Annotated in this window: 227 protein-coding genes, 3 tRNA genes, 1 other RNA gene and 3 pseudogenes (1 of these 234 only partly in view); 145 read left to right on the forward strand and 89 right to left on the reverse strand. The window is 36.5% G+C overall.

The window, feature by feature from the left end; translation table 11 throughout:
- Window positions 1–106 precede the first annotated feature (106 nt).
- A complete protein-coding gene (locus tag ETP70_RS04555; protein ID WP_151900069.1) occupies window positions 107–2,185 on the forward strand; it encodes an ATP-dependent helicase in 2,079 nt (692 codons plus the stop codon).
- Between the two features lie 251 nt (window positions 2,186–2,436).
- Here ETP70_RS04555 and ETP70_RS04560 read toward each other — a convergent pair whose 3' ends face one another.
- From ETP70_RS04560 to ETP70_RS04605, 11 genes are read right to left on the reverse strand one after another with little or no spacing between them, the layout of a single operon-like run.
- Window positions 2,437–3,222, reverse strand: a complete 786-nt coding sequence (locus tag ETP70_RS04560) for an EI24 domain-containing protein (RefSeq protein WP_151900070.1) — start codon at window positions 3,220–3,222, stop codon at window positions 2,437–2,439.
- Entirely contained in the window at window positions 3,223–3,741 is a 519-nt protein-coding gene (locus ETP70_RS04565; RefSeq protein WP_151900071.1) for a YtfJ family protein, read from the reverse strand.
- Complete coding sequence (locus ETP70_RS12505; RefSeq protein ID WP_230973329.1) at window positions 3,738–4,184, reverse strand: DUF3137 domain-containing protein; 447 nt, start codon at window positions 4,182–4,184, stop codon at window positions 3,738–3,740. The genes ETP70_RS04565 and ETP70_RS12505 overlap by 4 nt, the downstream gene beginning before the upstream one ends.
- Entirely contained in the window at window positions 4,073–4,699 is a 627-nt protein-coding gene (locus ETP70_RS04570) for a hypothetical protein (RefSeq protein ID WP_230973311.1), read from the reverse strand. Before ETP70_RS04570 ends, ETP70_RS12505 begins: the two co-directional genes overlap by 112 nt.
- Window positions 4,700–4,702: 3 nt before the next feature.
- The gene (locus ETP70_RS04575) at window positions 4,703–5,257 is read right to left on the reverse strand and encodes a LemA family protein (RefSeq protein WP_151900072.1); all 555 of its coding nucleotides are present in this window, start codon (window positions 5,255–5,257) and stop codon (window positions 4,703–4,705) included.
- 45 nt (window positions 5,258–5,302) lie between these two features.
- Complete coding sequence (locus ETP70_RS04580) at window positions 5,303–6,490, reverse strand: BaiN/RdsA family NAD(P)/FAD-dependent oxidoreductase (RefSeq protein ID WP_151900073.1); 1,188 nt, start codon at window positions 6,488–6,490, stop codon at window positions 5,303–5,305.
- Window positions 6,490–8,712, reverse strand: a complete 2,223-nt coding sequence (locus ETP70_RS04585) for an endonuclease MutS2 (protein WP_151901499.1) — start codon at window positions 8,710–8,712, stop codon at window positions 6,490–6,492. The genes ETP70_RS04580 and ETP70_RS04585 overlap by 1 nt, the downstream gene beginning before the upstream one ends.
- Window positions 8,705–9,034: a hypothetical protein gene (locus tag ETP70_RS04590; protein WP_151900074.1), complete on the reverse strand. Its 330-nt coding sequence runs from the start codon at window positions 9,032–9,034 to the stop codon at window positions 8,705–8,707. Before ETP70_RS04590 ends, ETP70_RS04585 begins: the two co-directional genes overlap by 8 nt.
- Window positions 9,034–10,347 (reverse strand): UDP-N-acetylmuramate--L-alanine ligase, encoded by a 1,314-nt coding sequence (gene murC, locus ETP70_RS04595; RefSeq protein ID WP_151900075.1) that lies wholly within the window; start codon window positions 10,345–10,347, stop codon window positions 9,034–9,036. Before murC ends, ETP70_RS04590 begins: the two co-directional genes overlap by 1 nt.
- Window positions 10,344–10,853, reverse strand: coding sequence for a hypothetical protein (locus ETP70_RS04600; RefSeq protein ID WP_151900076.1), 510 nt, complete (start codon window positions 10,851–10,853; stop codon window positions 10,344–10,346). The genes murC and ETP70_RS04600 overlap by 4 nt, the downstream gene beginning before the upstream one ends.
- Complete coding sequence (locus ETP70_RS04605) at window positions 10,840–11,985, reverse strand: succinyldiaminopimelate transaminase (RefSeq protein WP_151901500.1); 1,146 nt, start codon at window positions 11,983–11,985, stop codon at window positions 10,840–10,842. Before ETP70_RS04605 ends, ETP70_RS04600 begins: the two co-directional genes overlap by 14 nt.
- 72 nt (window positions 11,986–12,057) lie before the next feature.
- On the opposite strand from ETP70_RS04605, the gene ETP70_RS12805 reads away from it, so the two are divergent.
- Both ETP70_RS12805 and thiS read left to right on the forward strand, forming a co-directional pair.
- A complete protein-coding gene (locus ETP70_RS12805; protein WP_430739212.1) occupies window positions 12,058–12,540 on the forward strand; it encodes a c-type cytochrome in 483 nt (160 codons plus the stop codon).
- 82 nt (window positions 12,541–12,622) lie between these two features.
- Window positions 12,623–12,823, forward strand: coding sequence for a sulfur carrier protein ThiS (gene thiS, locus ETP70_RS04615; RefSeq protein WP_151900078.1), 201 nt, complete (start codon window positions 12,623–12,625; stop codon window positions 12,821–12,823).
- Here the strand turns inward: thiS and acpS are convergent.
- The 8 genes from acpS to ETP70_RS04655 form a co-directional block, all read right to left on the reverse strand.
- Entirely contained in the window at window positions 12,791–13,174 is a 384-nt protein-coding gene (gene acpS / locus ETP70_RS04620; protein WP_151900079.1) for a holo-ACP synthase, read from the reverse strand. The two genes, thiS and acpS, sit on opposite strands and share 33 nt — an antisense overlap.
- A 6-nt stretch (window positions 13,175–13,180) precedes the next feature.
- The gene (gene fliL / locus ETP70_RS04625) at window positions 13,181–13,738 is read right to left on the reverse strand and encodes a flagellar basal body-associated protein FliL (protein ID WP_151900080.1); all 558 of its coding nucleotides are present in this window, start codon (window positions 13,736–13,738) and stop codon (window positions 13,181–13,183) included.
- 64 nt (window positions 13,739–13,802) lie between these two features.
- Window positions 13,803–14,063, reverse strand: coding sequence for a hypothetical protein (locus ETP70_RS04630; RefSeq protein WP_151900081.1), 261 nt, complete (start codon window positions 14,061–14,063; stop codon window positions 13,803–13,805).
- Between the two features lie 70 nt (window positions 14,064–14,133).
- Entirely contained in the window at window positions 14,134–15,480 is a 1,347-nt protein-coding gene (gene radA / locus ETP70_RS04635) for a DNA repair protein RadA (RefSeq protein ID WP_151900082.1), read from the reverse strand.
- A 390-nt stretch (window positions 15,481–15,870) separates the two neighbouring features.
- Window positions 15,871–16,110, reverse strand: a complete 240-nt coding sequence (locus tag ETP70_RS04640; RefSeq protein ID WP_151900083.1) for a site-specific integrase — start codon at window positions 16,108–16,110, stop codon at window positions 15,871–15,873.
- 54 nt (window positions 16,111–16,164) lie between these two features.
- On the reverse strand, window positions 16,165–17,349 hold the full coding sequence (locus ETP70_RS04645; RefSeq protein ID WP_151900084.1) for an AAA family ATPase: 1,185 nt from the start codon (window positions 17,347–17,349) through the stop codon (window positions 16,165–16,167).
- A gap of 105 nt (window positions 17,350–17,454) precedes the next feature.
- On the reverse strand, window positions 17,455–18,333 hold the full coding sequence (gene ftsY, locus ETP70_RS04650) for a signal recognition particle-docking protein FtsY (RefSeq protein ID WP_151900085.1): 879 nt from the start codon (window positions 18,331–18,333) through the stop codon (window positions 17,455–17,457).
- Between the two features lie 2 nt (window positions 18,334–18,335).
- Window positions 18,336–18,899: a TlpA family protein disulfide reductase gene (locus ETP70_RS04655; RefSeq protein WP_151900086.1), complete on the reverse strand. Its 564-nt coding sequence runs from the start codon at window positions 18,897–18,899 to the stop codon at window positions 18,336–18,338.
- Window positions 18,900–18,965: 66 nt separating this feature from the next.
- On the opposite strand from ETP70_RS04655, the gene ETP70_RS04660 reads away from it, so the two are divergent.
- The gene (locus tag ETP70_RS04660) at window positions 18,966–19,532 is read left to right on the forward strand and encodes a 5-formyltetrahydrofolate cyclo-ligase (RefSeq protein WP_151900087.1); all 567 of its coding nucleotides are present in this window, start codon (window positions 18,966–18,968) and stop codon (window positions 19,530–19,532) included.
- Window positions 19,533–19,556: 24 nt separating this feature from the next.
- Window positions 19,557–21,125: a ribonuclease Y gene (gene rny / locus ETP70_RS04665; protein ID WP_151900088.1), complete on the forward strand. Its 1,569-nt coding sequence runs from the start codon at window positions 19,557–19,559 to the stop codon at window positions 21,123–21,125.
- Between the two features lie 20 nt (window positions 21,126–21,145).
- Here rny and ETP70_RS04670 read toward each other — a convergent pair whose 3' ends face one another.
- Window positions 21,146–21,721: a Tll0287-like domain-containing protein gene (locus ETP70_RS04670; RefSeq protein ID WP_151900089.1), complete on the reverse strand. Its 576-nt coding sequence runs from the start codon at window positions 21,719–21,721 to the stop codon at window positions 21,146–21,148.
- A gap of 111 nt (window positions 21,722–21,832) precedes the next feature.
- Here ETP70_RS04670 and ETP70_RS04675 point away from each other — a divergent pair, with 111 nt between their 5' ends.
- The 7 genes from ETP70_RS04675 (at window position 21,833) to ETP70_RS04705 (ending at window position 28,761) form a co-directional block, all read left to right on the forward strand.
- Window positions 21,833–22,510, forward strand: coding sequence for a F0F1 ATP synthase subunit A (locus tag ETP70_RS04675; RefSeq protein ID WP_151900090.1), 678 nt, complete (start codon window positions 21,833–21,835; stop codon window positions 22,508–22,510).
- 9 nt (window positions 22,511–22,519) lie between these two features.
- Complete coding sequence (locus tag ETP70_RS04680; RefSeq protein ID WP_151900091.1) at window positions 22,520–22,783, forward strand: hypothetical protein; 264 nt, start codon at window positions 22,520–22,522, stop codon at window positions 22,781–22,783.
- 62 nt (window positions 22,784–22,845) lie between these two features.
- Window positions 22,846–24,276, forward strand: a complete 1,431-nt coding sequence (gene gatB, locus ETP70_RS04685) for an Asp-tRNA(Asn)/Glu-tRNA(Gln) amidotransferase subunit GatB (RefSeq protein ID WP_151900092.1) — start codon at window positions 22,846–22,848, stop codon at window positions 24,274–24,276.
- A 5-nt stretch (window positions 24,277–24,281) separates the two neighbouring features.
- Window positions 24,282–25,844: an ion transporter gene (locus tag ETP70_RS04690; protein WP_188110050.1), complete on the forward strand. Its 1,563-nt coding sequence runs from the start codon at window positions 24,282–24,284 to the stop codon at window positions 25,842–25,844.
- Window positions 25,837–26,556 carry an NAD-binding protein gene (locus tag ETP70_RS04695; protein ID WP_151900093.1) on the forward strand — a complete coding sequence of 240 codons (720 nt, stop codon included), beginning with the start codon at window positions 25,837–25,839 and terminating at the stop codon, window positions 26,554–26,556. Before ETP70_RS04690 ends, ETP70_RS04695 begins: the two co-directional genes overlap by 8 nt.
- Window positions 26,528–27,415 (forward strand): NAD(P)H-dependent glycerol-3-phosphate dehydrogenase, encoded by an 888-nt coding sequence (locus ETP70_RS04700; protein WP_151900094.1) that lies wholly within the window; start codon window positions 26,528–26,530, stop codon window positions 27,413–27,415. The genes ETP70_RS04695 and ETP70_RS04700 overlap by 29 nt, the downstream gene beginning before the upstream one ends.
- 14 nt (window positions 27,416–27,429) lie before the next feature.
- Window positions 27,430–28,761 carry an SLC13 family permease gene (locus tag ETP70_RS04705; RefSeq protein WP_151900095.1) on the forward strand — a complete coding sequence of 444 codons (1,332 nt, stop codon included), beginning with the start codon at window positions 27,430–27,432 and terminating at the stop codon, window positions 28,759–28,761.
- On the opposite strand, the gene ETP70_RS04710 is transcribed toward ETP70_RS04705, so the two are convergent.
- Window positions 28,756–28,947 carry a hypothetical protein gene (locus ETP70_RS04710; protein ID WP_151900096.1) on the reverse strand — a complete coding sequence of 64 codons (192 nt, stop codon included), beginning with the start codon at window positions 28,945–28,947 and terminating at the stop codon, window positions 28,756–28,758. The two genes, ETP70_RS04705 and ETP70_RS04710, sit on opposite strands and share 6 nt — an antisense overlap.
- Before the next feature lie 67 nt (window positions 28,948–29,014).
- Here ETP70_RS04710 and ETP70_RS04715 point away from each other — a divergent pair, with 67 nt between their 5' ends.
- The 10 genes from ETP70_RS04715 to ETP70_RS04760 all read left to right on the forward strand — a co-directional run bounded on the left by ETP70_RS04715 (window position 29,015) and on the right by ETP70_RS04760 (window position 35,968).
- Entirely contained in the window at window positions 29,015–29,308 is a 294-nt protein-coding gene (locus tag ETP70_RS04715) for a Dabb family protein (RefSeq protein ID WP_151900097.1), read from the forward strand.
- A 131-nt stretch (window positions 29,309–29,439) separates the two neighbouring features.
- A complete protein-coding gene (locus ETP70_RS04720; RefSeq protein ID WP_230973313.1) occupies window positions 29,440–29,652 on the forward strand; it encodes a hypothetical protein in 213 nt (70 codons plus the stop codon).
- 42 nt (window positions 29,653–29,694) lie between these two features.
- Window positions 29,695–30,954, forward strand: a complete 1,260-nt coding sequence (locus ETP70_RS04725) for a M48 family metallopeptidase (RefSeq protein WP_151900098.1) — start codon at window positions 29,695–29,697, stop codon at window positions 30,952–30,954.
- Window positions 30,936–31,766, forward strand: a complete 831-nt coding sequence (prmC, locus tag ETP70_RS04730) for a peptide chain release factor N(5)-glutamine methyltransferase (protein ID WP_151900099.1) — start codon at window positions 30,936–30,938, stop codon at window positions 31,764–31,766. The genes ETP70_RS04725 and prmC overlap by 19 nt, the downstream gene beginning before the upstream one ends.
- A 14-nt stretch (window positions 31,767–31,780) precedes the next feature.
- Window positions 31,781–32,272 carry a DUF4149 domain-containing protein gene (locus ETP70_RS04735; RefSeq protein ID WP_151900100.1) on the forward strand — a complete coding sequence of 164 codons (492 nt, stop codon included), beginning with the start codon at window positions 31,781–31,783 and terminating at the stop codon, window positions 32,270–32,272.
- Between the two features lie 62 nt (window positions 32,273–32,334).
- Window positions 32,335–33,003: a nitrous oxide reductase accessory protein NosL gene (locus tag ETP70_RS04740; protein ID WP_151900101.1), complete on the forward strand. Its 669-nt coding sequence runs from the start codon at window positions 32,335–32,337 to the stop codon at window positions 33,001–33,003.
- The gene (locus ETP70_RS04745; protein ID WP_151900102.1) at window positions 32,996–33,193 is read left to right on the forward strand and encodes a hypothetical protein; all 198 of its coding nucleotides are present in this window, start codon (window positions 32,996–32,998) and stop codon (window positions 33,191–33,193) included. The genes ETP70_RS04740 and ETP70_RS04745 overlap by 8 nt, the downstream gene beginning before the upstream one ends.
- Window positions 33,190–34,362, forward strand: a complete 1,173-nt coding sequence (locus ETP70_RS04750; RefSeq protein ID WP_151900103.1) for an ABC transporter permease — start codon at window positions 33,190–33,192, stop codon at window positions 34,360–34,362. The genes ETP70_RS04745 and ETP70_RS04750 overlap by 4 nt, the downstream gene beginning before the upstream one ends.
- A complete protein-coding gene (locus tag ETP70_RS04755) occupies window positions 34,359–35,018 on the forward strand; it encodes an ABC transporter ATP-binding protein (protein WP_151900104.1) in 660 nt (219 codons plus the stop codon). The genes ETP70_RS04750 and ETP70_RS04755 overlap by 4 nt, the downstream gene beginning before the upstream one ends.
- Entirely contained in the window at window positions 35,009–35,968 is a 960-nt protein-coding gene (locus ETP70_RS04760) for a hypothetical protein (RefSeq protein ID WP_151900105.1), read from the forward strand. Before ETP70_RS04755 ends, ETP70_RS04760 begins: the two co-directional genes overlap by 10 nt.
- Here ETP70_RS04760 and ETP70_RS04765 read toward each other — a convergent pair.
- From ETP70_RS04765 to ETP70_RS04780, 4 genes are read right to left on the reverse strand one after another with little or no spacing between them, the layout of a single operon-like run.
- Complete coding sequence (locus ETP70_RS04765) at window positions 35,965–36,267, reverse strand: J domain-containing protein (RefSeq protein WP_151900106.1); 303 nt, start codon at window positions 36,265–36,267, stop codon at window positions 35,965–35,967. The genes ETP70_RS04760 and ETP70_RS04765 overlap by 4 nt on opposite strands.
- A 5-nt stretch (window positions 36,268–36,272) precedes the next feature.
- Complete coding sequence (gene ftsZ, locus ETP70_RS04770) at window positions 36,273–37,385, reverse strand: cell division protein FtsZ (RefSeq protein WP_151900107.1); 1,113 nt, start codon at window positions 37,383–37,385, stop codon at window positions 36,273–36,275.
- A 12-nt stretch (window positions 37,386–37,397) separates the two neighbouring features.
- Entirely contained in the window at window positions 37,398–38,762 is a 1,365-nt protein-coding gene (ftsA, locus tag ETP70_RS04775) for a cell division protein FtsA (protein WP_151900108.1), read from the reverse strand.
- A 1-nt stretch (window position 38,763) separates the two neighbouring features.
- Window positions 38,764–40,230, reverse strand: coding sequence for a peptidylprolyl isomerase (locus ETP70_RS04780; protein ID WP_151900109.1), 1,467 nt, complete (start codon window positions 40,228–40,230; stop codon window positions 38,764–38,766).
- A gap of 94 nt (window positions 40,231–40,324) precedes the next feature.
- Here ETP70_RS04780 and ETP70_RS04785 point away from each other — a divergent pair, with 94 nt between their 5' ends.
- Window positions 40,325–41,620 carry an adenosylmethionine--8-amino-7-oxononanoate transaminase gene (locus ETP70_RS04785; RefSeq protein ID WP_151900110.1) on the forward strand — a complete coding sequence of 432 codons (1,296 nt, stop codon included), beginning with the start codon at window positions 40,325–40,327 and terminating at the stop codon, window positions 41,618–41,620.
- On the opposite strand, the gene ETP70_RS04790 is transcribed toward ETP70_RS04785, so the two are convergent.
- Complete coding sequence (locus tag ETP70_RS04790; protein ID WP_151900111.1) at window positions 41,617–42,210, reverse strand: class II aldolase and adducin N-terminal domain-containing protein; 594 nt, start codon at window positions 42,208–42,210, stop codon at window positions 41,617–41,619. The genes ETP70_RS04785 and ETP70_RS04790 overlap by 4 nt on opposite strands.
- A gap of 5 nt (window positions 42,211–42,215) precedes the next feature.
- Complete coding sequence (dnaJ, locus tag ETP70_RS04795; protein ID WP_151900112.1) at window positions 42,216–43,337, reverse strand: molecular chaperone DnaJ; 1,122 nt, start codon at window positions 43,335–43,337, stop codon at window positions 42,216–42,218.
- A gap of 87 nt (window positions 43,338–43,424) precedes the next feature.
- On the opposite strand from dnaJ, the gene mltA reads away from it, so the two are divergent.
- From mltA to ETP70_RS04810, 3 genes are read left to right on the forward strand one after another with little or no spacing between them, the layout of a single operon-like run.
- Window positions 43,425–44,528, forward strand: coding sequence for a murein transglycosylase A (mltA, locus tag ETP70_RS04800; protein ID WP_230973314.1), 1,104 nt, complete (start codon window positions 43,425–43,427; stop codon window positions 44,526–44,528).
- Window positions 44,525–45,094 carry a recombination mediator RecR gene (gene recR, locus ETP70_RS04805; RefSeq protein ID WP_151900113.1) on the forward strand — a complete coding sequence of 190 codons (570 nt, stop codon included), beginning with the start codon at window positions 44,525–44,527 and terminating at the stop codon, window positions 45,092–45,094. The genes mltA and recR overlap by 4 nt, the downstream gene beginning before the upstream one ends.
- Complete coding sequence (locus ETP70_RS04810; RefSeq protein ID WP_151900114.1) at window positions 45,095–45,985, forward strand: phospholipase A; 891 nt, start codon at window positions 45,095–45,097, stop codon at window positions 45,983–45,985.
- Here ETP70_RS04810 and ETP70_RS04815 read toward each other — a convergent pair.
- The 5 genes from ETP70_RS04815 to ETP70_RS04835 form a co-directional block, all read right to left on the reverse strand.
- Window positions 45,982–46,776: a shikimate dehydrogenase gene (locus tag ETP70_RS04815; RefSeq protein ID WP_151900115.1), complete on the reverse strand. Its 795-nt coding sequence runs from the start codon at window positions 46,774–46,776 to the stop codon at window positions 45,982–45,984. The two genes, ETP70_RS04810 and ETP70_RS04815, sit on opposite strands and share 4 nt — an antisense overlap.
- Before the next feature lie 10 nt (window positions 46,777–46,786).
- A complete protein-coding gene (locus ETP70_RS04820) occupies window positions 46,787–48,199 on the reverse strand; it encodes an anthranilate synthase component I family protein (RefSeq protein ID WP_151900116.1) in 1,413 nt (470 codons plus the stop codon).
- Between the two features lie 16 nt (window positions 48,200–48,215).
- Window positions 48,216–48,866, reverse strand: coding sequence for an SPOR domain-containing protein (locus tag ETP70_RS04825; protein ID WP_151900117.1), 651 nt, complete (start codon window positions 48,864–48,866; stop codon window positions 48,216–48,218).
- Between the two features lie 61 nt (window positions 48,867–48,927).
- Complete coding sequence (locus ETP70_RS04830) at window positions 48,928–49,470, reverse strand: DUF1882 domain-containing protein (RefSeq protein ID WP_151900118.1); 543 nt, start codon at window positions 49,468–49,470, stop codon at window positions 48,928–48,930.
- 9 nt (window positions 49,471–49,479) lie between these two features.
- Window positions 49,480–50,727, reverse strand: a complete 1,248-nt coding sequence (locus ETP70_RS04835; RefSeq protein WP_151900119.1) for a serine hydroxymethyltransferase — start codon at window positions 50,725–50,727, stop codon at window positions 49,480–49,482.
- A 165-nt stretch (window positions 50,728–50,892) separates the two neighbouring features.
- On the opposite strand from ETP70_RS04835, the gene rbr reads away from it, so the two are divergent.
- Complete coding sequence (rbr, locus tag ETP70_RS04840; protein ID WP_151900120.1) at window positions 50,893–51,549, forward strand: rubrerythrin; 657 nt, start codon at window positions 50,893–50,895, stop codon at window positions 51,547–51,549.
- Window positions 51,550–51,573: 24 nt separating this feature from the next.
- Here the strand turns inward: rbr and amrA are convergent, their stop codons facing one another.
- On the reverse strand, window positions 51,574–52,128 hold the full coding sequence (gene amrA / locus ETP70_RS04845) for an AmmeMemoRadiSam system protein A (RefSeq protein ID WP_151900121.1): 555 nt from the start codon (window positions 52,126–52,128) through the stop codon (window positions 51,574–51,576).
- A 62-nt stretch (window positions 52,129–52,190) separates the two neighbouring features.
- Here amrA and ETP70_RS04850 point away from each other — a divergent pair, with 62 nt between their 5' ends.
- From ETP70_RS04850 to ETP70_RS04875, 6 genes are all read left to right on the forward strand, one after another.
- Window positions 52,191–53,138 (forward strand): AAA family ATPase, encoded by a 948-nt coding sequence (locus tag ETP70_RS04850; RefSeq protein WP_151900122.1) that lies wholly within the window; start codon window positions 52,191–52,193, stop codon window positions 53,136–53,138.
- Between the two features lie 4 nt (window positions 53,139–53,142).
- Window positions 53,143–54,003, forward strand: a complete 861-nt coding sequence (locus ETP70_RS04855) for a DUF58 domain-containing protein (protein ID WP_151900123.1) — start codon at window positions 53,143–53,145, stop codon at window positions 54,001–54,003.
- A complete protein-coding gene (locus tag ETP70_RS04860; RefSeq protein WP_151900124.1) occupies window positions 54,000–54,386 on the forward strand; it encodes a hypothetical protein in 387 nt (128 codons plus the stop codon). The genes ETP70_RS04855 and ETP70_RS04860 overlap by 4 nt, the downstream gene beginning before the upstream one ends.
- 94 nt (window positions 54,387–54,480) lie before the next feature.
- Entirely contained in the window at window positions 54,481–55,293 is an 813-nt protein-coding gene (locus ETP70_RS04865) for a vWA domain-containing protein (protein WP_188110051.1), read from the forward strand.
- A complete protein-coding gene (locus tag ETP70_RS04870) occupies window positions 55,294–56,841 on the forward strand; it encodes a vWA domain-containing protein (protein WP_151900126.1) in 1,548 nt (515 codons plus the stop codon).
- Entirely contained in the window at window positions 56,819–58,198 is a 1,380-nt protein-coding gene (locus tag ETP70_RS04875; RefSeq protein ID WP_188110052.1) for a BatD family protein, read from the forward strand. Before ETP70_RS04870 ends, ETP70_RS04875 begins: the two co-directional genes overlap by 23 nt.
- 21 nt (window positions 58,199–58,219) lie before the next feature.
- Here the strand turns inward: ETP70_RS04875 and ETP70_RS04880 are convergent, their stop codons facing one another.
- The 7 genes from ETP70_RS04880 to ppk2 all read right to left on the reverse strand — a co-directional run bounded on the left by ETP70_RS04880 (window position 58,220) and on the right by ppk2 (window position 66,002).
- Window positions 58,220–59,233 carry a cytochrome-c peroxidase gene (locus tag ETP70_RS04880; protein WP_151900128.1) on the reverse strand — a complete coding sequence of 338 codons (1,014 nt, stop codon included), beginning with the start codon at window positions 59,231–59,233 and terminating at the stop codon, window positions 58,220–58,222.
- Between the two features lie 102 nt (window positions 59,234–59,335).
- On the reverse strand, window positions 59,336–60,421 hold the full coding sequence (locus ETP70_RS04885) for a methyl-accepting chemotaxis protein (protein WP_151900129.1): 1,086 nt from the start codon (window positions 60,419–60,421) through the stop codon (window positions 59,336–59,338).
- Between the two features lie 12 nt (window positions 60,422–60,433).
- Window positions 60,434–62,428 carry an EAL domain-containing protein gene (locus ETP70_RS04890; RefSeq protein WP_188110053.1) on the reverse strand — a complete coding sequence of 665 codons (1,995 nt, stop codon included), beginning with the start codon at window positions 62,426–62,428 and terminating at the stop codon, window positions 60,434–60,436.
- Between the two features lie 150 nt (window positions 62,429–62,578).
- Window positions 62,579–63,505: a 4-hydroxythreonine-4-phosphate dehydrogenase gene (gene pdxA, locus ETP70_RS04895; protein ID WP_151900131.1), complete on the reverse strand. Its 927-nt coding sequence runs from the start codon at window positions 63,503–63,505 to the stop codon at window positions 62,579–62,581.
- On the reverse strand, window positions 63,502–64,284 hold the full coding sequence (locus ETP70_RS04900) for a pyridoxine 5'-phosphate synthase (protein WP_151900132.1): 783 nt from the start codon (window positions 64,282–64,284) through the stop codon (window positions 63,502–63,504). The genes pdxA and ETP70_RS04900 overlap by 4 nt, the downstream gene beginning before the upstream one ends.
- Window positions 64,281–64,997: a lysophospholipid acyltransferase family protein gene (locus ETP70_RS04905; protein WP_151900133.1), complete on the reverse strand. Its 717-nt coding sequence runs from the start codon at window positions 64,995–64,997 to the stop codon at window positions 64,281–64,283. Before ETP70_RS04905 ends, ETP70_RS04900 begins: the two co-directional genes overlap by 4 nt.
- A gap of 63 nt (window positions 64,998–65,060) precedes the next feature.
- Window positions 65,061–66,002, reverse strand: a complete 942-nt coding sequence (gene ppk2 / locus ETP70_RS04910; RefSeq protein WP_188110054.1) for a polyphosphate kinase 2 — start codon at window positions 66,000–66,002, stop codon at window positions 65,061–65,063.
- A gap of 86 nt (window positions 66,003–66,088) precedes the next feature.
- Between ppk2 and ETP70_RS04915 the strand changes: the two genes are divergently transcribed.
- Window positions 66,089–66,958: a CHAD domain-containing protein gene (locus ETP70_RS04915; RefSeq protein ID WP_151900134.1), complete on the forward strand. Its 870-nt coding sequence runs from the start codon at window positions 66,089–66,091 to the stop codon at window positions 66,956–66,958.
- Here ETP70_RS04915 and ETP70_RS04920 read toward each other — a convergent pair.
- A complete protein-coding gene (locus ETP70_RS04920; RefSeq protein WP_151900135.1) occupies window positions 66,930–68,861 on the reverse strand; it encodes a thioredoxin domain-containing protein in 1,932 nt (643 codons plus the stop codon). The two genes, ETP70_RS04915 and ETP70_RS04920, sit on opposite strands and share 29 nt — an antisense overlap.
- Before the next feature lie 277 nt (window positions 68,862–69,138).
- On the opposite strand from ETP70_RS04920, the gene ETP70_RS04925 reads away from it, so the two are divergent.
- Both ETP70_RS04925 and ETP70_RS04930 read left to right on the forward strand, forming a co-directional pair.
- Entirely contained in the window at window positions 69,139–69,639 is a 501-nt protein-coding gene (locus ETP70_RS04925) for a nucleoside 2-deoxyribosyltransferase (RefSeq protein ID WP_151900136.1), read from the forward strand.
- Window positions 69,636–72,227 carry an ABC transporter substrate-binding protein gene (locus ETP70_RS04930; protein ID WP_151900137.1) on the forward strand — a complete coding sequence of 864 codons (2,592 nt, stop codon included), beginning with the start codon at window positions 69,636–69,638 and terminating at the stop codon, window positions 72,225–72,227. Before ETP70_RS04925 ends, ETP70_RS04930 begins: the two co-directional genes overlap by 4 nt.
- 3 nt (window positions 72,228–72,230) lie before the next feature.
- Here the strand turns inward: ETP70_RS04930 and ETP70_RS04935 are convergent, their stop codons facing one another.
- A complete protein-coding gene (locus ETP70_RS04935; RefSeq protein ID WP_151900138.1) occupies window positions 72,231–72,452 on the reverse strand; it encodes a (2Fe-2S)-binding protein in 222 nt (73 codons plus the stop codon).
- A gap of 130 nt (window positions 72,453–72,582) precedes the next feature.
- Here ETP70_RS04935 and dsbD point away from each other — a divergent pair, with 130 nt between their 5' ends.
- The 14 genes from dsbD (at window position 72,583) to ETP70_RS05005 (ending at window position 85,518) form a co-directional block, all read left to right on the forward strand.
- Window positions 72,583–74,319: a protein-disulfide reductase DsbD gene (dsbD, locus tag ETP70_RS04940; protein ID WP_188110055.1), complete on the forward strand. Its 1,737-nt coding sequence runs from the start codon at window positions 72,583–72,585 to the stop codon at window positions 74,317–74,319.
- Between the two features lie 30 nt (window positions 74,320–74,349).
- Window positions 74,350–75,444 carry a cache domain-containing protein gene (locus ETP70_RS04945; RefSeq protein WP_151900139.1) on the forward strand — a complete coding sequence of 365 codons (1,095 nt, stop codon included), beginning with the start codon at window positions 74,350–74,352 and terminating at the stop codon, window positions 75,442–75,444.
- Window positions 75,441–76,094: a response regulator transcription factor gene (locus ETP70_RS04950; RefSeq protein ID WP_151900140.1), complete on the forward strand. Its 654-nt coding sequence runs from the start codon at window positions 75,441–75,443 to the stop codon at window positions 76,092–76,094. The genes ETP70_RS04945 and ETP70_RS04950 overlap by 4 nt, the downstream gene beginning before the upstream one ends.
- Window positions 76,084–77,241, forward strand: coding sequence for a sensor histidine kinase (locus tag ETP70_RS04955; protein WP_151900141.1), 1,158 nt, complete (start codon window positions 76,084–76,086; stop codon window positions 77,239–77,241). Before ETP70_RS04950 ends, ETP70_RS04955 begins: the two co-directional genes overlap by 11 nt.
- A gap of 79 nt (window positions 77,242–77,320) precedes the next feature.
- The gene (gene soxX / locus ETP70_RS04960) at window positions 77,321–77,845 is read left to right on the forward strand and encodes a sulfur oxidation c-type cytochrome SoxX (RefSeq protein WP_151900142.1); all 525 of its coding nucleotides are present in this window, start codon (window positions 77,321–77,323) and stop codon (window positions 77,843–77,845) included.
- An 18-nt stretch (window positions 77,846–77,863) separates the two neighbouring features.
- Complete coding sequence (gene soxY / locus ETP70_RS04965; RefSeq protein WP_151900143.1) at window positions 77,864–78,331, forward strand: thiosulfate oxidation carrier protein SoxY; 468 nt, start codon at window positions 77,864–77,866, stop codon at window positions 78,329–78,331.
- A 51-nt stretch (window positions 78,332–78,382) separates the two neighbouring features.
- Entirely contained in the window at window positions 78,383–78,718 is a 336-nt protein-coding gene (gene soxZ / locus ETP70_RS04970; RefSeq protein WP_151900144.1) for a thiosulfate oxidation carrier complex protein SoxZ, read from the forward strand.
- Between the two features lie 4 nt (window positions 78,719–78,722).
- Window positions 78,723–79,493 carry a sulfur oxidation c-type cytochrome SoxA gene (soxA, locus tag ETP70_RS04975; protein ID WP_151900145.1) on the forward strand — a complete coding sequence of 257 codons (771 nt, stop codon included), beginning with the start codon at window positions 78,723–78,725 and terminating at the stop codon, window positions 79,491–79,493.
- Window positions 79,494–79,504: 11 nt separating this feature from the next.
- The gene (gene soxB / locus ETP70_RS04980; RefSeq protein ID WP_151900146.1) at window positions 79,505–81,265 is read left to right on the forward strand and encodes a thiosulfohydrolase SoxB; all 1,761 of its coding nucleotides are present in this window, start codon (window positions 79,505–79,507) and stop codon (window positions 81,263–81,265) included.
- A 106-nt stretch (window positions 81,266–81,371) separates the two neighbouring features.
- The gene (locus tag ETP70_RS04985) at window positions 81,372–82,823 is read left to right on the forward strand and encodes an OprD family outer membrane porin (protein WP_151900147.1); all 1,452 of its coding nucleotides are present in this window, start codon (window positions 81,372–81,374) and stop codon (window positions 82,821–82,823) included.
- Between the two features lie 37 nt (window positions 82,824–82,860).
- Complete coding sequence (locus ETP70_RS04990; protein ID WP_151900148.1) at window positions 82,861–83,769, forward strand: MBL fold metallo-hydrolase; 909 nt, start codon at window positions 82,861–82,863, stop codon at window positions 83,767–83,769.
- On the forward strand, window positions 83,762–84,136 hold the full coding sequence (locus tag ETP70_RS04995; protein WP_151900149.1) for a thioredoxin family protein: 375 nt from the start codon (window positions 83,762–83,764) through the stop codon (window positions 84,134–84,136). The genes ETP70_RS04990 and ETP70_RS04995 overlap by 8 nt, the downstream gene beginning before the upstream one ends.
- Before the next feature lie 10 nt (window positions 84,137–84,146).
- Window positions 84,147–84,581 (forward strand): DsrE family protein, encoded by a 435-nt coding sequence (locus ETP70_RS05000; protein WP_151900150.1) that lies wholly within the window; start codon window positions 84,147–84,149, stop codon window positions 84,579–84,581.
- A gap of 10 nt (window positions 84,582–84,591) precedes the next feature.
- A complete protein-coding gene (locus ETP70_RS05005) occupies window positions 84,592–85,518 on the forward strand; it encodes a DUF302 domain-containing protein (protein WP_151900151.1) in 927 nt (308 codons plus the stop codon).
- A gap of 5 nt (window positions 85,519–85,523) precedes the next feature.
- Here ETP70_RS05005 and ETP70_RS05010 read toward each other — a convergent pair whose 3' ends face one another.
- A complete protein-coding gene (locus ETP70_RS05010) occupies window positions 85,524–86,768 on the reverse strand; it encodes a DEAD/DEAH box helicase (RefSeq protein ID WP_151900152.1) in 1,245 nt (414 codons plus the stop codon).
- A 121-nt stretch (window positions 86,769–86,889) separates the two neighbouring features.
- Between ETP70_RS05010 and ETP70_RS05015 the strand changes: the two genes are divergently transcribed.
- On the forward strand, window positions 86,890–87,627 hold the full coding sequence (locus ETP70_RS05015) for a DEAD/DEAH box helicase domain-containing protein (protein WP_151900153.1): 738 nt from the start codon (window positions 86,890–86,892) through the stop codon (window positions 87,625–87,627).
- 16 nt (window positions 87,628–87,643) lie between these two features.
- Here the strand turns inward: ETP70_RS05015 and lpxB are convergent, their stop codons facing one another.
- On the reverse strand, window positions 87,644–88,687 hold the full coding sequence (lpxB, locus tag ETP70_RS05020) for a lipid-A-disaccharide synthase (protein WP_151900154.1): 1,044 nt from the start codon (window positions 88,685–88,687) through the stop codon (window positions 87,644–87,646).
- A gap of 55 nt (window positions 88,688–88,742) precedes the next feature.
- On the opposite strand from lpxB, the gene ETP70_RS05025 reads away from it, so the two are divergent.
- Window positions 88,743–89,957, forward strand: a complete 1,215-nt coding sequence (locus tag ETP70_RS05025) for an amidohydrolase family protein (RefSeq protein ID WP_151900155.1) — start codon at window positions 88,743–88,745, stop codon at window positions 89,955–89,957.
- Between the two features lie 94 nt (window positions 89,958–90,051).
- Here ETP70_RS05025 and tgt read toward each other — a convergent pair whose 3' ends face one another.
- From tgt to ETP70_RS05040, 3 genes are read right to left on the reverse strand one after another with little or no spacing between them, the layout of a single operon-like run.
- On the reverse strand, window positions 90,052–91,170 hold the full coding sequence (tgt, locus tag ETP70_RS05030) for a tRNA guanosine(34) transglycosylase Tgt (protein ID WP_151900156.1): 1,119 nt from the start codon (window positions 91,168–91,170) through the stop codon (window positions 90,052–90,054).
- A 42-nt stretch (window positions 91,171–91,212) separates the two neighbouring features.
- Complete coding sequence (locus ETP70_RS05035) at window positions 91,213–92,361, reverse strand: response regulator (RefSeq protein ID WP_151900157.1); 1,149 nt, start codon at window positions 92,359–92,361, stop codon at window positions 91,213–91,215.
- On the reverse strand, window positions 92,361–92,663 hold the full coding sequence (locus ETP70_RS05040; RefSeq protein ID WP_151900158.1) for a hypothetical protein: 303 nt from the start codon (window positions 92,661–92,663) through the stop codon (window positions 92,361–92,363). Before ETP70_RS05040 ends, ETP70_RS05035 begins: the two co-directional genes overlap by 1 nt.
- A gap of 179 nt (window positions 92,664–92,842) precedes the next feature.
- Between ETP70_RS05040 and efp the strand changes: the two genes are divergently transcribed.
- From efp to ETP70_RS05110, 14 genes are all read left to right on the forward strand, one after another.
- Complete coding sequence (efp, locus tag ETP70_RS05045) at window positions 92,843–93,409, forward strand: elongation factor P (protein WP_151900159.1); 567 nt, start codon at window positions 92,843–92,845, stop codon at window positions 93,407–93,409.
- Between the two features lie 30 nt (window positions 93,410–93,439).
- Window positions 93,440–94,858 (forward strand): ATP-grasp domain-containing protein, encoded by a 1,419-nt coding sequence (locus tag ETP70_RS05050; protein ID WP_151900160.1) that lies wholly within the window; start codon window positions 93,440–93,442, stop codon window positions 94,856–94,858.
- 87 nt (window positions 94,859–94,945) lie between these two features.
- On the forward strand, window positions 94,946–98,563 hold the full coding sequence (gene dnaE, locus ETP70_RS05055) for a DNA polymerase III subunit alpha (RefSeq protein WP_151900161.1): 3,618 nt from the start codon (window positions 94,946–94,948) through the stop codon (window positions 98,561–98,563).
- Between the two features lie 4 nt (window positions 98,564–98,567).
- Window positions 98,568–99,830 carry a M18 family aminopeptidase gene (locus ETP70_RS05060; protein ID WP_151900162.1) on the forward strand — a complete coding sequence of 421 codons (1,263 nt, stop codon included), beginning with the start codon at window positions 98,568–98,570 and terminating at the stop codon, window positions 99,828–99,830.
- Entirely contained in the window at window positions 99,830–100,813 is a 984-nt protein-coding gene (locus tag ETP70_RS05065; RefSeq protein ID WP_151900163.1) for a sensor histidine kinase, read from the forward strand. Before ETP70_RS05060 ends, ETP70_RS05065 begins: the two co-directional genes overlap by 1 nt.
- 81 nt (window positions 100,814–100,894) lie before the next feature.
- Entirely contained in the window at window positions 100,895–104,017 is a 3,123-nt protein-coding gene (locus tag ETP70_RS05070; protein WP_151900164.1) for a cytochrome c biogenesis protein, read from the forward strand.
- Between the two features lie 160 nt (window positions 104,018–104,177).
- Window positions 104,178–104,882: a DUF2461 domain-containing protein gene (locus ETP70_RS05075; protein ID WP_151900165.1), complete on the forward strand. Its 705-nt coding sequence runs from the start codon at window positions 104,178–104,180 to the stop codon at window positions 104,880–104,882.
- Complete coding sequence (locus ETP70_RS05080; RefSeq protein ID WP_151900166.1) at window positions 104,875–105,174, forward strand: cupin domain-containing protein; 300 nt, start codon at window positions 104,875–104,877, stop codon at window positions 105,172–105,174. Before ETP70_RS05075 ends, ETP70_RS05080 begins: the two co-directional genes overlap by 8 nt.
- 8 nt (window positions 105,175–105,182) lie before the next feature.
- Complete coding sequence (gene hemH, locus ETP70_RS05085) at window positions 105,183–106,136, forward strand: ferrochelatase (protein ID WP_151900167.1); 954 nt, start codon at window positions 105,183–105,185, stop codon at window positions 106,134–106,136.
- Complete coding sequence (locus ETP70_RS05090) at window positions 106,133–106,768, forward strand: HAD family hydrolase (protein ID WP_151900168.1); 636 nt, start codon at window positions 106,133–106,135, stop codon at window positions 106,766–106,768. Before hemH ends, ETP70_RS05090 begins: the two co-directional genes overlap by 4 nt.
- 45 nt (window positions 106,769–106,813) lie before the next feature.
- Entirely contained in the window at window positions 106,814–107,131 is a 318-nt protein-coding gene (locus ETP70_RS05095; RefSeq protein WP_151900169.1) for a hypothetical protein, read from the forward strand.
- A 58-nt stretch (window positions 107,132–107,189) separates the two neighbouring features.
- Window positions 107,190–108,389, forward strand: coding sequence for a molybdopterin-dependent oxidoreductase (locus tag ETP70_RS05100; RefSeq protein ID WP_151900170.1), 1,200 nt, complete (start codon window positions 107,190–107,192; stop codon window positions 108,387–108,389).
- Between the two features lie 9 nt (window positions 108,390–108,398).
- Entirely contained in the window at window positions 108,399–108,707 is a 309-nt protein-coding gene (locus tag ETP70_RS05105; protein ID WP_151900171.1) for a sulfite:cytochrome C oxidoreductase subunit B, read from the forward strand.
- 39 nt (window positions 108,708–108,746) lie between these two features.
- Window positions 108,747–110,858, forward strand: coding sequence for a methyl-accepting chemotaxis protein (locus tag ETP70_RS05110; protein ID WP_188110056.1), 2,112 nt, complete (start codon window positions 108,747–108,749; stop codon window positions 110,856–110,858).
- Between the two features lie 291 nt (window positions 110,859–111,149).
- On the opposite strand, the gene ETP70_RS05115 is transcribed toward ETP70_RS05110, so the two are convergent.
- The 7 genes from ETP70_RS05115 to ETP70_RS05140 form a co-directional block, all read right to left on the reverse strand.
- The gene (locus ETP70_RS05115; RefSeq protein WP_151900173.1) at window positions 111,150–111,347 is read right to left on the reverse strand and encodes a hypothetical protein; all 198 of its coding nucleotides are present in this window, start codon (window positions 111,345–111,347) and stop codon (window positions 111,150–111,152) included.
- Between the two features lie 255 nt (window positions 111,348–111,602).
- Complete coding sequence (locus ETP70_RS05120; RefSeq protein WP_151900174.1) at window positions 111,603–111,872, reverse strand: type II toxin-antitoxin system RelE/ParE family toxin; 270 nt, start codon at window positions 111,870–111,872, stop codon at window positions 111,603–111,605.
- A 2-nt stretch (window positions 111,873–111,874) separates the two neighbouring features.
- Window positions 111,875–112,126 carry a hypothetical protein gene (locus ETP70_RS05125; RefSeq protein WP_151900175.1) on the reverse strand — a complete coding sequence of 84 codons (252 nt, stop codon included), beginning with the start codon at window positions 112,124–112,126 and terminating at the stop codon, window positions 111,875–111,877.
- Between the two features lie 318 nt (window positions 112,127–112,444).
- Entirely contained in the window at window positions 112,445–113,056 is a 612-nt protein-coding gene (locus tag ETP70_RS05130) for a Fic/DOC family protein (protein ID WP_151900176.1), read from the reverse strand.
- The gene (locus tag ETP70_RS12380; protein WP_188110057.1) at window positions 113,028–113,180 is read right to left on the reverse strand and encodes a hypothetical protein; all 153 of its coding nucleotides are present in this window, start codon (window positions 113,178–113,180) and stop codon (window positions 113,028–113,030) included. Before ETP70_RS12380 ends, ETP70_RS05130 begins: the two co-directional genes overlap by 29 nt.
- 194 nt (window positions 113,181–113,374) lie before the next feature.
- Window positions 113,375–113,449: transfer RNA gene (locus ETP70_RS05135), tRNA-Gln, on the reverse strand.
- 20 nt (window positions 113,450–113,469) lie between these two features.
- Window positions 113,470–113,546, reverse strand: a tRNA-Met gene (locus tag ETP70_RS05140).
- A 166-nt stretch (window positions 113,547–113,712) separates the two neighbouring features.
- Here ETP70_RS05140 and ETP70_RS05145 point away from each other — a divergent pair.
- Both ETP70_RS05145 and ETP70_RS05150 read left to right on the forward strand, forming a co-directional pair.
- Window positions 113,713–114,740: pseudogene (locus ETP70_RS05145) on the forward strand (bifunctional 3,4-dihydroxy-2-butanone 4-phosphate synthase/GTP cyclohydrolase II).
- Between the two features lie 3 nt (window positions 114,741–114,743).
- Window positions 114,744–115,676, forward strand: a complete 933-nt coding sequence (locus ETP70_RS05150; RefSeq protein WP_188110058.1) for an FAD:protein FMN transferase — start codon at window positions 114,744–114,746, stop codon at window positions 115,674–115,676.
- On the opposite strand, the gene ETP70_RS05155 is transcribed toward ETP70_RS05150, so the two are convergent.
- The 5 genes from ETP70_RS05155 to ETP70_RS05175 form a co-directional block, all read right to left on the reverse strand.
- The gene (locus tag ETP70_RS05155; protein WP_151900177.1) at window positions 115,666–116,769 is read right to left on the reverse strand and encodes a multiheme c-type cytochrome; all 1,104 of its coding nucleotides are present in this window, start codon (window positions 116,767–116,769) and stop codon (window positions 115,666–115,668) included. The two genes, ETP70_RS05150 and ETP70_RS05155, sit on opposite strands and share 11 nt — an antisense overlap.
- A gap of 18 nt (window positions 116,770–116,787) precedes the next feature.
- Window positions 116,788–117,234, reverse strand: coding sequence for a hypothetical protein (locus tag ETP70_RS05160; RefSeq protein ID WP_230973315.1), 447 nt, complete (start codon window positions 117,232–117,234; stop codon window positions 116,788–116,790).
- Between the two features lie 63 nt (window positions 117,235–117,297).
- Window positions 117,298–117,699: a hypothetical protein gene (locus ETP70_RS05165; protein WP_230973316.1), complete on the reverse strand. Its 402-nt coding sequence runs from the start codon at window positions 117,697–117,699 to the stop codon at window positions 117,298–117,300.
- Complete coding sequence (locus tag ETP70_RS05170) at window positions 117,700–118,221, reverse strand: FMN-binding protein (RefSeq protein WP_151900178.1); 522 nt, start codon at window positions 118,219–118,221, stop codon at window positions 117,700–117,702.
- Window positions 118,222–118,329: 108 nt separating this feature from the next.
- Window positions 118,330–119,535 carry a porin gene (locus tag ETP70_RS05175; RefSeq protein ID WP_151900179.1) on the reverse strand — a complete coding sequence of 402 codons (1,206 nt, stop codon included), beginning with the start codon at window positions 119,533–119,535 and terminating at the stop codon, window positions 118,330–118,332.
- A gap of 158 nt (window positions 119,536–119,693) precedes the next feature.
- On the opposite strand from ETP70_RS05175, the gene ETP70_RS05180 reads away from it, so the two are divergent.
- Genes ETP70_RS05180 through ETP70_RS05205 form a run of 6 tightly spaced genes read left to right on the forward strand, consistent with a single transcriptional unit; the run spans window position 119,694 to window position 127,215 of the window.
- Complete coding sequence (locus ETP70_RS05180; protein WP_151900180.1) at window positions 119,694–120,416, forward strand: DUF695 domain-containing protein; 723 nt, start codon at window positions 119,694–119,696, stop codon at window positions 120,414–120,416.
- On the forward strand, window positions 120,409–122,238 hold the full coding sequence (locus ETP70_RS05185) for an MFS transporter (protein WP_151900181.1): 1,830 nt from the start codon (window positions 120,409–120,411) through the stop codon (window positions 122,236–122,238). The genes ETP70_RS05180 and ETP70_RS05185 overlap by 8 nt, the downstream gene beginning before the upstream one ends.
- On the forward strand, window positions 122,225–122,590 hold the full coding sequence (locus ETP70_RS05190) for a diacylglycerol kinase (protein ID WP_151900182.1): 366 nt from the start codon (window positions 122,225–122,227) through the stop codon (window positions 122,588–122,590). Before ETP70_RS05185 ends, ETP70_RS05190 begins: the two co-directional genes overlap by 14 nt.
- Window positions 122,591–122,601: 11 nt before the next feature.
- Entirely contained in the window at window positions 122,602–123,783 is a 1,182-nt protein-coding gene (locus tag ETP70_RS05195) for a saccharopine dehydrogenase family protein (RefSeq protein ID WP_151900183.1), read from the forward strand.
- A 4-nt stretch (window positions 123,784–123,787) separates the two neighbouring features.
- Entirely contained in the window at window positions 123,788–124,927 is a 1,140-nt protein-coding gene (nspC, locus tag ETP70_RS05200; RefSeq protein ID WP_151900184.1) for a carboxynorspermidine decarboxylase, read from the forward strand.
- Window positions 124,928–124,950: 23 nt separating this feature from the next.
- Window positions 124,951–127,215: a bifunctional diguanylate cyclase/phosphodiesterase gene (locus tag ETP70_RS05205; RefSeq protein WP_151900185.1), complete on the forward strand. Its 2,265-nt coding sequence runs from the start codon at window positions 124,951–124,953 to the stop codon at window positions 127,213–127,215.
- A 126-nt stretch (window positions 127,216–127,341) separates the two neighbouring features.
- Here the strand turns inward: ETP70_RS05205 and ETP70_RS05210 are convergent, their stop codons facing one another.
- Window positions 127,342–127,761 carry a hypothetical protein gene (locus ETP70_RS05210; protein ID WP_151900186.1) on the reverse strand — a complete coding sequence of 140 codons (420 nt, stop codon included), beginning with the start codon at window positions 127,759–127,761 and terminating at the stop codon, window positions 127,342–127,344.
- 290 nt (window positions 127,762–128,051) lie between these two features.
- Window positions 128,052–128,297 carry a hypothetical protein gene (locus ETP70_RS05215; RefSeq protein WP_151900187.1) on the reverse strand — a complete coding sequence of 82 codons (246 nt, stop codon included), beginning with the start codon at window positions 128,295–128,297 and terminating at the stop codon, window positions 128,052–128,054.
- Between the two features lie 130 nt (window positions 128,298–128,427).
- On the opposite strand from ETP70_RS05215, the gene ETP70_RS05220 reads away from it, so the two are divergent.
- A complete protein-coding gene (locus ETP70_RS05220) occupies window positions 128,428–128,982 on the forward strand; it encodes a class I SAM-dependent methyltransferase (protein ID WP_151900188.1) in 555 nt (184 codons plus the stop codon).
- Between the two features lie 34 nt (window positions 128,983–129,016).
- Window positions 129,017–129,619 (forward strand): 3-methyladenine DNA glycosylase, encoded by a 603-nt coding sequence (locus ETP70_RS05225; RefSeq protein WP_151900189.1) that lies wholly within the window; start codon window positions 129,017–129,019, stop codon window positions 129,617–129,619.
- On the opposite strand, the gene recO is transcribed toward ETP70_RS05225, so the two are convergent.
- Window positions 129,614–130,231: a recombination protein RecO gene (recO, locus tag ETP70_RS05230; RefSeq protein ID WP_151900190.1), complete on the reverse strand. Its 618-nt coding sequence runs from the start codon at window positions 130,229–130,231 to the stop codon at window positions 129,614–129,616. The genes ETP70_RS05225 and recO overlap by 6 nt on opposite strands.
- Window positions 130,232–130,409: 178 nt before the next feature.
- On the opposite strand from recO, the gene gltB reads away from it, so the two are divergent.
- The 9 genes from gltB (at window position 130,410) to ETP70_RS05275 (ending at window position 141,740) form a co-directional block, all read left to right on the forward strand.
- Window positions 130,410–134,849, forward strand: coding sequence for a glutamate synthase large subunit (gene gltB / locus ETP70_RS05235; protein WP_151901508.1), 4,440 nt, complete (start codon window positions 130,410–130,412; stop codon window positions 134,847–134,849).
- Window position 134,850: 1 nt separating this feature from the next.
- A complete protein-coding gene (locus ETP70_RS05240; protein WP_151900191.1) occupies window positions 134,851–136,236 on the forward strand; it encodes a glutamate synthase subunit beta in 1,386 nt (461 codons plus the stop codon).
- A gap of 130 nt (window positions 136,237–136,366) precedes the next feature.
- Window positions 136,367–137,212 (forward strand): acetyl-CoA carboxylase, carboxyltransferase subunit beta, encoded by an 846-nt coding sequence (accD, locus tag ETP70_RS05245; RefSeq protein WP_151900192.1) that lies wholly within the window; start codon window positions 136,367–136,369, stop codon window positions 137,210–137,212.
- A gap of 1 nt (window position 137,213) precedes the next feature.
- Complete coding sequence (locus ETP70_RS05250; RefSeq protein WP_151900193.1) at window positions 137,214–137,777, forward strand: thiamine phosphate synthase; 564 nt, start codon at window positions 137,214–137,216, stop codon at window positions 137,775–137,777.
- Window positions 137,774–138,232, forward strand: coding sequence for a 23S rRNA (pseudouridine(1915)-N(3))-methyltransferase RlmH (locus ETP70_RS05255; protein ID WP_151900194.1), 459 nt, complete (start codon window positions 137,774–137,776; stop codon window positions 138,230–138,232). Before ETP70_RS05250 ends, ETP70_RS05255 begins: the two co-directional genes overlap by 4 nt.
- A gap of 13 nt (window positions 138,233–138,245) precedes the next feature.
- Complete coding sequence (gene dksA / locus ETP70_RS05260; protein WP_151900195.1) at window positions 138,246–138,596, forward strand: RNA polymerase-binding protein DksA; 351 nt, start codon at window positions 138,246–138,248, stop codon at window positions 138,594–138,596.
- An 11-nt stretch (window positions 138,597–138,607) separates the two neighbouring features.
- A complete protein-coding gene (locus ETP70_RS05265; protein ID WP_151900196.1) occupies window positions 138,608–139,627 on the forward strand; it encodes a hypothetical protein in 1,020 nt (339 codons plus the stop codon).
- 2 nt (window positions 139,628–139,629) lie between these two features.
- A complete protein-coding gene (gene dusB / locus ETP70_RS05270) occupies window positions 139,630–140,586 on the forward strand; it encodes a tRNA dihydrouridine synthase DusB (protein ID WP_151900197.1) in 957 nt (318 codons plus the stop codon).
- A complete protein-coding gene (locus ETP70_RS05275) occupies window positions 140,586–141,740 on the forward strand; it encodes a hypothetical protein (protein WP_151900198.1) in 1,155 nt (384 codons plus the stop codon). Before dusB ends, ETP70_RS05275 begins: the two co-directional genes overlap by 1 nt.
- Window positions 141,741–141,744: 4 nt before the next feature.
- Here ETP70_RS05275 and ETP70_RS05280 read toward each other — a convergent pair whose 3' ends face one another.
- From ETP70_RS05280 to ETP70_RS05290, 3 genes are read right to left on the reverse strand one after another with little or no spacing between them, the layout of a single operon-like run.
- Window positions 141,745–142,647: a hypothetical protein gene (locus ETP70_RS05280; RefSeq protein WP_151900199.1), complete on the reverse strand. Its 903-nt coding sequence runs from the start codon at window positions 142,645–142,647 to the stop codon at window positions 141,745–141,747.
- Complete coding sequence (gene fliN, locus ETP70_RS05285; protein WP_151900200.1) at window positions 142,644–142,958, reverse strand: flagellar motor switch protein FliN; 315 nt, start codon at window positions 142,956–142,958, stop codon at window positions 142,644–142,646. Before fliN ends, ETP70_RS05280 begins: the two co-directional genes overlap by 4 nt.
- Window positions 142,951–143,376, reverse strand: a complete 426-nt coding sequence (locus ETP70_RS05290) for a chemotaxis protein CheX (RefSeq protein ID WP_151900201.1) — start codon at window positions 143,374–143,376, stop codon at window positions 142,951–142,953. Before ETP70_RS05290 ends, fliN begins: the two co-directional genes overlap by 8 nt.
- Before the next feature lie 105 nt (window positions 143,377–143,481).
- Between ETP70_RS05290 and ETP70_RS05295 the strand changes: the two genes are divergently transcribed.
- From ETP70_RS05295 to ETP70_RS05325, 7 genes are all read left to right on the forward strand, one after another.
- Window positions 143,482–144,213: a sulfite exporter TauE/SafE family protein gene (locus tag ETP70_RS05295; RefSeq protein WP_151900202.1), complete on the forward strand. Its 732-nt coding sequence runs from the start codon at window positions 143,482–143,484 to the stop codon at window positions 144,211–144,213.
- Between the two features lie 7 nt (window positions 144,214–144,220).
- Window positions 144,221–147,043 (forward strand): excinuclease ABC subunit UvrA, encoded by a 2,823-nt coding sequence (uvrA, locus tag ETP70_RS05300; protein ID WP_151900203.1) that lies wholly within the window; start codon window positions 144,221–144,223, stop codon window positions 147,041–147,043.
- Window positions 147,044–147,115: 72 nt separating this feature from the next.
- Window positions 147,116–149,185, forward strand: coding sequence for an EAL domain-containing protein (locus ETP70_RS05305; protein ID WP_151900204.1), 2,070 nt, complete (start codon window positions 147,116–147,118; stop codon window positions 149,183–149,185).
- Between the two features lie 83 nt (window positions 149,186–149,268).
- A complete protein-coding gene (locus ETP70_RS05310) occupies window positions 149,269–151,218 on the forward strand; it encodes a methyl-accepting chemotaxis protein (RefSeq protein ID WP_151900205.1) in 1,950 nt (649 codons plus the stop codon).
- Between the two features lie 101 nt (window positions 151,219–151,319).
- Window positions 151,320–151,775, forward strand: coding sequence for a chemotaxis protein CheB (locus tag ETP70_RS05315; RefSeq protein ID WP_230973331.1), 456 nt, complete (start codon window positions 151,320–151,322; stop codon window positions 151,773–151,775).
- Entirely contained in the window at window positions 151,768–152,574 is an 807-nt protein-coding gene (locus ETP70_RS05320; protein WP_151900207.1) for a CheR family methyltransferase, read from the forward strand. The genes ETP70_RS05315 and ETP70_RS05320 overlap by 8 nt, the downstream gene beginning before the upstream one ends.
- Window positions 152,575–152,577: 3 nt before the next feature.
- A complete protein-coding gene (locus ETP70_RS05325; protein WP_151900208.1) occupies window positions 152,578–153,318 on the forward strand; it encodes a transporter in 741 nt (246 codons plus the stop codon).
- Here the strand turns inward: ETP70_RS05325 and ETP70_RS05330 are convergent.
- Window positions 153,315–154,298, reverse strand: coding sequence for a sensor histidine kinase (locus ETP70_RS05330; RefSeq protein WP_151900209.1), 984 nt, complete (start codon window positions 154,296–154,298; stop codon window positions 153,315–153,317). The two genes, ETP70_RS05325 and ETP70_RS05330, sit on opposite strands and share 4 nt — an antisense overlap.
- A 4-nt stretch (window positions 154,299–154,302) precedes the next feature.
- Window positions 154,303–154,971: a response regulator transcription factor gene (locus ETP70_RS05335; RefSeq protein ID WP_151900210.1), complete on the reverse strand. Its 669-nt coding sequence runs from the start codon at window positions 154,969–154,971 to the stop codon at window positions 154,303–154,305.
- Window positions 154,972–155,123: 152 nt separating this feature from the next.
- On the opposite strand from ETP70_RS05335, the gene ETP70_RS05340 reads away from it, so the two are divergent.
- Window positions 155,124–156,044, forward strand: a complete 921-nt coding sequence (locus ETP70_RS05340; RefSeq protein WP_151900211.1) for a manganese-dependent inorganic pyrophosphatase — start codon at window positions 155,124–155,126, stop codon at window positions 156,042–156,044.
- Here ETP70_RS05340 and ETP70_RS05345 read toward each other — a convergent pair.
- Both ETP70_RS05345 and ETP70_RS05350 read right to left on the reverse strand, forming a co-directional pair.
- On the reverse strand, window positions 156,041–156,451 hold the full coding sequence (locus ETP70_RS05345) for a hypothetical protein (RefSeq protein ID WP_230973317.1): 411 nt from the start codon (window positions 156,449–156,451) through the stop codon (window positions 156,041–156,043). The genes ETP70_RS05340 and ETP70_RS05345 overlap by 4 nt on opposite strands.
- Window positions 156,452–156,556: 105 nt before the next feature.
- On the reverse strand, window positions 156,557–158,230 hold the full coding sequence (locus ETP70_RS05350; RefSeq protein WP_230973318.1) for an AMP-binding protein: 1,674 nt from the start codon (window positions 158,228–158,230) through the stop codon (window positions 156,557–156,559).
- Window positions 158,231–158,379: 149 nt separating this feature from the next.
- Here ETP70_RS05350 and ETP70_RS05355 point away from each other — a divergent pair, with 149 nt between their 5' ends.
- Both ETP70_RS05355 and ETP70_RS05360 read left to right on the forward strand, forming a co-directional pair.
- The gene (locus ETP70_RS05355; RefSeq protein ID WP_151900213.1) at window positions 158,380–158,760 is read left to right on the forward strand and encodes a DUF6394 family protein; all 381 of its coding nucleotides are present in this window, start codon (window positions 158,380–158,382) and stop codon (window positions 158,758–158,760) included.
- Window positions 158,761–158,766: 6 nt separating this feature from the next.
- Window positions 158,767–160,419: an NAD-binding protein gene (locus ETP70_RS05360; RefSeq protein ID WP_151900214.1), complete on the forward strand. Its 1,653-nt coding sequence runs from the start codon at window positions 158,767–158,769 to the stop codon at window positions 160,417–160,419.
- On the opposite strand, the gene ETP70_RS05365 is transcribed toward ETP70_RS05360, so the two are convergent.
- Both ETP70_RS05365 and ETP70_RS05370 read right to left on the reverse strand, forming a co-directional pair.
- Window positions 160,416–161,477 carry a sensor histidine kinase gene (locus ETP70_RS05365; protein ID WP_151900215.1) on the reverse strand — a complete coding sequence of 354 codons (1,062 nt, stop codon included), beginning with the start codon at window positions 161,475–161,477 and terminating at the stop codon, window positions 160,416–160,418. The genes ETP70_RS05360 and ETP70_RS05365 overlap by 4 nt on opposite strands.
- Complete coding sequence (locus ETP70_RS05370; RefSeq protein WP_151900216.1) at window positions 161,464–162,117, reverse strand: response regulator transcription factor; 654 nt, start codon at window positions 162,115–162,117, stop codon at window positions 161,464–161,466. Before ETP70_RS05370 ends, ETP70_RS05365 begins: the two co-directional genes overlap by 14 nt.
- 207 nt (window positions 162,118–162,324) lie before the next feature.
- On the opposite strand from ETP70_RS05370, the gene ETP70_RS05375 reads away from it, so the two are divergent.
- Window positions 162,325–164,013 carry a YgiQ family radical SAM protein gene (locus tag ETP70_RS05375; protein ID WP_151901510.1) on the forward strand — a complete coding sequence of 563 codons (1,689 nt, stop codon included), beginning with the start codon at window positions 162,325–162,327 and terminating at the stop codon, window positions 164,011–164,013.
- On the opposite strand, the gene ETP70_RS05380 is transcribed toward ETP70_RS05375, so the two are convergent.
- Window positions 164,010–164,951 (reverse strand): class I SAM-dependent methyltransferase, encoded by a 942-nt coding sequence (locus ETP70_RS05380; protein WP_151900217.1) that lies wholly within the window; start codon window positions 164,949–164,951, stop codon window positions 164,010–164,012. The two genes, ETP70_RS05375 and ETP70_RS05380, sit on opposite strands and share 4 nt — an antisense overlap.
- 60 nt (window positions 164,952–165,011) lie before the next feature.
- Here ETP70_RS05380 and ETP70_RS05385 point away from each other — a divergent pair, with 60 nt between their 5' ends.
- The 6 genes from ETP70_RS05385 to ETP70_RS05410 all read left to right on the forward strand — a co-directional run bounded on the left by ETP70_RS05385 (window position 165,012) and on the right by ETP70_RS05410 (window position 170,609).
- On the forward strand, window positions 165,012–166,862 hold the full coding sequence (locus ETP70_RS05385) for a GGDEF domain-containing phosphodiesterase (RefSeq protein WP_230973319.1): 1,851 nt from the start codon (window positions 165,012–165,014) through the stop codon (window positions 166,860–166,862).
- Between the two features lie 106 nt (window positions 166,863–166,968).
- Window positions 166,969–167,217 carry an RNA-binding S4 domain-containing protein gene (locus tag ETP70_RS05390; RefSeq protein WP_151900218.1) on the forward strand — a complete coding sequence of 83 codons (249 nt, stop codon included), beginning with the start codon at window positions 166,969–166,971 and terminating at the stop codon, window positions 167,215–167,217.
- Window positions 167,214–168,200, forward strand: a complete 987-nt coding sequence (trpD, locus tag ETP70_RS05395) for an anthranilate phosphoribosyltransferase (RefSeq protein ID WP_151900219.1) — start codon at window positions 167,214–167,216, stop codon at window positions 168,198–168,200. Before ETP70_RS05390 ends, trpD begins: the two co-directional genes overlap by 4 nt.
- Entirely contained in the window at window positions 168,197–168,613 is a 417-nt protein-coding gene (gene tsaE, locus ETP70_RS05400) for a tRNA (adenosine(37)-N6)-threonylcarbamoyltransferase complex ATPase subunit type 1 TsaE (protein ID WP_151900220.1), read from the forward strand. Before trpD ends, tsaE begins: the two co-directional genes overlap by 4 nt.
- Window positions 168,601–169,323 carry an LPS export ABC transporter ATP-binding protein gene (gene lptB / locus ETP70_RS05405; protein WP_151900221.1) on the forward strand — a complete coding sequence of 241 codons (723 nt, stop codon included), beginning with the start codon at window positions 168,601–168,603 and terminating at the stop codon, window positions 169,321–169,323. The genes tsaE and lptB overlap by 13 nt, the downstream gene beginning before the upstream one ends.
- A 14-nt stretch (window positions 169,324–169,337) precedes the next feature.
- Window positions 169,338–170,609 carry an RNA polymerase factor sigma-54 gene (locus ETP70_RS05410; protein ID WP_151900222.1) on the forward strand — a complete coding sequence of 424 codons (1,272 nt, stop codon included), beginning with the start codon at window positions 169,338–169,340 and terminating at the stop codon, window positions 170,607–170,609.
- A 24-nt stretch (window positions 170,610–170,633) separates the two neighbouring features.
- Here the strand turns inward: ETP70_RS05410 and ETP70_RS05415 are convergent, their stop codons facing one another.
- On the reverse strand, window positions 170,634–170,867 hold the full coding sequence (locus tag ETP70_RS05415) for a hypothetical protein (RefSeq protein WP_151900223.1): 234 nt from the start codon (window positions 170,865–170,867) through the stop codon (window positions 170,634–170,636).
- A 158-nt stretch (window positions 170,868–171,025) separates the two neighbouring features.
- Here ETP70_RS05415 and ETP70_RS12510 point away from each other — a divergent pair.
- The 19 genes and pseudogenes from ETP70_RS12510 to ETP70_RS05515 all read left to right on the forward strand — a co-directional run bounded on the left by ETP70_RS12510 (window position 171,026) and on the right by ETP70_RS05515 (window position 185,330).
- Window positions 171,026–172,131, forward strand: a pseudogene (locus ETP70_RS12510) (ISAs1 family transposase).
- A 102-nt stretch (window positions 172,132–172,233) separates the two neighbouring features.
- Window positions 172,234–172,521, forward strand: a complete 288-nt coding sequence (locus ETP70_RS05430) for a hypothetical protein (protein ID WP_347400468.1) — start codon at window positions 172,234–172,236, stop codon at window positions 172,519–172,521.
- Complete coding sequence (locus tag ETP70_RS05435) at window positions 172,491–173,264, forward strand: patatin-like phospholipase family protein (protein ID WP_151900224.1); 774 nt, start codon at window positions 172,491–172,493, stop codon at window positions 173,262–173,264. Before ETP70_RS05430 ends, ETP70_RS05435 begins: the two co-directional genes overlap by 31 nt.
- Window positions 173,261–173,812, forward strand: a complete 552-nt coding sequence (locus ETP70_RS05440) for a YqiA/YcfP family alpha/beta fold hydrolase (protein ID WP_151900225.1) — start codon at window positions 173,261–173,263, stop codon at window positions 173,810–173,812. The genes ETP70_RS05435 and ETP70_RS05440 overlap by 4 nt, the downstream gene beginning before the upstream one ends.
- Window positions 173,813–173,895: 83 nt before the next feature.
- Complete coding sequence (gspG, locus tag ETP70_RS05445) at window positions 173,896–174,327, forward strand: type II secretion system major pseudopilin GspG (RefSeq protein WP_151900226.1); 432 nt, start codon at window positions 173,896–173,898, stop codon at window positions 174,325–174,327.
- A 12-nt stretch (window positions 174,328–174,339) separates the two neighbouring features.
- Entirely contained in the window at window positions 174,340–174,858 is a 519-nt protein-coding gene (locus ETP70_RS05450) for a type II secretion system protein (RefSeq protein WP_188110059.1), read from the forward strand.
- Entirely contained in the window at window positions 174,855–176,069 is a 1,215-nt protein-coding gene (locus tag ETP70_RS05455) for a type II secretion system F family protein (protein ID WP_151900228.1), read from the forward strand. The genes ETP70_RS05450 and ETP70_RS05455 overlap by 4 nt, the downstream gene beginning before the upstream one ends.
- Window positions 176,070–176,981: a hypothetical protein gene (locus tag ETP70_RS05460; RefSeq protein ID WP_151900229.1), complete on the forward strand. Its 912-nt coding sequence runs from the start codon at window positions 176,070–176,072 to the stop codon at window positions 176,979–176,981.
- 115 nt (window positions 176,982–177,096) lie between these two features.
- Complete coding sequence (locus ETP70_RS05465; RefSeq protein WP_151900230.1) at window positions 177,097–177,888, forward strand: hypothetical protein; 792 nt, start codon at window positions 177,097–177,099, stop codon at window positions 177,886–177,888.
- Entirely contained in the window at window positions 177,885–178,292 is a 408-nt protein-coding gene (locus tag ETP70_RS05470; protein WP_151900231.1) for a hypothetical protein, read from the forward strand. The genes ETP70_RS05465 and ETP70_RS05470 overlap by 4 nt, the downstream gene beginning before the upstream one ends.
- Window positions 178,286–178,819, forward strand: a complete 534-nt coding sequence (locus ETP70_RS05475) for a hypothetical protein (RefSeq protein WP_151900232.1) — start codon at window positions 178,286–178,288, stop codon at window positions 178,817–178,819. Before ETP70_RS05470 ends, ETP70_RS05475 begins: the two co-directional genes overlap by 7 nt.
- On the forward strand, window positions 178,803–179,627 hold the full coding sequence (locus ETP70_RS05480) for a site-2 protease family protein (protein WP_151900233.1): 825 nt from the start codon (window positions 178,803–178,805) through the stop codon (window positions 179,625–179,627). Before ETP70_RS05475 ends, ETP70_RS05480 begins: the two co-directional genes overlap by 17 nt.
- Window positions 179,614–181,470, forward strand: a complete 1,857-nt coding sequence (locus tag ETP70_RS05485; RefSeq protein WP_151900234.1) for a secretin N-terminal domain-containing protein — start codon at window positions 179,614–179,616, stop codon at window positions 181,468–181,470. Before ETP70_RS05480 ends, ETP70_RS05485 begins: the two co-directional genes overlap by 14 nt.
- Window positions 181,470–182,978, forward strand: a complete 1,509-nt coding sequence (locus ETP70_RS05490; protein WP_151900235.1) for a GspE/PulE family protein — start codon at window positions 181,470–181,472, stop codon at window positions 182,976–182,978. The genes ETP70_RS05485 and ETP70_RS05490 overlap by 1 nt, the downstream gene beginning before the upstream one ends.
- Window positions 182,935–183,447, forward strand: coding sequence for a type IV pilus modification PilV family protein (locus ETP70_RS05495; protein WP_151900236.1), 513 nt, complete (start codon window positions 182,935–182,937; stop codon window positions 183,445–183,447). Before ETP70_RS05490 ends, ETP70_RS05495 begins: the two co-directional genes overlap by 44 nt.
- The gene (locus ETP70_RS05500; protein ID WP_151900237.1) at window positions 183,444–183,947 is read left to right on the forward strand and encodes a PulJ/GspJ family protein; all 504 of its coding nucleotides are present in this window, start codon (window positions 183,444–183,446) and stop codon (window positions 183,945–183,947) included. The genes ETP70_RS05495 and ETP70_RS05500 overlap by 4 nt, the downstream gene beginning before the upstream one ends.
- A gap of 370 nt (window positions 183,948–184,317) precedes the next feature.
- Entirely contained in the window at window positions 184,318–184,620 is a 303-nt protein-coding gene (locus ETP70_RS05505; RefSeq protein ID WP_151900238.1) for a nucleotidyltransferase family protein, read from the forward strand.
- Window positions 184,592–185,050, forward strand: a complete 459-nt coding sequence (locus ETP70_RS05510) for a HepT-like ribonuclease domain-containing protein (protein WP_151900239.1) — start codon at window positions 184,592–184,594, stop codon at window positions 185,048–185,050. Before ETP70_RS05505 ends, ETP70_RS05510 begins: the two co-directional genes overlap by 29 nt.
- Before the next feature lie 85 nt (window positions 185,051–185,135).
- Complete coding sequence (locus tag ETP70_RS05515) at window positions 185,136–185,330, forward strand: hypothetical protein (RefSeq protein ID WP_151900240.1); 195 nt, start codon at window positions 185,136–185,138, stop codon at window positions 185,328–185,330.
- Between the two features lie 346 nt (window positions 185,331–185,676).
- Here ETP70_RS05515 and ETP70_RS05520 read toward each other — a convergent pair.
- The 3 genes and pseudogenes from ETP70_RS05520 to ETP70_RS05525 form a co-directional block, all read right to left on the reverse strand.
- Window positions 185,677–185,913 (reverse strand): annotated as a pseudogene (locus ETP70_RS05520) (IS3 family transposase); the annotation flags it as partial.
- Window positions 185,882–186,163 carry a phage integrase central domain-containing protein gene (locus tag ETP70_RS12810; RefSeq protein WP_430739213.1) on the reverse strand — a complete coding sequence of 94 codons (282 nt, stop codon included), beginning with the start codon at window positions 186,161–186,163 and terminating at the stop codon, window positions 185,882–185,884. The gene ETP70_RS12810 and the pseudogene ETP70_RS05520, both read right to left, overlap by 32 nt.
- A 13-nt stretch (window positions 186,164–186,176) precedes the next feature.
- Window positions 186,177–186,389, reverse strand: coding sequence for a hypothetical protein (locus ETP70_RS05525; RefSeq protein ID WP_151900242.1), 213 nt, complete (start codon window positions 186,387–186,389; stop codon window positions 186,177–186,179).
- Window positions 186,390–186,553: 164 nt separating this feature from the next.
- Between ETP70_RS05525 and ETP70_RS05530 the strand changes: the two genes are divergently transcribed.
- The 7 genes from ETP70_RS05530 (at window position 186,554) to ETP70_RS05560 (ending at window position 193,752) form a co-directional block, all read left to right on the forward strand.
- A complete protein-coding gene (locus ETP70_RS05530) occupies window positions 186,554–186,985 on the forward strand; it encodes a CoA-binding protein (protein ID WP_151901512.1) in 432 nt (143 codons plus the stop codon).
- 2 nt (window positions 186,986–186,987) lie between these two features.
- Complete coding sequence (gene ilvA / locus ETP70_RS05535; RefSeq protein ID WP_151900243.1) at window positions 186,988–188,190, forward strand: threonine ammonia-lyase; 1,203 nt, start codon at window positions 186,988–186,990, stop codon at window positions 188,188–188,190.
- 2 nt (window positions 188,191–188,192) lie between these two features.
- Entirely contained in the window at window positions 188,193–190,319 is a 2,127-nt protein-coding gene (locus ETP70_RS05540; protein ID WP_151900244.1) for a WD40 repeat domain-containing protein, read from the forward strand.
- Window positions 190,320–190,399: 80 nt separating this feature from the next.
- Window positions 190,400–192,097 carry an acetolactate synthase large subunit gene (locus tag ETP70_RS05545; RefSeq protein ID WP_151900245.1) on the forward strand — a complete coding sequence of 566 codons (1,698 nt, stop codon included), beginning with the start codon at window positions 190,400–190,402 and terminating at the stop codon, window positions 192,095–192,097.
- On the forward strand, window positions 192,097–192,573 hold the full coding sequence (ilvN, locus tag ETP70_RS05550; protein ID WP_151900246.1) for an acetolactate synthase small subunit: 477 nt from the start codon (window positions 192,097–192,099) through the stop codon (window positions 192,571–192,573). Before ETP70_RS05545 ends, ilvN begins: the two co-directional genes overlap by 1 nt.
- Window positions 192,574–192,577: 4 nt before the next feature.
- Entirely contained in the window at window positions 192,578–193,528 is a 951-nt protein-coding gene (gene lpxD, locus ETP70_RS05555; RefSeq protein ID WP_151900247.1) for a UDP-3-O-(3-hydroxymyristoyl)glucosamine N-acyltransferase, read from the forward strand.
- Between the two features lie 20 nt (window positions 193,529–193,548).
- Window positions 193,549–193,752 (forward strand): hypothetical protein, encoded by a 204-nt coding sequence (locus ETP70_RS05560; protein ID WP_151900248.1) that lies wholly within the window; start codon window positions 193,549–193,551, stop codon window positions 193,750–193,752.
- A gap of 8 nt (window positions 193,753–193,760) precedes the next feature.
- Here ETP70_RS05560 and ETP70_RS05565 read toward each other — a convergent pair whose 3' ends face one another.
- From ETP70_RS05565 to ETP70_RS05610, 10 genes are all read right to left on the reverse strand, one after another.
- On the reverse strand, window positions 193,761–194,933 hold the full coding sequence (locus ETP70_RS05565) for a pyridoxal phosphate-dependent aminotransferase (protein ID WP_151900249.1): 1,173 nt from the start codon (window positions 194,931–194,933) through the stop codon (window positions 193,761–193,763).
- 77 nt (window positions 194,934–195,010) lie between these two features.
- Window positions 195,011–195,712: a serine O-acetyltransferase gene (gene cysE / locus ETP70_RS05570; RefSeq protein ID WP_151900250.1), complete on the reverse strand. Its 702-nt coding sequence runs from the start codon at window positions 195,710–195,712 to the stop codon at window positions 195,011–195,013.
- A gap of 8 nt (window positions 195,713–195,720) precedes the next feature.
- The gene (gene speA, locus ETP70_RS05575; RefSeq protein ID WP_151900251.1) at window positions 195,721–197,550 is read right to left on the reverse strand and encodes a biosynthetic arginine decarboxylase; all 1,830 of its coding nucleotides are present in this window, start codon (window positions 197,548–197,550) and stop codon (window positions 195,721–195,723) included.
- 8 nt (window positions 197,551–197,558) lie between these two features.
- Window positions 197,559–199,286, reverse strand: coding sequence for an FMN-binding glutamate synthase family protein (locus ETP70_RS05580; protein WP_151900252.1), 1,728 nt, complete (start codon window positions 199,284–199,286; stop codon window positions 197,559–197,561).
- Window positions 199,287–200,501 (reverse strand): histidine--tRNA ligase, encoded by a 1,215-nt coding sequence (gene hisS, locus ETP70_RS05585; protein WP_151900253.1) that lies wholly within the window; start codon window positions 200,499–200,501, stop codon window positions 199,287–199,289.
- Between the two features lie 6 nt (window positions 200,502–200,507).
- Window positions 200,508–201,101, reverse strand: a complete 594-nt coding sequence (tmk, locus tag ETP70_RS05590; protein ID WP_151900254.1) for a dTMP kinase — start codon at window positions 201,099–201,101, stop codon at window positions 200,508–200,510.
- Window positions 201,101–201,583: a pantetheine-phosphate adenylyltransferase gene (gene coaD, locus ETP70_RS05595; RefSeq protein WP_230973320.1), complete on the reverse strand. Its 483-nt coding sequence runs from the start codon at window positions 201,581–201,583 to the stop codon at window positions 201,101–201,103. Before coaD ends, tmk begins: the two co-directional genes overlap by 1 nt.
- On the reverse strand, window positions 201,570–202,112 hold the full coding sequence (locus ETP70_RS05600) for a UbiX family flavin prenyltransferase (protein WP_151900256.1): 543 nt from the start codon (window positions 202,110–202,112) through the stop codon (window positions 201,570–201,572). The genes coaD and ETP70_RS05600 overlap by 14 nt, the downstream gene beginning before the upstream one ends.
- Complete coding sequence (flgA, locus tag ETP70_RS05605; protein ID WP_151900257.1) at window positions 202,109–202,984, reverse strand: flagellar basal body P-ring formation chaperone FlgA; 876 nt, start codon at window positions 202,982–202,984, stop codon at window positions 202,109–202,111. The genes ETP70_RS05600 and flgA overlap by 4 nt, the downstream gene beginning before the upstream one ends.
- A 38-nt stretch (window positions 202,985–203,022) precedes the next feature.
- Window positions 203,023–203,106, reverse strand: a tRNA-Leu gene (locus ETP70_RS05610).
- 149 nt (window positions 203,107–203,255) lie between these two features.
- Here ETP70_RS05610 and ETP70_RS05615 point away from each other — a divergent pair.
- The 4 genes from ETP70_RS05615 (at window position 203,256) to acnB (ending at window position 210,609) form a co-directional block, all read left to right on the forward strand.
- Complete coding sequence (locus ETP70_RS05615; RefSeq protein WP_151900258.1) at window positions 203,256–205,316, forward strand: flagellin N-terminal helical domain-containing protein; 2,061 nt, start codon at window positions 203,256–203,258, stop codon at window positions 205,314–205,316.
- 51 nt (window positions 205,317–205,367) lie between these two features.
- Window positions 205,368–207,542: an FtsK/SpoIIIE family DNA translocase gene (locus ETP70_RS05620; protein ID WP_151900259.1), complete on the forward strand. Its 2,175-nt coding sequence runs from the start codon at window positions 205,368–205,370 to the stop codon at window positions 207,540–207,542.
- Window positions 207,542–207,934, forward strand: coding sequence for a putative quorum-sensing-regulated virulence factor (locus tag ETP70_RS05625; protein ID WP_151900260.1), 393 nt, complete (start codon window positions 207,542–207,544; stop codon window positions 207,932–207,934). Before ETP70_RS05620 ends, ETP70_RS05625 begins: the two co-directional genes overlap by 1 nt.
- 125 nt (window positions 207,935–208,059) lie before the next feature.
- Window positions 208,060–210,609, forward strand: a complete 2,550-nt coding sequence (acnB, locus tag ETP70_RS05630) for a bifunctional aconitate hydratase 2/2-methylisocitrate dehydratase (protein WP_151900261.1) — start codon at window positions 208,060–208,062, stop codon at window positions 210,607–210,609.
- Between the two features lie 89 nt (window positions 210,610–210,698).
- Here acnB and lolA read toward each other — a convergent pair whose 3' ends face one another.
- On the reverse strand, window positions 210,699–211,214 hold the full coding sequence (lolA, locus tag ETP70_RS05635) for a LolA-like outer membrane lipoprotein chaperone (protein ID WP_151900262.1): 516 nt from the start codon (window positions 211,212–211,214) through the stop codon (window positions 210,699–210,701).
- A 131-nt stretch (window positions 211,215–211,345) separates the two neighbouring features.
- On the opposite strand from lolA, the gene secA reads away from it, so the two are divergent.
- On the forward strand, window positions 211,346–213,937 hold the full coding sequence (gene secA / locus ETP70_RS05640; protein WP_151900263.1) for a preprotein translocase subunit SecA: 2,592 nt from the start codon (window positions 211,346–211,348) through the stop codon (window positions 213,935–213,937).
- Window positions 213,934–215,136, forward strand: coding sequence for an ABC transporter permease (locus ETP70_RS05645; protein ID WP_151900264.1), 1,203 nt, complete (start codon window positions 213,934–213,936; stop codon window positions 215,134–215,136). Before secA ends, ETP70_RS05645 begins: the two co-directional genes overlap by 4 nt.
- Window positions 215,137–215,144: 8 nt before the next feature.
- Here ETP70_RS05645 and ETP70_RS05650 read toward each other — a convergent pair whose 3' ends face one another.
- Entirely contained in the window at window positions 215,145–218,288 is a 3,144-nt protein-coding gene (locus ETP70_RS05650; protein WP_151900265.1) for a YhdP family protein, read from the reverse strand.
- On the opposite strand from ETP70_RS05650, the gene mltG reads away from it, so the two are divergent.
- From mltG to ETP70_RS05700, 10 genes are all read left to right on the forward strand, one after another.
- On the forward strand, window positions 218,218–219,162 hold the full coding sequence (gene mltG, locus ETP70_RS05655; RefSeq protein ID WP_151900266.1) for an endolytic transglycosylase MltG: 945 nt from the start codon (window positions 218,218–218,220) through the stop codon (window positions 219,160–219,162). The genes ETP70_RS05650 and mltG overlap by 71 nt on opposite strands.
- Window positions 219,163–219,293: 131 nt before the next feature.
- Window positions 219,294–221,471: an NADP-dependent isocitrate dehydrogenase gene (locus tag ETP70_RS05660; RefSeq protein WP_151900267.1), complete on the forward strand. Its 2,178-nt coding sequence runs from the start codon at window positions 219,294–219,296 to the stop codon at window positions 221,469–221,471.
- A gap of 207 nt (window positions 221,472–221,678) precedes the next feature.
- Window positions 221,679–222,635: a malate dehydrogenase gene (mdh, locus tag ETP70_RS05665; protein ID WP_151900268.1), complete on the forward strand. Its 957-nt coding sequence runs from the start codon at window positions 221,679–221,681 to the stop codon at window positions 222,633–222,635.
- A 3-nt stretch (window positions 222,636–222,638) separates the two neighbouring features.
- A complete protein-coding gene (fumC, locus tag ETP70_RS05670; RefSeq protein ID WP_151900269.1) occupies window positions 222,639–224,030 on the forward strand; it encodes a class II fumarate hydratase in 1,392 nt (463 codons plus the stop codon).
- 130 nt (window positions 224,031–224,160) lie between these two features.
- Complete coding sequence (gene sucC, locus ETP70_RS05675) at window positions 224,161–225,336, forward strand: ADP-forming succinate--CoA ligase subunit beta (protein ID WP_151900270.1); 1,176 nt, start codon at window positions 224,161–224,163, stop codon at window positions 225,334–225,336.
- Window positions 225,337–225,339: 3 nt separating this feature from the next.
- Entirely contained in the window at window positions 225,340–226,215 is an 876-nt protein-coding gene (gene sucD / locus ETP70_RS05680) for a succinate--CoA ligase subunit alpha (protein ID WP_151900271.1), read from the forward strand.
- A gap of 340 nt (window positions 226,216–226,555) precedes the next feature.
- A complete protein-coding gene (locus ETP70_RS05685) occupies window positions 226,556–226,906 on the forward strand; it encodes a 4Fe-4S binding protein (protein ID WP_151900272.1) in 351 nt (116 codons plus the stop codon).
- On the forward strand, window positions 226,903–228,057 hold the full coding sequence (locus tag ETP70_RS05690) for a 2-oxoglutarate synthase subunit alpha (RefSeq protein WP_151900273.1): 1,155 nt from the start codon (window positions 226,903–226,905) through the stop codon (window positions 228,055–228,057). The genes ETP70_RS05685 and ETP70_RS05690 overlap by 4 nt, the downstream gene beginning before the upstream one ends.
- Window positions 228,057–228,911, forward strand: coding sequence for a 2-oxoglutarate ferredoxin oxidoreductase subunit beta (locus tag ETP70_RS05695; protein WP_151900274.1), 855 nt, complete (start codon window positions 228,057–228,059; stop codon window positions 228,909–228,911). Before ETP70_RS05690 ends, ETP70_RS05695 begins: the two co-directional genes overlap by 1 nt.
- A 10-nt stretch (window positions 228,912–228,921) precedes the next feature.
- Entirely contained in the window at window positions 228,922–229,479 is a 558-nt protein-coding gene (locus tag ETP70_RS05700) for a 2-oxoacid:acceptor oxidoreductase family protein (protein WP_151900275.1), read from the forward strand.
- Window positions 229,480–229,575: 96 nt separating this feature from the next.
- On the opposite strand, the gene ETP70_RS05705 is transcribed toward ETP70_RS05700, so the two are convergent.
- A complete protein-coding gene (locus ETP70_RS05705) occupies window positions 229,576–230,193 on the reverse strand; it encodes a TetR/AcrR family transcriptional regulator (protein WP_151900276.1) in 618 nt (205 codons plus the stop codon).
- 174 nt (window positions 230,194–230,367) lie between these two features.
- Here ETP70_RS05705 and rnpB point away from each other — a divergent pair.
- Window positions 230,368–230,686: RNase P RNA component class A (gene rnpB, locus ETP70_RS05710), an RNA gene on the forward strand; it runs 8 nt beyond the window's last position.

Consider the following 230,686-nt stretch of genomic DNA (forward strand, 5'->3'; position numbering starts at 1 on the left):
CTTGCCTTAAAACATTTAATTTAAATGATTTTAGCATATCCCAAATAAATTTAACAATAAATAAGTATAATCACACTCTTAAAATTTTTGCCCAAGGAGTTTGTTTATGCCGTTGTCCCGATTAAATGAAGAACAGTATGCCGCTGCAACATCTCCTTACAGTAAAAATCTCATCATTGCCTCTGCCGGAACAGGAAAAACCTCGACTATTGTCGGCAGAATCGGACATCTTTTAAACAATGGCATTGCACCAAATGAAATTCTTCTGCTGACTTTTACAAACAAGGCGGCAGCAGAGATGGTGGCACGTGTTGCAGAGTATTTCGGCGGGGGTGTTGCCAAAAAAATTGATGCGGGAACGTTTCATGCGGTCAGTTACAGATGGCTGAAAAAAAGAGACAAACGAGTGGTGCTCAAACAGCAGAGAGAACTCAAAACACTCTTTCGCTCTGTCTTTGAAAAGCGCTCTTTTATGCATATAGAGGCTGAAGTACAGCCCTACGGCGGGAATTATCTGTACGATTTGTACTCTTTTTACCAAAATACGGAACTGCAAAATAATTTTGAAGATTGGCTTATAGAAAAATATCCCGAACATGAACTCTTTGCTCTGATATATGCCGATATAGTCGATGAATTTGAAGCACTGAAAAAAGAGTACGGTTTTTTAAATTTTAACGATTTGCTGTTGAACTTCAGAGAGATGTGCAAAAATGACGAACTGGGATATAAAGAGGTTTTGGTGGATGAGTATCAAGACACCAATGCCCTGCAGGGAACGCTTATAGATGCGATGAACCCGCCTTCGCTCTTTTGTGTGGGGGATTATGATCAGAGTATTTATGCTTTTAACGGTGCTGATATCGGTATTATTGGTTCCTTTACGACAAAATATCCTGATGCGGTTGTGCATACTCTGACAAAAAACTACCGCTCTTCTGTGCCTATTCTCTCTCTTGCAAACAAGGTGATTGAGCATAATGAGAGAATTTATCCGAAAAAACTGGAAGTGACACGTATATATGATGCGCAGGCGCCAAAACTTTTGGCATTTGATGAGCTGTTTGACCAGTATCATGCTATGGCTGCCATGATTCGCGATACGCAGACACCAAAAGAAGAGATAGCCGTTATTTTCCGCAACAACTCCTCGGCTGATGGTATAGAAGTTGGACTTCGTGAGCTTGATATTCCCTGCAAACGTAAAGGAGGCACAAGTTTTTTTGATTCGCGCGAAATAAAAGCGATACTTGATTTATACACACTGCTTGTGAACGAGTCGGATATGATGGCTTTTATACATCTCTTTGAATTTGCACGGGGCATTGGCTCTGCTATGGCAAAAGAGCTCTATATTGCACTCAAAGCTTTAGGGCAGGGGAGTATTTTTTACGGACTCTATGCGCCTGATGAGGGGATGAAAAATCCTTTTGAAAAGCGCAAACTCAACCATCAGCTCGGTCTTTTTGATGATTTTTTGGAACTCGGTGCTGTCGGAAAATATGCAAAACTCGGATTTGAAGCAAAATTTATGAAAAATCCGGTACTCAAACATCCAAAACTGACGAAAGAGAGCGCGACTTTTTTGCATAATTTTTATCTGTTGTTTCGCGATTTAAAAGGTATTAAACAGCCAAAAACAGTCGTGAAAAAAATTGCAAATTCATCGCTTTACATGTATATATCCGATGTACTTGCAACTAAAAGAGCGACACTCAAAGACGGTTCTGTTGATGAGAAACAAAAAACGGAAGCACTGAGCAGAATACAGAGAAAAACTCTGCTCTTAGAAGAGCTCTCAAAACCTTACTCTGAGCATGAACGTTTTTTAAATGCGATGATTTTGGGTTCATCCGACTTGACGCAGGGAGAGGGGGTTAATCTCTTGAGTGTGCATGCAAGCAAAGGGCTTGAATACAAAGAAGTGTATGTGATAGATTTGATGGACGGGCGTTTTCCAAACAGAAAACTGATGCAGAGGGGCGGGAGTCTTGATGAAGAGCGACGGCTTTTTTATGTGGCGGTCACACGGGCAAAAGACATACTCTATTTGAGTTATGCCAAATACGACAAGATTAAAAAACAGAACTTTGTGCCAAGCCAGTTTTTGTATGAAGCCGGAATGGTTGTTAAAGATGAAACTTACAGGAAAATGGTAATGCAGGAAGAAAAAGAGGAAGAGTAGTTTTTCGAATATGTACTTTTAATTCTAAACAGTCGGCACTAAAGTACCGATTCCATGCAATATGCAGTTTGTTAGGAACCCATCCTTTAGGGTGGGCTGAGAGTGGCTGGAAAGCAACAACAGTCGGTGCTACAGTACCGATTCCATGGAATATGCAGTTTGTTCGGAACCCATCCTTTAGGGTGGGCTGAGAGTGGCTGGAAAGCAACAACAGTCGGTGCTACAGTACCGATTCCGGACACAATGCCATATTAGCTTTCATTGCGTAACTTTCTGGTTTCTAAAAAGAAACTGTGTCCAAGATATATCACATAAAAAACAGATGCAAAAAATATAACGAAAGGGATGAGTGAGAGCAGATAGAGTCCCAATGTTTTGAGCCTGAGTGTATTGGCATGAAAAAACCTGATTTTCATCGCTTCTTCTTTGGTGCATATTGCCGAAGAGACATCATAGATCATCATTTTATGAAAAAAGTAATACAGCGGAAAATTGAATGCTATGATGTTTACAACGGGTATAAAATACAGGGGAATAAATACAAAAAACAGGACAATCATAACAAACATCCATTTCAGTGTTAAAAATATGCCTTCTGCTGCATTGGAATAGCCTATCATTGCTACATCCTGATAGTGCCTGTAGTGAATTTCTTTCAAAATAGCATGGGTTAAAAAGCCGATAACAAGCAGTGCTACAAATATAGAAGCATACAATGTCATGAATCCGCCTATGGTATAGATAAGAAAAGTGGCTATCCAGGAAGTCAGCGCACTGCTCATTAAAAATTTCATGATGCCCGTACCTGCGAGTGTGGCCTGAAAGCTTTCTGTGTGAGGTATGCCGTTTTGGATCGTCGTTTGTGTGCTTTGTATCTCCATGGTTGTGAGCTGGTCAACACCAAGACCGGCAACGATAAAAAAGAGAATATACAAAATTAGCATACTGATGACAAAAGGCATGAGTGAATACATCAGCATTTTTTTTGTAAAAAGGTCTTTGATACTCAGAGCAAGGATGTTTGTCTCATTCTCCATTTATATATTTTCCTCAATGATTTGAAATGCTTTTTGTGTATCGTCTGCACTCATTTTTCCTGATTTGTAAAAGAGGACTTTGCCGTCTTTTGAAAAAATGACGATATTTGAAGCATCATCCGCTATCTTCCACTCTTTTACCAGAGTTTTGTCTTTGTCCTTTACATAGATCGTTTTTGGAAATTCTTTTTGTTTGCCTTTGAGGATGGCTTCGATTGCGAAGTTTGGTTTCCATGTTGCCGCCATATTGACAATGGCAATACTGCCAAACGCTCCTTTTTCTCTGTAGTGTTTTTTCTTCAGTGCCTGAGAAAAATCTTCATTGACATCTTTTTCATCAGGATCAACATAAAACATGACAAATACTTTATTTTTAAGCATATTTGAGTTCCATGCGCCTCCTGTTACCAGTCCTCCTTTTTCACCCTCTATTGTTACATTTTTTGGTGCTTCCCCGATTGTAAGTGTATACAAATTGAGGGTGGTTAAAAGTGCTGCCAGTGTTAGTTTTATTTTCATCGTTTACTCCATAGTTTTTGGTTGAGTTGTAACTCCCCGACAATTCCCAGTGCCAAATGCAGGGTTTGTATATATTGCATTGCTATTTTATACTTTAAAAGTGAATGAAATACAGACGGTTCAAAAAGATCTTTATTATACTCTATTGCCATATAAATATTGCCGTCTAAAAAAGAGACATAGAGAGGGTGTTTTGATTTTTTTTTCAAATGCAGAAGTTTGCTCATAAGTGTATGTGTCAAAATATAGCGTGCTTCAATTTGATCGTTTGAATAGACAACAAACTCTTTTTCAAAGGCAATATTGTCCATTTTTACAAGTTCGCTGCGGCTCATATTGTTTGCCTGTAGCCAGTTGCCGATAAGCGTGCCAAATGTATTTTGGGCACTGTCGGGAAGAATGACGGTTTGGGATGCAAAATGTTTGTTAAATTCGCAAACAATAAAAAGACCTTGAAATATTGTGCTCCAGCTTGTTCTGCCTTTTGAATCTTTATGTTTTTTTGGGCATGAATATCTGAGAGTTCTATTTTTATTCCATCAATTTCTCCTCGAATATAGTCATTGCCGCTGAATCTGTCAGGCCGTGCGGTAAAAATCTTTGAACGGGTGAAACTCTCTTGTGCAATATGCGCATTTGGCAGATAAGTGAGATTTTTATCGATCTCTTGAATCAAGGGCTCAATGATGAGGCTCTTAAACTGTGCGGTATAATCTTTGATGAGGTATTTGTATATGCCTCCGCCCACAGCGAGGTACACAACTGCTGCAAAAATCCAGGCTTCAATGTTTTGGATGTTTTTTAAAAGTGCAAAGGCAAAAAGCAGGACAATAATGGTATAAACAATACCGATATTGATAATCTTTTTTTTAAGTTTTTCTCTTTTATTTTCGAGTTCCTGCAAAACAGGGAAGAGTGTTTTATAGTAAAAATCTGTTAACTCACTGATATTTTTCATATCTTAAGAAAACAGCTCTTTGACATTGACATTTTTTCTCTCGTCTTCACTGATGACAAAAACATCTTTTTTCTTGTAGCCCATCATATTTGCCATGATATTTGTAGGAATCTGCTCAAGTGCATTGTTGTAGTCTGTCACGGCTTGATTGTAAGCACGGCGGGCTGCCGAGATCTGTGCCTCTATTTCATTGAGCGAATGTTGCAGATGCAGAATGTTTTCATTTGCTTTGAGCTCAGGATAGTTCTCAACCGCAATCATAATTGAGCCAAGAGCAGCACTCATTTTTTTGTCCAAATCTATTTTCTCTTTGTTGCTCAGATTTGTTTTGTTTGCCTGGGCACGGAGTTTTGTTATATCTTCAAGGATTGATTTTTCATGCTGCATATACTTACTGACACCGGCAACAAGATTTGGTATCAGATCATATCGTTTTTTCAAAAGCGTATCGACTGAGGCAAAAATATTTTCAACCTGATTTTTCTTTGCAACAAGCGAGTTGTACATAAGAATGAGAACTATGGCAAGCACTATGAGAATTATAAGTGGTGTGGACATACAAGCAACCTTTTTTAATATAAGTATATTTTATCTGTTTATGTTTTAATCTGCACTTATGGCGTTGGCCGCCGCATAGGCACTTGCCCAGGCAAAAGCAAAGTTGTATCCGCCGCGTTTGCCGACGACATCGAGACACTCTCCTATAAAGTAGAGATTTTTCTGTTTTTTTGATTCAAATGTTTTGTTGTCTATTTCTAAAGTATTTATGCCCCCGCCGCTGACTTCTGCGTGCCGAAATCCATGCGTGTCTGTTACCTCAAATCGCCAGTTGAGCATCAGGTTTGCTATTTTTTTGGAAAGTTTTGTATCTATATTTTTGCTCTCAGGGTTGAGATGCAGGTCCTGCAAAATACCGTTTGCTATTTTTAAGGGAACTAAGCCGACCAATACATCCAAAAGAGTAAACGCAGGCATGTTTTTCTTTACATGTAAGAGATGGGCAGAGAGTTTTTGTGCTGTAAATTCAGGAAGCAGGTTGATGGAGATATCAACAGCCCCGTACTCCAAGAGTGCTTGTGAGGCATGTTGGGAGATATCCAAAATAGCAAAACCGGAAACACCGTAATTTGTAAAAAGCACATCGCCGTTACATGTAAGCTCTTTTTGCTGATTGACAAACAGCGTTACTTCGGCATTGATTTTGGCTCCGCTCATTTTGTGGGCTGTTTTAGAATTGAGGTGGAATTGTACCAAAGATGGGTAGGCTTCAATGACAGTGTGCCCAAAGGCTTTGGCAAACTCCTCGGCATCGGCATTACCGCCCAAATGAGAAGCAGCACGCGAACCGCTGGCAACGACAACACTGTCATAGCTGTTTGTCAGTTTTTTTATATCGGTAATTTTATGCTCTGTATGAAAAACAACGCCAAGGCTCAGGGCATATTCTATAAAAATCTTGGCAACACTTTTGGCTTCATTGCTCAGCGGATAGGCTCTTCCGTCATCCGTTACATGTAAGAGCAGTCCGATTGATGCGGCAAATTTTTCAAACTCTTTAAATCCGAAGTTCCTGATGGCATACTCTACAAAATTCGGATTTTGAGAAAAAAAATCGTTTACATGTAAATTTTTGTTTGTAATATTACAGCGTCCGTTTCCAGAGACGAGAATTTTTTTTGCCGGTTTGGTATTTTGCTCATAGAGCGTTACATGTAAACCTGCTTTTGCACAAAAGACGGCACACAAAAGCCCGCTTGCACCGCCTCCGATGATTGCAACTGATTTTGCCATTACAGATGTACTACCTTTGCTCCAAATCCGCCCATATGCTGTGGGGCATCCTCAAATTTTTTCACTCGCGGGTGACGTTTTAAAAACTCTTTGACCGCATAAGAGAGTTTTCCTGTGCCTATGCCGTGATAGACTATGACTTCATCCCAACCGTTGATAAGGGCGTCGCTTAAAAATTTGTCTAAGACTTCACAGGCCTCTTCGGCTCTTAAACCGTGCAAGTCACATTTGAGTCCCGCTTTTTTCTCTACATGTAAGCTCAGATTTGTCGCCGGTTTCGGTTGAATGATTTGTGTAGGTTTGAGATGTTTTGTTTTGACGCGAACCCGCATACCGTCCACTTCTATGGTCGCCTCGTTTTTGCCTTTCATGGAAACTATCGTTCCTTTTTGGGAATGGTATTTGACCTTGTCTCCGACTTTAAACTCTATATTTCTTTTGTCCTCTTTTTGTGTCTGTTTTGGCAGTTTTTTGTTTGCTTTGTTCATCGCACGGTGAATCTCTTTGACATCGCCTGCTTTTGCCGCATTTTTGGCTTCGTTTATGGCAACATCATAAGAGTGTTTGAGTGCTGCTTTTTCTTTTTCAAGTTCACGCAAAAGCTGTTCTTTTTGTTCTTTGAGGGCATGCTCTTTTTTATGAATTTCATCCAGCTTTTCATCGACTTTTTGATGTTTTTGCCTGAGTTCGCGTTCAAGTTGTGAACCGCGCTCGATCAAGAGTGAAAGTTTTTCCGAGTTGTCGCCATAGACTTTTTTTGCCTCATTGACAATGGTATTTGAGATGCCGTAACGGCTTGCTGTCTCAAATGCGTAACTTTTCCCGATGATGCCCTGCATAAATTCATAAGTGGGTTTTCTCTGCTCTTCATCATAAATGGCAGCCATCAGTTCCACATCATCACGGTCTGCCATGAGGGCGGCAAGGCGTTTGTGGTGGGTGGTCACAACCACTTTTTGTCCGCGTTTGATTAAATCATCGAGGATGACCTTAAAAAGCGCCGCCGCTTCATCGGAGTCTGTTCCGAGTTCTATCTCATCGACTCCGATGAGTGCTGATTTGTACTCAAATATACGGGAAAACTGCTGCATTCTCCCGGCAAAAGTCGAGATGTCGTTTTTGACATTTTGCGGATCATCTATAATGGCCTGTATCGCTTTAAAATTGCCTATATGTGACTTTGTCTCATTAAGTTTCATAGGAATAATATACTTTGCCATAAATGCAGCTGCCAATATGGACTTCAAAAGCATGGTTTTTCCGCCGGCATTGACACCCGTAATCATCAAAATATTTTTGGAAAAGTCAACATTGATAGGTTTTGCATTATGCAAAGCAGGATGAATAAAACTGTTGAGCACTATTTTTGTATCTTTTTTGCTTTTGATGAGCTGCAGGTTTTTGCTTTTTGCAAAGAGTACCCGTGCCTGATAGTTGTCAAACTTTGTAAACTCTTTGTCTATAAAGTTGATAAAAGGCTGCAGTTCATAGAGTTTTTTTGAAAACTCTTTGGCATATTCGTAAAATATTGCTTCACGTTCTTGCTCTATAAAACGAATCTGCTCTTTTGATTTAAGTACGCTGTCGGGTGCAACATAAAAAAATCCACCGGTACTTCTGCCAAGTATGGCACCTTTAAGGACATGGTTAAATCCGCCACGCACAAGCAGACACTCTTCATTGTTTATAAAGTGAATCTGGGTATCGACAAGATACCCGGCCAGTTTGGAACTCGACATCATTCTTTTGAGTGCGCCTGAGATGTTGCTTTTGTGCTCTTGTATGCGTTTACTGAGCGTAAAAAGGTTTTCATCCAGATTTTCTTCAAATTTTCCGTCATTTGTGAAATATTTTTCTATTTCCAAAAACTGTTCCGGGATGATGAATTTGTCCATCCACTCTCCGATTAGGCCCTCAAGTTCTCTGTTTTTAAAATAACGAAAATAGCGTACAATTTTTACAATCTCAAAAATCTGTTCAAAATTTAAGACACCGTGTTTTTTCAAATGTCCTTTGATTTCAAAAAAATCACTTACTTTAGGCGGGGCTTTAAACTCCAGCTTATCCAACTCTTTGATATAACGAAAATGCAGTTCCTGATCACCTTCAATGTACAAAGAGTGTTCACGGGAAAAAAAACTTTTAAACTGTTCTATATGTTCAACTAAGTCAAGTTGGTGGATGAGGGTATCGACTCGGGAACTTTTAGCAGTTTTATTCACAACTGTCTGCACTTATCATCTCTGCATAGTGGGGTGTGTTCTTTTTGCCTATGAAGGTATAGGTGCCTGTACTGAGGGAGTATATGTCTGCATTGACATCGACGCCGTTACATGTAATCGTTTTTCCCTGTTTGTATTTTATTATTGTCTTGAGCATTTTGTCTCTTTGTGCCTGATTATATTTGTTGTAGGTAATGGCACCGAGTATGATAAAGAGCAATACAGCTCCGATAAGAAGTTTTTGCAATTTGTCAAGCTCTGTAAAGTAATGCAGGGCTGCAAACAGCAGGGTAACTATAATTAAGCCATATATATATGCCATTACAGTGTGCCTCTGATTTGATAGGTAATATCACCTGCACCAAAACCGATGATGAGACCTTTATCAAGTGTTTCCAAGTCTTTATTGTCTTTTATAACTTTTATAGTATTGTTACTGCGGGATATTTTGTCCGCTAGAGTAAGGTTGTAATGTTTGAAATTTTCTTGAAAATCAATATCGCGCGGTGCTTCTCCCGCTGCCCATACAGGGAGGATGATAAGCTCGGCCGCTCCGTCAAAACATTTGATGAATTCCTCCAGATTGTCAATGGTTCTGGAGTATTTGTGCGGCTGCCAGATGGCTGTAATTTTGTCAAAACCTTTGAGCATGGCATACTCTTTGACCGATTCAAAAGTGGCTTTGATCTCTGTAGGATGATGCCCGTAATCATCTATGATAACACTGTCGTGCTCAAATCCGACAATATCAAAACGTTTTTTAATACCTTTGAAGTTTAAAATATTTTTGCGTATATCTTCTATGGACATGGATTCATGCGCCGCAAGTATCGCGAGGGCTGCATCAATGGCAATATGCTTGCCAAATCCCCAAACATCAAAACTCCCAAAATCACGGAAGGTAAAACGGGTATGGGGCTGATTGTTTATGAGTACGAACTCTATGTTTTGTATCTCTTTGCTGGGATAAAGCCACTTGGCTTCAACTTCATTGACCAGTGTTGCCAAAAACGGGTCTTCGGCATTTAAAACTTTGAGTGGTGCAAGATTTATGAAAGTTTTGTAAGAGTCGTAAAATCTTTCATAATTATAGTCATAATACTCCATATGCTCAGGCTCGGCATTGATGACGATGGCACAGTGCGGGTTAGAGTTTATAAAGCTTCCGTCACTCTCATCAGCTTCAAAGATCATAACATCATTTGTTGCATCGTAACGGACGTTTGAGCCAAACTCTTTGGATTCTGCACCGATAATGGCAGAGCCGCTCATAATAGCTGAGAGAATTGCTGTCGTTGTGCTCTTTCCATGCGCTCCGGCAACAGAGTAGACTTTTTTGTCCTGCAGAATTTTAGGCAGTGCTTCACGGCGGGCAAGCACTTCTATACCTTTTTCTTTGGCTGCAATAATTTCGGGATTGTCAGGACGGATAATCGCAGAGTGTACTACCAGGTCGTGATTCGTAACAGCATCTGCAGAGTGGGGTATGGTTACATGTAAACCAAGAGCGCGCAGTTTTTTGGTAATAACAGTCTCCTTGATGTCAGAACCGCTGACTTCATGCCCTTTGTAATGCATATACTGTGCAAGTCCTGAGATACCGATGCCGCCGATGCCGATGAAGTGTATTTTCATGCTTTTGTGCCTTTGTCTTTCATTGTGTCGAGCAATTTTTGTGCCTCTTGCTGAAACTCGCTTATGTAAAAAGTTCCCGCTCTTTGTGTCGCTTCCAAATCTGCAACTCTGTCAAGGAAGTCATCAAAAGAAATTTTTTCCTCTGCTGCTATCCAGTGCAGTTTTAAAGCATTTGAAAATTTTTCGTCATTGCTAAGCCCGCTGAGTACCTCAAAGAGGGCAGCAGCATCATTTGCCTTACCGGCGGAGTAGTGCTCTATCGCATATTCATACAAAGCACGCAGGGTTGCAAAATCCTGCACTTCGTTCATATCCATGGCTCTGTGGGCTTCGAGTGTTTCGGTAAGCTTTTCCAGCGCCAAATCAAGAATATTTGCATAAAAACCTTGCAGTGTTTCTTCATCGAAACTGTCATGTGCCTGCTGTTCCAAAACATAAAGTGCTGCTATGTCACCGCTTTGCTGGGCTTTGAGGATTTTTTCTTTTAACTCTTTATCTTTGCTCATTTAAACATTCCTTAATTCTTACAAGTGCATCTTTTGTTTTTTGGGGATTCTCAACCAGTGCAATACGAATGAACCCTTTGCCCGGGTTGTCGTCTTTTGCATCTTCTCGGGCAAGATATTCGCCCGGAAGTACTTTTACATTGTAGTTTTTGTATAATCTTTTAGTAAATTCAAGCGCATCACCGACATGTATCCAGAGGTAAAATGTAGCATCAGGAATTTTTGTTCCCAATATCTCCTGGGCTATACGAAAGTTTTCCTGATAGACAGCTCTTGCTTTGGCAACATGTTCTTCATCACTCCAAGCCGCTGCTGCCGCATATTGCAGAGGAAGGGGTGAGGCACAGCCTATGTAGGTTCTGTACTTCATATACTCTCCCAGTATTGTGGCGTCACCGGCGATAAAACCGGAGCGAAGACCAGGTGCAGAAGAACGCTTGGAAATGGAGTTAATCACTAAAATATTTTTAAATGTATCATTGTTTACATGTAACGCGGCTTCTAGGAGTGAAGGCATCGGTCTGTTTGTATATATTTCGCTGTAACATTCATCATTGAGCAAAACGAAATCATGTTTGAGCGCGAGTTTGACCCACTCGCCTAGTTCGTCAAGAGTGAGCGTTGCCGTAGTAGGATTGTTTGGAAAGTTAAGTATAACCAGATCACACTTTGCCAGCTCTTCTTCGTTGATTTCTGGTTTGAAGCTGTTTTTTTCACTCAAATTCAAATGTATCACTTTTGCTCGTGTCGCTGTTGCCGCACCTTCGTAGATTTGGTAAAAAGGGTTTGTGTAGGCAATAACGGGATTTTTCTTGTCAAAAAGCAAAAACTGCGGGAAGTTAAAAAGAACTTCACGCGTGCCGAATGTGGGAATGATCTGTGTATCATTGAGCTTGACACCGAATCTTTTGGAAATAAAATCTCTTTGCGCTTCTCTTAAAATCGTCTCACCGCTGGTCTTTGGATATTTTTTTAAAAGTGCAGTATTGTCAGTTAATGTTTTTTGTATAAAATCAGGTGTTTCAAACTGTGGTTCGCCGATTGTTAAAACAGATGGATAGTAGCCTTTGTTTGGTTGTATATTTTGCAGTAAATTAGTTAGTTTTTCAAATGGATAGGGTTCAAAATTCATAGTTTTCATCGCTTTATTAAATTAAAGCTATTATACTGTACAATAACTAATAAACAATTAAGGAATATGAAAATGAAGATAGTATTATCAGTTGTACTTGCAATGTTGATTGCAGGATGCAGTGACGAGAAAAAATCTGAGAATGTATCGGCTACAGCAGAAGTTGCGAAAGAGGTACAAACGGTCCAAAAACAACCTGTTCAAACCCGACAAAATGATGCAATGCAAAAAGTTGCTGCAGTGCAAAAAGCCATTGAAACAAAGAAGCTTGTAGTGGTAGAAAAGGTAACAAAAGATGTGCCTCAGACAAAAACAGCTGATGGTGCAAAACTTTTTACTGCTTGTTCAAGTTGTCACGGAGCACATGCTGAGAAAAAAGCTTTAGGAAAATCTCAGATAATTAAAGGATGGGACAAAACAAAAATCATAACGGCGCTCAAAGGCTATAAAGACGGAACATACGGCGGAGCCATGAAAGCTGTTATGAAGGGACAGGCAGCAAAACTTTCTGATGCAGACATCAAAGCTTTGGCAGAATATATTTCTCAATTATAATATGTAATATTACACTGATATTCAAGTAAAGTTGGTACAATTATAAAAAGGGTACCTTAAAAAATAGAAACGGGAAATATTAATGACAATAATAGTGAATGGAAACAGTAAAGTCTTTCAAGACGGAGCAACGCTTTTGGAAATTTTAAAAGAACTTGATTTGGTTGATAAAGTTATGGCAGCGGCAGTAAACATGGAAATCGTAAAGCAAAATGACTGGGATAAAAAAGTTTTAAAAGATAATGATAAACTAGAACTGCTTGATTTTGTCGGAGGAGGGTGAGTTTAAAAACTCTATATTGACAACACTGATGGCATAGTCTCCGTCATGTGTAATCGATAAAGCAACATCAGTAATCTTAAATTTTTCAATGATCTTTTTTGAAAGTGCAAAAAGCGGAGCGCCTTTTTCCGATTTATAAATTCTCATATCGAAAAAAGAGCATTCGGCACCTATGCCTGTTCCCAGTGCTTTAGAAAATGCCTCTTTTGCAGCCCAGAATCCGGCTGCTGTTTTGTAGGACTTTACAAGTCTGATTTCATCTTCTGACAGAAATCTGCGAAGACCTTTGTCGCCGAACCGCATCATCAGATGCTGCATACGTGATGCTTTTATAATATCTATACCAATCATTAATTATTATTGAATAACAAATTCAGTAAAATAGATACCTTGTATTTTTCCGTCAGTAATCATAGAGTTCAGTGTATCCATAATTTGTTGTGAAACTTTTTGTTTGCCTTTTTTGGAAGAGATTTCTTCTAAAGTTTTAGAACTGAGTATTCGAATAATTCTGTCCCGAAGTACCGGTGCTTTTGAGTCAAGTTCATGACTGAGCTCGGGAGAATCAAGTTCTAAAGACATTGTTGCTTTGAGATATCTTCTTCCTGAATCACTTTTTAAGTTAACTGTAAAAGTGTCCAGCGGATATAAGACACCGATATCACTCAGTTTTCTGTTGTTGTCAAATGAACTGCTAGATACACTCTTTCTGCTTGTATGTGTATCTGCCATTCTTTCCTGTGCCTGAGGAGCATTGTTGACTGCTGCTTCTTCATCTGAACCCATTAACAAAAAGGCAACTACAGCACCTATGATTATGATAAGAATCAAAACAACAATGATAATAATCATCAGCAAATTACTGGATTTTTTTTCTACGGGTGCGGATTCTTCGGTTTCTTTTTCTTCAGCCATATTTCTTCCTTGAAATTACAGTTTTATTTTTGTTAGTATATCAGAAAAATAATTATTTTTATTTTCAGTTAATAACTTTAACATCAAGAGACTTGATTATTTCTTCAAAAATCGGTCCGGCTTCACGATTACAGTCATCATGAAATTCAATAACCAAAACTTCTTTTCCGTTAGCGACTTTTGTTGTATATGTGTCAGGCTTGAAAGCATATTTATTGATTATTGATTCTATTTTTGCACATACATCATCTTTTTCTTTCGCACATTCGTAAGCCAGTGACAATCTTGAAAATCGTTCTTCGCTTCTAAACTCTGCATCTATCATTTTTTGCCTTTTGAAAATATAGGGTTATTATACAACGAAATTATGCAAATATAACTTTAAAATGTATAATTTAATACCACTCCAAAAGTTTTGTTACTTCATCGACTATAAATGTTTTTATACTTGTCTTTTCAAGTGGTTTTTTAGATACAAGTGCCTTGGTGATATTTTGCATTCTTGCCTCTTTGAGCCTTGCATCAAGGGCATATACTTCTCGAACATCGCCAACCAGAGAGACTTCACCTATAAAAATAGTCTCTTTTGAGATGGCACGGTCACGGAAACTGCTGATAATTGCTGCGAGTATGGCTAAATCGGCTGCTGTTTCGGTGATTTTAATACCGCCTGTTATATTGATGAAAACATCATATCCCGAAAGCGGAATCTCCAGTTTTCGCTCAAGCAGTGCCAAAAGCATATTTAGTCGGTTGTTGTCAAAGCCGGTTGCCTGTCTTTTTGCATTTGGCGTGTGTGATTCTGACACAAGCGCCTGAACTTCTAAAATGATGGGACGGGAACCCTCCATAATGACAGTAAGTGCAGAACCGCTTTGAGAGGAGTTACGGTTAAAAAAGCGTGAAGCAATGTCTGTGGCACTCACAAGTCCTTCGGCTTTCATCTCAAAAACACCTATTTCACTTGTTGCCCCGAAACGGTTTTTAAAGCCTCGTAAAATTCTCAGCTCCTGGGAAGAATCCCCTTCAAAATACAAAACGGTGTCAACCATATGTTCCAAAACCCGAGGACCGGCAATAGAGCCTTCTTTTGTAATATGCCCGATAATGAAAATGGCTATATCCTTGTCTTTGGCAATACGCATTAATTCAAAAGTGATCTGGCGAACCTGTGTAACACTTCCCGGAGCAGAAGAGATGTTTTCCGAGTAAATAGTTTGAATAGAATCAATAATCAAAAAATCATATTTTCTGTGTTCAAGTTCAACCAAAATCTGCTCAAGTCGTATTTCACTTAAAAGGTAGAGTGAATCATGGTTTGACTTGAGGCGGTTTGCACGCAGTTTTATCTGTCCGGCTGATTCCTCTCCTGTAACATACAGTACATCTTTGCCTGTTGATGCAATGTTTGAACCTACTTTAAGCAAGAGGGTTGATTTGCCAACACCCGGACTTCCTCCTATAAGTGTGAGTGAACCGGGAACAATGCCTCCTCCTAAAACATTGTCAAGCTCATCGTCGAGTGAAGAAAATCTATAGACTTCTTCTTCTATAATGTCATTAATACTGACAGCTTTAGCCGATGATGATGTCGTTGATTTTGTCTGTTTGACAACTTCCTGTTGGTGCTCGTTTAATTCAACAAAGCTGTCCCAGGCACCGCAGTTGGTACATTTTCCCATCCATTTAGGTGTGGTAAGCCCACAGTGTTGACACTCAAAGAGTACTTTTTTCTTAGCCATAATAATTATCTCTTATTTATATTTGAAGCATTATAATCTATTTTTTATTTTTGTATTAAAAAAATGACATTTTGTCATAAAATAGAAAGAGCCAATCACAGGGGGGGTAGTCCAATGGCATTAAGTTAAGTGGCTTTTTCGAAACCCGTACTTCAGTGCGGGCTTTGTGTCTTTCAAGACTAAGGCCTGGGTTAAAACCTAGGTTCCGAGAAAACATCAAGCTATTTTCTTAACTTAATGGCATTGAGAGGGGTAATTTTTTTTTGCATAATATTTTTGCAACTCTTTATATTGACACATCAAACATCTGTTGCAGATTATTCTACTTCCTACAAATTATATATAGAAAAGCTTAAAATGATACAACTGATAATATAAATATTTATCAAGCTATAATTTTCCAAACTCCAACCACTTAATTCCCTTAAAAAGTTCCTTAACACTATACCCACTAAAATACTGCTGAGTAGTAGTGTCTTTATCAGGTTCATGTCCAAGTATTCTGTTTATTAAATCTTTCGGAAGTTTTTGGTGTACTGCATTTCTAAGCATTTGTGAACTTGGATTATGTCTCAGAGAGTAAAAAACTTGATTTTCTTCTTTTGTTACATATCTTCTAATTCCACCCATGTGATTGAATATCCTTTTTACTACCTTATGTTCAACCTGCCTTAATGATAAATTTTAATATAAAAACCCAAACAACCAGAGTGGAATCTTATTGCCGTGCCCGATTTCAATATCATCCGCAACAACAAAGCTGTCTGGTATATCTTTTATTTGTTTAAAAGTTTTATTTTTACTGCCTACTTCTACCAAATATTTATTGTTTATTAAAAAATCACCTTTTGCAGGTACACTTAGAACATCATCGTCAAACATACTCATAAAAAAAACTTCTCTAATCGTACCTATCTCAATATTTTGGCAATACGCATAATGAAGATTCGTATTTCCCAAATAAAGTTTATCCGGCTTAGTGAAAATATTATCGCCTTTGGTTTTCGCTCTTAAAAGGTTAAGAATTTTACCTCTTTTTAAATACTCCATATATTTATAGAGTGTATGGTAATCACTTGTACCTATTTTTACAGAGAGCTCTTTAATATTGATTTTAAATGGTTTAGATTCACATACAAATTTTATAAGCTTTTTAAGCTTAATAATTTTATCATACTCTATCGGAAAAATAGAGGGTATATCTACTTCAATAACCGTATTGATTGTCTCTTGGAGTCTAAGCAGATAACTTCCCTCATTTTCAAAATAAAAAGGGTAGTATCCCATTTTTAGATACTCCGTCCAATACTCATAAATTTTTAATTTGGAAGATATTTCATACGCTATATTTTCATGGTCGACAAAAAGTTTTTCATATGTAAAAGTTGGCAACTTTTTTGAGCTCTTTAACTCTATAAATTCTCTAAAAGACAGACCTTTCATATGGTATAGAACAGCTCGTCTGCTTAAATCTCCTTTAGAATTATCTAATTGCAATGCACTTGAACCAGAAAATATTACATGTAAATCAAGCATATCATAAATTTTTTTTAGCTCTATTTCAAAATTTTTATATTTATGAATTTCATCTATGACAAGTAGCTTCCCACCCTCTTTTGAAAAGTTGTATGCTATCTCAAACAATGATTCTATTTCTATTGCATCTGCACTAAAGTAAAGCTTTTTAGCAAGAGGCAGATCATTTTCTTGTAAATACTGTAATAAGAAAGTTGTTTTTCCAACACCTCTGGCACCTATGAGACCTATCATTTTTTGAGGAAAATCTATATTTTTGTGTATATAGCGCTTATAGGAACTTTTTAAAACTCGTAAATAGTTCAGTTGATAATCTTTAAGAGTTTGAAGCATTAGAAGTCCTTTTATTGTTTGAACATAAATATTATATCATAAAATTATGGTTTGAACCATATTTTATCCGTATGTTTTATGAAGTACTATAATATAAAAGCAGAGTTATGCATCTTCTGTAAAAATGGCATCAAGCAGACCATCGACAAATTCGTATTTGTCAAACGGTGTGAGATTTTCCGGCTGTTCTCCTGTGCCTACGTAAATTATAGGAAGTTCCAAGGCATAGGCGATGGAGAAGATACTGCCGCCTTTTGCCGTACCGTCGAGTTTTGTGATGATGATGCCGTCTATGCCTATCATCTCATTGAAGGCCTTTGCCTGACTTATTGCGGAATTGCCCTGTGTGCCGTCTATGATGAGTACGGTTCTGTGCGGTGCGCCTTTGTGGGCTTTGTCGCAGATGCGTTTTACTTTTTTGAGCTCATTTGCCAGGTTTGTCTGTGTGTGGAGACGTCCTGCAGTGTCTATGATGACATTGTCAAAACCTTTTGCCTTTGCCGAATCTATGGCATCATAGGCAACTGCCGAGCTGTCATGCCCCTGTTTGGAAGAGACAATGGGAATGTCAAGTCTGTTTGCCCAAAGTGTCAGCTGTTCGATGGCTGCGGCACGAAAGGTATCGCCTGCACCGAGTAAAACTTTTTTGCCTTCCTGCTTGTACTTGTAAGCGAGTTTTGCAATAGTGGTTGTTTTTCCGGCACCGTTGACGCCGACTATGAGTTCTACAAAAGGAGGTGTGAACTCCGGTTCTTTGTAAGAGGTGTATGCCAGTGTCGCCAAGAGTTTTGAGCGAAGAATTTCACGTGTGATTTTGTCTTGGTATATTTCGTTGAGAATGATTTCGACCAAAGCATATTCAACATCCGCTTCAAGCAAAATGTCTTCGAGTTCTTCTTTGGTAAAAGTGATTTTTTTCTTTGGAGCGACTGTTTTTATAGCGGCGACGGTTTTGCTGAGGGATTTTTTTATAAAACCAAACATTGTTATATTCCTAACGCTTTTTTAATGTCACTTTCGATAAACTCTTCTTCTGTAGCACCCTGATAATAATTGATTATTTTACCGTCTTTATATAAAACCATAAGCGGAATTCCGAAGTCTCTGCCTAATTTTAACTCTTTTGCTATTTCACTGATGATACGTGAGTTTTCACTTGAATTGACAAGAGTATAGTTTGCATTATATTGTTTTTTGAATGTTTCAAGCTTTTCGTTTGGAATATTGTTTTCAACGCTAATCCCAATAATGATGAGTTTATCTTTGTATTTTTTTTGGAGTGAGGCAAGGTGTGACGCTTCCGCCTGACAAGGCGGACACCAGGTTGCAAATATATCATAAATGACTACTTTGCCTTTTGCCCCCTCAAGTTGCAGTCCATTGTCTGCTTTTTCGACAACAAGCTGTTTGTTGTCGAGTGATGTTAAAACGATTTCATTTGTTGCAAGGAGTGAATTTGCTTCTTGGCGGGTGTTTTCTTTCTCTTTTGAGCAGGCTCCAAAAAGTAATCCGATTGCCAGTAAAGTAGTTAAGAGTGGAGTGTTTCTCATATATTTTTTTGCCTTTGTTTGTTTATTTGTGTAAAATATGCAAAATTATAGCGATAAAGATTTAATATGACTCTTACAAAAAACAGTTTCAGGCAAATATGTCTTCAAAAGATTAAAAAAGCATCACAACACAATAAGTTTTATAAAGATTTTTTAATAAATAATGCACTCTTAAAAGAGTTGGAACATTTTAAAACCGGCAAAAGACTGAAAATATTGTTTTTTTATCCGTTGCCATATGAGGCAGATATCCTTAAAGTGCTTAAAAAAATGAGAAAAAAACACGATATTTTTGTGCCGTTTATGCAAGGCGAAAGTTTTAAAATGGTACCATTTAGATTACCGCTAAAGAAAAAAAAATTTGATATTTTTGAAGCGGGAAATACAATAAAAAAAAATAATAAAATTGATATAGCTATAGTTCCAGCAGTGGGAGTTGACGGTAATTTACAGAGAATTGGTTTTGGAAAAGGGATGTATGATCGTTTCTTTGCAAAATTAAAAGAAAAACCATATACTATTTTTGTACAACCGGTATTTTGTCACACAGACAGTTTGATATGTGATGCATATGATGTGGCATGTGATGTACTTATAACCCCGACAAGAACACTGCGTAAACGGAGTAGCTAAGGTCTTTATAAAAAGGTTTATTAGATGTTAAACGAAATACTGCTTGGTGGTGCAATTGCAACAGTAAGTGGAGTAGTTGGTTTTTTAATTTCTAAAAAGATAACCGGTGCTAACTTTGATGTATATGTTGAACAGGCGGTTGCCAAAGCAAAGGCGATTGAAAATGAAGCACAGACACTTCTGGAACGTGCAAAACTCAAAGCACGTGAAATAGAGCATGAAGCACAAAAAGCCTTTGACAGTGCCAAAGAACGTGCACGTGCAGATTTTGCGCAAAGAGAAGATGAACTTTTACGCAAAGAACAAAGTCTGAAGCGCTTGATACAGGATGAAGAAAAAAACATTCAAAATGAGTTAAACAGAATCAAAGCACAAAAAGTTAACCTGGAAAGAAATGAAAAATCACTGGCTTCACTGAAAAAAAAGTATGAAGAGAAAATAGATGAAGCAGTCCATACCATAGAACACAGTGCAGGTATGACACAGGAAGAGGCTAAAAAAATTCTTCTTGATAAAATTGAAGAAAAGGCGCGTGGCGAGATAGCACATATTGTAAGAAAATATGAAAATGAAGCCAGACAAGAAGGGGAGCGCAAAGCCAATTTTATTTTGGCACAGGCAACGAGTCGTTTTGCCGGAGAATTTGCTTCTGAGAGATTGACAAATCTGGTTCATTTGGAGAGTGATGAACTCAAAGGCCGCATTATCGGTAAAGAAGGGCGAAATATCAAGGCTTTGGAAACTCTTCTTGGTGTGGATATCATTATAGATGACACACCAAATGCTATTCTTGTGAGCAGTTTTAATTTGTATCGTCGTGCTATTGCAACAAAAACACTGCAGTTGCTTATAGAAGACGGAAGAATTCAGCCTGCGCGAATAGAAGAGATATTTAAAAAAGTTTCTGAGGAGTTTGAATCCAAAATTTTGGCAGAAGGTGAAGAACTGATAGCCGAAATGAATATCGGTGTAATGCACCCGGAACTTATGAAATTAATCGGAAGACTGCGTTACCGCGCAAGTTACGGACAAAATGCGTTAGCCCATACGCTTGAGGTTGCCCATCTTGCCGGAATTATGGCTGCAGAAATGGGGGGAGACCCGATCTTGGCAAAACGGGCAGGACTTTTGCATGATATAGGCAAGGCATTGACGCATGATATGGATGGAAATCATGTTGATTTAGGGGCCCAGATTTGTCGCAGATACAATGAAGATGAAGTTGTCATCAATGCAATCTATGCACATCACGGACAACAGGAAATCAACTCCATAGAGTGTGGTGCGGTTTGTGCTGCAGATGCACTTTCAGCGGCACGTCCGGGTGCACGAAGAGAAGTTCTGGAGAGTTTTTTAAAGCGTGTTACCGAAATAGAAGATATCGCATCGCGTCACAGCGGTGTAAAACAGGCATATGCGATTAATGCCGGACGAGAAGTCAGAGTCATCGTGAATGCAACTTTGGTAAATGATGATGAGTCAATTCTGATGGCAAGAGAAATTGCAAAAGAGATAGAAGATCGTGTGCAGTATCCGGGTGAAATTAAAGTAAATGTTATTCGGGAAAGTCGGGCTGTGGAATTTGCCAAATAAAGTAGAAAACTCTACTTTATTTACTTTTTAATCGTAACAACGACGGCTCCTCTCAAGTCACCCATCTTGTAGTGCTGTGCTTTATCTTCCGGATATCTTTGGGCAATGGCACGTTCTAAAGCTTCATTCTGTATATTTCCATGACATTTCAAGCACACCTGTTTGTTTATTACTAATGGTTTATAGTATTTGTATGTATGTTCATCTACTTTTTGTATCAACTGTTTTGGTAGCTTTACATGTAGGCTTTGGAGCTTTTCAAGTGATTCCAAAACTTCTTGTTCATTACCTTGCGGCTGGTTGGCGGGGTTTCTGTATTTTGTACTGATTCTTTTGACTGTTACTCCTTTTGGAAGCTTTTTGTTCACTTCCTCTGTCAGGGTATAGGCTTTTTGTGTACAGAAATCAAGGGCTTGCATAGGACCGCCTGCTTTCATATTTCTTTTCATATTGGAACCCAAGGTTTTTAGCAGCAGTATGGAACTTTTCTGTCCTGTTTTTATTATGTTCTGCAGTTGTTTGTTTTCCTGTTGAGAGGCCCCAAAAAGCAATGAAACACTCAATGTAATATATGTAACGGATTTTAAAATATTCATGAAATCCTCCTCGATTAAAATATTCTTGGGATGATTATAACAAAACTTAGAATAATTTAATGCAACTTTGAGTATAATTGCGTCAATATTTAAAGACAAGGGAGCACACCTATGGGTGAACTGTTTACTTTTTTCGGACTTATCTCAGAAGATAAAACGTTTATTTTTATGAGTCACATGTTGCTATCAGCCGGTATAGCTTTAATCTTAGCGAGAGTGGCTATGTCAAATTTACAACTTGTACCCAAAGGGACACAAAACCTGATGGAAGCATACGTGCAGGGTGTATGGTCTATGGGTACGGATGTAATGGGCAGATTGCATGCCCGTAAATATGTTGCACTGGTAGCAACTATCGGTTTGTTTGTTGGAATTGCAAATATTATTGGAATATTCCCAGGATTTGAAGCGCCTACAGCAATGTTGGAAATGCCTTTGGCTCTTGCTATAACAGTATTTGTGTATTACAACTATGTTGGTATTAAAGAGCATGGTCTGCTGCTTTATCTCAAGCACTTTCTTGGACCTGTCTGGTGGCTGTACTGGTTAATGTTCCCGATTGAGATTGTGTCTCATATCTCCCGTATTATCTCTTTGACATTCCGTCTTTTTGGAAATGTAAAAGGGGATGATATGTTCTTGATGGTAATATTGATGCTTGCTCCTTGGATATTGCCGATTGTTCCGTTTGCTCTGTTGACATTTATGGCATTTTTACAGGCGTTTATCTTTATGATGCTTACATATGTTTACCTTGGTGGTTCATTACTTGTCGATGAGACTATCTAATTTCTCTCAATGCAAAAAGACATTTATGAAAAAATTATAAGCTTTTTGCTTGGAGCATCATGGGCAATAGTATTGTTCGGTGCTCTGTTTACTTTCAAGATATTTATCAATTTCGGAATCGTAATAGCGATTTTTACCACGATGGTATATATCTTTATCTCACTCTTTCTTATTCTCGCAATAGATGCTTTTTTAGTCAATAAACAGCGACTGCAGGAAGCGAAAAAACAAACCAAACTCTTAGAAGAAATCTATACTCAAGTCACTTCATAACGTCCTTTAAAGCATACATTGGTTAAAATAAGAACAATTAATTTATTTTCACAAGGAAATTTATGTTTGAAGTAGTTATCGGTCTTGAAGTCCACGTACAATTAAATACAAAAACGAAACTTTTTTGCTCGTGTCCTACGAGTTTTAACCATAAGCAAAATACAAATACCTGTCCGACCTGTTTGGCACTGCCCGGTGCACTTCCTGTGCTTAACAAAGAAGTTATACATAAATCCATAATGCTCGGTACAGCCCTTGATGCTACGATTAACAGAGTTTCTTATTTTGACAGAAAATCCTATTTTTATCCGGATTCTCCCTCTTCTTATCAAATTACGCAGCTCTATACGCCTATAGTGGAACACGGGAAACTGCAAATTGATTTTGAAGACGGTTCACACAAAACGATTCGTGTCAATCGGGCACACATAGAGGCTGATGCCGGTAAAAACATCCATGACGGCAATATTTCAAAAGTTGATTTAAACCGTGCCGGAACACCCTTGCTCGAAATTGTAAGTGAACCGGATATGCGCAGTGCTGAAGATGCGATTCTTTATCTGAAAAAGCTCCACTCGATTATCCGCTATTTGGATATAGGTGATGCAAACATGCAGGAGGGTTCTTTTCGAGTGGATGTAAATGTCTCTATCCGTCCTAAGGGAGATGAAAAGCTGTATACCCGTGTCGAGATTAAAAACATCAACTCTTTTAAATTTATTCAGCGTGCTATAGAGCTTGAAGTGGCTCGTCAGATTGATGCATGGGAAGATGGAACATATGAAGAAGAGATTTGTCAGGAAACACGTCTTTTTGATCCTGTAAAACAGGAAACACGTTCTATGAGAGGAAAAGAAGAAGCGGCTGATTACAGATATTTTCCGGAACCTGATCTGCTCAAATGTGTTGTAACAGATGAAATGATGCAAAAATATACACAAATTCCTGAACTGCCTGATGCAAAAAAAGAGCGTTTTGTGAATGAATACGGTATGAATAAATACAATGCTATGGTAATCACTTCTGCCGTGGAGACGGCAAACTTTTTTGAAACAATGCTGCAAGAGGAAGGGGTGAGTGCAAAAACGGCTACTACATGGCTGACTGTGGAGTTGCCTGCCCGTTTCAAAGGGGAGATAAATATAACGAACTCTCCGATAGATGCAAAAAAGCTTGGATTTTTGGTCAAAAGAATAGATGATAAAACCATCAGCGGTAAAGCGGCGAAAGAAGTTTTAGATTTTTTAATGGAGAATGAAACTGTAGATGTTGACAGTGCAATTGACAAACTCGGACTCAAACAGGTTACAGATACCGGAGCAATCGAGGCGATGTGTGATGAAATTATCAATGCAAATGAGGATAAAGTTGCCCAGTACAAAGGCGGAAAAGAGAAACTTTTCGGTTTCTTTGTCGGTCAGGTGATGAAAGCAAGCAAAGGAAGTGCAAATCCACAGGTTGTCAATGAAATTCTTAAAGCTAAACTGGGTTAACTTCTATGATAAAAAGTTTGATACTTGATGCGGCCTATTTTTTAAATACCTCAAAAAAGTATCAGTCTTTTAAAAACTTTTTTTACAATATTTTAGAGAATGACAAATGCAAATATAAAAGATATATAGATATCTTTATGATTCTGCTTATTTTTATAAGTGTGGGTGTTTTAATTCGGGAAGTCAAACATCATGTAAATGACTACCTGATGTTTTTTAGCAATTATGTAATTTCTATCATTTTTTTTATAGAGTATATGTTGCGTTTGTGGGTAAACAGCAGTGTCAGTGAAATTATTGTCAAACGAGCGGAACATGATACATTTTTGCTTCGAGAGGTTAATCTTTACAAGGCGTTTAAAGAGATCGCAAAAGTAAAACTCAGCTATATGGCATCACCAAAAGCCATTATAGATCTTCTTGCAATTTTACCGTTTTTCCATGAATTGAGACTGTTGCGTATATTTATTCTTTTTAGGGTTTTTAAACTTTTTCGGTATGCCAAAAGTTTGCAAATACTGAGTTCTGTTCTTGCAACAAAAAAGTTTGAGTTTTTTACGCTTGGTATTTTTGCCTTTGTCGTTATTTTTATCTCTTCTGTTTTGATCTATGTTATGGAAGGCAACAGGGCAGACTCTCCTGTTGATACTCTTTTTGAAGCACTTTACTGGGCTATAGTGACCATTTCAACTGTGGGATACGGTGATATAGTTCCGGTAACGAGCGAAGGGCGTTTTGTATCCATCATCGTTATCATTGCAGGTATTGCAGTTTTGGCATTTACTACATCTTTGTTTGTTTCTGCTTTTACCGAGAAGCTTGAAGAGATCAAAGAGATAAAAACAATTGAAAATATTGCCAAACTAAAAAAATTTTATTTGATATGCGGATATGAAAATGTTGCCAGGGAAGTTGCCAGAAAACTTTCAAAAAGCGGGCATAACATTATCGTTCTTGATGAAGATACCCAAAGGGTGGAAAATGCAAAACTGGACGGGTATACTACATTAAATTATAATCCCGGCAATAAAGAAAGCTATGAAAAACTCAACATAGATATGAAAAAACAACTCAAAGGAGTGCTGTGTCTGCGTGAAAATGATGTAGACAATGTTTATGCCGCTTTGACTATACGGTCTTTAAACAAAGATGTTATGATTTTGTCTTTGTTAAACAATGATGCAAACCGTAACAAACTGGAGTTTGTAGGCATCAATAAAATAGTTTATCCTCAGGAGCTTGTGGGACTTATAACGAAAGAGCTGGTAGGAAAGCCTGTTGCTTTTGAAGTGATTCATGAGCTTAGGAGTGAGGATTCTGATGTAATTATCGATGAGATCGGCATCACCAAAAGAATTGTAGAAAACTTTCCTACAGTCGGAGATTTGAACAATAAACACTACAGTATCGTTTTGCTTGGCGTGTATAAGCATGAAAAAGACCGTTTTTATTTTAACCCTTTAGACAGCACTTTGTTGGAGGCCGGAGATTATCTTTTGGTCATTGGATATCAGGTGTATATTAAAGAATTTGAAAAATATTTGCATACAAGAGTACATGATGACTAAAACTACAGCATTGATATTTGGACACAATAAATACGCCTATGAAATAATTAAAAATGTAAAAGACAAATACAACAGCATCAAAGTATACTCTTTGGATGACAATGATAAAAAAGAGGGTTTGTATGATGTGGAACTTTTTGATTTAAGTGATGAGTGGGAAGATATAGAAAACAATGTCGATATTGAAAATTCAATAGCTTTTTGTGCATTGGAAGACCCTTCCGAAAATATATTTTTAACGATATCACTGCGTTCAAGTTTTAAAAACCTGACAATTATAACCATTGCATCAAATAAAGAAAATTCAGATAAACTGAAAATGGCAGGAGCCACAAAAGTCATTCCGATTGTAGAAACGACATCGGATATTATTGCAAATGTATTGGAAAAGCCGGTATCAAACAAGGTACTGCACAGTATTTTATATGAAGAGAGTGATCTCAAAATTGCACAAATTAAAATTGACGACACAAGTCATTTTAAAGATGAAAAACTTAAAAGTATAGACTGGACACGATATAATGGCATACTGGTATTGTCTGTGATGCACGAAGATATGCAGAGTGAATTTATATATTCAAACAAAGCAAAAGAGCATGTTATAAAAAGCGGTGATATTCTCGTAATTGTAGGATATGAAAAAGATATACAGGAATTTGAAAATTTGATTGGGAGTAAGCGATATGTCAATTGGAGTCATTGGAGCAGGTAAGTGGGGCAGTGCTTTGGCATTTGCCCTGAGTGAAAAAAACAGTGTTCTTATAACGTCTAGAACTCCGAGAGATTTAGACAATTTTGTCACTCTAGATGAGATTCTTGAATGTGAGTATCTTGTGATTACAGTACCTGCACAGCAGATAGCAGGCTGGCTTGAAGAAAATTTTGTATTTAAAAACCAAAAAATTCTTGTGGCATCGAAGGGCATAGAGGCTACAAGCGGAAAGTTTTTAAATGAAATATATGAAAAGTATGTTCCCGATGAAAATATAGCCTTTTTATCTGGTCCCTCTTTTGCGTCAGAAGTGATGCAGTCCCTGCCGACTGCCTTGGTTATAAACTCCTCGAATGAGAAACTTGCTCAAGAATTGGGTGGTTTGTTTCCCTCTTTTATCAAAACATATACCTCAGATGATGTGACAGGCGCAGAAGTTTGCGGTGCATACAAAAATGTCATTGCGATTGCCGCAGGCATATGCAATGGATTGGAATTGGGAAATAATGCAGCTGCAGCGTTGATATCTCGCGGTTTGGTTGAAATGCAACGCTTTGGCATTGCATACGGCGCAAAAGAGGAGAGTTTCATAGGGTTAAGTGGTGCAGGTGATCTGTTTTTAACAGCTTCTTCTCCCATGAGCAGAAACTTCAGAGTGGGAATCGGTCTTGCAAAAGGCCGTACTCAAAAAGAAATTCTTGAAGCATTGGGCGAAGTTGCAGAGGGAATAGGAACTGCGTATGCGCTGCAAGACATCTCTGCAAAACATGGTTTGTATCTTCCTATTGCGCGAGAAGTGTATCTGACACTTGAGGGAAAAAACCCACATGAGAGTTTGAAAGATTTATTGACAAAGTAGAAAGCAGGACATATATGAAAATAGCAGTGGCACTGAGTATAGGACTTTTCTTTTTTGCTCTAAGCGGAGTCTTTTTTACACTCCAACAGAGTACCCTTATAGGGTGTATAGCCTTTTTTGTAACGCTTTGGACAAACGAAGGTCTGCCATTGGGCGTAGTCTCTCTTTTACCGATAGTTCTTTTTCCTGCCTTTGGGATTTTAGATACAAAAATGACTGCCACAAATTATGCCAATCCTATCATTTATCTCTTTTTTGGCGGTTTTTTACTTGCAATAGCGGTTGAGAAAACAAAGCTGCATTTACATGTAGCCAATAAACTTTTGGGTTTGTTTCCTGCAACACCAAGAGGGATGATATTTTCTCTTGCACTGACATCAGCTTTTTTAAGTTCCATTTTGTCCAATACGACAACAACCCTGTTACTTATCAGTATTGCAGTTTTTTTAACAGATAATATAAAATTAAAAATGCGTTTTGCCCTTGCTATTGCTTATGGTGCAAGTATAGGAGGTATATTGACACCCATCGGCACACCTCCAAATTTGATTTTGCTCGGTATTATGCAAGAACACAGTATGCAGCTTATTCCGTTTTTTCAGTGGATGTTTATGGTTGCGCCACTCTCTCTTTTTATGTTGACAAGTGTCGGTTTTTTACTGAGTTACGGTGTCAATGCAATACCGATACAGACAAAAATAGAAAAAAAAGTTTTAGAGCCATCACAGAAAAAAGTGATGTATTTAATGTTGGGCTTAATTGCAGTCTTGTTTGTCAACGCTCCTGTAAGACCCTATTGGAATGGTCTTGGTATGAGTGAGAGTGGCATACTGCTTGGTTTTGGATTGGCACTGTTTATGCCGCCTTTTAATATACTGCAATGGAAAGAGGACAGTAAAAAAATTCCTTATGCCATAATGTTTTTATTTGGTGCGGGTTTTTCTATTGCAAAAGCTTTTGCACAAACCGGACTGGCAGATGAGGTTGCATCATATCTCTTACATATGACTGAACTTTCACCATTGCTTCTTCTGTTGAGTGTTGCTGTATTGATAACTTTTACGACAGAAATTACGTCAAATACGGCACTGATTTCGATAATGCTGCCGGTTATCTATTCTGTAGCAGAGCAGTCCGGCATAAATACAACACTTTTCATGATGGTGGCTACCCTGTGTGCCAGTTATGCTTTTATGCTGCCTATTGCCACACCGCCCAATGCTATTGCGATGAGCAGCGGAGCTGTCGGGGTAAAAGATATGCTGAAATACGGAATAGTTTTGAATTTACTTGGAATATTTTTTATCGTTTTTATTGCAGAATATTTTTGGAAAAATATTTTATAGTTTGTCACTCTTTTTTCTGATGTACATGTAAAGGTCTTTGAGGATTAAAAATACAGAGTAGACCCATAAAATATCCAGAATTGGATTATGCTGCAGACCATGTGTCAGCATGTACGGATAAACAACGGCGATTGGCCATTTCAAAAAATAAAAAAATAAAATTCCTACACCGTATAACTCTTTCATACAGGTATCTTAGCAAAATATTATAAAATCTTTGCTAATATTGCAAGAAATATCTAAAGGTTGAAAAATGATAGTCCATATAGTGATGTTTAAATTTAAAGATGAAAACAAAGCTTTAAATATAGCAAAGGCAAAAGCGAAACTTGAAAGTCTGGAAAAAAGTATTGATGTGCTCAGAACCATTGAAGTTGGTATTAATTTTAATGAATCAGACAGAGCTATGGACCTCTCTCTTTACTCAACATTTGCAACCCAAGCAGATCTTGAAACATATGCGACACATGAAGAGCATCTCAAAGTGGTCTCTTTTATTAAAGAAGTTACTGTAGAGTCAAAAGTTGTTGATTATATACTTGAGTAACTGAATTTTTCTAAAATGACGATAAAACAAAATAAAAAATAGACTTAAATCGTCAAACTAGCTCTTTTTTATCACATCAGCTTATATTTATTTTTGATACAATCTCACAAAATATTTATAAAGGATGGAAAATGATGTCAGAACCAAGATTAGAAGATATGGGTGATTACAATACGTTAAAAGGCGAAAAAAAGAGAATTGTATGGGCGGTTATCATTGCCGGTCTTCTTTTAGGCGCTGTATATATGATCGCATATAATATATTTGATGACAAAGGAGATGTTATTCCTGTAAAAGATGAAATAACAATCGTTCCGTTAAGCAAAAGTATTCCAATTAGATAAGTTTTAGCTATAATTTCTCAATTAAAATAAGGCGGTAGTGGCATGTTAATGACAATAGTGGGTATATATAGTTTTTATGTATTGATAATGATATATACAAGTGTAATGCAGATAGGCTATATTAATCTCATAAAAAGAAAAACACCGGTTTTGCTGTCTGCTGCTGATTTCTTAAAAGCGGGAAATTATGCTGTTGAAAAAGAAAAACTCTCGATTGTAAATACTTTTGTTGACTATCTTGTGTTTATTGCCTGGATCGGCATTGGGATAAAGTACCTTGTTGAACAGTACTATACTCTGTCAAACCAGGCATTGATGAATGTGGCTATAGTCATGAGTTTTGTAGTTGTAAACTATATCATTTCTTTGCCTTTTTCCTATTATGAAAAATTTGTGATTGATGCAAAATACGGCTTTAACAATTCAACCCTTGGACAGTGGATAAAAGATACGTTTATTTCTTTTTTTCTGACAATTGTTTTTGGTTCTCTGGTTGTGTGGGGTATTTATGAAATCATTGCAAACTTTGAGTTGTGGTGGCTGTGGAGCTTTTTGTTTGTTTTTGCGATAGTGATTTTGATAAATATGCTTTATCCTACTTTTCGTGCAATGTTTTTTGATAAACTGACACCGCTTGAAGATGCAGAACTTGACAGTGAAATTAAAAGACTTATGGACAAAACAGGTTTTGTAAGTTCGGGTGTTTTTGTAAGTGATGCGAGTAAGCGGGATAACAGGCTCAATGCCTATTTCGGCGGATTCGGAAAAGCTAAAAAAGTTGTTTTGTTTGACACTTTGCTTAAAAAACTGACAACGAAGGAGCTTTTAGCCGTTTTAGGGCATGAACTCGGACATTTTGCCCATGGGGATATTTATAAAAATATTGCTTTGGTGGGTGTGATGCTTTTTGCAATGTTTGCAATCTTTGGTAATTTGCCGGATTCGCTTTACCTGGAACTCGGTGTTTCCAAACAGCCCTATGTCATTATGATTTTACTGATGCTGTTTATGCCGGTACTTGGTTTTATAATGATGCCTGTTATGGGAATTGTCAGTCGGCATAACGAATATGAAGCGGATAAGACGGGGAGTGAACTTGGCGGAAGCGCAGGTGCAATTGAACTTGCAAATGCACTGAAAAAACTGGTAAATGAAAACAAAAGTTTTCCGCTTTCGCATCCTTTGTATATTTTCTTTCACTATACACATCCTCCTGTGATTGAACGATTAAAGGAACTCGGCATGGATGTGGGATATATAGAAAAGAGCGGTACTGAGGGTAAATGCGAAGCAGATATATAGTCAAAGATTTACTTCGTGAGGTTACACAGAATCTACAGCCTTGTGTACAAAGAGCCCCAAGAGAAGCACAGCTGCTTTTAATGAAATATCTTGAAGTGGATGAACTCTGGCTCATTACCCATCAAAACAGTTCTGTAGAAATTTCACAGCAGTTTTTTGAATGGGTACAAAGACGGCAAAACAATGAACCTTTTGAATACATCACAAAGCGGGTAAGCTTTTACAGTGAAGAGTTTTACATAGACGAGGGCGCCCTGATACCCCGTCCCGAAACAGAACTGCTGATAGATGAAGTGATCAAAAACGTACCGGATAAAAAGAGTGCTTTCACTTTTGCCGAGGTCGGAGTAGGGAGCGGCATCATCTCTATAATGCTTGCAAAGACTTTTAAAAACTCTAAAATCATCGCAGTGGATATTTCTCAAAAAGCTTTGGATGTGGCACAAAAAAATATAGAAAAATTTGGACTGCAGGAGCAGATTGAACTGCGGTTAGGATCTCTGCTTGAACCGGTTTGTGAAAAAATTGATTATCTGGTTTCAAATCCGCCGTATATTGAAAACGGTACTGCTTTGGAATCAAATCTCTCCTATGAGCCGCAAAATGCACTTTTTGGGGGAGAGGTCGGTGATGAAATTATTAAAGAACTTCTTGATGAAGTCTTAAGACAAAAGATTAGATTTTTTAGTTGTGAGATTGGTTATGACCAACAAGATAAAATACAGGATTATATGCAAGGAAAAGATTTTAAATCTATAACTTTTTACAAAGACTACAGCTCGTTCGATCGCGGATTTACATTACAAATATAACAAGGTTTTACAAAATGAAAAAAAATATTTATCTGGATTTTACATATTTTATTGTTTTAGCAGCTACTTTTGGAGCTGTTTTGGTTTTAGGTGCTATCGTTGCGCCTGTTATTTTTCATACAGACAAGATTACAGTCAACTTGCTGATAGACCATTATAATGCGGGTATTATAATGGGAGAAATTTTTCACAGGTTTTCATATTGGACCTATTTTGTAGCAATTTTTGTCGCTTTGTATGAGACTATGGCTTATAAAATGGGTCAGCGTGATGCCATCAGTTTTGCAGCGGCTGTCACAGTGATATTTGCATCTTTGATGTTTTCTGCAGTGTATGTTCCAAAAATCCTTTCTATGCAGGCACTGGGAGCAGAAGCTACACAAAGCGATACCTTTGAACATCTTCATATTGCAAGTGAGATAGATTTTAAAATACTGGCATTTGCTCTTTTGGTTCTGTTTGTCAGAAGATTGATGCTCTTAAGAGTACCTTCCAGGCAACTTTAACGCTAAATTAACACTATTTTGATAAGATTTGTCCTGAACATATTTTTGTATTAGGTGGTTTTATGTCAATTTTTAAATTTTTCATTCTTGTTCCTCTTTTTTCAACACTTCTTTTTTCTTATCCGAATTATTCACAGGCCTTTAAAGAGAAGAAGCTTTATCCTATGGGTGAAAAAATTTATAAGAAAAAATGTTCTGATATAGACGTAAAGAGATACAACAGTTATGAAGAACTCTCAAATGCTTTGCTTACAAAAAAGAGTTGTGCAACACTCAATAAAAAATACTTGGAGGCATTGGCGCTTTATCTGTGGGAGGTTAAAAGAGTCTCAGGCAAACACAGACACTTTTGCAAACTTACTGTTTCAAAAGATGAAAAATGTCCTGTGTGCGGTATGCTTTTATATAAATATCCAAGTTGGATTTCACGTATAGAGTATACTGACAAAAATGTATCTTTTGACGGAATTAAAGATATGATGAAGTACTATTTTGAACATCCGAAGAAAATAAAACATATGTTGGTGCAAGAGTATTATACGCAGCAGGTTATAGATGCAAAAAAAGCCTATTTTGTTATGTGGAGTGATGTGTACGGACCTATGGGAAATGAGTTGATAGCTTTTAAGGATGAAGCATCTGCCAAACGGTTTTATCTTGACCACAAGGGAAAAAAGATACTCAAGTTTGATGATATCACGCCTGAAGATGTGTATAAACTGGATGAATAAAAAAAGCCGTTTTTGTCTCTTTACATGTAGTGCTTTAGTGCTTTTGAGTGTGGGAGAAATATTTTATCTACAGATGAATGATACGCTGACAAAACAAGAGTGTATGCAAAAGAAAAAATTTGTACAAATGACAACTGTTTCCAATTTTGTTTTGGCGCTGAAAAACAACTCTATTAAGGCAATACCGTGAAAAAGATTAATTTTCATCTTCTGGAATATGCCATCAATTATATTTTACGATATAAAGCAAAGAACATATTTATTCTTATAATACTGACACTGCTCATTACTCTGTTGGCGTCATTCTTTTTTGTGCAAAACTCGCTGAAGTATGAACTGGAATCAACACTTGATGCCCAACCGCAAATTATAGTGACAAATCAAAAGGCGGGCAGAGATACCACTGTGGATGAGCATGTGATAGATAGCATTGTAAATATTAAAGGTGTATCCGATGTAAATGCACGTGTATGGGGATATTATTGGTTTAAACATATGCATGCAAGATTTATTGTAGTAGGTATAGATGAATTTGAAAATCAATACAATGCTACTTTTGAAAATATAATAAAAAACAGTGAACTGAATGCTTCGTCTATGCTTGTAGGAGAGGGAGTCAAACGCATATTGGATGCAAGTTATTATAAAGAATATTTTAATTTTATTTCTCCTGATTTATCAGTAAAAAAAATTTATATAGCCGGAACATTCAAAGCCGCAACACAGTTGGAATCAAATGATATGATTGTTATGAACAAAGATACTGTGAAAGAAATTTTTGGTTACACAAACAGTGAGGCTACAGATTTGGCTGTTCGTGTCAATAACCCTCTGGAACTTCCTTCCATAATGTCAAAGATTCAAAATAGATTTCCAACTTTTAAAATTGTTGCGAGAAAAGATTTGAAAACAGCACTTGAAAACCAGTTTAATTATACCAGCACTGTTTTTTTAATTCTGTTTACCATTACTCTTTTTACATTTTTTATGATTGTTTATGATAAATCCAGCGGACTCAGCAGTGAAGAAAAAAAAGAGATAGGCATACTTAAGGCAATAGGCTGGACAATTGATGATGTTCTTAAAGCACGCATATATGAAGGTCTCATTATCTCTTTTATCGCTTATATTATGGGAATAACCCTGGCTCTCTTTTATGTGTATATTTTAAATGCGCCGATACTCAAAAATATATTTATAGACTATAATGATATTGCAAACAGTTTTACGCTTCCCTTTGTGCTTGACTATAAGATACTGTTTTTACTTTTTTTGCTCAGTGTCCCTGTATATATGTTTGCAACAATCATTCCGTCATGGAGAATTGCTACGCTTGATGCTGATGAGGTAATACGATGATAAAACTGCTACATGTAAGCAAAATTTATGATGATATAAAAGCTTTGGATAACATTGATTTGGAAATTGGCGAAGGAGAACTTGTCATATTAAAAGGGGTCAGTGGCAGTGGAAAAAGTACCATACTTTCATTGATTGCCGGACTGCTCAAACCGACAAACGGAGATGTCCTGGTTGAAAACAAACATATCTCAAAACTGCCGGATCATTTTTGCTCCCGATACAGAAGAGACAATATCGGATTTATATTTCAAAAATATAATTTGATTCCGACGCTGAGTGTTCGTGATAATATTTTACTGCCATTGGTGCCGTTAAACCTGGATGAAAAGGCTTTACATGTAAAGCTTTTTTCTGTAATGAAGATGTTTGACATTGAACATAAAAAAGATGCGAGGGTAAAGAATCTCTCGGGTGGTGAACAGCAAAGAGTTGCAATAGCCAGGGCAAATGTAAACAATCCAAAAATAATTCTGGCAGATGAACCGACTGCAAATCTGGATGAAAAGCTCTCTTGTGAATTCATACAAATTCTTAAAGAATTAAAGTCTATGAATAAAACTGTCATCGTTGCAACGCATGACCCTCTTTTTTTTGATTTGGATTTTGTGGATCGTGTTGTAGAGATACATAATGGTAAACTGCTATGCTCCTGACGCCTGAAGTATTGACAATAGACATACTGAATCTGCTCTTTGTTGTTTTCGCCACTCTTGCATTTTATTACAGTGTGAAAATAGTCTCCCGATACGACCGTAATGCTACAACTCCATTGCAGTATAATCTGGAAAAACAAAGCTATCTGGTAAGTGTAGTTATAAAATTTATTTTTTACACCAAGGTTTTATTGTTTATATTTTTTATTTTTACTCTTGATGATATTTCAAATATTTTACCCGGGGCAATGTGTGGAGCCGGTGTCGTCAATGCAACACAATACGGTACCTATCTTCTGATACTTAAAGTTATCAATTTATATATTTTTGCCTACTGGCTGGTACTTAACAATGAAGATATGAAATCAGAACAACAGATATATTTACAATTGAAGTTAAAAATATATCTGTTTGCATATTTTTTACTCATTCTCGAAATAGGGCTGGAGAGCCTGATGTTTCTTTCTATAGATACAAAGAGTGTTGTAGACTGTTGCGGTGCTATTTTTTCTACAACAGACGGTACCTACATGGCACATTTGCTAAGTGTAAACCCGGTAATGCTTCTTGGAAGTTTTTATGCTCTGTTTGCGTTTATTGTATTGGCATACAAAATAAAAAACAGATATCTGTTTTCTCTTATGAATCTACTGTTTGTTATTGCAGCCTTGGTCTCACTCATAGGTTTTTTTGGAACGTATATATACGAACTGCCAACACATCACTGCCCGTTTTGTCTGCTGCAAAAAGATTATAACTATATAGGATATTTGTTATATATATTTTTATTTATCGGTACTTTTTTTGGTATTGTTTTGGGGCTTGTTCCTTTCAGGCAAGAAGATGAAAATGCAAAATATAAGATATCGCTTTTTTTTACAACTCTGTATGTTATAGCTGTAAGTTACTATCCGCTTGCATATTATATAAAAAATGGTGTTTGGCTTTAGACATTATGTTGGTTGTCCCCAAATTTACTATTCCACCACTCTTGAGGTGTGTAGGTTGATTTTTTAACACTCTCTTCATCAAGAGGGTATTCATAAGTGTTGCAGTAGTCAAGTATAATTTGATAGGCTTCATTGATTTGCATACTCATCTGTGTTGCCTGTTCATAGTTGTCTTTATGTTTGTCAGGATGCCATTTTTTCATAAGGTTTTTATATTTGTTTTTTATTTCTTTGAGAGAAGCTTTTTCGCGAAGACCAAGGAGTGATTTGGCCTTCATTATTTTTTCAAAAGAGTGCAATGGAGTTAGTCTTGTTGTTGTCTCATATAAGCAGGAATATCCAGATAGTCACCGTCAAGTTCGCCGCCTACGACAAGTCTTGGTCTTACTTTGGCGCGAACAGGAGCAGGTGTTTCACTGACAAAATCTTCATTGTTTGTCAGTTCTTTTTCAAAACCTGTTGCAACAATAGTGATTTTAATATAGTTCTCAGGAATCTTCTCGCTTGTAGAGGTTCCCCAGATAACTTCTGCATCATCATGTGCACTTTCATGGACAACTTCCATTGCTTCTGCAAGTTCCATCATAGGAAAATCAGGATGCATACTGAAATGTACCAAAACACCCATTGCACCGTTAATGGACATGTTGTCTAAGAGCGGAGACTCTATTGCCGCTTTAATCGCTTCATAGGCTGCATTTTCACCTTCATGTTCCCCCACACCCATCAGTGCCATACCTTTGTGACTCATAACAGTTTGCAAGTCGGCAAAGTCAAGGTTGATATCATTGTCCCCGCTTGAGAGGATAACACCTGATGTTCCGCTGACAGCCTGTGCCAATACGCTGTCTACTATTTTAAAGCTCTCTTTAAGTCCCAGTCTTCGGTCGATGATTGATAAAAGTTTGTCATTTGGAATAACTACTATAGAATCACTCTCTTTTTTGAGTTCTTCTAATCCTTCTTCCGCTAATTTTAAACGTTTTTTTCCTTCAAACATAAAAGGTTTGGTAACGATTGAAATAGTAAGGGCTCCAACTTCTTTGGCTATCTGAGCAACTACAGGTGCAGCACCTGTTCCGGTTCCTCCGCCAAGACCTGCAGAGATAAAAACAATGTCAGCCCCTTCAAGTGCTGCTCTGATTTCATCATAGTTTTCCAGTGCAGAATCTTTGCCTATGCTTGGTTTCATTCCGGCACCCAAACCTTTTGTAAGTTTTGCACCTATTTGAATCTTTGAAGCGGCATTTGTTTCATTGAGAACCTGTGCATCGGTATTGATAAGCATCATCTCAATACCTGTTACACCTTCATTAATCATATGTCCTATCATGTTTCCACCGCCGCCACCGACACCGACAGCTATAATTCTTGCACCGGTAGGGCTCTGTGCTTCTTCTATTACAAATGGTTCCATTCTTTCACTCCTTTAAAATAACTGGGTTGCCCAGTTCCAAAATTTACTGAAACTTCCAGCTTCATCACTTTTTTTCTCTTTCGCTGTCTCTAAGTTTACCATTTTATCCTTATCACTAACTGTTTGTTCTTCAGATGAGACTATAGGTATAACAGGTTCATTGGACAGATCAATACTGTTTGTTACTGTCGGCTCTTCATTAGTATGACGGACTCTTTTATTGACATCAATCTCATAAGGGGTATAAGGAGAAGCAGAGTACATAACCAGTCCGACAGCACTTGCATATTCCGGACCGCGCAGTGAGTCAAAAAGACCGTTCATCTCAATAGGTTTTGCCAAACGAACAGGGACAGAACCAAAGGTTGCTACAGCCAAGTCACGTATACCATCCATTTTTGAAAAACCGCCTGTGAGGACTATACCTGCTCCAATCTGCTCTTTAAGCCCACTGTTTTCTATAAACTGTGCAAGTATCATTAATGTCTCTTCGACTCTTGCAAATATAACATTGTGGACAACTTCCAGAGAGACTTCATGCGTAGAGTTCTCATCCCCGATAATAGGAAGCTCTATTAAATCATTGCTTGGAGTGAGCAGTGAACCATAAGTCAGTTTTACTTTGTCTGCAACATTAAGCGGTGTGTGCAAGGCCATGGAAAGGTCACTTGTCACATGGTTTGAACCAACACCCAAGAATTCGTTGTAGCGAATTGAATTGCCTGAGTGAATGGCAATGTTGCTTGTATTACCACCCATATCAATAACTGCGGCACCTAACTCTCTTTCATCTTCATTGAGTGTTGCGATGGCTGAAGCATAACTGTTAAGGACTACATTCTCCACCTCGACACCAGCTCCCCTGACAGCTTTTTTAAGATTGTTCAGATTTGATTTTTGTGTCGTTATGATGTGTGTTTCAACCTCAAGTCTTGAAGCATTCATCCCAAGCGGATCTTCTATATAGTCCTGGTCATCTACTTTAAAGTTAAAAGGCAGTGCATGCAGAACTTCGTATTCGTTTGGTATATTGGCGTTGTACAAAGAAGTGTGCATAACTCGTTTTATCTCTTCAAAGGAGATCTCCTTTGATTGAATGTTTACAATGCCGTTTGAGTTAAGGCTTTTTGTGTAGGCTCCGGATATGGAAACAATTGCCGTGTTGATATTGCTGCCTGATACCCGTTTTGCATCTTCAACTGCTGTTTTTATACTTCTTGAAGCAAGTTCAATGTTTGTTATGCTTCCCTTTTTTAAACCCTGTGCTTTTGTTGTGCCTGCACCGGTTATTGAGATTGTATGATTATTGTCGATTTCTGCAATGATTGCACAAATTTTTGTCGAACCTATATCTATGGCTAAAACAGTTCTACTCAATTTAGAGTCCTTGAATATAAATCTCAGTTTGGTACTTGTTTTGAAGCGTTTTTATAAGCCCTTCGTTAAACAGAGTATTTTTTAATTTTGCGACAGTATCGCTAACATTGTTGTTTTTATTTGTAAGCAGTTTTTGTTCCAAAATGTTGTATAAAACAACTTTTTCGTTATTCAGACCGATATAAGATCTTTTTTTATCACTCACAAACAGTTTTTGTAAGAAATCAGCAGCTTCTTGCTTACTTAGAGGTGCTAACTTGTCTACAGAAGTCACAGTAAGAAAATCAGAAGTTTTGCCTATAAAAGTATTTACAGAATCATTGACAAGTTTCATCAGTTTTTCTTTTTTCTTTTGTGTTATATAGAGTGGTAAAATTTCCGCTTTTGCTTCTTCAAATGATTTTGGTTTTGCAGGTATTGTTTTTGTTAACTCAAAAACATAGTATGTTCCATTGATATTTATCGGTTTTGTATATGGTTTCGTCAGTGCCAGTTTGGAAATTGTATCGAGTGTTTGCTCATTGAACGGATTGTTTGATTTTGAGATTTGAGTACTTTGCGGTTTTACAGTGTCCGGGAGTTTGTTCTTTTTAAATGCTATATATGTTCGTAAGGCTTTGTCTTTCATCGCTTTTGCATTAAGCTCCCTAAGAACCTTTTCTTTAGCTGCCTCAAGAGTTAAAATTTTACCGTCACTGCCTTTGAAATGTGTTCTGTTTTCTTTGTAGTATGTCGCAATCTCTGTATCGCTGAATTTTTTTGTTACAGGGGCTACCTTGATAAAAGTAACCTCGTAAACAACATCATTCATAAAATTGTTTTTCTGTTTTTGCCAAAACTTTTTTAATGCTTCATTGTCTACAGAAACCTGAATGTCATCAAGTGCAAGAACTTTATAGTTTATTTTGTCTGCGATGTTGAAAATCGTGTTTAAAATATTTTCTTCATTTTTTGATGTTTTTACAGGAAGTAGTTTCAAAGTTTTTTGTATAAGAAGTTCTTTTCGCAACTCGGTTTCATACTCTTTGATACTCAGTCTGTTCTGGGAAAGGACAAGCTTGTATGTCTCTTTGTCGAATGCTCCGTTTTTGTAAAAAGCTTTTTGCTGTTTGAGTGCTTCAATCATCTCTTCGTCACTTACAATAAGGTCATAGGACTGTGCAAGATTTATAAGCAATGCCTGCTGTATCAACTGTTGGAGTGCCTGTTTGTCCAATCCGAACTGTTTTGCTTTTTCTTCATCAAAGTTTCCCTGAAACATTTGATTATACTGTGCATAAAGACGAGAATAGGTTTTTTGCAGTTCACCGTTTGTAATTTCAACATTTCCCACTTTTGCAACAGCACCTGCTTTGTTGCCATAGCTGTATTGTCCCCAGCCGACAAAGCCTGCTCCAACAAATGCTATTGTTGAAATCCATATAGTTATAATAAGCCATTTCTTATGTCTTTGCATCCATGTAATCATATAATAAAAACCTTGTTTGTGATATTGTTTGATATTCTATGTAAATTCGTATTAAAACTTGATAAAGAGAGAAAATAAAAGGTATAATTTGCCCATGAAAAACAATGAATTGAAAAACAGAGATCTGGATGTCCTTTGGCATCCGTGTACACAAATGAAAGACCACGAAACGCTGCCGCTTATTCCGATTAAAAAAGCACACGGTATTTATCTGGAAGATTTTGAGGGAAACAGGTATATAGATGCTATCAGCTCCTGGTGGGTAAATATGTTTGGACATACGAATGAATATATTAATTCAAAAATAAAAGAACAGCTTGATACTTTGGAACATGTTATATTGGCAGGTTTTACGCATGAACCGGTTATAAGGCTCTCTGAGCGTCTTGTAAAACTAACACCGGCTAACCTGGATAAGTGTTTTTACTCAGATAACGGTTCATCTGCTGTTGAGCTTGCCTTGAAGATGAGTTATCATGCTCATTATAACGACGGAAAGAAAAAGTCTCTTTTTGTTTCTTTAAGCAATTCATACCATGGAGAAACCATAGGTGCTTTGAGTGTCGGAGATGTGAAACTTTACAAAGAGACCTATGAGCCTCTTTTGATCAAAACAATTCAAACACCTGTCCCTGTTGATATGAGTGAGACGGCAGCTGTAGAAGCAGCGCAGAAGTTTGAAGAACTGTGTCAGGAAAAAGCATCACAAATCAGTGCCTTGATATTAGAACCTCTTATACAGGGTGCAGGCTATATGCATATGTATCATGCAAAGTATCTGGTACTTGTTCGGGAAATATGTACAAAATATGATATTCATCTTATAGCCGATGAGGTAATGGTCGGTTTTGGAAGAACAGGAGAACTTTTTGCCTGTGAAAAAGCAGGAATATCTCCCGATTTCCTGATTCTTTCAAAAGGCTTGACCGGTGGATATTTACCGCTTTCTGTGGTTCTGACTTCCAATAACATATATGCAAAATTTTACTGTGACTATAATGAGCATAAAGCTTTTTTGCATTCTCATTCCTATACAGGGAATGCCTTAGCCTGTGCCGCTGCAAATGCAACACTTGATATTTTTGAAAATCAAAATATTATTGAAAAGAACAGAGAGCTTGCAGACTATATGTCAAAAAAACTCCAAAGGTTTTTAGAATTGCCGAATGTAGAACAAATCAGACAGACAGGGATGGTTGGCGTTGTGGAACTCAAAGGCTATGATGCTAAAGAGAGAATAGGGCTAAAAGTATATGAATATGGGCTTGAACATGGTGTTTTACTGCGTCCGCTTGGACACATAGTCTATTTTATGCCGCCTTATGTGATAACTAAGGAAGAGATAGATACTATGATGGATGTGGCATATGAAGCCATAACAGGGCTTTAGTCATAATCACAAAGAGAGTTACACGAATCACCTAACATGAGTAAGCGACAGCTTTTTTCCAAAATGGCAAGTTTTTTTGCCATTTCATGAATATCTCTGCTGTATGCATAGACCCCATATCCGCGAATCACCATCAGATTTGTCTTTTTTGTTTGAAAATACAAAATAATTTCACTTTGTGCTCTTTCATACCAGTCTTCAAATTGTTTGGGATCGATTATTTCCACCAAGCCTATCTCTGTATATCCAAAATAATCTTTTGGAATGATAATGTTATGTTCAAGCGAATAGGCTGTAGTGAATTGTGGCATACTGAAGCATATAAATTTTGCTTCTGAAATATGAGAATAGATGCCTTGGTGAATATTGGCGTCTATACTTGCCTGTTTCCATCTGTAGTCCTGTTTGAAAGACAACTCTATAAGACTCTCTTCATTGATGTTGTCAAATATAGCCTCTTTTGTGTTGATGATAAAGCGGCTTTTGTCTGTTTTGGAAGATATTGAACCGTGATATATGCCAAAAAAATCTTTTCTAAACATGGAAAGTGCCAGTGATGAGAGTTGATTTTTAAGGCGTGTTTTATTCATAAGGGTTACTTAAACCAGTTTTTCATTTTGTCTATCACTGAATCCAAAATACCTTCATGAGGTTTTGATTCTATGCCAAAAGAGTCTTGAATTTTGTCTAAAAGTTCTTTTTGTTCATCAGTCAGTTTTTTAGGATACTGGATGTTGATCACAGCGATTAAATCACCTTTTCCGTGTCCATGGACATCTTCTATCCCTTCACCTCTAAAGACATACCGTTGTTTGTCTTTTGTTCCGATGTCAAGTTTTAGTTCAAGTTCGCCTGTTAAAGAAGGTATTGTCAGGGTGTCTCCTTTAACAGCTTGCGTGAAAAATACCGGAATTTCAATATATACATCATTGTCATCTCTTATAAAATGTTTGTCAGGTTTGACTTCAAATGTTACATAAAGATCGCCACGGTTTCCTTTTTTGCCGATATTTCCTTTTCCTGAAACGCGTAAGCGGTTCCCGCTGTCAATACCTTTTGGCACAGAGATGGTAATAGTCTCTTTTACCTCTTCATAACCCTTGCCATGGCATTTTCTACATTTGTCTGTTGCTGAGGTACCTGTTCCGTTACATACCGGACAGGTTTGAGAAAAGGTCATAAAGCCCTGTTTCATATAGATTTGCCCCTGTCCTTTACATTGCGGACATGTTGAGAGCTTGCCGTCTTTTGCTCCTGTACCTTTGCATGATTCACAGGCTTTTTTATAGGTGTATTTTATCTCTTTTTCACAGCCAAATACAGCCTCATTAAAATCAATGACAATATCGACATTCATGTCAAGCGGATATTTGTCCATATCGGCAGGATTTTGGCGTCTTGTGCGTCCGCCGCCAAATCCGCTGAACATCTCTTCGAACATAGACCCCAAATCATCAAAACTTGAAGAAGATCGACTGCCGCCGCCCATTCCCTGGAGACCTTCCTTGCCATAACGGTCATAAATACTGCGTTGCTGGTCATTGCTCAAACACTGATAGGCTTCATTAATAAGCTTAAATTTGTGTTCTGCCTCTTTATCCCCAGAGTTTTTATCCGGATGATATTTTTTTGCCAAAGTTCGGTAAGCTTTTTTGATAGTTGCCTTATCTGCATTTTGTGATACTTCTAAAATCTCATAATAGCTTAAGTGTTCCATTATAATAAAATCCTATTTAAATATTTTTTTGAAATTATACCCATTTTGTAGTTTAAAAAAAAATAATTAGATGATATAATACTGTTTATGAAACAAACAACTCTTTTTTTCCTGATGATGACACTTTTTTTAGGGTGCAACAAACATACACAGTCGCCACAGCCGAGTAAAATAAAAAATGTAAATTTTACCAAAACATCTTTTTCAAAACTTCCCGGATTTCAAGAACAAAATTATGATGAATTCTTAAATAATTTTACAAATAACTGTAAAAGTACACAGGGACAAAAAATCTATAAAAATTTATGTCAAAAAGCCTTACATGTAACAGATGCAAAACAGTTTTTGCTTAATAACTTCACCCCTTACTCAATAGCTGATAAAAGTGGAAATAAGGAGGGATTGTTAACCGGGTACTATGAAGCATGGATACACGGTTCTTTTCATAAGAGCGATACCTACAAATACCCGATTTATGCAACACCAAAGGATCTGGTTGTTGTAGATCTGAGTTCTATATATCCCGAACTCAAAAACTACAGGCTTCGAGGAAAGATACAAAATAACAGACTGGTTCCTTATTACAGCCGCAAAGAAGCAAAGCTTCATGATTTAAATGCCTCGGTCATTTGCTACTGTGATTCTAAAATAGACAGATTTTTTCTACAGGTACAGGGCTCAGGAAAGGTAATCTTGGATGATAATTCGACGATGTATATAGGGTATGAAAACCAAAATGGCTATAAATATAAATCAATAGGAAAGTATTTGGTGCAAAAAGGAGAAATTTCTTTGCAAAACATCTCTTTGCAGAGTATCCGTAAATGGTTGGAGGAACATCCCTCTCAGATCGATGAAATACTTGATTACAATCCTTCTTTGGTCTTTTTTACAAAAAGAGACAAAGGTGCAACAGGTGCATTAGGGTTACAACTTCGAGAGAAAAGTTCTATTGCAGTTGATAAAAAATATATTTCGTTGGGAAATATGCTATACTTGTCATCAAATTTCGGAAAAGAAAAATTTAATAATATCGTTTTTGCCCAAGATACGGGTGGGGCTGTCAAAGGTCCTGTACGGGCAGATCTGTTTTTAGGCAGTGGAGAGGATGCATTGCAAATTGCCGGAAAACTACAATCACCATTACAGCTATGGCTATTTATGCCAAATAAAAAAGAAGTGAATGAATGAACAGTTCCTTGGAAAAATTTAACAGGCTTGTTGATGCACTCGGTGAATTGCCGAGTATAGGAAAAAAGTCGGCGACAAGACTGGCGTATCATATGATTATGAACGATACATTTGCAGGGATGAAAATAGCACATGCTATTGAAGATGCCCTGGGGAGTCTGAAAAAATGCAAAGAGTGTGGTGGTATGAGCGAAGATGAACTGTGTCATATCTGCTGTGACGAGACACGCGACACATCTTTATTGTGCATAGTTGAAAATGCTAAAGATATTTTGCTTTTGGAAGAAAATGGCCTGTTTGACGGAAAATATTTTGTTTTGGAATCACTCGAAGAGTTAAGTATGACACATCTGGAAACTATTGTACAAAATGGAATAAGAGAAGTGTTGTTTGCGCTTACGCCCTCAATAGCAAATGATGCCGTCATTCTGTATATAGAAGACAAACTTGGTATATATGATTTGAATTTTTCTAAAATAGCACAGGGTGTCCCGACAGGAGTCAGTTTGGAAAATATAGATTTGCTTTCATTAACGAGAGCGTTAGAAGATAGAGTAAGGGTGTAGATGAGATTATTTTTATATGTGATTTTAATAGTAACGGTGCTCCAGGCAGAACAAATCTCTGATGCAACAAAAAGTAAAATAAATATTGAAAATATTACAAATGATACTTCAAAAGAGAATATGCAAAAATGGCTTGATAACTCTTTTGGTCTTCGTCCCTATAAAGCAAATTACCTTTTACCTTTTGGTGTTGCAAATAAGAAGTATATAAATCATAAACTCGATATTGTGCCATATGATAAGTTTGAAGCTGAAATCCAAGTGAGCTTGCAATTGCAAGTTTTTAAAAATATTTTTGGTTTAGGGGAAAAATACTCTTTGGCATATACGCAACAGGCTTTTTGGCAGATATATGTTACATCTTCTCCTTTTAGAGAAAACTTATATAACCCTGAAGGATTTGTTGTTTTTCCCATTAGTGACAAAAGCTCAATATTTCAAATGCGATCATTAAAATTTGCTATTGCACATAAATCAAACGGACAGCCGAATACAGAGTATATACCAGAATTTAATGGTTTTAATCTCTCTAAAAGTATAAATTATTTTTATACAACATTGCGATTGCAACATAGTACGCTTATTACAGACTTAACACTTTTGGTACCTTTCCCGGGAAGTGCAAATTTAAGTGATAATCCTGATTTAATGAAATATTTAGGGTATACAAAGGTAAAATTTACCTATTTTTATAAGAAACATATGTTTAGTCTGATGGCACGAGGGAATATAGACAGTATGAGAGGAGCGGTTGAAGCGACCTATTCTTACCCTTTACGAAAAGACAAATCATATCTGTATATAAAACTTTTTAGTGGATATGTAGAGTCTTTAATAGATTACAACAAAGATATCACAAAACTTTCTATAGGTTTTAGCTTTTCTCGTTAGTAAAGAAAACTTTTTTGCATCTCCTTTTTTATGGCTTCTTTGTCAAGTTCAAAGTTGCAAAAAAGTTCATTTGCCAAAACTCCCTGTCCCAAAAGCATATCTGCACCGTCTTTACATGTAAGACCTTTTTCCTTGGCAAGTTGTAAAAAGGGAGTAATTCTGCCATATATGGCATCTGCAACATAGCGAGTATTTTGCAAAGCAGCTTCAATCATCTCTTTTGGTGCAGGCAGATTTTCATCTTTGAGACCGGCACTTGTTGTATTTATAACCAAGTCATACTGACTGGGCTGAAAATTTTCCCATGTATAACATTCACAGTCAAGTTTTTCAAAGTATGTAAGGCGTGCCTTGCTTCTGTTGAGTATGCTTACATGTAAACCTTCTTCTAAAAATTTTTGCACAAGAGCTTTTGCTGTGCCGCCTGCACCAAGTACCAAAATATTTTGTATATTTTTAAACTCATTTATGGCATACATAAAGCCATCAGCATCTGTATTGTAGCCGATAAGTTTTCCGTTTTCATTTATAAGTGTATTGACAACTCCGATTTTTTTTGCAAAGCCCCGAACTTCATCACAGGCAGCATAGGCGCTCTCTTTGTGTGGTACTGTGACATTGGCACCGCTCAGGCCCAGAGAAAAAAAGGTTTCTTTGAGTTTGTTGCCATCTTTGAGAAGCGTGCGTGTATAGCAGGCATTGTAATTAAGATTTTTGAAAACGCTGTTGTGCATCAGAGGACTGCGGGAGTGTGAAACAGGATTTCCAAAGATGGAGAAAAGTTTATGCATTGTATCTCTTTTAGTCTTTTTTATCTAAATCTTCAAGTGAGTGAATGAGCGCACCCAGTTTATTGTTTACTTCAAGATACTCCAGTTCTTTTATACTGTCTGCGACTATGCCTGCACCTGCCTGAAGAACTACCTTGTCTTCTTTTACAAGGGCTGTCCGTATGGCAATTGCACTGTCCATATTTCCGTCAAACCCGAAGTATCCGACACTGCCGCTGTAAAAACCGCGTTTTAAGCCTTCATATTCGGCTATAAGTTCCATAGCACGAATTTTTGGAGCACCGGTCATAGTACCTGCTGTAAATGTTGCCATAAACAGATCAAACATATCTTTGTCATCATCGAGTGTTGCTACCACATCAGAAACAATATGCATAACATGTGAAAAACGCTCTATATGCATAATATCTTCCACTTTGACTGTACCGGTTTTGGCAACCCGGCCGACATCGTTTCTGCCAAGATCTATAAGCATTAAATGTTCAGCCAACTCTTTTGGGTCTGCGAGCAGTTCTTTTTCAAGTTCTTTGTCTTTTTGTTTTGTAGTTCCGCGTTTTCTTGTACCGGCAATTGGGCGAAGAAGCAATTGTGTATCTGTGAGTCTCACCATAACTTCAGGCGATGAGCCGACGATACTGAAATCTTCATACTCCATTAAAAACATATAAGGGGAGGGATTTTTTGTACGAAGAATACGATAAAAACTAAAAGGGTGCACTTTTATATGTCTAGTGAAACGATTTGTCATCAAAATTTGAAAAACATCACCGCTTTTAATCATCTCCTTTGATTTGTCTATCATGGCAAAGAATTTTTCTTTTGTATGGGCAAAGCTTCCTTTGTCCTCTCCAATGTTGAAGACTCTGTGTTTGTAAGTATATGTGCCTTTTAAATCATTTTCAATGGCTTGAAATTTTTCACTGTACTCTTTGAGTGTCGAAATAAGTGTAATCTGATGATTTTTATGGGAATAGACAAGGACAAGTTTTGGTAAAATCAGGTCTAAGTCCGGAGTGTTTAATTCGTCTTTGAGGTTGTCCATGAATGATCGAAGTTTTGGCTCAAAGACTTTTACCATATCATAACCGATATAGCCGATAAATCCATCCACATAACCGACATTTAGTTTTTTTGTGGCATTTTTATATTCGTCTGTATCTATATTTTTATAATACTCTTTTAAAAAGGAAAAAGGATTTTCTTTTTTAATATGTTTTGTACCGTTTTTGTCTGTATAGACTGTTTTGTCGTCTATAAACTGTAAGCGTTCTCTCGCACCTATACAGATAAAACTGTAGTTTCCCTCACTCTGTCCGGCACTTTCAAAAAGGTAGGAGACCTCCTCCTTGAAAAACTCTTTTAGTTTTGAATAAACGGCAATAGGTGCCAGCTGATCTTGTGTAAATTGTTTAGAATATATCAAGATTACCCTTGTAAAATTATAATTTTACTAAAAATGCACCCGGCTCAATTTTGGCACGAATAACACGTTTAGCATTATTTGCTTCTTTTTGTGTTTTAAATGGTCCAATCAATACTTTGTTAAGTGTTTTTGAATTGACTGTAACTTTATGATATCTATATTTATAGCCTAAATTCGTAATAGATTTTAGGAATTTTTTATTTGGTTCATATTTTGAAAAAGACCCCACCTGTATATAATACTTTACCTTTGATGTTCCATGAGGTTTCTGTTTTATCTGGGGTTTCTGTGTCACTTTTTTGGTTTGAGTCACTACTTTTTTCTGTGGTGCAGCAACTGTTTTATGTTCTTGTTTACTTTCTTGTTTGAGTTTTTGTGCGATTTTATCTAAATCTTCATCAACAGAATTATTTTCCTGTATGACATCCACTTCTTCAAAAAGAGGTTCTTCAGGTGTTTCCTGTGTAAGAGTTTTGGCTTGAGGTTCCGGCGGCAGTATAGCTTGAGGCAAGTTGTCTGTCCCCTTGGAATTAAGTGAATTCATAAGCATTACAACTACTATGAGAATAATTCCCAATGTGGCAACAGCGAGAATTATTTTTTTATTTGAGCTGGAAGAGCCGTTTTTATTCAGGACAATATCACTTAGTTCATTCTTATCATTCATACTATTATACCCTCAATTTTTTATTTGTTCTATGATACCAAAAATAACCTAAAGAACAAAATCACATATGCTTCGACCACGAAGCGCCTCTCTCTTTTGCATAGACTTCATAAGGAAGTGTCAAAATGTTGTATTCATCAGGCAAATCATTTGTCGGAAACATTCTCCACTGCTTTGGCTGTTTTGCAGCCAGTTTCATACTGATCATTTTGCCAAGCTGTATCGCTTCTTGCAGTGTTGTATGCCCTTTGTGAATATAGAGATGCAAATGCCCTTTGGTCTTTGTTTCATAGGCTGTAAAGTTAATAAAACCTTCTTCTCGTAAAAGAAGCTGTGCTTTGTGATAAAATCTTTCAGGATCTCTGCCGTTATAATCAATAACTATATTTTCAACAATCCCTTTTTTGTCCACAATCGAATGGGCTACAGTTATTTCACCTTTTATATGTTTGTTAATCACAGACTGGTTTAAAGGCGCATTGACTTTTTCAAATTTATTGTAAAAAGTACGCCCTTTAAAGGTGATTTTGTTCACTACCGTATCTCTTTTGATCCAGTAGTGGTCACTTACCATTTTTATAAGTTTTAAATCCATGGCAGTCATGTGGGAACCTTAATATGTTGGTTGGTTGTATATTACAAAATTTTGTGCAAGTTCTTTGAGTTCTTCTTTTATTTTTGCCTGAAGTTCAGTATTGTTGATATCATCCAAAACATCTGCCATTTTATTTGCGATGAGTTCAAACTCTTTTTCTTTCATACCGCGAGATGTAAGTGCCGGTGAACCGATACGAATACCTGATGTTACGAAAGGACTTCGTGTCTCTCCGGGAACAGTGTTTTTATTGACAGTGATCCCTGCATTTCCCAGAGCTGCATCAGCATCTTTTCCGGAGATCTCTTTGCCTACAAAACTGACAAGCACTAAGTGATTGTCTGTTCCTCCGCTTACGACATCATAGCCGCGTTTCATAAGTACATCAGCCAATACAGAAGCATTTTTCTTTACCTGTTTCGCATAATCTTTCCACTCTGGTGTAAGATTGTGTTTAAAACCAACTGCTTTTGCAGCGATTACATGTACAAGCGGTCCGCCTTGAAGAGCCGGGAAAATAGCAGAGTTTATCTTCTTTGCTATATCCTCATCATCTGTCATTATCATACCGCCGCGAGGTCCTGCAAGTGTTTTGTGTGTAGTTGTTGTAACTACATGTGCGTGAGGGAATGGACTAGGATGCTCACCTGCGGCTACCAAACCTGCAATGTGTGCGATATCTGCAAAAAGAATTGCACCGACTTCATCGGCAATTTCACGAAATTTCTTAAAATCAATTTCACGGGCATACGCAGAAGCCCCGCATACGATGATTTTAGGCTGTACAATTTTAGCGATATCTAAAACTCTGTCATAGTTAATACGTCCGTCAAGTTCAACACCATAGGTGAAACTGGAGTAGTTTTTCCCTGAAAAACTTGGTTTGGAACCATGTGTCAAGTGTCCGCCATGGCTCAGGTCCATACCTAAAAGTTTGTCACCTGCTTTTAAAAGTGCCGCATAAACAGCTCCGTTTGCCTGTGATCCTGAATGTGGCTGCACATTTGCATATTTGCACCCAAAAAGTTTACATGCTCTGTCTATAGCCAGCTGTTCTACGCTGTCAGCATATTCACATCCGCCATAGTAGCGTTTTGCCGGATACCCTTCAGCATATTTGTTTGTAAAAACCGAACCCATAGCTTCCATTACTGCCGGAAGTGTGAAGTTTTCACTTGCTATCATTTCCAGATGGTTAGTCTGTCTCTCTAACTCTTTTTCGCACAAGTTATAAACTTCTTCATCGTACTCTTTTAAAAAACTCATGGTGTCAAAATCCTTGTAAAAATTAAAAAATATATTTATTGTACTGAAAATATAATAATATTGTTCTGAATGGAGAGTCTGTTTTTTATTTATCAGGGTTTTGAGAGCTGTCCTTAAGTTTCTATGTGCAATAATGATGGAAAATTTCAATATAAAGGTGTTGCTATGAGAAAGTATGAAACGTATAGATGTAACAAATGTGGAAATATTGTAGAAATACAGGCAGTCGGAGGAGGAGAACTGCATTGTTGTGGCGTGGCAATGGAGATGATTACTCAAAATCTTACTTTAGTCAATCTTATGAAAGCGTTTGCCGGAGAATCTCAAGCCCGAAACAAATACGAATTTTATGCAAAAGTAGCACAAAAAGAAGGTTACCGAGATATAGCTGCCCATTTCCAAAGAGCGGCAAACAATGAAAAAGAGCATGCAAAATTAGAATTTGCCCTGCATAACAGGCTCAAAAACAACAGTGAAGAGAGCTTTGGCAAGACAATGGAAAATCTTCAAGATGCCATTAATGGTGAGCATTATGAAAATTCTGATATGTATCCTGATTTTGCAAAAATTGCCAAAGAAGAGGGTGATAAAGAAGCAGCTGCACTTTTTACGGCTATTGGCAAAGTGGAAATTGAGCATGAGAAAATGTATAAAATGCTTTTAGAACGTCTAACTTCCGGACATGAGTTTGAAAGTGATGAAGAAGAAGCATGGATATGTGAAGTGTGCGGGCATGTTCATTATGGAAAAAAACCACCGAAAAAATGCCCTGTGTGTAAACATCCGCAAGAGTATTTTTCAAGACTGCTTGAAATAAAATAGGTCCCAAAGAGGATGAAGGAAGTCTTAAAAGACTATCGCTTCATATACATACAGCGTTGCATCCTTGCAATGCTCGGGTGCAATTCCCGCTTTTTCAATGCAGCAGCTTCTGACAAACTGCTCTTTGTCCCATCCCATATCTGTTGCCACTTGCGGTAAATAGGTACCGTTTTTATTGCCGTATTCAATATATATTCCATGTTTGCCGACAATGACATCATCAACAGAATTGACTTTTTTTCTCGGTGTAAGCACTGAAATTTCAATCTCTATATTGTCAAGTTCTTCTTTTGTGACAGGGGTAAAACGGGTGTCATACCGTGAAGCGGAAATTGCCATATCTATAATGACTTGATAAAGAGGCTCATCCGGTTCAAATCGTCCTATACAGCCTCTGAGTCTGCCGTTTTCTTTAAGTGTGACAAAAGCACCGAGGTGCAGTTTGAATTTTGGAGGTACTTTCTCTTCATCGAGGGCAATTTTTCGGTTGTGTATAACAGCTTCATAAAGCGCTGCTTTTGCTATCTCTTTGAGTGCTTTTTTTTCTTCGTCTGTGAGGTAAAATTCATCTGTGTCCATAATAAAACTCCTTTGTAAATATATTTTACATATCTTTTACAAACTAATACTACACTTTATATATGAAAAACAAGATAAAATTATTAAAACAAGAAATAGCAAAAGGGGTCATCGGTCATGAAAATATGATTGATGCTCTGCTTATCGGACTTATTACAAACGGACATATATTGCTTGAAGGGGTTCCCGGTCTTGCAAAAACAACGGCCGTCAATGCCTTGTCAAAAGCATTGAGCCTGGATTTTAAACGTGTGCAGTTTACTCCTGATTTACTGCCGTCAGACATTATCGGAGCAGAAATTTATGATGTCAAATCCGGAGAGTTTAAAATTAAACACGGTCCGGTTTTTACAAATTTGCTTTTGGCAGATGAAATAAACAGAGCGCCTGCAAAAGTACAATCGGCACTCTTGGAAGTCATGCAAGAGAGACAGGTTACAATCGGTGATGAAAGTTTTAAAATCGAACCTCCGTTTTTGGTGCTTGCAACACAAAATCCGATTGAGCAGGAGGGCGCGTATACTTTGCCCGAAGCGCAGTTAGACCGCTTTATGTTTAAAGTAATTGTCGGTTATAACACAGAAGATGAAGAGTATTTAATAGCACAAAAAGCTGCAAATGAGACTTTTGAAACCATTGAACCGGTTCTTTTGGCCAGTGAACTCGAAGAGATGAAAGAAGAGGTAAAAGCTGTTTATATCGAAGAGGAGTTGAGTACCTATATAGTAAGACTGATCTTTGCAACAAGAGATCCGAAAAAATACGGTCTTGAAGCGTTGGAACGATATATAGCTTTTGGAGCAAGTCCGCGTGCAACGATAAATATGCTCAAAGCCGTCAAAGCAAGAGCCTATTTAAGAGGGAATGATTTTGTCTCTCCTATAGATATTGCTCTGAGCATCAAAGATGTATTGCGACACCGTATCATTTTAAGTTATGACGCCATTGCAGAGGGGTTAAGCAGTGATGATATTATTCAAACAATCCTAGAATCTATAGAAATACCGTAACAGCATGCTAAAAACACTTTTGGAGTCCAATAAAAAACTTGCACTAATCCTTATCAAAACACAAAGAGAAGTCTTTAGTAAAATTGCAGGGGAAAATATTTCAAAAAAAAGAGGCGAGGGATATGATTTTCAAGAACTCAGAGAGTATGAAAGCGGAGATGATATAAGGCATATTGACTGGATTATAAGTGCAAAAACTACAAAACCCTATGTGAAAGTTTTTCATCAGCAAAAAGAACTCAACGTAGTGATTGTTCCGTTTTTATGCGGTTCGCTTCATTTTGGAACGAAAATACTGAAAAAAGATTTACTGACTCAGATTTGTGCATTACTCAGTTACAGCTGTGTCAAGCAAAACAATCCCTTTGAGAGCTATATCTGCAGTGACACACTTTTTTTGTGTACGCAAAAAACAAAACAGCTTTTTGCTGTGCGAAGACTGCTGGAAAAGGTTGAGAGTTTTGATGTCCTTGGAAAAACTTTGGATTATTCGTATAGTACACAGGCTCTTTACAGACAAATTCAAAGAAAGAGCATTCTGTTCTTAATCGGAGATTTTTTTGATACGCATGATTTAAATTTGATGGCATTGAGTCTGAAACATGAGCTTGTACTTATTATTGTCCGTGACCGTTTTGAAGAAAATCCTGCAGAACTGGGAGAGTTGCATATTACCGACCCGGCTTTGGGTATGAGTGCAGAGATAAGCCTTAACAAAAAAACGCTCCATTCCTATAGAAAAAAAATAGTACAAAATGATGAGATGCTGTATAAAAAACTCAAAACAGCAGGAGTCCGTTTTGTGAAAATTTACACAGATGAAGATCCGGCTGAAAAAATTATCGGTCTTATGGAGAAAACATGAATGAAATAAATGATATTTTTGCTCCTGTAACAGTACCGGACAACTCTTTGTATCTGTTAGTGTTTTTTATACTGCTTTTTTTTATACTGTTTTTTGCACTCTTTTATTTTTATAAAAAAAGAGTGCAAAAAAATAAAACAGACGAAACATGCTATTTGAAAATACTGCTGCATTCAAATTTTTATAATGTCAAACAAAGTGCTTATCTTTTTACCTATTACGGAAGAAAACTGGCAAAAACACAAGAGCAGAAAAAAGAGCTTGAGCATATAATTTCACAGCTTTTTCTCTATAAATACCAACAAAAATCTCTACAGATACCGCAAAAGCTCTCTCATGAAATAGAAAATTTTTTAGATACGCTAAGAGAATTCTATGCTTAATTCCTTTCATTTTACATATCCCTTTTTTTTGCTGCTGCTTCCTTTGTTTGTTTTGAGCACTTTGTTATTCAATCAGGAAAAAGAATCTTTCTATATGCCTCATTTTTTGCAACTGCTCTTGCATGTTAAGAAGAAACACTATGCAAGAGAAATTTTAAAATGGGCTATGATTACATGTATGACTGTTGCATTGAGCGATCCTGTTGTAGTGAAAAAAATAAAAGCAGTCAGGAGCAATGCCGTTGATATTGTGTTGGCACTTGATACCAGCGGTTCTATGAGTACTTATGGCTTTAATGAAAAAAATTACAAACAAAGCAGACTGGATGTGGTAAAAGAGGTCGTGAAAAGTTTTATAGATATGAGAAAGAGCGACAGAATAGGTTTGGTCATTTTTGGTACAACAGCCGCTATAGCCTCTCCTCTGAGTTTTGACAAAGAGGCGCAAAAAAATATCGTGGGCAAGATTGAAGTGGGGGTTATTGGAAAAAGCACAGCTTTGATTGATGCTCTCGTCTCCTCTGTAACGCTTTTGAAAAATTCAAAAAGTAAGTCAAAAATCATTATACTGTTGAGCGACGGAGAAGACTCTGCAAGTAAAATTCCGCTTGCATTTGCACTGAAACTGGCAAAAAAATACAGCATAAAAATTTATACGATAACCATAGACAAAAGTTACAGCAACATGATGAAGGTTATTGCCAGTAAAAACGGTGCACAAAACTTTGAAGTGCAAAATAAAAAAGATTTACTTAAAGTCTACAAACGCATTGATAGGCTGCAAAAAAGTGAACTTGAGTACAATACTTTAGATGTAGAAGAGCATATATATTTTTATTTTCTTCTGTTTTCGTTGTTGTGCGCAATCTTGCTTGTAGCACATGTAAAAACGAGAGGGGTGTTGTAAATGTTCTTTTTATATGATTATGTACTGTACCTCTTGGTTGTTCCTGCATTACTCTTTGTTTTCTCTTTTAAAAAGAGCAACAATATTCTCGAAACTGTTTTTTCTCAGGCAGTGATCAAACAACTCGTATTACATCCTCAGTTAATACAAGCTTCCATGCGCTACAGATATTTTTTACTTGTCATATCTTTGATGATAATCGCACTTGCCCGTCCTGTATATCTGAAACAAAATACGGTGATCAAACAGATGAGTAGTTCGGCTGTTATTGCACTTGATGTCTCAGAATCTATGAACTCATCAGATATTTATCCGAGCCGTTTCACTTTAGCCAAAGAAAAACTTGTAAAACTCATCGAAAAAGCAGAGCATTTACATGCAGGGGTACTGTTGTTCGCTAAAAACAGCTATATGCTTTATCCTCTCAGTGAAGATACACAGGCTCTTGCCTATATGCTTAAAAACGCTCAGATAAAGCAAAAATTTGAGCCAAACACCAATCTCTTTGGTGTATTTGAGGCAAGTGAAAAAATGCTGCATACAGAAAAAACAAAAAATATAATTTTACTGAGTGACGGTGGTGAAGATGTCACAAGAGTGGATGAAACTGCATATATTAGAAAAAATCATCTAAGGCTGTATGTCATTGATTTTGCATCCAGGAAAAATAATGCCTTGAACAATATGGTGCAAAAGAGTCATGGGTATTATACAAAGTATCAATGGGGAGAGGGTGACATAGAAAAAATTCTCAATGCCATACAAAAGAGTTCGCAAAAGATATCTGCTGATGCATATGATATGAAACAGTATCAGGAACTGTTTATGTATCCTTTGGGGCTTGCACTGTTGATTCTCTATTTTGTTTTTATACTGGGCTTGAAAAAAAAGCATACAGTTAAACTGACAGTGTTGTTTGCTCTGATGCAGCTGACTTTTTTAAATACTCCTGTAAATGCGGGTGCTTTCGATTTTATAACTCTGCAAAAAGCAAAGTCTTTTTATGCAAAAAAGCAGTACGAACAAGCGGTAGAATGTTACAAAAAGCTCAAGCCTACAAGCGCAGTTAATTATAATATTGCCAATGCTTTGTATAAAAAACATGAATATTTACAGGCAATAAAGTATTATAAAAAAGCACTCGGCAAAGATAAACTGTTCAATGCAAAAATTTATCACAATATCGGCAACTGTTATGTACAAAGAGGGAAACTGGAACTGGCAAAGTCTCAGTTTGAGCATTCTTTGCAACTGCATGTTTTTGATAAGACAAAAAAGAATTTACAGATAATTACACAGGAGCTTAAAAAAAGAAAAAAACTCAAAAAGATTTTCAGCAGAGGCACGGCAAAAGTATGTTTTAAAAACAGGCTTGAACAAATGAATAATGATTATAAAGTCAGTTCAAAATACAAGATAAAACTGCAAAAACTGGTTTTGTCAGAGGAAGAAAAATGGATAAAAATAATACAAAAACAAAAAACTCCTGTTTTCTTGCAAAAAATCCGGACAAAAAGGAGCAGCAGTGACAGTAAAAAACCTTGGTAGTATAATTTTTTTACTCTTTTGTATTCCTTTGGAACTGTATGCATGGGTACAAACAACTGCACCCAAAGAGATTGTCAAAACAGAAACTTTGGAGTTTCGCGTGGTTGCAAAAGGTTTTCATGTTACATTTCCAATGATAGAGTATATAGACGGGTATATCGTGCAAAATGTGAAAACTTTCCATGAGGCAACGCTGATTCATGCGAAAAAAGCAGACAAAGTGACTAAAATTTACTCTTTGGCACCGACCGAAGATGTTACATTACCTGCTTTTAGTATCAAAGTTGACGGCAAGGTTGAAAAGACACAGCCTTTACATGTAAAGGTGAAAAAACGCACACAAACACATTCACCGGATTATAAACTCAGTATGAACATCAGCAATATAACGCCGATGGCAGGAGAAAAGTTTCTGTTACATGTAAGGCTTGTCTCTAAAGATGATGTAGAAGACTATACTGTCGAGACCCCCCGTTTTAATGATTTTGCATTGCAGGAAATCAGTGACAAAGAGTATAAAAACGATAAAGGCGAATGGGTCGAAGAGCTTCGCTATGAAATCATAGCCCAAAAAAGCGGTACTTTTGTTTTAAATCCCATAAAAGCTACAATAGAACTCTCAAGCCCAAAATATGCAAAACGAAATATTTATTCTAATGCTCTGAACCTGGAAGTGAAAAAAATTCCAAATAATCTTACTGTTATGGGTTCTTATGAGCTTCATGCAAGTGTGAATGTCAAATATGTCCAAAAAAATCAGCCGGTACAATTCACACTCTCTCTGCAGGGCAAGGGCAATATCAATAATTTTAATGATATAAACATAAGTATAGCAGGTGCAACCGTATACGAAAAAAGTACAAAAAAACTGCACCAGGGAGAGGAAGAAATTTATCAAAAAAGTTTTGAAATTGTTTCGGATAAAAACTTTACAATTCCCTCTGTTTCTTTAGAATATTTTGACATCAAGGAGCAAAGAGTAAAAGAGATAACAACACAGGCTTTTGCGATACATGTGGAAGATGCTGTGTTTGAAGATACAACAAAAAAGAAGGAAAGGACAACTATGATGGAAAAAGCAGTTTATTTTTTGTCGGGAGTATTTGCAGCACTGTTTTTAGTTTACCTGTATCGTGTACTGAAAAATACTACAAGAACGGACAAAGAAAAAAGGATCAAAAAAGAGTTGCAGAGTATTGGGGATAAAGAGAAATTTTTGAAAAAAGTTGTACCTTATTTGGGAAAAAACAGATCACTGGACAGATTACTGTATACTCTTGAAAATGTAGAAAATGCTGAATTTAAGCAATTGAAAAAAGAGATAATCAGATATATCTGTGAAGAAGATATTTTATAGCAACATTATGTTGCTATAAAACTAGTTTAAGTTCGGTTTAGGAGTTTTATCTGTTGAAGCAGGAAGCATAGGCATCATCATATACGGTTTTTTCCCTGTTAATGAACCTAAGAATGCTTCAATAGACTCAGCCTGTTTGTCCGTAATTTTCATTCCAAGTTGAATACGCCCCATCTCTTTGATAGCATCTTTTAAGTTCCAAATCATACCATTGTGAAAGTAAGGTGCAGTCTCAGTAATGTTTCTGAGTGTCGGTACTTTTACCATGCCGTTTTTGTCACCTTTAAAGTCACCTGTATTCATGTATTTGTATGTTGCTGCCACATTCAATACATTCATTTCACCGCCAAGTGCTACACCGTTATGACAAGATGCACAACCAACTTGAATGAAAGTTTTCAGACCCTCTTTTTGCTTTGGTGTCATTGCTTCTTTGTAACCATTCATAAATGCATCAAACGGTGCCGGTGTTACAAGTGTACGTTCAAAATTTGCAATAGTGTCCGTAATTTTTTCAAAAGTAATTTTTACGTTGTCACCGTATGCTTTTTTAAATGCTTTTACATATTCCGGCATAGATTTGACTACTTCTTCTATATGTCCTTTTGTTGCTGCCATTTCAGGATGGGCAAGTGCCGGTCCCTGTGCCTGCTCTTCCAAATCTTTTGCCCGTCCGTCCCAAAACTGAGAACCGAAAAACACTGCATTGTAAACTGTCGGTGCATTTAAGTGATGCGGATTGTGTCTCCACATATGTCCTGTTGAAGGACCTACGCCGTCATCTCCACCTTCCATTAAATTATGGCATGTGTTACATGAAATAAGACCACTGCGTGAAAGACGTGGATCCATATAAAGCTTTTCACCGAGTTTTACTTTTGCTTTTGTGATAGGATTTTTCGGATTGTCTATCAGTTTTAAAAGTTCAGTTTGTGAACTCGGAATTGGCATAAGGCCTGCGTTTTTTGCATCTTGAACCAATGATGATGCCATTAACGAAGCGGCTGTTAATGCTAGTGCTGCGATTTTTTTCATTTTGTCTTCCTTCTAAATATTTATAGGTGTAGTATAACAGAATTAATCTTAAAGGAAAATAATTATCCATTAAGTGGGTTGAAATATAGAATAACTTTTTATTTACTCTGAATAATTGTTTTTTGCTTCATTTTCCATATCATTTAAAAGTCTATACATGTTTTTGCTTTCTTCTTCCATACCTTGAAAATCTTGTAAAGAAGTTTTCATTGTTGCTTCCATAGCATCGTCAACACCTTGTGCAAAGCGTTTTTGTGATGCATCAATTTGTTGATATGCTTTTGTCTGTCCAAAAGCTTTTTTCCCTGATTCATTTTTCCATGTATCAAAACTATGAGACCCATTATCGTTCATAGGATTACCATTACCAATTAGTTTTTCTTCATACGCACGAATTTTATAAAGAAAATTATTGATTTTTTGTTGAAGTGCTGAGATAGCATCAGCTAAGTTATGTAGCTCGTTTATAGTTTTTAAATCAATTTCATACAGTTTATCAAAACCTTCTTTAAAATTATTCATAAACGTTTCCATAGAACCTATGATTTGATCTAAACTTTCTGATGCTTCAAGCATAATGGAACTATTTTGCTTTAACATACTAATACTTGTATCAACTTCATTTGTAGCTTTTTGTGTTCTTTCTGCAAGTTTCCTTACTTCATCAGCAACAACAGCAAAACCACGACCATGTTCGCCAGCTCTTGCTGCTTCTATAGCAGCATTGAGGGCAAGTAGGTTTGTTTGGTCAGCAATATCCTTAATCAGTTGAATAATTTCAGAAATACTATGCACACTTTCATTTAAGTTTGAGGTATTGTCTCGTGTTTCTGAAGCATATTGTATAAGATGAGTGATTTGTGAAATAAAATTGTCAAAATTATTTCGTAGTTCTTTTATTTCTCCTTTTACAGATTCTGTTGTTTCTGCTAGCTCACGTAAGTTTTCTACATTTTCATTTGAACGTTCTGCAATTTCTGTCATATTTTTAACATTTCCAATGAGCATTTCATCCATAACATTAATTTTATTCTTTTGTTCGTTGCAACTTGTTTCTTCTTGCATTAAAAATGTATTTTTGCGACTCAATTCTTCTATTGTTTGTCGCAAAGATTCATTTTCTTGTTGAAGTCTGTTTATTTCATCCTCATTGTCTTTATATTGTTTATTTGTAAAAAAACCTAGCATTTGAACTCCTTTTTATTCATTAAGTTTTTCGATTAATAATTCATCAATCTCTTTTGGTTTTGAAAGATGAAATCCTTGTGCATAAGTAATATTATATGTTTTTACTAAATTAAAAACTTCTTCAGTTTCAATATATTCTGCAACACTGACAAGCTCCATAATATTAGAAAGTTCTGCTATTACTTTAACTATTTTTTGGTTTTGTTCATCAGAAGCTAATTCTTCAATAAGAGTTCCATCCATTTTCAGAACTTTCAGTAACCCTCGTTTTGCTAAATCTGAGACAAGTTTTAAAGAAGAATAACCACTTCCGAAGTCATCAACTGCAAAATGAAAACCATATTTTGCATACATTTTTTCTATAACATCAATATTTTCTATTAGGCTTTGTTCTGTTAGTTCAAATACTACAATATCATTCTTATATACCTCAATGAACTTTTCAAATTGCTGTTTAAATTCTTCATTAAATAGAGATTTAAAACTTAAGTTTACAAATAAAATTTTTGCTGCTTTAAATATTTTCTCTCTTTTTTTAATTAAATCTTTTAGCATTAATGAGTCTAAAAGTGCATCCTTATCTATAGCTATAACTTGATCTATGAATACACCGGCAGGAATAAGTTTTTTCCCATCTCGAATACGAGCAAGAGCTTCAACTACTTCAAGTTTATTTTCTTTAATATTGTAAATAGGTTGAAAAACTGCTTCTATTTCTTCCTCTTCTAATTTTTGTATGATAAAATCTAAATTTTTATAAGAATCCTCTAGCCAATTGACAAGTCGTATGCATTCTTTTTTTGATTCTATATGGTAGCTTTTTTTTGCTTGGGAAAGTGATTCAAACTTTAAACGATGCATCAGTTTGATAAAATCATCACTTGTTTTTCCGTGAAATCCAAGAAGGTTTAAAGAAACTACGGATGATTCTACTGGAATTGATTTACCATTATTTTGGTAAGTTTGATTTACAACAGCATAAATATCTTTGTGAATATTTAAATATTCTTCTGATTCAAGTTCAATACTCATCATATAATAGTTTGCAGTCACTCCTTTTATCAAAAGCATATGGCTTGCTTGTTTATCTATAGTATTTTGTAAGGAGATACTTATATTTTCCAATATAGTGTTTATATTTGCCTCACCGTAACGGGCATTAAGTTTTTTAAGTCCTTTTATGTCAATCATTGTTAAATAAACATGCTTTTTTTGATATAAAAATGATTCAAGCAGTCGAAAAAAATTCTCTTCTAAGTTGTTGTATGCTTGAAAGTAGAGTTCCATTAATGTTGAAGTGAAAATATTTATCACTTTTTCAAGTTCTTTATATGCCAAGTAGGCTTGGTAGTATTCTTCTTTTTTATAATATAAATAAAAAATATTAGCATTTTTATGAACAATATGATGTAAATCATGTAGCTGTTTGCATAAATTTAAATCAATGCAAATCATTAAAGATTCTGGATACTCTAAATATTTGCTAAAATCACATTCAAGGGATGAAAAAAGAGGAAATAAAGAGAGGTCATCTTTACGTATAGCTTTTATGATTCTTTCATACCACATTACATGAGTACGAAAAAGAAGATAATTTTGAAATTTGTGTAAACTAGAAAAGGGTTTGTCAATCTCTTTTCGAATATAAATTTTTGCGATAAGATTTAATAAATTGTTAATATCATTAGAAACTTTTAATACTTCTACTTTGTTATCAGTTTGTAAAAGTAATTCATTCATAATTTCAACTTTAAGAAGTTGTAAGCTTTTGTATATTAACAAAAATGGTACGTTGGCATCTTTATAAAAATGCCAACATAGTTTCTCATCAATGTTATGATGATAATATTCAAAATATTTTATAAGTAAAGCCTTTTGTTCTGTTATTAAGTTATTTAATTGAGTTTCACTAATTAAGAAGCTAATACTTTCATCGTTTCGTATCTCTTTTTCTATATTATCTAGAAGAAGAGGAAGAGAGTGCTTTATTTTGTTTAAGTATTTCATTAATAATTCCTTGCAGACTACAACTTTTTTCATTCTCTTTAGTTCTATATAAATATTAAAAAAGCAATTGTCTGTTGAACATCATAAAAAAATAAAACTTACAAAAACATAAAATATGACAAAAAAATTCGGGGGGGGTATTTTTATACTTTACGAGTTATAAAGTATCAATTTTATCGCTGCCTGTACAGCATTGATATAACTCAGTGTTTTTGCTTTATTTTTGTAGGCGATGTCAAAAGCAGTTCCATGATCGACTGATGTGCGTATGATGGGCAGGTTAAGTGAAATATTAACACTTTCGTCAAAATAGAGTGCTTTGAGCGGAGCAAGTCCCTGGTCGTGATACATTGCTGCAAAATAGTTGTAGTTGTTGCGGCAGTAGGGTGCAAAGGCCACATCAGGCACCATTGGACCGACAAACTGTTCAAAGCCTATTTTTTTGTTGGCACTTTTTATTGCCTTCGTGATTATAAGCTCTTCATGCCCCAAAACACCGTTGTCTCCAGCATGCGGATTAAGACCGAGCACGGCTACAGGGGCTTTTGGAATTGTATTGTGCATATCCAAAAAGAACTGTTTGAGTTTTTTGTATTTTATACTTTTTGCAACATCTTTGAGTGGAATGTGTTCTGTAAAAAGTGCCACATACATTTTATGGCATCCTAGCATCATAATGGCTTCTTTGCCAAAGTGTTTGCGTAAGAGGTCTGTATGTCCTTTATACTCAAGTCCTGCCTGCATCCAGGCTTCTTTATGTATCGGTAAGGTTACAACGGCTTTGGCTTTTTTTTCTTCACACAAACGCACGGCAGCCATAAAAGAATCATAGGCGTACAAACCGCTCTTGGCAGCTACTTTTCCCGGCTGCAGAGCAAAATCTCCCGCAACTTCATAAAGTGTGAAATCATCAGGGATGCTTACATGTAACAGTGCAGAGGCTTTTTGCAAGATATTTTTATTGATGCAGTAAACCGGATGGCATATTTTAGCAATCTCTTCATGTGCTTTGAGTGCTATCTCCAGTCCGACACCGTTTACATCACCGACACTTACGGCTATTGTTGGTTTATTCATCGCCTTGTAACTCTTTTCATCTCTTGTATCGCTTCACGTAATCCGGTAAAAACACTGCGGGCGATAATGCTTTGTCCGATGTTCAACTCTGTAATCTCCTGAATCTGCATGATTTCATCTACATTATGATAATTGAGTCCATGGCCTGCTGCTACTTCGAGACCAAGTTCTTTTGCATATCTTGCAGAGAGTTTTAACTCTTCGAGGGCAGTTTCCAGTCTGTCACTGAGTTCATATCTTGGAAATTCAAGTTCTTTTACAGAGTGATTTGATTTTGGCAAAGAGGAGTGAAGCATCGCAAAAAGATTTGCAAAAAGTCCGGTGTGAAGTTCGACCATCTCGGCTCCGAGCTTTTTTGACTGTTCTATCGCATCTGTAGAGGGGTCAACAAACAGCGAAACAGGAATGATGGCGTCATGGAGTTGCTCAATTGCATAGGATATTTCATTTTCATAGGCAAAAACATCAAGTCCGCCTTCTGTGGTAACTTCTTCTCTTTTTTCAGGAACCAAGGTTGCACGATGAGGCCTGACCTTACTGACAATGTCGAGTATTTTTTTATTAATCGAACATTCCAAATTAACAGGCACCTTCGAAAACTGCAAAATATTTGTAACATCATTGTCCTGAATATGTCTTCTGTCTTCTCGTAAGTGTATAGTAATCTGATCAGCACCGCTTTCACAGGCGACGTAAAGTGCCTGCAAAATATCAGGGTCATTTACCTGCCTGGCTTCTCGTAAAACTGCTACATGATCAATGTTTACACCAAGTTTCATTTGTTTCCTTTTGTTTTTTCTTTTACTGATTTATAAAATTCAAGATACTTTTCTTCCAAATTCTCATAGTTGATGATTTCGCCTATATGGACTTCAACAGTGTAAGGTTCATTGTAAGGGGCATTTTTAAATACCTTTTCAAGTTTGTCATTGATATATACAGGAACTATGTCAAGGTTGTTTGCTTTGGCTATTTTTGAAGCACCGCTTTGAAATTGTTTAATGTCTTCTCCATTGTATCTCTCACCTTCTGGAAAGATGTAAATATTTAAGTCATCAACTTTGGCAAGTGTTCTTTTGATGGTCTTAAAAAAGCGTACGAGTCCTTTTTTGTTTTCCAAATCTACAGGAATACATCCGCTGTATTGAAAAAATTTGCCATATATCGGGTCTTCAAAAAGTTCCTGTTTTGCTATCCAGGCACCACTTTTGCTGTATCTTGAAAAAATATTTTCCATCACGAGAATATCAAGCAGAGAACGGTGGTTGATTGCATAAAGAATTTTGTCTTTGTTTGGAAGTTTGCCTACAGGTTTTACTTTGATATTTAAAAAGTCCAAAACTTTGTTTGAATACTCCTGTCTTGCTTTTGAGAGTTCCTGATAGGCATATTTTTGTGTGATAAACGGATGAAAATAGGTTTGTTTGAAAATTTTTATATATTTGAAGCCAAGCTCAATCATAAAAATAAATTTTCCTAAATCTTTTAGCATGAGGTGCCCTTTCATTGAAAAAGAAAATTATAGCTAAAAATATACAACCCTTTTGTAACACGCCTACGCATTGTCTTTTTTTAAGGTCATCTCTGTTTCCATGATTCTGATTTCATCATTGGCAGAAATACGTATGTCAGCATCTGCTTTGAGTTTCTGTTTGTCAATTTTTTTCGGATAGTCAAAATGGTTTAATATATGTTTGATGGTATTTATACGGGCTTTTTTCTTGTTATCGGAACGAATGATTGTCCAGGGTGCATAGTCTGTATGAGATGCTAAGAGCATAGAATATTTCGCTATGGTGTATTTGTCCCATAAATCTTGTGATTTTTCATCCACCGGTGAGAGTTTGTACTGTTTGAGCGGGTCTGTTTTTCTCTTTTCAAAACGTCTTTTCTGTTCGGCTTTTGAAACAGAAAAATAGAATTTAAAAATTTTTATATTGGAATTGACAAGCATCTTTTCAAATTCGGGAACTTCATGTAAAAACTCTTTATGCTCCTCTTGTGTACAAAAGCCCATAACAGGCTCAACACCTGCACGGTTATAGTAACTTCTGTCAAAAAGGACTATCTCTCCGGCTGATGGCAGGTGTTGGACATATCTTTGAAAATACCACTGTGTTCTCTCTTTGTCACTGGGCTTGTCAAGGGCTACTACTCTTGCACCACGAGGATTGAGATGTTCTGTAATACGTTTGATAGTCCCGCCTTTTCCCGCAGCATCACGACCTTCAAAAATCATTAAAACCTTTTGTCCTGTTTCTTTGACATGGTTTTGCATTTTTAAGAGTTCTATCTGTAAATCTTTGAGTTCACTTTCATATCGCAGGACTTCATCTTTTACCCAGACGGCAACACGTTTCTTATGAGGGTCTTTGCCTCTTTTGTCCTCAGTGTCTTTCTCTTTTGTTTTATTTTTTCTTCTGTCTTCATGTACAATATCTTTTAAATCAGTACCTTCTTTTATCTCATCTTCGAGCATAGTTCTTTCATGTCCCATCTTTTTATCCTTTGATTTATTATAATCACTTTCACCTTAACATAAATTTTGTTCTATGTTATAATGGTACAAGAAGGTATGAAAAGATGGATGTAAGTATTGAATCAGCATTTAAAAATTTTTTGGAAATTGATTTTAAAAAAATAAAAAAATACAAAAAAGCTGTGCTTGCAAAAAAAGAGACCGAACCCCTGCATCAAATGCGTGTCTCTTTGAGAAGGATGCGCTCTGTATTGTTTACTTTTCAACCCGTAATACCAAAAAAAATTACAAAAAAAATTGACATAAAAATTGCAACCGTGGCCTCTTATTGCAACAGAGCCCGTGATATTGATGTTTACATGGAAACATACTTGAAAAAAGAGACATTGTCTTCTACAGAATCGCTGCTTTATAAAATTGTTGTCCACTACAGAGAAAAAGAGTATAAAAAGATTCAAAAGTATTTAAAGTCTCACAAATATAAAAAGCTTATAAGAGAACTAAGAAGATGGATACAAACAAAAAAATGGCGAAAAAAGCTTAAAAAAAAGGAGTTGTCCGCCCTGGAAAAAAACATTATTCCTTTTGCCGAAAATTTTTTAAAAAGCTATACAAATGAAATAATTTTATACGGTTCCGCAACAGGGAGTGTCCTGGAAGATGAACAGGCACACAAATTACGAATTAAATTAAAAAAACTGCGATATGCCACAGAGCTGTTTTCCGCTTATCTGCAAAATAAAGATACTTTCAGAAACACACTCAAAGAACTACAGGATATTTTAGGAAAACTTCATGATATATATGTAACAAAAGAGTTGCACAAAGTTTTTCTGCAATCCCAAAAAAACAAAAAACTTTTTACCTTTACAAAACAACTTGAAGCAGAGAATACAAAGAGGAAAAAAAAGCTTAAAGAAGCTTTTTTTCTAAAGTGGAAAGAGTTTAGAAAGATTGCTCAACAAGTTGATTAATCTTATCCACATCCTGTGTATTTGCAAAACAGCTTTTCTCTCCGCATATCATGAAATCATCCGTTTCACTTCTTTTTAACAGTGTGAACGGATATTTTATTTTTGCCAGTTTGTACGCGTAGTTGTAAATGTTTTGTTCGCTTGTTTTTATAACTCTGTCTCCTTTGACATATCGTAAAGCCTGTATAAGCATAGAGGGGTAGTAAATTGGCTTACGCCCGAGTTCATAAGAGTTGTATTCCATTGTTTTAAAGGCAAAATGGGTATATTTTTCATCTTCAAGAAGTGTTCCGAGGGTTTGTAGAACATCTATCATAATACTGACGGAACTTGTATATGTTGTATCCGTAATTTCTGCTTTTACAGCAAATTCGCCGCTACTGAAGTTCCATAGTCCTTTGTCGTAAAACTCTTCCAGTGCTTTGTTGACAAACCGTTGGGCATGTATAAGATACATTTCATTTTGTGTGTATTTAAAAGCGCTGAGAAGTGCCTGTGAGAGAAATGCATAATCTTCCAAAAAAGCTTCAACTTTTGGCTTTTTGTGTATAAGTGTCGTATGATACAGTTTTTCATCAATAAAGAGTGTTTCAAGAAGCTTATCAAGGCTTTTTATGGCTTTTTCTTTGTACTTGCTATCCACAGTTCCAAGTAAAAATAAAGCATTTATCATCATACCCGACCATGATGTCTGTACTTTTTTGTCTGTAAAAGGGTAGTCTCTTTTTTGTCGAATTTTTTGCAGAAGTGGTTTTACATCACTGAACCATGCAGGAATCTCTTCTTCGAAACGAATGATATTTTTGCCTTCAAAATTTCCGTGATGCGTAACATGCATCGTTTCACACATCTCTTTTGCATTTTCATATCCATTTTGAACAAGAAGCGTATAAACTTCATCATAGGTATAAACAAAGTAGCTTCCCTCTCCCCCCTCACTGTCGGCATCACTTGCACTGTAAAAAAGTCCATCTTCACTCATAAAGTTGTACCAGAAGTCTGCTGTCTCTTTTGCAATATGCAAATATGTTTTATCCTCATATAGCAAATAGGCTTTTGTGTAGACACCACAGAGCAGGGCATTGTCATAGAGCATCTTTTCAAAATGCGGTACAAGCCATTTTTCATCTACACTGTAACGGCAAAAGCCTCCGTCTACAAGGTCATACATACCGCCTTTTATCATGTTTTTGAGTGTATTGGTCAGCATTGTTTTTGCATCGGCATCATTGTAGAGTCTTGCAACAACAAGCAGGGCATCAAGAGTGGAAGCACGTGGAAATTTCGGTTTATCTGAAAAACCGCCGTTTTGTGCGTCATAATTGTTTTTGGCTTGGAGCAGAAAATTTTTATAAAACTCCTCTTTTAACACAGTCGCTTCTTTTGGATGCTCTTTTTGACCCAAAAAGCCTTCTATCTCATTGGCATTTTCAAAGAGTTTGGGATCTCCCTCTTTTACTTTTCTTGCTATAAGTTGTGTAATCTCTTTAAAACCCATGCCTTCTATGCTGCCAGAATTTGATTCAGGCGGTATGTAAGTGGCGGCAAAAAAGGGTTTGTTCTGTGGTGTACAAAAGATACTTGTCGGCCATCCTCCGGCGCGACGATTCAAAAGCATATATACTTCCTGATAATATTTATCTATATCCGGACGCTCTTCTCTGTCTACTTTTATAGAGATGAAACTTTCATTTAAAATATCCGCACACTCTTTGTTTTCAAATACTTTTTCTTCCATTACATGGCACCAGTGACAGGAACTGTAGCCTATGCTGATGAAAATTGCTTTGTTTTGGGCCTCAGCCTGAACAAAAGCCTCCTCACACCACGGCCACCAGTCTACGGGATTGTCTTTGTGCTGCTGCAGGTATGGAGAATCTTCGTTTGCTAATCTGTTTGACATAGTTTGTAACCTCTTGTATTTTATAGGGTCAATGCCATTAAGTTAAGCAATTTTTTCGGAACCCGTACTTTAGTGCGGGCTTTGTGTCTTTCAAAATTAAAGCCTAGGGTAAAACCTGGGTTCCAAGAAAACATCAAACTTATTTCTTAACTTAATGGCATTGATTTTGTATGGTAGGGTATGAAAAAAGGGCTGATGCTTTGCTTAAGCGTGTAATTTACACAACTTGTATAAAAACATGATACAATAGTGTTGAATTTAGTGAATAGAGTATTGTATGAAAAAAATCTATATAGCCGGACCTGATGTTTTTGAGCCTGATTCTGTTGCAATTGGAAAAAATTTAGTGCAATTGTGCCAAAAATATGGATATGAAGGTCTCTACCCGCTTGACAACATTGTTGATTTTTCACAGCAAAAACATAAAATTGCACAGGATATATTTGATGCAAATATTGCAATGATACAAGAGGCTGACATAGTGATAGCCAACTTAAATCCTTTTCGCGGGAAAGAGCCTGACAGCGGAACTGTTTTTGAGTGCGGATATGCCTATGGACTCAAAAAAGAGGTATACGGATACTTAAGTCCTGCCTGTAATTATATTGACAGATTTACAGAAGATGAAAGATTTGCAAAAGAGGGATCTTTTTACGATTTGGATGCAAGAGTGATAGAAGATTTTGATTATCCGCTTAATCTAATGCTCTCCTGTTCTACAAAAATTATAGAAGGCAGTTTTGAAACAGTTTTAAAATTTTTAAAAGGCAGAGAATGAGATTTTTCCTATTGATACTCTTCTTTTTATGTGGTTTCACAGAAGCCGATACAAACCGAGGACATGCTGCAGATGCCTTGGAAAAAGTCTCTTTGCAACTCCACTGGAAATATCAGTTTGAGTTTGCGGGATTTATTGCTGCCAAAGAAAAGGGATTTTACCGTGATGCCGGTCTGGATGTGGAGATCAAAGAGTACAGGACGGGGATGGATGTCGTTGATGAGGTTCTCTCACAAAGAGCAAATTACGGTATTTACAACTCTTCTATTTTACTGGAGTATCTGCAGGGAAAACCCCTGATTCTGTTGGCGTCATTTTTTAAGCGTTCCGCACTTGTATTGATTACACAGCCTTCTATCCATTCTCCCAAAGATCTGATCGGCAAAACAGTGATGTCTTCGCTAGTTGATGATTTCAGGCTTAATTTTAAACCTTATTTGGATGGATACGGCGTAAAGATAAGTGATCTTAAAATGGTTCCGCAAACATACCGTGTGGATGAGTTTGCAAAAGGTGAAGTCGATGCTATGACTGCCTTTATTTCCGATCAGCCTCACAAACTTGACAAACTCGGTGTAAAATATAATATTCTGGATCCCTCAAATGATAATCTGTTTGTCTTGCAGGAGGAACTCTTTACCTCCGCTGCTGAACTGAAAAACCATCCCTACCGGGTGCATGCTTTTAAAAAAGCTTCCATAAAAGGCTGGGAATATGCTCTCTCGCACAGAAAAGAGATTGCCAAAATCATTCATGAAAAATATGCGCCACAGCTGGACACAGAGACATTGGAATATGAAGCAGAAACAATCAACAAACTGATATTGCCTTTTATATATGACATAGGTTCCATAGACAGAAACTTCCTGCATAAACAGATGCAGCTTTTTAAAAATGATTTTCATGTGGGTGCGGGAAAAACACTGGATGATTTTATTGTAAAGCCCGGGATAAACGGACTTGCATTGACAGATGAGGAACAAAGATATATAGAGCTGCATAAAAAAATACCTTTGTGTGTAAATTATGATTTTTTTCCGATTGACGGATTTAAAGACGGCAGACACATTGGTATTATGGCTGATGTGTTTGCAATGATTGGCAATAAAACAGGTTTTGAGTTTATTCCTGTAGAATCACACTCAGAAGAAGAGTTGTTCCAAAAACTGCAAGAAAAAAAGTGCAAACTACTTGCAGTCGTGGCAACGAATAACAGGTATTTTACTACTGTCAGACCGACAAAACCTTTCAGCAGTACCCATTTCACATTGTTAAGCAGGCTTGACAAATCCTTTGTTGAAAACCCTCTGTTTTTAAAAGGAAAGTTGTTGCTGGTGCAAAAAAACTCATTTAAAAATTATTTAAACTATCTGTATCCCTATTTAAATATTGAAGTGGAAGAGAATAAAAATACAATGGTGAAAAAAGTGCTCGACGGCAGAGCCTATGCTATTGCATCCATAGATGAACAGGCGGACTATTTTATTGACAAATATGGATACGGAAAGCTGAAGATCAATGGATTCCTGGCAAAAGAGAGGCTGCTGCATGGCAGTATCGGTGTGCAAAAGGATGAACCGGTTCTGTACTCAATTATGCAAAAAGCTTTGAAGAGTCTTTCCAAAGAGAAGATAGAAGCAATAAAAAACAGCTGGAGACTCACGCGGTATCATGAAAGGGTTGATTACTTTCTTTTATGGATGGTTTTAGGGGTTGTTGCAATCATTTTTTTTATTATGATTTACTATCAAAGAAAATTGAAAAACTTTAATGCGGCACTTGAACAAAGAGTGCAGCAAAAAACAAAAGAACTGCAGGAGACAAATGAAATTTTAAAACACAAAGTACAGGAAAAAGCAAAAGAACTGATAAAAAAAGATGAAATTCTGACTGCACAGTCAAAACAGGCTGTAATGGGAGAAATGATCAGTATGATTGCCCATCAGTGGCGCCAGCCTCTAAATACAATTACGCTTCAAATCTCAAATTTACAGTTAAAATATCTTATGGGACAACAAATTTCCAAAGAGGATATTATGCAGACTTTGGAAGATATCAGTGATTCTGTTGTGTATCTTTCAGATACGATTGAGGATTTCAAGACATATTTTCGCCCAAACAAAGCTCCTCAAGAGACTGACATGAGAGGATTGCTAAAAAAAGCAATAAAATTTGTTGAGCCAAGACTCAAGTCAAATAAAATTGAACTCCAAACAGAATGTGATTCTGAGTTGCATGCAAATGTATATGCAAATGAACTGATACAGGTTTTACTGAATCTGTTAAACAATGCCATTGAAGCATACGAAAATAAAAAAACAGAAGATAAGATTATAAAGCTTACATGTAAACAGAGCGGTCCGAAGATTCAGATTGATGTGACTGACAAAGCGGGAGGTATAAGAAAAGAACACTTGTCCAAATTGTTTGAACCCTATTTTTCTACCAAAGGCAAAAACGGAACAGGCCTTGGACTGTACATGTCAAAAATGATTATAGAAAAACAGTTTGGAGGGAGTATCAGTGTGGAAAGTTCAATGTTTGGTACAACTTTTACCATAGTCATACCAAAAGATGTACAAAAATAATATTTAGATTTGTTTTCTTTTTACCATTGCCAAAACCATCGGGAGGTTGAGCCCGTCGTTATGGTATCCTTCATCTCTGCATGATTCACATTTGTCACCCATAGGGCATATGTCGTTTTGCAGGAGTTCTTGGAGGGTTGTGAAATTATTCTCTTTTATACAATCAGCTATATCTTTTAGAGTCAGCGAATTGCATACACATATTTCAGTATCTAAATCTATCATGTTTTTAAAAACCTTTTTCTTTGATATGGAATTATAATATATTTTTATTAACACAAATTTTATATTTATGAGATACAATTACACAAAGAATACATACAAAAATGTAATATTTTCCTAAAAGGACAGATATATGAAACTGTTGAATAAAATATTTTTAATTTTGACTTTTAGCCTCGGCTTGCTTCATGCAAGCGCTTTTTTAATGCCGGACCAGGCATTTAAACCTTATGCCAAAGTCAATGACACAATGCAGATAGAAACAGGTGTGAAAATTGCCAAAGATATTTATCTGTATGTTGATAAATTAAAAATTGAACTGATTGATGCAAAAGGTTTGTCCATACAAAGCATCACAAAGCCTGCTGCATCTGAGCACCAGGGCGACAAAGTTTATATCAAGTCACCGAATTTTATTGTTACATTGAAAAAAGATGCTTCCCTGAAAGGGATGCAAACAATAAAATTAAAAATCTCCTACCAGGGATGTTCGGAGCAGGGCTTGTGTTATGAACCAAGTACAAAAGAGTTTACACTCACAGTGGATACAGACAAACTCTCTTCAACAAACGATGCGTTAGGTACAAAAACAGAAAAAAAATCAGAGACTGACTCTATAGCAGATACAATAAAATCAAGCAGTTTTTTTGTTATTTTGGCAACTTTTTTCGGGTTTGGCGTGTTACTCTCTTTGACGCCTTGTGTATTTCCTATGATTCCTATAATTTCCGGTGTGATAATTTCTCAGGGTGAAGGACTTACGACAAAAAAAGCTTTTGCCCTCTCTTTGGTTTATGTACTTGCAATGGCTGTTGCCTATACAATTGCAGGTGTTTTAGCAGGAGTCTTTGGAGCTAATCTGCAAGCAGCATTGCAAAATCCCTGGGTTGTCTACTCTTTTGCAGGTATCTTTGTTGCTCTTGCTGCAAGTATGTTTGGTTTTTATGAATTGAAACTTCCTGATGCACTTGTAACCAAAGTAAGTACAAATACAAATCGTAACGGTTTTATAGGTGTAGCCATTATGGGATTTCTCTCAGCACTTATTGTCGGTCCCTGTGTTGCTGCTCCTTTGGCAGGTGCTTTGGTATACATAGGACAAACGGGTGATGCACTCTTAGGCGGGGCTGCACTTTTTAGTATGAGTATAGGAATGGGTGTTTTACTTGTTTTAGTCGGTGTAAGTGCCGGTAAGTTTATGCCTAAACCTGGTCCGTGGATGGTTATGGTCAATGAAATTTTTGGCGCATTAATGTTGGGTGTTGCTATTTGGATGCTTGAAAAAGTACTGCCGTCATCTGTTACTACTTTGATGTATGCAATTGTCGGAATAGGATTCAGTGTTCATTTTGGAGCCTTTGACAAAGACGGACACAGTTTCAAGCGGAGTCTGTCTTTGCTCTTGTTTCTCTACTCTTTGGCACTTTTCATGAGTGTTTTAGCAGGCGCACCAAGTATAAAACAGCCGCTTGGATTTTTAAAATCACAGGCAGCAGGTACAGTGCTTCCTGCAAATGAGAAAAAGTTGACATTTACAAAGGTAACCTCATTGGATGAGCTCAATACTTTGTTGGAAAAAAACAGAGGTAAAAAAATAATGCTTGATTTTGCAGCTGACTGGTGTACGGCATGTAAAGAACTTGAAGAGGTGACTTTTGCAGATCCGAGAGTAAAAGAAAAATTAAGTGAATATGTTCTGATTCGTGCTGACGTTACGGCAAACGGAGCAAAAGAAAAGGCACTCTCTAAGGCATATGGTGTTTTTGGTCCTCCTGTGATGATCTTTTTTGACAAAGATTTAAATGTAGAGAAATCCAAAACAATTGTAGGATTTATAGAACCGGAAGCGTTCTTAAAACATCTTCAGTAATTTGGACTAAAGAATAGAGGCGGAGTTTATTTGTTAAAAAAAATAGTAATCTTTTTTGGGGGTATTATACTGATCACATTGCTTCTGAGCTTATACTACAAAAATGAAGTCAAAGAAGAAAAAATTTACCATATTATGGATCAAATGCGGCTGACACTTGACTCACAGCTCAAATCTCATGAAATGGATGATCTGAAAATTGCGCTGCTCCTTTCAAAAAATGAAGCACTTGTCAATGCCCTGGAAAATGATGATGAAGATCTGGGCTATAAAATTTTAGAAGATATTACACAGAATATTGAAAAAAACACCGGTATGCATATACGTGCCCAGGTCATTACAAAAGAGCTGAATATCTTTGCAAGAAGCTGGGATGACATTTATGCCGGTATGCCGATAGGTGACTACAGACTGGATCTGCAATATTTCTATACGCATACAAACCCCCGTACCTCTGTAGAAATCGGACGCCGTCTGGGTATAAAGGCAACAGTGCCTGTATATAAAAACGGTAACTTTTTGGGCTTTGTGGAAGTCATCTCTTTTTTTAAATCTATAACAGACTTTTTTAGCTCCATGGGTGTTGATTTGTATGTGTTACTCGATGTAAAACACACAGATACTGCAGTTTTGATGATGCAAAACCTGACAATTGACAATTATGTTCTGGCAAACAGAAACTATAATTATGCACATATTCAAACCCTCAACCATATTGATTTTAAAGAACTGAAGCTTAACGGTGTTGTTTATGCAGATGAAAAATATATTTTTTATGAAAATATGAAAGACGGAAGTGGTACAATAATAGGAGCTTTTGTCTTTGTACTGCCAAAAAGATATTTGGATTATTTTAGAAATCCGGAAGATGATATCTCTTTTTTAATTAATGTTACAAGAAGCGGACTGTATGATGTTGTCAAAGAAGAAAAATATCAAAACAACATATATAAAGATTACAGTGCCAAATCGATGGTCTATCTGCAGGATGTAATAGACAAAGAAGAGAGACAGCTGTTTTTTGACGAAGCCTATGAAAAGTTTGACCAATACTCCAAAGACGAGTTGATTCAAATGATGCTTAATAGAAAAATTGTAAAAAAAATAGACGGGAAAATTAAATGAAAATTTTACTTTTGGAAGATGAATACTCTTTGCGTATCAGCGTAGAAGAATTTTTGAGTGATCTTGGATATGAAGTAGACGGGATTACGGATGGACTTGAAGCATATGATGCTGTTTATGATAAAAGTTATGATCTGCTTCTTTTGGATGTAAATGTTCCCTCTTTGAACGGTTTTGAACTTTTAAAAAAACTGCGTGCAGATGAAATTACAACACCTGCCATATTTCTAACATCAATGACGGATGTTGATGATTTAAAAGAGGGTTACAAAAGAGGGTGCTGTGACTATATCCGCAAGCCGTTTGATCTCGAAGAGCTTGAACTGCGTATAGATCAGGCAATTGCAAGTCATTTGCAAAATGACGGTAACAGTGTAGAACTCGGTTGTGGTCTGGTGTATGATTTGAAAAAAAGCAAACTGACGAAAGATGATGAAGAGATTGTACTGAGAAAAACAGAAAAAGATTTGCTTGAAGTGCTTATCAAGCATAAAAACTCTATAGTTTCTACAGAAATGTTTCAAGATGAAGTATGGGGAGAGTATGTGGAACCGGCTACGATACGAGTTCAGCTCAACAATCTTAAAAAGAAACTTCCACAGGCAGTCATACAAAACAGACGCGGTTTAGGGTACATTATTGAAAGATAATAAATATTCGGCAAAATATGCGCTTATTTATACTTTTTTGGTTTCCGGCATACTGCTGACGCCTCTGTTTTTTTATTTCGTCTATATGAAAAACATCCATTCTATTCAAAATGAACTTTTTTTAAAAGAAAAGTCTCTTTTGGTGGTAAAAGCGATGGAAGAATTTAACCAGGATGATGAATATTTTGAGTACCCAAGGTTTAAAACATTTCAGTCAGGTCTTTATGACGAAGGTTTTCATCCGATTTTTACCTTGATTGACACTCCTATCAATTATTTTAAAGAGGGATATTATTTAGAAGGCAACAACGCCTACCTCATTGTAACCTTGCCCAAAGAGAGATATTTCGGTGCGAGATATCTTGTGCTGAAAAATGAAATCTCCTTTGCACCGGTTTATGAAAAAGTGTTTATTATCCTTTTTACCATTGTTGTCTTTGTCTTTATACTGAGTCTCTTTTTTCTAGGCAGTTTCGCCAAACCTTTTCAAAGAATAAACAAGCAGCTGGACAACTTTATAAAAGACTCCATGCATGAAATAAATACACCCCTCTCTATCATTAATGTAAATATTGATCTTTACAACAGAAAATATGAACAAAACAAATATATGCAGAGAATGAAAGCTGCCGCAAAAGTACTTTCTAATATCTACAATGATATGGACTATCTTATAAAATATGAACGCTTGCATCATGAAAAAAAAGATATAGATCTTGCCGAGTTTTTAAAAGAACGTATAGAGTATTTTAATGAAGTTGCCAAAATGAAAAATATTCAGATCAATGCATCAATACAGGAGTGCGGAATGGTATATATGAATGACAAAGAACTGCAGCGTCTCATAGACAACAATATATCCAATGCCATAAAATACTCGTATGAAAATTCAAATATTGATATTACTCTTTTTAGGAAAAATGAAAAATGCCATTTGAGTTTTAAAGACTATGGTGTAGGCATTGAAAAAGTTGAAAAGATATTTAGCCGATATTACAGAGAAGACAGCAGCAAAGGCGGTTTTGGAATAGGGCTCAATATAGTAAAAGCAATCATAGACAAAGAAAATATAGAACTTAAAATAGAGTCACTTCCGAAGCAGGGAAGTCTGTTTATCTACACATTTCCTAAAAAAAAGACAAATTAAATATAAATAAAACTGATTTTACATAAATTTTACATTTAGTAGTTACACTTACTCCATAAAACAAATAGGAGGAACGAGAATGAAGAAAACTGTTATGATGTCATTACTTGTGGGTGTTTCATTATTTGCTACTGATTATAGCAAAGTAATAACACATCCGGATGCGAGTAAGATGATAGAAAAAGATTTGTTAGCACCACCAAAAGTATATAGTATGCCAGCCGGTTGTGTAACAACTGACCCTGATGCAATAGCAAGAGGTGCATATATTTTCCATAATTTAAACGGAAAGAAGGCAAAGAAAAACCCGCCAAAAGGTTTGTCTAGAAAAACGAAAGACGGAAAAGTCAAGCAATACGGAAACTGTGTTGCCTGCCATAATATAGAAGGTGCTAAAGGTGCTGGTAATATAGGTCCTGATTTAACTGACTATAGAGAAAACTTTATAGAGAGTGGTGCAAGAGACAACCAGTTTGTTTTTCAAAAAATAGCTGATGCCCGTATTGACAATCCGGATACTCATATGACAATTAACTTAACAACCAAGTTATTCACTCCAAGAGAAATATGTGATATTACTTCATATATTGTTGCTCCAAAATAATTATAAGGAATTTAAACTATGCAAAGAAGAGATTTTTTCAAAAAACTAGGAACAGTAGCTGCGGTATCAGCTGTTATGCCAGCGATGAGTTTTGCCGGTGGTTCGAAACCTATAAGTCCAAATAAAATGGATTATAATACTGCTGTAAACACGATAACAGGTGGGAAAACCCCTAAACCTTCAAAAAAAGTAAAATTAAAAGTTCCGGAAATTGCGGAAAACGGTGCAGTTGTTCCTGTAACAGTTACAGTTGATTCTCCAATGACTGAGAGTAACTATGTAAAAGCTATTCATATTTTAACAGGAAAAAATTCAAATGCTCGTACAATTGATGTTTATTTGACTCCTGCTAACGGCAAAGCAATGTTTTCAACACGTATTAAACTTGGTGGTACGCAAAAAGTAACTGCTTTGGTAGAGTTGAGCAATGGAGAGTTTTTAACAGCTTCTCAAAGTGTTAAAGTAACTATTGGTGGTTGTGGTTGATTCTAACCAAACATTTAAAGTCAAGAAAAATATAAAATAGAGGAATTGAAAATGCAAAAAAGAAAGTCACTGATTAAAATCAAGCCAAAAAGATATAAAAACGGCGAGATAGTCAAAGTTAGTTTTATGGTTATGCACCCAATGCATACTGGTATGGCTAAAGATAAAAAAACGAAAAAAATTATTCCGGCAAAATATATAAACAGTGTAAAGTTTATTTATAACGGAAAAGAAATTACAAGTATGAAAGTCTGGGAGTCATTATCTGTAAACCCTGTATTTACTACATACATGAAAATTAACGGCAAAGGGAAACTGACTGTTAAATATACGGATAATACTGGCGAAGCGCACGAAAAAACCAAAAAGATTAAACCAAAAGGATAATCAAATGAAAACAGGTATTAAAATAGCTCTATCAGTTGCAATGCTTGCTTCATTATCTTATGGTGGTGAGCAATTTGCAATGAGCGACGCAGACCGTGCAATGTACGCAGAGATGTCAGAGAACAATCCTGCCGACATTATGGTGGCTGACGGTGAAGAATTACTAGGTTATATGGGTGGAGACGAAGGTCTTGCAAAATATCTTGGTGTGACCGAAGATGAACTGCCGGCATATATAGCAGGGTTTCCCCGCTATATCAAAAAGTTTGACATGGTTGTAGGAATTGACCAGGTAATTCAGGCAATGATGGCAGACGGAGGGCATAAACCGCTGAAGCTTAAAAGCGGAAACATGTTTGCAATGGTGGCATATGTGAAATCTATTGCAAACGGCGAAAAGATAAACATAGATGTAACAGCAAACAAGCAGATGAAAGAAGCTTATGCACTGGGTTTAAAGACATATATGACAAAACGCGGCGGTCGCGGACTTTCATGTAACTCTTGTCATGCTCCTGCTGTAGTCGGCCGTATTTTAAGAACACAGCCGCTTCCGGATTTAGGTGCAAAAGGTGCAAAAGCTGCGGCAACATGGCCGGCATACAGAATGACAAAATCATCTTTAAGAACACTGCAACGCCGTTTTCAGGGATGTATGAAAAATGCACTTTTAAAAGTTATACCGCTCGGTTCAAAACAGATGGTAGCACTTGAAGTGTATTTAACAAATAAAGCAAAGGGCGCTGAAATTTCAATCCCTGGTTTAAAAAGATAGAAGGTTAATTAATGGAAATTTCTAGAAGAGATTTTATGCACATTGCAGCGATATTTGGACTGACTGCAGCTACAAGCAGCTTTGCAAGTTCACAAAAAATAGAGCAGATTGGTTTAAAAGATATATACCAGTTTAATTCAATGGGTAATTTTACACTGATGCATATATGTGATTTACATGCACATATAAAACCACTGTACTGGAGAGAGCCCTCAACATTGATCTCTGCTCCAAACCTTGTGGGAACACCTGGGTTTTTATGTGGTGAAGCATTTGCAAAGCATTATGGACTTGAACCAAGTTCTCTTGATGCATATTTCGACACATATATAGACTTTAGCAAATTGGCTAAAAAGTTTGGAAAAATGGGCGGTATCGCGCACATTAAAACTTTGACAAATCACATTATAAAAGAACGCGGAAAAGAGAATGTACTTTTCCTTGATTCCGGTGATACATGGCAGGGAACTGGTGTGGCACTGAAAACCGCTGGCGAAGCTATTGTAAAAGCCCAAAATTATCTTGGAATTGACACTATGGTAGGGCACTGGGAATTTACCTATGGGAAAGAGAGAGTCAAAGAGCTGATTGAGATGCTTGATGCGAAATTTATTTCTCAAAATATCATAGGTGATGATCCTTTTGCTGATGAGTATGAAGAGTTGATTTTTGAACCGTATACTATTGAAGAGCGTGGTGGGGCAAAAATCGGAATTATCGGACAATCCTTTCCGTTTACATCTACTGCGAACCCAAAAGAGTTTACAGAGGGTTGGAGTTTTGGTTTAAGACTTGAAACACTTCAAGAATATGTAGATGAGTTGAAAAATGAGAAAAAAGTGGACTGCGTTGTTGTGCTTTCGCACGATGGATTCAGCGTTGATCAGGAAGTGGCGCGTAAAGTTAAAGGTATCGACTTTATTTTAAGCGGTCATACACATGACCCTTCACCGGAACCTATTGTAATTAACGGTACTGTTATCGTTATTGCAGGAAGTCACGGAAAATATATAGGTCGTTTGGATATTGATGCAAAAAACGGAAAAGTGAACGGATATGAGTACAAACTGATTCCTATTGCTTCGCATATTATTCCGGCAGATCCGGAGGGTGTAAAGCTTGTCAATGAATTGTATGCTCCTTTTGATAAAGAGTTTAATGAAGTGTTAGGCCGAACAAAAGGAATGCTTTATAAGCGTGATACATTCTTCTCAACATTTGATCAGCTCATCAATGATGCAATTATGGATGAGATGAAATGTGATGTCTCTTTTACTCCAGGGTACAGATGGGGAACAACAGTGCTTGCCGGTGACAATATTTTAATGGACAATGTATATGAGATGTGTGGGATTACCTATCCTGATGTGTATACATTTGAGTTAAAAGGTGAAAAAATTGCAACACTTTTAGAAGATATTGCAGATAATGTTTTTAATGCAAACCCTCTATACCAGCAGGGTGGTGACATGAGCCGTCTTGGCGGTGTAACCTATTCTATCGCCGTTTCAAACAAAGCGGGTGAGAGAATATCAAATCTTAAGATTGGAGGTAAACCTATAGACTTGAAGAAAACATATATAGTCTCATCATGGGGTGGGAACCTGCAAAAAGCAGGCGCCAACTTGCAAACTGACAAAATTCGTCCGGTTTATGATGTTGTACGTGATTATATTAAAAAGAAAAAAGTGGTTGATGTGAGTAACAAAGGTAATGTTACTATACTAGATTACAGTTGTGGCTGTCCGACTAAGGGGTCAAGAGGCTGCTAAAGGAACAGGAGGCAGCTGCAACTGCCTCCTGTATCTGAATGTGTTAACAATAACATAATCAAACAAGGTTATTATAACACTTTTTAAACAAATAAAAGGGAAACAAATGAAAAATATGATTAAATTGGCAGCTGGAACTGCTGCTTTACTACTAATGGCTACTTCAGCACAGGCAACGTTAAAGACAGATAAGGTTACTTTAAAAGGGAACATGCAAGTGAAGTATAACAAACTTCCATCTCCAGTTGATTCTTTGAAAGAAGCTTTTACTGAGGGTATGTTCTACGGTCGTTTCAGAACAAACTTTTTCTATTGGGACTGGGATGTAGAAAATTATGCAACTGGCGGAAAGCAAAAAGATAACAAAAACAATGGTGTCGGTGGTAGTTTAATCTATAAATCTGCTCCGTTTAAAGGGTTCAGCGGAACTGTTGGCCTGTATACATCACAAAACTTAGATTTCTTTCGTATGGATAAACAAGATGCAAAATATGCAAAATCGGGTAAAGATACATTCAGCAGATATAATTTATCAACTGGCGGGCATTATGGTATTACTGATTTAGGTCAGGCATATTTGCAGTATGATGCTACAAAAAAGACAACTGTTAAAGTTGGTCGTCAAATGTTTGAGACAGTGTTTACAAAATCAAATGATACAAAGATGATACCAAATACTTTTGACGGTCTTACTGTTGTCAGTAAAGATTTACCAAAAACTACGGTAAAACTTGCATATTTTACAAAACAAAAACTAAGAGATCATACAGTTGCACATGATGTTCTCGCATTTGATCCAAACAATAAATGGAACCAAAATGATGATTCGGCAATAAACAAAAACCTCACAGTTGCAAGAATAGGACAGGATAACAAACTTATAGTCGGTACTGTGACAAACAAGTCTGTTAAAAACCTCAAAGCAAGTGTAGGTTATGCAACAGTTCCCGGTGTTGTGAGCAATATTACATTGGAAGCACATTATACTATTCCTGTCGGTTCAATGAAAGTTGTCCCTGGTGTGAGATATATGATGCAGTATGATGCTTTGGGTGCCAACTACGGTGTGGCAAACTTAAAAGGGAATCAGACAAACTATACTAATCCGAACTCTTTGGATTCAAATCTTTTATGTGCAAGAATTGACTTTAAACAAGGTGCATTTTTAGGCCGTTTAGGGTACTCAAAAGTAGCTGACAAAGCAGATATCGTTGCTCCATGGCGTGGATTCCCGACGGGTGGATTTACTCGTGCAATGGCTCAGTATAACTGGTATGCAAACACTCAAACTATTATGCTTCGCGCAGGATATGACTTTGGAAAAGCAAAAATTCTTCCAGGATTCAGTGTAATGGTCAGATACGCAATGCAGGATTTTGATGACAGTAAACCAGGTGTACAGGCTGATAGTAATATTATTCATATGGATGTTCGTCAGAACATCGGACACAGCAGTGAATTAAAATTCAGACTCGGTATGGTTGACGCGAAACCGACAAACGGTAAGACAGATGTATCATACAATGAGTACCGTTTAGAGTATAACTACTTCTTCTAAAGAGAAGTAGTTTAATCACAATTATAAAGGTTATGCTTTGAAGTCATTTTTGTTGAGTATTGTATTATTTCATTCTCTCCTTTCTTACGATTACAAACTTCAGCCTGAAAAAGTAGATGAGATCACCACTCACTGCTTTTTTGGGCTACCAGAAGTGATGGATGAGCATAACAACGGAAACATGTCCAATTCATGTTTTGTTACCCTTGGGAGCAGCTATCTTGTGATAGATAGTGGTCCCACGTATCAGTATGCCCAGCAGGCATATCAAAAGATGAAAGCTATCAAAAATCTTCCTGTCTCTTATGTTATAAACACACATGTTCATGATGATCATTGGCTTGGAAATAGTTACTATGCGACACTTGGTGCCAAAATCATAGGATCAGAGGCATTTAAAGAACTTCCTAAGTTGGAACAAACACGCATGCAAAGAAGAATATCTGCCGAGGCATATAAAAAAACGACACAGGTCTTTCCGACTGTTTTTGTAAAAAAAGAAAAAGTTTTACAGATTAACGGAAACAAAGTATATATCAAAAGTGTAAATCATAAAGCGCACACAAACAGTGATCTTTACGTTTACATACCAAGTAAAAAAATTGTCTTTGTAGGTGATCTTGTGTTTAATCAAAGACTTCCCTCACTTCGAGATGGAGATATAAGCGGCTGGTTGGAGGCTCTTGAACAAATAAAGAAAATGGATGTTCAGTATATTATTGGCGGGCATGGAGAAAATATAGATAAAAAAGCCGTTGATTTTACCTATAATTATCTGAAAACCTTAAAAAAAGAAGTAAAAAAAAGGCTGGAAGCGGGTGAAGATATCGCTGATGTTGTAAATGAGGTTAAAATGAAAAAGTATGAAAATGACCCTTTTTATGATTCCATCCACAGACAGAATGTAGAAACAGCTTATAGAATGTTGGAGTGGGAAGATGAGTAAAATTATATTTTTAGTTTTGTTAAGTGCTTTTTCTTTATGGGGTCTTGAATTTCATACTTATGAAGAAGCGTTAAAAATCCAAAAACAAAACAATAAAATTATTATGATAGATGTCATACGTTCGGATTGTCAGTACTGCATCAAAATGAAAAAAGAGGTTTTTGATGATCCGGAAATGTCAGAATGGATAGAAGAGCGTTTCATTCCCGTGGAATTGAACCTTGATTTTGATGAACTGCCTTTGGGATTACATGTATATTTTACACCGACTTTTTTCTTTGTAGATAAAAATCAAAAAATAATTAAACAGATTCCGGGTTCATGGAATATTCAGGATTTTAAAGATTTAACAAAAAACATAAAATAAAGGATAATTCATGCTAAAATTTACACTAATTTTACTAAGCTTTTGTATTCTCTCGTTTGCAGATACAGAGTATGCAGAGCCCAAACCTTCTATAGACAATCCGAGACAAATTGTCTTTTCAGTCACAGAAGATTCTCCGCATGCACTGGATCACATACTCAGTGTCGCAAACAATGTTTTGAAGTTTTACGGACCGGAAAAAGTAGAGATGAAAATCGTTGCCTATTCCAAGGGGATAAAACTTTTGGACAGACATGTGAAAGAGACTGCTGTGCGCGTAGATGCTCTGATGCAGTATGATGTAGAATTTGTTGCGTGTGGTAACACAATGCGGACACTGCATATAAAAAAAGAAGACCTTGTTGACGGCTCCGTTGTAGTAACCGCAGGTGTGGTTGAACTGCTGGAGAGTGTTAAAGCAGGTTGGATTTATATTAAACCATAGGAAAAGAAAAATGAAAAAACTAATTACACTGGCAATTGTACTTTTTTGTGCAGTTTCACTCCAGGCAAAAGGAGACTTGCATCTTTTCAGTATAGAAAACAAAGATGGAAAAATTACTCCATATACTATTGAACAGGCGCTGAACAACGGCGGTTTCCATGTAGAGCTTAACAGCAATATGATAGGACCGTTTAAAAAACAGTTTAAAGAGACACAATACAAAGTTTTTACTTTAATGACATTCTGGAGTAAAAAATACACAAGAGATTTGGTGATTAAATATCCAAAAGCGGGTGTTTTTACACCGATGGGTATGGGAATCTATCAGGCAAAAAATGAAAATACTTTGCATTTTTCTGTGTTGAGCGCAGAGGCACAGGGAAAAATATTAGGGATTAAAGACCTGTCTCTTCTGAAAAAGATAGAAACAGACGTGCTTGCAGTGATAAAAAAGAATTTTCCAAAAGCAAAGCATACTTACAGTGAAGACAGTTTAAAAACATCACATAATTTAGTAACAGTTTATGAGATGGAAGTAGATGAGGATGAAGACCCTGATGATGTGCTGGATGAACTTCAAATGAACCTTGAAGGCGCATTTAAACCATACGGGTTTGTTGTTCCCCAGTTTATGGATCTCAACGAAGTACTTACACAAGACGGAACAAAAGAATCGCCGTTTGATTTTTATATTACTTACTCTATCTGTAAACTGCCGGTTATTTATACTGTTTCAAAAAGCAGACCTGAAGCATCGGCATTTGCACCATGTACAACAATGTTGTATAAGAAAAAAGGAGAAAATAAAGTTGTCGTAGGTTTTCCGGCTGTGTATAACTGGCTGAGTTCTGCAAAAGTTGAAGACAAAGAGGCGAAAGCGACACTCTTAAAAGCACAAAAAGATTTCGAATCTATTTTGAAAGATATTACAGAGTAGAAGAGTTATCTTCTTGCTCTGCTTCTGTTGGCATTTGAGCCGCGGGAGTTTCCTCTTGGCTTGTTTCTTGAGCCTCGGTTTCCACCCATATTGATAGGTTCCGCTTTGATGCTCGGATCGGGTTTAAAACCTTTGAGCCATACCTTTTGTATATCTTTTTTTATCAGCTTTTCTATATTGCCTAAAAACTCATCTTCATCAACACAGACAAGGCTGATTGCCTCACCTTTATTGCCTGCACGGCCGGTTCGTCCGATGCGATGTACATAATCTTCGCTGACATTAGGCAGTTCAAAGTTAACGACATGAGGCAGCTGGTCGATGTCAATACCGCGGGCTGCAATATCTGTAGCTACCAAAACTCTCACATCTCCTTTTTTGAAATCAGCAAGCGCTTTTGTTCGTGCATTTTGGCTTTTGTTTCCATGAATGGCAACTGATGAAATACCCTCTTTTTCAAGCTGTCCGCTGAGTTTGTTTGCGCCGTGCTTGGTACGGGTAAAAACAAGAACCTGCTGCCATTTTCCCTCATGTATAAGATGGGTTAAGAGTTCTCTTTTTCTTGTCTTGTCAACAGGATAGACACTCTGCGCTACACTGGTGTTTGACTCGTTTGTGCGGGCTACTTCTATAAGCGTAGGAGATCTTAAAAACTGGTTTGAGAGTTTTTTAATGGCATCGGAATAGGTTGCAGAAAAAAGCAGGGTTTGTCGTTCGCTTGGAATAATGTTGACAATTTTTTTAATGTCGTTGACAAAACCCATATCGAGCATTCTGTCCGCTTCATCTAGTACCAAAAACTCTATTTCTCTCAAATCGATTGTTTTTTGGGAAATATGGTCAAGCAGACGTCCCGGTGTTGCAATGACAATATCAATGCCTTTTCGCAGTTGTGTAATCTGCGGGTTAATCTTTACACCGCCAAAAATAACAGTTGATTTAAAAGGGGTATGTTTGGCATACAATGCGACATTTTCGGCAACCTGCAGTGCAAGCTCACGTGTCGGCGTCAAAATAAGTGCACGGACTTTATGCTTTTGCTTTGAAGATTTTTTGCGTGAAAGCAACTCCAAAAGAGGCAGTGTAAAACCTGCGGTTTTTCCTGTTCCTGTCTGTGCACCTGCCAAAATATCTTTTTTTTGTAAAATGACGGGAATCGCCTTTGCCTGAATGGGTGTAGGTATATCATACCCTTGTTCTTTGACAGCTTTTAAAATCGGCGCTGAAAGACCGAGTGAATTAAATGTAATTTCTTTTTGAATCGTTTTTTCCTAATGAAGACTTAAACAAGTCTTTTGTTTATTCTTCTATAATAGCATAATTTATGGCATTTGTGGGTATAATTTCAAAAATACTTTTATAGGACACCAAATGCCTGCTGAGACCATTGCCATTAAACCAAACAACCATCGTATTTATCCCTGCCCGGATGATAAAAAAACAGAACTTTTAAATAAAATTATAGAAGAAAACAAGAATGAAGATATTTTAATTGTTTGTGCAAGCAATTCTCAAGCACTTAAAGAAGAGCTGGACAATAAAGAGATTCCGGTCATAGAAGACAGAGAACTTGTAAAAAACAAAGATTTGACCTGTGGTTTTTTGATCAGTTATGATATGCCGATCAAAGCCATCGTCTATATAGCAAGAGTGTCAAAAGCTACACACAAGGCCGTAATGCTGTTGGATGAGAGTGAGCAAAAAGCCCTGCATGCTATAGAAACTTTGCTTGGACGTGCCATTAAACAAGAAACAGTTGAAGGTTTTGCATATCCGCAAAAAGAATCTAAAGATTCAGATGAACCAAAAAGAAAAAAACTCTCAAAAGATGAGATAAGAGAAGTTGCTAAAAAACGGTATGAAAGTTCTACACAGGAAAAGCCGAAGTTTGACAAGCCAAAAGGTGATTTTACAAAGGATGATGAAAAAGAGAACAAATGGGCAAAAAAGAAAAAAGTACCCAACAAGTTTTTAGGCAAAGATGAAAACGGCAAAGCAAAATTTTCAGGAAAAAGCGGCGAGCGTAATCACCGTTATGACGGGAAGCCAAGAGAAAAGCTTACAGGGAAAAAAATAAGCATTCAAGCCCGCAAACCAAAAGATACATAAAGGCATTAGTTTGACGCTAACGGGAAAGAATTTCTGCCACTCTTTGAGAACTCCCATGCTGCAGATATTCTCTTAAAGATTGGGAATTTTGTAAAAATTTCTCTCTGTCATACTCTTTATAAGCATTTAAAAGATTTTCTACAGTCACATCCTTCTGAATAAACTCAGGATGCAGTGCCTCCTTTTTATACTGTGAAAACATAATATTCCCAAGACCAAGATAATCCAGTTTCACAAGTCTGCTTGCTAGAAAATAATCAAACGGTTTTGCAATGTAACTCAAAACAAAAGGCACACCTATGAGTGCCGCTTCAAGTGTAGCCGTTCCACTGCAGATAAAAGCAAAATCTGCATTGTAAAGGGCGTTATGCGGTTCATGCGTGATGTCAAAATCACTTATATCTCCATATAATGACTTGATGTCTGTCTGGGAAAAATGCTCAGGTATAACCAGTGTTGCCTTTACATGTAAGTGCTGCACAAGTTCCCTAAAAACAGGCATGAGTTTTGTAATTTCACCTTTTCGACTGCCGGGCATAAACACGACATTTTGTACTTCGTCCCTGAGGGATTCTTTAAAGTGTGTAATTTGGTCAAGTAATGGATGCCCGACATATTCTATAGGAGCTTCTTTTGGATAGTAACTCGGCTCAAAAGGTAAAATAGAGCATAACCTGTCTATAGTTTTGGCAAGCACGGGAATGCGTTTTTTCTTCCAGGCCCAGGCTTGGGGCAGTATATAGTAGATTATCTTTTTTTGCGGGTATCTTTTTTTGATTTTTTTTGCCAGAGGCAGGTTGAAGCCGGAAGAGTCTATCAGCAGTATTTTATCCGCCTCTTTTGCAAGTTCTGTCATTTCGTCTGCAAGTTTGAAAAAGAACCGTAATTTTTTCAAAGCATCCACAAAACCCATAATAGCAAGGCTTCTCAAATCCACAATGGGCTCTCCCAGATTTTTATCAAAGATACCTATAAATTCAACATCATCGGCCAACTCTTTTTGTAATGATCTGAGATGCATATTTGCAGAGTGTTCGAGTGCTGATACAAGAATTTTCATGAGTTTTAAGCCTTAATAATTTATAATACGGACATTATATCAAAGGTGGTCTGAAATGCTTATATCAAATGCCGTAGTGTGTGACGTAAACGGAGAAAGAAATGTCGATGTACAGATACAAGACGGTGTGATTGTCGCCATAGGTGAAAATTTGCAGGATGAAAATGTTATAGATGCCCAAGGTGCCTATCTGTTGCCGAGTCTTATAGATACCAATGTAAGAGTGCTGGATTCTTCTTTAAATGCAAAAAATATAAAAACACTTGCGAAAGAGGCAAGAAAAGGCGGAGTAGGGCATATTGTATTAAATGCCGATGCAACACCTGCTATTGACAATGAAGTTGTTTTGGAATTTGCACAAAACGGTGTCAAAGATATCAAGGGCGTAAAGATTGATTTTATGCTGAACGCTTTAAAAGAAGATATGGCGCTTTCAAATATCGCGATTTTATTAAAAAAAGGTGTTGTGGCCCCTTATATGAGCACGATAGCAAAAAACAATATTGCTATTAAAATAGCAGAATATGTCAAGATGTATGACGTAACACTCTTTTGCAAGCCTGAGGACAACTCTTTGATTAATGCCGGTGTAATGCTTGAAGGAGATGTCAGCTCAAAACTCGGACTGGCAGGAATTCCTGAGCTGAGTGAAGTATTACATGTATCACGAATGATAGAAATAGCAAGATATTTCAATATTAAAATACTCTTTAAGTCCATTGCCTCACCTCGTTCTATAGAGCTTATCACTAAGGCAAAAAAAGAGGGTGTCCATGTAAGCTGTGAAGTCTCCGTACATCACTTGATTTATTCCGATGAAGCCTGTGAAGGTTTTAATACAACGGCAAAACTCAATCCTCCTTTAGCAAGCAGGGAAGATGTCATTCTTTTGCAAAATGCTTTAAAAAATGGTGATATTGATGTTCTGAGTGTTTTGCATCAGCCAAATTCACCTGTAAATAAAGAAGTGGCGTTCTTTGATGCGGCCTATGGATGTGAAGCACTTGAAGATGCACTTTCGATTTATTATACAAAACTGGTAAAATCAGGGATGATCTCTATGAGCGAATTAGTAAAATTGACTGTACAAAATCCTGCCAAATGTATCAATACGAAAGCAGGAATTATAGAGGTAGGACAAAATGCAGCAGACATTGTGCTTTTTGACACAAATGAAAAAAAAGTTATCCACAATGCCCAGTCGCTTTATAACGGCGAAGCACTTTTTGGAACTGCTATTCCAATGCCGGAAGAGAGTGATAAAAAGTAACAACAGTCGGCACTGAAGTACCGATTCCGAAGTCTTTTTGGAACCCGTACTTCAGTGCGGGCTGAATTGCTTTTATGTTTAAATTACTTGAAAATCAACTTCTTTTTGCATAAAATATTTGTTTATACTCTGCAAAGCTGTCTGCTAAAATAGCCTCACGAACTTCTCTCATCAGGTTGAGATAGTAATGCAGGTTGTGAATCGTAGCAAGTCTGAAGTAGGTTATTTCACGCGCACGAAATAGATGGTTGATGTAGGCACGGCTGTATGTTTTACATGTAAGGCACTGACACTCAGGGTCTATAGGTAAAGGATCTTCTTTGAACTTGGCCCCTTTGATGTTTATTTTCCCAAATGAGGTAAAAAGCGTGCCGTTTCTTGCATTTCTTGTGGGCATTACACAGTCAAACATATCGATGCCGCGTTCAATATTTTCTATTAAATCTTCCGGTGTACCGACACCCATCAGGTAACGGGGTTTGTCTTTTGGCATATATTGTACGGTATGTTCTACCGTATCGTACATTTCATTGTTGAGTTCTCCTACAGAGAGCCCGCCGATGGCAAAACCGTCATAATCCAAAGCACACAGTTCGGTCGCACTTTTTGTTCGAAACGCTTTGTCTGTGCCGCCTTGAATTATGGCAAAAATATTCTGTTCAACGCCCACACCCTCTTTTTGCTTTGCACGAAAGTACTCTATTGATTCTTCTGCCCAGGCAGTTGTCCGTTCTATAGAGAGTTTTATGCGCTCCTGTGTTGCCGGCAGTGCAACCAAATCATCTAAAATCATCATGATGTCAGAACCGAGATTGTGTTGGATGTCTATTACCTTTTTAGGTGTAAAAAAGTGTTTGCTGCCGTCAATGTGGGAGCGAAACTCTATACCGTCAGTTTTTGATTTTGAGATGTCGCTTAATGAAAATGCCTGGAAACCGCCGCTGTCTGTCAAAAAACTTTTAGGGTATTGTGTAAAGCCGTGAAGCTTGCCCATCTTGGCAACCGTTTTGTCTCCGGGACGCAGATACATATGGTAGGTGTTTGCCAAAATGATGTCGGCACCGAGTAATTCTAAAACATCATGTGCATCCAAAGATTTCACACTGCCTATAGTACCGACAGGCATAAAAACAGGTGTTTTAATGGTGGAATGGGCTGTTTTAAGAGTTCCCGCACGGGCATTTTTTGAAGTTGCATCTAAAGTAAATTCCATATTTCTCCACTCATTTTAAAATTTTGTGAAATTATAGCTAATTTATGTCAGTAAAATATAGGTGATATCATCTTCTTGTATTTCTATCTTTTTTTGATACAAATTTTCAAATTCCTCAACACTGTTTGCCTGCATAAAATCTTCTGCAATATATGCATTATAACTCTCTTGTGAATTATGAACCGTGTTCTCATTCAAACCGTCACTGTAGAGAATCATTTTTTTAAGTTTTTGTATATCCAGTGTGTCAACAGTAAATTTTTTTGTATAGGATGCCAGAGGAGTATTGTTGGATTTGAGTTTGCATACTTCATCGGTATCGAGCATATAGAGTAGAGGAGGCATAGAAAAAATCGCATAACTCAGGGTATTGTGCTTAAAATGTAAAAAATGCGCACAAAGTACTTCATATTTTAGTAAATTTGGTCGTATAAACTTCACTAACGAGTTGAGTAATGTCTCAAGCGAAAACAGTTTTTTTTCTTCTTTTAGCAAATCAACAGAGTAGTTGACAAAAGAACTGCACAGCATTGCAGTCACAGAAGCAGAGATGCCTTTGCCCATACCGTCTACCAAAAAGATAAAATACTCATTTTCATTTAACTTTCGTATAATATAGCTGTCTCCGCTGAGCGTGTCTTTTGGCTTATAGACGGCTTTACATGTAAGTTTTAGAAGCCTGTTGTCCTCTTCCAAATCATTTTTTGTAATAATTTTTTCTTTTGCAAAAGTAATACCTTCCTGATAATTGCTGTATTTTATTTTTTGGTCCTGTTCTTTCATAATACATCTGTCAACTATGATGGATTTTACTGCCTGATTGAATATTGAGACTAAAGAAGAGACAGTAAAAGGTCGTTTTAAAAAGCTTGCAATATGCAGATCAATTGCTTCTTTGAGAATTTCAATACTTTGAAAAGAAGTTACCAGTACTATTGGAACAGAAGTATCCACTTTGCGTATTTTTTTGCTCATTTGCAGTCCGTTGCATATCGGCATACTGTATCTGGTAATAACAATATCTATTTCATTTTTTTGAAAGCTGTTAAAACCTTCTAGACCGTTTTTGGCACAATATACATTTTTGAACATATCGGTAAAAATGTTTTTATATATCTGTATCGTTTTTGTATCGTTTTCAACACATAATATATTTAAAGTTTTATATATGTCTGATATATAGTCATTCATCAATGCGCGGAGAGTTTTTTTACATTCAATAAAGGAACCAGATTCAAATCATCCAAAAGTTCATGCAAACCTTCATTTTGTATGTGTACCTCAAGATTTATCCCGTCGTCCACGAGTTTACACAGGTATCCTATAATAGAGGAGGTAATGGAGATGGATTCCAAAATGAGAATTTTTATATATTTTATATCCGGAGAATTGTCAATCATCTTTTCAATTTCGTTTTTTATTTCTTCATAATGGCTTATAGCCTTGATATTGCCTTTTACAGTTATAGTATTTAATGATGATGAAATTTCCATTTTTAGCTCCAGTTTGCTTTTTATAAATAGTACGCCTCTATATATTAAGAATTGCTTAATCTTGCGATTTAAAATAGCAAATAATTATAAAATGTCACTAATCAGATATTTGCAATGCTATTAGAGACTTCTAAGCCCATTTATTATAGAATTGTAAAAATATTTTTAAAGGTGAGTGAATGGCAACAATCGGTATGAGTGATATCAAAAAAAATGTGCGTCTGATAGTAGGGGAAGTTCCGTATAAAGTAGTAGAGTTCCAACATGTAAAACCGGGGAAAGGGGCAGCATTTGTCCGTATGAAAATGAAAAGCTTTTTAAACGGTAAAGTAGTGGAAAAAACAGTGCATGCGGGTGACAAGTTTGAAGTGCCTGTGATTGAATACAAAACAATGCAGTACCTGTATGATGACGGAGAGATGTATCAGTTTATGGATAATGAAACATATGATCAGCTTGGCTTGACATATGAGCAGTGTGATGATGCTTCTAAATGGTTTAAAGACGGTATCAACGTTGATATTGTGTTTTACAAAGGCAAGGCGATTTCTGTGCAGGCTCCGGAAGTAATGGAATTTGTTATCACAGAAACACCGCCGAATTTTAAAGGTGATACATCAAGCGGAAGCAAAAAACCTGCAACACTCGAAAGCGGTGCTGTTGTTCAGGTACCGTATCATGTGCTAGAGGGTGATACTGTTAAAGTCAATACAGTTGACGGCGAGTATTTAGAAAAAGTTAAATAATTTAACTTCACTGATTAAGGAATAAGCAGCATGGGATTAAGCAATAAAGAGTTACCGAAATTAGGCCTTTTGTATATGGACTATGTCCTGAGATTTTTTGACCACTCCAATTTCAAAGGGTGGCCAAACAAAATAGAAACAGTGACATATCACTGGAAAAATGATAAAGAGAGATTTATTCAAGAGGTCAAAGACAAAAAAATTGATGTACTTATCGGCAATATTCCTGCTACTGCTTATGAGACATTTCGTGAAATTGCTCGAGCCTTGCCTCATGTGCGTTTTATTCCTTCTTTGGATACACAGTTTTCTAACAAATCAAAAGAGAATGTGACACGGTTTGCCTGGAAATATGACTTGCCGATTCCAAAGACCTATATTTACTACAATCATAAAAAAGCGGATGAAGCACTGAAAAAAGCAAAGTACCCTAAAATCATAAAAAAGTCCTACGGACCTTCAAATTACGGCGGTTATTTTGTGCATAAAGTCGACAGTTATGAGGAAGCAAAAGCACTTTTGGAAGAAAAAAGATATCATCCCGTTTATGTGCAGGATTTTGTGCCGATGGAGGCAGACATTCGTGTTATGCTCATAGGGCATAAACCTGTATGTGCCTTTTGGCGTCGTGCGCCTGAGGGGGAATGGCTGACAAATACTTCCCAGGGCGGCAGTATGGATTATAATGATGTACCAAAATCCGTACTTGATTTGGCAGTAAAAGTCTCCAAGGCTGCAAAAGCAGAATACTGGGCCTGTGATGTGGCTTACGGTAAAGACGGGAAGGTCCGTATTTTAGAGTGTGCGACTGCATTTGCCGCTTTTCCTTATATAAGAGACTGGATCGGGGAATACCTGATGTGGCTTTTAAGCGAGGGAAGATTTAGAAAACCGCATATTCCAATGTTTAACTGGGAAGAGCTGGGAAAAATCTCTCCGGATTTACTGCGAACAATGCGACACATTACTTTTGGTGAATATCGTGCAAGTTATGACGGTGCCTACTTTGGTAAAAAGAAGAAAATGTATGGTGACAAAGAAGTTTATCTGCATGAACTGGATAAAAAGTATAAAATTTCTGCCGTCAAACCACGATACAGTGAGGAGTGGCCGAGTGAAAAATGGAATTATCAGGATAAACTCTCGCTTAAACCGTTGCGTTCTTTGAAGAAAGATTCGAATGTAGAAGTTCCAAAGCCTACGAAAGATGAATCACAGGAGTCTTTTAGTGATGAGGTGAAAATTACACAAGAAGAACTGAGTGATTTTTTAACATCTGTAAAAGGCATAGGGAAAAAGAAAGTAAAAAAAATAGTGGAACATTTTGGTGATGTGGATGAGGTAATTGGTGTATTGCATCAAAATCCGAATATGCTGACAGAAATAAAAGGCATTACGGAGAAGCTTGTAAAAAAAATAAAAAAAGCATGGAAAAAGCTTCTTAAATAAGGAGCTTTTTTTCATCTTCTTACCTCAAATTAAGTCATTTTAACTATAATCACTCTATTCTTTACATACTAAAAAACGGAGTGATTTTTGAGTGCAAAACCTTCCTTTACACATTTACATCTTCATACAGAATACTCACTGTTAGACGGTGCAAACAAACTCTCAAACCTTGTTTCAAGAGTCAAAGAACTTGGGATGACAAGTGTTGCTATGACAGATCACGGCAATATGTTTGGAGCTATTGATTTTTACAAGCAGATGAAAAATGCCGGACTCAAGCCTATTATCGGTATGGAAGGGTACATTCACAACGGTGAGACTCTTGGCGATAAAAGTACAAAACAGCGTTTTCATATCTGTTTATATGCCAAAAATAAAAAGGGATATGAAAATCTGATGTACCTCTCCTCCAAAGCCTTTATAGAGGGCTTTTACTATTTCCCGCGAATCAACAAAAAAGAGCTGAGAGAACACAGTGAGGGGATTATCTGTACCTCTGCATGTCTTCAGGGAGAAGTAAACTGGCACCTAAATCTGCAAAATGAAAGAAATGTCAAAAACGGTGCGCTCGGATATGAGGGTGCTTTAGATGTCGCTCGGGAGTATCAGGATATTTTCGGTGATGATTTTTACCTTGAACTGATGCGTCACGGTATCGGGGATCAACTCTACATAGATGAGCAGATTTTAAAAATTTCCAAAGAAACAGGTATTAAAGTTGTGGCGACAAATGACACACACTATACCTATCCTGAAGATGCCCAGTACCATGAGGCCTTTATGTGCATAGGGATGAATAAACTTTATGATGATCCAAATCGTATGCGTCACTCGGTACATGAGTTTTATATAAAATCTCCTGATGAGATGGCACGGCTTTTTGCCGATATTCCGGAAGCTTTAGAACATACGCAGGAAATTACAGACAAAATAGAAGATTTTGTACCCATTGTAAAATCACCGACACCGCCCAACTTTAAATTTACGCAGGAGTATGCAAAAGAAGAGGGGCTTGATATAGACTTTGAAGATGATCCCCCTTTACCTGAAAATGCCACAGAAGAAGAGAAAAAAAAGTGGATGAGTGCTGCTGATAAGAATGATGCTGAATTTTTCATTGTCAAATGCCGACAGGGACTCCAAAAGCGTCTGAAAATTGTTCCAAAAGAGAAGCATCAGGAGTATCGTGACAGGCTGGAATTTGAGATGAACATCATTAACTCTATGAAATTTCCCGGTTATATGATGATTGTTTGGGACTTTGTTAAAGAGGCAAAGCGTCTGGGTATTGCAGTAGGTCCAGGACGGGGAAGTGCTGCCGGAAGCCTGGTTGCCTACTCTTTGGAGATTACCGACATTGACCCGATGAAATACGACCTGCTTTTTGAGCGTTTTTTAAATCCTGAGCGTGTGAGTATGCCCGATATTGATATGGATTTTATGCAGGCGCGCCGCGGAGAAGTGATAGACTATGTCACAAAAAAATACGGGCGTAATCAGGTTGCCCAAATCATTACTTTTGGTTCTTTGCTTGCCAAGGGAGTCATTCGGGATGTGGCACGTGTTTTGGATATGCCGCTTAGTAAAGCCGACCAGATGGCAAAACTTGTACCCGATGAACTCGGCATTACACTTAACGGTAAAACAAAAAACGGAGAGTTTAAAGAGGGTGCTTTTCAAAAAGAGCCAAAACTTCGAGAACTCATAGAGAGTGATCCTCAGGTCGGACGGGTTTGGGAATTTGCCAAAAAGCTTGAAGGGCTCAAGCGAAATGCAGGAATGCACGCTGCCGGTGTCGTTATAAGCAATGAAGAGTTATGGAAAAAAACACCTATATACAAGCCTTCCGGGGAAGATACCTTTGTCACACAGTATTCACTCAACTATATGGAAGATGTCGATTTAATCAAGTTTGACTTCTTGGGTCTAAAAACACTCGATGTTATTGACAATGCAATCAAACTCATTAAAAGAAGATACAACAAGGAGATAGACTGGCATCAGATAGACGAAAATGACAAAAATGTGTATGATGTCATTCAGACCGGTGAAACAGTCGGAATGTTTCAGATAGAATCATCCGGTATGCAGGATCTGAACCGTCGTTTAAAACCTTCAAACTTTGAGGATTTGATTGCGGTCCTGGCACTGTATCGTCCGGGTCCTATGGAATCAGGGATGCTTGATGATTTCATCGAGCGTAAACACGGACGACAGGAAATTACCTATGTTTTTCCCGCACTTGAAGAGATACTCAAGCCTACCTACGGAGTTATAGTTTATCAAGAACAGGTTATGCAGATTGTGCAGACTATCGGTGGATTTTCTCTCGGTGGTGCAGATATTGTGCGCCGTGCCATGGGGAAGAAAAAAGTCGAGGAGATGCTTAAATACAACAAAGAGTTCTCCGAGGGTGCAGCCAAACAGGGGCTTGATTATAAAACGGCTTCAGAACTCTTTGATTTGATTGAAAAGTTTGCCGGATACGGTTTCAACAAATCACACTCGGCAGCCTATGCCATGGTTACTTTTCAAACGGCATGGCTCAAGACATATTATCCCAATGAATTTATGGCAGCACTTTTAACCTCAGACAAAGACAATACAGAAAAAGTAGTGCGCTATATAGATGAAGTCAAGCGAATGGGCATAGCACTTTCTCCTCCTGATATCTGTGACTCTTATTTGGAATTTTCTGCTATTACGAAAAATCAGCAGGAGATTATTTTGTTTGGTTTGGGCGGTATAAAAGGGGTTGGAGAAGCAGCTATTTATGCCATGATAGAAGAGCGCGAAGAAAACGGCGACTATACCTCTTTGCAGGATTTTGTCAACAGAATCGAGCCAAGTAAAGTAAACAAGCGTGTTATTGAAGCCATTATAAAGTCAGGCGGATTTGACAGATACGGCTACTCACGAAAAGCACTCTTAGACCAGATAGAACTGATTGTGGAGACGGCAAAAAAAGCGAGTGAAGCAAAGAAAAATGCAGTTGGTTCTCTTTTTGGAGATGATGAAGAGATTACAACCGTAAAACTCGAACTTACAAACTCAGACGAATATGAACTCAAAGAGATTTTAGAGTTTGAAAAAGAGACTTTGGGATTTTATGTCTCCGGGCATCCGATGGATAATTTCAGACAAGAATTGGATGAGCTAAATTATACACTCTCATCAGAACTTGAAAGCATCAAAGACGGCTCTTTTGCTATATTTATAGGAAAAGTAGAAGAGATAACGAAAAAAATCTCTAAAAAAGGGAATCAGTTCGGTATTGTCAACCTGATGGACTTTCATGGAAATATTGAAATTATGCTTTTTTCCGATAAGCTCGAACAACTCAGTGAAATGGACTTGGAAGAACCTGTTGCTTTTAAGGCAAGAGTCACGCATACTGATTTTGGACCACGACTCAATGTTACAAAGCTAATGACACTCAAACAGGCAAAGAAAGAGACAAAAAAAGTAAAAACAGAGATTCAAGAAGCGCCGCCGGAGCCAATTAATTTGGCTGTACGACTGAGCAGTAATTTTGATGTACTGGAAAAACTTTATACGCTTATCAGGCAAAATCCGGGGAACAGACCGCTTAAAATTACCATAGTATCAAAACTGCACAATGTCGTCATAGATTCCGCCATACATGTAAATGCACAGCTCATAACTGCGCTTGAAGGCAATGAATTTGTGGATATAATAGGATAAACAGATGAATAAACAAGATTTCAACGAAGGACTTTTAGGCTTTTTGGATGCTTCGCCTACGCCTTTTCATGCGACGCAAAATATGGCAATGATGTTTGAAAATGCAGGATTTATCAAGCTTGATGAAACAGATAAATGGGAACTTAAAGCAGGACAAAAGTATTATGTCACACGCAATGGCTCTTCAATAATTGCCTTTACCTACCCAAAAACAGAAAAAAATTATGTGATGGTTGGGGCACATACCGATTCGCCAAACCTGAAACTCAAGCCAAATCCTGTAATAAAAGAGCATGGTGTGGTGAAATTCGGTGTTGAGCCTTACGGCGGACTGCTCTTAAATCCCTGGTTTGACAGAGATTTGTCTTTAGCGGGTCGGGTAAGTTATCTTGATGCAAACAAGACTTTGCAAAGTATCTTGATTAATGTGCAAAAGCCAATCGCTGTTATTCCATCGCTAGCCATTCATTTGGACGACAAAGCCAACAAAGAGAGAACGGTGAACAAACAGACAGATATCTGTCCGGTTTTGAGCACAAATGAAGATTTTGATTTTGATGAATTTATTAAATGGCAGCTTGCAAACAACGGTATTGGAGATGTCGAAGAAATTTATGCAAGTGAGTTGAGCTTTTATGATACACAAAAAGCAGAATTTGTAGGGCTGCGGAATGATTTTATTGCAAGTGCGCGGCTTGATAATCTGCTGAGTTGTTACACAGGCATGGTTAGTATTTGCAGTGTAAATACAGACAAGCCTATGCTTTTCATCGCAAGTGACCATGAAGAGGTGGGGAGTGAATCGACGAGCGGAGCAGGGGGCAGTTTTTTAGAAAATACCCTGCACAGAATGTTTGATGATTATGAAGAGTATATGCAGATGACAAGAAGCTCTTTGATGATAAGTGCAGACAATGCCCATGCAATTCATCCAAATTACCCGGCAAAACATGACAGCAATCATGCCCCGCATATAAACAAAGGTGTTGTCATAAAAGTCAATGCAAATCAGCGATATGCCTCCAATGACAAAACAATAGCAAAGTTTAAGTATAACGCTTCATTGTTACATGTAAGGCTGCAAAATTTTGTGACAAGAAGCGATATGGGATGTGGCTCCACCATAGGACCCATCACGGCTTCGCGTTTAGGAATAGACACCATAGATGTAGGACTGCCAACCTGGGCAATGCATTCCATACGCGAACTTGCCGGCAGTGATGATGCACATGATTTGTATAAAATTTTGACAGGACTCAGTGCTTAATGGCATCTATTACACCGCAGGAACTTAATGTTCTTATTCAGCAGACTTATAAGGTTGAGAATGAGTTTAATGAGTTAAAGGCCTCGTATGCACACCTGCAGGATACTGTTGAAAAGGTTGTTGAATTTCTCCCTAATGCTATTTGGATTCTTAACAGTGATAACACTGTTTTTTTGCAAAATTCCCATGCAAGAGAGTTATGGGAGCTTTTAAAGCTTTTGGAGTACCGTGATGAAGATTATGAAATTACTTTTAATGCACACTCCTACCTTGTCAAGAGTTCTACCTATAAAGACAAAGTGATGCTCTCTGCAACAGATATTACAGAACAAAAGCGAAAAGAAAATCTTGCCACTATGGGACAGATGGCAGCCCACCTTTCCCATGAAATACGGAACCCTATAGGTGCGATTTCTTTGATGAGTTCGACACTTAAAAAACGGGTACTTCCTGAAAATATTCCAATAGTCGAAGAGATACAAAAATCAGTTTATAGAATTGAGCGAATCATTAAAGCGACACTGATGTTTTCAAAAGGTGTGCAGACACAAAAAGATCTTATACCGTGGAGTCAGCTCAAAGAGTCTCTGGATATGGCGATAGCCTATTACGGATATTCAAAAGAGATAGAGTTTGTTTTTCCAAAAGAGGATTTTTTTATGCATGCAGACAAAGATTTACTTGAAATGCTGTTTGCAAACTTTATCACCAATGCCATTGATGCGATAGAAGAGGATGAAAACGAAGAGGGAAGGGTTGAAATAACCTATGAAAATGATGGAATATATCACATCTTTAAGATATATGACAGTGGTGTGGCTATAGATAATGAAAAAGAGCTTTTTGAAGCATTTAAAAGCACAAAGCTCAAAGGCAACGGTTTAGGACTTGTTCTTTCCCGTCAGATTGCCGAGGCACACGGCGGAAGTGTAAATTTATGCACTGTGCAGAAAAAATGTTTTGAAGTGAAAATTAAAATGTAAGTTAAAAAGGCGTGATTGTTTTTAGGTTAGTTTATTATTATCTTATTGCAAGTATAATAATTTTTTTTTAAAAGGTTAAACATGAAAAAAATTCTCTCTTTAATTGGTTCAATGCATACGATGGCAATTTTAATGCTTATTTTTGCATTTACAATAGGGTATGCAACGATAGTTGAAAATGACTATGGAACGATGACTGCAAAAGCAGAAATCTATAATGCACGATGGTTTGAGGTTTTGCTGGGTTTATTGGCTTTGAATCTTTTGTATAATATCTATCGATTTAAGATGTACAAACTCTCTAAAGCGCCTATTTTTATCTTTCATATTGCGTTCTTGGTGATATTGGTCGGTGCGGCAGTGACGCGGTATTTTGGTTATGAAGGGACTATGCATATTCGTGAAGGAGGCAGTGCTTCTTCAATTGTAAGTGCTGATCCCTATATAAGCATAAAAGTCAGTAACGGCAGTGACACAAAAAAATTCTCTAAAGTTTTATATCTTTCAAAAAGAGGAAATAATGATTTTGAGGCGTATTTGAAGCTTGAGAATAAAAAGGTTGATGTGAAGCTTGTAGAGTACATTCCTAATGCCATAGAAACTTTGGTGGCAGACAAAAACGGCAAGGCAATAGCAAAACTTATGGTTACAGGCAGTGGACAGGGAAAACCTGTAGCACTTGAAGAGGGCAAGTTTTATAATGCGGGAAGTTTTATTCTGGATTTTAATTCAGGCGAACATTTTGATAAACCGGTTTTGTTTTTGTATATAAAAGACGGCAGGTTGTACCTGAAGCATGATATGAAACTTTCTTACTTAAAAATGGCTGACCGATCCAGAGGCAGTTTGGATGCAAATGATCATGAAGCGCTTCAGACAAGAGTTCTTTACAGCAGTGATTTAGGCGGTTTTGTTTTGCGTGATTTTATGCTGCATGCACATAAAAAAGTGGTTTCAAACCCAAAATCCATACTGCGGGCTTCCGGTGTAGATGCGCTTAAATTTTTGGTTCACAGTGGCGATAAACAAAAAGAAGTCCTGGTATACTCACAAAAAGGTATGCTTGGTGTTCCCAGTGAAGTGGATATAAATGGTTTACATGTAAGTGTTGCCTATGGTTCAAAAGAGATAAAAATTCCTTTTACCTTAAAACTTTTGGATTTCCAGCTTGACAGATATCCGGGATCTATGAGTCCGGCATCGTATGCAAGTGAAGTGGAACTTATAGACAAGGAAATGGGAATTGATATGAAATACAGAATATATATGAATCATATTTTGGAACACAGAAATTACAGATTTTTCCAATCTTCTTATGATATGGATGAAAAAGGAACAATTTTGTCAGTAAACCATGACCCAGGAACACTGCCGACATATATAGGGTATTTTTTACTGGCACTCGGAATGTTTTGGGCACTCTTTTCCAAAAAACACAGATTTGCCAAACTTTCGGCAAAAGCAAAAAAAGCGAGTGAGTGTAAAATAGTTCCGGCATTGTTGATTGCAGGTTTGGCATTTGCAGTGACACCGGCAAAAGCCGCTGAACTTGATCCGGCTATAAAAACCATACTTTCTTTTGATGAAGAGCATGCACAAAAATTTGGACATTTGATAGTGCAGGATACACAAGGACGCATGAAGCCGATAGATACACTTGCTTTGGAAGTATTGGCAAAAATACACAGAAGTTCTACATTGCAAGTCGGAGAAACAGAGTTAAGTGCAAATCAGGTAATCCTGGGCATGATGATACGACCGGATGTTTACAAAGACATAAAACTTATTCGAACGGGTGATGAAAGAATAAATGAGGCCATAGGAATAAAAAAAGATGCAAAATATGCCTCTTTTGCACAGTTTTTTCAGGATCCTGCAGGTATGCGGGGTTACAAGCTTTTGTCTCTTGTTGAACAGGCTTCAAGAAAAGCTCCAAAAGACAGAAACAAGTTAGACAAAGCTGCCTTGAAAATTGATGAAAAAGTAAATGTTGTTTATATGGTTTTTACAGGTTCACTGTTGAAAATATGGCCAAAACCGAATGACCTTAATAACAAATGGTATGCAACAATTGAGGCTTTAAAAACATTTGATGCTTCTCAGGCTGAAAAAGTCAGAATGATTGCGATAGCCTATTTCACAGCTGTCGATGCTGCTCTTTCAAACGGAGAATGGAAAATCGCTGATGCAGGATTGAAAAAGATAGACGAATATCAGAGGTTCTACGGTTCTGCTGTCTATCCGAGTGAAAATAAAATAAAAGCAGAGATTTTTTACAACCACTCAAATGTTTTTGAAATTCTTTGGCCATTGTATTTCATTATGGGCTTTGTATTGTTGATTTTAAGTTTTGTGAAAATTTTAAAACCGAAATTTCAAATGCAAAAAATTACAAAAGTTTCTTTGGGACTTTTAGGTATCTTTTTTATTGCACATACTTTGGGTCTTGCACTGCGATGGTACATATCGGGACATGCTCCATGGTCAAACGGTTTTGAATCAATGACATATATTGCATGGGCAACGGTTCTGGCAGGATTTATTTTTTCCAAGCAGTCTCCTATTACGCTGGCATCTACGTCAATTTTGGCAGGTCTGATTCTGTTTGTGGCACATTTGAGCTGGATGAACCCGCAGATTACCAATCTTGTGCCTGTACTTAATTCTTACTGGTTGAGTATACATGTATCAATGATTACGGCAAGTTATGGTTTTCTGGGGCTTGGAGCATTGCTTGGATTTATCACCCTGTTGCTGTTTATTGTAAAAAATGACAAAAATGACAAGCAGATTTCGCTCTCTATTAAAGAGTTGAATGCCATTAACGAAATGAGTTTGATCATCGGGCTTGTTTTGTTGACAGTCGGAAACTTTTTAGGCGGTGTCTGGGCAAATGAATCCTGGGGCCGATACTGGGGATGGGATCCAAAAGAGACATGGGCACTGGTGACTATTTTAGTCTATGCCGTTGTTATCCATGTACGGTTTATTAAATCTATTTACAATGACTTTAATTACAGTGTAATCTCGCTCTTGGCATTTACATCGGTTTTGATGACATATTTCGGAGTGAATTATTATCTTGCGGGTATGCACTCGTATGCAAAAGGGGATCCGGTACCTATTCCTGACTTTGTTCCGGTAACCTATGCAATAGTGTTTATAATTATTGCACTTGCTTTTAGAAACAGAAAATTAGCATAGAAATACCAGATTTTAGGCAAGCTTAAAACCTTGGTTTTAAACGCAATGCTATTAAGTTAAGCGACTTTTTTGGAACCCGTACTTTAGTACGGGCTTTGTGTCTTTCATGACTAAGTTTTAGTTTGACACATATATTTGTAATGTAAAAAAGGAAATACCTTTGGAGTTTACAGGTTTTAGTAAAAAAACACTGCCGTTTTTGGCAGCAATTCGAAAAAACAACAACAAAGAGTGGTTTTCGGCTCATAAACAGGAGTACGAAACACTCATTCTCAATCCCTCCCGTGCTTTTGTCACAGAGATGGGAGAGCATCTGCAGGCACTTGAACCATCCATAAACGCAATACCAAAAATCAACAAATCTCTGTATAGAATCTACCGTGATTCAAGACGTCCAAATGCGCTTGCCATGCCTATAAAAGAGCGCATCGGCATAATATTTTGGCAGGGAAACAGCAAGAGAATGCAAAGCTCCTCTTTTTATCTGCACTTTTCGCCTGAAGAACTTTATGTAGCCGTGGGTGTACGCTGGTTTGAAAAACCGATGCTTGATGCTTTTCGGCAAACCATTAAAAATGATGCCAAACGTGCCGAACTCGCAAATATACTTAAAGTTATCAAAGCAAAAAACAAAAACTACACCCATCTTGAAAAAGGCTATAAGCGTTTTCCTAAAGGATTTCATGCTGATATGGAACATGCTGATTTGAGCCTTTATAAAGGTATGGCAACCTATACGATACTCGACCCGCATCTTATAGAAGACGGGGAGAAGCTTATAAACAGGCTTTATGAAATTTATGAAGATATGCTGCCTCTGCAACAGTTTATGTATGAAGTCAGCCTGAGAGTCGAAGATGAGTAATATTTTTGATTATGAGCTGCCTGAACCTGACAGTGAGAAATTTCAAACACTTTTAAAAAAGAAAAATGTAGAAATAAAAACTATAGTAAGCAACACCCTGAAAACTCCGCAAACCTTTGTTGAGGAGAGAGATGAATGGCTTGTCGTTCTCAAAGGTTGTGCAAAATTGGAAATAAATGGTATAGTACACAAATTAAAAAGCGGTGATACTCTGTTTATAGCTGCAAATACAAAGCATACACTTCTCAAAACAAAAAAAGTCGTTGTCTGGCTGAGTGTATATATACAATAGGAAGTAGATTGAAAAAAGAGGCGATAGTATTACTGAATATGGGTGGTCCAAACAACCTGAATGAAGTAGAAATGTTTTTAAAAAATATGTTTGCAGATAAAAACATACTGACGATGAAAAGCAATCTTGTGAGAAAAATGGTTGGCGGACTGATTGTCTTTAACCGTGCGGAAGCATCTCAGGAAATATACAGAGAACTGGGCGGAAAATCGCCTATAGTCGGGCATACAAAAAATCTTGTGTCAAAACTGCAAAAAAAACTGGGTGAAAAATTTATAGTTGATTTTGCCATGCGATATACACCGCCTTTTGCCTGTGAAGTAGTGGAAAAACTGGCTAAAGAGGATGTGGACAAAATATACTTGATTCCTTTGTATCCGCAATACTCTACAACGACGACAAAGTCCTCTCTTGAAGATTTTGAAGAGTGCTATCACAAGAGTAAAGGCAATGCACTTTTGGTGGAAATAAAACATTTTTTCCAAAATGAAACATATAACAGGGCAGTTATTCAAAGTATTCAAAATACAGTGGGAGAGAGTGAGTATCGTGATTTTGACATTGTTTTTTCAGCACACGGACTTCCGCAAAAAATTATAGATGCGGGAGATGTGTATGAAAAACATGTGAAACGTCATGTGGAAATTTTAAAAGAGATGATGCAAAAAGAAGGGATGGCATTTCATGATGTTCATTTGGCATACCAGTCAAAAGTAGGGCGTATGGAGTGGCTCAAACCTTCACTTGAGGACAAACTCAAAACAGTCAGAAACAGGGGTGTTGTCATTTTTCCTATCGCCTTTACTATTGACAATTCGGAAACAGACTATGAGCTGGATGTAGAGTACAGAGAAATAGCACAGGATTTGGGATTTAAAGAGTATAGAGTCTGTAAATGTCCAAATGACAGTGATTTGTTTGTTGAAGCACTTGTGGAAATTTATAAAAAGATGAAATCATGAAAAAAATAGTTATATTTGATATGGACGGGACATTGATTGATTCAAAAAAAGATATTACCATCTCAGTCAATTATGTAAGAAAAACAAATCATAACCTGCCTCCACTAAGCGAAGAGTTTATAGTGGATGCTATTAACAAAGAGGTAAGAAATCTTCCTAAACTCTTTTACAATACTGAAATCTATGAAGAAAAAGACAGAATTCTTTTTGAAAAACATTATAAAAAGCAGTGTATAGAACATCCTTACCTTTATGATGGTGTCCAAGAGATGCTTGAGCGGTTACATGTAAAGGGGGTAAAGCTTTCAGTTGCGACAAATGCACCGACACAGTTTGCCCTGACAATGCTGGAACATTTACATGTAGCCGATTTGTTTGACATGATAGTCGGTGCAGATAAAGTACAGGCATCAAAGCCGCATCCCGATATGATACACAAGATTTTGAATTTTTACAGTTATGATGCAAAAAAAGATAAGGCATGGATGGTGGGGGATAATTCAAAAGATATTAAAAGTGCACACAATGCCGGCATTGAAGCGATTTTTGCAGCATGGGGATTTTCTGCGCATGGAACACATACCGTAGTAGTAAAAGATCCAAAAGAAATAGTAGATATCGTTTTACAATAAATTATGATACAATAAATCCTAACTCGGTTGAGGAGGGATGTCAAAATGTTTCATAATGATTTACTGATAGCTTTTATTGTAATGGGCATTTTATTTTTACGACAAATAGCAATTTTGAAACGTCCGGACAAAATTAACTATGCTCCTCTAAATGTCAAGAATCAAAGTGAAATGATAATAAAACAGATTGTTTTATCAGTGAAGAATATGCAGGAACTTGAAAAAACAACAGCAAGTTTTCCAAAAATATTTTCTCAATTAAACAGTGTGATTCAAGAAATAGAAGCGATAAAATCGGATTATATAACATCATACAAAGAGCTTGAAAATCTTTTAAAAAGATTGGAAAAAAAGCTCTTTTAAGTCATTTTAAATATTTGTCGATATAATCCAAACCAAAATAACAATTATAAGGAAAAATATGAAAAGAAGAGAATTTCTTAAAACTTCTATGGCTGCTTCAGCTGCTATTTTAGGTACAACTGCATTATCAGCCGGTGAAACACATCAGCCAATTGATACCAGAAAAGTCTCTGATATGGCTTTCCCTGAAAAAAGACCATTGATAACCTATTCGGACAGACCACCGCTTTTGGAATCACCAAGAAGCACATTTGCACGCGGCATCACTGAAAATGATGAATTTTTTGTCAGATGGCACCTTCCGGATATTCCGACTTATATTGATACAGATTCTTTTACTATTAAAATCGATGGTTTGGTTGAAAAAGAGTTGGAAATTTCTCTTAAAGAGTTGAAAAATGATTTTGAACAAGTTGAAGTAACTGCAGTACTGCAATGTGGTGGTAATTCCCGTTCAGCTTTTACACCAATAGCAGGCGGTATTCAATGGGGAAGTGGTGCTATGGGATGTGCAAAATGGAAAGGTGTACGGTTAAGTGATATTTTGAATCGTGCAGGCTTGAAAAAAGATGCTCATTGGATCGGTTTCAACGGTAAGGATAATGCAGCTTATTATGAAACACCGAATTTTGTAAGAGAATTAGAGATTGAAGAGTTAAATGATCATGTCATTATTGCGTATGAAATGAATGGTGAGGATTTACCTTATTTAAATGGCTTTCCTCTTCGTTTGGTTATTCCTGGATACTATTCGGACAGTTGGGTTAAAATGTTAAGTAATATTACAGTTACAAATAAATACAAATCTCTTTTCTTTATGGATGTAGCATACCGTGTTCCAGACAATAAATGTGAATGTGAAACGCCAAAGCATAAATTTAAACCAACAAAGCCAATAACAAATATGAATGTAAAATCAGTGATAGGGTATCCTGAAAACGGGATGAAACTCTATCATAATTCACATGTAGTTGTAAGAGGTGTGGCATTTGATGACGGACATGGAATTAGAGAAGTTTTAGTCTCTGTTAATGGTGGGAAAACATGGGAAAAAGCAGAACTCAAACAAGAAAATGGACGTTATGCTTATACGGAGTTTAGGTATTCATATAAACCTACAAAATACGGAAAACTGACATTTATGGCAAAAGCAGTTAATCGTCTTGGAGATGAACAGCCATTTGCAAAAGATATCGGATGGAACCATGGTGGATATAAGTACAATGGTATTGATGAAGTTACAGTAGAAGTGGTTTAAGGAGAAAAAATGAAAAAATTATTATTAATAGCAATACTGTCCGCAGGTTCACTCTTTGCACAAGTAAAGGGAGATATTGAAGTCCCGTATATATCTTATCAAATCAAAATGGGTAAAGGATTTGATGCTGTTCAGGCAAACTGTCTGATGTGTCACTCTTTTGGATATATTATTAACCAAGGTCCTCAATCACGTGAGTTTTGGCATAAAAAGATAGAGAAGATGATTGTACATTTTAAAGCACCTATCACAAAAGAAGATGAAAAAATTGTGACTGACTATCTCTTTAAGCACTATGGAAACGGCAAATTAAAATAGTACCTGTCAAAAAAAATTGCAGGAATGGAGGTAAATTTCATGTCAATCAGTAAAAAAATACATATACCATTGGTAGTTTCTATTTTAGCAGGATTTATTGTTATTTTGGTGAACTACTATTATTCTATTAAAGACTTGGAACATGAGGTTTATACTTCAGAATCTGCTTCTTTGCATCTTAGCTACAAGCAAGCAATGCAAGCAAAGGAAGACATCGGTCTTACCAATGCTATAAACATATCGCAAAATTACAGTGTGATACGCTCATTGATGGAAAACAACAGAACTGTTGCCATCAATGGTTTAAAAAGCCTGTCTCAGGAATTTAAAAAATACACAAAATATAAAAATATTAAAATACATATACATGATGCAAATGTACATAGTTTTTTACGTGCTTGGAAGCCAAAGAAATTTGGAGATGATTTAAGTTCTTTTAGAAAAACAATAGTTGCCGTTAAAAGAGATAAAAAACCTATTGTCGCTATTGAGCTTGGTCGTGCAGGGCTTGTACTCAGAGGCTTAGCTCCTGTTGAGCTCAATAATCGCTATTTAGGTTCTGTTGAATTTATGCAAGGTTTAAATTCTATAATAAAATCTGCGAGAAAAAACAACGGATACGAAATAGCCATTGTCATGAAAAACGAATATCTCTCAACAGCACGTTCATTAAAATCTGCTCCAAAAGTCGGTAATTTTACACTTGCAGTCAAAGAAAATGTCGTTAATAAAGAGTTTTTTAATGATTTGGCTCATATTTCTATTGAGAAGACAGATAGACCACAAATAACTGATAAGTATTTTATAGTCTCAGAACCTATAAAAGATTTTTCAAACAATGTTGTTGCTTATGCACTGATCGGTGAAGATATCAATAAAGTAAACAGCGTCATTTCTCAATCTGAAGACTCTCTTTTGAGACAAGTATATATTATGTCTTTGGTTGATCTGTTTATTTTACTGTTTTTAATGTACATTATCAAAAAAACAATTACTGACCCTATAGTAAACCTTGCAAATGTTGCTGATGAATTGGCACAGGGTGATGCTGATTTGTCAAAGAGACTTCCCGTGGTATCAGAAGATGAATTAGGGCAGGCGAGTAAAAATTTCAATGCCTTTTTAGATAAAGTCGAAGCGCTTGCACTCGAAGCAAAAGAAGAAGCTTTAAGAGCTGAAGATTCTGCAAAACATGCTGCGGAAATTGGCGAGAAGAACAAACTGACTCTTGCGCTGTCGGGAGAGATGATAAGCGGTGCACTCAACAATGCAGAAAATTTAAGAAACAGCATGTCTCAGAGTGTTGAAAGTGTCAATCAGGTAAATATACTCAATGCCAAAACATCCGAAGTCATTAAAGAAGTGACACACTCTACGGATAACATTAAAGATGCAATTGGCAGTATTACAGAGATGGTTTCAGAATCACGGCATTCTGCAGAGGAACTGAATGCAAATGTTGAAGAAATTTTTAATGTGATCTCTCTTATTAAAGATATTTCAGACCAGACTAACCTGCTTGCACTGAATGCGGCTATAGAAGCAGCACGTGCAGGTGAACACGGACGAGGATTTGCAGTAGTTGCCGATGAAGTTCGTAAGCTTGCAGAACGAACGCAAAAAGCTACAAGTGAGGTAGAAGCAAATATAAGTGTACTTAAGCAAAATTCGATGAATATGAGTGAAAACAGTGAAAAAATTGAAGAACACTCCATAAGTTCACAGCAAACACTCGAGGACTATGTTGACACGCTTTCTCAGTTGATTTCCAACAGTGAAGCTATCACAAAAGACAATGAAATCATAGGATACGAACTCTTTGCAAATATGGCTAAACTTGATCATATGGTCTATAAAAACAATGCATATTCATCAATGCTTGAAGGGAAATTGAAATTTGAATTGAGTGACCATACTCAATGCAGACTAGGCAAATGGTATGCAGATGAAGGTAAAAAACTATTTGGAAAAAGCAGTTTTTATACCAACCTGCAAGAGCCGCATAAAAAAGTGCATGATGATATAGCAAAAGCTATGCGTATGCTTGGCAGTGATAAAGTTGATGAAATCATAAAAATATTTAAAGATGCAGAAAAAGCATCACAGGAGTTGTTTACTTATTTAGACAATATGGTTAAAGAGAAATTATAATTCTCTTTAACCCGCTATTTATACACAATGCCATTAAGTTAAGAAAATTAATGTTTTTTCGGAACCGGTACTTCAGTCATAAGTATCTACACAACTCAAAACTCCATCTACATCAGATATCTTGTTCCTGGTTACGAGCCTGCAGCTTAATCGAACTAAAAAAACTTTCTGATTTCCAACATATTTTTACTGTTTGTATGTTCTGTCTCTCATACAAGCAAACAGGCATAAGAGGCAACAAACAAGCGTTTAAATATAGCCTGTGCACTCTTATGTTGCCATTTTTCCAAATTAAACCCTGAACTCTTTAGCAGTTGTTAAACGAGTGCTTTCATTGATTTCATTGAAAAAGATAGCATATGCTTCTTCTAGGAGCTCTTTTTCTATCTCATGGATAGTTTGAGTGTCTTTGATGTTAAATTTGTTTCTAGATACATCACTGTTCTCGTAGTAAAACTCACTACTTACTAACTGATACTTTGATGCCATACTTTTTTCTGAGGAGTTGAGCTTTTTTTATAACAGAAGTATTTTGTTGTAGTATATCCTTCAATAGCTTGAAAGATAGATACAATTTTTGAGATAATATTTTTATTGTTCGGATTCTTGCTCTGCCAATTCAAATTTAAAGTGCTTATTTTAGGGGTTTTAAGGGGTGGATGGGGTAGAGGGTTTCACTGTATCCCTGTTTTATTGTATTTTTTAAATACAAAATAAAAATATACCCCTAAAAATTAAAGTGACCTACAATTCTGCTTTATACTTTTTAATACCTAAAACTGTAATGATTGATTTTTCTTCATCAACTTTATACCCTTTATAAATCAAGTCTCGGATATTATCATCATCAAAGTAAATTGATTTTCTACATTTGTAAGGCATATGGTGTATATCTTCAATTAATTTTTTTATCCCTTTTTTAAATTGATTTGCTCTATTTTTGTTATCTTGTGCAATATAGTCCCAAATGTTATTAAAAGAATTTATAAACCTTGGCTCATAGATAATTTTCATACTTAATTGCTAGTATGATGTTCTATTGTATTCCATACTTCTGTATGTGAAAGAGGTTTTGTCTTTCCACTTTCAATATTTTCTAAAGCATTTTGGAAATAAGCTTTATCCTCTTGAAATTGCTTAGAGTTTAAGTAATCATCTTTTCTATCTACTAGATTCAGAAGGTATTCATTAATTTTTGATTGCATATCAATGCCAGCACTCTTGAGTTTTTGATAAACATCATCTTGAATATTTAAAGATATTTGCATCTGTAATTACCTCCTTTAGTTACCTAAGTATAACATATTTTTGATGATACAGGTTAATTGTAATTATAATATTTATTTGTATTTTGTTGTATTTTGGGACTGTGATTAACTTTGCTATTTGATTATTTTAGATTTAGAGCATGAAAAAAATCAGTTAAATCTACTTCTAATACATTTGCAATTTTTGCAAGGTGTTCAATATTAAAATGTATAATGCCCCTAAAAATCAAGACAGCATCTCCAGAAATCTAATTTCATCTTCATCTGTTACCTTATGCCACATTTTTTAGATATTCAAACGCCAATTATCAACAGTTACTACTTCGATAGTCCATTGAAAATGATTTTTTCTAAAGCTGAGCTATCTGCAAACTGTACACACTCTATAGCAGCATCAATGTACTCACTTGGAGTAATGTGAGAATAGTCTATAAACTGATACCCATTATATGCAGCTATCATATCAATAAACATCCTTGTAATTCTCCCATTGAGCTCATAAAAAGGGTGTAGGGCATTAAGTTCACATTTGTAATAAGCCAGCTTTTTTACAAACTCTGATTTTGGACGTGATGTATAATCTTTGAGAAAATTATCATTAGCTAAATCTGTAAATATTTTTTGAGATGAACTTTTGACAAATTCACCTTGACAAAATCTTGACTCACCTTTTGCCATGTTGAAATCCCTGTATAGTCCAGCCCAATCATATAGTGATTCAAACGTTCTTTTGTGTAGTGAAATGAAATATATCTCATCAAAATGAGTGTTCTCGTTAAGTTCATTGAAAAAGACAGTATATGCTTCTTCCAGGAGCTCTCTTTCTATCTCATGGACAGTTTCTGTGTCTTTGATATTAAATTTGTTTCTAGGAACATCACTGTTATCGTAGTAAAACTCACTACTTACTAACTGATACTTTGATGCCATATTTTTTTCTAAGGAGTTGAGCTTTTTTTATAACAGAAGTATTTGTTGTAGTATATCCTTCAATAGCTTGAGAGACAGATACAATTTTTGAAATGATATTTTTATTGTTTGGATTCTTACTCATAAAATACTTCCTTAAATAGATAAGCTATTATAACAAAAAATAGATGATGAATGGATAAGTTGTATGTTTTTGAAAAGTTGTAAAAATGTTACTGTAAGTGTCAGTCATATTGTCAGTAAAAATCCTATAAAATCAGCTGACAGTTATTAAATCAATTACTTGAAAGTGCCTATTTTATGGGTATTTGAAATAGGTGGATGGGGTAGAGGGATTCGAACCCCCGAATGCCAGTACCAAAAACTGGTGCCTTACCGCTTGGCGATACCCCAATGCTTTGTAGATTAAAGATTGGTTGCGGAAACAGGATTTGAACCTGTGACCTTCGGGTTATGAGCCCGACGAGCTACCGAACTGCTCTATTCCGCGGTGTTTCAAACACTTTTACTCTGTGTTTGTGAGCGAAATTATAGACAAAAATTTCTTTTATGTCAAGAGTTTTTTATTAAAAGTATTAATTTTTTTTTTGAACTCTTTTTAATACTAATTTTCCTATAATAAAGAAAAGAAAAATATTAATAAATAAAGAGAAAATATGAAACCGATAGAAAGAGTTTTACAGGCTATAGAAGATATTAAAAAAGGTAAAATGGTTATTATGGTTGATGATGAAGACAGAGAAAACGAGGGCGATCTGGTCTATGCAGCCGCCTTTTCTACACCGGCACATGTAAACTTTATGGCAATGCACGCACGGGGGCTTATATGTGTTGCTCTTTCTAAGTCTATTGCCGACAGACTTGATTTGAATCCTATGGTGAGTTCAAATACTTCTTCGTATGAAACTGCCTTTACAGTCTCTGTTGATGCTAAAGATGCACTGACAGGAATTTCGGCTAAAGAGCGGGACGATACTATAAAAATATTAGCCAACCCCATTTCAAAGCCGGATGAACTGGTAAAACCGGGACATATTTTTCCTCTCATTGCAAAAGAGGGCGGTACACTTGTAAGAACAGGCCATACGGAAGGCTCTGTTGATCTGTGCCGTTTGGCAGGGCTGAGTGAAGCGGGGTAATTTGTGAAATAATTAAAGATAACGGTGAAATGGCCCGTCGTGATGATTTGGATATTTTTGCCAAAAAACATGATCTGCATACAGTATTTATTTCTGATATTGTTGAGTATAGACTTTCGAATGAAAGACTTGTAAAAGAGACAGAGGTGCAGGAGATAGAGTTTTTCGGTGTCAAAGTGCAGCAACATACATTTGAAGACCATGATGGTATAAAACATACAGCGATACTTTTTTACAATGCAGGAGAAGTTGCAAATGTACGGGTTCATAATGTAATTCCTGACTGTGAACTACTTTTGCAACAAGAGAAATACAATAATTTGATCAATTCTATAGAATATCTGAAGCAAAACAGCGGTTTGTTGGTTTTTATAAACAAAACACATCATCAGGACAATGCGGCCATAAAAGAGTTTGGAATAGGGGCGCAGATTATTAAATCATTTGGTATTTCAAAAATGAATCTTATTACTTCTATGAAAAAAACCGACTTTGTAGGACTGAGCGGATTTGGACTTGAAGTAAATGAGATTATTGATATTTAACTGATGTACAAATTTTTTCTTCTTGTCTCTGTGTTTGTTGCATGTAATGCAGATTCACAGATGATACAGCGTACAAAAGTATTGATGGGTACTTTTGTGTCAATATCTGTCGACAAGGAAGATAAAAAATTTCTTAAACCCTCTTTTGAGATTATCAAAAGGGTCGATAACTCGCTCTCTACCTATAAAAAGAATTCTCCAATATCTCAACTTAATCAAAACAGACATGCATCTTTAGACAAGTATTCTTATGAAGCTTTGACGCTTTCTTTAAAATACTATAAGCAAACACATGGATACTTTAATATTGCGATAGGAACAATTACGAAAGATTTATACAGATTTGGTGCCAAAGAGCGTATTGCTTTGAAAAATGAACTTGAAAAAAGTTCTGTTTCTGTCAATGAGCTTAGATTTGATAAAGATGAGGCTTTTTTAGGCAATGCAGTAAAAATAGATCTTGGCGGTATGGGAAAGGGATTTGCAGCAGACAAAGTCAGTGAATTTTTACTGCAAAACAAGGTGAAAAAGGCAGTTGTTGCCCTGAGCGGAGACATTCGATGCATAGGCAGCTGTAAAATTGCCGTTAATAATCCTTTGGATGTGACACATCCTTTGGTTACATTTATAATGCATAACAGCGGTGTGAGCACAAGCGGAAATTATAATCGTTATATAAAAAGCACAAAGCATAATCATCTCATTAATCCAAAAACAAAAGAATCAGAACAAAAATTTATCTCTATAACGCTTGTCTCAAAACTTCCATCAGCAACACTCGATGCATATGCAACGGCTGCGAGTGTTATGCCGATAAAAGAAACATATGCATTTTTAGATTCTAAGAAGATAGGCTACATTATTTTGCAAGCAGATAAAAAACTTGTTATAAGCAAAAATATAGCTGAATATACTGATATGTTTATTAAAAATTAAATGATTCAGTTTTTAGAATTCTTATTTTGGTAAGCTCTTTGTTATGTTGCAGCTTTAACTCTTTTGCTGCTTTTTTTGAGATAAGCCGAAAACCAAGTGTTAGTACAATTTTATCACCTTTTTGCAGCTTTGTATTGTAGACAATATTTTTTTTCGCATAAATAAGGGTATCTTTTAAAATATTCGTCGCTTCAAAAGGCATACTTTCTTTGTTGCCTTTTCCGAAAATACGTGTAAATATATAAGGTTCCTGAACTATTTTGTCTGCTCCGCGAATGATTGTAACATTGAGGACTCCTTCTCTGTAGGCCTGTCCGAACAGAGCATGATTGGCAAGATTTTCAATGCTTACCTGAAAGCCTTTTTCATGTTTTTGTACATGAAAATTGATATATTTTCCGAGACTTTTGCTGAGTTTGTGCAGACCTGCTATGCCATGATAGGCATGAGTCTTACTGTCGCTGAGTGTTGTTTTGCTGCCCATGGTTTGCGGCATATGACAGGATATGCAGGTGTTTTTGTCTTTTTTGTCAATATACGCATCAAGCATGATGATATCAAAATCATGCGCATTGTTTACATGTGAATGGCATCCCATGCAGACATTGCCGTTATAGTAGTTTTCATTGTTGTATTCAATTTGGTGATAAGGAGAATTTTTAGAGCGTTTGATAAGACCAAAAAAAGAAGTTGTTGTTTCATATGTAACTTTGGATCTGTTTTTTTTATCTTCTTGGGCGCTAAAGAAGTCTTTTTTCTTTCCTGTTAAAATATTTTTGTTTGCTTCATCATATTTTTGAATATTTTTGATTGTATGGCAGTAGATACATGATATCGGTTCTTCTTTTTCCTGTTGCAGGTTTTTTGCGCTTGGTGCATGACAGCTGTTGCATTTGCCTCTTTCTTTTTCTTTGTGTTCTTTCTCAAAGACCGCTCTATATATTGCATCATTAGCAAGCGATGACTTTCTGTGAATTGAATCATAATATTCTTTATAGATTAAAGGATGGCATTTTTGACACACTTTGTTGTCGTTTGCAAAGGAAGCATTACATGTAATAAGAAGTAATAAAAATAATAAAAGTGTTTTCATAGCAAATATTGTAGCCAATTAATCATATAAAATACTTTTAAAGAGTATAAACAAAGTATACAATATGACAATTTCAAAGAAAAAAAATGAAAATATTTTTAAAAATGCAAGCGATTCAAAACCGTTTATAAGAGCAAATGGTGTAAAAATTTCTAAAAATGAGAGTATAAACAGAGCAGATGTAAGCAGTCGCAGTTCTTTTGTTCTTTTTTTGTGTGTAAAGAGCAAAAAGTGCACGGTAACCATTACGAAAAGTCCAAAGGCAAAAATATGCGGCAAGATGATTTTCAGTATGCCGCCTGGTGTTTTAGGTGCTATGAAAAGTGCTTCATTTCCAAGATAGTATGTTAATACACCTTCAGTCGTGAAGCCGATCTTGGATGCAAAAAGAATACTGCTGCTCAGAAGAAGGAGTATTGAAAAGAGAATAAAGTAAAATATAGCAAGGTTATAGGCTTTTTGCAAAATTAAGGCTCCATAATGAATAAATAACCATGTAAAATGCACACAAATGCCATAAATAATATGTTACAAGATAAATATACACAAAAAAGGATGTATATAATATGAAAGCGTAAGGGCAATGAGCATAATCAGCGCACTTGTCATCACACTGTTAAGGCAAAAAAGTTTCAGAGTGTCATTTGCGGTTAAGCGGATAAATATAGCACTGAGTGTGAGAAGTATCATCATCATGAAAAATATTTTGGTATGAATATATTCCAAAAACGAGGCTTCGGAGATGGGTTCGAGGAAATTTTCTTCATTTCCAAAAAGTGTGAATTTTACCTGTTCATAAAAAAGACCAAAGTTGCTGGAATCTACAAAAACTTCAGCAGCAAAATACAAAAGCATGAAAACGAGCAAGCCGTTGAGCATAGGTTTGATCGATGAATCTTTCTTTAAGTCTTTTATAAGAGTAAAACGCAATTATTTATCCTTATAGAGCATATTGTATATGGCAAATGCTATACGCGAACCATCAGTAAGACTCTTTGCGCTCATTGTTGCACCTGAGATATTTGTTATTTCACGATTGAGTTTTAACAACTTGTCAGTTTTTTTGTTTTTAAACTGTTGCGTCCATCTTTTTGGCGGAAGATATTCCAGTGTTTCATTAAAGGCAATGACTTCTATCCCCTGCAAAACAGAGTCTTTGAAAAAATAGAGTGTTACTGCATTTTTGGAACGAACTTTTCTGTTAACAAGTATGCCGTATCCTAATATTTTTCCGTTTTTTTCGGCTATATATACTCTGTAGATTTTTGTAGTCAGTTTTACACCTGCATTTTTTTGTACTGTTTTAAATTTTTCATGGGTCAGAATAATATTCTTCTTGGTAATTGTTGCATTAAGATCAAAATTTTCTTTCATTGCATCAATAGGAGATACAAGGAGTTGGGCTGATAGCTGTTGTGTCAATAGCAGTATAAATAGTGAAATATATTTCATAGCTTAATTCTTTAAATATTTTATTTTTAAAATTCTAGCAAAATAATTGGGGTTTTGCAGTAAAATTGCTGCAAAACCTTATAAAGGAGAAAATATGTCCGAATGTTTTTAAAAAACAAAACCTAAAGATATGCCGGTAATATTCCCTGTCGCCGCATTGTCTGAGACAACATATTCAGCTTTAAGGACTACCTGCTCATGTGGGAAAAAGTTAATCCCAAGTGTCACATCTGTTATGGCATCACCTGCAGTTCCGCCGTTGCTTACTTCTGATTGCGGATTATATCGTTCATATTGCACAAAAAGAGGTGTTTTTTTGTCTGTACCTATTAAAGAGGCAATATTGTAACTTGCATTTAAGAAACCGCCGTAATTTGCTGTAACCTGTTGACTTGCATTTGTATCAAGTCTTTTGTTTTGTGCATAGGTACCGTAAATTCTTGCTGCGCCTATTTTGTAGTCAAGATGAACATCTACCATAAGCAAATCTTTTGAAAAGTATGATGAAGCACCGATAAGCAAACCGCTTTTTCCGGTGTAGTCAACTCTTATCTGTCCTGCTGCATCCGGATTTTTCACTAAACGCCCGCTGCCGCGGCCGTTTCTTACCCACTTGTCCCCGGTATCCGTTATCTGCAGTGCTGTGACTATAGAGGCTTTGTACTCTATGCCATCTGCAATTTCACCGTAAACCATTGCCCCTGAAGTATTCCATGTAGTCGGAATAATATACTTCGCTGTATTTGGACGCTGTATCGTTGTAAAGAGTGTCGGTTCGTGCTGTTCATTCATTAAACCCATCGGGAGCAAGAAGTTACCAAGACGTGCATTGAAGTTTTTGTTCCCGATGAAGTCAAGGTACATAAATTCAACAGCTACAGTATCACCGGTCGCACCTGTACTGGTAGCCTTTACTCCGCCGCCTTCATACTCAATTTCCGAGTTTAAAATGATATTGTCAGCAAACTTATATCCAAAATATGTTATAAATCTTTTTATCTGTGTTTCAGAACCAGCCTTTTGTGTACTTGAATAATACATTTCACCGTATCCGCCGATACTTAACGGTGATTTTGAGTAATAAACTTTAGAAGCAGCACTACCTAGACCGGTATAACGCTTTTTCTCATCAACTTTGGTATAATTAAAGCCGGTTTTTAAATCACTTGTTTCATCAACAAGAATCTGTGTCATTTCTTTGAGATCTTTCACTTCCTGTTGAAGCTTGAGAATATCTGTTTTGTCATCCCCGAAAGAGGCACTGCTTACCAGTAACATGCTTGCTAATACTAGTGATACGTTTGTTTTTTTCATTTTTCTATCCTTTGTCTTGATTATGATATTTACTATCAAAATCTTTTTGATGCAGAAATTATATACTTTTTTTTTAAAAATATTCTTAATTTTAATAATTATTATCGATATTAAAGAATAATCTTTGATATAATAAAGAAAAAAAAGATTGAGAGTATATGAGAGAAATATTTATAAGAAACGAAGACGGTAATCAAGTGTCGATAGAAGTAGATTTAAATGCTTATGCATATAGTAACAAGTACGGATGGCTGCTTAGTGTATTTATAAAGTTTGATGCTCTTGATGAAAGCGCAGAGGGCTTTGAAGAGTTTTTGGATGTAAAAGAATCTTTGATTATAACTCTTGAACATGAAGACAAAGCAAAGTACGTCGGTTCAAGAGTTGTAGATGGATGGAGTGAGCTCTATTTTTACGCGGCTGACTCAAAAGGCTTGGATGCTGCAGTGGCAAATATGCTAAAACCAGCTCATTATATTTATGAAAGCAATGTAGTCCGTGATACAAAATGGGATTTTCATTATAAAAACCTTGCTCCGAATGATTTGGAACTGTGTCATATAGAAAGCGAAAAAATTATTTTTTTACTCAAAGAAGAAGGCGATAATTTAGAAATTCCAAGAGCAGTGGAACATTATGTTTCATTTACAACACCTACGCAAAAAAATAAATTTATAGATTCTTTACAGCTTGAAGGCTTTAGTTTTAAAGACGAAATAAGCAGTGACGAATTTGAAAACGGTATTGCTCTTGTGAAAACACATGCAGTAACTACAGAGGAAGTAAAAAAAGTTGTCAATGAACTTTTTGAAGCAATAAAAAAAGAGCAGGGCTATTATGAAGGATGGAGTACGCTTTTAGCACAAGAAGAAAATGTTTAAAATAGCAGGTGTTATCAATTATCTTGCAGTGGTTTTTCTGAATGCTTTTACAGATCTCGGGCATAAAATCATTATACAAAACACGATATTTAAGGTTTATGACGGAAGTACACAAATTGTCTTGACGGCAATCGTTAATGCCTTGGTTTTACTTCCTTTTATTTTGATTTTTTCTCCTTCGGGTTTCTTGGCAGACAGATTTGCCAAAAACAAAATTATGGAGTATGCTGCTCTTTTTGCGGTGATTATTACCCTTGGTATTACCTATGCCTATTATCATGGGTATTTTGTTTTTGCTTTTATTTTAACCTTTTTGCTTGCGATGCAGAGTGCAATTTACGGCCCGGCGAAATACGGATATATAAAAGAATTGGTTGGTGTGAAATTTCTCAGCAGTGCCAACAGTGCTGTTCAGGCAATCACAACCGTTGCGATCCTTGGCGGTATTATTTTTTATACGGTTTTATTTGAGGGAATGTACAGGGATACTTTGGTAACAGAGTCCCAAATTTTGCAAACTGTTGCGCCTCTGGGCTGGCTTTTGGTGATCGGTTCGATAATTGAGTGGTTTTTAGCCTCAAAACTGCCAAATAAAATGATAGAAGCGAGTAAACGGGATTTTCGCTTAAAAAAGTATGTGAGCGGTGTCTATTTGTTCAGAAACATTAAAACAGTCAGAAGAAACAGAGAAATCTTTGATGCGATTATCGCACTCAGTCTTTTCTGGTCAATATCACAGGTTGTTTTGGCTGTATTTGGCGAATATGCAAAAGATGAGCTACATGTAACCAACACCATCTATGTTCAGGGTGTGATGGCACTTGCAGGGATAGGCATTGTTGTCGGATCAGTTATGGTTGCAAAACTCTCAAGATTTTATATTAATGTCGGTTTGGCGGGGATAGGGGCAACCATTATAACGCTTATTGTTTTGAGTGTGCCGTTTTTGCATTCTATGACATTCATTGCAATTATGTTTACACTCTTTGGTATTTTTGCGGCATTTATTTTGGTACCGTTAAATGCAAGAATTCAGTATCTGGCTTCACGTGTACATCTTGGAATTATTTTGGCAGCAAATAATTTTATACAAAACATATTTATGTTTACTTTTTTATTGTTGACAACGGTATTCGCATATTTAGGGATGAATGCAGAACTGCTTTTTTATTTTATGGGGATGATAGGCATTTATCTGGTACGTAATTTATATAAAAGATATGTAGTAGAGATGTTTTTTTCACTTATGGGTCTTATTGCGGCATTGCGGCATAAATATATTTACATAGGATTAGAAAATATCCCGGAGGACAAAGCTGTTTTATTACTGGGAAATCATGTCAGCTGGCTTGACTGGATTTTATTGCAGTTGCCTATAGCAAGACGAATAAATTATATGATGGACAAAGATATTTATAACTGGAAATTTTTTCACGCTGTTTTTAAAAAGGGGGAAGCAATCCCGCTTTCGCCAAGAGCATTCAAAGATGCAATGAAAGAGGCACATAAAAGATTAAAAAAAGGCAGCATTGTCGCTTTGTTTCCCGAAGGCGAAATATCACAGGACGGAAATATACATGAGTTTAAGAGAGGGTATGAGCTGATTCCAAAAGATTATGAGGGTGTTATTGTTCCTTTTTATATAGATAAAGGTATATTTGGCAGTTCTTTTGCAAAATATAGGCCAAAAGGTGCCAAAAGGAATATTTTTAAGCGCAGAGTAGTTAAAATCTATTTTGGAAATCCTCTGCCGATTGATACAAAAGCAAAAGAGTTACGGGATATAATTTTACAAATGAGAGAAAAATATGAAGCTGAATAAACCAAAACATAATCTTTATAAAAATGGTATGTATGCAGTAGAGGGTTTTATAGATATAGTGAAAAATGAAACATCATTTAAGTGGCAGCTTTTCATGCTTGCGGTGATGGGTATTGTTGCCTGGAGTTTGCCGGTAGGTTTTGTACACTCAAGTATCCTTTTTATTTCACTGTTTATACCTGTTTTGGCAGAAGTTGCAAACAGTGCCATTGAAAGAGTTGTGGATTTGGTGACTAACGAGTATCATATTTTGGCAAAACAGGCAAAAGATGCCGGTGCGACTTTAGTTTTGTTAAGCTTATTGGTTACACTTTTGATATGGATTTTTACATTAGCTGACGCTTTAGTATAGGGAGAATTATAATGAATACAACGTTAATAATAGGTGCGGGCGGCGTAAGCCGTGTAGTTGTGCATAAATGTGTACAGAATGCAGAGGTATTTGGAAAAATAGTACTTGCAAGCAGAACAAAATCAAAATGCGATGATATTAAATCAGAACTGCCAGATGCAGATATAGAAACCTATGCGCTTGATGCCGACAATACGCAGGAGATAGCAGATTTGATAAATAAAGTGCAGGCGGATATTGTTATCAATGTGGCACTCCCTTACCAGGACCTAACAATTATGGACGCCTGTATTGCAACAAAAACAGATTATTTGGACACTGCAAACTATGAACATCCCGATGAGGCAAAATTTGAGTATAAACTGCAATGGGAAAAAGACGAAGCCTTCAAAGAAGCAGGTATTATGGGTTTGCTTGGCAGCGGTTTTGACCCGGGTGTGACAAATGTTTTTTGTGCCTATGCGCAAAAACACTATTTTGACGAAATTCATACTATTGATATTCTTGATTGCAATGCAGGTGATCACGGCTATCCTTTTGCAACAAACTTCAATCCTGAGATCAATCTTCGTGAAGTTTCTGCAAACGGGCGATACTGGGAAAACGGCAAATGGATAGAAACAGAGCCGATGGAGATAAAAATGGTCTGGGATTATCCTGAAATCGGACCTAAAGATTCTTATTTGCTTTATCATGAAGAGATGGAATCCCTTGTCAAGCATATAAAAGGGCTTAAGCGTATTCGGTTTTTTATGACCTTTGGCGAGAGTTATCTTACGCATATGAAGTGTCTTGAAAATGTAGGCATGCTGGGAATTGAGCCGATTGAGCATCAGGGGCAACAAATTGTTCCGATAGAGTTTTTAAAAACACTGCTCCCTGATCCGGCTTCTCTTGGTCCCCGTACAAAAGGAAAAACAAATATCGGTATTGTGGCAGAGGGCATAAAAGACGGCAAAAAGAAAAAAATCTATATTTATCAGGTAAGTGATCATGAAGCATGCTATAAAGAGGTGAACTCTCAGGCTGTCTCTTATACGACGGGAGTTCCTGCGATGATAGGTGCAAAGTTGATGCTTGAAAAAGTCTGGTACAAAACAGGGGTGCATAATATGGAAGAGTTTGATCCTGATCCGTTTATGGAAGAGCTCAATAAACAGGGATTGCCTTGGAAGATTCAAGAACTAGACTAAACAAATGAATCCAATTAAAACACCGTGTTATATATGCGAGGAAACCCTTTTAGAAAAGAATCTGCAAACTTTAGCGTATGTGCAAGAACAAAGCGGTGCCAAAATTATTTTGGCACTCAAGGGCTTTGCAATGTGGAGCACTTTTGAACTGGTGGCAAAATATTTAAAAGGCTGTACAGCCAGTGGTCTGTATGAGGCAAAACTTGCCCGTGAAGAATTTTGCAAATACAACCCGGATGCAGAAGTGCATACTTATTCTCCGGCATATAAAGATGATGAGATTGAAGAAATAGCCAAAATATCTGATCATATAGTCTTTAATTCCCCAAATCAATTGGAAAAATATATTTGGAAAGTCAAAGAAATCAATAAAAATATTCATGTTTCTCTGAGAATAAACCCTGAAGTCTCTTCTTCTCCGGTCGATATATACAACCCCTGCGGTTTGTACAGCAGACTGGGAACAACTCTGCAGAATTTTGATGAAAAACTGCTTGAAAAGATAGACGGACTCAATTTTCATGCGCTTTGTGAGCAAAATGCAGATGCGCTTGAACAGGTCTTAGCGGCTTTTGAAGATAAATTCGGAAGATATTTGAAAAATTTGCAATATATTAATTTTGGCGGAGGACATCACATAACCAAAAAAGGCTATGATATAGAGAAACTTGTTTGGATAATCAAAGAATTTCGTAAAAAATATAATATTGATGTCTATTTGGAACCCGGAGAGGCCGTCGGTTGGGAAACAGGATATCTGCAGTCCACTGTTTTGGATGTTTTTCAAAACGGTATGAATATTGCCATTCTTGACACCTCTGCAGAAGCACATATGCCTGATACACTGGCAATGCCGTATCGTGCCCAAGTAAGAAATGCAGGCATGGCAAATGAAAAAAAATATACCTACCGTTTAGGCGGAAACACCTGTCTTGCAGGTGACATCATGGGGGATTACTCTTTTGATTCTCCTTTACATGTAGGAGATACTGTTATATTTGAAGATCAAATTCATTATACTTTTGTCAAAAATACCACCTTTAATGGTGTGAAACTTCCTTCTTTGGCGATAAAGCGCAAAAACGGAACAATTGAACTTGTAAAAGAGTTTGGATATGAAGATTACAAAAACAGACTTTCATAAAAAATTGTGTTACAATAAATATTATGAATATAGTAAAAAATAAATGGACTATCTTTTATGTAATTATGATAAGTGCTGCAGTAGTATTTGCTGCTTTTACATATACAAAATATACAGAGTTGCAAAATATTGTACGTAAAAAAAATGAGCAGGATACTGCAAATGTTACAAAAATTTTTCATGATTTTTTAGTACAATCCGAGACGATGCTGCAAGTTGTGGGAACAACAGTTGTTAATCCTCATATCTCAAAAGACCCTAAAGAAAAAACAAAAATTTTCGATACATTACAAGAGATGAACCCTGCAGTTATAGGTTTTGGATATCTTGATCCAAAAGGAAATCTGCTTATTTCGAATAAAGAACTTCATGGAAAGAAAATAAATGCTTTGCAAATCAAAGAAGCAAAAAGTTCTTTCAAAGAAACACTCAGAAGTCACCATTTAGTGATTGGAAGAAGTTTCTTTTTTAAACCGCTTGGACAATGGATTTTACCATTGCGAAAAGCAATTCGTGATAAATATGGCAGAGTTGTCGGTGTCATGGCTATTGCTATAATTAATACACAGAAAAAAAATCTTTTTTCCGGTTTTGAAACAGAACCTGATGAAGATGTGCTGCTGATTAAAAAATTTTCTGACGGCTATTATCGTCTTTTTTATTCAAATAAAAAAGGCAATGCCGACGCACAAATTCTTTATGGCGAATCCTGCCCTAAAAATATATGCACATCCGTTGTAAATCAGATATTAGTAATGAATCATATTACGCTGCAAGAATTAAAAAACAGTGCTAGAATTTTTTCTTTTTTTTCAAAAGATATGCAAGGAAGACCTATAAACGGAGCTCTTTATTATGATAAAAAATACAAAGTTTGGATAAGTGTATATCATTACAACAGTGCTATAACGCAAGAGATATATAAAGATATTGCTTTGTTGGTATTACTTTATATTGTTATGATGCTTCTATTTTACTTTTTGTTTAAATCGATGGAAAAGTATGAAAATGCAAAAGAGCGTGATTTACTCTTTAAAACGACGCATGATTTATTGACAAATTTGCCAAACAGGGCATTTATTTATGAAAATATTTATCATTCAGGTAAGTTTGTTATGCAAAAAGGCGCACAGATTATTTTTATTGATCTTGATAATTTTAAAAATATTAATGATACTTTCGGGCATATTTTTGGAGATAAAATACTTGTTATTATTGCGAAGAGACTGCGGACTTTCTTTACAGAAAAAGATTTGGTAGCACGACAGGGCGGGGATGAATTTATCATTATAAATAATTCTCAAGATAAAAATTTGCAAGAGATGATAGAAATTATCTCAATGCCTTATATTGTAGATGATATAGAAGTAAGATTGGGTGCGAGTGTCGGTGTGTCTGTATACCCTGACGATGCTCATGATTTTGACACTTTACTCTCGTTAGCAGATATGGCTATGTATGAGGCAAAAAAAGTAAAAAATTCTTATGCTTTTTTTACAAAAGAGATGCAAGAAAAAAACAATGCAAATATGATAATTGAACAAGAACTCAGAAGTGCTTTGCAAAAAAATGAAATTTATATGGTGTATCAACCGCAAATAGCCGCAGACGGAACACTCCATGGAGTAGAAGCACTTGTACGATGGGAAAATATAAAACTTGGCTTTGTCTCTCCTGAAGATTTTATTCCTATTGCAGAAGCAAGCGGATTGATTTTAGAACTTGGCAACTATATCACAAATCGCTCTCTTGTAGAGATAAAAAAAATATATGCAGAACTCGGCAGGACATTTCAGCTCTCTGTCAATGTTTCTATTGTTCAACTTATGGAGAATCATTTTCTCAAAAATCTTCTGAAAGTGATTCGTAAAGTGCAGTTTGATCCATCGTTGCTTACTTTGGAAGTAACGGAGCGTTTGCCTATAGAAGATCTGGACTGTGTTTTGCCGATACTTAAATCGATACGGGCAGAAGGTATTTCAATCTCTTTAGATGATTTTGGTACAGGGTATTCATCATTAAGCATTTTAACAAAACTTCCAATCAATGAACTAAAGATTGATAAGGCCTTTGTTGATGAACTGTTGTATTCAAACAAAGATAAAAATCTTGTCAAAACAATTATTAATATTGGTAAAAATTTTTCCATGGATGTTTTGGCTGAAGGCACAGAGAGTAAAGAACAGGTTGATAAACTTAGAGAATACGGATGTGATATATTTCAAGGATACTATTATTCAAAACCATTAAAAAAAGAAGATTTGATTGCTTTTATTAGGAGTTTGTAATGTTGGAAGACAAAGAGAGATAGAACAAAAGGTTTCAAGAAAAATCTTTTTGTGATTATGCTCTGGCTTGTGTGAAAATGCAGAAGGTATTTATAAAATTGATGCTGAGTTTGGAACGGTCTCCTTTTAGTCAAAATCGCCAAAATAAAGATTTATTAAAAATGCAATTGCATAATTTGCTTTGTAACTGTTTTCCTTGTGAAAGTTTACAGAGGGACTGATCTGATAAAAAAACCATTTTTTCCATATGTTTTTTCTAAAAGTCAAAACTGTAGCATAATTATTTATACCGCTGTACTTTTTAGAAGACTGTTCTGTTGTATATTCTGTATTACCGGAAAATATTTCAGATATACTTAGGATGTTTTTTTTGTTAAAGTTCCAATAGTATTGTGCCGAGATATCATAGTCCATTCCCTTTACCTTTGTTTTTGTTTCTCTGTGTAAGGTGAGCCTTAACAGTGATCTGTCTGTAAGTGTATTGTCGAAATAGATGAAAGTTCTTTCTGTAAAACTCTCTTTACTCGAATACTCAAAAATCTGCATAGGTTCGATTTTCCAGTTTTTTGCAATAAAAACTTTATAATATCGTGCTCTGACAAACGGATAAAAGCCTCTGATTCCAATGGAATACCTGCTTTGGATCTCGTAACTGTCTGATCTGAAATAGTTGAGACCAAGTTCTGTGGCAGCATTTTTGTCTATTATGTTTTTCTTTTCATTGATGCCTGAGATAAAAAGATTAAGCTTCTGATTTGTTCTTTTGAGGGCAATGTTGGCATTTATGTTCAGGGTACTTTTTTCTTTGTATTTTGACTGAAATTGTGTATTTAGATTTACACTGACAAATGATTTTTCTGTTTCATTGAAATATTTTTCATTTTTAAAAAATCATCATAGCTATTTTGTGCTTTTTTTCCTGTGAACAGTTTGCTGATCGTCTGATCAAGGGTGTCTGAATAGCCTGTGACTTTGTCAGAAATTATTTTATGCGCAGTATCAAGATACGATGAATTTGTATCTGTGGATTCGGCACGGAGCACACAAAGTAAGAAAACAAATAAAAATAAAAAAAATTTCATACTAAAGCTTCCTGAAAATAATATATGTTTGTTTTATCGGTTCAAGGTGTATACAAAAAAATTTCAATATAATAGCATATAAAGTTTATGCTGAGTAACTCCGAAACTCTTAAGATAAGAAAGGTTGAGAATGATAGAAGATAAAGAACGTTGGAATATTCGCCATGTAGAGAAGCCGATGCGAAAAAATGTAGAACCGATAGTTGAAAAGTATATAGATTGTGCAGCAGGAGACAGAGCCCTGGATATTGCCTGCGGAATTGGCAGAAATACGCACTTTTTAGCAGAAAAAGGTTTTGAAGTTGATGCTGTGGATTTTAGTGATTATGCACTTTCTCAGATAAAAGATGATGAGAAAATAAATAAAATAGAAGCTGACCTGGACAGTTATAATTTAGAGAAAAATACGTACGATCTCATTATCAATATTAACTATTTGAGCAGAAGGTTGTTGCCGCAGATCAAAGAAGCTCTCAAGCCGAACGGCCTGTTGATTTTTGAAACTTTTATTGTGGCACACGGCGATTTTAATCAGCCGGCAAACCCTGAATACCTTTTGCGTACAAATGAATTGCTGCATGCTTTTATCGGGCTTGATATTATCTACTATGAAGAAAAAGACGAAGTGAATCTGCGAGGCGAAGATACCCGTGTAGCCTCTCTTGTGGCAAGAAAGAGATGTTAGGTTTTTAGAAGTACCCATTTAGATAAAGGTTTACATGTACACAAATTCTCTGCAGATATATGAATTTTTAGAAGCAAAAAACCTGTTGCAGTATTCGCCGAAATTGTGGTGGCCCAATGCGGGAACCTTTGAAGTTGTTGTCGGTGCAATTCTAACACAAAACACGACATGGAAAAATGTTGAAAAGTCTTTGAAAAATCTGGAATTATTTTTGGATCTGGACCGCTTTGCCGCTTTACATGTAGAGAGGCTAAAAGAAAAGATTCGTCCAAGCGGATTTTATAATCAAAAGGCACCGAGACTTTTAGCATTGGCAAATAATATCAAAGCAGAGTTTGGCACTTTTGAACAGTTTCAAAAAGAAGTAACAAGAGAGTGGCTTTTGCTGCAAAAAGGCATCGGACAGGAGAGTGCGGACGCTATTCTCTGTTATGCCTGTTTTAGAGATGAGATGGTTGTAGACAGTTATACAAAAAGGCTGTTAAAGAGTTTTGACATAGAGTTTAAAAATTATATGCAGTATAAAGAATTTTTGGAATCAGGCATAAAAGAGGCCTTTACATGTAAAGATTTAAACCTTATATATGCCCGATATCATGGCATGATAGTAGAATACAACAAAATATGTAAATTATAAACCTTCAAGCAGAACATTCCAGAGCCGATTTACTTCCTGGTTGCCTAAAAAAAGAGAAGATTTGTTTTCAAAGAGTTCTTTTAGTCCTTTTTTGTTGATTGCGAGCGTATGCGAACACTGTTCATGCGTTGGAAGATATGCACGCAAGAGCGAGACATCCCCATCAATTTTTTTGGAACATAAAAAGCAGTGCATATCTTTATGCAGCCGTCCTTCATGCTCCAAAAGTTTGGTATAGGCTTCAATAGCTACGCGTTTGGGGTTTTGTCTGTTCCAGTTTTGTGAAGCTTCCTCAATTAAATCAAAATAAAAAGAACCAATATCTTCAGAGTCTTTCAAGTGCTTATAGAAAAGCCCTAAAAAATCCTGCCATAATCGCAAAAGATTATAATCATTTATCCAGCTGTATCCAATGTGTATAACATCTTTAAGTCTTGATATAGTGGATTTTGCCGAGTTTTCGACTTCATAATCAATTTTAAAACCTATATTTATCACACCATGGCGTGCACCGTAGAATCTGTAAAGGGTATCTAAGCTGTTTTGAGATAAAATATTTACTATTAAATCTTCGTCTTTGACGCGATTTAAATTAATGATAAAACCTTGCACCTAATTGCTTCCTATATACACACTTTTTAATTTTTTTTAAAATATTTTACACTTATTATGCTTATTTAAACCAAAAGAAAGTATAATTTACATGCTTTGTCTAAATAGACTAAGTTTCTTTAAAAAGAGATTAAATTTATATGTTTTGCATATAAAATTTACAAATTTGGGAGTTGAAATGGTTGAACATCATGATTTATTAAGATCATTTAAGGATAATTGCGGTTTTGGTCTTGTCGCCAACATCAAAAACAAACCTTCACACAAAGTGCTCAATGATGCAGTGACTGCGCTTGAACGCATGATGCACCGTGGTGCTGTTGCTGCAGATGGAAAAACGGGGGACGGAAGCGGTTTACTGCTTTCCATGCCGACTGATTTTCTTAAAAATGAAGCAAAAGAAAAAGGTATAGAATTACCGTCTCAGTTTGCAGTAGCTGTAGTTTTTACCAAAGAAAAAAAGCATTTGCAGACACTGGAATCTATTTGTAACAACAATGATTTAAAAGTGGTTTTACACCGTGATGTTCCAATTGACACCAATGCTCTAGGAGACCAGGCACTGGCCTCACTGCCTCACATCGTACAGCTTTTCATTGTTCCTAATTCAATCATGGCCACAAACAGATTTGATGCACTTTTATATCTTTCACGCAAAGAAGCAGAACATGAAATGATTTCTGAAAGAGATTTCTATATAGCATCTATGAGTTCGAAAGTGCTATCGTATAAAGGGCTTGTTATGCCTACGCATATCAAAGAATTTTACAAAGATCTGCAGAATGAAAATTTTAAAATCTCTTTTTCACTTTTTCATCAAAGATTTTCAACAAATACACTCCCTGAATGGCGTCTTGCACAGCCGTTTCGTGCTGTAGCGCATAATGGAGAAATCAACTCTGTTGAAGCCAACCGCATTAATGTGGCTATAAAATCTGAATCAATAAAAAGCGAAGTATTCAGCGACGAAGAAATTAAAAGACTGCTTCCTATCCTGCAGCCCGGTGCTTCTGACAGTGCTTCAGCCGATAACTTTTTTGAATTTTTAATTGTAAACGGTATGGACTTTTTCAAAGCTGTCCGTGCAGTGATTCCTCCGGCATGGCAGAATGCACCGCATATGGATCCTGAATTACGAGCTTTTTATGAATATCATTCAACTGTATTTGAAGCATGGGACGGTCCGGCTGCATTTTCAGTAACAGACGGACGATATATAGGCTGTGTACTTGACAGAAACGGTTTGCGTCCATCAAAATACATCGTAACAAAAGATGACAACCTTCTGATAGCTTCCGAGTACGGTGTTGTAGATATTCCCGAAGAAGAGATCAAAGAGCGTGGACGTCTGCAGTCAGGGGAAATGATAGGACTTGATCTGAAATTTGGCAAGCTTCTGAAGAGTCAGGAAATTGATGATTATTTAAAAGGTTCCAATCCGTATATGAAGTGGCTGAATGAACATATGATTTATTTGCAGGAACATGTGGAAGAGCAGTATGTTGTATGCAGAGAAGTTGATGAGGCAGATTTGATTGCCAAACAAAGATATTTTAATGTTACGCAGGAAGTTATTGAACAGGTAATCGAACCAATGGTAAAAGAGGCAAAAGAAGCCGTGGGTTCTATGGGTGATGACACACCTCTTGCAGCTTTTTCTAAAAAACAGCGTAATTTTACTGATTTTTTCAAGCAAAAATTTGCACAGGTTACCAATCCGCCAATTGATCCTATTCGTGAAAAAGTTGTAATGAGCTTAAATACCGGTTTTGGTGAAGTGCATAATATTCTGGATGAAATTCCGTCACATGCGCACAGGCTGAAGTCTATTTCTCCGATAATAACGACTGAAAAGTTAGAAGTGCTCAAGTCTTTTGGCAATGATTCCTCTCCAAGATATCAGGAATTTTATAAAAATGCCACATTTTCAACCACCTATATAAGCGATTTGAAAGCCTCTTTGGAAGCATTGGTTCAAAAAGTCATAGCATCGGTTAAAAATGAAGGAACACGCATTGTCATTTTGGATGACAGCGGATTTGACAAGGACAACAAAGTTATTCCGATGGCAATGGCCATAGGCCGTTTGAACTTTGCTTTACTGAACGAAAAGATTCGTCATTTGGTTTCTATTATTGCTACTACGGGAGAAGTCATTGATTCGCACAGTGCTGCAGTACTCCTTGGATATGGTGCTTCGGCAATCCATCCTTATGTATTGTTCGCAACAGTGGCAAACCAGCTTGAAAAATCAAAAGCGTTAAATATGACATTTTCTGAAGCCTATAAATCTGTACACACTGCACTCAACAGCGGACTCTTGAAAATTATGTCCAAAATGGGAATTGCAACAATTGCCTCTTACAGAAATTCCGGTCTTTTTGATGTAATGGGACTGGATAAAACCATAGTAAAAGAGTGCTTTGCAACATCGCATTGTACGCTCAGCGGACTTACCTATGAAGATATAGACGAAAGACTGCAAAAAGCCCATAAAGATGCTTTTAAAACAAACGGTTTTAACAAAATATTTCCTTTGAATATCGGTGGCTACTATAAGTTTTATACAAATCAGGAACATCATGATTTCGGTCCTGCTGTCATTCATGCAATTCATGCTGTTTCAAAACACCCTACACAGGAAAATTTTGATACGTTGAAAAACCTTGTGAACAAGCGCGGATTGAAATTTATTCGTGATTTCTTTGACTTGAAATCAGACAGAAAACCGATTGATATATCAGAAGTTGAACCGAAAGAAGCGATTTTCAAACGTTTTGCATCCGCTGCTATGAGTCTCGGTTCCATTTCTCCTGAAGCCCATGAAACAATTGCCATTGCAATGAACAGAATCGGAGCACAGTCAAACTCAGGAGAAGGCGGAGAGGACAAAGCAAGATACAACACAGAGAGAGTTTCCAAAATCAAACAGGTCGCTTCAGGCCGTTTTGGTGTTACTCCGGCGTATCTGAGAAGTGCAGAGGAGATTCAGATTAAAGTTGCACAGGGTGCAAAACCGGGTGAAGGCGGACAGCTCCCGGGACATAAGGTTACTGCCCTTATCGGAAAGCTTCGTCATACTGTTCCCGGCGTGACACTCATATCACCGCCGCCGCACCATGATATTTATTCTATTGAAGATTTGGCACAGTTGATTTTTGATTTGAAGCAGGTCAATCCTGCGGCAAGAATCGCTGTCAAGCTTGTATCTACTGTCGGAGTAGGCACCATTGCTGCGGGTGTGGCAAAAGCCTATGCTGATAAAATTATTATTTCAGGAGGAGACGGTGGTACCGGTGCCGCTCCGCTGACCTCTATCAAATTTGCAGGGAATCCTTGGGAACTCGGATTGTCTGAAGCACATAATGCGCTTAAGGCAAATAATCTGCGTGGACTTGTAGAATTACAGACAGACGGTGGACTAAAAACAGGACTTGATGTTGTTAAAGCTGCTTTACTGGGTGCTGAGTCTTTTGCTTTCGGTACAGGTGTTTTGACTATTGTAGGCTGTAAAATGCTTCGTATTTGTCATGTTAATAAATGTTCTGTAGGTATTGCAACACAAAACGAAAAACTTCGTGAAGAGTTCTTTAAAGGACATGTTGATCAGGTAATCAATTATTTTACATATTTGGCCGAAGATATCAGAGCCATTATGGCAGAACTTGGGTACAGAACCATGGAGGAAATGATAGGCCGTGTGGACCTGCTGAGTGTCAAAGACGATGAATTTGCCAAGAAATTTGATTTCTCGGCAATCCTGCACAGAGAAGAGGGTGTCAATACGCATCAACAGCCGTTTAATCCGCCTTTTGATGATAACAAATTTGAAAAAGATGTTCTCAAAGAGGCGATGAATGCGATTAAACATCCTGAATACCCGATACGCATCAAAAGAGAAATCCAAAATATCCACAGAAGTTTTGGTGCTTTGATATCCGGAGAAATTGCGAAATACTACGGGGATGAAGGACTGAAGCCGGATACAATCAAAATGAATCTCAGCGGTGTAGCCGGACAGGCACTTGGTGCGTTTTTAATTCCGGGTGTTTCGATTTATCTTGACGGCGTTGCAAATGATTATATAGGCAAAGGTATGCACGGAGGAAAAATCATTATTACTTCCAAAAATGAGGGTGAAGAATTTTCAGCAGGCGGTAACACCTGTCTTTATGGTGCTACCGGCGGAAAACTTTATATTTCAGGCAGTGTCGGAGAGCGTTTTGCAGTACGTAATTCCGGAGCCTTTGCTATTGTTGAGGGGACCGGAGACAATGCCTGTGAATATATGACAGGCGGTGTTGTTGTCATTCTGGGACGTACCGGTATTAATTTTGGTGCAGGAATGACAGGAGGCGTGAGCTTTGTCTATGATGAAGATCATGATTTTATTGAAAATGTAAACAGTGAACTTGTGGAAGCTGTAAGAATTGATACAGATGAGGGAGATGAAGCACGACACTACCTCAAACGCCTGCTCAAAGATTATGTAGTAGAAACAAAGAGCAAAAAAGCTGAAGATTTACTGGAAAACTTTAGAGTGGAAGTACGAAACTTCTGGCTGGTAAAACCTAAAAATTTAACAAAATTACCTCTTAATCTAGAGAACGGAGACTAAAATGCGCGAATACCTAAAAACTGAGAGAATTGACCCGGCAAAAAGACTGGTTGTTGACAGAACAAAAGATTTTGGTGAAATTTACGAAGTCTTTGATAAAGATGAGGCAGCAACACAGAGTGACAGATGTATTCAGTGCGGCGATCCGTTTTGTTTAAACAAATGTCCTTTGCACAATTATATTCCTCAATGGCTCAAATCTATTGCCGAAAAAGATTTGGAATTTGCTTTTAAACTCTCCAATGAACCTTCTCCTTTCCCTGAAGTCATGGGAAGAGTATGCCCGCATGACAGACTCTGTGAAGGGGATTGTACATTAAATGACGGGCACGGGGCGATTACCATCGGTTCTGTTGAAACACACATTACTGAAGCAGGATTTAAAGCAGGATATACACCGGATTTTCCTGGAATAACAACAGATAAAAAAGTGGCTGTTATCGGAAGCGGTCCAGCAGGACTCTCTGCTGCTACCTATCTTTTGCGTTCAGGCATTGCTGTAACCATGTATGAAAAAAGTGACCGTGCAGGCGGTCTTTTGACATACGGTATTCCAAATTTCAAACTCGATAAAAAAGTAGTTGAGAGACGTGTGAAACTTTTGGAAGAGGCCGGATTGACACTTGTGCTCAACAGTGAAGTGGGACGTGATATAGAGTTTGAAACTATTGCAAACGAACATGATGCAATGTTTATAGGCGTTGGTGCAACAAAAGCAAAAAGTGCGGGTATCGCAGGTGAAAATGCACCAAATGTCTACAAGGCAATGGATTATCTTACAAACATACAAAGAAAGAATTTTAAACAGCCGTATGATAAAAAATTTGATTTTAAAGATTTAAATGTTGTGGTCATCGGTGGAGGTGATACGGCGATGGATTGTTTAAGAACTGCAAAACGAGAAGGTGCAAAATCTGTTACATGTTTGTATCGCAGAGATGAAAAAAACATGCCGGGCAGTAAAAAAGAGTATAAAAATGCGATGGAAGAGGGTGTTGATTTTACATTTCTTGTAGCACCCAAAGAGATAATATTAAATGAGGAAGGACGTGCAGTGGCGGTAGAAGTTGTAAAAACAACTCTGGGTGCCAAAGATGCTTCAGGCCGTCAACGCATGGAAGAGGTAAAAGGTTCACAATTCAGAGTGAATGCAGATGTGGTTATAATGTCACTTGGATTTGATCCTGTTGTGCCGTCGTTTTTAGCTGAAAACGGCATAGAGACAAATTCATGGGGTGGGATTATTGTGAATGAAGAGACATACGAAACAACAACACCCGGTATATATGCCGGAGGCGATTGTTTTCGTGGTGCCGATTTAGTTGTAACTGCGGCTTTTGACGGTCGTGAGGCAGCAAGAAGCATTATAGACTCTTTGTTGCAATAAATTCAAGCAGATTTACTTGTTTTTGATGAGTAAATCTGCCTTTCTTCTGAAAAAAATATTTTCAAAAATTCTTTAAAATCAACATTAATTTGCTATAATAGAGTCTATTTATATAATTTAAGGATTTTTTTTGAATTTACTAAACCTTTTTACAAAAACATTTGACAATAAACAACCGGAAAAAGCCGAAGCAGGGTCTCATTGGATTAAATGCAAATCATGTCACTCTCTTATGTACTACAAAGAAGTTGAGAACCAAAACTATGTATGTCCAAAATGTGGGTATCATATCCGTATAGGTGTAAAAGAGAGACTCAACATGCTTGCAGACGAGGGAACATTTGTAGAGTATGATGCTTCATTGGAACCTGTGGATCCGTTGAAGTTTGTTGACAAAAAACCTTATAAAAAACGTCTTGAAGAAGCCTATGCAAAAACAGGAAGAAAATCATCAGTAGTAAGCGGTGAATGTAAAATGAACGGGGTTGATGTACAGCTTGTCATTTTTGATTTTGCTTTTATGGGCGGTTCTTTGGGCTCAGTTGAGGGTGAAAAAATTGTTCGCGCGGCTGAGAGAGCTATTGAGAAAAAGCAGGGTTTGATCATACTCAGTGCCTCAGGTGGTGCAAGAATGCAGGAATCAACCTTTTCACTGCTGCAGATGAGTAAAACTTCGGCGGCACTGGCAAAACTTTCCAATCACAAACTGCCTTTTATCTCTGTGCTTACGGACCCGACGATGGGTGGGGTGAGTGCCTCTTTTGCCAACCTTGGTGACATTATTATAGCTGAACCGGGAGCGTTGATCGGTTTTGCAGGACAGAGAGTTATTGAGCAGACTATTGGTTCAGAATTGCCTGAGGGATTTCAAAGAGCTGAATTTTTACTAGAACACGGTTCCATTGATATGATTGTCAATCGAAACAAGTTGAAAAAAACCCTCTCTGATATGCTGACTTTACTGAAAAAAGACTGATATGAGACTCTATGCGTTATGTGATCAGGACATGCTTGATAAAAAAGGAATTTCTTTAGAATCCTTTATAGGTATTGCAAAAAAGAAGAATGCTGAAATTATACAATATCGAAATAAAAATGCAGACATCGCTTTTATTAAAGCACAATTGATAAAAATCAGAAAACTTTATGACGGTTTTTTGATAGTGAATGATGCCTATGAGCTTGTTGAATTCTGCGATGGGGTGCATGTAGGGCAGGAAGATCTTAAAGCTATAGATACAGATGTATTCAAGGCAGTCAAAATTTTACGAAGTGTTATAAATGAAGACAAAATTTTAGGTATTTCAACGCATAATGAAGAAGAAGTTTTGCAGGCAAATGCAATGGATTTAAACTATATCGGACTTGGCGCATACAGAAATACTGATACAAAAAAAGATGTATCAAGCCTTCTTGGAGATACCCTGGATACCATTGCCTCAAAATCCAGACACCATGTCGCTGCTATAGGCGGTGTGAAACTTAATGATTCATTTGAACATGTAACATACAATGTAATCGGGAGCGGCTTACTCCAATGAATATAGAAATCGTCTCTATAGCAAAAAGAGAAAAAACACTTTACGATCCGCTGTATAAAGAGTTGACAAAAATGATATCAAGGTTTGCAACTGTAAAAGATACGGAGATTTTTTCAAAAGATGTAACAAAAGCACACACAATTTCCCCACAGGCCGCTCAAAAAGCATATACCAAAGCTTTAGAAGCTTATATTGGGAAAGATTTCTGTATAACTTTGCATCCAGATGGAAAACTAGTAGACAGTTTTGAATTTAGTAAGCTTCTAAATGATAAAATGTCTGTAAAATTTTTTATAGGCGGAGCATATGGTTTTGAAAAAGATTTTTTAGACCAAAGCAATGCTGTTGTCAGTTTAGGCAAAATAACAATGAGTCATAAAATTGCCAAGGCGGTTTTATTGGAACAGATCTATAGAGGTTTTGCTATACTGAGCAATCATCCATATCATAAATAAAAGGGAAATATAAGTGCAAGCAAGTGAGTTAAAATATTTTAAAGAGTTACTACTGAGTCGAAAAGAACAGATAGAGAAAAACATTCAGGGTGTCCGAACAGAACTAAGTGAACTGAGTTCGTTAGATTTAAATGATGAAGGCGATCATGCTTCGGCAAATAACAATTCTATGGTAGAAGGTGCTATAATAGAGCAGCAAAAGCAGGAATTGGATGAGATTGAAAAAATACTCTCTAAAATTAAAAACGGTGGTTATGGTGTTTGTGAAATGTGTGAAGATGAAATAGGATTTCAAAGACTGAAAGTAAAACCGCATGCTGCATACTGCATTGACTGTAGAGAAATAGTAGAGAAATCTAAATAAAGGATTGGAGAATGTATATTAAAAGGTACACAGTAGCTGCATTGGTTTGGATGGGACTTGTCGGTTGGTATGTTTACGCATATGTAACACAGGAAAGCATGAGTATAGATCTGTTTGGCATTCCTATGCCGTCACTCTCTATTGCTTTATGGGTAATCATACCGATATTTATCCTATACCTTGCAAGCGTGGCACATATGACATTCTATTCAATTATCGGTAATTTTCGATTACGTAAATATGAAAAAGATTATGAAAAACTTATTAATGCTGTTATTGATGCCTACCTGGGAAAAAAAGAGAGAAACTATACATTTAAAACCGATAGATATACTCTATTGGGAACGCTTTTGCAAAATAGTGAGATGCACCCGGTCGGAGAGATTATAGGAAAAATAAATAACGAAAAAATTGAAAAAGTACTGCGTATTATTCAAGATGTCAAAAACGGTGAAGTTGTGGATCTTAAACCATACAATTTACCGTCTGACAATGAACTTGTGATACAAAACGAAAGAAACAGATACAAAAAAGGTCAGATAAGTGCAGAAAATATTCTGGCAAACTGTACCAAATATGATGACAGTATATGTAAAGAGGTTTATGTGGATTATGTCAAAACCGCACCATTGAGCGGTATTGAAAAATATAAATCCTTTTTAACAAAAGAGGCTTTACATGTAATCCTTTCAAGAATTAATGCTGATGAAAATATTTTGAAAATCAGCAATGAAGTACTTATAGATTTATTTAAAAAACTTGATCTCAGCAAGAAAGACTATATTGAAATTTCTTCGATTCTATCTAAAGGCGGTATGATTCCGGAACAGAGAATAAAACTTTTTGAAATATTGTCTGAAGAAGATGAAGATGCTGTGGATGCGTATCTTTATACGCTTTATGACCTTGAAATGATAGCACCGGCCAATGCTATTCTTGACAATTCTCAGCCTGATGAGTATCAGAACTTTAAGGCTTATCGTGCGCTTAAAGAGTGTGGACAAAACTTTAGTATAGATATGTTTCTGTAATAATGAAAAAAACAAAACTCTCCTTTGACAAGCCATTATATGTATTAGCCCCATTGGCGGGTTTTACTGATCTTCCTTTTAGAAGTGTGGTGAAAAAATTTGGAGCAGATTTGACTGTCAGTGAAATGTTGAGTTCAAATGCTCTGGCTCACGGTTCACAAAAAACACTGCATATGCTGGAAAAATCTTCTTTGGAAGATCCGTATTCTGTACAAATTGCAGGTGCTGATGTTGATATTGTACGTCGTGCGGTTGAAATACTAAACGAACAGGATGGAATTGACATTATTGATCTGAACTGTGGTTGTCCTGTACCCAAAGTTGTGGGTCACGGCAGTGGCAGTTCTCTTCTTTTGGACCTTCCTCTAATGGGAGATATAATAAAAACTATTAAAAATACTTCCAATAAAAATATGACCAGTGTTAAAATAAGATTGGGCTTTGAAAAGAAAAACCATGTAGATATTGCAAAAGTCGTACAGGACAGCGGTGCAGATTTTATTGCAGTGCATGGAAGAACACGAACCGGCAAGTTTAAAGCAGCTGTTGATTATGATGCAATAAGAGAGATAAAAGAGGCTGTAGATATCCCGGTGATTGCCAACGGAGATATAGACTCTTATGAAAAAGCCAAATGGGTGCTTGAACATACTGGTGCTGACGGGGTTATGATAGGTCGCGGTGCAGTAGGGGCTCCGTGGATATTTCATCAGCTTAAAACCGGTGCAGAATCTATCGAACAGAGTCTTAAACATGAAATTATTATGGAACATTTTGACAAAATGATAGAGTTTTACGGACAGCATGGTGTTGCAATGTTTAGAAAGCATACCCATACCTATTCGAAAGGCTATCGAGGTGCATCAGTTTTGAGAAATGAAGTAAACTCAATTGATGATATAGCAACATACCGTTCAGTCATAGATGACTTCTTTAAAAACAGTGAGATGACACTCTGATGTTAGAAATTTCTCCGGCAATTAAAAATTTAGAAAAAGAAGACATAGCGGATAATCTACTCCATTATGTTTATAATACAAAACATTTACTCTCTTTAATTAAAAAAGGCATTGAACTGGATGATCCTTCCTATTTGAGTTCCTACCGTTCCTTTGAAGGGGAAGTGTATGAAAATTTTATTTATGAGAAGCTTTTGCGTTACGCCCAGGAGAATGACTATATAACAAAATTTGTACTCAAGGGTTTTCATCAGGGAAAATGCAAAGCCTATGCAAATACTCTTTCCATCAGCGAGAAAGAACAAATAGTCTACAGAACAAAAAGCCGTGAAATCAGTGAATTTGATGCAATGTTTTTGACAAAAAACAATGAACTCTATTTTGTTGAAATGACACTGGTAAAGTCTGTATTGAAATTGCGTCGCAGGCTGAGAAAGAAAAAAGCACTTTTGGAAATTATCTTTCCAAACTACACAATTAAATCATTAATTATCTTAAATGAAGGTGCCACAGGTGCCAAGCAGTTTCCGTCATACTGTAAAGTATGGTTTACAAAAGAGTTCTCGGCTGCAGAAGTTTTAGAATATATTACAAAACTCGACAAACAAAAACTTTTGCCAAAAGACAAAATAAATTCCAAGAAAATGATAGAAGCACACATGCTGAAACTTCATCCGTTCAGGTATTATAATACCATGAGCTGGATTACCAAAACAATACGTGCAAATAAAAAATATGTCATAGATATGAATTTCTTGATGACTGAAAAAGTACAAAGATATCATGATTTATACAATAAATTTTATGTCGGTTTTTTGACTGTAAAAGATATGAAAAACATACTGCAGTTAAAAGAGGGTGAATATTCGCAAGAACAACGGGTAGTTGTTGCATTGGAAAAGAAACATTCTGATGAGATTGTAGTGACGTACTACATACAGACAACCCGTAAGAATCTTTATCTGTACAGTTTTAATGACGGGAAAGTTGTGAAAGAAAAAAAAGATCCTTACGGAATTACTGTAACAGAAGTGTTTCATATCAATAAATTGATGAATGAGAGCTATTTGTTAAGTATATCTCAGGTCAATACAATTAAAAAACTACTGAAAGAACGTTTTAAAAGAGAGAGTCAAAAACCAAACGTAAATTAGTTTTTTACTGCATTTCATAGGCTATGTTTGCAGCTCTTTCTTTGTATGCCTGAAGAGGTTCCTGCTTTTGTGATGTTTGCGATTTACCTAAAAATTTTTCTAAATCTTCATGTCTGCTTTGTAAAATCTCATCAAACTCCTTTTGGGATGCCGGCTTGTTATCTGTAAATTTGTCCAGAAGTATATTGCCGTTACCCATAAGAACCAGGTAGCTTTGATTGCCAAAGTCAAGCATAACAACACTGTTCTTCTCATCTATGGCTTTTTGAAACCGTATACTGACATTTTGTTCTGTCATATCAGTGTTGTCATTTTGTAAAGGGGATTTTTTTGTGTCTTTAAAGAGCCAGTTGTTATTTGATGTTTCCGTATTAGCAGGGAGAGGTTTCATTTTTTTCTTGATATATAAAAGTATAAGAATTCCAAGGATTAAAATCGCAACCACAATATAATAACTTGAAGACATTGCGTCATCCTTTTTTGTCGGCAATGCACTGAGTGAATTTACAGAAGAGGATGATGCTTTTTTAAAAGTTGATGATTTTACAGCTGTTTTGTTTGTAAAGCGCAATCTCAATCCGTAGCCGTCAGATGTTTTTGAAGCAATAAGTTTTGTTGATGGAGATATAGAAGCAACAATCAGGGTTTCACTGTTAAGAGGTGTGATAGTCAATGAGTGTAAATACCGGGAAGAGACTTTTTTTATTTTTGGTGATTCTATCGTGGCATCTTCAAGTTTTATGATGATTTTTGATTTACTGATACTCTGCTTTATCTGCCCGGTGTAAGGTGTATCAAAAGTAATCATGACATCGGCTCTGTCAGTTCTTTCATAAATATTATAGCTTAAAATTTTTGAAGCATACAGGGAAAACGGCAGAATAAAAAGTAATAAAATTTTAATCATAATCTCTCTTTTGACAGGTAGTAGAGTACAGCACTTGAATCCAGCACTTCATTGATACGGATAGCGAGGTTTTTTTCGTAAACCATCACTTCTCCTTTTCCTATAATACGTCCGTTGACATAAGACTCAACACTCTCTCCTGCCGGTTTTTTTAAATCGATAATAGATCCTTTTTCAAGCTTTAAAACTTCTGCAACACTCAACTCGGTCTCTCCCAGATCAGCAATAAATTCAACTTCCATGTCTAAAATACCGGAGTAGTCCATCCATGAAAGTTCTTCTTGCAGGTCAAATTTTTTTGTATCAGGCATCTAATTCCTTAATGGCAATAATGAGTTCGGCATTGTCTATATGAACGACTTTGCGCTCATCAAAGCTAAAGTCAAATTCTCCGACTTTTGCAAAATGAGGCGTTCCCATTGTATATGAGATTCCAAGTCCTTCAGCAATGACTTTGGCGCTTCCTATAATAAGATTGGCAGTTTCAAGTGTCATTTCCTTGAGCGTCTCTTCATCACTTTTTTCTTCTTCTAAAAACAGTTTTGAAACTTTCTGCATAAAATCATTGTCAGAAGCTATATAAACTCTGTAGCGTTTCTGGTCTTGAGTTTGTACATCTATGTAAGCAATAAGTGTTCTCTTGTTTGTCGGGGCATCTTTTATTTCGCATGAAGCGCCGATTTGATGTATGCAAAAGTTTTTTGCTGCTTCTTTTAAGCTCTCTAGCATTATCTACCTTTCTTATAATTCATAGATTATACTTGAATGAAACACAAAGTAAAATTAAACTATTATTTATATTGGGGTATAATTCCAAAAAAGTTATGGATAATAATGATTGAATTAATCTTGCTTGGTACTTTTGTCGGTTTGCTGTCCGGGCTTTTTGGAATAGGCGGTGGAACAATTCTGGTGCCACTGCTGCTATTGCTTGGGTATGAAACAAAAATTGCCATAGGCATTTCGGTTATTCAGATGGTTTTCAGCTCTGTTTACGGCAGCTATCTGAATAATAAAAAAGGAACACTTGATGTCCTGATGGTTGTTATTATTGGACTTGGCGGTTTTACCGGTGCCCTTTTAAGCGGTAATATTACGGCAAGTTTCAGTGACCAGACCTTGGAAATGGTCTTTTTGGCATTTGCTGCATTTGCACTTATTCGCCTTTTTATGAAAACACATGACTATAAACACGAAAAGAAAGTAAACAAGGCAGTGCTTTTTGTCACAGGTTTTGTCATAGGGGCAATAAGCATGTCCATAGGGGTAGGCGGGAGTCTGATTCTTGTCCCTATACTTGTTGGGTTTTTACATGTACCTTTGAAAAAAGCTACATCAGCAGGACTGTTCTTTGTTGTTTTTTCATCTGTTTCGGGGTTGATATCGCATACACTGCACGGGCATGTTGATTATACAAGTGGAATCATTATAGGGTTGGCATCATTGGCAGGTGTGTATGCAGGCATACATTTAAAGCATCATATCTTAAATGTATCTCTGCAAAAAAAACTCTTAACTGTTCTTTATCTGATTATTGTAATATATTTGCTCTATAGAATTTTTTGAGGTATAAATGAAAAAAAAAGATGTAATTAAAATCACCGGCGCGCGCGAAAACAATTTAAAAAATATCAATTTGACAATTCCTAAAAATGAATTGATTGTGATGACTGGACTCAGTGGAAGCGGGAAGTCTACTCTGGCTTTTGATACGCTCTATGCAGAGGGTCAGCGCCGCTACATGGAATCACTCTCTTCGTATGCAAGACAGTTTTTAGACCGTGTAGGCAAGCCTGATGTTGACAAAATAGAGGGGCTCACACCTGCTATAGCCATAGATCAAAAAACAACCTCAAAAAATCCGCGTTCAACTGTCGGAACAATTACGGAAATATATGATTATTTTCGACTGCTGTATGCCCGTGTCGGTATTCAGTACTGTCATAAATGCGGCAAAAAGATTTCTCAAATGTCGGCTTCGGATATAATTGGCGAAGTTGCAAAGCTGCCTGAGGGAGCAAAACTTGTCCTGATGGCACCGCTTGTAAGAGAGAACAAAGGTGCCTACGCAGACCTGATTGAGTCACTTGTGCATAAAGGCTATGTCCGTGCTCAGATTGACGGTGTTATGGTACGTCTGGATGAAGAGATAGAACTCTCAAAAACAAAAAAGCATACGATTAAAGTAGTTGTTGACAGAGTGATTGTCAAAGAAGAGAACAAAGAACGAATCGCATCAGATGTGGAAAAAGCGCTCAAAGAAAGCTACGGCGAACTGGAAGTGGAAATACTCAACTATGAAGAACTCGGCTGCCCTCAGCATATTCACTATTCGGAACATAACGCCTGTTTTGACTGTAAAATAAGCTTTGAACCGCTTGAACCTTTGAGCTTCTCTTTTAACTCTCCAAAAGGCGCCTGTTCTGAATGTGACGGTCTTGGCATACGTTATGCACTTGATATTGACAAGATTATTGACAGTGATCTGAGTATTGAAAAAGGTGCTGTTAAAATTGTTTACGGTTTTAACAAAGGTTACTATTTTACCTTTTTAAAGGGTTTTTGTGCACATAATGACATTGACGTTACCGTACCGTATTCTGAATTGCCATTGCACCAGCAAAAAGCGATTTTACACGGTAATATAGATGAAGTAGAGTTTTTGTGGAAAAACCATAAAGTAAAAAGAATATTCCCGGGTATTATCCGTATAGCCTATGATATGCTTAAAGACGAAAAAGAACTTGCAGACTATATGAGTGAAAAGGTCTGTGATGTCTGTGGCGGGCACAGGCTCAAACGCGAATCTTTGGCAGTGAAAGTGGCTGATACAAAAATAGCACAGCTTCTCGAAATGCCGATTGCCAAAACCTATGAATTTTTTGCCAATGATGAGAACTTTTCCTATTTCGACAGACAGTCAAGAATGATAGCAGAGCCTATTTTAAACGAAATCAAAGAACGACTTTTCTTTCTTTATGATGTAGGACTTGGCTACATTACTTTGGGTCGTGATGCCAGAACCATAAGCGGAGGAGAAGCACAACGCATACGAATAGCTTCACAAATCGGTTCGGGACTTACAGGTGTCATGTATGTGTTGGATGAGCCGAGTATAGGACTTCATGAAAGAGACACCTTGAAACTTATCCGAACACTCAGAAGCCTGCAGGAAAAAGGAAACACCGTTATCGTGGTTGAGCATGACAAAGAGACCATAGAAAATGCAGACTTTATAGTAGACATAGGAAGCGGTGCGGGAAAATTCGGCGGAGAAGTTGTTTTCAGCGGAACACTGGAAAAATTGAAAAAAGCAAAAACACTTACAGCTGACTACCTTTACGGACGTAAAAAAATCGAGTATTTTTACAGACGTCCGCAGGAAAAATGGATAGAAATCAAAAATGTCACTATTAACAATATTGAAAACCTGAGTGCTAAAATTCCGCTCAACAACTTTGTCTGCATCACAGGAGTCAGCGGCAGCGGAAAAAGTTCTCTGATGCTTCAGACACTTCTTCCGACGGCAAGAGAACTGTTAAATCATGCCAGAAAAGTCAATAAAGTAGCAGGTGTAGAAATAAACGGATTAGAGCATGTTGATAAAGTGATATATCTTGATCAAAGCCCGATAGGGCGTACTCCAAGGAGTAATCCGGCAACCTATACCGGTGTTATGGATGAAATCCGCAACCTATTTGCTCAGACAAAAGAGAGTCAGATTCGCGGATATACGGCATCAAGATTCTCTTTTAATGTCAAAGGCGGTCGGTGTGAAAAGTGTCAGGGAGAGGGTGAAAACAAGATAGAAATGCACTTTTTGCCTGATATTATGGTCAAATGCGATGCCTGTGGCGGGAAACGCTATAACCAGCAGACTCTGGAGGTTTTTTACAAAGGAAAAACCATCGCCGATGTGCTTGCCATGAGTGTGGATGAGGCTTTTGAATTTTTTAAACCTATTCCTAAGATACACCAAAAAATGAAAACACTTGTCGATGTAGGACTTGGCTATATAACTTTGGGTCAAAATGCCGTAACGCTCTCAGGCGGAGAAGCGCAGAGAATCAAACTCTCAAAAGAGCTCAGCCGTAAAGATACAGGAAAAACGCTTTATATTCTGGATGAACCGACAACAGGTTTGCATTTTGCCGACGTTGACAGATTGACAAATGTACTGCATAAGTTTGTCGAACTCGGTAACTCTATGCTCATCATTGAGCATAATCTTGATATGATAAAAAATGCCGATTATATTATAGATATGGGTCCTGAAGGCGGCAGCGGCGGGGGACTCATAATAGCGGAAGGTTCCCCGGAAGTGTTGGCAAAGAACCATAAAAAAACAGGCTCTTACACCGGTGAATATCTTGAAAAAGAGTTAAAGTTACATTGAAAAAATAATAATAATTTCACATTCATATGTTAAAGTATTAAAAGTGACTACTTTATTGGAGGATGTGAAACAATGTTTGGAAAAGTTCAGCTTAAAACTAGACTCTATGTAACTCTTGGAGGTTTGATATTTCTTATATTTATAGTTGGAGAATGGAGTTTATGGCAATCTTCTCAGATAAATAAACGAGTAAGTAATATTTATACTCAAGAAGTGATCCCTTTAGAAAACATATCACACCTTAAGGGGGCTCTTTATAGGATTCGAGATAGAAGTTTACGACTTCTTGATGCTAAAGATCCTTTAGAAATTATACATCACCAAGAAATCATATCTCAGCAAGTAAAAAGAATTGAAGAAGAGTTAGATAGCTATGATAATACAAGACTTTCAAATGAAGAACTTTTAGAACTTGAAAAATTTAAAGTAAATTTTCACGAATATCTTTCCATTATTTATGAAAAAATCTATCCATATCTTTTAAAAAAAAGTGAAAATGAGCTTGAGCCAATTCTCTACAAAGAGGCTATTTTTGAGTTTCGTCAAGCAAGAGAAGCACTCAATGAACTCTCAGAATACCAGATACAAAGAGCAAAACTGAGACACCAACACTCTGATGAGATTTTCAGTAAGCAAGTTATTATAATTCAGCTTATTATTTTAGTTATAGTGGGTTTAAGTGGTTTTTTTGCAAAAATGCTCATGAATTCTATTATAGAACCAATTAAGCAGATAAATGACGTACTTGCTACCATTTCTCATGAAGATTTTTCTAAGCGTATTCGTGTTACATCAGAAGATGAATTAGGAAAAATGTCCCAGATGCTTAACAACAGTATAGCAATGCTACAAACTACTTTCCAGGAACTTTCAATTTTAATAAATTATGATAAACTAACAAATCTGCCAAATCGAAAAATGTTTCAAGAGGAGATAGAGAAGTGTATAAGCAAATGTCTTAAGAGTAATGAACTCTTTGCAGTGATGTTTATTGATGTTGATAATTTTAAAAATATTAACGACACTTATGGACATACAACGGGAGATAAACTTTTAGAGATTATTGCAAAAAGGATGAAAACACATATTCGCTCCAACGATATACTTGCACGACTTGGTGGTGATGAGTTTGCTATACTGCTTCAAAATATCAAAAATCCAACAGTACCTGGCAATATCGCAAATAAAATTTTAGATACTATGCAAAAACCCATCTATATAGACCAGCATACTATCTTTACCTCCATATCTATCGGTATATATGTCTCAGACCACCAAAATGAATCAAGGGAAAAGATACTCTCATATGCTGATGTTGCGATGTATGCTGCAAAAAATTCAGGAAAAGCAAAATACATCTATTTTAATAAAAAAATGTATGAAAAACAAGAATCTGAAACATTGTTAGATATTCAACTAAGAGATGCTGTACAAAACAAAGAATTTCGAGTATATTTCCAGCCTATAGTCGAGCCAAAAACAGAAGCACTCTACGGCGTTGAGACACTACTACGATGGGAGAGAGATGGAGAAATAATCTCCCCTGCTAAGTTTATAGCCAAACTTGAAAGTAATGGGATGATTCTTGATGTTACTTATATGATTATAGAAGAGGTTTTTGAGATGATAGAGCGAAGAGGCTTTAAAAATGTAGTTTCCATAAACCTTTCCATCTTACAGTTTTATGATGAAAACTTTATCCCATTTTTAAAAAGAGTATTACAGAAGTATCCATCAATCAACCCTCAAAAAATCTATTTTGAGATAACAGAGAGTGTTTTTGCTCAAAACAATGATCTTATTTTTAGCACTATGGAACTTATTAAAAAGTTAGGCTTTAAGTTTTCTTTGGATGATTTTGGGACAGGGTACTCTTCATTGTCTTACATTAAAGACTATCCAATCAATACTATAAAAATAGATAAAAAATTTGTTGATAATCTTTTAGATGATGTAAGAGCACAAGAACTACTTGAAGGGATTGTCTATTTGGCAAAAACACTGCATCTTACTATTGTTATAGAGGGAGTTGAAGATGCTGCAACACTCAAAAGTGTCACAAAACACAACAGTGTAAAAATTCAAGGCTACTATTTTTACAAACCAATGACAAAGGAGTCATTTGAGAGACTTTTAGATTAAATATGAAATATATTTCATATTTAAATCATCATAAATTCATATCGGTTTGCTAGTATTAGATAACTTTAAACAAAGGTGCTTATATGTTGAAAAACATTACTATTAAACAACAACTCCTCATTGTTCCTGTCGTTATCTCCCTTGCATTTATCTATCTTTATTTTGCTATTGATTCTAACTTGGACAAACTTGAAGATAAAAGTCAAAAAGCTTCTATCTCCAACAAAATCGTCAAAGAGATGCTTGAAGCAAGAATAAACGAAAAAAACTATATACGACGAAAAGATGCAAACTATGCAAATGAGCTTCAAAAACTTGTGCAAGAGAGTTTACAAGAAGCAAAAGCTTTAAAGAAGAGTTTTAAAGATCCACAAAACAAACAGCTTGTTCAAGATGTTATAACAAACATAGAGCAGTACCTTCATCTGTTTAAAAAGTTTCAAAAACTTCGAGATGCTTCTTTAGAAGAAGAGGCAAAGATGGTAAAAGAGGCAAAAGATGTCGAAATTATCGCTTCAAAAGTAAGAGATATTCAAAAAAGACAGCGAGATAAAGTCATACGCACCTCAAAAGATGTACGAGTTATAGCAGATGAGATAGAAGAGGCATCTTTAGCGAACAAAATAGTAAAAGAGCTTTTGCTTATGCGAATAGCAGAGAAAAATTACCTTCGCCGTAAAGATATAAAGTATCAAGACCAGGTAGAGGCGTATATTAGAAATATTGAAAAGCTCTCTTTACATGTAAAAGATATTTTAGGCTCTCCAAAAAACAAAAGAATGATAGATGATATTTTGAAAGCTTTGAGTGAATATAAAAAAGCTTTTTATACTTTTAGTGAGCTGCGAGAGAAGTCACTTCAGGTAAATAAGCAGATGAAAAAAGAAGCACAAGAGGCTCAAGAAGCTCTTGTTACATTAAGAAAAGATCAAAAACAAGAGAAAGAGAAACTTGCTCAAAGTCTTCAAATGCAGTTGATTACTCTTTTTATAGCTATAGGTTTAGGTGTTATTGTCTTTATGCTTTTTGTATCTACTACTATTAGTAGAAACCTTATGCAGATAGCGAATGCTGCAAAAAATTTAGCTTCTGGAGATGGTGATTTAACAAAGAGAATCCATATTGAAGGTAAAAATGAATTGGCTAATGTTGCCAAATATATTAATCAATTTATTGAGAAGGTTCAAAATGCCATAAGTGAAGCTAAAACAGTCAGTAATGAAGCCTCATCAATATCAAACGAACTCTCTGCTACATCTTTAGAGATTGGCAAACGGGTAGAAGATGAAGCTACTCTTGTAAAATCTATCAACAACGATACAGATCAAACAACACAAGAAGCAGAGTTTGTTGATGATACAGTTCAAGAGATGCAAAAGATCTCACAAAACTCTTTTGAAGCATTAAGCCAAACTACAGAAAAAATAAATGCCCTTATTAGTACCGTAAAAGACTCCAGTGTAAAAGAGGAAGAACTTGCACTCAAGATGCAAGAGCTTAAAGAGAGTACCAATGATGTAAAAAGCATACTTGAACTCATAGGCGATATAGCTGAACAGACAAATTTGCTCTCACTCAATGCAGCCATTGAAGCAGCACGAGCAGGAGAGCATGGACGAGGTTTTGCTGTTGTTGCTGATGAAGTAAGAAAGCTTGCAGAGAGAACCCAAAAAAGTCTTACAGAGATAAATGCCACCATCAATGTTGTTGTGCAGTCAGTTGATGAATCAAGCGATAATATGCAAGAAAACGCAAAAGAGATAGCTCAAGCAGCTGAACAGGCAGGTGATGTAGAAGAGAGCATAGACAGTGTTATGGATGCTATAGAAAAATCAAAATCAATGGCACAGGAGAGCTCTTTAGCTGTAGATAAACTCAAAAACAGAGTTGTTGACATCTCCAAAAATATGGCGAAGCTCAATGATGTATCTATCACTAATGCAAGAAGTGTTGAAGAGATTGCTGCAGCAGCTGAACATCAAAATGATATCATTGAAAAATTAAATGCCCAACTTAGCAGTTTTAAAAGTTAGAAAATGCACAAGCTAGTACTTATTGGCGCATCAACAGGTGGACCAGGGCATATAAAAAAATAGTCCAAAAACTAGATAAAAATACTAAAGCATCATTTGTCATAGCCCAGCATATGAATAGTAATGTAATGGAGAGTTTTACTACAGAACTCTCAAGTATTTCCAAGCTACCTCTACACCTTGTAGAAGATAAAACAAAGATTGAACCATCCTCTATCTATATATGTAAAACAAGTTCAAAGTTCTCAATCCAATCAGATTCTATCTATTTAGACTCTTTAGATAAAGAGACACTCTATACACCAAGCATTGATGCTCTTTTTGAGTCTGCACTTGGATGTTTGCCTCAGTATGGAGTTACAGCTGTGATTTTAACAGGTATAGGTGATGATGGATCAAAAGGGATGGATTTACTTTATAAGAAAGGGGCATTGTGCATAGCTGAAAGCAGTGAGAGTGCTAAAGTTTATGGAATGCCAAAAGCAGCATATGAGCAAAATCAAAACATTGAAATCATGCATATTGACAATATAGCCAAATATCTTCAAAATGTTTAATTTTTTTAGAAAAAAAGCTTTAAACTCTCTTGAGTATTCTCACGAGACTAATAGTGTCGAAGTAAATAGAAGTGCTAAAAAAGAACTTTATATATACATTGAGAAGCAATCAGGAATAATTTTAGATGAAAACAAACCTCTTATTGAACAAAAAATAGTTGATTATTGTAAAAATAATAATATAGCCTCTTTTTCTAAGCTTCTTGAGCATATTCAAGAGAATACATTTAATTTTGAAGAGTTTATAACCCTCATTACGATTAATGAAACCTACTTTTTTCGTGAGCATACACAGATTCAAGAAGCTTTAGAAAATTATAAAAATACTCATAAAAAATTACATATTTTATCTCTCCCATCTTCAACAGGAGAGGAAGTTTATAGCATTGTTATTACTGCATTAGAGATGAATATAAGTAATTTTACAGTTGTCGGAGTTGATATTGACAAAAATGTTATACAAAAAGCAAAAGAGGGGATCTATAAAGAGCGTTCACTTCATAGAGTCAAACAAGATATTATAGAAAAATACTTTACAAAGAAAAATAATAGTTTTTATGTAAAAGAAGATGTTAAAAAGTTTGTAGAATTTCATATTGCCAATATATTTGAAACAAATCTTACTAAGCTTGGAAAATTTGACATTATTTTCTCTCGTAATATGTTTATATATTTTAATGACGAGAAGAAGATACAAGCATATAAACATCTCCAAAAGTTAAAAAAAGAGAATACAACAAACATTTATCTAGGACATGCGGATGTATCAAGTCAACTAGAACATTATATTAGGAGTTGAAGTATGAAAAAAATCTTTTTAGGTACTGCTTTGGTAGCATTTATATCTGTCAATATGCAGGCAGAAATTATTGCTGATAGACCAGGTTTTAGTACAGGAACATATACAGTGAAACCTGGAAAGTTTAATATTGAGATGGGATACAATTACACTTTTGACACACTTTCATCGAAAAACAATACTCAAGATTTTCCTCTTTTTGAACTTCGTACAGGGGTTACAGAAGATATTGAATTTGATTTTTTATGGGATGGATGGAGTACTACAAAAGATTTTAAGGAGAGCCCTACATCTGATATAACCATAGGTGGAAAATATAGCCTCATTAAAAATGAGAAATATAATTTTACATTTATGACACTCGTAACATTGCCGACAGATACGCAGAGCAACTTTAAAACAGAAAATATTTCACCACTCGTTGGGTTGTTGTGGGATTATACACTAAATGAAACTGTTTCATTTTTTGGAACATTTCAATCGAGTACTTACAGGGATGAAAAACGAATCTATGATTTTCAACCTGCAACTGGGATTACTTTTAGCCATACAGAGAAGTTTGCCAGCTTTATAGAACTCTATTCCATCATACCATCTTCATCAATAATACCTACGGAAAAAGTAGTTGATGGAGGTTTTACATATTTACTACAAGAGAATATTCAACTTGATATAAACGGAGGATTAGGACTCAATAGAGAGTCTGAAGACTTCTTTGGACTTGGCATTGCAATAGGGTTTTAACTAGTATAAAACTTGATTCCTACAAAGGTTCCTTTGCCTTTTTTGCTGCGAATTTTTATAGAGGCACTGTGAAGTTCCAAGATCCAAGTTGCCAAGCTAAGTCCAAGTCCATACCCATCACTGTTTGAAAAGGCATTTTCACCTCTATAGTAAGGATGAAAAATTAACTTGAGTTCTTTTTTATCTATTCCTATGCCGTAATCAATTATTGCAAGAAAAATAAAGTTTTTCTTTTTTCTAAGGATAATTTTTATCCTCTTGTTTGGTAATGAATATTTTATTGCATTATCAATAATATTTCCAATAGCATGTTGAAGTAGTTTTTCATGACCGTGTATTGAGATTGCCTGATTGATCTCTATATCTATTTTTAGGTGTTTAGCTTCTATCTCACTTTTTTTTGTGTCCAATATAGAGTAGAGGATATCATTGAGTAAAACCCGTTGCATAGAGTTGTTGAGCTTTTTTATATTGTTGTTTGAGACATAGAGCATTTGAGAGACTATGTTTTCAAGACTATTTATTTTTTGTATAAATGCTCGCAACTCTGTTGCAAGATTATCTTGAAGTGCTGTGTAGTAAAGAGAGTATTCTAGCTTAGCTTTAAGCTCAGCAAGAGGTGTTTTTAGCTCATGTGCCATATTCGCATTAAATGATTGTGCAACTTTGTTTTTTTGATTCAAATAAAAAATTATTTTATTTACCTCTTCTACAAACTGTTTAATCTCTTGAATGTTTTTAGGTATACAAAGCGGTTGGATATTATCATGTAAAATCTCTTTTTCAATACTGACAATAGTATCTGTTATATAACTATTGAGATGCACTAGTTTTATTTTTAGCCAGAGAAAGTAGAGAATGGTAAAAATATTAAATATAATGTAGTATTTTATATATGGCTCTAAAGAGTTCAAATTTTCTAAAAAAACTATATGAACTAAAAGCAGTGTTAGTAAAAAAAGAACTTTTTTATATCTCAAAAGTCTACTCAACAATTTTATAACCAATACCTCTTACCGTGTGTATGATTTTTGTATCTTTAGAACTTTCTATTTTTTTTCTGAGATTATAAATAGTAACATTCAAAAGATTTGGGTCTATAAAGTTTTCCATATTCCATATATAATCTATAATCTCGGTTTTTGAGACAACACTGTTTTTTCTTTTCATTAGTAGCAGAAGAAGATTAAATTCATTATTTCTTAATTCTATAGTTTTATCTCCTTTTTTTAGCTCTCTTGACATAATGTTGAGCGTCAAGTCTCTTGCTTTGAGAATATGACTTTTTATGTTAGTTGAGCGTTTTGAGAGTGCACGGACTCGAGCTACAAGTTCTATGAAACGAAAAGGCTTTGTGAGATAATCATCTGCTCCCTTATTGAGTCCATCAACAATATCGTCACATGTACTACTTGCACTAAGCATCAATAGAGGAGTGTTATTTTCATTTTTTCGGAGTTCATAGCAAAAAGAGCTTCCATCTCCATCTGGCAGTATTTTATCAAGAACAATAACATCATAATTTTTCATTTGAATATATGAGCTGGCTTCATCTATTAATACTACACTATCAACGCAAATCCCTTCCTCTTGTAAACCTTTTGTAAGTATTGCTGCTAGTTCCATATCGTCTTCAACTAAAAGAATATTCATTCATTAACCTTGATATCGTTTTGCGTAATCTATTATATAACAACATCATATAATATCTTATTAAATTTTGATTGATAATCTTAATAAAAGTATTTTTAAGATTATTATTTTTGTAAATTTACAGTATAATTCGAAAAAAATAAAGGCTTAAAATGTCAGTATATGTTTTTGGACACAAAAATCCCGATAGTGACTCTATTGTTGGTGCTATCTCATTATCTTATTTAAAAAACCAAGTTGAAAAGGAAGAGTATATTCCTGCCCGTCAGGGTGAAATAACTGCTGAGACCGAGTTTATTTTAGATAAATTCGGCGGTACTCTGCCAATGCTCAAAACATCAGTGGCAGGTGAGAGAGTTTTTATAGTTGATTCTACCGACAAAGCACATTTTCAGGACGATATTGACGAAGCAACTATAATAGGTATTGCCGACCACCATAAACTGGGTGATTTGACTACGGATACGCCTCTTGAAGCATGGATTCGACCGATTGGGTGTTCTAACACGGTAATTTATGAAATGTACAGATGTTACGGTGTGGAAGTACCAAAAGAGATTGCAGGTTTAATGATGATGGCAATTTTAAGTGATACGGTTATATTTAAATCTCCTACATGTACCAAAGTCGATACCAAAGCGGTCAAAGAACTAGCAGAAATTGCCGGAGTAACAGACTATAAAAAACTGGCGATGGAGATGTTTATAGTAAAATCTGCTGTTGACGGTGCAAGTGCCCGTGATTTAAATACACGGGATTATAAAGAGTTTAATATGAACGGCACAAAAGTCGGTATCGGGCAGCTTGAAATGGTCGATATTTCAGTCTTGGAACCTCGTGAAGAGGAACTGCTTGAAGATATGAAAAAGATGAAAGAAGAGGGCGGACTGCATACTGTTTTGATTCTTTTGACAGACATCATGAAAGAGGGTTCAAAACTTTTGGTTGTCAGTGATGACGAATCAAAAATAGAAAAAGCATTTGACATTAAACTCCAAGACCATAAAGCATGGCTCGATGGCGTACTGAGCCGTAAAAAGCAGGTAGTGCCTTTTGTGCAGCCTCAGTTTTAACTCTTTTTAGACTTGTTTGAATAGTGCGTTGCACTGACAATATCACCGATGATGGCGCGGTGATAGAGGTAGGGCTGTTTTATATTGCTTATAACATACCTGCCGCCGGATGTCGTGATTACTTCCAGTGTTCCAACATCAATTATTTTGCCAAATCTTTTACTGAAAGGCTTGATATAGATAGTTCTGATCTCTTCAAGGTTAATCGGAAAAATCTCTTTTTGTACCCGGCCCTTGAGAATAATAAGCCTTTTTTGTGTGAGCAGACAGTTGTAGGATTTTTTTTCTTTTATTTCATCCAGATGGACAAAAAAAGTGCGAATCATTAAAACAATACCAATCACACCTATTTCGTACTCATATCCTATAAACAGCAGAAGAGATCCCAGGGCATAGAGTTTTATCATAGGCAAATAAAACGTTTTTGATATTTCTGCCCGTACCAAAACCGATTCATCTTTGTGCAGAACCTTTTTAAAATTTTCTATGATATTTTCCTTTTGCGTTATTGTCTATTCTGTATAAAGATATCTTTTTATCTTTTTTGTCGGTGTTTTTACAAAAGGCTCAATCTGTTCTATAAATTTCTGAATTTTTGAAAATGAGGCCAACTGTGCATTGACCTCTATTCTCATATTTTCCAGGTAATCTGCAATTTTTTCTCTGACTTCATTTTCCGGCATATTATGAGCATTAAACATTTTATCAATAAGTTCATAGTCCAGGTGTACTCTTGCAACGAGTTTTCCGTCTTTTTCCATCACAAGGGAATCAAGAACCGTCTCATGTTGATTGATGATAGCCTCTATCTGTTCCGGATATATGTTTTCTCCACCGGGACCGATAATGACATTTTTACTTCTTCCGCTGATAAAGAGATACCCGTCTTCATCTATGTAACCCAAGTCTCCGGTATAAAACCAGCCATCTTTGATAACCTCTTTTGTCTGCTCTTCATCTTTGTAATAGCCTATCATTACACTGGGTGATCTGGTTATAATCTCTCCTTCACCGTTTTGCGGGTTGGGATCTTTTATCTGCACTTCGACTCCGACCATCGGCAAGCCGGTAGAGCCTATCTTGATCGGGTAGCCGATTCTCCCTCCCGCTATAAGCGGAGATGTTTCGGTGAGTCCATAGCCTACAATGTATGGAAAGTTGGCTTCTGCCAAAAATTTTTCTACAAAGGGAGAGAGTGCTGCACCGCCTATACCGAAAAATTTGATCCGGCCTCCGAATGTTTCGATTAATTTTTTTCCGGCAACTTTATTGAGCAGTTTGCGTATAAAAGGAATGGAGTAGAGTGTTTTTATAATAAACGAACCGGTAAATTTTGGCAATATTTTATTTTTGTATATTTTTTCTATGATTAGAGGCACACTGAGCATCATAGTCGGTCTGACGCTGGCGAATGCCTTGATAAGAACATTGGGTGTAGGTGCTTTGTCGAGATATACAATGTCTGCACCATGTAAAATCGGCAGTATCATACCGACAGTACACTCGAGAGTATGTGCCAAAGGTAAAATGGAAAGAAAAGTATCTTCGGGTAAAATAGTTACGTTTTTATAGGCACTCATTGCATTGGTAACAAGGTTTTTGTGTGAGAGCATCACCCCTTTTGAGTGCCCTGTCGTGCCTGACGTATACAAAAGTGCCGCCATATCATCTTCTTTTGGTCTTGGAAGTTCTTTGGAAGCCATTTTCTGTGTCAGTTTTGCGATGTAACTGTGATTTGTTAACTCATCTATGAGTGTTAAATCATCAAGTTTTATAACAAACTTCATATTGGAATTATCCAGCTCTTCTATGGTTTGAAGATGCTTTTGTGATACAAAAACAGCTTTTGCCTCAGAGTGTCTGATAATGTGCTGGACATCAGAGGGATGAAAATCAGGAAGTATGGGAACAATGACACCGCCAAAATAGGTAACAGAAAAATATGCAACAGCCCAGTTAGGCATATTTTCACTCAGCAGGGCAACTTTATCGCCTTTTCTGATACCGTTTTTCTTTAAAAGTTTGATCATGGCATGTACATTTTCATGTAACTCTTCATAGCTCATAGGGTCCTGGTCAACTTTAGACAATACTTTTTTCTGTCCGTACAGCTCAACTGACCGTTTTAGCAAACTTGGCAGTGTGTAGTCCTGCATATTTTCATAAGGGTAGGTAATATCTGTCATAGTTCATCTTTTATCTTTATTTGTTATTTTATTATACAGAGTATTTCTTTAATGTAAAATGTAGAGTGATTAAATATACAATTAATTTTAATAAGAGTAGAATTTTAGAAGCACGCTTAGGTGTCTTTTTTATTTTGGAGAATAAAGCAATGAATATGCATAAAATTATATCCGGGTCATTTTTTATCTTGGCCATGACGGTCAATTTCGGTTTTTTTTACGGAGAGCCTACAGTACTTGAACAGCACAGTTCTTACGAGCTTTTTGCCGCGATTATTGTCAACCTGATAGCCACAGTACTCAAACTGGGGGACAGAACACAGCTGGGGGCGGTTTTACTGGCAACAAGTATTGTAGCAGATATTCAGCTTATCGCATCTGCGACTGTCTGGGCTTTTGCAATATATGTAATTGGTGATGTGAATATAGAGGCCGCAACAGCGATTGTCTCACTCTCAGGCGGAGCACTCCTGGCAAATATAGTCTCGGTTATACTCTTTGTCGGCGATACACTCAAGTCAAAAAGATAGCAAGATATGAATGAACAGATTGTATGGATTGTTCTTAAAAGGTTAAGGACACCTTTTTTGGTCATTATCATTACTTTTGCCATATCCATACTCGGGTTAGTACTGATTCAGGGGACAGACAACAACGGCGACCCTTATCAGATGACTTTTTTTGATGCCTTTTATTTTGTAACCTATATGGCAAGTACTATCGGTTTTGGAGAGGCTCCGTATACTTTCAACTACGAACAGCGAATGTGGGTGAGTTTTTCTATCTATTTTACAGTGATAGGATGGTTTTACGGGATAGGAGCGATAGTTTCTCTGATACAGGATGAGGCACTGAAAAAAGCATTAAACAGGAACTCGTTCAGAAATCATGTAAGAAATATAAACAAACCCTTTTATATTATTCTCGGATATAACGGGATAACAAAAAGTATTATTGACAGACTCAACGGACATGACTACAGGCTCGTTGTTTTAGATAAAGACGAAGAGAAGATAGACGAGTTGATATTGGAAAATTTTTATCCAAATGTTCCTGGATTTGTAGGCGATGCAACAAATCAAAAAATGCTTAAAATTGCAGGAATCCATCAAAAAAACTGTGCAGGTATAATCTCTCTTTTTGAAGATGATATGGTAAATTCAAAAATAGCCACCATCAGCAAACTGCTCAATAAAAAAATTGATATTATTGTCAAGGCAACTTCAAAGGCTCAGCTTGAACACTTTCGAAGTATGAATTTGAAACATGTGAAAAATCCTTTTGATATTATATCAAAACGCATCTACTATGGTATAACAGCACCCTATATCTGGCTTTTGGAGATGTGGATGTACGGACACATACTCAAACTGAAAAAAAGAGACCAGTTCCCTCTTGGAAAATACATTATATACGGTAAAGGAAGAATGGGCAAAGCGATTCAAGAAGGATTGCAAAAGGCCGGTATAGAGTATGTGATTGAAGATTTTGATTCACAGCGCTACATAGAAGAGAAAAATACAACCATTTTCGGGGATGATGAAGATATACACAGACTGATTGAACTCGGTGTCAAAGAGAGTGCCTGCATCATAGCCGCAACACAAAATGATTTGCTGAACCTTACTATTTTAAACAAGGCGAAACAGTTGAATCCGAAAATATTTACAATGGCCCGTGAAAATTCCTTAGACGATTTAAATATATTTCAGGCATCTAAAATCAATAAAATATATATTGTAGAGAAGATACTGGCTGATGCAACATACAGCTATATAGCAAGACCTCTGGCTGACCTGTTTATACAAGAAGCACGCAAAAAAGATGATGAATGGGCAAGAATCATTGTCTATATGCTTAATAATATCACAGGGATGAATCCAATGTACTTTGAAACTGTACTGAATGATGCAAATGCGTATGCACTGACATTAAGGCTTGAAAAAGGTGAAAATATAAGCCTTGCAGATTTAAGAAGATCCCGTGCTGACAGAAATGAGATGTTACATGTAGTTTTTTTGCTGCTCAAAAGAGGGGATAACATATACTTGATGCCTGATGCAAGAATGAATCTGCAAATCGGTGATGAACTGCTGATAGTCTCAGATGAGGAAAATTACAGTGATTTTGAGTATATTGTCAATAACATATATGAACTGGAGTATGTTTTAGGATATACAAGTTCTTAAGGCAGAGTTAAAACAAAGCGTGTACCTGCAGGCTCGTTTTTTTGCACAACTATTTTTATATCCATAGCATATGCCAGTCTTTTTACGATATCAAGCCCGAGACCACTGCTGTTTTCATCACTGTAGGAGCGTTCAAATATTTTTTCCGGTTCTTTGATTCCTTTGCCGCTATCTTCTATATATAAAGCATTCTTATTGTTATAAATCTTTATATATCCATTGGAACTGTTGTATTTACAGGCATTTGAAATAATGTTTTGCAGAATTTGTTTCATAGCCTGTTTATTTATTTTTGCTTTGAGTATGTTGCACTGAATGTGAAAAGCGATATGGGGATAAAGGGCTTTTTGGATTTCAACAACTTCTTGAATAATAGGGCATATATTTTGATTTTGTATCTGAAAAGTTTCTTCCTGAAGCAGTATTGTTAGGTTTTCATGGAGTTCTGAAATATTGTTGATACTCTTTTTTAACCTTATTAGTGCTTTTGTATTTTGTAATTGCGGAATTTTTTCGATGAGTTTCATATTGAGTTGCATAGAGGTGACAGGCGTATTTAAGTCATGAATTAAATCTTTTGCAAATTTATCAAGAGTTATGATACTTTCGCGTAAAGGCTTTAAAGCATTTTTTGCAAGCTTGTAGCTAATATATGCAAAAATAAGAAGCAATAAAAACTGTATGGACAGAACTTTTTTTTTGAAGTTGGATAATCTTTGATCAAAGCTGTGTTTTGACTTAAATACTTGTAGATATTTTCCACGCCTGTTCATAGGCAGCAGTTTGGAAAATTCTTTTTCTCCTATAGTGAAATTTCTAATATCAACATGTTTGGGTACTTTGACAAAAGCATGATGAAAATCTTTGTTGTATTCATCTATTGAAGTACCCATTTTAATATGTCTGGCGTACTCAATAAGTGAAAATTCCTCTTCTTTTAAAAAGTGGTTTTTTGTCTGTTGAAAATAAAAATATCCGGCAATTAAAATAAGCAGGGCAGTGCTGATAAAGTAAATAAGAAAAAATTTTAAAAATGCCAGTTTTTCATGATGATGCAAGACGGTATCCTATCCCTTTTATCGTTGTAATTGGGAGACCGATTTTGCGAAGTTTGTTAATGTGTACACGCAAGGCTCCCTCGCTCATCTCTTTGTTCCCGTTGAGTGCTTCGAGTATAAGCTCTTTTTGGACTGTTTTGTTGAGGTTTTGAAAAAACAGCTTTGTAATCTGCAGTTCATAAGGAGAAAGCGGTATGAATTTTGATTGATTGTAAAGTTCGTCTTTGTCGATTACAAAGCGAAAGTCATTGACCCGTAATTCATTCTGATAGGTATGATAGGCTTTTTTCAAAAGAGCATGTATGCGTATGAGGAGTTCATCAAAATCAAAGGGCTTTTTGATGTAGTCATCCGCACCGACATCAAAGCCGTTTGCCAAAGAGGCGACATCACTTAAAGAAGTAAGGAAAACAGCCGGTGTCATATCTCCGCTTTGGCGTAAACTTTTTAAAAACTCAAAACCGTTAAGCAAGGGGACATTGACATCCAAAAGCATCAGTGTGAACCTGTTTTCAAATGTAGCATCAAGAGCTGCTTCCCCGTCCTTTACATGTAACACTTCAAATGCTTCATTTTCCAACAGTTCAATTAAGGTTTCAGATAATACTTCATCATCTTCTAATAATAATATTTTTGTCATAGGCAAAGTATATACTAAAGCACATTAGCTCAATGTTAACATTCAATAATCTTTTCTTTTGTGTAAATAGTGTATTATTAGTATAATACTTCAGATTTTAAAGGGCTATATATTTTGAGCAGACGACATAAAAACAAACACAACAATCCAAAAAGAGATACCGTCACTTTCAGCGAAAAAGATTTTCTGCCGACAACACGGGCCGAAATGGATGCGAAAGGCTGGGATTATTGTGATGTTATTTTAGTCAGCGGGGATGCCTATATAGACTCTCCTTTTATCGGTGTTGCTATGGTCGGGCGTATGCTTGAGAGAATGGGATACAGAGTCGGAATGATAGGACAGCCGGACATTGACAGACCTGATGATATTATGCGTTTGGGTGAGCCTCGTTTGTACTGGGGTGTCAGTGGTGGCAGCGTCGACAGTATGGTTTCAAACTATACAGCCACCAAAAAGTTTCGAAATTCCGATGATTATACTCCGGGCGGAAAAAACAACAAAAGACCAGACAGAGCAGTTTTGGTTTATACAAATCTGATACGGCGTTATTTTAAGAATACTGTGCCTATAGTTTTGGGAGGTATTGAAGCCTCTTTGCGACGTGTAAGTCATTATGATTACTGGTCCAACAAACTCAAAAAGCCTGTTTTGTTTGATTCTAAGGCGGATGTGATGATTTACGGTATGGGGGAAATAGCCCTTGAGCAGTTAACCCGTGCCATAGATGAAAAGAGGGATTACAGAGATATACGGGGTATCTGTTATATATCCAAAGAGCCGGTTTATGAGTTTATTCAGCTTCCTTCGCACCAAGAGTGTTTGGATGACAAAGAGAAATATATAGACCTTTTTGATCTCTTTTATGACAATAATGACCCTATAGCGGCAAAAGGACTCTGTCAGCCGGTAGACAGCCGGTACCTCATTCAAAACCCTCCCTGTGACTACCTGAATGAAGAGGAGATGGATGCAAACTCCAACCTGCCTTTTACAAGAGAGCTGCACCCTTACTATGCCAAAGAAGGGAAAGTGAAATGTCTGGAGACGATTAAGTTTTCCATCATGACGCATCACGGCTGTTGGGGAGAGTGCAACTTTTGTGCTATCGGTGTGCATCAGGGGCGGACGATAAGAACACGGTCTGAGAAAAATATTTTGTCTGAAGCAAAAGATTTTAACAAATACAAAGATTATAAAGGCATTATTTCCGATGTCGGCGGACCTACGGCAAATATGTACGGATATGAGTGCAATAAAAAGCTCAAACTCGGTACCTGTGACCATCAGCGTTGTGTTGATGCAAGCCATTTATGCAAGTCGATGAAGGTTGACCACTCCCGCAACATAAATCTTTTACGCCAGGTTCGTCAGGTGGAGGGTGTGAGAAAAGCGTTTGTGGCTTCGGGTGTCCGATATGATTTGATTACAGAGGATAAACAGCACGGATACAGTTACCTCAAAGAGATGGTAGAACATCATATATCAGGACAGATGAAAGTAGCTCCGGAACATACGCAGCAGCATGTACTTGAACTCATGGGAAAACCGGGAAAACAGACGCTTATAGATTTTAAAAAACTCTACGACAAACTCAACAAAGAGTCTGGAAAGAAACAGTTTTTGACCTATTATCTCATTGCAGCCCATCCGGGATGTGAGGAGAAAGACATGCACGAGTTGAAGCGTTTTACCACAGAAGAGTTGCAAATGAATCCTGAACAGGCACAGGTCTTTACTCCGACTCCAGGTACCTATTCTGCTGTAATGTATTATACTGAACTGGACCCTAAAACACGCAAGAAAATTTTTGTAGAAAAAGATACAAAACGCAAAGAGCGGCAAAAACAGATAGTGGTTGCAAAAGATACCTTTGCATCAGGATTTGCTTCTTAATCTTTACGAATGGATGTAGCCGTTACAAATATATAGTCTTTGCCCGTAACAGTGACGCGAAACTTTTTTTGCTGCAGGTATTTTTTTGCAAAGATGACATCCTTGTAAAGCAGTCCCATTTCTGAAAAAGCATAGTTTTTGACTCTGGCCCCATAAATCATTTCCCCGTCTATCCAGCGGCAGTTTGGAAAACCGAGTATCATAGCTCCCTCTTTTTTGAGATGGTTTTGGACTATGGACATGAGTGTTTTGTTAAACTCCAAATTTGAGCTTTGCAGTGTGCCTATACTGATGATGAGGTCAAATTTTCCCAAATCAAGTGCATTGAGACTGTTGATATCGGCTACATGTAAAGAGATGTTGGCAAAGTTTTTAAACTTCTTTTTTGCCGCGTCTACGGCAGACTCGCAGTAGTCGATGCCGACAAGGTCAAGCTCTGCAAAGTTGTCTGCCAAAGAGGCGATAACTTCAAACTCGTCTCCACTGTTGACCCCGAGATTCAAAATACGTTTTCTTTTGTTCAGGTGTACATTTTTTAATGCCTGTGTGTAACTGTAAATAAAAGAAGCCTCTTCATTTTTGTGAATTTTTCCGAAAATGGAATTTTCTCCGTATTTTTCTTCTTTGTCTGTGATGTTTTTATGAAAGGTGCTGTCTTCATCAAGTTTTTCATAACGCATAATTACGGTGTGTTCATCAGCAATTTTCGGTGTCAGCATTCTGCATTTAAGCAAATGTGCCAAATCAATCCAGCTTTTATAGCCACGGTAAATATACTCTTGTCCGTTACATGTAATGCGTGTGCCGTTATACAACGAAGTCGCAATGTCAGGATTAAGTATTTGAAATGAAATTATCTCTTTTCCCTGCATTGTATTGATGTAATTTTGTAATACTTTTGTGATTTGTGTCATAGTTTGATGTGTAAAGGTTAGCATTCTTGAATTATACACTTTTATTAGATAAAATGATAAGAAACCTGTAAAGAGAGATATGTTTTGACAACGAATGATAATATTAGTTTTTATAATTTTATGCATAAGCAGATACTTGTTGTTATTTTATTGTTTTTAGGAACAGGTCCCGGATATATAGTCATGGGATATCTTTACTCTTCAATTATTGTCGAAATACTTTGGTTTGTCCTTTTTTTACTGCTTTCAGTCTGGGGATGGAAGCTGTATAGAAATTATTCGAGAAAGATGACTATATCACAAAAAGACAGATGGCTTGAAAAAGTAAAATATTTTATGTTTATATATTTTTCCTTATGGACAATAATGTTTTTATACTATATCTCAAAAGATGCTATCAGTGCACATTATATAGCTATTGCAACACAACTCGGCAGTGCGGTAGTCGCGGCAACTATTTTAGCTTCACAGAAAAAGCTGGTAGTAGCAACAGTTTCGTTTTTAATGCTTCCGCTTGTTGTCTATTTCATAGCAATTGGAGAACTTTATTCGTATATTCTTGCATTTTTCACTGTTGTGTTGAGTATGGTTCTTTTATATGCTGCAAAAAATACACATGCCTATTTGTTAAAAAGCAGGTTTCAGGCATATCATGATTATTTGACAGGACTTGGAAACAGACGTTATTTTATAGAGTATCTGGACAGTTCTGTTAGGGAGAACAAAAACAGATATACCTATTTGCTTTTAATAGATTTGGATTATTTTAAAACAATCAACGATACCCTTGGACATGATGTCGGAGATAAACTTCTTGTTGAAGTTTCAGAGCGTTTGACACAATTGGCTGACAAATACAGTAACATCGTTGCCAGATTGGGTGGAGATGAATTTTGTATTTTAAGCGATGCACTTGAGACGAAAGAGAAATGCCTTGCGCAGGCAAAAGAATTTTCAAATAAAATTCTACACACAATAAAAGAGACCTATTTTATAGAAGACAGCACGCTTCACATTAGTGCAAGTATAGGGGTGAGTATCATAAACAACCCAAAACTCAATGCCCATGATTTTTTAAAAGAAGCAGACATTGCAATGTATGAAGTTAAAAGTGCGGACAGAGATGATGTTGTCATATTTAATGATGCACTGTGTAAAATTATAGAAAATAAATTACATGTAGAAAGACTGCTGCATTTTGCCATAGAAAAAAATGAAATATATCTGCAATACCAACCCCAAATAAGCTGTAAAAATAAAATTATCGGCTGTGAAGTGCTTGCAAGGTGGAAAAGTGCCACACTCGGTCAGGTGAGTCCTGAAGTGTTTATCGGCGTTGCTGAGAGTACCGGTTATATTATAGAATTAGGAGAATATATTTTGGAAGAAGCTATAAAAACTCTGCAAAGATGGGAAAGTATCGGAATGCATCTGCATCAAATGTCGATTAACATTAGTGTAAGGCAGCTTTTAAACAAAGATTTTATTTCTATAGTTGAACGTCTTCTTCGTCAGTACAATGTGTCCGGCTTTCATACAAAACTGATTTTTGAAATTACTGAAACGAGTACATCTCAGGACTTAAAAAGACTGATTGTCACAATCAATGCGCTCAAAAAACATAATATCCATTTTTCTATAGATGATTTTGGTACGGGTTATTCATCATTAAGCTATATCCGTGATATTCCCGTAACTGAGTTAAAAATAGATCAGTCTTTTATAGCAGAACTTGACAACAGGCAACAGGCATCTTTAGTGAAGAGTATTATTGATATTTCAAAAAATCTGCATCTCACAACAGTAGCCGAAGGTGTTGAAACACAGGAACAAAGAGACTTTTTGGAAAAAATAGAGTGTGATTTGTATCAGGGATATCTTTTTTCCAAACCGCTGTTAAGCGAAGATTTTGAAAAACTGATGCGAAATAATTAATAATGCAAAAAATGTTCCAACTTCTTTCTTCTCTTACATTATTTTCAGTTTGATTTGTCTACAATAAACAAACTATAAATGAGTAAAAAAACAATAAAGATAAAAAATGAGAATAGATAAATTTTTAAATTCGGTAAATATTACAAAAAGACGTTCTGTTGCACAGGATATGATTAGTAACGGAGTAGTAGAGATAAACGGTGTGGTTGCAAAGGCGAGTAAAAATGTGGAAGTCGGCAGCATTATTACTGTAAACTATCTTAATGAATCAAAAAAGTATGAAGTGCTGCAAATTCCTACAACAAAATCAACGCCAAAATCTCTGCAAGATCAGTATATAAAGGAGATTTCATGACATATGAGGAAGCTTTAGTCAAATTTACTTCACTTTTTCAACATGAAATGAGTGATGCACAGATGCGTGAGTTTTTACTCAGTATACGACTTGATGCAAGTACTCCTGTGGAAGTGATTGCCGCTGCTGCACAGGTTATGCGCAGTTTTGCCGTTGCTTTGCCTGTTTCTGATGAACTCAGAGAAAATGCGCTTGATATTGTCGGAACAGGCGGTGACAAAATAGGCAGTTTCAACATCTCCTCAACAGTAGCGCTGCTTGCTGCTTCTTGCGGTGCAACCGTTGCAAAGCACGGAAGTCGTTCTATCACTTCAAAAAGCGGCAGTGCCGATATGTTTGAAGCACTGGGTGTTCGGCTTGACTTGAGTATTGAGCAGAGTGCAAAACTTCTTGAAGAGACAGGTTTTACTTTTATGTTTGCACAAAATCATCATCCGGCCATGAAATTCATCGTACCGGTACGTAAAAGCATCCCTGATAAAACCATATTTAACATACTCGGACCTTTGACAAACCCTGCCGGTGTGAAAAAATCAATGCTGGGTGTATTTGACAAAGCTTTTGTACCAAAAATGGCAGAAGCACTTCAGATAAACGGAGCTACATCGGCTTTGGTTGTCAGCTCAAACGAAGGAATGGACGAAATAAGCATCAGTGATGTGACCTATGCGGCTTTACTGCAAGACGGCAAGACACGAGAGTTTATTATTGATCCGCAGGAGTATGGTATTAAAAAAGCACCGCTAGAAGCCATAATGGGTGGCGATGCACTCAAAAATGCAAATATTTTACGAGCTGTTTTTGATGAAAAAGCAACAGATGCCCAGCGTGATATAGTGCTTATAAATACTGCAGCATCGTTGATGGTAGGAGATTTGGCCCGAGATATACAAGATGGACTGGAAATGGCAAGAGAAGCCCTTGCAAAAGCAAGACCGAAAGTAAAATTAAAACAAATCATAGAAACATCAAACAAGTTATGAAAAAAACATATACATATAGACTGGAAGAGTTAGACTCTTTGGCAGACAGAATTATGAGTCAACTACAAGAAGGTGTTATTATTTTAAAAGGCGATTTGGCTGCAGGCAAAACGACTTTGGTAAAAAATATAGCAAAAAAACTCGGATTGAGTGAAGATGTGACATCGCCTACTTTTTCACTGCAGCAATGTTATGGGGAAAAACTATTTCATTATGATATTTACAATCACGGGCTTGATCATTTTATCTCTTTGGGAATGCTTGAAGAGTTGGAAAAACCGGGTCTGCATTTTATAGAGTGGGGAAGTGATGAATTGGTGGATATTTTAGTCTCTGCCGGCATTGAAACAGTGACAATAGAGATAGAAAAAATTTCAGATGATGCAAGAGAGTATACAATATGCACACATTAAAAGCAACAGACTTAAAAAAGAAAATTAAAGATTTGGAAATAGTAAAAAGTATAAGTCTTGAAGTCAACAGCGGTGAGGTTGTAGGACTGCTTGGACCGAACGGAGCAGGAAAGACAACCACTTTTTATATGATTTGCGGTTTGGTAGAAGCAACAGAGGGGAAAGTCTATTTTGACGGAGAAGATCTTATCGGGATGCCCTTACATGAAAGAGCACTCAAAGGTATAGGTTATTTACCGCAGGAAGCTTCGATTTTTAAAGATTTGAGTGTTGAAGACAATTTAATGATAGCGGCTGAAGTCGGTATAAAAGGTAAAGCAGAACAAGAAGCACGCATTGTGGAACTGCTTGATATGTTCAATATTGAGCCTATACGATACAGAAAGGGAATCAGTCTCAGCGGCGGGGAACGTCGCCGTGTTGAAATTGCCCGTGCGCTTGTAAACAAACCAAAGTTTTTGTTGCTGGATGAACCTTTTGCCGGAGTTGATCCTATTGCCGTTATGGATATACAAAAAGTGATACATCAGCTTGTATCATATGACATAGGTGTATTGATAACAGACCATAATGTACGTGAAACACTGGATGTTTGTGACAGAGTCTATGTTATAAAATCGGGAGAGCTTCTTGCGCAGGGAACCAGTGATGAAATCGGACAAAATGAAGATGTCCGTACACATTACCTCGGTGAAAGCTTCAAACTTTAGGAATTCATGAAAATATGGGAGCATTAAGACAAACACAGGGAGTTGAAACAAAACACAAGCTCTCAAATACCCTGCGTAACTGGCTTCCCATATTGCATTCAAGTCTTTCTGATTTGGGTGAAGCTATGACTCCTTTTGTCGAAGCCAATCCTGTTATAGAAGTGAAATCAGGCTTTGAAGAAGATTTTGAAAAAAAGATTCCAAGAAAAATAATTTCCCGCGGAGTGAGCAATTCCAGAACAGAGCAGATAGAAGCGCTGACTATTCAAAGTCGAACACTTTATGATGTTTTAGATGAGCAAATAGGTGCGCCGCTGTTTCCTACACCTGTTTCACAAAAAGTAGCTTTGTTTGTCATCGAAAATTTGGACGAATATGGCTATTACGACGGTAACACAGAAGAATTTTGCCAAAAAAACAGTATAGACAGAGAAACTTTTGAAAAGATTCGTCTGCGCTTTTTACATGTAGAACCCGTAGGCATAGGTGCTAAAGATTTGGCTGAGTCATTTTTGTTTCAACTAGACAACAGTGAAATCAGTGACCAGGCATATAGTCTGGCCGTAAAAATCATTAATGACATGCAAAATATTCATGCCTACTCCAAAGAAGAGTCTTTTAACGAGGTTATGCATGTATTGTCAACATTCAAAAATCCGCCAAATATCGAATATCAGGAAGATTCCGCGCAGATCATTCCTGATTTGATGATATATTTTAATGATGAACAGCAGATAGAAGTCAAACTCAATGATGCCTACTATCCTGTGATAAACATAGACACCTCTTATGGCGTTGAGCATGAATTTGTAAGACAAAAAATCAAAGAGGCAAAAAGTTTGGTGGATGCGCTTGATATGAGAAAAGCAACACTTTACAAAGTAGGTTTGATGATCGTCGAATACCAGTATGATTTTTTTACAGGCGGACAAATCATGCCATTGACACTCAAAACTCTGGCTGATGAATTTGGACACAATCCCTCAACTATTTCGCGAGCCATTGCAAACAAATATATAGCATGTGACAGAGGTGTTTTGGCTATGAAAGAGTTTTTTACAACCGCCATTGATGAAGATGTCAGTAATGCTGCCATCAAAGAGTTTCTCATTGAACTTATTAAGAATGAAAACCATGAAAAGCCTTTGAGTGACATGAAGCTTTTAGCCCTGATAGAAGAAAAATTCAAAGTAAAAATGGTCAGACGTACGATAGCAAAATACAGAAAACAGCTCAATATCGCAGGTTCAAGTGAGAGAAAGAAACTCTACAAACTGGGTATTTGATATATCTCAAAAAAAGAGATATTATTACTCTTTTTCCAAGAAAAGTCTGTACCCGTTTGTTTCATGGGAAGGAACAACTTCTATTAATCTCCATCCTTCTTTATACAAGGCAGACAGTGTTGTCTTGGAGTTTTGAATCTGTGAAATCACATCCGGGTTTTTATCTTCTTTGCTTGCCTGCTGTTTAATATCTGATATCTGAATTATTTCAGAATCCTCGTTGTATAAAACTGCGCAAAAATATATTCGAATTTCCATGGTATTAAACCTCTCTTCTTTTTAGATGAAAATATTATAGCAAAATTTTACGGATCTGCGTTGAAAAAAAGATTTTGGCCACGGTAATTCAAGTTTAATAACCAGTTAAATAAACTAGAACAAAATTTGCTTACTCCTATAAAAATTAGGAGGAGCAGATGCAAGTATTATTGGAAGAGTTTAGACAACTACCAGATTATAGAAAAAATAAAGTGCGATACACACATCCAGGAGAGATATTATTTTTATCACTTTTGGCTCTCCTTTCAGGTGCCGGGAGCTATGAAGATATTGCAACATGGATGAAAGAGAGAAAAAGAGAACTCTCTAAATTTTTGGGTCGTGCTTTTAAAGCTCCGGCATATACAACAATAAGAAATACATTTTTGGGAATTGATACACAAGCAGTAGAGAAGATGCAACAAAAATGGATTCATCAACTTTCAAATACTCCAAAAGATTCACAAACATTGACAATAGTTGCAACAGATGGGAAAACCATGAGAGGTTCTGCAAATAAAGAGATGAGTGAGAAAGCCAGACATATAGTTTCGCTCTTTCTAACAGAATCTAAACTTACATTGGCACAAGCCCAGGTACAAGAGAAAACAAACGAGATTCCCGCACTTGTTGAACTATTAGATGCTTTAAACCTCACAAATTGTGTGATTACCATGGATGCTATGCATACTCAAAAAAAACATTGAATAAAATAGTAAAGTGTGGACATGATTATATTGCACAGGTAAAATCGAATCAGAAAGAGCTTTTAAAATGGGTAATATTCAATACCTCTCTTGAAGATGCTAAGCCAATAGATACTTATGCCCATTATGAGCATAACACTCATGGGAGATATGAAGAGAGGGTTTGTGAAGTCTATGATGACCTCTATCAAATCAAAAAGAGTTGGTTATCTGTAAAAAGGGTTGTAAAGATTACAGCAACAACACTATCGTATGGAAAACATACGACAGAGTATCATTACTATATTTCAAGTCTTGATGTAGATGCAAAAACTTTTGCACATATTATCAGGAGCCATTGGAAAATTGAGAACTCTTTACACTATGTAAAAGATGTCAGTTTCGATGAGGATAGCTCAAGAGTTCGCACAGGTCAAGCACCTTTAATCTCTACAATGTTAAGAAGTCTTGCCATAAATATCATGAATATTAACAAAATCTCCAATATTAAAAAAGCCAGAAAGGTTTTTGGATGGAGTCCTCATAAGCTTTTCAGTCTTAGTAGTAGACTTGGGTGAGTATTAAACTTGAATTACCGTGGATTTTGGCTCTCTTGTGACCATTTTGTAATATAAAATGATTATACTTGCACAGAGAGATAACAAAGGTTGTATTTGAAAATGCACGAAACTACTACTGTTGCTGTACGGTCTATATTTATTTCGGATATACATCTGGGAACACGTTTTTCAAAAGCAGAGGCTTTATTGAATTATGGAGCTGTTTTGGCGCAACACGCAAAACACAATAACTATGATGGTGTAATTTGCGGTCATATACACAAAGCGGAGATGCGTTATATAGAAGGCATCAGGTATTTAAATTGCGGTGACTGGGTTGAGAGCTGTACTGCGATTGTAGAAACATTGGAGGGTGAATGGAAAATTGTCAGTTTCCGCGAGAAATAACTCTTTGTTTGTCCGGAGGTGCAGGTCGCGGAGCATACCATTTGGGCATAGTTTCCGTACTGCAGGAGAACGGTGTCAAGATTAAAGCTGTCAGCGGTACAAGCGCAGGTGCTCTGATCGGAGCATCCCTTGCCTGCGGCAAGAGTGCCGCATACATTTTTGAGGTGATACAATCAAAAGAGTTCCGCTCTGTTTTTAAGATCTCTTTGGGTAACGGCTATCTTTTTAAACTTGATCATAATGTGGCAGTTGTTGACAAACTTATAGACAAAGAAAGTTTTGAAACACTTGAGATACCGTTACATGTAACGGCATGTGATGTAGAAAAGGAGCAAGCGATTTATTATGACAGTGGCAAAATTCTTAAAGAAGCAGTTTTGGCATCCTGCTCTATTGCACCCTTGTTCGCTCCGGTGTATGTCAACAAAACACTTGTCGTAGACGGCGGGCTTGTAGACAATTTCCCGGTTGAGAGGCTGCAGCAGTACAATTATCCTATCATCGGAATAAATCTTTTTCCAAAATATAAAAAAGTGCCAAAAACCATACTGGGGTGGATTAAAAAGAATATACATACAGCATGGCAGTCAAAATATGTCAGCAAAAAAGAGCTTTGTTACATGTATCTGTGTAATGAAAAACTGTTGGATATCAAAGTTTTTTCATTTCGGGATATTGGCAAAGCTTATGCAATGGGAAGAGAAGAGATGCAAAAAATTATAAAAGAGAGTAACAAAGTATGATTATTTATATACACGGTTTTGCAAGCAGCGGAGAAGGGTATAAAGCAAAACTTTTTAGAGAATATTTTATAAACAAAAATGAAAAATTTATGGCGCCATCATTGTCATATATCCCTGAATTGGCTATACAGACACTGGAAGAAATTATAAAAAATTCACAAGAAAAAGTCAGTCTGATGGGTTCGTCTTTGGGAGGGTACTATGCAACATATCTTGCACATAAATATAATCTTAAAGCAGTACTGATAAATCCTTCAACCTATCCGTATAGTACACTGCAAAAAACACTTGGTTTTATGCAGAGTTTTTATGACGGCAGCTGTTTTGAATGGAGAGAATCCCATCTGCAAATGCTTAAAAAGTATGAAGTACAAGAACCAAAACAGGAGAACTTTATGCTTTTGCTCCAAAAAGGAGATGAAACACTCAACTACAAAGAAGCGGCAGATAAGTTTGATAAAGCAACACTGATGATAGAAGAGGGCGGAAGCCACAGTTTTGACAATATTGAACGCTATTTTGAAAAAACGGAAACGTTTTTACGATAAAAGAGCAACAGTGTCAAAGAGGGCAAAAAGTCAATACATTTTTTTGCTATAATAAATAATTAAAAAGAACAAGGTAATAAAGCATGAAAAACAGATCAAAGAGTGGTTTTACGCTCATAGAATTAATGATAGTTATTGTCATCCTGGGACTTTTGGCAGCCATGATAATGCCAAGTCTTACTGGAAAAGGCGAAGAAGCAAAAAGAAAACTGGTGTGTGTACAAATGAAGAGTATTTACAATGGTGCCCTTGATATGTTTAAAATTGACAACAGCAGGTATCCTACTACAGATGAAGGGCTTGAAGCCCTTGTAAAAAACCCGGATCCGCAAAAATATCCCAACTACTCACCGAGTGGGTATTTTAAAGACAATGAGATTCCAAAAGACTCATGGGGGAGAAATTTTATCTATATGAACAATGACGGCAAAGTGGAACTGGTCTCTCTTGGTGCAGATGCAAAAGAGGGCGGAACAAAAGAAGCTGCAGACATAAAACTCAGTCAGTGTAAATAAGAGATACTGTTTTTGAAAAAAGCTTTTACTCTCATTGAACTTATGATAGTCATAGTGATAATGGGAGTTGTTTATACTTTGGTCATAGGCAGTTTTAAAAAGCTCAGTGAAAAAAGTACAAATTTGTCACTTAAAAATTTAAAAGAGTTTTTACAATCTTATCCGCATAAAGAGAGTGCAAAGTTTGTTTGTTTGGATAAGTGCAAGAATTGTTTTGTACTGATAGATGGAAAAAAGCAGGATATAAAGATAAAAAATTTCCTTGATGAGAGTGTACAAGTTTATCGCTATGACTTTGATCTTGGTGCGATGCAAAAAGAGAATACAGGCTATTTTAATCAGGATAATATTGAAGAAAATGTCTGCTTTTCATATGAAGTGGATGGTGACGGAGTCGGTGATCAGGTACTGGTAGAGTATAAAAACAATGTATATGATTTTACACCCTATTTTGAACCTCCGCAAGTGTACAGCAGTGTAGAAGAAGCAGTAAATGCAAAACAAGATTTAATGACAAAGATAATACAATGATATTTAAGTACAGCGGAATTGACGAGTTTGGTAAAAAAGTATCTGACAAGATTGAAGCTTCTGATTTGGCAGAGGCCAAGAGTAAGATTAAAGCCAAAAAGATTATTTATCAAAAAATCAGTGAAGAAGCCCCGTCATTTTTTGACTCCCTACATTTTTCAAGAAAATACCGAATAAGTACAAAAGAGTTGTCCGGACTTTCCCGTGAACTTGCCATGTATATCCGTTCCGGTATCAGTATAGTGTCTGCACTGAAAATTGTGCAGACACATTATGAAAACAACAAAAAGATGAAACTCTTTTTATCTACAGTGAGTACACATCTGAATGAGGGAAAAGATTTTTACTCAGCACTTGAAGCGCAAAAGGTAGTGGTGCTTCCGGAATTTTTCAAGTACTCGATAAAAGTCAGTGAAAACGGGGGTGTTTTGGATGAAGTGCTTTTGGAACTTTCAAAATTTTTAAAAGAACAGGAACGCATTAAAAAAGAGATAAAAAGTGCTTTTGCCTACCCTTCTTTTATGATAATTGTCTCTTTGCTTATGATTGCTTTTATGCTGACCTTTGTGGTGCCGCAGATTACAGGAATATTTGTCAATATGCATCAGGAACTGCCTACACCTACAAAAGTAGTCATTGCAGCAGGAACATTTTTTCAAAATAATTTTAAAATCATTTTGGCATCACTGTTTGCCGGTATTGTCATATTTATATTTGCACGCAAGAAAAGCCGCTCTTTTGCGTACGGGGTCGATAAACTGCTGTTAAAACTTCCGTATTTTGGAGAGATTATACAAAAAAGTGAGTTGGCACGCTTCTCTTATATGGCATCTTTGCTGGTCCGCTCGGGTGTCCCTTTTGTGCGTACTATAAATCTCGGGACAAATATTTTAAACAATCTTGTGCTCAAAGAGCTGTTTACAACTGCTTCAAAGAAAGTGGTAGAAGGAAAACTGCTTTCGAATGCACTCAATGAATCAGATATAAAGATTGATTATGCTTTTATCCAGTCTATAGCTTTGGGAGAAGAGACGTCAGAACTTGAAACAATTTTGCATAATGTTTCAGAACTCTATTTTGAAGAGAATCGTGACAAGATTTCTCTGCTGTTAACTTTGCTTGAACCTGCTCTTATGCTCTTTGTCGGTGGATCTATCGGATTTATAGTTTCTGCTATGTTGTTGCCAATTTTTTCTATGAGTATTCAGTAAATGTTTAAAAAAAATGCAATAGCCCTTTTGATAACGATGTTTTTCATTATGGCAATTACAGTTACAATAGGGGTATCACTCGGACATATCAACAGTGCAAAAAAGAATCTTTCCTCTGAGAAATTTTTACTGCAAATTACTGCTGTTTTGGATGATATGCTGAAAATTTTAAAAGAGACTCCCGAACTTAATGATATAAACGACACACAGACATTTCGTGCATTTTTATTGCAATACAGCACAGTTGTCCCGTTAAGTACGGATATAATGGTAGAGGTAAAGCTGGAGAATGCCCGATCTAAATTTAATTTTAATGCACTTAAAAAGAACACAGCTGAAGGAGAGAGTGCACTGAAGAATGCACTTATCGGTTATTTGAATGCAAAAATGATCAACAGTGAGTATCTTTATCTCCTTGAAGATCTAACAGGCGGTATAAAAGAAGACGGAATGTATAACAGTGCTCTGTTTGATGAGAATCCTTATCTGTTTAGAGACTATATAAGTTCTGACGAACAGATAAAAGAGTTAAATGAGTATTATAAAAAAACCTATCATGATAACAGCGTTGAACACATAGATCTGCATAAAATCTTTACTTTTGGAAATTATAAAAATTCTTCTTATGTGATTGATTTAAACTTTGTAAACAGGGATGTTTTTAATATAATGTCAGGGAACTATTATGAGCAGGAAAACACTGCTGCTGAAGAAGATAATTTTTTTGTGGACTGTGACAAATTGACGGCAGAAGAGAAAGAAGACTTGAAAAGAAAATTTAATGCAAGTTGTGATTTGCAAAAAATTATAACAGTGACGCTTTTGGTTACACAGGGCAAACAAAATGCTGAAATAAAATTTGAATACAATATAAAAACCAAAAAAGGATCAAACTTTGTTTACAAAATTTAAAAATAATTACAAAACAATTTTGTTGGATCCTTTCATGGAACCAGTGCAGACTGAAGAAAAAATAAATGTTATTTTATCTCCGTCTTTATACTGGGTAAAGAAAATTTCTTTACCTGTGAAATATATAAGGGAAGTAAAAAAACTGCTTCCTTCCATTTTTGAAGATATTCTGCCTGAGGGTCACTACAGCTACTATGCCTATAAAGAAAATGACGAGTATATAGTTTTTGCCTATGAAGATAAAATGATTCTGGAGTTGATGGCACAAAAAGAAATATCTCCTTCAAATGTTGTCAATATCTATTTTGCGCAGAGTGAATTTTCTTCCTTGGAAGGGGCCTGTAGAGTAAATGAAAAACAGGCGCTTGTAGTGAAAAACGGTATAGTGATTCTTGTACCGGATTTTTGGATAAAAGAAGCAGATATCCTTAAACTGGATGATTTTAAACCATCCGGTCATGCTATAGTTTTACAGCAGTTTAATCATATTCTCAAAAAGTCCAGTTTTTATAAGATTGGTTTTGTTCTGTTGTTTATCACAGGTATAGTTTTCGGAGAATGGCTTATTACCATGGATAAGGCAGCCACGCTTGAAGATCAAAGGAGTGCCGTATTTGCAAAATATAATTTAAAGCCTACCATGATGCAAAATCAGGCTATTCATGCAGAACTGAATAAAATATACGAAAAACAGATGAAACTGAGAGAATATATAGGATATTTTCTCAAAATGCATCTTGCAAAAAATGAAAAAATTTCTTACATAGGATTTGATTCCAAAGTGTTAACAGTGATTATAAAAGATGTTACACAGAGTAAAAAAATTATAGAAGCATTGAAACGTAAAGGTATTCATGCTAAAACCCAATTAAAAAATTCAGTACTGACTTTGGAGATAACTTTATGAACCGCTTAAATCCTCTTTACGTTGGCATCTTTTTACTTTTGCTTTTACTGTTTTTTGTTTTGAAGCTCATAGATGCAAAAAAAGAGCTCCATCAGGAAAAAATTCTCTATGAAAAAACGCTGAAAGTTTCTTTAGATACGAGTGCTTTAAAAAAAGCATTTGCCAACAAAGAAAAAGAGAAAAAGGAGATTCTACATATATTGTCAAATCCTGTTTTAAAGAGTTCCAAGATAAAAAAAGAAATAACAAACTCAGGAATACACATCAGTTCTCAAAACATGGATATAAAAGCTTTGAATTTTTTAATGGGTAAAATTCTCAATACAACATTTAACATAACAATGCTGAAAATAAAAAGAATCAGCGAGAGTAAATCAACGCTGGAGGTGAAGATAAAATGGTAAAAAAACTGGTTTTATTCCTGTTGTATGTCCTGTTTTTTATGATGGCATTTATCTATTTTTCTCCCAAAGTAAATATATACTATTTTGCTGAAGAGCAACTGCAAAAAAAAGGTATTGTTCTGAATGATGAGACTCTCAGTGATGAAGGTTTTACGCTTGAAATAAAAAATGCTGTTTTATATGTTAAAACACTCGAAACTGCAAAAATACAAAAGATAAAACTGAATCTTTTTCTTTTGTATAACAGTGTAGAGGTTGAAGGTTTGGTCTTATCCGATATGGCATCAGGATTTATACCTTTACATGTAAAGAGTCTGTATCTTGTCTATACTGTATTTAATCCTTTACATGTAACGGGAAAATGCAGTGGTGAGTTTGGAGAGGCTGATATTAATATCGACCTTGTCAAGAGAACTTTGCAGGTTTTGATAAAACCTTCCAAAAAAATGTTGACTCATTATCGTACAACACTGCGAAATTTGAAAAAAGATAAAAACGGAGGCTTCATTTATGAACAAAGTCTCTAATTCCAAGATGTTGCAAATTATTACAAAATTGTTGATTTTAATAGCTCTTTCCAAGCTGCTTGCGCTCGTGCTGTTATGGTATTTGCCAAGCAATGGTATAGATGTAAAGATAAAAAAGAATTATCGTCCGGCATATCAAAGAGTAAATTTTACAAATATGCTTACTCCTTTGCATACAAATACCAAGGGGTATAAAAAAACAAATGAAACGGGTGCGCACAGAAGTATTACCGATATGACTCTGATCGGTCTTTATGGTTCTAAAAATTATGGATATGCCATAGTGGCAATGAAATCGAATTTGAAAAAAACTTCAATTATCGGAGTGGGTGAAACGTATAATGGCTATACTTTGAAAGAAATCAATAACGATAATGTTGTTTTTACAAAAGACGGCAAAAACTATATACTCTATTTTGTCAAACAAAAAATTAAAGATGTAAGTATAAACCGGGTCACGCATAATGAAACAGATAATGAAACAGATAATGGTGTGACAAATATATCAAGGCAGGATATAAAGTTTTTTGAAAAAAATCCTCAAAAGATTTGGAAACAAATTGCCATAAAGGAAGTCATGGAAGATGGAAAAATTAAAGGTTTTAAGATAATGAAAATAAATAAAAATTCAAAATTTGCAGCACTCGGGTTGCAAAAAGGTGATATTGTCATTAAAGCAAACAATATTGATTTGACATCATATAAAGCAGTGATGAATATATATAAAAATGTAAACAAATTAAGCGAAATAAGCTTGGTTGTTTTAAGAAATAACACAGAAAAGGAATTGATATATGAAATTCATTAAGCACATAGGATTGATACTACTTTTAACATTCTCTCTTCAGGCAAGAGAACAGGTGAATGTTAACTTTTCAAATTTGGCCATTGATGATTTTGTAAAACTGGTAGCAAAAATTACACATAAAAATATTTTAATGAATTATAAAATAAACGGAAGTGTGAATCTTGTAAGTTCTGCACCTATCTATGATGATGAATTGATGGGGATGCTGGTTTCTGTTTTACAGTCAAAAGGCTACTCTTTGGCACGTAATGGGTCTTATTATGAAATTGTCCGCTCTTCTGAGGTTGCAAGATCTAATGCGGATGTTGTCAAACCAAACCAAAAAGTATCCGGATCTTTAATGGTAACCCAGGCTGTTAAAGTAGAGGGTGAAAATGTAGATATTATAGCGGCAAAGATTCGTTATCTTATTTCAAAAACTGCAAAACTGATGACATTAAAAGAGAGCAATACGATCTTGATAACTGATTATCCAAAAAATATAGAAACCATTAAAAAAATAATCAAAGATATTCAAATAACAAACAACTCTATTGTAAAACTGGTATATATAAAACATGCAGATGCCGGAAAACTTCAGGCTCGTTTGTTGGATATAAGCAAGTCAATATTTAATCCTAAAGTCGTTTCGGACAAAGTCAATATCATTTTTGATGAAAATATAAACGGTTTGATTGTTATCGGAAATAAAAAGAATGTAGCAAAAATTGAAGATTTGGCGAAAAAACTTGATGTAGAGTCAAACATTAGCCGGTCAGTTGAAATTTACAGTCTTAAAAACTCTGATGCAAAGAATGTTATCAAAACCCTAAAAGAGATTATTTCTGATAAAACCTATAAAGGTCTCACCACAAAACCGAATATCTCTTCGAGCGAAGAGATCAATGCCATCATCGCAGTGGCGGACCCTGAGATACTCAAAGGAATCAAGGTTATTATTGATGCACTGGACAAGGAAAAATACCAGGTATATGTTCAGGCAAGAATTATTAATATCAACAAAAACAATGCCGAAAGTTTAGGAATGAAATATGGTTTTGCAGCAGGAGATGTTTCAGCATCCGGACTTTATGCAATGAGTGCAAACTTTGGTGATGCTAATTTGCAAAATCTGGCATCAACACAGATTATCAATTATCTCGGTGCTATTGGCTCTGGCGCAAAAAGCGCATTGGCCCTTGGGGCAACACTTGATTTTTTACAAAGTCACGGCGCATCAAAAACAATATCAAATCCTTCAATTCTCTGTGTCAACAATAAACAATCTTCCATCTATGTCGGTAAAACCATCTCTATAATATCCGGTGCAACAACAAATGCTGTTTCGGGGGTGACAAACAACTATAAAAGAGAAAATATCGGTCTGACATTACGAATCAAACCCAGAGTATCCTCAAACGACAAGGTAACTTTGGATGTTGAAGCGTCTTTGGAAAATATTTTAAGCTCTGATGCAGCGGGACAGCCTGTTACGTCAAAGCAAGAGGTGAAGACACAGGCGATTTTAAGAAGCGGCGAAAGCATTATCATCGGCGGTCTTGTAAAATCCCTTGACAGAAAAACAAAAACAAAAGTTCCTCTGCTGGGTGATATTCCAATGATAGGAGAGTATCTTTTTTCATCTACTGAAACAATTAAAGAACAGGATAACTTAGTAGTCATTCTGACTCCTTATGTCATAGACAAAAGTGAAGAACTTTCAAAACTGCAAAGAGACCTGGGTGTTCTTTCAAGTGTGCAAAAAGAGTATAATGAAAAAATCTTTAAAAAGATAATGAGTAAAAAAAATGAAAAGATACAAAAGAATACAGAACCTGCAGTGCATGTCAAAGGTGTCTATTAATGCTCAATACAGAAGTGCTTCATGATTTACATTTACAGGTATGTGAACCTGAGGGTATACCAACGGAGATCAGTGTTAAAAACTATCTTCTTTTTAGTAAAACAGAAGAAGAAGTCATTGCATGTGTCTGTGAAAGATATTTGGTTGAAGCGAGTAACTATTATACAAAACTAGAAATCAAATATCCTCTCAAGATGCTTGATGAAGATTCGTATGACAGGCTTTATAACCGTTTTTTGGAACTTCGAACAGACAAAGCAATAGAGACAATGCAAGAAGATTCTTCAGAAGAGAATGAACAAGAAGACATCTCTCTGACCGATTTTTTAAGAACGTCGAGTGACATTTTAACGAGTGAAGAATCAGCACCCATTATCAAGTTTGTCAATGCACTTTTTTATCAGGCTGTCAAAAAAAGAGCTTCGGATATCCATATAGAGGTCAAAGAGAAGAGCGGTGAAGTCCGATTTCGTATAGACGGAATGCTGAGTAAAAATGCAGATTTGGACAAAAAAGTTGTCAGTCTTATCATCAGCCGTATTAAAGTTATTTCAAATTTGGATATTTCGGAAAAACGTATTCCCCAAGACGGAAGAACACAGATAAAAATTGCAGGTGAGATATTGGATATCAGGGTTTCGGTACTGCCTACTTTTTATGGAGAAAGAGTTGTTATGCGTATTTTAATGCAAAGTTCACAAATACCGCAGATAACAGAGCTTGGATTTCATCAGGATATGATTGAAAAGATCAAAAGTCTGTTACGCCTTTCACACGGAATTATTTTAGTGACCGGACCGACAGGGAGTGGTAAAACAACATCTTTGCACTCTTTCCTGCGAGAAGTGGAATCTCCCGAAAAAAATCTTATAACCGTTGAAGATCCTGTGGAGTATAAATCAGAAAGCATATCGCAGATTCAAGTGAATGAAAAAGTAGGACTCACTTTTGCAAGTGCTCTGCGTTCAATTTTACGCCAGGATCCTGATGTCATAATGATAGGAGAAATCAGAGATGAAGAGACAGCATCTATTGCGGTGCGTGCAGCACTGACAGGGCATCTGGTTTTTTCTACAATTCACACAAATTCTGCATCTGCTACGATATCAAGATTGGTTGATATGGGAATTGCACCGTTTTTAATATCCTCTTCTATTTTAGGTATTTTGGCGCAAAGGCTGGTCCGCGTATTATGCCCTGAGTGCAAAGAAGAAGATGTCATAGCTGAAAATTTTGCCGATGACTACAATATCCCAAAAGAGAGCAAAATTTTTAAGGCAAAAGGGTGCCCCGCATGTAATTACAGTGGCTACACAGGCAGAAGATCGATAGGAGAACTTTTGATTATGAATGACAAGGTAAAAGATCTTTTAAAAACTACAGCGGATGAGCACAGTATCAAAGAAGCACTGGAAGCTGACGGTTTGCAAAGTATCTCTTTTCAACTCTCCAACATGGTTTTAAATGGAGAAACTTCGCTGGATGAAGCAATCCGTATCGGATTATAAAATGTTTTGTACTGCTACATGTAATCTTCACAGGAGAGCTTTTACATTGATAGAGGTAATGGTAGCAGTGATGATTATTTCAGTGGTAATTATGGCGTTACTGCAAATAAATGCCAACAATACACATATATTTTCTCAGGTGAAAAATCAGGAAACGGCTACGCAATATCTTTCATTGCTTGTAGGAACAAAATATGGCTTTGAAAATGAAAAGATATCTTTAGAAGAGTTGGTTTCAGACTTTGATTTGGATGATGATTTTAGAAGAGAACTCAAACATACAGATATAGAAATAGTGTATCAAACACTGCAGAATATTGACACAAGCATGTTTGATGAATCCGCAAACGAGGAAGAAGATAACGATCCAAATAAAAAAAACAGTGCAGGAACTATCTACGAAACAGGAAGAAGTACATTGAAAACCAAGAACTACTCCTCATCACTGTTACGGTTAAGAATACGATGAAAAAAGCTTTTACATTGATAGAAATGATGATATCTATAACTATTTTATCTATTATGATGGTTTATTTGTACAGAGTCAATGCTTCTGTAAACAAAAGTAATACATTTTATGAAAAACAGGTCAACGGATTTAATTCTCTGAGTCTAAAAAAGAGAGTACTTTTCCTAGACTTGTCTTTAATGCTTTATCAGCAAAACAGTATCGTGCATAATGACAAAAATGAAGATGTCCTCTTTTTGCAAACAACACACTCCCTTCACAGAAGAGTAAACCCTTATGTGACCTATATAGTCAAAAATAAAAAACTTTACAGACTGGAATCATTACAAAAACCTGCTTATCCGTTATCAGAAGCCGATAAATTTAATGCAGACTGTCTTGGCAGTGTTGATGTCTTCAGAGTCTATAAACAAAAGGATAAAGCAGTTTTTTTAGTCAATTTGAAGTTTGAAGATTCTGACCGTATATTGATGAAAATAAATGCTTTAAATGAATATTAAGTTTGTTTGAGAACTTTCAAAAAGACTTTATTCACAACTATATACTTTTTCGATATAATCTCTTTATTAAAAACGTCTGTTGTATTGGCGGGGATGCGTTTTAGAGTAGTTTACTGACAAAATTTAAAAAAGGACGAAAATGGAGTGTGAATCTCTCCACAACTAATTCTTTTAAAGTCCCAAGAAATAGGGTGTTAATAGCCTAAAATAAAGCCTTGCATTTTTACCAAGTCCCACAAAAGTCCAAATGAAATGATATGATTTGATAAGGTTTGAAACTAAGCCTATGTCATGACAATATGCTAAAATTATGTCAGTGCATATGAGTTGTATGTTATAATCTATAAAATAATATATTTTGGAGTTAACAATGAATAAAGCGACTATTTTACAATACCTCAAAAATAAAAAAAATGAGTTTAAAAAGCTTTATGGTATAAATACATTGGGACTCTATGGTAGTTATGCAAGAGATGAAGCTAAATCTACAAGTGATATAGATATATTTTATACAAGAGACAGAAATTTTGAATTAAAGAGTGGTATTGAATTTTTAAAAATTCAAGATACGATTGCCTCAGAGCTTAATGTAGAAAAAGTAGATTTTGTTTCTTTAGATTTTATGAATCCGATAATAAAACATTATGCAAAAAAAGATTTTATCTATGTATGATGAAAAAAACTTGATTCATATTTTGACTATGCTTGAGTGTTGTGAAAAAGCATGGTTATACACAAAAGATTTTGAAAATCCAATAGACTTTATATGGGCAAATGAGCAAAAAGAACTCAATGCCACCATATCACTTTTTATAGCTATTGGTGAAGAATCTAAAAAAATAGATAGATCTTTGAAAGATTCAGTAAAATGTGAACTTTCTTGGAGTGATATAGCAGGTCTTAGAGATAAAATATCACACGATTATAGAGGTGTGGATGGAGATATCTTATGGATAGTAATTCATAAAGATTTGCACAAACTAAAATCTGCACTTATTGATATGATTAAACTGATAAATCCATCTAAAGATTTGCTAAAAGAGTTTTTAGCGACACCTTATTACAAGCATTTAGAGTATCTTTTAGCATATGAAGACTTATGATTTATAACTATACTTAGAATCGTTTAGTTAATTGAATTAATCAAGATACTGTGCTTTATAAAGATTCCAATATGGGAGATATGATATGATAATAACAAAATCGCTATTAAATATTACCAACCCAGAACAACAATTACTTTTTTATCATAATTTTTTTGCAAAAATAGAAAAAGACATCCCTCAAAAATTAAATCACATCATTACAATAGAATTTGATAGTGATGCTGCTATTGACTTTGTTCACCTTCTTATTTTTAATTTATCTGCTCAATTTTTATGAATTACTTCAAACAAAAAAACAGTATCAAGACAGAGATATTAGAATTATTTTTAATATTGAAAACTTAGCTCCCAAAGTACAAAAATATATACACACATATTTAGCTCAGTATATTGATTGTGGAATTATTTTGGTTGTCGATATAACTTTTCAAGACAGAAACAAAGTACCGTCTCTTTTTACCGATAAAAAATACTTTTATATACTACGGAAAAAGAAAAAAACTTGACTCTTTTGCAAAAACAAAAATATAATGCCCCTAAAAATCAAGACAGCATCTCCAGAAATTTAATTTCATCCTCACCTGTGATGTGTCAACCCTATTTCATACTTATCCATAAAGATTCTAAGCTGCTGTTTCAACTTGTAACATCATTTTTTCTTCAAACTCTACAGGTGACAGATTCCCATTTGCAGAGTGCATTCTTTGTTGGCTATAATAAACCTCAATATACTCAAATATAGCTTGATTGGCTTGTGCTTTTGTCTCAAAAATCTCATGATAAATGAGTTCCGTTTTGAGTGTATGAAAAAAGCTCTCTGCCACCGCGTTATCCCAACAGTTTCCTTTGCGTGGCATACTTAAAAATTGTTCCAATTAAAAAGATGAGATGGTTAGTTGTTCTTGGAGAGAATCTCTTTTTGAAGTTTGTCTGCATTTTTAAGAGTTGATCAGAAGAGATATTTTTTGGAAGCATGTGTCCGATATCTTTTTGGATATGATTTATATATCTTGCTTTCTCTTTGTTTGCTTCTTTGGTTGTGTGCGTTTTATCAGCAAAATATTTTTCTGCTAAGTCATCAAAAGTGAGTTTGGATTTTCTTTTTGCAATATGGGGTAGATCCTCACCAAGTTTTAATTTCGCTCAGTTTTGCTTTACAACAAGCTTCTGTAATCCCATCTGATTTTTTCCCTATAGTTTTTAATCTTTGTTTATTATTTGCATCGGTATATCGGATTAAAAAGATTTTATCTATTATTTTATTATTTTTCGATACAATTTCCTTATAAAAAACCCCTGCTGTGTTGGTAGGAATACGTTTTAAAAGTGTTTTCATAATTGGTTACTTGATTGATTTGAGTCCAAAAATAGTCCAAATGATATGAGTAAATTGGACTTTTTTGCAAAGGTATGATAACATAGAAAATCCTTGAAATTACCTAAAACAGGGCAATTTAGGCGATTTAATGAGAAATGATTAAATATAAAAAAGGTGTGAAAATGGAGTGCGAATTTCCTACAGTTAATTCAAATATGGATGAAGTAAAAGAGATTTTTGAGAGTGTTAAAACGATTGCGGTTTTGGGGCTTTCTCCTGATGAGAGCAAAGACAGTCACAGGGTTGCCAAATATCTTCAGGATCAGGGGTATAAAATAATTCCTGTTTATCCAAAAGGAGAGACGATTCTTGGAGAAAAAGTTTATAACTCTTTGGCTGAAATTCCTTTTGCAGTTGACATGGTTGATATTTTCAGAAAACCCGCAGCACTTGATGCCATTGCAGATGCCTGTATAAAACGTGGTGATGTAAAAGTTTTTTGGGCACAAAAAGGTATAGTAAACAATGAAGCCGCTAAAAAAGCACAGGATGCAGGAATGAAAGTTGTACAAAACCAGTGCACTATGGTTGATCATCGAAATCTACAGGGCTGATTTTGATTCCTTTACAAAAAATCAAAGATGCGCATAAACGTATAGAAGAAGTTGTTGTCAACACTCCTTTTTCATATGCTCCATATCTGAGTGAAATTTCCGGATGCAAGGTATATTTGAAAAAAGAGAACCTGCAAATAACAGGAGCATTTAAACTTCGCGGTGCATATAATAAAATAGCCACTTTGACACCACAGCAAAGAGAATGCGGTGTTGTCGCAGCAAGTGCCGGCAATCATGCCCAGGGGGTGGCCTACTCCGCTGCCGCTTTTGATACAAAAGCAGTGATAGTAATGCCGGAATCGACACCGCTTACAAAGATAGACGGAGTAAAACATTTCGGTGCAGAGGTGATTCTTGCTGGCACAAACTATGATGAAGCCTATGCCTATGCAAAGGAGTATGGGCAAAAACATCATTTGACTTTTGTGCATCCTTTTGAAGATGAAGAGGTGATGGCAGGACAGGGTACTGTAGCCTTGGAAATTCTTGAAAAATGCCAAGAACTTGACGCTGTCCTCATTCCGGTCGGTGGCGGTGGACTTATTGCCGGTATGGCCAGTGCTCTCAAAGCTGTCAACCCCGCTGTAAAAGTAATTGGTGTGAGTGCCAAAGGTGCACCTGCATTTAAAAATTCCTATGATTTAAAAAGAGCTGTTGATTCTACAAGCGTAAGAACGATAGCCGACGGGATAGCAGTACGCGACACTTCTGTGGTTACTCTCAAGCATGCCCTTGAGTGTGTGGACGAGATAATAAGTGTAGATGATGAGGAGATAGCAAGTGCCATTTTGTTTTTACTTGAGAAACAAAAACTGGTGGTTGAAGGAGCCGGATCTGTCGGTGTTGCGGCACTACTGCACCATAAACTGGATTATCTAAAAGACAAAAATGTTGCAGTTGTTCTGAGTGGGGGAAATATGGATGTTACGCTCCTTTCTGTCATTATAGAAAAGGGTCTTCTGAAGTCTCATCGCAAAATGAAAATTACCGTCACATTGGTTGACAAGCCGGGTTCTTTGATGCGTTTTACGCAGATACTCCAAGAGTTAAATGCAAATATTGTGCATATTTCTTATGACAGAACGTCCGTATCGCTGGATTACGGAGATGCTAATGTGACCGTGCATATGGAGACAAAAGGAAAGCAACATCAGGAAGAAATTAAAGAGGCTCTTGTAAAAGAGGGTTATTTGAGAGACTGAAAATGAAAACTGTTAAAAGTCAAAGTATTGTATATCCTGTAATCTTGATAAAAATTTTAAAAGACAAGCGTCTTGTTGTTATAGACTCTAAAACTACTGTAAGGTTTTACGACAAAGACAGCCTGAAAGTGCAAAGCGGATTTAAAGTTAATATTGAACACAAATATTATAAAAATAATGTGGTGGATTACAGCTATGACGGCAATTATTTTGCAACAATGTCAGCAGATGCAAAAGAGTCAAGACTCTATAATGCCCAAACAAAAAAAGCTATTGCCAGAGTTACCAGACACCAGGGGGAGGTTTCCTGTGTTGGTATAGACCCGCTCTCCAGGTATATGTTCTCATGCGGAGAAGACGGCAAAACTTTTGCATTGGATGTTAAAAGCGGAAAGATTGTGTTTACACTTCCCCATCATGCCGATACCATTAATGATGTCTCTTTTTCAAAAAACGGAAACTGGGTAGCCATAGCGAGTTATGACAGAAAAATCACACTGTTTAATCTGGTAACAATGACTCCGAAAGAAAAGTTAAAAGCCCACTCTGCACCAGTTATGAAACTAAAATTTTTTGGCAGAAACAAACTGGTGAGTATTGATAAAAATTCAAAAGCGATTATCTGGAATATATACAGTGGTAAGGTTATTCAAAGATTAGAAGGTATTCATGATGATGTTACTCAGCTTGTAATCAGCGGTGATGAAAAATTTCTGTTTTTAAGTACGAAGTTGGGATATATTTTAGTATATGATTTAAATACATATGAGTTGATAGCACCGAGATTTATAAAGATTACTTCGCCTATTGTCAGTTTGGCTTTTGATGATGAGCATAATCACCTTATTGTTGGAACAGAAGATGGATTCCTGATGTATTATGACATATTTGAAAAAGTTGATACATTAAAAAATCTTTTAATGAAACAGGACATAGACGCAATTGAAGAAGAGGTAAAAAAGAATCCTATTTTACGTTATACGGATATATATAATTTAGTTTCAAACCTGTGGGAAAAGACATTGGAAAAGGCAAAAAAAGCTTTCCAAAACGGGAAAAAAGAACAGGCACTGTTAATGCTCAAAAATTTCATGAAGATTCCCAGCAAAAACAGAGTTATACAAAAACTCGTAAGTGATTATGCTGAGTATGATAAATTTGTACAACTTGCAAAAAACGGAAAACTGGCACTGGCATACAGCCTGGCAAACCAATATCCGGTTTACAAAGAATCAAAAGTATATAAACTTTTAGAAGAGAGATGGAAAAAGGATTTGTTTCAGGCACTGAAATATGCTTTGCAGCCAAATCAAATGGAACGTGCCAAAGAGATTTTGGCTCCCTATAGAGGTATCAGCAATAAAACAACTTTTATTCAGGATGTTTTAACAAAGGGTGCAATTTATAAAAGATTCAGAAATGCTCTTGGCAAAAAAGATTTTAAACTGGCATCTGCTCTTATTCATCAGAACCCTTTTTTAAAGGAGTTTCCGGAGTATGACTCGATGATAAAATATGCCGACACTATCTATATGAAAATCCAAAAACTAGTATATGAAGGTGAAAATATAGCTGCTATGAAACTGATGAATCTGCTCAGTACGTTTACAGATTTTAAAGATGAAGTTGAGCTTATGTTAAAAGAGATACAAAACAAGCAGAAATTTTATGATGCTGTAGAGAGTGGTGATTATCAAACGGCATATAATATGATGGCAGAATATGAAGAGCTCCAGGAAACCAAAGCAGGAGAAAAGCTTCAAAATGAATGGGATGCTGATCTAATCAAAGCAAACAGTTTTGCAGCTGTCGGTGATGTAAACGGGGTAAAAAACATTTTACATAAATATTTTGATATCAGTTCAAAAACGACAGCCCTGGCAACTATATTTGCCTGGACGTATATAAATCAACTCGAAACAGCCATAAGAGAAAAAAGAGATCGCAAAGAGATAGAAAACGGCATTAAAAATTATATTTTAAATTTTGGCATTGACGACCAAATAGAAATATTATTTGAAATATTTAAAAAAAGATACAAAGATACAAAATTGGATATAGAACAGTTAAAAAAAGGTTCGCTCTCTATGTGGCGGCCTTCAATGATTGTAAAATCAATTTTAGATTAATGCTTTAACCTCAATTATAGCTCTCCTGAAGTATAATTAGCGAATTTTTAAAATTATATATTATACAGAGGAGACTTTTCATGCAAATTAGTGGCGCACAGATGGTCATTGAAGCTTTAATTGCAGAAGGCGTAGATACAGTTTTTGGCTACCCTGGCGGAGCAATTATGAATGTCTATGACGAAATCTACAAACAAGACAAATTTCAACATATATTAACTCGTCACGAGCAGGCAGCGGTTCATGCTGCAGAGGGTTATTCAAAAGCCAGCGGAAAAGTCGGTGTATCTATGATAACAAGCGGTCCTGGGTTCACAAACGCTGTAACAGGTTTAGCAGATGCATACATGGATTCTATTCCTTTGGTGGTTATCTCAGGACAGGTTCCAATGAGTTTAATCGGAACAGATGCCTTTCAAGAGATTGATGCGGTTGGAATAAGCCGTTCCTGTACAAAACACAATTATCTTGTTACAGATGCAAAAGATCTGCCGCGTATACTAAAAGAGGCTTTTTATATAGCACGAACAGGCCGTCCAGGCCCGGTTCATGTTGATATACCCAAAGATGTGACTGCACAGGTTGCAGAATTTGATTATGATGTGGAGCTGGATTTAGAAACATATAAACCGCATGTCAAAGGCAATCCCCGTCAAATCAAAAAAGCTATGGAGGCGATAGCAAATGCAAAACGTCCTTTGTTTTACCTCGGCGGCGGTATCATTAATTCAAATGCAGCCTATGAGGTAAGAGATTTGGTACATACGACCGGCATTCCTGCTGTTGAGACATTTATGGCCAGAGGAACATTGTCTTATGATGATGACCTGCTTATAGGGATGCTAGGAATGCATGGTTCCTATGCGGCAAATATGGCGATGAGCGAAACAGATCTGGTCATTGCCCTCGGTGCCAGATTTGATGACCGTGTTACCGGAAAATTAAGTGAATTTGCAAAAAATGCTGCGGTTATACATGTAGATATAGATCCTGCAAGTATTTCAAAGCTTGTCAATGCAAACTATCCTATAGTAGGTGATGTGAAAAATGTTGTCAATGAGATGCTTAAACTCACCTCCATGGTAAACAGTGACAACTATGAACAGTGGAGAGAAACGATAGAAAATTTTGCAGAGTTGCATCCACTGACATTTCATGAAGATACAGAAAATATCAAGCCACAGTGGGTAGTAAAACGTGTAGGTGAGCTTCTAGGTGATGATGCAAATATTTCAACAGATGTCGGACAGCATCAAATGTGGGCGGCACAGTTTTATCCGTTTACGAGACCCCGTCAGTTTGTAAGTTCCGGTGGACTCGGAACTATGGGCTTTGGTTTTCCGGCGGCTATGGGTGTCAAAGCGGCTGTTCCTGAAAAAACAAGTATCAACTTTACCGGAGACGGCTCTATTTTGATGAATTGTCAGGAGTTAATGACAGCTGTTGAGAAAAAATTACCGGTAATCAATATTATTCTGAATAATAATTTTTTGGGTATGGTTCGCCAATGGCAGACACTCTTTTATGACAAACGCCACAGTGAGACAGATCTTTCTGTACAGCCGGATTTTGTAAAACTTGCGGAAGCTTTTGGCGGAATAGGGTACAGAGTTACTACAAAAGAGGAATTTGATGCCGCTTTAAAAGAGGCTGTAAAAAAGAATATTGTTGCATTTATTGATGTTAAAGTTGAACGGTTTGAAAATGTTATGCCAATGGTTCCATCAGGCGGAAGCCTGTTTAATATGATGTTATTAGAGAAAAAGGAGAGTAAATAATGACTGACAATACAGAAAGAAGAGTAGTTTCCGTTATCGTTGTGAATGAAGCGAGTGTATTGTCCCGAATTACCGATCTTTTTTCCGGACGTGGCTACAACATTACATCCTTGACTGTTGCCCCAATTCCTGAGAGTAAATATTCCCGTTTGACAATTGTCACATCAGGTTCGGTGCGTGTGATTGAGCAGATAACAAAACAGTTGCACAAACTCATTCCTGTTTTACGGGTTTATGAACATGCAGATTTGGTTGAAAAAGAGATGGCACTGGTCAAATTTCCTATTACAGAAAACATAAGTGATATCAGTGCTATATGTAATGCTTACAATGGAAAAATAGTCAATGTTGGCAATGATGTCATTATAACCATGGTTGCTGACGAGCCCAAAAGAGTCGATCACTATCTTCAGGCGATTAAAAAATATAATCCAAAAGAGATAGTCAGAAGCGGCGCTGTTGCTTTAGAGAGATAAAAAGATGAAGCTGAGTAAAATAGCTTCAACATTAGAGTGTAGTATTGTCGACAATGATATTGATATTGTAGGAATAAATACTCTTAAAGATGCAAAAGAGAATGAAGTCTCTTTTGTGTCCAACTCAAAATATGTAAAAGATCTCGAAAATACAAAAGCTGCAGCAGTTATAATTTCTGAAAAATTAGCTTCAAAACTCCCTGCAAACTGTATTCCTTTGGTAACAAAAAATCCTTATTGGTCCATGGCCATACTCTCAAAATATTTTGCACCGCCTGTAGAAGATGAGAGACTTCCTCTCCCGCAGATTGGGAAAAATTCAAAAATTTCTCCCAAGGCTGAAATAGCAAATGGTGCGGTAATCGGTGATAACTGTATAGTTTTGGCACATGTTTATATAGGTGCAAAAAGTGTTATAGGAAACAATACAGTTATTTATCCAAGTGTGACAATATACAGAGACTGTCAAATCGGCAATGACTGTATAATCCATGCAAACACAGTTATAGGTTCTGACGGATTCGGATTTGCGACAAATGAAAAAGGTGAGCATAAAAAGATTTATCAAAATGGGAATGTAGTTGTAGAAGATGATGTTGAAATTGGAAGCAATACCAGTATTGACAGAGCTGTTTTTGGCTCTACTTTGATAAAAAAAGGAACACGCATTGACAATCTTGTACAGATTGGACATAACTGTGAAATCGGCGAGTATTGTGTTATGGTTTCGCAGTCTGGTCTTGCAGGTTCAACAAAACTTGGCAGAAATGTTGTTATGGGCGGGCAGGCTGCCGCAGCCGGTCACCTGGAGGTTGCCCCTTTTTCAACTTTTGCTGCACGAAGCGGAATAACAAACTCTATAAAAGAACCCGGAAAGACATATGCAGGTTTTCCTTTGATGGGGCACAGACAATGGCTTAAACTTCAGGCAAAACTTGCTAGACTTATCAAGTAAAAACACAACAAGGAGTTAGTATGTCAAAAACAATCCCGTTAAGCGGAACAAAAAACGGTGTTATATCTGTAACAAAACTTGAGGAACCATATGGTGAGGGAAGCGGTACTGTAGCTAGTATAGGAATTTCACTCTCAGGTGATGCCCAAAATCCGGAATGGAAAGTGCATATTCCATTGGATAACCTGGATGAAGTAATAAAAGCTTTATCTGAGCTAAAGTAGGTTTTTGCCTACTTTGCTTTGAGTTCCTGCACAAACTCATCAATTCTTTTAATACCTTCTCTGATAGTTGCAATTCCCGTAGCAAAACTGAATCTGAAATACCCTTCGCTTCCAAAACCAACACCAGGAACAACGGCTACACCTTTGGCTGCTAAAAGTTCTTTTGCAAAGCCTAGTGAATCATTACTGACTTCTTGAATATTGACAAAAAGATAAAAAGCACCATCCGGTTTTAAAACACTGAGTCCGTCGATTTTATTAAAAAGTTCTACAGCTTCATCACGACGCTTGATAAACTCTTTTCGCATCATTTCTATATCTTCATCTGCACTGCCGTCAAGTCCTGCAATAGCAGCATACTGTGTCATGGTATTGACATTGGATGTGCTTTGTGACTGCAGTTTTTTTGTTGCTTTGATAATTTCGGTATGGTGCGATGCCATATATCCGAAACGCCAGCCTGTCATGGCAACTGACTTGCTTAAACCATTGATGGTGATTGTTCTTTTAAACATGTCTTCACTGACTGCTGCTGCTGAAGTAAAATCCCCGTCATATATCAGTTTTTCATACATTTCATCGCTGGCTACAAGAACATCCGTCCCTTCAAGCACTTTTGCCAAAGCAGTGAGTTCTTCTTTGGAATAAACTGCACCGGTAGGATTTGACGGTGTTGTAAGAATCAGCATTTTTGTATTTGGTGTCAATGCTTTTTTGAGCTGTTGGGGAGTGATTTTAAAGGCAGTCGCATCACTTGTCTGAATTTCTACGACAGTCCCGTCAAAATATTTCACAAGTTCAGGGTAGGTTACCCAGTATGGCGTAGGAATAATAACCTCATCGCCTTTTTCAATTGTTACAGAAAAAAGATTAAACAAGGAATGTTTTGCGCCATTGTTAATGATAATCTGGTTAGGGTCATATGTTAAACCGTTATCTCTTTTGAGTTTGGCAGCGACTGCTTCTTTGATGGCCGGAATCCCATCTACTGCGGTATATTTTGTAAAACCGTTGTTGATTGCATCTATAGCCGCGTTTTTGATAACTCTGGGTGTATCAAAATCCGGTTCTCCGGCTGAAAAACTGAGAATGTCTTTACCCTCTGCTTTTAACTCTTGTGCAAGCGCTGTAATTGCTATTGTAATTGATTCAGATAGTTTATCTATGCGTTTTGCTAGCATTTGAACCCTTTTTTATAATATATTTGATAAATTATACTAAAAAAAAGATGTATATTTGTTGAGAAAAGAGCGAAAAATTAATTTTTCATTGATTTTATAAAAGATTCATATATATGTTCAAGTTCAAGGTCTTGATCTAGAAGATCTTTATTTTCTTTTACTAAAATATGTTCAAGTATAGCCACACGCTTGAGAAGGTATTCAAACATCTCTTTGTTTATATCAGGGAGCATATTGTGCATAAAAGGATCTTTACATCTCCCTTTTTCAATGATATGTGCAGGCAAACCGACTGCTGTGGAACAATCAGGAACTTCTTTGACGACAACCGAGTTGGCACCGATTTTTGCATATTCGCCTATTGTGATGTTTCCCAGTATCTTTGCGCCGGCTCCGATTACCGCTCCCTTTTTGATAGTCGGATGTCGTTTGCCGTGAGTTAAAGAAACACCACCGAGTGTTACACCCTGATATATGAGCACATCATCTTCAATGATGGCAGTCTCTCCGATTACAACTCCAAAACCGTGGTCAATAAAGACACGCTTACCAATACTCGCGGCAGGGTGGATGTCAATATTTGTAAGTATTTGGGTTATTCCCATGATTGCCCTTGCTGTACGGGTAAAGTTGTTTGTATAAAGTTTGTGCGCTATTCTGTACCATGCAACTGCCCATACACCAGGGTAATTAAATAAAAAATCAATTTTTGAATTTAATGCAGGATCATTTCTGTACGCATTTGAAAAGTCTTCCTTGATATCGGCAAATATTCCCATGCTCATCCTTAATTTGTTGTTCTTAAATAGCCATTTTGATATAAAAATCTTTCTAGCTGCAGCAGTGTATCATTTTTTTCTTTTTCTGTAATAAAGCTGGCATTTGAGAGTTTGTTTTTAACTTGATTTAATATTTCATGTTTGTCATATCCTATTGATTCAAGTATCTCCAAAATACTTTTTGATTCTACTGCATTGGTTATATTGTATCCGGAGTCATTGATTGAAATTGTATACTCACTGGGGTGTGTAAAAAGATTATGGTTCATTCCCAGTGTCTCCTGATAGGCACCAATATTGAAAAAAGCCAAAAAATAATCTTCTTCATCAATATTAACGTCATGGAGATATAAAGGTTTGTCCGGATCAAAGCCTATTTCTCCGTCACTGTCACAGGTAATATCCCAAAGAGAGGCTGCTCTGAGCGGGGTTGTGTTTAAATGATGAATGGGCATCACAGGAAAATGCTGTCCCAGTCCCCAGTAATCAGGCAGACTCTGAAAAACAGAAGCATTAATGAGATAGCGTTCCTGGAGCTTGATCTGGAGCTGTTCGAGTTCATTGGTCGGATTGGCTGATTTAAGATAGAGTGCTTTTTTTATAATATTATGCACCAGAATTTCTGCGTTTGAACGGTCCTGCAGATCAATATAGCCTAAATCAAAAAGTGTGAAAAGTGATTCCATATGGTCAAGCGCATCATGAAGATATTCTATACAGTTGGCATTGTTAAGAAGTCTGTTCAATTCTATAAGTTCTTCAACCAAAGGCGGATTTGACTCTTTAAAATTTAAAAGTTTTTCTTGATAATCCTGAGTGAAAAGTTCTAAAACAGGTGTGATTAATACAGCATGTGAAGCAACTATAAAACGTCCTGATTCCGTAAATATATCCGGATGTGCAACATTTTTGCTGTCCATGATTTCACCAAGTAAAAAAACAACAGAACTTGAAAATTCATCTATTGAGTAGTTACGTGCATGTGATTTTTCATGTTGGTCATATTCTACAGCCAAACCGCCGCCGATGTTGATACTTGAAAGTGCATCAGCACCCATTTTTTTCAGTTCCGCATAGATATTTCCGGCTTCACGGAGTGCTTTTTTCAGCGGAGCAATGTCTGCTATCTGTGAGCCGATATGAAAATGAATCATTGTCAGTTTCTCAAGCAGATTCGCATCTTTGAGGAGTTTTATTGCCTCAATGATTTCTGTTGAAGTCAGTCCGAATTTTGCATCCATTCCACCGCTTTTTGCCCATATGCCGCTGCCTGCACTGTGCAGCCTGACACGTATGCCGATATTTGGAACTTTTAAATTGGATTTGGAAGCTACATCAATGATGGTTTCAAGTTCATTGAGCCCTTCTATGGTGATGGTGATATTTTGACCACTGTGTGCTGCTATAAATCCCAGCGTAAGCATCTCTTCGTCTTTGAATCCGTTGACAGTAATGTTGGCTCCGTCAAGCACTTTGCTCATTGCCAAAATAAGTTCAGCCTTGCTTCCGGCTTCAAGTCCGTAGTTATACTTTGCGCCCTGTGATGTAATTGCCTCAACAGCTGCCGGAAACTGGTTTACTTTGAGCGGAAAAACAGCTTTAAACTTTCCTTTATAGTTGTTTTCTTCAATAGCTTTTTCAAAATAGTTGTAGAGTGTTTTAATCTGTCTTTTGACCAAATGAGGAAATCGTAAAAGGAGAGGTCCCTTAACATCTTTTGCCCGTATATTGTTGACTATATCAAGCAGAGAAGGCATAGATTTGTAATTAAGTTTGATTTCACCGTCTTCTATAATAAAGTTTTTGTTTGCCCAGATATCAAGGCCGAAATTATTCATCATTTATCCTAAATTTTAAATTTTTGCTGAAAATATTTGTCAATATCAAAATATATTTCACCACTTCTGTTTTTATAGGTAAGGAGGCTTTTGTTTAAGTCTTTAATGCTTTTTATACCCATTACTGCCATGACAGTCTTCATACTTTTAAGAAGATTTTTATGATAGTGTCCAATTTGTATGCCTTTTTTTATTACAAGATAGGAGGCTCTTTTTTTTGGATCCTGTGTTGCCATGCCGACCGGGCAGACATGTGTTCCAAAACCAGAACACATTTTTGCCCGGATACACCCGCCACTCATCATAAATGCACGTGCAATGCCTACAGCATCAGCACCCATACACAAGGTGATGACAGCATCATCGGGTGTTAGAATTTTTCCACTGGCAATTATTTTGACATCTTCTCTGATATTATATTTTTTTAAAAGCATATCCAGAATATAAAGTGAGTTGTTTGTTGTGAGGCCTACTGATTCCATTAGCTCAAGCGGAGCAGTTGCGCTGCCACCCTCACCGCTGTCCACTGTGATGAAATCTGGTATAAATTCACCATAATTTTTTCTTTTGGCAAGTTTTTGTACCAGTGTTTCTACAGAGGCTATGTCTGAAATGACTATTTTGAATCCAACCGGTTTTTCTGAGAGTCTTTGCAGTTTTTCAATAAAATTTAAAAGATCCTCTATTGTATCTGCATAAGGGAACCTGTTGGGAGAAATGATGTCTTTTCCCTCTTCAACACCACGGTAGTAGGCTATGTCCGCTGTTACTTTTGAACCTGCGAGTTTTCCGCCTGTCTGTTTTGCTCCCTGGGCTATTTTAATTTCAGTCATTTTGCAAAATTTCATTATTTTTTTATATTTTTCTTTATCAAAATTGCCGTTTTTGTCTCTGACACCATACAAACCAGAACTGATTTGAAAAATCATATCCGGCAGCTCCTTTGGAACTTCCCGCGGAAAATATTCTATGGCTGCTTCCCAGTTCACACGAAAAAGAAGGTGGCTGGAGGTATCATAAATATAGGTATTTTGGGTTTTTTCATTCAGTAAAATATCTCTGTACCATTTCAGCGCTACTTTTTTATTAAAGAAAAAATCTCCGATTTTAAAAGCAAGTTCTGCAAAAGGGGTACTTTTGACAACTTCAAGATATTTTGAATTGTTCGGATCTATTTTGAGGGTAAAAAGATGGTTGGAAGTAAGTGAACCTTCTCCTGTATTGATTGTCAGGTTGGAATCTCTTCCCGCTAAGCTAAAGGCTCTTACTGCTTCGGGAGACAGGGCACCGTCACTCATAGCAGAACGGATAATCGGTGTTTGCGATACAAAAGGGTATTTTCTGTTCTTTCCAAAAACTACCTGCATGTTTTGATCAACCTCCTCATCGTTTAAAACACTTGTAGCATGTTTTAAGATAAATCTTGATCCTGAAAAGGGCTGGCTTACGGAAAATGACTGGTAGTTTGGTTTGTTCTTGGCTGCTGTATACACCCAGTCAACCTTGTCTTTGGAGTCATAAAAAGATTCTTCTGCAAAATATTGACGCAGTGGTTCACGGAGGGCCTCAAAAAAATAACGAAATCTTCCTATAATCGGGTAGTTTACAAGAAGAGCATGCTGTCTTTGCACATATCTGTCGTATATGTAAAGAGCGATGACTGCTATTATGATGAGCACGGCAAAATATTCTACAAATTCGTCTAAAAAGTGCCATAAACCATGAACCCACTCCATCTAAAATTCTTTGAGCGGAATTGTCTTTTCAATTTTATTTTCTAAATCTTTAACCCAAATTGTTCCGTTGCTCATTTCATTTGTACCAATAACGCAGCAGTATTTTGCATTCATTTTATCCGCACTTTTGAGATGATTTTTGAGGTTTTTCGCCTTATAATCGCAAACTGCTTTGTCTGTAGCCCTTTTTTTATGTGTCAGCGTGATTATTGTATCTATGGCTTCTTCGTCCATAGCACCAAGATAATAGCCTTCTCTTAATTCCTGTGGCATTTGTATGAGTTCCAACAGTCTTTCAATACCCATCGCAAAACCTACAGCAGGGGTAGGGCGACCGTCTAAAAACTCTACAAGTCTGTCATATCTTCCACCACCGGCAATAGCACTTTGACTGCCTATATTGTCACTGACAAATTCAAAAGCGGTTTTGGAGTAGTAGTCAAGCCCTCGTACAAGATTCGTATCTACTTCATAGCTGATGTCATTTGCATCAAGTATTTTTTTCAGTTTTTCAAAGTCATTGTCACAGTTTTCGCACAGTGAATGTAAAAGTTTTGGAGCATTTTCGTACAAAGACTGACACTTTTCATTTTTACAGTCAAGAACACGGATGGGGTTCGTACTTTTTCTTCGTTTACAGTCTTCACAAATTTCATCTTCAATACTTTCTATAAAAGAGACAAGGGTGTCACGGTACTCAGGCATGCAGTTGTTGTCACCGAGTGAATTGATCTGCAACCTGTAGCCGATACCAAGTTCTTTGAGTATATCACTGACCATCATGATCATATTTGCATCTTCATACACACTCTCAATACCGAAACTTTCAACTCCAAACTGATGAAACTCTCTCAAACGTCCTTTCTGTGGTCTTTCATAACGAAACATAGGACCATGATAAAAAAATCTGTGAATTCCGCCTGCTTTGTCTAATTTTTTTTGAATAAAAGCCCGTACAACACCGGCTGTTCCCTCAGGGCGCAGACATACATCATTGCCTCCCTTGTCCGTAAACTGGTACATCTCTTTACCGACAATGTCACTGCTCTCTCCGACACTGCGTTTAAAAAGTGCCGTCTCTTCTAAAAGTGGTGTTTCTATATAGTGAAAACCATATCTTCTGGCAATGTTTTGTGCCACATCCAAAAAATAAGTAAATCGTTTTGATTCGTTTTCATCAAGTATATCATTCATACCTCTTAGTGATTTAATCATAATTCTTTATCCTTTTAGCATTGTTTCATTTTTAATATTATCTAATATTTCTTTTGTAATTTCATCTCTGTTTTTTGTGGCATCAATTTCAATCAACGGCACACCCAGAAGAAGACTTGCTTCTTTGATACTCTCTTGAATCTTTAACAAATATTCACTGCCTCTGAGTTCAATGCCGTCAAGTTTTTTTTGCGAAAGTCTGTATTTGAGTTCCTGTTTTGTCAGACGCAGTAAAAAGATTGCCTGGGGATATATTTTTTTTGTTGCGAAATCATTCAAACTGATCAAATCTTTTTTACTGATACTTCCCTGGGTGAGTGCATAGGCGACACCACTTACAGCACTTCTGTCTGAAATAATCATTTTGTGCAGATTTGGTTCTATTACCTCTTTTATATGTTCTGCTCTGTCTGCAAGAAAAAGAAGAAACTCTGCTCTTTTGCTTTTTGTTTTTGCACTCAAAACAAGTCTGCGAATTTCTTGTCCTATAGCAGTTCCACCGGGTTCTTTTGTAATGACTGCATCAGGAAAGTACTTTTTCAGTGCTTCTATCTGTGTACTTTTCCCGGCTGTATCAATACCTTCTATTGCAATATACATCAGCGCAGACTCCCTATAACCTGCTGTACCTCTTTTGGTAAGAGGTGATCTGTTTTTCCGTTAAACTTTAAAAGATTCCTGACAATAGAAGAACTGATAAAAGCATGTTTGAGTTTTGGCATCAAATAGACTGTTTCTATGTTTTCATCAAGGGAGTTGTTGAGATAGCCGAGTTGCAACTCGTATTCAAAGTCACTTACAGCACGAAGCCCTCGTATAAGCACCCTTGCATCATGTTCGTGTGCCAGATCTATAGTAAGGTTGTTAAAACCTGTAACACGGACATCTTTGATGTCTTTGACGGCAATTTCGACCATTTTTATTCTTTGCTCGAGGCTAAACATGGGATTTTTGTCTTTTGACTGAGCAACAGCGACAATCACTTCATCAAATAAATTTTTTGCACGTTCGATAATATCAAAATGTCCATTTGTTATCGGATCAAATGTCCCCGGGTATAAAGCGATTTTACGACTCTTCAATTTGCCACCTTTTATATAAACTGTTTTCAATTTCCAGTAAATCAAACCATTTGCCAATGAGAAAATTTTCCATTTCATCAAGTGTCTGCTGCTTTGAATAATATGCCATAACAGGCGGCGCAATAATGATGCCCAGGCTTGCAAGTTTATGCATATTCTCTAAATTAATGGCAGAAAAAGGCATCTCTCTCGGTGCTAAAATAAGCTTTTTCTGTTCTTTGATTACAACTGCAGCGCACCGTGTAATCAAGTTGTCCGAAATTCCACAGGCTATTTTTGCCAGTGTATTCATAGAACACGGTGCGATAATCATAGCATCAACCCCAAAAGAGCCTGATGCAACAGAGGCTGCAATGTTTTTATTATTATGGGCAGTGACATTACTCATTTCATGTACAAGTACTTTTTCTGAATTTTCTGTCATGATAAAATGTTTTTCAACAGATTCAGGAAGAAGCTGAATGATTTTCAGACCAAGGTTCACACCACTGGCCCCACTGCTTGCAACTACTATTTTTCTTTTTTTCATTGTACCTCTGCTTTGTTCTTTCCGGTTATAACAACTCTTATTTTTTTTCCATTTCTCTTTATAACACTGACAGTGTCTCCAAGTCTTCCGTTTTGAAGTGCTTTTGCAGAAAAATAGATATGTATTGCATTGTTGTTAAAATTAACACTAACACTCGAGCCGCGTTTGACTAAAAACAAACCGACAACATCTCTTTTTGTTATAATATTACCTGCTTGAATGTTGTGCTTACTTTGGTAGTGCTTTACATGTAAACCCTCTAAAGGCATCGCTTTGAATTTATCCAGTATTATACTCTTTTTTTGTGTATTTATATTGGTGAGTTCATTATCTTTTTTGATGTTTTTTCTGGCAAACAAAATGGAAACAGTGGCTAAAATTTTATATTTAAAAAATATTTTTTTATTATCATCTGTTTTTATATATAAAATGCTCTTGTTGGACAAGTGTGCTTTGGTGCTAAAATGAACAGTGTAGCGTTTTGGGAGTTCTTCCATATAATGTGTGGGAAAGAGTGTTATTGTAGATATTTTTATATTTTTATATTTTTCTTTATAGTGCTTTTTTATACTGTTTTTTATATACGTTGTATTGATAGGGCTTTTTTTTGTGAACTGTATGTAACTGTGTTTTGAAGTAAAGTTGTCAAAACCGCTTTTGTGAAGTATTTTTAAAAGTTCTTTTTTTTGTATACGTTTTGAATGTCTGTTTTTGTCTATATCAAAAAGTTTTCTGTCATTTTTTTTACTTACAGGTACAATATCTGAAAGCATAATAAAATCATTTTTTATATAATAATTGCTTCGAAGAGTGTTGGCAGCGAAAATAGTTGAAAAAGAGATGAGTAGAAGAATTATTTTTAGAAATAACATAAGTATCTCTCATTTTGAGAACTAACAACTGTAAAAAGTGGTACCAGAGAGGGGATTTGAACCCCTAAGCCGTGAGGCGGCGGATTTTGAATCCGCTATGTATACCGTTCCATCACTCTGGCAAATCAGCTGTTGAAGTTGGAATGATAGTAGGAATTTACTTAAAAGTAAATAATATTTGGCCGATAATACCATTAAATGGAACTTTTATTGCTATACTTTGCCAATAATTGCCAGAAACCAAACAATATTTTGAAAACGGAGAGATATTATGCGTGTAACATCAAGTATGTATTACAACAGTCTGTATGCTACAAATAATTTAAAAATAAACAATGAACTTTTTGATGTAAATAAGCAGATTGCCTCAGGATTGAAAATTCAATATGCCAAAGATGATGTAAGAACATTTACAGAAACTATGCGGCTTGACAATGAGCTCGTTACAATAGGGCAGGTGAAAAAGAGTACAGAAAGCGGATATAAAATTTCAAATCAGACAGATGTTGTTCTCAATGAGTTTGAAACTTCACTTGACAGAATGAAAACTCTGCTTATAAATGCCGCAAACGGCACACACAGCCCGGACTCTCTTGATGCCATAGCCGGAGAGCTTCGGGGTTTGGAAAAACATTTTAAAAACCTGGCTAACACTTCGATTAACGGGCAGTTTTTATTTTCTGGTTCTGCTGTCAATACAAAACCGATAGATGCAAACGGAATATATCAGGGGAATGATGCAGGAATGAACTCTGTGCTTGGTTCAAATTCCACACAAAAGTATAATCTCACCGGAGCAGAACTTTTTTTAGGCGAAGAACAAAATACAAAAAGAGAAATCACAACAAATGTAATCAACAATGATTTAATTAACGGTGGAATAATTACTGCAGACAGCAGCATTAGAGATTTGATGGGTGATATAGATGATGATACAACTACAGTCAACAAAAATTATTTTTACATCAGAGGGACCAGAAGTGACGGCACCGCCTTTAAAGTCAGAAAAGAGTTTGACGATACGGCAAAAGTAAGTGATTTACTGGATGAAATAGGCAAAGCATACGGAAACAACGGCAGTATAAACGTGGTAAATGTGAGCCTGAATGCAAATGGACAGATTGTTGTCCAAGACAAACAGAAAGGTTCAAGCAAACTGGATTTTCATATGGTGGGGGCGGTTGATTTTGATTTGACGACAGATGAAAACGGTGATACCCAAAACAATGATGCACTCGTAAATGATATAGATTTGCTGGATGTCGGTGAAAAAGATTATGCAAAAATAAAAGACGGAACCGCTACATCAAGCCTCTATGTCAAAGAGTTTATCCAGTCAGGTTTCATACCGGCTGCCGGTGCAGCCAGCAATATAGAAGGGATAGTGTATGACAGAACACAATTTTCCAAAAGCGGTGCAGAACTCACATCAAATGTCCCTCAGATTCTAAAAGAGACAAATGCCTTTGCCTCTCCATCTGCAAAAATTTCCGAAGTAGCTGATCTGTCTCAGGGAACACCCGGTACGCTTGATGCAACCGTATTGAATCTGGAAGGAAATGATATTAACGGTAATCCTTATACCGCAACAATAAATTTAGATTCCGCAGGTTCAACTTTTACAATTGGTGGAAATACTTATGATATTTTTAATATGCAGACTCCAAGAACAGCAACAGCTGCAGATAATGTAACCTATCAGCAACTGATGGATGTTCTCAATATGATTGTTACCAATAACCTACCTACCGGAACTGCAGCAAATGACTATGATAATGCAATAATAGCTTCAAACACACAGGGAAACACTTCTTTAACCTATGACGGAAAGTTGAAATTCACTGACTTCACTGCTACTCAGACACAATCGACAATAGCACTTTATGATGCTAACAGTGATAATTTTACAGCAGATGCTTCTGTTATGACCTTTAATGCAAACAACGCTTTAACTATTGTTGATCCAAAAACAGATTTTTTTAAAAATCTTGATGAAGCCATTACTGCTGTAGAAGATCATAAACTTTATCCGGACAGTTCCAGCGGAAATATGCGAAATCAAGGAATAGAAAATGCGCTTGCAGCAATAGACAAACTGCAGTCACATGTCTCCAGAAGCCATTCGGTTGTCGGTGCACAGTCAAATACCTTAAACACTTCACTCGAAAGAACAAGTCTGCTGGAAGTCAGTACAATGACCCTGCGCTCTGAAGTAATAGATACAGATATTGCAGAGGCCTCTTTGCGTTTGTCTCAACTTAACTTAAACTATCAGGCGATGCTCTCAACTGTGGGAAAAATTTCGCAATTAAGTCTGGTAAATTATTTATAGGATATACTTTTATATATTATTTATCCCTTCTTACTATAAAGGTTTTCTAGCTTGAAAGATACTCTGTTTATTATCATTTTTGGTGTATTAATTTATCTCGGTTTTTCAACTCTTTTTGGTCCAACTGGGCTTATGGGCAGTTATGGTGCTACTTTTTCTTCTTACAATCAGCTTTATTTTGGTTATATATCGTTTGTATATCTCTTTGTGCTGCTGTTTCCTTTGTATTTTCTGTATAAAGATACATCTTTTGGTTTTAGAAAGTTAGAACTGGGTGTTGCTTCTTTTTTGCTTTTATGCTCTTCTCTTATCGCACAGGCCCTGCTCATAACAAATGAATACAGAGGAAAATTCGGTGCAGATTTTGTAGACTTTTTATCTCCCTATATAGGTGTTTTCGGATTATGGGTATTTTGGTTTATTATTACGGCGGTTGCCATGGTGATTCTTTTTGATAAAAGCAGTTCGGAGATCTTACATGTAGTCATATCTTCACTCAAATCCAACAAACCGAAGAATGCAGCAACTTTTGTTGAAAAGGAACAGAGTGAGACCTTGCAACAAGATGAAATCATGCAAAAAGAAGAGAACAAAGAGACAGAGCATGTTGAACAAACCCAAGACGAAGAAATAGACAAACCGGCATATCTAAGAAAAGAAAAAAAGCATGTAGCGGCAGAAGAAACAAGTGAGACAAAAAAAACTATTTTAGATATTGCCGCGGATGTAAAAGAGCATAAAAATACTGTTATCGTTGATGAGCTTGAAGAAAATGCAAAACTCTTGGCTAATATTGAAAAAGGGAAGGTAGAAAAACCCAAAAACTTTAAGCTGCCTTCTGTAGATTTTTTGCAAAAGCCGAATAAAACAACACATAATGTGGATGAAAAAGAGCTTGATGACAAGATACGCTATCTTATTGAAAAGCTGGCACATTTTAAAATTGACGGAGATGTTGTGCGTACCTATGCAGGTCCTGTAGTTTCTACCTTTGAGTTTAAACCGGCAGCCAATGTGAAAGTGAGTAAAATACTTAACCTCCAAGATGATTTGGCGATGGCGCTTTCAGCGGAGACTATTCGTATTCAGGCACCTATCCCGGGAAAAGATGTTGTCGGAATAGAGATTCCAAATGAAGCAGTAGATACCATTTACCTGCGTGAGCTTTTAGATGACAAACTCTTTAAAGACTCGGCCTCACCACTTACTATAGCGCTTGGAAAAGACATTGTAGGCAAGCCTTTTATTACTGATTTAAAAAAGTTGCCGCATTTGCTTATAGCAGGTACAACAGGAAGCGGGAAAAGTGTCGGGATCAATGCTATGATACTTTCGCTTTTATATAAAAACTCTCCTGATCAGCTGCGTCTTTTGATGATTGACCCGAAAATGCTTGAGTTTTCCATATATAATGATATCCCACATCTGCTTACTCCTGTCATTACAAAGCCAAAACAGGCTATTGTCTCACTTAACAATATGGTCGGTGAAATGGAACGGCGTTACGAACTCATGGCTGAGAGTCGTACAAAAAATATTGAAAATTATAATGAAAAAGTAAAAAAAGAGGGTGGTGAGCATTTCCCTTATATAGTGGTAATTATTGATGAGTTGGCTGACCTGATGATGACAAGCGGTAAAGATGTTGAACTCTCCATCGCAAGACTTGCGCAAAAATCACGTGCCTGTGGAATTCATCTTATCATCGCGACACAAAGACCGTCTGTAGATGTTGTTACGGGACTTATTAAAGCCAACCTGCCTTCACGCATATCCTACAGAGTGGGACAAAAGATTGATTCAAAAATCATTTTAGACCAAATGGGTGCAGAATCACTTCTGGGGCGTGGAGATATGCTTTTTACGCCTCCGGGTTCGCCGGCTTTGGTACGCCTGCATGCTCCGTGGGCTACAGAAGAAGAGATAGAGAAGATAGTAGATTTTATTAAAGCGCAGCGAGAACCAAATTATGACAAAAGCTTTTTGATAGAAGAGACGAATGCCGAAGGTGGTTCTGCTTCAGGCTCTAATGAAAGCTATGAAGAACTTGATCCTTTGTACGAAGAGGCGAAAAATGTAGTTTTAACTGACAGAAAAACATCTATTTCTTATCTGCAAAGAAAACTACAGATTGGATATAACCGTTCTGCAAGAGTGATAGAACAGCTTGAAAATGAAGGAGTTCTCTCTTCTCCAAATGCCAAGGGTGTCAGAGAGATATTGTAATGCCAAAACCGCATTTTATATTTATGAAACAAAAAGATTCTTTTTGTGTACATGTAAAGAATCTGGAAAAATTACGTGTTGAACAGATACAGGAAATAGAAGCATTTGTTGCGCAAAGAAAAGGGTACTTTGATTTTACTGCCTACACATTCAGTATTGGAAAAAAACTTGAATATCGGGAATTTGTAAAACTTCTTGATATGTTACATGTAGAAGCTTTGGTTGAGGAAGCTGTTTGTGCTCCGCAAACCAGCGCCAGAATTTCTTTTGGGCAATACAAAGGAATGCTTTACAATGAACTGCCTGATTCTTATCTGTTATGGCTCAAAAACAACTATATGGGCAGTGACAGAGAAATCATCTGCACTGAAATTGCAAAACGCAGACTCTAGTGTTACTTTTCTATACAATAAAGTAATTTTACATAATATAGATGTATAGATTCGTAACACTGTCGATATGATTACTTTTCTTTTAGCTATAATGTCCCCAAATTAAATTTACAATAGGAAGTATTATGGGATTTAGAGAAGACTATAAAGCACATGTAGAAGAAAGAGCGGCACTTGGTGTCCCTCCATTACCTCTTACTGCTGAACAGACAGTAGAAGTTATCGAGTTTATTAAAACAGGTGAATATGTTGAAGAGATGCTGGATCTTTTAGAAAATCGTGTATCTCCGGGTGTAGATGATGCAGCCTATGTCAAAGCAGCATTTTTAAACGAATTGGCAAGTGAAGAACATCATGTGGCAGCTATTCCACCTGAAAAAGCTGTCCAAATGCTTGGTATGATGCTTGGCGGATACAATGTGAAACCATTAATTGATGCTTTAACGTCAAAAAATGTAAAAGTTGTTGCAGCAGCTATTGAAGCACTTTCCAGTACATTATTGGTATATGATGCGTTCAATGATGTTGAAGAGTTGCACAAAAAAGGTGTGACTGCAGCAACTCACGTTTTAAATGCATGGGCAGACGCTGACTGGTTTACAAAAAAACCTGAACTTCCTGAAAAATTAACTGTTACCGTATTTAAAGTTCCTGGTGAAACAAACACTGATGATTTGTCTCCTGCTTCTGAAGCATTTACACGTTCAGACATTCCTTTGCACGCAAACTCTATGCTTGCTGCAAAAATGGAAGATCCAATCGGAACTATTAACAGACTGAAAGAGCTTGGTCATCCTGTTGCTTATGTTGGTGATGTTGTAGGTACCGGTTCAAGCCGTAAATCAGGTATCAACTCTGTACAGTGGCACATGGGAGAGGATATTCCGGGTGTTCCAAACAAACGTACCGGCGGTGTAGTTCTTGGCGGAACAATCGCACCTATTTTCTTTGCAACAGCAGAAGACTCGGGAGCACTTCCAATCGAACTTGATGTTTCCCAAATGGAAACAGGTGATGTTATTGACATCTATCCGTATAAAGGTGAAGCACATAAAGACGGTAAATGCATCGCTACATTTACATTAAAACCAAATACTATTACTGATGAAGTACGTGCAGGCGGTCGTATTCCACTTATTATTGGTCGTGGGCTTACAAACAAAGCACGCAGTGTTTTAGGAAAAGCTCCGGCTGATATTTTCTTAACACCTGATCAGCCTGAAGATACTGGTAAAGGGTATACTTTAGCACAAAAAATGGTTGGTAAAGCATGTGGAATGGATGGTGTTCGTCCGGGTATGTATTGTGAGCCTGAAATGAGTACAGTCGGTTCTCAAGACACAACAGGTCCTATGACAAGAGATGAGATCAAAGAACTTGCTGCGCTTGGGTTCAATGCTGATTTGGTATTACAGACTTTCTGTCATACATCTGCGTATCCAAAACCGTCAGATATTAAGATGTTCCATACATTACCTGACTTTATTGCAAACCGTTCAGGTGTTGCTCTTCGTCCTGGTGACGGTATTATCCACTCATGGCTAAACAGAATGGTTCTTCCGGATACTGTAGGTACGGGTGCAGATTCACATACTCGTTTTCCTATCGGTATCTCTTTTCCAGGCGGTTCCGGAATCGTTGCATTTGCAGCAGTTACAGGTTCTATGCCTTTGACTATGCCAGAATCAGTTCTTGTAAAATTTAAAGGAAAAATGCAACCGGGAATCACATTACGTGACTTGGTTAATGCTATTCCTCATCAGGCTATAAAAGAAGGTCTTTTGACAGTTGAGAAAAAAGGAAAGAAAAATATTTTTGCCGGGCGTATTTTGGAAATTCAGGGCTTGCCTGATCTGAAAGCCGAACAGGCATTTGAGTTGTCAGATGCATCAGCAGAACGTTCTGCTGCAGCATGTACAGTTCAGTTAGACAAAGAACCAATTATTGAGTACTTAAAATCTAATATTACACTTTTAAATTCTATGATTGATGCAGGATATGAAGACCATCGTACATTGGCACGTCGTATTGTGAAAATGGAAGAGTGGTTGGAAAAACCTGAACTGATGAAAGCGGATGAAGATGCAGAATATGCGGCAGTACTTGAGATTGATTTGGATCAAATCACAGAGCCTATTTTGGCATGCCCGAATGATCCGGATGATGTTGCTACACTTTCAGAGATTTTAGCTGACCCTAAACGTCCGCATAAAATTGATGAAGTATTTGTCGGTTCATGTATGACAAATATCGGTCACTACCGTGCACTTGGTGAAGTATTAAAAGGCGAAGGTGCTGTTCCTACCCGTTTATGGGTTTGTCCTCCGACAAAAATGGATGAGAAACAACTTGTAGAAGATGGCTACTATGCAATCTTTGGTGCTGCAGGTGCAAGAACAGAAGTTCCGGGATGTTCATTATGTATGGGGAATCAGGCACGTGTATCAGATGGTGCAGTAGTGTTTTCAACATCAACACGTAACTTTGACAACCGTTTAGGAAAAGAAGCACAGGTTTATCTTGGTTCTGCTGAACTTGCAGCGGTATGTTCACTTCTTGGAAAAATTCCGACAAAAGAAGAGTACTTGGAGTTAACGAAAAAAATAGAAGGCAAAGAAGACGATATCTATAAATATCTAAACTTCAACCTAATCAAAGATTACAAGCTGAACTAAATTCACAGTGCAACAAATGGACTAAATCCATTTTTGCCAAGCTGAACTAGCTGTATGCAAAAACGGACTAAATCCGTTTTTGTTACATATTACTCACTGACTATATCATATTCATCCGGAATATCCGGTACATATTTATCTTGCGATATTTTTTTATTTACTTCTTGGTTTTTAAATACAATCTTTATATCATTTTCAAGTTCATCTTTGTATGAAATAGATTTAATGATGGAATTTTCTGTTTTTATGATGTATTCTTTATTCTGAAAGTTCGCTAAATAACTCCCTTTTGCGATCTCTTTTGCATTGTGAATAATTTTAAAAAGATCAAAATCTCCATTAAGATGTTTAATGATGACCTGTTCTAACTCCGGTTCAATAACTACAATTTTATTTTGTAAAATATAAACACTTTTCTGCACAGGTTTTGTATACTGCCAAAGAGCATAACGAGGTTTAGAAGCTGTTACATGCCCCGTATATGTTATCTTCACACCTTTGTCATCTACTATTTTTTGTAAAAAATCTGCTTCAAAACTGTTTATATTTTTTATACTTGCATAGCCAGATGTTATCAACAATGCAGCTAAAATTATTCTTTTCATTTTTCTCCTTTAAAAAGAAATTATAGCAAATTATTCATTTATACTATTTATTAGATTTAATGTGATAAAATAAGAACAATTTCAGCGATTACTATATAGTAAATTATATAGTAACGATAATAAGGTTGCAAATGCTACAAGCATTCATGGGTAAGGTATTTGGTACTGCAAATGACCGAGAATTAAAAAAATATACTAAAAAAGTTAAAAAGATTAATGAACTTGAAAGCAAATATGAAGTTTTAAGTGATGATGCACTCAAAAATGCTTTTGAAGATTTGAAACAAAGTGTACAGAGCGGCGAGAAAACTCTGGATGATGTGTTGTATGATTCTTTTGCCATAACAAGAGAAGCTGCAAAACGTGTTTTGAATATGCGTCATTTTGATGTTCAGCTTATAGGTGGTATGGTTTTACATGAGGGTAGAATTGCCGAAATGAAAACCGGTGAGGGAAAAACTCTTGTGGCTACACTTGCCATTACTCTCAATGCAATGACAGGCAAGGGCGTTCATTTGGTAACAGTGAATGATTATCTGGCTTCCCGTGATGCAAAAGAGATGGGTGTGCTGTACAATTTTCTGGGCTACAGTGTAGGCACGATTCTCGAAGACATGCATGATCCTGCAGAGAAAAAAGCTGCTTATGATGCGGATATTACCTACGGTACAAACAATGAGTTCGGCTTTGACTATTTGCGTGACAATATGAGTTATTCAAAAGACCAGATGGTCCAGCGTGGACACAATTTCGTAATTGTCGATGAAGTGGATTCTATTTTAATTGATGAGGCGAGAACGCCTTTGATAATTTCAGGGCCCACAAACAGAAATATGCAGGATTATCTCAAAGCAAACAGAGTTGCTTTGGAATTGAATAAAGAGGAACATTTTACTGTTGATGAAAAAGACAAAGTGATATTGATTACAGAAGAGGGTATCACAAAAGCGGAAGAACTTTTTGGTGTTGAAAATCTTTACAGTGCAGAGAATGCTTCTTTGCCGCATATGCTTGACCAGGCTTTAAAGGCAAATTACCTTTTTGAAAAAGATGTTGATTATGTTGTCAATGACGGGGAAGTGGTTATTGTTGACGAATTTACGGGCCGATTAAGCGAAGGACGTCGTTTTTCAGAAGGACTGCATCAGGCACTTGAAGCCAAAGAGGGTGTGGAAATAAAAGAAGAAACACAAACACTTGCAGATATTACTTTTCAAAACTACTTCAGAATGTATGACAAACTTGCGGGAATGACAGGTACTGCCGAAACAGAGGCAACAGAATTTGCACAGATTTATAATTTGGATGTTGTTTCCATTCCTACAAATATTCCGATTGCAAGAAAAGATTTGAATGATTTAATATATAAAACAGAAGAAGAGAAATTTACAGCTGTTATTGAGACCATTAAAAAACTAAGCAAATCAGGACAACCTATTTTAATAGGGACGGCTTCTATTGAAAAATCTGAAGTTTTGCATGAAATACTGAAGAAGGAAAAAATTGCACATACTGTTTTAAATGCAAAAAACCATGCACAAGAGAGTGAAATTATTAAACATGCCGGAGCAAAGGGTGCTGTAACCATTGCGACAAATATGGCAGGACGTGGTGTTGACATTAAGGTAAGTGATGAAGTAAAAGAGCTCGGTGGTTTGTATATCATCGGAACCGAGAGACATGAAAACCGCCGTATTGACAACCAGCTGCGCGGACGTTCCGGGCGTCAGGGTGATCCCGGAACAACACAGTTTTATCTTTCACTTGAAGACAATCTTTTGCGAATATTCGGCAGTGATAAAATCAAGTCCATCATGGAAAGACTCGGTGTTGAAGACGGCGAATATATAGAATCAAGAATGGTCACCCGTGCAGTTGAAAAAGCACAGAAAAAAGTTGAAAATATGCACTATGAAGGGCGTAAGCAAATTGTTGAGTATGATGATGTTGCAAATGAGCAAAGAAAAATCGTTTATAAATTCAGAAATCAACTTTTAAGTGATGATTATGATATTGCTGGTAAAATCGATGAAATCAGAGAAGAATATGTTGCAAATCTTTTAGCTCGCTCGGATATATTTGCCGGTGCAGACAAAGAAGATTTTAATCTTGAAAAACTCTCTCAGCTTCTTAAGGAAGAGATGAATTTTGATTTGGATATCGAGCAGTTAAAAGAGCTTGAATACGAAGAGTTGTATGCCAAAGTTACAGAACTGTTAAAAACGGCTTATGATGAGAAGATGGGCGTGTTGGATGAGCAGACAAGACAGGATATAGAAAAAGAGTTTTATCTCAAAGAGTTGGATAATGCCTGGAGAGAACATCTTTATGCAATGGACAATATGAAAACCGGTATTCGTTTGCGTGCATATAATCAAAAAGATCCTCTTGTTGAGTACAAAAAAGAGAGTTTTGGTCTTTTTGGCGAATTAATTAATGATATTAAATTCAATACAATCAAAACCTTGCAGATTATACAGTTCCAGATGGAATCTCCGGAAGAAGAAGCTGCCAGAATTTCCAAACAGCTTGAAGAAGAGAAAAAAGCACAAGAAGCATTGATGCGGCTGAACCATCATGACAATGTGGATATTGATGCCGAAGATGATTTTGTTGTGAGTAAAAAAATAGCAAGAAATGACCCCTGTCCGTGCGGAAGCGGAAAAAAGTACAAGCAGTGCTGTGGAAAAAGCGGTCCGAAAAAAGGTGTTTTTGCTTCTTGAAAAAATCAATAGTTTCTTACCTTGTGAAAAGATTTTTACGCTTTGACAAGGAGCAGCCTTTTATCTTTATATCTGCACTTTTAGCCTTTATAGGAATTACGCTCGGTGTCATGGTACTTCTTATTGCCATGGCACTTATGAATGGTTTTGACAAAGAGTTTAAAGACAAACTGACTGTTATGAATTACCCTTTAACCATCATTCCAAAGTTTTACGGTGCTGTAAACAGCAATCTGCTTATGGATTTGGAAGAGAAATTTCCTTATTTGCAGTTTAGCCCTTACATTCAGTCTTCTGTGATGGCCAGAAGCGGTTCAAGACTTGAAGGCGGGTATCTCTTTGGCGTAAACTTTGAGGATGAAGTGAAAGTCAATTCGGTACTTGCAAAAGCAATTACCGGGCATACTTTTAAAAAATTTGATGTTGTTGTAGGAAAAACTCTTAAAGAAGAATTTAATTTACATGTAAATGATAAACTGATGTATATTTTTACAAATGTGGAACCGGGCGGACTCTCTGTTACTCCAAAAATAAAGCGCTTTCAAATCAAGTCATTTTTTGATTCAGGGCTTTCTGCTTATGATAAAGCATACTCCTACACAACACTGGAGGCTATGCAGACCATAGAACATATGGCCGCAAATGAATATGACGGTATTCATATATATTCCAAAGATCCACGAAAAGATATAAAAAAAATAAAAAAAGTGCTGCCAATCAGTGTAACAGTAAAAGGCTGGTGGGAAGACAATATGAATTTTTTTGCTGCTTTGGAGATGGAAAAAACTTCTCTTTTTATTGTCCTGATGCTTATTATTCTTATTGCTTCTATCAATATCATATCTTCTCTTTTAATGACTGTAATGAACAGAAGAGGGGAAATAGCACTTTTGCTCTCTTTGGGTGCAACGACATCTGAAATTAAAAAAGTATTTTTGTATTTGGGAATTGTTATAGGAATTACCGGTATTTTAGCCGGTATTGTCTTTGGACTGAGTGGTATATGGCTACTCAGTACTTTTGATATTGTCTCTTTGCCAAAAGATGTTTATCCTACTTCGAGACTTCCCCTGGACTTGACACTTCATGATTTCATTTTTATTGTCGCAGGTGCTTTTGGTATCGTTGTAGCTTCCTCTTATTATCCTGCCAAAAAGGCAAGTGAAGTAGATATACTGACTGTTCTTCGAAATGAGTAGTAAAACTCCTAAAAGAGTTTTTGAAGCACTTTAAAAGGAAAGGTAAGTGTTCTTTTGATGATATTGAGCGGTGCTACAATAATATCTTTGGCAACCATGGTACTTATAGTAGGATCGCTGAGCTTCCCTGTAACTTTGAGTGTGGTTGATATACTTTTTCCATCAAAAATAATATAACCGACAAGTGGTACTTTTGAGAGATTACTTCCCAGATCTGTTTTTAAATTTAAAACCAAATTGATACTGTTCTTGTTGATATCCGCACTCCCTTTTCCGAGTATTGTCAATTCTTTGGATTCAAGATAAATATCTGAAATATCAAAGACACCTTTTTTTGCATGAAATTTTACATAGGCATTCTTTACATGTAAACCTTTTTTACTGTAACCAGGCAGTGAAAAAGTAACAAGAGAGGGTATTGTATTGACAAAAGCCAGGACATTATTGAGAAGTTTATAGTCAATCATTACAGTATCATGCATGTAAAAAACACCCTTGTAGTCTTCAAGTGTTCCATTCATAGAAAAGTCCAGACTCCCACCACTGAATTTAGACGGGGCAAAGAGTTTTTCCATGAATTTATCATTAAAGTTTTCTCCATAAAGATGAAAAGTATTGTTTTCAAGCTTAAATCCTGCGTTTCCTTTTTTGTGAATCAGTTGTGCTGTTAGGATATTATTGTAATATTGCAGATGCATTGTATCTGAAACAGCGTATCGGTTGTTGCCAAGATAAAGATAGGAATCTATCGCATCTGCGGAAAGCTTAAAGTTGCCTGTTTTTGCATTTGACTGTGTTGCTATTTGTTTTGCAAGTTTGACAATAGCATCTATATTCAGACCGGCATCATGTATTTTGATTGCAACATCTTTATCTATTTTAATGTGCATTTTCTTGTTTACGTTGAGATAAATTTTTTGTTTTTTTGTAATTTCTCCTCTTACAGTGTAGGTGCTGATTTCCTTGTTTTTGTTGACTAGTAAATGATAAGGATAGTGTAAAGTTGCGCTAAACTGAGTATAGGGGGCATCGCTTTTTTTATAAAAACTGATTTTTCCTTCATTGAGTTTATATTTTTGTAAAAAAAGTGATTTTTTTGCAAGAATCTCAAGAGCATTAAGTGTTAATTTCCATTGTTTTTCATTGGAAACAAAAGAAGCATCAAGTTCTCGTGAATCTATTGTAATATTTTCGCCGTCAATATATCCGCCTAGCATTATTTTATTGTTTTTATAGAGTATGGCATCTGTTTTTGGGTTTTTCAATACAAAGTCATTTAAACTTATATGTGCTTTTTTTGAATCAAAATCATAATAAGCATAGACTTTTGTACTGATATAATCACTGATTTGTAAAAATGTATGTTTTAAATATATACTTTGTTTATCAAAATTTATATAAAAATTGCTTGCTTTGTATTGCGATCCGTTAACATTGAAAAATATATCTTCCTGTGAAGAGACAGATAAAACCTTGTCGTATTGTATGTGTAACGGTGTTACTGTTTGTGTGAGTTCTATACCGCTGTACTGTAGCTTTAAGAGATCTACATCAAGATTTGTTTTAGATGCTTTGAGGTCTATTGTTCCATTGACATATCCATTTGTCATTTTCCAGATATTAAAATACGTTGCGGGTATATTTGCCTGCAGTTTTTTCAGATCAAAATCTACTGAGAGTTTCTCTAACGTAATAATTTTGTTTTTGTATTGCCATTTTGAAGAATCTATATCTATTGTGTCCTGCTTTGGATTAATACGGTAGGCTACATGCAAAGGTCCTTTTTGTGTATCAAGAGAGAGACCCTGTGTCTCTATTTTGTGAAAGTTTAAATTTATTGTTCCTTCTGATTTCTTTGCATTAAAGCTTACATATACATTCGCCGCAGCAATCTCTTTGTATTTTGCCTGCATTTTATCTATCAGCACATCATAATTATCAAGATGTATATGTGTATTGAAAATATCTATATTCAGTCCAAGGTAGTCAAAGTTTGCTTTTTTGGTATAAAAGTCTCCTTTGGCATCTACATCAATTGTATGCAGGTTGACCTCTATCGTTAAATCTGTATTGACTGTTCCTTTTCTTTGTAAAAAAGGCAGTTTTATTTTGTAGGTGTTCAATACATGTAACATGTCTTTGTTAAGCATACCCTCAAACAGCAAATGCAGTGTTAAAAGTTCTTCTTTTTTATTGAAGTCAATTTTAAGCCAGCTTTTTCCTAAATGCATGCCATACGTCAAAGCATTTTGAGGTTTTATATATAAAACACCCTTTTTAAATTCAAGGTTTGTCTGCTTGCTTTTTACAGCCTCAAGTTTTGGATTGTATGTATAGATGAGTTTTTGTGCAACTGCCTGTATATATATGTTTTTATAAGCATTTTGCAAATCACTATAATCAATAAAACCATGAAATTTTTGAATATCAAGATATTGCATTTTAATGGCAGTATATGCCCAGTATATTACTTCTTTTGGCAAATGTGCGATTTTTATAAGGTGGGAAATATCAGTTATGTGTTTGTTGCTGACAACATTGTAGATGAGTTGTTTCGCATCTGCAATTGCATAAACAGTAAGGTTTGCATCATTATGAATATCAAGGTCAATTTTTGTGTATACTTTTTGTGCCTGTGTATCAAAAATAACACTGCCTTTTATAGTGACAGCCCTTTTTTTGTCTTGAAACTTTTTTATTGAGACTGTAAGCAGATCTGTTTTTGCATAAATCTTCGATTCAAAATCAAAATCGGGAGATTGAAAAACAAAAAAGCCCTGATCACTATTCGTGTATTTAAAAGAGCCTGTGGCATTTCCAAATACTATGTTACTGACAACAAGAGAGCGAAACCAGTGTGTTGTTTGCGTAACAATTTTAAGATATTTACTGAATTCTTTAAAACTGACATTGTTCGCAGTTTTGTTTTTTTGTCTGTCAATTTTTAAGGTTTTAACAGAAACAGTAAGTCTGTCATCCCATTTGATATAAACATTTTTTGCATGAATATTTGATATAGAAACATTATCAAGATATAATCCATTTTGTAAAACTATAAACAAACCAACAAGAAGAAGAAACATGAAAGTAAAAAAAACAGCTATACTCGCGTATGTTTTCGCAATAATCTTCGTGATTGCATTATCTTTCATGTATTACCTTAATAAACCTATTTATACGCCCAAAGTCCTCTATATTCCTGCAGGCTCTATTAACAAAATTATAACACAATTGCAGTCTAAAAATTATGATGTCTGTAAAATCGATTCTTTTCTTTTACGGATGATTGGCTCCCCTCAAAGCGGATGGATAAATTTACAGACAAGGGCTAATACCAAAGCGGATTTTTTATATAAACTGACAAGATCCAAGGCAGCTTTGCAAAATGTTACACTTATTCCGGGAGAGACTACCTATATATTTTTAAATCAACTGGCAAGTAATTTGCATCTCAACAGACAAAAATTACAAAATGAATTCGACAAGCATGCTCCAATAAAAGAGGGCGTTTTTATTCCTGATACCTACAGACTTCCTTTGGGCATTACGGAAAAAGAGCTTATAAAAGTGTTACTAAACAGCTCACACAGAAAAATGAAAGAACTCTCTCTAAAGTTTTTCGGCAATTATAATGAAAAGAAATGGTTTCGATATGTAGCAATAGCTTCAATAATTCAAAAAGAATCAGCCAGTGCAAAAGAGATGCCTTTGGTGAGTTCTGTTATATACAACAGAATAAACAAAGGAATGAAACTGCAAATGGACGGAACGCTTAACTACGGAAAGTATTCGCACCAAAAGGTCACACCCTACCGAATTAAAAATGATACTACAACATACAATACATACAGACATGCAGGGCTCCCAACTGCTCCTGTTTGCAATGTAAGTATTGATGCCATACGGGCTGCGGTATTTCCGAAAAAAACCAAGTATCTCTATTTTATGAAATCCAAAAACGGAACACATGACTTTACATGTAACTATTCTACACATTTACGCAACATAAAGCGTGCTACAAAATGAAACAAAAAAGAAAGATAATGTGAACTTTTTCCTGTCAATGCCCTGTTTGTTTCTCTTAAGTGTTATTATTTAATTCGTAAAGTTCATAAATATATAATTTATGAATAAATATTAACTCAGAAGGACAGAACATGTCAAAAATTATTTGGTCAAAAATTGATGAAGCTCCGGCTTTAGCAACATATTCTTTATTGCCAATCGTAAATGCTTTTACAAAAGAAGCAGGTGTAGAAGTTGTAACTAGTGATATTTCACTTGCAGGGAGAGTTTTAGCAGCAATGGGTCTTGGAGAAGACGAGTTGTCTAAGCTTGGTGAACTTGTGCAAAAACCGGAAGCGAACATTATTAAGCTTCCAAATATTTCTGCTTCAGTTGGTCAATTAAAAGATTGTATTGCGGAACTTCAGTCTCAAGGGTATGATATTCCGAACTACCCGGAAAATCCTGCAAATGCCCAAGAGGAAGCTATCCAGGCTAAATACAGTACTTGTCTCGGTTCTGCAGTCAATCCTGTCCTTCGTGAAGGAAACTCTGACAGACGTGCAGCACATGCAGTTAAAAAATATGCACAAAAACATCCACACAGACTGAAGCCTTTTGCTGAAAACTCAAAAGCTTATGTTGCTCACATGAACGGTGACGGTGATTTTTATGCAAATGAACAGTCAGTAACTATGGACAAAGCGCAAAAAGTGACAATTGCATTAAACGGTAAAGAGTTAAAAACTATTGATGCTCTTGAGAAAGAAATTCTTGACGGTACATTTATGTCAGTGAAAAAGTTAAGAGCATTTATCCAAAAAAGTATTGATGAGGCAAAAGAGAAAGGTGTTATATGGTCTATTCACCTCAAAGCCACAATGATGAAAATCTCTGATCCGATTATGTTTGGTCATGCATTCCAGGTTTTCTTCAAAGAAGTTTTTGACAAATACGCAGATTTATTCGCTGAATTAGGTGTTAATCCAAATCTTGGTATGAGTGATTTGGAGAAAAAAATTGCCGGTCACCCAAAAGAAGCAGAAATCAAAGCTGCTTTCCAGGCAGTAGTTGATGCTGATGCACCGAGAATTGCTATGGTTGACTCTGACAAAGGGACAACAAACTTCAATGCTTCGAATGATGTAATTATTGATGCGTCTATGCCTGTTGTTGTACGTGAAGGCGGTAAGCAGTGGGACAGAACAGGTGCGGCTGATGAGTGTGTTGCTGTTATTCCTGACAGTACCTATGCAATGTTTCACCAAGAGATGGTAGCTGACTGTGTGAAAAACGGCCAATATGATGTAACTACTATGGGTAATGTTGCAAATGTCGGACTTATGGCACAAAAAGCAGAAGAGTATGGTTCTCACCCGACAACTTTTGAGCTTGAAGAAGACGGCACAGTGACAGTAACGGCTGAAGACGGTACAGAACTTATGAAATTTGAGTGTGAAAAAGGCGATATCTGGAGAATGTCCCGTGTGAAAGACATTCCGATTCAAGACTGGGTGCGTTTGGCGGTTGAACGTGCAAGAATTACAGGAAATCCTGCCGTATTCTGGTTGGATGAAGATCGTGCACATGATGCGCAGATGATTAAAAAAGTAAACAAATACTTAAATGACCATGACACGACAGGTTTGGATATTAAAATCATGGATGTTGCTTCTGCTACAAGATTCACAAACGAAAGAGTAAGAGCAGGCAAAGACACAATCTCTGTAACCGGTAATGTTCTTCGTGACCACTTGACAGATATGTACCCGATTTTAGAGCTTGGAACATCTGCAAAAATGCTTTCAATTGTTCCATTGTTAGCTGGCGGCGGTCTGTTTGAAACAGGTGCCGGCGGATCTGCTCCTAAACATGTGGATCAGTTCTTAGAGTGCGGTCACCTCAGATGGGATTCATTAGGTGAGTTTTTAGCATTGGCTGAGTCACTTAGAATGATGTACCAAAAAAGTGAAGACAGCAAAATCGGTGCATTGACAGAAGGTCTTGACAAAGCAAACGAAGGTTACCTTGACAATGATAAAGCGCCGAGCAGAAAATGCGGTGAGCCTGATAACAAAGCGTCTCATTACTGGGTAGCACGCTACTGGGCTGAGGCACTCAGTACACAGACTGCTGACACTGCTTTGGCAGAGAAGTTTACGCCGATTGCCGAAACACTTATCAAAAATGAAGAAAAAATTCTTTCCGAGCTTGCTGCTGCGGAAGGTTCTCCGAAAGATATCGGTGGGTATTTCCACCCGGATGATGCCAAAGCTGAAAAAGCAATGCGTCCGTCTGCAACATTGAATGCAATAATTGATTCAATCTAAGTTGAATTATATCGTGCGTAAGGTATACTTACGCACGATATTCCTCTTTTTTATGTAACTCTTATTTTAACAGGTGCTATATACAAAAGATGAATGCCGTTTCATCTAAACTTTCGATGTCTGAATATACTTAAATGTTATGTGTTCGCACATATTGTTTAAGTGTACTGTACTAGTCATCATACTATTTAATATTAAGGAGCATATATGAGTCAAGGAAAAAGAGTAGGGATAGTAGGTGCTGGTAATGTTGGTGCAACAGTAGCATACTCTCTGGCAATGCTTGGATCGTGTCATGAAATTATTCTTCGTGACAATAAAATAGATGTAGCAAAAGGAAAGGCTCTCGATATGTCTCAGGCAGCTTCTGCTGTAAGAAGTCATACCGTGGTTAAAGTTGCTGAAGAGATGTCGGATCTGGTTGACTGTGATGTTGTTGTTGTAACTGCCGGCAGTCCAAGACTTCCAGGTATGAGTCGTGATGACTTATTGATGATAAATGCAAAAATTACAAAAGAAGTTATAAAAGGTATTGCAAAATACTCTCCAAATGCAGTTGTTATCATGGTTTCAAATCCGCTTGATGCGATGACATATGTAGCACTTAAAGAGAGTGGATTTGACAGAAGCCGTGTTATCGGAATGGCTGGAATCCTGGACAGTTCAAGAATGGCAGCATTTATACAGGAAAAGCTTGGTTACGGCGGAGGGCAGATTCGTGCTTCGGTTATGGGCGGACACGGAGATGATATGGTGCCGCTTCCTCGCTACTCCACTGTAGCGGGTGTACCGCTTTCTGATGTGCTGACGAATGATGAAATTGCCGAAATTGTTGACAGAACCCGCCACGGCGGTGCTGAAATTGTGGGATACCTAAAAACAGGTTCAGCTTATTATGCGCCTGCAAAATCAACAGCGATTATGGTGGATGCAATTTTAAAAGATACAAAACAGATTCACCCTTGTGCGGTATGCCTTGAAGGTGAATACGGTTACAGTGATGTAGTTTCGGGGGTTCCTGTAATGCTTGGTGCAAAGGGTGCTGAAAAAATCATTGAAGTGACACTCGATGAAAAAGAAAAAGCAATGTTTGCAAAATCCTGTAAATCAGTTCAGGATTTGATAGATACATTAAAAGAAAATAATTTTTTTGAAGGGAAATAAAGAATGAAGAGCCGTATAGAAAAAGACACCATGGGTGAAATCGAAGTACCTCAAGATGCTTATTGGGGTGCGCAGACACAAAGAAGTATTCAAAACTTTAAAATCGGTGAAGAAAAAATGCCGTATGAGATTACCCGTGCATTTTCATACCTGAAAAAAGCTGTGGCACTTGTCAATAAAGACCTGGGAAAACTCGATGCAAAAAAAGCAGATGCAATTGCGCAGGCTGCTGATGACATGCTGGCAGGAAAACTTGACGGAAACTATCCGCTTGTTGTATGGCAGACCGGTTCAGGTACGCAGTCAAATATGAACAACAATGAAGTGCTTGCAAATCGTGCTACAGAAATACTCGGCGGAGATTTTAGAAAAGAGAAACTGGTACATCCGAATGATGATGTTAACAAGTCACAGTCTTCAAATGATACATATCCGACTGCTTTACATGTAGCGGCTGTTATCGCTGTTGAAGAGAATCTTCTTCCTGCTATTGCCAAACTTAAAGCTACTTTACAGGCAAAAAGTGAAGCGTTTGCCCATATAGTGAAAATAGGCCGCACACACCTGCAGGATGCTACTCCTTTAACTCTTGGACAGGAAATAAGCGGTTGGGTTGAAATGCTGAGCAAATGTGAAAAGATGGCAAAAGACTCTCTTGAAGCAGTCAGAGAGTTGGCACTTGGCGGTACCGCAGTCGGAACAGGGCTTAACGCTCATCCCGAACTTGGTGAAAGAGTTGCTAAAAAGCTCAGTGAATTGACAGGGCATGAATTTGTGACAGCACCAAACAAATTTCACGCACTCACTTCCCATGATGCACTTGTTTTTGCTCACGGTGCGCTCAAAGCACTTGCTGCTGATATGATGAAAATAGCAAATGATGTGCGATGGTTGGCATCAGGTCCCCGTTGCGGCCTTGGTGAAATTGAAATTCCTGCAAATGAGCCTGGAAGTTCTATTATGCCGGGAAAAGTAAATCCTACACAAAGTGAAGCGGTAACAATGGTTACCTGTCAGGTTATGGGAAATGATGCAACAATAGGCTTTGCAGCAAGTCAGGGAAATTTTGAATTAAATGTTTTTAAACCTGTTATAGCATATAATTTTTTACAGTCTGTGCGTCTTTTAAGTGACTCAATCATATCATTTAATGATAATGCCGCTGTGGGAATCAAACCTGTTGAGGCAAAAATAGATCATTATTTACATGATTCATTGATGCTTGTAACAGCTTTGAACCCATATATCGGATATGAAAATGCAGCTAAAATTGCAAAAACTGCGCATGCAAACAATTCAACATTGAAAGAGACAGCTGTTGAACTCGGGCTTTTGACACCTGAACAGTTTGACGAATATGTAAAACCGGAAGAGATGATTGCACCTAAGGCTTAAAAGCCAATGCAAGCGAGGAACTAAATTCCGAGTCGTATAAGGCTTAAAAGCCAATGCAAGCGAGGAACTAAATTCCGAGTCGTATAAGGCTTAAAAACAAGCGTCTTTCAATTTTAAACAAGGAGAATAAATGAATATACATGAATATCAGGCAAAAGAAATTTTTGCTGAGTATGGTGTTCCGACACCAAAAGGTAAAATTGCAAACTCGGTGGAAGAGGCTGTAGAAAATGCAAAAGAGTTAGGTGGACCTGTCTGGGTTGTAAAAGCACAAATACATGCAGGTGGTCGTGGACTAGGCGGTGGTGTAAAACTGGCTAAAAGTCTTGATGAAGTAAAACAGTATGCCCAGGAAATTCTTGGTATGACTTTGGTGACACACCAAACAGGGCCTGAAGGAAAACTTGTACAAAAAGTATATATAGAAGACGGTGCTGACATTAAAGACGAGCTTTACCTTTCTGTAGTACTTGACCGCGCACAGGAAATGCCGATTATCATGGCTTCTACCGAAGGCGGGATGGACATAGAAACTGTAGCAGAAAAAACTCCGGAAAAAATTATTAAAGTTACTGTTGATCCTTCTATCGGATTTCAAGGGTTTCATGGTCGTGAATTGGTTTTCGGTCTTGGGATTACAGATAAAAACGAGCAGCGTAAAATGATTGATTTTGCTTCTAAACTTTATAAGCTTTATATGGACAAAGATGCAGAGATGATCGAAATCAATCCGCTTGTAAAAACCGGTTCTGGAGACTTTATTGCACTTGACGGCAAAATGGGATTTGATGATTCGGCACTTGGGCGTCATCCTGAACTTGAAGCAATGAGAGATATTTCAGAAGAAGATCCGGATGAGCGTGAAGCTGCCCAGTATGGTCTTTCTTATATTGCGCTTGACGGTGAAATCGGTTGTATGGTAAACGGTGCAGGGCTTGCTATGGGAACAATGGATACTATTAACTATATGGGCGGAACACCTGCGAATTTCCTTGATGTCGGGGGAAGTGCAAATGCAGAAACGGTTGCAAAAGGTTTTGAAATAATTTTGAAAAATCCAAATGTTAAAGCCATTTTTGTAAATATTTTTGGCGGTATAGTCAGATGTGACCGTATCGCAAACGGTATACTTGAAGCTACAAAACTTGTAGATGTTCATGTACCGGTTATTGTTCGTCTTGATGGTACAAATGCTCCAGAAGCAGCAGAGATTCTTAAAAATGCAAATATACCAAATGTAATTCCAGCGACAGACTTGGCAGACGGTGCTGCAAAAGCTGTTGCTGCAGCAAAAGGAGAGTTATAAGATATGTCAATTTTAGTAAACAAAGATACAAAAGTAATCGTTCAGGGTTTTACCGGGAAAGAGGGTACTTTTCATGCAGAACAGTGTATTGATTACGGTACAAATATTGTCGGTGGTGTAACACCAAACAAAGGTGGTGAAACACATTTGGGTAAACCGGTTTTCAATACGGTCAAAGATGCGGTTGATGCAACCGGTGCAACTGTTTCTATGGTTTTTGTTCCGCCTGCATTTGTTGCAGATGCTGTAATGGAAGCTGCCGATGCAGGAATTGAACTTGCTGTAATCATTACAGAAGGGGCTCCGGTCAAAGATATGATGTTTGCCAAGCAATATGCTACTAAACACAATATGAAAACAATAGGGCCAAACTGTCCTGGTATTATCACTGCCGAGGAGTGTAAAATCGGAATTATGCCTGGAATGATTTTCAAAAAAGGCAATGTCGGACTCATTTCCAAATCCGGAACACTTACTTACGAAGGTGCCAACCAGGTTGTCAAAGAAGGATTTGGTATTTCTACTGCTGTTGGTATCGGCGGGGATCCGATTATCGGACTTTCATACAAGCAGATTCTGCCAATGTTTGAAGCTGATCCTGAAACAGAGGCAATTGTAATGATTGGTGAAATCGGCGGAGACCTTGAGATTCAGGCGGCAAAACTGATAAAAGAGCAGATAACAAAGCCTGTTGTCGCTTTTATAGCAGGGCAAACAGCTCCTAAAGGAAAACGTATGGGTCATGCCGGTGCGATTATTTCCGGTAGTGCAGGTACTGCAAAAGAAAAAATGGAAGCTCTTGAAGCTGCCGGTGTTAAAGTTGTTGTTTCTCCAGCAGAAATCGGAAAAGCTGTTGCTGAAGTTTTAGCAAAAAAATAATTTATTTTTATACTCTTTCACAAAAACTTTCTGAAAATATTAATTTTCCAGAAAGTTTTTTTCCTCTTTTTTTATAATTTATATCTCTTTTTAATCTTTTAAAATCTCACTGCTTGTGTGTAGATACTAAACGGTATATGGTTTTTATAATTTATACTTTAATTTTATTTTTTAAAATTTCAATATAAGTGTGTAAATACTAAACGTTATATGCTCTTTTTAGCAATAAACATCAACTTTTATAATCAAGTTGATAATGATTTGCTATACTCTTAATATGCAAACTAATATATGCAAACTAATATACATAGTTAATTTGTACTTAACAACAGGAGAATAAATGGGAACTTTTAAAACTGAAAACCCAGGAAATGAACCAGTATGGGTAAACACGAACAATTGTAAAGCGTGTGACATTTGTGTGTCTGTGTGTCCTTCCGGTGTATTAGGAATGGTATATGACCCAACATCAACACTGGGTGCAATGATATCAATTGATTATCCGGAAGATTGTATCGGGTGTAATGAATGTGAACTTACATGTCCGGATTTTGCTATTTATGTAGCAGACAGAAAAGAATTGAAAGCTGCAGGAAAAAGTTTTGCAAAACTAACTGATGAAGCGAAAAAAAGACAAGCGGAAATTGTTGCAAACAATTATATGTCTGTGAAACAAAAAGGAGCTAAATAATGAGAGAAGTTATCTCGACAGGTAATGAATTAGCTGCAAAAGCTGCAGTAGAAGCAGGAGCAAGATTTTTTGGAGGATACCCTATTACTCCATCATCTGAAGTAATGCATGAATCTTCTGATTTATTGCCAAAGGTCGGTGGTGTCTGTATTCAGATGGAAGATGAAATCGGGGGTATTTCAGCTGCTATCGGTGCATCAATGACAGGTGTTAAATCTTTTACAGCTACATCTGGTCCTGGTATCTCTTTAAAAGCGGAGCAGATTGGTCTCGCTTTTATTGCTGAAATTCCATTGGTTATCATCAATGTAATGCGTGGCGGTCCTTCTACAGGTCTTCCTACTCGTGTTTCTCAGGCAGATATCGGTCAGGCACAGTATCCTACACACGGTGACTATGCGTCTATCACTCTATGTGCAGGTTCATTAACTGAATGTTATACACAAACAGTACGTGCATTTAACCTGGCTGAAAAATATATGACTCCTGTTTTTATGCTTCTTGATGAAACAATCGGGCACATGCACGGAAAAGCTGATTTGCCGGATATTGAAGAAATTGACGCTGCTATTGTAGACCGCGAAAGATTTCATGGCAATCCGGAAGATTACAAGCCATATAAAGCTGAAATGAACAAACCTGCGGTACTTAACCCTATGTTTGAAGGGTATAAATACCACATCACAGGTTTGCATCACGGAGACGAAGGTTTTCCTACCGAAGATGCAGAGCAGTGTGAATTTAACATTGAGCGTTTAGTCGGTAAGATAAATACAGTACACTTGGAAAATGGCGGACTTGATGACCTTCCTGATTATGAAGAAGTTGATTTGGAAGATGCTGATGTTTGTATCATTGCCTATGGTTCAATTGCTCTTGGTGCTTATGAAGCTGTTAAAAAACTTCGCTCAGAAGGTATCAAAGCAGGACTGTTCAGACCAATTATGTTGTGGCCGTCTCCTATTAAAAGATTAGAAGAGATTGGAAAGAAATTTGAAAACAGAATTATGGTGACTGAACTCAATATGGGTCAGTACTCAAAAGAAATTGAACGCGTTATCAAACGTAATGATTTTACTACTTTACTCAAAGCAAACGGTCGTCCGATCGCACCGGCAGAAATGGTAGCAAAAGTTAAGGAGATGATTTAATGGCATTTAATTATGATAAATATTTACGTGTAAACAAGATGCCGACACTATGGTGTTGGGGTTGTGGTGATGGTGTTATTTTAAAAGCGACTATCCGTGCAATTGAAAAAATGGGATGGGATATGAAAGATGTTTGTATCGTATCCGGAATAGGGTGTTCTGGTCGTTTTTCTTCATATATCGACTGTAATACTGTGCATACAACACACGGTAGAACTGTTGCGTATGCTACAGGAATCAAACTTGCCAAGCCGCATGCACATGTCATCGTTGTTGCAGGTGACGGTGACGGACTTGCAATCGGAGGAAACCACACTATTCACGGCTGTAGAAGAAATATTGATTTGAATTTTATTCTAATCAATAACTTTATTTATGGTCTTACAAATTCACAGACTTCCCCGACAACTCCTCGCGGTATGTGGACTGTTTCTCAAAAGAACGGTAACATTGATCCGACTTTTGATGCCTGTAAACTGGCAATCGGAGCAGGGGCGTCTTTTGTAGCGCGTGAGTCTATGACGGACCCTAAGAAACTTGAAAAAATTCTTGTAAAAGGTTTTTCTCATAAAGGTTTCTCATTTATGGATATCTTTTCCAACTGTCACATCAACCTTGGCCGTAAAAACAAAATGGTTTCTGCAATGGATAACCTGAAATGGATTGATGAAATTACACTTCCGCTGAAAAAATGGGAAGCACTCTCTGAAGAAGAACAGCTTAACATTTTTCCAACCGGTGTTTTAAGAGAAGTTGAACAAGAAGAGTATTGCGATATGTATGCTGAAATTCAAAAAGCAGCACAAGGGCAACGTCCTAAAATCACTCAAGATGATTTTGAGAAAAAAATATAAGGGGTTATAGATGAGACATACTTTAAGATTTACTGGTGTTGGCGGACAGGGTGTTCTCCTTGCCGGTGAAATTATGGCTGCCTGTAAAATTAAAAACGGTGGATATGGACTAAAAACAGCTACTTATACTTCTCAGGTTCGTGGTGGTGCAACTGTTGTTGATATTACACTTGATGATGAAGAGATTCGTTATCCGTATGCAAATGAAGGTGAAATTGATTTCATGCTTTCTGTTGCAGATGTTTCTTATCACCAGTTCAAAAATGGTGTAAGACCTGGAAACAAGATAGTTGTTGATCCAAATCTTGTACACCCGACAGAAGAAGACAGAAAACTGTGGGATATTATTGAAATTCCTATCATTACGATTGCAAAAGAAGAGGTCGGGAATGTAATTACCCAATCTGTTGTTGCTTTGGCAATTACAAACACAATGACCGGTGTACTTCCGGAAGAGTCTTTGATTGAAACAATGCTTTCAAAAGTTCCGCCAAAAGTTCATGAGGCAAACAAAAAAGCATATGCGCTTGGAAAAGCCTATGCCTTAGATGCTATGGGAACAAAATAACTTTCAACCTTTAGCATAAAAAAGCAGTTCTTTATCAGGGACTGCTTTTTTTAAAATAAGTATTTGATATTAATTAGTATCTAATATTCTATAATATCATATTTTGATGCTTTCCCAAAAAAAATCTACATGTTTTTCAAATTGTGTCGCAAGTGAATTTGTCGAACAGGCATCAAATCTCAATAATGTAACCTGAAGTCTGATGTAAAAGAGGGTGCTGATAAACTCATAAGCAATAAGCATTGGATCGCAAGAGCGAATTAAAGAGTTTTGCATCATAATGAAAAAGCCTTCTGAGAGCAAGGCAATGTTTTTATCATGGTATTGGCTCATAAACTGTTCCCTGAGGCTTTTATTTTGCATAAGCTCAATCATGAGCAGCCTGAACATGTTTTCGTTTTTTTTGTCAAATGTCAGCATTTTATACTGCATGGTATATTTTTGTAAAAACGGTTTCCCCCTAAATGCCAATTCTTTCACTTCGTCTTCTGAAAACGAAAAGGGCGAAGAGAAGATATTTTTAGCAACTTCAAGAAATATCTCCTCCTTGTTCTTGTAGTGATTGTATAAAGCACTCTCTCTTATTCCAACTTCAGCAGCAATTTTACGCACACTGGCTCCTTTGTATCCGTAGTGTGAAAAGAGGGCGGTTGCGGCTGTAAGTATTTTCTCTTTTGTTGTGTTTTTTTTCTTTATATCCCTGTTTTCAGGCATTTAAAGCTCCTTTTTTTTTAAAAGTGAACAATTGTTCTTGCATATGCAATTATATATGAACAGTTGTTAATATCTTCTTAAATATAAGTGAACGATTGTTCTTGTTACTACATACAAGTATGAACAGATGTTCATGCTCCAACCTTTGTTTAGAATTTTTATGTATAATTCCATCAGGCATAAGAGATAGTAACTTGAACCTGTATTCAAGAGGAAAGTCCGAGCTGCTGTAAGACAGTGTTCCATTTAACTAATGGCCGTAGTAATACGAGGGAAAGTGCAACAGAAAACAAACTTCTGCCTTTTGGTAGTAAAGGTGAAAAGGCGGTGTAAGAGACCACCAGTCTCTATAGCGATATAGAGAGCTTGTAAACCCAACATGGCAGCAAGAAACAAATGGTTAGCGTCTTACAATGCTATTGTTTCGCTAGAGGCACAACGCAAGATGTGCAGTAGATTAATGCTATCACTACAAAACTCGGCTTATCTTATG

It is taken from the genome of Sulfurimonas hydrogeniphila, from assembly GCF_009068765.1.
Classification (GTDB): Bacteria; Campylobacterota; Campylobacteria; order Campylobacterales; family Sulfurimonadaceae; genus Sulfurimonas; species Sulfurimonas hydrogeniphila.

Bases quoted from the DNA above. Each gene is read 5' to 3' on its own strand.
- ETP70_RS04555 (WP_151900069.1), top strand. From the start codon at position 107: ATGCCGTTGTCCCGATTAAATGAAGAACAGTATGCCGCTGCAACATCT.
- ETP70_RS04560 (WP_151900070.1), bottom strand. From the start codon at position 3,222: ATGGAGAATGAGACAAACATCCTTGCTCTGAGTATCAAAGACCTTTTT.
- ETP70_RS04565 (WP_151900071.1), bottom strand. From the start codon at position 3,741: ATGAAAATAAAACTAACACTGGCAGCACTTTTAACCACCCTCAATTTG.
- ETP70_RS04570 (WP_230973311.1), bottom strand. From the start codon at position 4,699: ATGAAAAATATCAGTGAGTTAACAGATTTTTACTATAAAACACTCTTC.
- ETP70_RS04575 (WP_151900072.1), bottom strand. From the start codon at position 5,257: ATGTCCACACCACTTATAATTCTCATAGTGCTTGCCATAGTTCTCATT.
- ETP70_RS04580 (WP_151900073.1), bottom strand. From the start codon at position 6,490: ATGGCAAAATCAGTTGCAATCATCGGAGGCGGTGCAAGCGGGCTTTTG.
- ETP70_RS04590 (WP_151900074.1), bottom strand. From the start codon at position 9,034: ATGGCATATATATATGGCTTAATTATAGTTACCCTGCTGTTTGCAGCC.
- murC (WP_151900075.1), bottom strand. From the start codon at position 10,347: ATGAAAATACACTTCATCGGCATCGGCGGCATCGGTATCTCAGGACTT.
- ETP70_RS04600 (WP_151900076.1), bottom strand. From the start codon at position 10,853: ATGAGCAAAGATAAAGAGTTAAAAGAAAAAATCCTCAAAGCCCAGCAA.
- ETP70_RS04605 (WP_151901500.1), bottom strand. From the start codon at position 11,985: ATGAATTTTGAACCCTATCCATTTGAAAAACTAACTAATTTACTGCAA.
- ETP70_RS12805 (WP_430739212.1), top strand. From the start codon at position 12,058: ATGAAGATAGTATTATCAGTTGTACTTGCAATGTTGATTGCAGGATGC.
- thiS (WP_151900078.1), top strand. From the start codon at position 12,623: ATGACAATAATAGTGAATGGAAACAGTAAAGTCTTTCAAGACGGAGCA.
- acpS (WP_151900079.1), bottom strand. From the start codon at position 13,174: ATGATTGGTATAGATATTATAAAAGCATCACGTATGCAGCATCTGATG.
- fliL (WP_151900080.1), bottom strand. From the start codon at position 13,738: ATGGCTGAAGAAAAAGAAACCGAAGAATCCGCACCCGTAGAAAAAAAA.
- ETP70_RS04630 (WP_151900081.1), bottom strand. From the start codon at position 14,063: ATGATAGATGCAGAGTTTAGAAGCGAAGAACGATTTTCAAGATTGTCA.
- radA (WP_151900082.1), bottom strand. From the start codon at position 15,480: ATGGCTAAGAAAAAAGTACTCTTTGAGTGTCAACACTGTGGGCTTACC.
- ETP70_RS04640 (WP_151900083.1), bottom strand. From the start codon at position 16,110: ATGGGTGGAATTAGAAGATATGTAACAAAAGAAGAAAATCAAGTTTTT.
- ETP70_RS04645 (WP_151900084.1), bottom strand. From the start codon at position 17,349: ATGCTTCAAACTCTTAAAGATTATCAACTGAACTATTTACGAGTTTTA.
- ftsY (WP_151900085.1), bottom strand. From the start codon at position 18,333: ATGTTTGGTTTTATAAAAAAATCCCTCAGCAAAACCGTCGCCGCTATA.
- ETP70_RS04655 (WP_151900086.1), bottom strand. From the start codon at position 18,899: ATGAGAAACACTCCACTCTTAACTACTTTACTGGCAATCGGATTACTT.
- ETP70_RS04660 (WP_151900087.1), top strand. From the start codon at position 18,966: ATGACTCTTACAAAAAACAGTTTCAGGCAAATATGTCTTCAAAAGATT.
- rny (WP_151900088.1), top strand. From the start codon at position 19,557: ATGTTAAACGAAATACTGCTTGGTGGTGCAATTGCAACAGTAAGTGGA.
- ETP70_RS04670 (WP_151900089.1), bottom strand. From the start codon at position 21,721: ATGAATATTTTAAAATCCGTTACATATATTACATTGAGTGTTTCATTG.
- ETP70_RS04675 (WP_151900090.1), top strand. From the start codon at position 21,833: ATGGGTGAACTGTTTACTTTTTTCGGACTTATCTCAGAAGATAAAACG.
- ETP70_RS04680 (WP_151900091.1), top strand. From the start codon at position 22,520: ATGCAAAAAGACATTTATGAAAAAATTATAAGCTTTTTGCTTGGAGCA.
- gatB (WP_151900092.1), top strand. From the start codon at position 22,846: ATGTTTGAAGTAGTTATCGGTCTTGAAGTCCACGTACAATTAAATACA.
- ETP70_RS04690 (WP_188110050.1), top strand. From the start codon at position 24,282: ATGATAAAAAGTTTGATACTTGATGCGGCCTATTTTTTAAATACCTCA.
- ETP70_RS04695 (WP_151900093.1), top strand. From the start codon at position 25,837: ATGACTAAAACTACAGCATTGATATTTGGACACAATAAATACGCCTAT.
- ETP70_RS04700 (WP_151900094.1), top strand. From the start codon at position 26,528: ATGTCAATTGGAGTCATTGGAGCAGGTAAGTGGGGCAGTGCTTTGGCA.
- ETP70_RS04705 (WP_151900095.1), top strand. From the start codon at position 27,430: ATGAAAATAGCAGTGGCACTGAGTATAGGACTTTTCTTTTTTGCTCTA.
- ETP70_RS04710 (WP_151900096.1), bottom strand. From the start codon at position 28,947: ATGAAAGAGTTATACGGTGTAGGAATTTTATTTTTTTATTTTTTGAAA.
- ETP70_RS04715 (WP_151900097.1), top strand. From the start codon at position 29,015: ATGATAGTCCATATAGTGATGTTTAAATTTAAAGATGAAAACAAAGCT.
- ETP70_RS04720 (WP_230973313.1), top strand. From the start codon at position 29,440: ATGATGTCAGAACCAAGATTAGAAGATATGGGTGATTACAATACGTTA.
- ETP70_RS04725 (WP_151900098.1), top strand. From the start codon at position 29,695: ATGTTAATGACAATAGTGGGTATATATAGTTTTTATGTATTGATAATG.
- prmC (WP_151900099.1), top strand. From the start codon at position 30,936: ATGCGAAGCAGATATATAGTCAAAGATTTACTTCGTGAGGTTACACAG.
- ETP70_RS04735 (WP_151900100.1), top strand. From the start codon at position 31,781: ATGAAAAAAAATATTTATCTGGATTTTACATATTTTATTGTTTTAGCA.
- ETP70_RS04740 (WP_151900101.1), top strand. From the start codon at position 32,335: ATGTCAATTTTTAAATTTTTCATTCTTGTTCCTCTTTTTTCAACACTT.
- ETP70_RS04745 (WP_151900102.1), top strand. From the start codon at position 32,996: ATGAATAAAAAAAGCCGTTTTTGTCTCTTTACATGTAGTGCTTTAGTG.
- ETP70_RS04755 (WP_151900104.1), top strand. From the start codon at position 34,359: ATGATAAAACTGCTACATGTAAGCAAAATTTATGATGATATAAAAGCT.
- ETP70_RS04760 (WP_151900105.1), top strand. From the start codon at position 35,009: ATGCTCCTGACGCCTGAAGTATTGACAATAGACATACTGAATCTGCTC.
- ftsZ (WP_151900107.1), bottom strand. From the start codon at position 37,385: ATGGAACCATTTGTAATAGAAGAAGCACAGAGCCCTACCGGTGCAAGA.
- ETP70_RS04780 (WP_151900109.1), bottom strand. From the start codon at position 40,230: ATGATTACATGGATGCAAAGACATAAGAAATGGCTTATTATAACTATA.
- ETP70_RS04785 (WP_151900110.1), top strand. From the start codon at position 40,325: ATGAAAAACAATGAATTGAAAAACAGAGATCTGGATGTCCTTTGGCAT.
- ETP70_RS04790 (WP_151900111.1), bottom strand. From the start codon at position 42,210: ATGAATAAAACACGCCTTAAAAATCAACTCTCATCACTGGCACTTTCC.
- dnaJ (WP_151900112.1), bottom strand. From the start codon at position 43,337: ATGGAACACTTAAGCTATTATGAGATTTTAGAAGTATCACAAAATGCA.
- mltA (WP_230973314.1), top strand. From the start codon at position 43,425: ATGAAACAAACAACTCTTTTTTTCCTGATGATGACACTTTTTTTAGGG.
- recR (WP_151900113.1), top strand. From the start codon at position 44,525: ATGAACAGTTCCTTGGAAAAATTTAACAGGCTTGTTGATGCACTCGGT.
- ETP70_RS04810 (WP_151900114.1), top strand. From the start codon at position 45,095: ATGAGATTATTTTTATATGTGATTTTAATAGTAACGGTGCTCCAGGCA.
- ETP70_RS04815 (WP_151900115.1), bottom strand. From the start codon at position 46,776: ATGCATAAACTTTTCTCCATCTTTGGAAATCCTGTTTCACACTCCCGC.
- ETP70_RS04825 (WP_151900117.1), bottom strand. From the start codon at position 48,866: ATGAATGATAAGAATGAACTAAGTGATATTGTCCTGAATAAAAACGGC.
- ETP70_RS04830 (WP_151900118.1), bottom strand. From the start codon at position 49,470: ATGACTGCCATGGATTTAAAACTTATAAAAATGGTAAGTGACCACTAC.
- ETP70_RS04835 (WP_151900119.1), bottom strand. From the start codon at position 50,727: ATGAGTTTTTTAAAAGAGTACGATGAAGAAGTTTATAACTTGTGCGAA.
- rbr (WP_151900120.1), top strand. From the start codon at position 50,893: ATGAGAAAGTATGAAACGTATAGATGTAACAAATGTGGAAATATTGTA.
- amrA (WP_151900121.1), bottom strand. From the start codon at position 52,128: ATGGACACAGATGAATTTTACCTCACAGACGAAGAAAAAAAAGCACTC.
- ETP70_RS04850 (WP_151900122.1), top strand. From the start codon at position 52,191: ATGAAAAACAAGATAAAATTATTAAAACAAGAAATAGCAAAAGGGGTC.
- ETP70_RS04855 (WP_151900123.1), top strand. From the start codon at position 53,143: ATGCTAAAAACACTTTTGGAGTCCAATAAAAAACTTGCACTAATCCTT.
- ETP70_RS04860 (WP_151900124.1), top strand. From the start codon at position 54,000: ATGAATGAAATAAATGATATTTTTGCTCCTGTAACAGTACCGGACAAC.
- ETP70_RS04865 (WP_188110051.1), top strand. From the start codon at position 54,481: ATGCCTCATTTTTTGCAACTGCTCTTGCATGTTAAGAAGAAACACTAT.
- ETP70_RS04870 (WP_151900126.1), top strand. From the start codon at position 55,294: ATGTTCTTTTTATATGATTATGTACTGTACCTCTTGGTTGTTCCTGCA.
- ETP70_RS04880 (WP_151900128.1), bottom strand. From the start codon at position 59,233: ATGAAAAAAATCGCAGCACTAGCATTAACAGCCGCTTCGTTAATGGCA.
- ETP70_RS04885 (WP_151900129.1), bottom strand. From the start codon at position 60,421: ATGCTAGGTTTTTTTACAAATAAACAATATAAAGACAATGAGGATGAA.
- ETP70_RS04890 (WP_188110053.1), bottom strand. From the start codon at position 62,428: ATGAAATACTTAAACAAAATAAAGCACTCTCTTCCTCTTCTTCTAGAT.
- pdxA (WP_151900131.1), bottom strand. From the start codon at position 63,505: ATGAATAAACCAACAATAGCCGTAAGTGTCGGTGATGTAAACGGTGTC.
- ETP70_RS04900 (WP_151900132.1), bottom strand. From the start codon at position 64,284: ATGAAACTTGGTGTAAACATTGATCATGTAGCAGTTTTACGAGAAGCC.
- ETP70_RS04905 (WP_151900133.1), bottom strand. From the start codon at position 64,997: ATGCTAAAAGATTTAGGAAAATTTATTTTTATGATTGAGCTTGGCTTC.
- ppk2 (WP_188110054.1), bottom strand. From the start codon at position 66,002: ATGGGACATGAAAGAACTATGCTCGAAGATGAGATAAAAGAAGGTACT.
- ETP70_RS04915 (WP_151900134.1), top strand. From the start codon at position 66,089: ATGGATGTAAGTATTGAATCAGCATTTAAAAATTTTTTGGAAATTGAT.
- ETP70_RS04920 (WP_151900135.1), bottom strand. From the start codon at position 68,861: ATGTCAAACAGATTAGCAAACGAAGATTCTCCATACCTGCAGCAGCAC.
- ETP70_RS04925 (WP_151900136.1), top strand. From the start codon at position 69,139: ATGAAAAAAATCTATATAGCCGGACCTGATGTTTTTGAGCCTGATTCT.
- ETP70_RS04930 (WP_151900137.1), top strand. From the start codon at position 69,636: ATGAGATTTTTCCTATTGATACTCTTCTTTTTATGTGGTTTCACAGAA.
- ETP70_RS04935 (WP_151900138.1), bottom strand. From the start codon at position 72,452: ATGATAGATTTAGATACTGAAATATGTGTATGCAATTCGCTGACTCTA.
- dsbD (WP_188110055.1), top strand. From the start codon at position 72,583: ATGAAACTGTTGAATAAAATATTTTTAATTTTGACTTTTAGCCTCGGC.
- ETP70_RS04950 (WP_151900140.1), top strand. From the start codon at position 75,441: ATGAAAATTTTACTTTTGGAAGATGAATACTCTTTGCGTATCAGCGTA.
- soxX (WP_151900142.1), top strand. From the start codon at position 77,321: ATGAAGAAAACTGTTATGATGTCATTACTTGTGGGTGTTTCATTATTT.
- soxY (WP_151900143.1), top strand. From the start codon at position 77,864: ATGCAAAGAAGAGATTTTTTCAAAAAACTAGGAACAGTAGCTGCGGTA.
- soxZ (WP_151900144.1), top strand. From the start codon at position 78,383: ATGCAAAAAAGAAAGTCACTGATTAAAATCAAGCCAAAAAGATATAAA.
- soxA (WP_151900145.1), top strand. From the start codon at position 78,723: ATGAAAACAGGTATTAAAATAGCTCTATCAGTTGCAATGCTTGCTTCA.
- soxB (WP_151900146.1), top strand. From the start codon at position 79,505: ATGGAAATTTCTAGAAGAGATTTTATGCACATTGCAGCGATATTTGGA.
- ETP70_RS04985 (WP_151900147.1), top strand. From the start codon at position 81,372: ATGAAAAATATGATTAAATTGGCAGCTGGAACTGCTGCTTTACTACTA.
- ETP70_RS04995 (WP_151900149.1), top strand. From the start codon at position 83,762: ATGAGTAAAATTATATTTTTAGTTTTGTTAAGTGCTTTTTCTTTATGG.
- ETP70_RS05000 (WP_151900150.1), top strand. From the start codon at position 84,147: ATGCTAAAATTTACACTAATTTTACTAAGCTTTTGTATTCTCTCGTTT.
- ETP70_RS05005 (WP_151900151.1), top strand. From the start codon at position 84,592: ATGAAAAAACTAATTACACTGGCAATTGTACTTTTTTGTGCAGTTTCA.
- ETP70_RS05015 (WP_151900153.1), top strand. From the start codon at position 86,890: ATGCCTGCTGAGACCATTGCCATTAAACCAAACAACCATCGTATTTAT.
- lpxB (WP_151900154.1), bottom strand. From the start codon at position 88,687: ATGAAAATTCTTGTATCAGCACTCGAACACTCTGCAAATATGCATCTC.
- ETP70_RS05025 (WP_151900155.1), top strand. From the start codon at position 88,743: ATGCTTATATCAAATGCCGTAGTGTGTGACGTAAACGGAGAAAGAAAT.
- tgt (WP_151900156.1), bottom strand. From the start codon at position 91,170: ATGGAATTTACTTTAGATGCAACTTCAAAAAATGCCCGTGCGGGAACT.
- ETP70_RS05035 (WP_151900157.1), bottom strand. From the start codon at position 92,361: ATGAATGACTATATATCAGACATATATAAAACTTTAAATATATTATGT.
- ETP70_RS05040 (WP_151900158.1), bottom strand. From the start codon at position 92,663: ATGGAAATTTCATCATCATTAAATACTATAACTGTAAAAGGCAATATC.
- efp (WP_151900159.1), top strand. From the start codon at position 92,843: ATGGCAACAATCGGTATGAGTGATATCAAAAAAAATGTGCGTCTGATA.
- ETP70_RS05050 (WP_151900160.1), top strand. From the start codon at position 93,440: ATGGGATTAAGCAATAAAGAGTTACCGAAATTAGGCCTTTTGTATATG.
- ETP70_RS05060 (WP_151900162.1), top strand. From the start codon at position 98,568: ATGAATAAACAAGATTTCAACGAAGGACTTTTAGGCTTTTTGGATGCT.
- ETP70_RS05065 (WP_151900163.1), top strand. From the start codon at position 99,830: ATGGCATCTATTACACCGCAGGAACTTAATGTTCTTATTCAGCAGACT.
- ETP70_RS05070 (WP_151900164.1), top strand. From the start codon at position 100,895: ATGAAAAAAATTCTCTCTTTAATTGGTTCAATGCATACGATGGCAATT.
- ETP70_RS05080 (WP_151900166.1), top strand. From the start codon at position 104,875: ATGAGTAATATTTTTGATTATGAGCTGCCTGAACCTGACAGTGAGAAA.
- ETP70_RS05090 (WP_151900168.1), top strand. From the start codon at position 106,133: ATGAAAAAAATAGTTATATTTGATATGGACGGGACATTGATTGATTCA.
- ETP70_RS05095 (WP_151900169.1), top strand. From the start codon at position 106,814: ATGTTTCATAATGATTTACTGATAGCTTTTATTGTAATGGGCATTTTA.
- ETP70_RS05100 (WP_151900170.1), top strand. From the start codon at position 107,190: ATGAAAAGAAGAGAATTTCTTAAAACTTCTATGGCTGCTTCAGCTGCT.
- ETP70_RS05105 (WP_151900171.1), top strand. From the start codon at position 108,399: ATGAAAAAATTATTATTAATAGCAATACTGTCCGCAGGTTCACTCTTT.
- ETP70_RS05110 (WP_188110056.1), top strand. From the start codon at position 108,747: ATGTCAATCAGTAAAAAAATACATATACCATTGGTAGTTTCTATTTTA.
- ETP70_RS05115 (WP_151900173.1), bottom strand. From the start codon at position 111,347: ATGGCATCAAAGTATCAGTTAGTAAGTAGTGAGTTTTACTACGAGAAC.
- ETP70_RS05120 (WP_151900174.1), bottom strand. From the start codon at position 111,872: ATGAAAATTATCTATGAGCCAAGGTTTATAAATTCTTTTAATAACATT.
- ETP70_RS05125 (WP_151900175.1), bottom strand. From the start codon at position 112,126: ATGCAAATATCTTTAAATATTCAAGATGATGTTTATCAAAAACTCAAG.
- ETP70_RS05130 (WP_151900176.1), bottom strand. From the start codon at position 113,056: ATGGCATCAAAGTATCAGTTAGTAAGTAGTGAGTTTTACTACGATAAC.
- ETP70_RS12380 (WP_188110057.1), bottom strand. From the start codon at position 113,180: ATGAGTAAGAATCCAAACAATAAAAATATCATTTCAAAAATTGTATCT.
- ETP70_RS05150 (WP_188110058.1), top strand. From the start codon at position 114,744: ATGTACAAATTTTTTCTTCTTGTCTCTGTGTTTGTTGCATGTAATGCA.
- ETP70_RS05155 (WP_151900177.1), bottom strand. From the start codon at position 116,769: ATGAAAACACTTTTATTATTTTTATTACTTCTTATTACATGTAATGCT.
- ETP70_RS05170 (WP_151900178.1), bottom strand. From the start codon at position 118,221: ATGAAATATATTTCACTATTTATACTGCTATTGACACAACAGCTATCA.
- ETP70_RS05175 (WP_151900179.1), bottom strand. From the start codon at position 119,535: ATGAAAAAAACAAACGTATCACTAGTATTAGCAAGCATGTTACTGGTA.
- ETP70_RS05180 (WP_151900180.1), top strand. From the start codon at position 119,694: ATGAGAGAAATATTTATAAGAAACGAAGACGGTAATCAAGTGTCGATA.
- ETP70_RS05185 (WP_151900181.1), top strand. From the start codon at position 120,409: ATGTTTAAAATAGCAGGTGTTATCAATTATCTTGCAGTGGTTTTTCTG.
- ETP70_RS05190 (WP_151900182.1), top strand. From the start codon at position 122,225: ATGAAGCTGAATAAACCAAAACATAATCTTTATAAAAATGGTATGTAT.
- ETP70_RS05195 (WP_151900183.1), top strand. From the start codon at position 122,602: ATGAATACAACGTTAATAATAGGTGCGGGCGGCGTAAGCCGTGTAGTT.
- nspC (WP_151900184.1), top strand. From the start codon at position 123,788: ATGAATCCAATTAAAACACCGTGTTATATATGCGAGGAAACCCTTTTA.
- ETP70_RS05205 (WP_151900185.1), top strand. From the start codon at position 124,951: ATGAATATAGTAAAAAATAAATGGACTATCTTTTATGTAATTATGATA.
- ETP70_RS05210 (WP_151900186.1), bottom strand. From the start codon at position 127,761: ATGCAGATTTTTGAGTATTCGAGTAAAGAGAGTTTTACAGAAAGAACT.
- ETP70_RS05215 (WP_151900187.1), bottom strand. From the start codon at position 128,297: ATGAAATTTTTTTTATTTTTATTTGTTTTCTTACTTTGTGTGCTCCGT.
- ETP70_RS05220 (WP_151900188.1), top strand. From the start codon at position 128,428: ATGATAGAAGATAAAGAACGTTGGAATATTCGCCATGTAGAGAAGCCG.
- ETP70_RS05225 (WP_151900189.1), top strand. From the start codon at position 129,017: ATGTACACAAATTCTCTGCAGATATATGAATTTTTAGAAGCAAAAAAC.
- gltB (WP_151901508.1), top strand. From the start codon at position 130,410: ATGGTTGAACATCATGATTTATTAAGATCATTTAAGGATAATTGCGGT.
- ETP70_RS05240 (WP_151900191.1), top strand. From the start codon at position 134,851: ATGCGCGAATACCTAAAAACTGAGAGAATTGACCCGGCAAAAAGACTG.
- ETP70_RS05250 (WP_151900193.1), top strand. From the start codon at position 137,214: ATGAGACTCTATGCGTTATGTGATCAGGACATGCTTGATAAAAAAGGA.
- ETP70_RS05255 (WP_151900194.1), top strand. From the start codon at position 137,774: ATGAATATAGAAATCGTCTCTATAGCAAAAAGAGAAAAAACACTTTAC.
- ETP70_RS05265 (WP_151900196.1), top strand. From the start codon at position 138,608: ATGTATATTAAAAGGTACACAGTAGCTGCATTGGTTTGGATGGGACTT.
- dusB (WP_151900197.1), top strand. From the start codon at position 139,630: ATGAAAAAAACAAAACTCTCCTTTGACAAGCCATTATATGTATTAGCC.
- ETP70_RS05275 (WP_151900198.1), top strand. From the start codon at position 140,586: ATGTTAGAAATTTCTCCGGCAATTAAAAATTTAGAAAAAGAAGACATA.
- ETP70_RS05280 (WP_151900199.1), bottom strand. From the start codon at position 142,647: ATGATTAAAATTTTATTACTTTTTATTCTGCCGTTTTCCCTGTATGCT.
- fliN (WP_151900200.1), bottom strand. From the start codon at position 142,958: ATGCCTGATACAAAAAAATTTGACCTGCAAGAAGAACTTTCATGGATG.
- ETP70_RS05290 (WP_151900201.1), bottom strand. From the start codon at position 143,376: ATGCTAGAGAGCTTAAAAGAAGCAGCAAAAAACTTTTGCATACATCAA.
- ETP70_RS05295 (WP_151900202.1), top strand. From the start codon at position 143,482: ATGATTGAATTAATCTTGCTTGGTACTTTTGTCGGTTTGCTGTCCGGG.
- uvrA (WP_151900203.1), top strand. From the start codon at position 144,221: ATGAAAAAAAAAGATGTAATTAAAATCACCGGCGCGCGCGAAAACAAT.
- ETP70_RS05305 (WP_151900204.1), top strand. From the start codon at position 147,116: ATGTTTGGAAAAGTTCAGCTTAAAACTAGACTCTATGTAACTCTTGGA.
- ETP70_RS05310 (WP_151900205.1), top strand. From the start codon at position 149,269: ATGTTGAAAAACATTACTATTAAACAACAACTCCTCATTGTTCCTGTC.
- ETP70_RS05320 (WP_151900207.1), top strand. From the start codon at position 151,768: ATGTTTAATTTTTTTAGAAAAAAAGCTTTAAACTCTCTTGAGTATTCT.
- ETP70_RS05325 (WP_151900208.1), top strand. From the start codon at position 152,578: ATGAAAAAAATCTTTTTAGGTACTGCTTTGGTAGCATTTATATCTGTC.
- ETP70_RS05335 (WP_151900210.1), bottom strand. From the start codon at position 154,971: ATGAATATTCTTTTAGTTGAAGACGATATGGAACTAGCAGCAATACTT.
- ETP70_RS05340 (WP_151900211.1), top strand. From the start codon at position 155,124: ATGTCAGTATATGTTTTTGGACACAAAAATCCCGATAGTGACTCTATT.
- ETP70_RS05345 (WP_230973317.1), bottom strand. From the start codon at position 156,451: ATGATAAAACTCTATGCCCTGGGATCTCTTCTGCTGTTTATAGGATAT.
- ETP70_RS05350 (WP_230973318.1), bottom strand. From the start codon at position 158,230: ATGACAGATATTACCTACCCTTATGAAAATATGCAGGACTACACACTG.
- ETP70_RS05355 (WP_151900213.1), top strand. From the start codon at position 158,380: ATGAATATGCATAAAATTATATCCGGGTCATTTTTTATCTTGGCCATG.
- ETP70_RS05360 (WP_151900214.1), top strand. From the start codon at position 158,767: ATGAATGAACAGATTGTATGGATTGTTCTTAAAAGGTTAAGGACACCT.
- ETP70_RS05370 (WP_151900216.1), bottom strand. From the start codon at position 162,117: ATGACAAAAATATTATTATTAGAAGATGATGAAGTATTATCTGAAACC.
- ETP70_RS05375 (WP_151901510.1), top strand. From the start codon at position 162,325: ATGGATGCGAAAGGCTGGGATTATTGTGATGTTATTTTAGTCAGCGGG.
- ETP70_RS05380 (WP_151900217.1), bottom strand. From the start codon at position 164,951: ATGCTAACCTTTACACATCAAACTATGACACAAATCACAAAAGTATTA.
- ETP70_RS05390 (WP_151900218.1), top strand. From the start codon at position 166,969: ATGAGAATAGATAAATTTTTAAATTCGGTAAATATTACAAAAAGACGT.
- trpD (WP_151900219.1), top strand. From the start codon at position 167,214: ATGACATATGAGGAAGCTTTAGTCAAATTTACTTCACTTTTTCAACAT.
- tsaE (WP_151900220.1), top strand. From the start codon at position 168,197: ATGAAAAAAACATATACATATAGACTGGAAGAGTTAGACTCTTTGGCA.
- lptB (WP_151900221.1), top strand. From the start codon at position 168,601: ATGCACACATTAAAAGCAACAGACTTAAAAAAGAAAATTAAAGATTTG.
- ETP70_RS05410 (WP_151900222.1), top strand. From the start codon at position 169,338: ATGGGAGCATTAAGACAAACACAGGGAGTTGAAACAAAACACAAGCTC.
- ETP70_RS05415 (WP_151900223.1), bottom strand. From the start codon at position 170,867: ATGGAAATTCGAATATATTTTTGCGCAGTTTTATACAACGAGGATTCT.
- ETP70_RS05430 (WP_347400468.1), top strand. From the start codon at position 172,234: ATGCACGAAACTACTACTGTTGCTGTACGGTCTATATTTATTTCGGAT.
- ETP70_RS05435 (WP_151900224.1), top strand. From the start codon at position 172,491: ATGGAAAATTGTCAGTTTCCGCGAGAAATAACTCTTTGTTTGTCCGGA.
- ETP70_RS05440 (WP_151900225.1), top strand. From the start codon at position 173,261: ATGATTATTTATATACACGGTTTTGCAAGCAGCGGAGAAGGGTATAAA.
- gspG (WP_151900226.1), top strand. From the start codon at position 173,896: ATGAAAAACAGATCAAAGAGTGGTTTTACGCTCATAGAATTAATGATA.
- ETP70_RS05455 (WP_151900228.1), top strand. From the start codon at position 174,855: ATGATATTTAAGTACAGCGGAATTGACGAGTTTGGTAAAAAAGTATCT.
- ETP70_RS05460 (WP_151900229.1), top strand. From the start codon at position 176,070: ATGTTTAAAAAAAATGCAATAGCCCTTTTGATAACGATGTTTTTCATT.
- ETP70_RS05470 (WP_151900231.1), top strand. From the start codon at position 177,885: ATGAACCGCTTAAATCCTCTTTACGTTGGCATCTTTTTACTTTTGCTT.
- ETP70_RS05475 (WP_151900232.1), top strand. From the start codon at position 178,286: ATGGTAAAAAAACTGGTTTTATTCCTGTTGTATGTCCTGTTTTTTATG.
- ETP70_RS05480 (WP_151900233.1), top strand. From the start codon at position 178,803: ATGAACAAAGTCTCTAATTCCAAGATGTTGCAAATTATTACAAAATTG.
- ETP70_RS05485 (WP_151900234.1), top strand. From the start codon at position 179,614: ATGAAATTCATTAAGCACATAGGATTGATACTACTTTTAACATTCTCT.
- ETP70_RS05490 (WP_151900235.1), top strand. From the start codon at position 181,470: ATGCTCAATACAGAAGTGCTTCATGATTTACATTTACAGGTATGTGAA.
- ETP70_RS05495 (WP_151900236.1), top strand. From the start codon at position 182,935: ATGGAGAAACTTCGCTGGATGAAGCAATCCGTATCGGATTATAAAATG.
- ETP70_RS05500 (WP_151900237.1), top strand. From the start codon at position 183,444: ATGAAAAAAGCTTTTACATTGATAGAAATGATGATATCTATAACTATT.
- ETP70_RS05505 (WP_151900238.1), top strand. From the start codon at position 184,318: ATGAATAAAGCGACTATTTTACAATACCTCAAAAATAAAAAAAATGAG.
- ETP70_RS05510 (WP_151900239.1), top strand. From the start codon at position 184,592: ATGCAAAAAAAGATTTTATCTATGTATGATGAAAAAAACTTGATTCAT.
- ETP70_RS05515 (WP_151900240.1), top strand. From the start codon at position 185,136: ATGATAATAACAAAATCGCTATTAAATATTACCAACCCAGAACAACAA.
- ETP70_RS05525 (WP_151900242.1), bottom strand. From the start codon at position 186,389: ATGAAAACACTTTTAAAACGTATTCCTACCAACACAGCAGGGGTTTTT.
- ETP70_RS05530 (WP_151901512.1), top strand. From the start codon at position 186,554: ATGGAGTGCGAATTTCCTACAGTTAATTCAAATATGGATGAAGTAAAA.
- ETP70_RS05540 (WP_151900244.1), top strand. From the start codon at position 188,193: ATGAAAACTGTTAAAAGTCAAAGTATTGTATATCCTGTAATCTTGATA.
- ETP70_RS05545 (WP_151900245.1), top strand. From the start codon at position 190,400: ATGCAAATTAGTGGCGCACAGATGGTCATTGAAGCTTTAATTGCAGAA.
- ilvN (WP_151900246.1), top strand. From the start codon at position 192,097: ATGACTGACAATACAGAAAGAAGAGTAGTTTCCGTTATCGTTGTGAAT.
- lpxD (WP_151900247.1), top strand. From the start codon at position 192,578: ATGAAGCTGAGTAAAATAGCTTCAACATTAGAGTGTAGTATTGTCGAC.
- ETP70_RS05560 (WP_151900248.1), top strand. From the start codon at position 193,549: ATGTCAAAAACAATCCCGTTAAGCGGAACAAAAAACGGTGTTATATCT.
- ETP70_RS05565 (WP_151900249.1), bottom strand. From the start codon at position 194,933: ATGCTAGCAAAACGCATAGATAAACTATCTGAATCAATTACAATAGCA.
- cysE (WP_151900250.1), bottom strand. From the start codon at position 195,712: ATGGGAATATTTGCCGATATCAAGGAAGACTTTTCAAATGCGTACAGA.
- speA (WP_151900251.1), bottom strand. From the start codon at position 197,550: ATGAATAATTTCGGCCTTGATATCTGGGCAAACAAAAACTTTATTATA.
- ETP70_RS05580 (WP_151900252.1), bottom strand. From the start codon at position 199,286: ATGGAGTGGGTTCATGGTTTATGGCACTTTTTAGACGAATTTGTAGAA.
- hisS (WP_151900253.1), bottom strand. From the start codon at position 200,501: ATGATTAAATCACTAAGAGGTATGAATGATATACTTGATGAAAACGAA.
- tmk (WP_151900254.1), bottom strand. From the start codon at position 201,101: ATGTATATTGCAATAGAAGGTATTGATACAGCCGGGAAAAGTACACAG.
- ETP70_RS05600 (WP_151900256.1), bottom strand. From the start codon at position 202,112: ATGAAAAAAAGAAAAATAGTAGTTGCAAGCAGTGGGGCCAGTGGTGTG.
- flgA (WP_151900257.1), bottom strand. From the start codon at position 202,984: ATGTTATTTCTAAAAATAATTCTTCTACTCATCTCTTTTTCAACTATT.
- ETP70_RS05615 (WP_151900258.1), top strand. From the start codon at position 203,256: ATGCGTGTAACATCAAGTATGTATTACAACAGTCTGTATGCTACAAAT.
- ETP70_RS05625 (WP_151900260.1), top strand. From the start codon at position 207,542: ATGCCAAAACCGCATTTTATATTTATGAAACAAAAAGATTCTTTTTGT.
- acnB (WP_151900261.1), top strand. From the start codon at position 208,060: ATGGGATTTAGAGAAGACTATAAAGCACATGTAGAAGAAAGAGCGGCA.
- lolA (WP_151900262.1), bottom strand. From the start codon at position 211,214: ATGAAAAGAATAATTTTAGCTGCATTGTTGATAACATCTGGCTATGCA.
- secA (WP_151900263.1), top strand. From the start codon at position 211,346: ATGCTACAAGCATTCATGGGTAAGGTATTTGGTACTGCAAATGACCGA.
- mltG (WP_151900266.1), top strand. From the start codon at position 218,218: ATGAAAGTAAAAAAAACAGCTATACTCGCGTATGTTTTCGCAATAATC.
- ETP70_RS05650 (WP_151900265.1), bottom strand. From the start codon at position 218,288: ATGAAAGATAATGCAATCACGAAGATTATTGCGAAAACATACGCGAGT.
- ETP70_RS05660 (WP_151900267.1), top strand. From the start codon at position 219,294: ATGTCAAAAATTATTTGGTCAAAAATTGATGAAGCTCCGGCTTTAGCA.
- mdh (WP_151900268.1), top strand. From the start codon at position 221,679: ATGAGTCAAGGAAAAAGAGTAGGGATAGTAGGTGCTGGTAATGTTGGT.
- fumC (WP_151900269.1), top strand. From the start codon at position 222,639: ATGAAGAGCCGTATAGAAAAAGACACCATGGGTGAAATCGAAGTACCT.
- sucC (WP_151900270.1), top strand. From the start codon at position 224,161: ATGAATATACATGAATATCAGGCAAAAGAAATTTTTGCTGAGTATGGT.
- sucD (WP_151900271.1), top strand. From the start codon at position 225,340: ATGTCAATTTTAGTAAACAAAGATACAAAAGTAATCGTTCAGGGTTTT.
- ETP70_RS05685 (WP_151900272.1), top strand. From the start codon at position 226,556: ATGGGAACTTTTAAAACTGAAAACCCAGGAAATGAACCAGTATGGGTA.
- ETP70_RS05695 (WP_151900274.1), top strand. From the start codon at position 228,057: ATGGCATTTAATTATGATAAATATTTACGTGTAAACAAGATGCCGACA.
- ETP70_RS05700 (WP_151900275.1), top strand. From the start codon at position 228,922: ATGAGACATACTTTAAGATTTACTGGTGTTGGCGGACAGGGTGTTCTC.
- ETP70_RS05705 (WP_151900276.1), bottom strand. From the start codon at position 230,193: ATGCCTGAAAACAGGGATATAAAGAAAAAAAACACAACAAAAGAGAAA.